206 protein-coding genes, 4 tRNA genes and 2 pseudogenes (2 of these 212 running past the window's edge) are annotated in these 229534 nt (G+C 71.6%); 90 read left to right on the top strand and 122 right to left on the bottom strand.

The annotated features are described in order from the left end of the window. Positions 1-421, top strand: the 3' end of a protein-coding gene (gene glpX / locus AC3YNX_RS08540; protein WP_127784653.1) for a class II fructose-bisphosphatase. It extends 569 nt beyond the left edge of the window; only the last 421 of its 990 coding nucleotides appear in the window; its start codon lies off the left edge, out of view; its stop codon occupies positions 419-421. 60 nt (positions 422-481) lie between these two features. Here the strand turns inward: glpX and AC3YNX_RS08535 are convergent, their stop codons facing one another. After that, entirely contained in the window at positions 482-1462 is a 981-nt protein-coding gene (locus AC3YNX_RS08535) for an NAD(P)/FAD-dependent oxidoreductase (RefSeq protein WP_489995202.1), read from the bottom strand. A 133-nt stretch (positions 1463-1595) separates the two neighbouring features. Here AC3YNX_RS08535 and AC3YNX_RS08530 point away from each other — a divergent pair, with 133 nt between their 5' ends. Both AC3YNX_RS08530 and AC3YNX_RS08525 read left to right on the top strand, forming a co-directional pair. Beyond that, on the top strand, positions 1596-3011 hold the full coding sequence (locus AC3YNX_RS08530; RefSeq protein WP_489995201.1) for a class II fumarate hydratase: 1416 nt from the start codon (positions 1596-1598) through the stop codon (positions 3009-3011). Then, on the top strand, positions 3011-3799 hold the full coding sequence (locus AC3YNX_RS08525) for a carbon-nitrogen hydrolase family protein (RefSeq protein WP_489983735.1): 789 nt from the start codon (positions 3011-3013) through the stop codon (positions 3797-3799). Before AC3YNX_RS08530 ends, AC3YNX_RS08525 begins: the two co-directional genes overlap by 1 nt. A gap of 22 nt (positions 3800-3821) precedes the next feature. Here AC3YNX_RS08525 and phoH2 read toward each other — a convergent pair whose 3' ends face one another. Both phoH2 and AC3YNX_RS08515 read right to left on the bottom strand, forming a co-directional pair. Continuing rightward, positions 3822-5120 (bottom strand): RNA 5'-3' helicase PhoH2, encoded by a 1299-nt coding sequence (phoH2, locus tag AC3YNX_RS08520; RefSeq protein ID WP_127782193.1) that lies wholly within the window; start codon positions 5118-5120, stop codon positions 3822-3824. Positions 5121-5357: 237 nt separating this feature from the next. Next, positions 5358-6566: a DUF885 domain-containing protein gene (locus AC3YNX_RS08515; RefSeq protein ID WP_489995200.1), complete on the bottom strand. Its 1209-nt coding sequence runs from the start codon at positions 6564-6566 to the stop codon at positions 5358-5360. An 80-nt stretch (positions 6567-6646) separates the two neighbouring features. Between AC3YNX_RS08515 and coaA the strand changes: the two genes are divergently transcribed. Next, complete coding sequence (coaA, locus tag AC3YNX_RS08510; protein ID WP_489983732.1) at positions 6647-7594, top strand: type I pantothenate kinase; 948 nt, start codon at positions 6647-6649, stop codon at positions 7592-7594. A 46-nt stretch (positions 7595-7640) separates the two neighbouring features. Here the strand turns inward: coaA and AC3YNX_RS08505 are convergent, their stop codons facing one another. Further along, on the bottom strand, positions 7641-8420 hold the full coding sequence (locus tag AC3YNX_RS08505) for an isoprenyl transferase (RefSeq protein ID WP_127782190.1): 780 nt from the start codon (positions 8418-8420) through the stop codon (positions 7641-7643). Positions 8421-8614: 194 nt separating this feature from the next. Here AC3YNX_RS08505 and trhA point away from each other — a divergent pair, with 194 nt between their 5' ends. Next, complete coding sequence (trhA, locus tag AC3YNX_RS08500; protein ID WP_127784652.1) at positions 8615-9241, top strand: PAQR family membrane homeostasis protein TrhA; 627 nt, start codon at positions 8615-8617, stop codon at positions 9239-9241. Positions 9242-9601: 360 nt separating this feature from the next. Here the strand turns inward: trhA and AC3YNX_RS08495 are convergent, their stop codons facing one another. The 4 genes from AC3YNX_RS08495 to AC3YNX_RS08480 all read right to left on the bottom strand — a co-directional run bounded on the left by AC3YNX_RS08495 (position 9602) and on the right by AC3YNX_RS08480 (position 14560). Further along, complete coding sequence (locus AC3YNX_RS08495; protein ID WP_489995199.1) at positions 9602-9856, bottom strand: LppP/LprE family lipoprotein; 255 nt, start codon at positions 9854-9856, stop codon at positions 9602-9604. After that, positions 9772-11775, bottom strand: a complete 2004-nt coding sequence (locus AC3YNX_RS08490; protein ID WP_489995198.1) for a thioredoxin domain-containing protein — start codon at positions 11773-11775, stop codon at positions 9772-9774. The genes AC3YNX_RS08495 and AC3YNX_RS08490 overlap by 85 nt, the downstream gene beginning before the upstream one ends. A 106-nt stretch (positions 11776-11881) precedes the next feature. Further along, positions 11882-13000 carry an NDMA-dependent alcohol dehydrogenase gene (locus tag AC3YNX_RS08485; protein WP_127782187.1) on the bottom strand — a complete coding sequence of 373 codons (1119 nt, stop codon included), beginning with the start codon at positions 12998-13000 and terminating at the stop codon, positions 11882-11884. A gap of 69 nt (positions 13001-13069) precedes the next feature. Next, a complete protein-coding gene (locus AC3YNX_RS08480; RefSeq protein WP_489995197.1) occupies positions 13070-14560 on the bottom strand; it encodes an aldehyde dehydrogenase family protein in 1491 nt (496 codons plus the stop codon). Between the two features lie 135 nt (positions 14561-14695). Between AC3YNX_RS08480 and AC3YNX_RS08475 the strand changes: the two genes are divergently transcribed. The 3 genes from AC3YNX_RS08475 to AC3YNX_RS08465 are packed head-to-tail and all read left to right on the top strand — an operon-like array spanning position 14696 to position 17577. Continuing rightward, positions 14696-15433 (top strand): response regulator transcription factor, encoded by a 738-nt coding sequence (locus tag AC3YNX_RS08475; protein WP_489995196.1) that lies wholly within the window; start codon positions 14696-14698, stop codon positions 15431-15433. After that, positions 15430-16884 carry a HAMP domain-containing sensor histidine kinase gene (locus AC3YNX_RS08470; RefSeq protein ID WP_489995195.1) on the top strand — a complete coding sequence of 485 codons (1455 nt, stop codon included), beginning with the start codon at positions 15430-15432 and terminating at the stop codon, positions 16882-16884. Before AC3YNX_RS08475 ends, AC3YNX_RS08470 begins: the two co-directional genes overlap by 4 nt. Before the next feature lie 15 nt (positions 16885-16899). Beyond that, the gene (locus AC3YNX_RS08465) at positions 16900-17577 is read left to right on the top strand and encodes a lysophospholipid acyltransferase family protein (protein WP_127782185.1); all 678 of its coding nucleotides are present in this window, start codon (positions 16900-16902) and stop codon (positions 17575-17577) included. On the opposite strand, the gene AC3YNX_RS08460 is transcribed toward AC3YNX_RS08465, so the two are convergent. The 3 genes from AC3YNX_RS08460 to mca all read right to left on the bottom strand — a co-directional run bounded on the left by AC3YNX_RS08460 (position 17574) and on the right by mca (position 19520). After that, entirely contained in the window at positions 17574-18275 is a 702-nt protein-coding gene (locus tag AC3YNX_RS08460; RefSeq protein WP_489984072.1) for an ABC transporter permease, read from the bottom strand. The two genes, AC3YNX_RS08465 and AC3YNX_RS08460, sit on opposite strands and share 4 nt — an antisense overlap. Positions 18276-18372: 97 nt before the next feature. Beyond that, positions 18373-18645, bottom strand: a complete 273-nt coding sequence (locus tag AC3YNX_RS08455) for a hypothetical protein (RefSeq protein WP_489995194.1) — start codon at positions 18643-18645, stop codon at positions 18373-18375. After that, positions 18642-19520 (bottom strand): mycothiol conjugate amidase Mca, encoded by an 879-nt coding sequence (gene mca, locus AC3YNX_RS08450; RefSeq protein WP_206518099.1) that lies wholly within the window; start codon positions 19518-19520, stop codon positions 18642-18644. The genes AC3YNX_RS08455 and mca overlap by 4 nt, the downstream gene beginning before the upstream one ends. 127 nt (positions 19521-19647) lie before the next feature. Between mca and AC3YNX_RS08445 the strand changes: the two genes are divergently transcribed. From AC3YNX_RS08445 to AC3YNX_RS08435, 3 genes are all read left to right on the top strand, one after another. Beyond that, positions 19648-20073, top strand: a complete 426-nt coding sequence (locus AC3YNX_RS08445) for a DUF4307 domain-containing protein (protein ID WP_164860574.1) — start codon at positions 19648-19650, stop codon at positions 20071-20073. 162 nt (positions 20074-20235) lie between these two features. After that, positions 20236-20727 carry a transcription elongation factor GreA gene (greA, locus tag AC3YNX_RS08440; RefSeq protein ID WP_127782182.1) on the top strand — a complete coding sequence of 164 codons (492 nt, stop codon included), beginning with the start codon at positions 20236-20238 and terminating at the stop codon, positions 20725-20727. Positions 20728-20853: 126 nt separating this feature from the next. Then, the gene (locus AC3YNX_RS08435) at positions 20854-21096 is read left to right on the top strand and encodes a hypothetical protein (RefSeq protein ID WP_127782181.1); all 243 of its coding nucleotides are present in this window, start codon (positions 20854-20856) and stop codon (positions 21094-21096) included. Here the strand turns inward: AC3YNX_RS08435 and AC3YNX_RS08430 are convergent. Then, positions 21093-22277 carry a cystathionine gamma-synthase gene (locus AC3YNX_RS08430; protein WP_127782180.1) on the bottom strand — a complete coding sequence of 395 codons (1185 nt, stop codon included), beginning with the start codon at positions 22275-22277 and terminating at the stop codon, positions 21093-21095. The two genes, AC3YNX_RS08435 and AC3YNX_RS08430, sit on opposite strands and share 4 nt — an antisense overlap. Positions 22278-22355: 78 nt before the next feature. Here AC3YNX_RS08430 and AC3YNX_RS08425 point away from each other — a divergent pair, with 78 nt between their 5' ends. After that, complete coding sequence (locus AC3YNX_RS08425; RefSeq protein WP_489995193.1) at positions 22356-23069, top strand: adenosylcobinamide amidohydrolase; 714 nt, start codon at positions 22356-22358, stop codon at positions 23067-23069. Here AC3YNX_RS08425 and AC3YNX_RS08420 read toward each other — a convergent pair. Then, positions 23048-23815, bottom strand: a complete 768-nt coding sequence (locus AC3YNX_RS08420) for an RDD family protein (protein WP_489995192.1) — start codon at positions 23813-23815, stop codon at positions 23048-23050. The two genes, AC3YNX_RS08425 and AC3YNX_RS08420, sit on opposite strands and share 22 nt — an antisense overlap. Before the next feature lie 172 nt (positions 23816-23987). Then, positions 23988-25373, bottom strand: coding sequence for a cystathionine beta-synthase (locus AC3YNX_RS08415; protein ID WP_127782177.1), 1386 nt, complete (start codon positions 25371-25373; stop codon positions 23988-23990). A gap of 96 nt (positions 25374-25469) precedes the next feature. Between AC3YNX_RS08415 and AC3YNX_RS08410 the strand changes: the two genes are divergently transcribed. Both AC3YNX_RS08410 and AC3YNX_RS08405 read left to right on the top strand, forming a co-directional pair. Beyond that, complete coding sequence (locus AC3YNX_RS08410) at positions 25470-26489, top strand: SGNH/GDSL hydrolase family protein (RefSeq protein WP_489995191.1); 1020 nt, start codon at positions 25470-25472, stop codon at positions 26487-26489. 43 nt (positions 26490-26532) lie between these two features. After that, positions 26533-27753, top strand: a complete 1221-nt coding sequence (locus AC3YNX_RS08405) for an acetyl-CoA C-acetyltransferase (RefSeq protein WP_127782175.1) — start codon at positions 26533-26535, stop codon at positions 27751-27753. A gap of 79 nt (positions 27754-27832) precedes the next feature. On the opposite strand, the gene AC3YNX_RS08400 is transcribed toward AC3YNX_RS08405, so the two are convergent. Next, on the bottom strand, positions 27833-28738 hold the full coding sequence (locus AC3YNX_RS08400; protein WP_489995190.1) for a Bax inhibitor-1/YccA family protein: 906 nt from the start codon (positions 28736-28738) through the stop codon (positions 27833-27835). A 150-nt stretch (positions 28739-28888) separates the two neighbouring features. Between AC3YNX_RS08400 and AC3YNX_RS08395 the strand changes: the two genes are divergently transcribed. Beyond that, positions 28889-29233: a TfoX/Sxy family protein gene (locus tag AC3YNX_RS08395; protein ID WP_164860573.1), complete on the top strand. Its 345-nt coding sequence runs from the start codon at positions 28889-28891 to the stop codon at positions 29231-29233. Between the two features lie 22 nt (positions 29234-29255). On the opposite strand, the gene AC3YNX_RS08390 is transcribed toward AC3YNX_RS08395, so the two are convergent. The 8 genes from AC3YNX_RS08390 to AC3YNX_RS08355 all read right to left on the bottom strand — a co-directional run bounded on the left by AC3YNX_RS08390 (position 29256) and on the right by AC3YNX_RS08355 (position 36023). Beyond that, positions 29256-29330, bottom strand: a tRNA-Leu gene (locus tag AC3YNX_RS08390). A 41-nt stretch (positions 29331-29371) separates the two neighbouring features. Next, a complete protein-coding gene (locus tag AC3YNX_RS08385) occupies positions 29372-30691 on the bottom strand; it encodes an NAD(P)/FAD-dependent oxidoreductase (RefSeq protein WP_241249712.1) in 1320 nt (439 codons plus the stop codon). 85 nt (positions 30692-30776) lie between these two features. After that, positions 30777-31706, bottom strand: coding sequence for a Ppx/GppA phosphatase family protein (locus tag AC3YNX_RS08380; protein WP_489995189.1), 930 nt, complete (start codon positions 31704-31706; stop codon positions 30777-30779). Between the two features lie 28 nt (positions 31707-31734). Continuing rightward, positions 31735-32205 carry a DUF501 domain-containing protein gene (locus tag AC3YNX_RS08375; RefSeq protein WP_241249710.1) on the bottom strand — a complete coding sequence of 157 codons (471 nt, stop codon included), beginning with the start codon at positions 32203-32205 and terminating at the stop codon, positions 31735-31737. Between the two features lie 137 nt (positions 32206-32342). After that, the gene (locus AC3YNX_RS08370; RefSeq protein WP_489995188.1) at positions 32343-32810 is read right to left on the bottom strand and encodes an FtsB family cell division protein; all 468 of its coding nucleotides are present in this window, start codon (positions 32808-32810) and stop codon (positions 32343-32345) included. A 1-nt stretch (position 32811) separates the two neighbouring features. Beyond that, positions 32812-34095, bottom strand: coding sequence for a phosphopyruvate hydratase (gene eno, locus AC3YNX_RS08365; protein ID WP_489983716.1), 1284 nt, complete (start codon positions 34093-34095; stop codon positions 32812-32814). Between the two features lie 126 nt (positions 34096-34221). Continuing rightward, positions 34222-35199, bottom strand: a complete 978-nt coding sequence (locus AC3YNX_RS08360) for a lytic transglycosylase domain-containing protein (RefSeq protein ID WP_489983715.1) — start codon at positions 35197-35199, stop codon at positions 34222-34224. Between the two features lie 74 nt (positions 35200-35273). After that, the gene (locus AC3YNX_RS08355) at positions 35274-36023 is read right to left on the bottom strand and encodes a lytic transglycosylase domain-containing protein (protein ID WP_127784646.1); all 750 of its coding nucleotides are present in this window, start codon (positions 36021-36023) and stop codon (positions 35274-35276) included. 137 nt (positions 36024-36160) lie between these two features. Between AC3YNX_RS08355 and efeU the strand changes: the two genes are divergently transcribed. From efeU to efeB, 3 genes are read left to right on the top strand one after another with little or no spacing between them, the layout of a single operon-like run. Continuing rightward, on the top strand, positions 36161-37003 hold the full coding sequence (gene efeU / locus AC3YNX_RS08350; RefSeq protein WP_489995187.1) for an iron uptake transporter permease EfeU: 843 nt from the start codon (positions 36161-36163) through the stop codon (positions 37001-37003). A gap of 29 nt (positions 37004-37032) precedes the next feature. Further along, complete coding sequence (gene efeO, locus AC3YNX_RS08345; protein WP_489995186.1) at positions 37033-38169, top strand: iron uptake system protein EfeO; 1137 nt, start codon at positions 37033-37035, stop codon at positions 38167-38169. After that, the gene (gene efeB, locus AC3YNX_RS08340) at positions 38166-39431 is read left to right on the top strand and encodes an iron uptake transporter deferrochelatase/peroxidase subunit (protein ID WP_489995185.1); all 1266 of its coding nucleotides are present in this window, start codon (positions 38166-38168) and stop codon (positions 39429-39431) included. Before efeO ends, efeB begins: the two co-directional genes overlap by 4 nt. Here efeB and AC3YNX_RS08335 read toward each other — a convergent pair. Genes AC3YNX_RS08335 through mfd form a run of 3 tightly spaced genes read right to left on the bottom strand, consistent with a single transcriptional unit; the run spans position 39404 to position 44941 of the window. After that, the gene (locus tag AC3YNX_RS08335; protein WP_489995184.1) at positions 39404-40366 is read right to left on the bottom strand and encodes a nucleoside triphosphate pyrophosphohydrolase; all 963 of its coding nucleotides are present in this window, start codon (positions 40364-40366) and stop codon (positions 39404-39406) included. The two genes, efeB and AC3YNX_RS08335, sit on opposite strands and share 28 nt — an antisense overlap. Further along, on the bottom strand, positions 40363-41304 hold the full coding sequence (locus AC3YNX_RS08330) for a SurA N-terminal domain-containing protein (protein ID WP_489995183.1): 942 nt from the start codon (positions 41302-41304) through the stop codon (positions 40363-40365). The genes AC3YNX_RS08335 and AC3YNX_RS08330 overlap by 4 nt, the downstream gene beginning before the upstream one ends. A gap of 22 nt (positions 41305-41326) precedes the next feature. Further along, positions 41327-44941 (bottom strand): transcription-repair coupling factor, encoded by a 3615-nt coding sequence (mfd, locus tag AC3YNX_RS08325; RefSeq protein ID WP_489995182.1) that lies wholly within the window; start codon positions 44939-44941, stop codon positions 41327-41329. 182 nt (positions 44942-45123) lie between these two features. Here mfd and AC3YNX_RS08320 point away from each other — a divergent pair, with 182 nt between their 5' ends. Further along, positions 45124-46272, top strand: coding sequence for a PQQ-dependent sugar dehydrogenase (locus tag AC3YNX_RS08320; RefSeq protein WP_489995181.1), 1149 nt, complete (start codon positions 45124-45126; stop codon positions 46270-46272). A 10-nt stretch (positions 46273-46282) separates the two neighbouring features. Here AC3YNX_RS08320 and AC3YNX_RS08315 read toward each other — a convergent pair whose 3' ends face one another. After that, complete coding sequence (locus AC3YNX_RS08315) at positions 46283-47611, bottom strand: UDP-glucose dehydrogenase family protein (RefSeq protein WP_489995180.1); 1329 nt, start codon at positions 47609-47611, stop codon at positions 46283-46285. A gap of 113 nt (positions 47612-47724) precedes the next feature. Then, entirely contained in the window at positions 47725-48342 is a 618-nt protein-coding gene (locus AC3YNX_RS08310; protein WP_127784644.1) for a TetR/AcrR family transcriptional regulator, read from the bottom strand. 164 nt (positions 48343-48506) lie between these two features. Here AC3YNX_RS08310 and AC3YNX_RS08305 point away from each other — a divergent pair. The 6 genes from AC3YNX_RS08305 (at position 48507) to pth (ending at position 53305) form a co-directional block, all read left to right on the top strand. Further along, a tRNA-Gln gene (locus AC3YNX_RS08305) sits at positions 48507-48577 on the top strand. A gap of 134 nt (positions 48578-48711) precedes the next feature. Continuing rightward, on the top strand, positions 48712-50226 hold the full coding sequence (gene glmU, locus AC3YNX_RS08300) for a bifunctional UDP-N-acetylglucosamine diphosphorylase/glucosamine-1-phosphate N-acetyltransferase GlmU (protein ID WP_489995179.1): 1515 nt from the start codon (positions 48712-48714) through the stop codon (positions 50224-50226). A 5-nt stretch (positions 50227-50231) separates the two neighbouring features. Beyond that, positions 50232-51203, top strand: coding sequence for a ribose-phosphate diphosphokinase (locus AC3YNX_RS08295; RefSeq protein WP_127782159.1), 972 nt, complete (start codon positions 50232-50234; stop codon positions 51201-51203). 120 nt (positions 51204-51323) lie between these two features. After that, positions 51324-51665 carry a MerR family transcriptional regulator gene (locus AC3YNX_RS08290; protein ID WP_489995178.1) on the top strand — a complete coding sequence of 114 codons (342 nt, stop codon included), beginning with the start codon at positions 51324-51326 and terminating at the stop codon, positions 51663-51665. 200 nt (positions 51666-51865) lie between these two features. Next, positions 51866-52537, top strand: a complete 672-nt coding sequence (locus AC3YNX_RS08285; RefSeq protein ID WP_127782157.1) for a 50S ribosomal protein L25/general stress protein Ctc — start codon at positions 51866-51868, stop codon at positions 52535-52537. 207 nt (positions 52538-52744) lie between these two features. Beyond that, positions 52745-53305, top strand: a complete 561-nt coding sequence (gene pth, locus AC3YNX_RS08280) for an aminoacyl-tRNA hydrolase (RefSeq protein ID WP_127784643.1) — start codon at positions 52745-52747, stop codon at positions 53303-53305. 87 nt (positions 53306-53392) lie between these two features. On the opposite strand, the gene AC3YNX_RS08275 is transcribed toward pth, so the two are convergent. Continuing rightward, a complete protein-coding gene (locus AC3YNX_RS08275; RefSeq protein ID WP_489995177.1) occupies positions 53393-55024 on the bottom strand; it encodes a fatty acyl-AMP ligase in 1632 nt (543 codons plus the stop codon). A 178-nt stretch (positions 55025-55202) separates the two neighbouring features. Between AC3YNX_RS08275 and AC3YNX_RS08270 the strand changes: the two genes are divergently transcribed. Both AC3YNX_RS08270 and AC3YNX_RS08265 read left to right on the top strand, forming a co-directional pair. Continuing rightward, positions 55203-56777, top strand: coding sequence for a peptide chain release factor 3 (locus AC3YNX_RS08270; RefSeq protein WP_489995495.1), 1575 nt, complete (start codon positions 55203-55205; stop codon positions 56775-56777). 5 nt (positions 56778-56782) lie between these two features. Continuing rightward, positions 56783-57811: an AraC family transcriptional regulator gene (locus AC3YNX_RS08265; protein ID WP_489995176.1), complete on the top strand. Its 1029-nt coding sequence runs from the start codon at positions 56783-56785 to the stop codon at positions 57809-57811. A 76-nt stretch (positions 57812-57887) separates the two neighbouring features. Here the strand turns inward: AC3YNX_RS08265 and AC3YNX_RS08260 are convergent, their stop codons facing one another. Further along, positions 57888-60047 carry a 3-hydroxyacyl-CoA dehydrogenase NAD-binding domain-containing protein gene (locus AC3YNX_RS08260; RefSeq protein ID WP_489995175.1) on the bottom strand — a complete coding sequence of 720 codons (2160 nt, stop codon included), beginning with the start codon at positions 60045-60047 and terminating at the stop codon, positions 57888-57890. Between the two features lie 21 nt (positions 60048-60068). Then, positions 60069-61289, bottom strand: a complete 1221-nt coding sequence (locus tag AC3YNX_RS08255) for an acetyl-CoA C-acetyltransferase (protein ID WP_127782152.1) — start codon at positions 61287-61289, stop codon at positions 60069-60071. A 137-nt stretch (positions 61290-61426) separates the two neighbouring features. Between AC3YNX_RS08255 and AC3YNX_RS08250 the strand changes: the two genes are divergently transcribed. From AC3YNX_RS08250 to AC3YNX_RS08235, 4 genes are all read left to right on the top strand, one after another. After that, on the top strand, positions 61427-61903 hold the full coding sequence (locus AC3YNX_RS08250) for a DUF2599 domain-containing protein (RefSeq protein WP_489995174.1): 477 nt from the start codon (positions 61427-61429) through the stop codon (positions 61901-61903). Between the two features lie 92 nt (positions 61904-61995). After that, positions 61996-63378, top strand: coding sequence for an FAD-binding oxidoreductase (locus AC3YNX_RS08245; RefSeq protein ID WP_489995173.1), 1383 nt, complete (start codon positions 61996-61998; stop codon positions 63376-63378). Between the two features lie 33 nt (positions 63379-63411). Then, positions 63412-65532 carry an MMPL family transporter gene (locus AC3YNX_RS08240; RefSeq protein WP_489995172.1) on the top strand — a complete coding sequence of 707 codons (2121 nt, stop codon included), beginning with the start codon at positions 63412-63414 and terminating at the stop codon, positions 65530-65532. 2 nt (positions 65533-65534) lie between these two features. After that, positions 65535-68789 (top strand): ATP-binding protein, encoded by a 3255-nt coding sequence (locus tag AC3YNX_RS08235; RefSeq protein ID WP_489995171.1) that lies wholly within the window; start codon positions 65535-65537, stop codon positions 68787-68789. A gap of 87 nt (positions 68790-68876) precedes the next feature. Here AC3YNX_RS08235 and AC3YNX_RS08230 read toward each other — a convergent pair whose 3' ends face one another. From AC3YNX_RS08230 to metG, 10 genes are all read right to left on the bottom strand, one after another. Then, positions 68877-71180 carry an MMPL family transporter gene (locus AC3YNX_RS08230; protein ID WP_489995170.1) on the bottom strand — a complete coding sequence of 768 codons (2304 nt, stop codon included), beginning with the start codon at positions 71178-71180 and terminating at the stop codon, positions 68877-68879. Positions 71181-71238: 58 nt separating this feature from the next. Beyond that, on the bottom strand, positions 71239-71823 hold the full coding sequence (locus tag AC3YNX_RS08225) for a TetR family transcriptional regulator (protein ID WP_127782146.1): 585 nt from the start codon (positions 71821-71823) through the stop codon (positions 71239-71241). A gap of 140 nt (positions 71824-71963) precedes the next feature. Further along, a complete protein-coding gene (locus AC3YNX_RS08220; protein WP_127782145.1) occupies positions 71964-73757 on the bottom strand; it encodes an ABC-F family ATP-binding cassette domain-containing protein in 1794 nt (597 codons plus the stop codon). Next, entirely contained in the window at positions 73757-74749 is a 993-nt protein-coding gene (locus tag AC3YNX_RS08215; RefSeq protein WP_489995169.1) for a 4-(cytidine 5'-diphospho)-2-C-methyl-D-erythritol kinase, read from the bottom strand. The genes AC3YNX_RS08220 and AC3YNX_RS08215 overlap by 1 nt, the downstream gene beginning before the upstream one ends. A 44-nt stretch (positions 74750-74793) precedes the next feature. Further along, the gene (locus AC3YNX_RS08210) at positions 74794-75516 is read right to left on the bottom strand and encodes a nucleoside/nucleotide kinase family protein (protein WP_489995168.1); all 723 of its coding nucleotides are present in this window, start codon (positions 75514-75516) and stop codon (positions 74794-74796) included. After that, positions 75513-77615: a phosphate acetyltransferase gene (pta, locus tag AC3YNX_RS08205; protein WP_489995167.1), complete on the bottom strand. Its 2103-nt coding sequence runs from the start codon at positions 77613-77615 to the stop codon at positions 75513-75515. The genes AC3YNX_RS08210 and pta overlap by 4 nt, the downstream gene beginning before the upstream one ends. 117 nt (positions 77616-77732) lie before the next feature. Continuing rightward, positions 77733-78596: a 16S rRNA (adenine(1518)-N(6)/adenine(1519)-N(6))-dimethyltransferase RsmA gene (rsmA, locus tag AC3YNX_RS08200; RefSeq protein ID WP_489984068.1), complete on the bottom strand. Its 864-nt coding sequence runs from the start codon at positions 78594-78596 to the stop codon at positions 77733-77735. Next, positions 78593-79789, bottom strand: a complete 1197-nt coding sequence (locus AC3YNX_RS08195) for a resuscitation-promoting factor (RefSeq protein WP_489995166.1) — start codon at positions 79787-79789, stop codon at positions 78593-78595. The genes rsmA and AC3YNX_RS08195 overlap by 4 nt, the downstream gene beginning before the upstream one ends. A 214-nt stretch (positions 79790-80003) precedes the next feature. Continuing rightward, positions 80004-80837, bottom strand: a complete 834-nt coding sequence (locus AC3YNX_RS08190; protein WP_489995165.1) for a TatD family hydrolase — start codon at positions 80835-80837, stop codon at positions 80004-80006. Beyond that, positions 80834-82684, bottom strand: a complete 1851-nt coding sequence (metG, locus tag AC3YNX_RS08185) for a methionine--tRNA ligase (protein ID WP_489995164.1) — start codon at positions 82682-82684, stop codon at positions 80834-80836. The genes AC3YNX_RS08190 and metG overlap by 4 nt, the downstream gene beginning before the upstream one ends. 144 nt (positions 82685-82828) lie before the next feature. Here metG and pflB point away from each other — a divergent pair, with 144 nt between their 5' ends. The 4 genes from pflB (at position 82829) to AC3YNX_RS08165 (ending at position 88684) form a co-directional block, all read left to right on the top strand. Then, positions 82829-85138, top strand: coding sequence for a formate C-acetyltransferase (pflB, locus tag AC3YNX_RS08180; RefSeq protein ID WP_489995163.1), 2310 nt, complete (start codon positions 82829-82831; stop codon positions 85136-85138). Positions 85139-85146: 8 nt separating this feature from the next. Then, positions 85147-85929: a pyruvate formate-lyase-activating protein gene (gene pflA / locus AC3YNX_RS08175; RefSeq protein WP_127782140.1), complete on the top strand. Its 783-nt coding sequence runs from the start codon at positions 85147-85149 to the stop codon at positions 85927-85929. A 122-nt stretch (positions 85930-86051) separates the two neighbouring features. Beyond that, positions 86052-87371: a lipase family protein gene (locus AC3YNX_RS08170; RefSeq protein ID WP_489995162.1), complete on the top strand. Its 1320-nt coding sequence runs from the start codon at positions 86052-86054 to the stop codon at positions 87369-87371. Positions 87372-87427: 56 nt separating this feature from the next. Then, complete coding sequence (locus AC3YNX_RS08165; protein WP_489995161.1) at positions 87428-88684, top strand: aminodeoxychorismate synthase component I; 1257 nt, start codon at positions 87428-87430, stop codon at positions 88682-88684. Here the strand turns inward: AC3YNX_RS08165 and rsmI are convergent. Next, positions 88654-89526 (bottom strand): 16S rRNA (cytidine(1402)-2'-O)-methyltransferase, encoded by an 873-nt coding sequence (rsmI, locus tag AC3YNX_RS08160; protein ID WP_489983686.1) that lies wholly within the window; start codon positions 89524-89526, stop codon positions 88654-88656. The two genes, AC3YNX_RS08165 and rsmI, sit on opposite strands and share 31 nt — an antisense overlap. Before the next feature lie 56 nt (positions 89527-89582). Here rsmI and AC3YNX_RS08155 point away from each other — a divergent pair. Beyond that, positions 89583-91090 (top strand): annotated as a pseudogene (locus tag AC3YNX_RS08155) (dolichyl-phosphate-mannose--protein mannosyltransferase); the annotation flags it as partial. Between the two features lie 5 nt (positions 91091-91095). Here the strand turns inward: AC3YNX_RS08155 and AC3YNX_RS08150 are convergent. After that, positions 91096-92106, bottom strand: coding sequence for a P1 family peptidase (locus tag AC3YNX_RS08150; RefSeq protein ID WP_489995160.1), 1011 nt, complete (start codon positions 92104-92106; stop codon positions 91096-91098). Between the two features lie 119 nt (positions 92107-92225). On the opposite strand from AC3YNX_RS08150, the gene AC3YNX_RS08145 reads away from it, so the two are divergent. Beyond that, positions 92226-93008: an alpha/beta fold hydrolase gene (locus tag AC3YNX_RS08145; protein WP_127782136.1), complete on the top strand. Its 783-nt coding sequence runs from the start codon at positions 92226-92228 to the stop codon at positions 93006-93008. A gap of 21 nt (positions 93009-93029) precedes the next feature. After that, complete coding sequence (locus AC3YNX_RS08140; protein WP_489995159.1) at positions 93030-93731, top strand: PIG-L deacetylase family protein; 702 nt, start codon at positions 93030-93032, stop codon at positions 93729-93731. Positions 93732-93755: 24 nt separating this feature from the next. On the opposite strand, the gene AC3YNX_RS08135 is transcribed toward AC3YNX_RS08140, so the two are convergent. After that, positions 93756-93983, bottom strand: a complete 228-nt coding sequence (locus tag AC3YNX_RS08135; RefSeq protein ID WP_489983684.1) for a DUF2277 domain-containing protein — start codon at positions 93981-93983, stop codon at positions 93756-93758. Between the two features lie 89 nt (positions 93984-94072). On the opposite strand from AC3YNX_RS08135, the gene AC3YNX_RS08130 reads away from it, so the two are divergent. Continuing rightward, positions 94073-94711 (top strand): HD domain-containing protein, encoded by a 639-nt coding sequence (locus AC3YNX_RS08130; protein WP_489995158.1) that lies wholly within the window; start codon positions 94073-94075, stop codon positions 94709-94711. 40 nt (positions 94712-94751) lie between these two features. Further along, complete coding sequence (locus AC3YNX_RS08125; protein ID WP_489995494.1) at positions 94752-95687, top strand: NAD-dependent epimerase/dehydratase family protein; 936 nt, start codon at positions 94752-94754, stop codon at positions 95685-95687. Positions 95688-95702: 15 nt separating this feature from the next. Here the strand turns inward: AC3YNX_RS08125 and AC3YNX_RS08120 are convergent, their stop codons facing one another. The 7 genes from AC3YNX_RS08120 to AC3YNX_RS08090 form a co-directional block, all read right to left on the bottom strand. Further along, positions 95703-96254 carry a TetR/AcrR family transcriptional regulator gene (locus AC3YNX_RS08120; RefSeq protein ID WP_489995157.1) on the bottom strand — a complete coding sequence of 184 codons (552 nt, stop codon included), beginning with the start codon at positions 96252-96254 and terminating at the stop codon, positions 95703-95705. After that, on the bottom strand, positions 96218-96415 hold the full coding sequence (locus AC3YNX_RS08115; protein WP_164860568.1) for a DUF5708 family protein: 198 nt from the start codon (positions 96413-96415) through the stop codon (positions 96218-96220). The genes AC3YNX_RS08120 and AC3YNX_RS08115 overlap by 37 nt, the downstream gene beginning before the upstream one ends. A 161-nt stretch (positions 96416-96576) precedes the next feature. Then, positions 96577-96649, bottom strand: a tRNA-Ala gene (locus tag AC3YNX_RS08110). 30 nt (positions 96650-96679) lie between these two features. Beyond that, complete coding sequence (gene sepX, locus AC3YNX_RS08105; RefSeq protein WP_127782131.1) at positions 96680-97480, bottom strand: divisome protein SepX/GlpR; 801 nt, start codon at positions 97478-97480, stop codon at positions 96680-96682. A 171-nt stretch (positions 97481-97651) separates the two neighbouring features. Next, on the bottom strand, positions 97652-98311 hold the full coding sequence (locus AC3YNX_RS08100; RefSeq protein WP_489995156.1) for a GNAT family N-acetyltransferase: 660 nt from the start codon (positions 98309-98311) through the stop codon (positions 97652-97654). Positions 98312-98321: 10 nt separating this feature from the next. Then, positions 98322-99572 carry a molybdotransferase-like divisome protein Glp gene (gene glp, locus AC3YNX_RS08095; protein WP_127782130.1) on the bottom strand — a complete coding sequence of 417 codons (1251 nt, stop codon included), beginning with the start codon at positions 99570-99572 and terminating at the stop codon, positions 98322-98324. After that, positions 99569-100480, bottom strand: coding sequence for a UTP--glucose-1-phosphate uridylyltransferase (locus AC3YNX_RS08090; protein ID WP_489995155.1), 912 nt, complete (start codon positions 100478-100480; stop codon positions 99569-99571). Before AC3YNX_RS08090 ends, glp begins: the two co-directional genes overlap by 4 nt. Positions 100481-100548: 68 nt before the next feature. Between AC3YNX_RS08090 and AC3YNX_RS08085 the strand changes: the two genes are divergently transcribed. From AC3YNX_RS08085 to mscL, 5 genes are all read left to right on the top strand, one after another. Then, the gene (locus tag AC3YNX_RS08085; protein ID WP_489995154.1) at positions 100549-101148 is read left to right on the top strand and encodes a 5-formyltetrahydrofolate cyclo-ligase; all 600 of its coding nucleotides are present in this window, start codon (positions 100549-100551) and stop codon (positions 101146-101148) included. An 81-nt stretch (positions 101149-101229) separates the two neighbouring features. Continuing rightward, positions 101230-101553 carry an FmdB family zinc ribbon protein gene (locus AC3YNX_RS08080; protein WP_489995153.1) on the top strand — a complete coding sequence of 108 codons (324 nt, stop codon included), beginning with the start codon at positions 101230-101232 and terminating at the stop codon, positions 101551-101553. 35 nt (positions 101554-101588) lie between these two features. Next, positions 101589-102026: a VOC family protein gene (locus AC3YNX_RS08075; RefSeq protein WP_489995152.1), complete on the top strand. Its 438-nt coding sequence runs from the start codon at positions 101589-101591 to the stop codon at positions 102024-102026. A 130-nt stretch (positions 102027-102156) separates the two neighbouring features. Then, positions 102157-102960, top strand: coding sequence for an SAF domain-containing protein (locus AC3YNX_RS08070; protein WP_489995151.1), 804 nt, complete (start codon positions 102157-102159; stop codon positions 102958-102960). A 53-nt stretch (positions 102961-103013) separates the two neighbouring features. Next, a complete protein-coding gene (mscL, locus tag AC3YNX_RS08065; RefSeq protein ID WP_489995150.1) occupies positions 103014-103451 on the top strand; it encodes a large conductance mechanosensitive channel protein MscL in 438 nt (145 codons plus the stop codon). Positions 103452-103469: 18 nt separating this feature from the next. Here mscL and AC3YNX_RS08060 read toward each other — a convergent pair whose 3' ends face one another. The 10 genes from AC3YNX_RS08060 to AC3YNX_RS08015 form a co-directional block, all read right to left on the bottom strand. Then, positions 103470-103670, bottom strand: a complete 201-nt coding sequence (locus tag AC3YNX_RS08060) for a hypothetical protein (protein WP_489983672.1) — start codon at positions 103668-103670, stop codon at positions 103470-103472. 3 nt (positions 103671-103673) lie between these two features. Beyond that, positions 103674-104171, bottom strand: coding sequence for a MogA/MoaB family molybdenum cofactor biosynthesis protein (locus AC3YNX_RS08055; protein ID WP_206518176.1), 498 nt, complete (start codon positions 104169-104171; stop codon positions 103674-103676). A gap of 74 nt (positions 104172-104245) precedes the next feature. Then, positions 104246-105778 (bottom strand): S1C family serine protease, encoded by a 1533-nt coding sequence (locus AC3YNX_RS08050; protein WP_489995149.1) that lies wholly within the window; start codon positions 105776-105778, stop codon positions 104246-104248. A gap of 144 nt (positions 105779-105922) precedes the next feature. Continuing rightward, complete coding sequence (locus AC3YNX_RS08045) at positions 105923-106921, bottom strand: alpha/beta fold hydrolase (RefSeq protein ID WP_489983670.1); 999 nt, start codon at positions 106919-106921, stop codon at positions 105923-105925. A 4-nt stretch (positions 106922-106925) separates the two neighbouring features. Further along, positions 106926-108467, bottom strand: a complete 1542-nt coding sequence (locus AC3YNX_RS08040; RefSeq protein WP_489995148.1) for an FAD-binding protein — start codon at positions 108465-108467, stop codon at positions 106926-106928. A gap of 91 nt (positions 108468-108558) precedes the next feature. After that, complete coding sequence (locus tag AC3YNX_RS08035) at positions 108559-109941, bottom strand: HAMP domain-containing sensor histidine kinase (protein ID WP_489995493.1); 1383 nt, start codon at positions 109939-109941, stop codon at positions 108559-108561. Positions 109942-110035: 94 nt separating this feature from the next. Further along, complete coding sequence (locus tag AC3YNX_RS08030; RefSeq protein ID WP_489983669.1) at positions 110036-110722, bottom strand: response regulator transcription factor; 687 nt, start codon at positions 110720-110722, stop codon at positions 110036-110038. 48 nt (positions 110723-110770) lie between these two features. Beyond that, positions 110771-111370 carry a trimeric intracellular cation channel family protein gene (locus tag AC3YNX_RS08025; RefSeq protein WP_127782118.1) on the bottom strand — a complete coding sequence of 200 codons (600 nt, stop codon included), beginning with the start codon at positions 111368-111370 and terminating at the stop codon, positions 110771-110773. 73 nt (positions 111371-111443) lie between these two features. Next, positions 111444-112250, bottom strand: a complete 807-nt coding sequence (locus AC3YNX_RS08020) for a crotonase/enoyl-CoA hydratase family protein (RefSeq protein ID WP_489983668.1) — start codon at positions 112248-112250, stop codon at positions 111444-111446. 31 nt (positions 112251-112281) lie between these two features. Beyond that, on the bottom strand, positions 112282-113796 hold the full coding sequence (locus AC3YNX_RS08015; protein WP_489995147.1) for an acetyl-CoA acetyltransferase: 1515 nt from the start codon (positions 113794-113796) through the stop codon (positions 112282-112284). A 152-nt stretch (positions 113797-113948) separates the two neighbouring features. Between AC3YNX_RS08015 and AC3YNX_RS08010 the strand changes: the two genes are divergently transcribed. The 6 genes from AC3YNX_RS08010 to AC3YNX_RS07985 all read left to right on the top strand — a co-directional run bounded on the left by AC3YNX_RS08010 (position 113949) and on the right by AC3YNX_RS07985 (position 118410). Beyond that, positions 113949-114344: a response regulator gene (locus tag AC3YNX_RS08010; protein ID WP_489995146.1), complete on the top strand. Its 396-nt coding sequence runs from the start codon at positions 113949-113951 to the stop codon at positions 114342-114344. Next, positions 114341-114727 carry a response regulator transcription factor gene (locus AC3YNX_RS08005; protein ID WP_489995145.1) on the top strand — a complete coding sequence of 129 codons (387 nt, stop codon included), beginning with the start codon at positions 114341-114343 and terminating at the stop codon, positions 114725-114727. The genes AC3YNX_RS08010 and AC3YNX_RS08005 overlap by 4 nt, the downstream gene beginning before the upstream one ends. After that, positions 114721-116421 (top strand): sensor histidine kinase, encoded by a 1701-nt coding sequence (locus AC3YNX_RS08000; RefSeq protein WP_489995144.1) that lies wholly within the window; start codon positions 114721-114723, stop codon positions 116419-116421. Before AC3YNX_RS08005 ends, AC3YNX_RS08000 begins: the two co-directional genes overlap by 7 nt. Beyond that, entirely contained in the window at positions 116418-117107 is a 690-nt protein-coding gene (locus AC3YNX_RS07995; RefSeq protein ID WP_489995143.1) for a response regulator, read from the top strand. The genes AC3YNX_RS08000 and AC3YNX_RS07995 overlap by 4 nt, the downstream gene beginning before the upstream one ends. Positions 117108-117183: 76 nt before the next feature. Beyond that, positions 117184-117843, top strand: a complete 660-nt coding sequence (locus tag AC3YNX_RS07990; protein ID WP_489995142.1) for an acetyltransferase — start codon at positions 117184-117186, stop codon at positions 117841-117843. A 33-nt stretch (positions 117844-117876) separates the two neighbouring features. Beyond that, a complete protein-coding gene (locus AC3YNX_RS07985; RefSeq protein WP_489995141.1) occupies positions 117877-118410 on the top strand; it encodes an arsenate reductase/protein-tyrosine-phosphatase family protein in 534 nt (177 codons plus the stop codon). A 9-nt stretch (positions 118411-118419) separates the two neighbouring features. On the opposite strand, the gene AC3YNX_RS07980 is transcribed toward AC3YNX_RS07985, so the two are convergent. From AC3YNX_RS07980 to AC3YNX_RS07960, 5 genes are all read right to left on the bottom strand, one after another. After that, positions 118420-119193, bottom strand: a complete 774-nt coding sequence (locus tag AC3YNX_RS07980; protein WP_489995140.1) for an SGNH/GDSL hydrolase family protein — start codon at positions 119191-119193, stop codon at positions 118420-118422. A 439-nt stretch (positions 119194-119632) separates the two neighbouring features. Beyond that, complete coding sequence (locus AC3YNX_RS07975; protein ID WP_489995139.1) at positions 119633-120340, bottom strand: class F sortase; 708 nt, start codon at positions 120338-120340, stop codon at positions 119633-119635. Between the two features lie 112 nt (positions 120341-120452). Further along, complete coding sequence (locus AC3YNX_RS07970) at positions 120453-121145, bottom strand: hypothetical protein (protein ID WP_489995138.1); 693 nt, start codon at positions 121143-121145, stop codon at positions 120453-120455. 85 nt (positions 121146-121230) lie between these two features. Then, on the bottom strand, positions 121231-122970 hold the full coding sequence (locus tag AC3YNX_RS07965) for a DUF4012 domain-containing protein (RefSeq protein WP_489995137.1): 1740 nt from the start codon (positions 122968-122970) through the stop codon (positions 121231-121233). 98 nt (positions 122971-123068) lie between these two features. Beyond that, positions 123069-124577 (bottom strand): tyrosine-protein kinase domain-containing protein, encoded by a 1509-nt coding sequence (locus AC3YNX_RS07960; RefSeq protein WP_489995136.1) that lies wholly within the window; start codon positions 124575-124577, stop codon positions 123069-123071. Between the two features lie 217 nt (positions 124578-124794). On the opposite strand from AC3YNX_RS07960, the gene AC3YNX_RS07955 reads away from it, so the two are divergent. Next, on the top strand, positions 124795-125343 hold the full coding sequence (locus AC3YNX_RS07955) for an acyltransferase (protein WP_489995135.1): 549 nt from the start codon (positions 124795-124797) through the stop codon (positions 125341-125343). 100 nt (positions 125344-125443) lie between these two features. Here the strand turns inward: AC3YNX_RS07955 and AC3YNX_RS07950 are convergent, their stop codons facing one another. From AC3YNX_RS07950 to AC3YNX_RS07915, 8 genes are all read right to left on the bottom strand, one after another. Continuing rightward, a complete protein-coding gene (locus tag AC3YNX_RS07950) occupies positions 125444-126571 on the bottom strand; it encodes a glycosyltransferase (RefSeq protein WP_489995492.1) in 1128 nt (375 codons plus the stop codon). Continuing rightward, positions 126564-127346 (bottom strand): WecB/TagA/CpsF family glycosyltransferase, encoded by a 783-nt coding sequence (locus tag AC3YNX_RS07945; RefSeq protein WP_489995134.1) that lies wholly within the window; start codon positions 127344-127346, stop codon positions 126564-126566. Before AC3YNX_RS07945 ends, AC3YNX_RS07950 begins: the two co-directional genes overlap by 8 nt. After that, positions 127336-128466: a glycosyltransferase family 4 protein gene (locus AC3YNX_RS07940; protein ID WP_489995133.1), complete on the bottom strand. Its 1131-nt coding sequence runs from the start codon at positions 128464-128466 to the stop codon at positions 127336-127338. The genes AC3YNX_RS07945 and AC3YNX_RS07940 overlap by 11 nt, the downstream gene beginning before the upstream one ends. Further along, entirely contained in the window at positions 128451-129287 is an 837-nt protein-coding gene (locus tag AC3YNX_RS07935; RefSeq protein ID WP_489995132.1) for a glycosyltransferase, read from the bottom strand. The genes AC3YNX_RS07940 and AC3YNX_RS07935 overlap by 16 nt, the downstream gene beginning before the upstream one ends. Continuing rightward, on the bottom strand, positions 129284-129808 hold the full coding sequence (locus tag AC3YNX_RS07930) for a glycosyltransferase (RefSeq protein WP_489995491.1): 525 nt from the start codon (positions 129806-129808) through the stop codon (positions 129284-129286). The genes AC3YNX_RS07935 and AC3YNX_RS07930 overlap by 4 nt, the downstream gene beginning before the upstream one ends. A gap of 506 nt (positions 129809-130314) precedes the next feature. Then, entirely contained in the window at positions 130315-131133 is an 819-nt protein-coding gene (locus AC3YNX_RS07925; protein WP_489995131.1) for a glycosyltransferase family 2 protein, read from the bottom strand. After that, the gene (locus AC3YNX_RS07920; RefSeq protein ID WP_489995130.1) at positions 131130-132398 is read right to left on the bottom strand and encodes an oligosaccharide flippase family protein; all 1269 of its coding nucleotides are present in this window, start codon (positions 132396-132398) and stop codon (positions 131130-131132) included. The genes AC3YNX_RS07925 and AC3YNX_RS07920 overlap by 4 nt, the downstream gene beginning before the upstream one ends. Positions 132399-132436: 38 nt before the next feature. Beyond that, positions 132437-133225 (bottom strand): O-antigen ligase family protein, encoded by a 789-nt coding sequence (locus tag AC3YNX_RS07915; RefSeq protein ID WP_489995490.1) that lies wholly within the window; start codon positions 133223-133225, stop codon positions 132437-132439. A gap of 385 nt (positions 133226-133610) precedes the next feature. Here AC3YNX_RS07915 and AC3YNX_RS07910 point away from each other — a divergent pair, with 385 nt between their 5' ends. Then, positions 133611-133889 (top strand): hypothetical protein, encoded by a 279-nt coding sequence (locus AC3YNX_RS07910; protein ID WP_489995521.1) that lies wholly within the window; start codon positions 133611-133613, stop codon positions 133887-133889. Positions 133890-134093: 204 nt separating this feature from the next. On the opposite strand, the gene AC3YNX_RS07905 is transcribed toward AC3YNX_RS07910, so the two are convergent. Both AC3YNX_RS07905 and AC3YNX_RS07900 read right to left on the bottom strand, forming a co-directional pair. After that, positions 134094-135599 carry a sugar transferase gene (locus AC3YNX_RS07905; RefSeq protein ID WP_489995129.1) on the bottom strand — a complete coding sequence of 502 codons (1506 nt, stop codon included), beginning with the start codon at positions 135597-135599 and terminating at the stop codon, positions 134094-134096. Positions 135600-135997: 398 nt separating this feature from the next. Further along, on the bottom strand, positions 135998-137467 hold the full coding sequence (locus tag AC3YNX_RS07900; protein ID WP_489995128.1) for an NAD-dependent succinate-semialdehyde dehydrogenase: 1470 nt from the start codon (positions 137465-137467) through the stop codon (positions 135998-136000). Between the two features lie 116 nt (positions 137468-137583). Here AC3YNX_RS07900 and AC3YNX_RS07895 point away from each other — a divergent pair, with 116 nt between their 5' ends. After that, positions 137584-138387, top strand: a complete 804-nt coding sequence (locus tag AC3YNX_RS07895; RefSeq protein WP_489995127.1) for a DUF732 domain-containing protein — start codon at positions 137584-137586, stop codon at positions 138385-138387. Between the two features lie 59 nt (positions 138388-138446). Then, positions 138447-139529 (top strand): acyltransferase family protein, encoded by a 1083-nt coding sequence (locus AC3YNX_RS07890; protein WP_489995126.1) that lies wholly within the window; start codon positions 138447-138449, stop codon positions 139527-139529. Here AC3YNX_RS07890 and AC3YNX_RS07885 read toward each other — a convergent pair. Next, positions 139520-140296, bottom strand: a complete 777-nt coding sequence (locus AC3YNX_RS07885; protein ID WP_489995125.1) for an ESX secretion-associated protein EspG — start codon at positions 140294-140296, stop codon at positions 139520-139522. The genes AC3YNX_RS07890 and AC3YNX_RS07885 overlap by 10 nt on opposite strands. Continuing rightward, the gene (locus AC3YNX_RS07880) at positions 140289-141971 is read right to left on the bottom strand and encodes a hypothetical protein (protein ID WP_489995124.1); all 1683 of its coding nucleotides are present in this window, start codon (positions 141969-141971) and stop codon (positions 140289-140291) included. Before AC3YNX_RS07880 ends, AC3YNX_RS07885 begins: the two co-directional genes overlap by 8 nt. A 406-nt stretch (positions 141972-142377) precedes the next feature. Here AC3YNX_RS07880 and AC3YNX_RS07875 point away from each other — a divergent pair, with 406 nt between their 5' ends. Then, positions 142378-143622, top strand: coding sequence for an HNH endonuclease signature motif containing protein (locus AC3YNX_RS07875; RefSeq protein ID WP_489995123.1), 1245 nt, complete (start codon positions 142378-142380; stop codon positions 143620-143622). A 27-nt stretch (positions 143623-143649) separates the two neighbouring features. Here AC3YNX_RS07875 and AC3YNX_RS07870 read toward each other — a convergent pair whose 3' ends face one another. From AC3YNX_RS07870 to AC3YNX_RS07855, 4 genes are all read right to left on the bottom strand, one after another. Continuing rightward, positions 143650-144207 (bottom strand): DUF3558 family protein, encoded by a 558-nt coding sequence (locus AC3YNX_RS07870; protein ID WP_489995122.1) that lies wholly within the window; start codon positions 144205-144207, stop codon positions 143650-143652. A 561-nt stretch (positions 144208-144768) separates the two neighbouring features. Then, complete coding sequence (locus tag AC3YNX_RS07865; RefSeq protein WP_489995121.1) at positions 144769-145302, bottom strand: DUF3558 domain-containing protein; 534 nt, start codon at positions 145300-145302, stop codon at positions 144769-144771. Positions 145303-145343: 41 nt separating this feature from the next. Then, on the bottom strand, positions 145344-145742 hold the full coding sequence (locus tag AC3YNX_RS07860) for a hypothetical protein (protein ID WP_489995120.1): 399 nt from the start codon (positions 145740-145742) through the stop codon (positions 145344-145346). A 79-nt stretch (positions 145743-145821) separates the two neighbouring features. Beyond that, on the bottom strand, positions 145822-147438 hold the full coding sequence (locus AC3YNX_RS07855; protein ID WP_489995119.1) for a class I adenylate-forming enzyme family protein: 1617 nt from the start codon (positions 147436-147438) through the stop codon (positions 145822-145824). 181 nt (positions 147439-147619) lie between these two features. Here AC3YNX_RS07855 and malQ point away from each other — a divergent pair, with 181 nt between their 5' ends. From malQ to AC3YNX_RS07840, 3 genes are read left to right on the top strand one after another with little or no spacing between them, the layout of a single operon-like run. Beyond that, complete coding sequence (gene malQ, locus AC3YNX_RS07850) at positions 147620-149461, top strand: 4-alpha-glucanotransferase (protein WP_489995118.1); 1842 nt, start codon at positions 147620-147622, stop codon at positions 149459-149461. Continuing rightward, positions 149458-150219 (top strand): meso-2,3-butanediol dehydrogenase, encoded by a 762-nt coding sequence (budC, locus tag AC3YNX_RS07845; protein ID WP_489995117.1) that lies wholly within the window; start codon positions 149458-149460, stop codon positions 150217-150219. The genes malQ and budC overlap by 4 nt, the downstream gene beginning before the upstream one ends. Further along, entirely contained in the window at positions 150216-151190 is a 975-nt protein-coding gene (locus tag AC3YNX_RS07840) for an asparaginase (protein ID WP_489995116.1), read from the top strand. Before budC ends, AC3YNX_RS07840 begins: the two co-directional genes overlap by 4 nt. On the opposite strand, the gene AC3YNX_RS07835 is transcribed toward AC3YNX_RS07840, so the two are convergent. Continuing rightward, a complete protein-coding gene (locus tag AC3YNX_RS07835; RefSeq protein ID WP_489995115.1) occupies positions 151187-152686 on the bottom strand; it encodes an FAD-dependent oxidoreductase in 1500 nt (499 codons plus the stop codon). The two genes, AC3YNX_RS07840 and AC3YNX_RS07835, sit on opposite strands and share 4 nt — an antisense overlap. 148 nt (positions 152687-152834) lie before the next feature. Between AC3YNX_RS07835 and AC3YNX_RS07830 the strand changes: the two genes are divergently transcribed. The 4 genes from AC3YNX_RS07830 to AC3YNX_RS07815 all read left to right on the top strand — a co-directional run bounded on the left by AC3YNX_RS07830 (position 152835) and on the right by AC3YNX_RS07815 (position 155911). Next, entirely contained in the window at positions 152835-153638 is an 804-nt protein-coding gene (locus AC3YNX_RS07830; protein WP_489995114.1) for a GAF and ANTAR domain-containing protein, read from the top strand. 5 nt (positions 153639-153643) lie between these two features. Further along, positions 153644-154405 (top strand): 1-acyl-sn-glycerol-3-phosphate acyltransferase, encoded by a 762-nt coding sequence (locus tag AC3YNX_RS07825; protein WP_489995113.1) that lies wholly within the window; start codon positions 153644-153646, stop codon positions 154403-154405. A 250-nt stretch (positions 154406-154655) separates the two neighbouring features. After that, positions 154656-155213, top strand: coding sequence for a CsbD family protein (locus tag AC3YNX_RS07820; RefSeq protein WP_127782081.1), 558 nt, complete (start codon positions 154656-154658; stop codon positions 155211-155213). A 29-nt stretch (positions 155214-155242) separates the two neighbouring features. Next, positions 155243-155911 (top strand): IF2 family translation initiation factor, encoded by a 669-nt coding sequence (locus AC3YNX_RS07815; protein ID WP_489983633.1) that lies wholly within the window; start codon positions 155243-155245, stop codon positions 155909-155911. A 109-nt stretch (positions 155912-156020) separates the two neighbouring features. Here the strand turns inward: AC3YNX_RS07815 and AC3YNX_RS07810 are convergent, their stop codons facing one another. Beyond that, complete coding sequence (locus AC3YNX_RS07810) at positions 156021-157055, bottom strand: DUF4352 domain-containing protein (RefSeq protein ID WP_489995112.1); 1035 nt, start codon at positions 157053-157055, stop codon at positions 156021-156023. Between the two features lie 309 nt (positions 157056-157364). Here AC3YNX_RS07810 and AC3YNX_RS07805 point away from each other — a divergent pair. Further along, positions 157365-157520, top strand: a pseudogene (locus tag AC3YNX_RS07805) (hypothetical protein); the annotation flags it as partial. A 6-nt stretch (positions 157521-157526) separates the two neighbouring features. Here the strand turns inward: AC3YNX_RS07805 and AC3YNX_RS07800 are convergent. Continuing rightward, entirely contained in the window at positions 157527-157982 is a 456-nt protein-coding gene (locus tag AC3YNX_RS07800; RefSeq protein WP_164860559.1) for a helix-turn-helix domain-containing protein, read from the bottom strand. Between the two features lie 225 nt (positions 157983-158207). On the opposite strand from AC3YNX_RS07800, the gene AC3YNX_RS07795 reads away from it, so the two are divergent. Together AC3YNX_RS07795 and AC3YNX_RS07790 are read left to right on the top strand one after the other, a co-directional pair. Further along, positions 158208-158280 (top strand) — tRNA-Arg (locus AC3YNX_RS07795). A 32-nt stretch (positions 158281-158312) separates the two neighbouring features. After that, the gene (locus AC3YNX_RS07790) at positions 158313-158648 is read left to right on the top strand and encodes a DUF6966 domain-containing protein (RefSeq protein WP_127782076.1); all 336 of its coding nucleotides are present in this window, start codon (positions 158313-158315) and stop codon (positions 158646-158648) included. 509 nt (positions 158649-159157) lie between these two features. Here AC3YNX_RS07790 and AC3YNX_RS07785 read toward each other — a convergent pair. Next, positions 159158-159667, bottom strand: a complete 510-nt coding sequence (locus AC3YNX_RS07785) for a hypothetical protein (protein ID WP_489983629.1) — start codon at positions 159665-159667, stop codon at positions 159158-159160. Positions 159668-159944: 277 nt separating this feature from the next. Between AC3YNX_RS07785 and AC3YNX_RS07780 the strand changes: the two genes are divergently transcribed. Then, positions 159945-161927, top strand: a complete 1983-nt coding sequence (locus tag AC3YNX_RS07780) for an esterase-like activity of phytase family protein (RefSeq protein WP_489995111.1) — start codon at positions 159945-159947, stop codon at positions 161925-161927. Positions 161928-161949: 22 nt separating this feature from the next. Here the strand turns inward: AC3YNX_RS07780 and AC3YNX_RS07775 are convergent, their stop codons facing one another. The 4 genes from AC3YNX_RS07775 to AC3YNX_RS07760 all read right to left on the bottom strand — a co-directional run bounded on the left by AC3YNX_RS07775 (position 161950) and on the right by AC3YNX_RS07760 (position 165372). Then, positions 161950-162246: a MoaD/ThiS family protein gene (locus AC3YNX_RS07775; protein WP_489995110.1), complete on the bottom strand. Its 297-nt coding sequence runs from the start codon at positions 162244-162246 to the stop codon at positions 161950-161952. After that, entirely contained in the window at positions 162243-163358 is a 1116-nt protein-coding gene (locus tag AC3YNX_RS07770) for a WD40/YVTN/BNR-like repeat-containing protein (RefSeq protein ID WP_489995109.1), read from the bottom strand. The genes AC3YNX_RS07775 and AC3YNX_RS07770 overlap by 4 nt, the downstream gene beginning before the upstream one ends. Before the next feature lie 66 nt (positions 163359-163424). Beyond that, complete coding sequence (locus tag AC3YNX_RS07765) at positions 163425-164228, bottom strand: alpha/beta fold hydrolase (RefSeq protein ID WP_127782070.1); 804 nt, start codon at positions 164226-164228, stop codon at positions 163425-163427. A 55-nt stretch (positions 164229-164283) separates the two neighbouring features. Next, on the bottom strand, positions 164284-165372 hold the full coding sequence (locus AC3YNX_RS07760; RefSeq protein ID WP_489995108.1) for a phosphotransferase family protein: 1089 nt from the start codon (positions 165370-165372) through the stop codon (positions 164284-164286). Between the two features lie 104 nt (positions 165373-165476). Between AC3YNX_RS07760 and AC3YNX_RS07755 the strand changes: the two genes are divergently transcribed. Further along, positions 165477-166604, top strand: a complete 1128-nt coding sequence (locus AC3YNX_RS07755) for a TIGR03857 family LLM class F420-dependent oxidoreductase (protein WP_489995107.1) — start codon at positions 165477-165479, stop codon at positions 166602-166604. Here AC3YNX_RS07755 and AC3YNX_RS07750 read toward each other — a convergent pair. Next, complete coding sequence (locus tag AC3YNX_RS07750) at positions 166564-167892, bottom strand: M1 family metallopeptidase (protein ID WP_489995106.1); 1329 nt, start codon at positions 167890-167892, stop codon at positions 166564-166566. The genes AC3YNX_RS07755 and AC3YNX_RS07750 overlap by 41 nt on opposite strands. Then, positions 167889-171746, bottom strand: coding sequence for a Pls/PosA family non-ribosomal peptide synthetase (locus tag AC3YNX_RS07745; RefSeq protein ID WP_489995105.1), 3858 nt, complete (start codon positions 171744-171746; stop codon positions 167889-167891). The genes AC3YNX_RS07750 and AC3YNX_RS07745 overlap by 4 nt, the downstream gene beginning before the upstream one ends. A gap of 171 nt (positions 171747-171917) precedes the next feature. Here AC3YNX_RS07745 and AC3YNX_RS07740 point away from each other — a divergent pair, with 171 nt between their 5' ends. Beyond that, positions 171918-172814: an NAD(P)H-binding protein gene (locus AC3YNX_RS07740; RefSeq protein WP_489995104.1), complete on the top strand. Its 897-nt coding sequence runs from the start codon at positions 171918-171920 to the stop codon at positions 172812-172814. Beyond that, positions 172811-173647, top strand: coding sequence for a CPBP family intramembrane glutamic endopeptidase (locus AC3YNX_RS07735; protein ID WP_489995103.1), 837 nt, complete (start codon positions 172811-172813; stop codon positions 173645-173647). Before AC3YNX_RS07740 ends, AC3YNX_RS07735 begins: the two co-directional genes overlap by 4 nt. Here AC3YNX_RS07735 and AC3YNX_RS07730 read toward each other — a convergent pair. Continuing rightward, on the bottom strand, positions 173601-174497 hold the full coding sequence (locus AC3YNX_RS07730; RefSeq protein ID WP_489995102.1) for an oxidoreductase: 897 nt from the start codon (positions 174495-174497) through the stop codon (positions 173601-173603). The two genes, AC3YNX_RS07735 and AC3YNX_RS07730, sit on opposite strands and share 47 nt — an antisense overlap. A 141-nt stretch (positions 174498-174638) precedes the next feature. Between AC3YNX_RS07730 and AC3YNX_RS07725 the strand changes: the two genes are divergently transcribed. The 3 genes from AC3YNX_RS07725 to AC3YNX_RS07715 are packed head-to-tail and all read left to right on the top strand — an operon-like array spanning position 174639 to position 178218. Then, positions 174639-176906, top strand: coding sequence for a xanthine dehydrogenase family protein molybdopterin-binding subunit (locus tag AC3YNX_RS07725; RefSeq protein ID WP_489995101.1), 2268 nt, complete (start codon positions 174639-174641; stop codon positions 176904-176906). Further along, positions 176906-177406, top strand: a complete 501-nt coding sequence (locus tag AC3YNX_RS07720) for a (2Fe-2S)-binding protein (RefSeq protein WP_127782062.1) — start codon at positions 176906-176908, stop codon at positions 177404-177406. Before AC3YNX_RS07725 ends, AC3YNX_RS07720 begins: the two co-directional genes overlap by 1 nt. Then, entirely contained in the window at positions 177403-178218 is an 816-nt protein-coding gene (locus AC3YNX_RS07715) for an FAD binding domain-containing protein (protein ID WP_489983617.1), read from the top strand. Before AC3YNX_RS07720 ends, AC3YNX_RS07715 begins: the two co-directional genes overlap by 4 nt. A 13-nt stretch (positions 178219-178231) precedes the next feature. On the opposite strand, the gene AC3YNX_RS07710 is transcribed toward AC3YNX_RS07715, so the two are convergent. Then, a complete protein-coding gene (locus AC3YNX_RS07710) occupies positions 178232-178438 on the bottom strand; it encodes a hypothetical protein (RefSeq protein WP_489995100.1) in 207 nt (68 codons plus the stop codon). A 118-nt stretch (positions 178439-178556) separates the two neighbouring features. Here AC3YNX_RS07710 and AC3YNX_RS07705 point away from each other — a divergent pair, with 118 nt between their 5' ends. After that, positions 178557-178985, top strand: a complete 429-nt coding sequence (locus AC3YNX_RS07705; RefSeq protein WP_489983616.1) for a CBS domain-containing protein — start codon at positions 178557-178559, stop codon at positions 178983-178985. A 208-nt stretch (positions 178986-179193) separates the two neighbouring features. Here AC3YNX_RS07705 and AC3YNX_RS07700 read toward each other — a convergent pair whose 3' ends face one another. The 5 genes from AC3YNX_RS07700 to AC3YNX_RS07680 all read right to left on the bottom strand — a co-directional run bounded on the left by AC3YNX_RS07700 (position 179194) and on the right by AC3YNX_RS07680 (position 183196). Next, positions 179194-179526: a hypothetical protein gene (locus tag AC3YNX_RS07700; RefSeq protein ID WP_127782058.1), complete on the bottom strand. Its 333-nt coding sequence runs from the start codon at positions 179524-179526 to the stop codon at positions 179194-179196. Positions 179527-179720: 194 nt separating this feature from the next. Further along, complete coding sequence (locus AC3YNX_RS07695; RefSeq protein WP_127782057.1) at positions 179721-180665, bottom strand: helix-turn-helix transcriptional regulator; 945 nt, start codon at positions 180663-180665, stop codon at positions 179721-179723. Between the two features lie 114 nt (positions 180666-180779). Next, entirely contained in the window at positions 180780-181619 is an 840-nt protein-coding gene (locus AC3YNX_RS07690; RefSeq protein WP_127782056.1) for an aldo/keto reductase, read from the bottom strand. Positions 181620-181674: 55 nt separating this feature from the next. Then, positions 181675-181866: a ferredoxin gene (locus tag AC3YNX_RS07685; RefSeq protein WP_127782055.1), complete on the bottom strand. Its 192-nt coding sequence runs from the start codon at positions 181864-181866 to the stop codon at positions 181675-181677. A gap of 37 nt (positions 181867-181903) precedes the next feature. Further along, a complete protein-coding gene (locus AC3YNX_RS07680) occupies positions 181904-183196 on the bottom strand; it encodes a cytochrome P450 (protein ID WP_127782054.1) in 1293 nt (430 codons plus the stop codon). Positions 183197-183337: 141 nt separating this feature from the next. Here AC3YNX_RS07680 and AC3YNX_RS07675 point away from each other — a divergent pair, with 141 nt between their 5' ends. After that, on the top strand, positions 183338-184117 hold the full coding sequence (locus AC3YNX_RS07675) for an enoyl-CoA hydratase/isomerase family protein (RefSeq protein ID WP_489995099.1): 780 nt from the start codon (positions 183338-183340) through the stop codon (positions 184115-184117). An 85-nt stretch (positions 184118-184202) separates the two neighbouring features. Here the strand turns inward: AC3YNX_RS07675 and AC3YNX_RS07670 are convergent, their stop codons facing one another. The 4 genes from AC3YNX_RS07670 to AC3YNX_RS07655 all read right to left on the bottom strand — a co-directional run bounded on the left by AC3YNX_RS07670 (position 184203) and on the right by AC3YNX_RS07655 (position 187527). Further along, on the bottom strand, positions 184203-184904 hold the full coding sequence (locus AC3YNX_RS07670) for a hypothetical protein (RefSeq protein WP_489995098.1): 702 nt from the start codon (positions 184902-184904) through the stop codon (positions 184203-184205). Beyond that, positions 184901-185050: a hypothetical protein gene (locus AC3YNX_RS07665; protein WP_489983612.1), complete on the bottom strand. Its 150-nt coding sequence runs from the start codon at positions 185048-185050 to the stop codon at positions 184901-184903. The genes AC3YNX_RS07670 and AC3YNX_RS07665 overlap by 4 nt, the downstream gene beginning before the upstream one ends. 78 nt (positions 185051-185128) lie before the next feature. Beyond that, a complete protein-coding gene (locus tag AC3YNX_RS07660; RefSeq protein WP_127782051.1) occupies positions 185129-185869 on the bottom strand; it encodes a tyrosine-protein phosphatase in 741 nt (246 codons plus the stop codon). Further along, complete coding sequence (locus AC3YNX_RS07655) at positions 185866-187527, bottom strand: DUF885 domain-containing protein (RefSeq protein WP_489995097.1); 1662 nt, start codon at positions 187525-187527, stop codon at positions 185866-185868. The genes AC3YNX_RS07660 and AC3YNX_RS07655 overlap by 4 nt, the downstream gene beginning before the upstream one ends. Before the next feature lie 87 nt (positions 187528-187614). On the opposite strand from AC3YNX_RS07655, the gene AC3YNX_RS07650 reads away from it, so the two are divergent. The 4 genes from AC3YNX_RS07650 to AC3YNX_RS07635 all read left to right on the top strand — a co-directional run bounded on the left by AC3YNX_RS07650 (position 187615) and on the right by AC3YNX_RS07635 (position 196578). Beyond that, positions 187615-189246 carry an ABC-F family ATP-binding cassette domain-containing protein gene (locus tag AC3YNX_RS07650; RefSeq protein WP_489995096.1) on the top strand — a complete coding sequence of 544 codons (1632 nt, stop codon included), beginning with the start codon at positions 187615-187617 and terminating at the stop codon, positions 189244-189246. Positions 189247-189499: 253 nt separating this feature from the next. Then, positions 189500-194080 (top strand): glutamate synthase large subunit, encoded by a 4581-nt coding sequence (gene gltB / locus AC3YNX_RS07645; protein ID WP_489995095.1) that lies wholly within the window; start codon positions 189500-189502, stop codon positions 194078-194080. Next, entirely contained in the window at positions 194073-195521 is a 1449-nt protein-coding gene (locus tag AC3YNX_RS07640; protein ID WP_127782047.1) for a glutamate synthase subunit beta, read from the top strand. Before gltB ends, AC3YNX_RS07640 begins: the two co-directional genes overlap by 8 nt. Positions 195522-195567: 46 nt before the next feature. Then, entirely contained in the window at positions 195568-196578 is a 1011-nt protein-coding gene (locus AC3YNX_RS07635) for a sensor domain-containing diguanylate cyclase (protein WP_489995094.1), read from the top strand. A gap of 14 nt (positions 196579-196592) precedes the next feature. On the opposite strand, the gene AC3YNX_RS07630 is transcribed toward AC3YNX_RS07635, so the two are convergent. From AC3YNX_RS07630 to AC3YNX_RS07570, 13 genes are all read right to left on the bottom strand, one after another. Beyond that, entirely contained in the window at positions 196593-197597 is a 1005-nt protein-coding gene (locus AC3YNX_RS07630; RefSeq protein WP_127782046.1) for a GGDEF domain-containing protein, read from the bottom strand. A 116-nt stretch (positions 197598-197713) separates the two neighbouring features. Then, complete coding sequence (locus AC3YNX_RS07625) at positions 197714-199192, bottom strand: FAD-binding protein (RefSeq protein ID WP_489995093.1); 1479 nt, start codon at positions 199190-199192, stop codon at positions 197714-197716. 118 nt (positions 199193-199310) lie between these two features. Beyond that, positions 199311-200117, bottom strand: coding sequence for a prepilin peptidase (locus tag AC3YNX_RS07620; protein ID WP_489995489.1), 807 nt, complete (start codon positions 200115-200117; stop codon positions 199311-199313). 12 nt (positions 200118-200129) lie between these two features. Beyond that, positions 200130-201743, bottom strand: coding sequence for a hypothetical protein (locus AC3YNX_RS07615; protein WP_489995092.1), 1614 nt, complete (start codon positions 201741-201743; stop codon positions 200130-200132). After that, the gene (locus AC3YNX_RS07610) at positions 201740-202417 is read right to left on the bottom strand and encodes a hypothetical protein (protein WP_489995091.1); all 678 of its coding nucleotides are present in this window, start codon (positions 202415-202417) and stop codon (positions 201740-201742) included. The genes AC3YNX_RS07615 and AC3YNX_RS07610 overlap by 4 nt, the downstream gene beginning before the upstream one ends. Next, positions 202411-204450 (bottom strand): putative Ig domain-containing protein, encoded by a 2040-nt coding sequence (locus tag AC3YNX_RS07605; RefSeq protein ID WP_489995090.1) that lies wholly within the window; start codon positions 204448-204450, stop codon positions 202411-202413. Before AC3YNX_RS07605 ends, AC3YNX_RS07610 begins: the two co-directional genes overlap by 7 nt. Positions 204451-204465: 15 nt before the next feature. Continuing rightward, positions 204466-205119, bottom strand: coding sequence for a hypothetical protein (locus AC3YNX_RS07600; RefSeq protein ID WP_489995089.1), 654 nt, complete (start codon positions 205117-205119; stop codon positions 204466-204468). Further along, positions 205119-205877: a hypothetical protein gene (locus AC3YNX_RS07595; RefSeq protein WP_489995088.1), complete on the bottom strand. Its 759-nt coding sequence runs from the start codon at positions 205875-205877 to the stop codon at positions 205119-205121. The genes AC3YNX_RS07600 and AC3YNX_RS07595 overlap by 1 nt, the downstream gene beginning before the upstream one ends. Beyond that, positions 205874-206956, bottom strand: coding sequence for a type IV pilus assembly protein PilM (pilM, locus tag AC3YNX_RS07590; RefSeq protein ID WP_489995087.1), 1083 nt, complete (start codon positions 206954-206956; stop codon positions 205874-205876). The genes AC3YNX_RS07595 and pilM overlap by 4 nt, the downstream gene beginning before the upstream one ends. Positions 206957-207060: 104 nt before the next feature. Further along, positions 207061-207489: a type IV pilin protein gene (locus AC3YNX_RS07585; protein WP_489995086.1), complete on the bottom strand. Its 429-nt coding sequence runs from the start codon at positions 207487-207489 to the stop codon at positions 207061-207063. 180 nt (positions 207490-207669) lie between these two features. Continuing rightward, a complete protein-coding gene (locus AC3YNX_RS07580; RefSeq protein ID WP_489995085.1) occupies positions 207670-208896 on the bottom strand; it encodes a type II secretion system F family protein in 1227 nt (408 codons plus the stop codon). Between the two features lie 4 nt (positions 208897-208900). Next, the gene (locus AC3YNX_RS07575) at positions 208901-210028 is read right to left on the bottom strand and encodes a type IV pilus twitching motility protein PilT (RefSeq protein WP_206518087.1); all 1128 of its coding nucleotides are present in this window, start codon (positions 210026-210028) and stop codon (positions 208901-208903) included. 144 nt (positions 210029-210172) lie between these two features. Further along, the gene (locus tag AC3YNX_RS07570) at positions 210173-211843 is read right to left on the bottom strand and encodes a GspE/PulE family protein (protein ID WP_127782036.1); all 1671 of its coding nucleotides are present in this window, start codon (positions 211841-211843) and stop codon (positions 210173-210175) included. A 309-nt stretch (positions 211844-212152) separates the two neighbouring features. On the opposite strand from AC3YNX_RS07570, the gene AC3YNX_RS07565 reads away from it, so the two are divergent. The 10 genes from AC3YNX_RS07565 to AC3YNX_RS07520 all read left to right on the top strand — a co-directional run bounded on the left by AC3YNX_RS07565 (position 212153) and on the right by AC3YNX_RS07520 (position 222602). Then, complete coding sequence (locus tag AC3YNX_RS07565) at positions 212153-212722, top strand: pyruvoyl-dependent arginine decarboxylase (RefSeq protein WP_241249686.1); 570 nt, start codon at positions 212153-212155, stop codon at positions 212720-212722. Next, positions 212719-213321, top strand: coding sequence for a hypothetical protein (locus AC3YNX_RS07560; protein ID WP_206518086.1), 603 nt, complete (start codon positions 212719-212721; stop codon positions 213319-213321). The genes AC3YNX_RS07565 and AC3YNX_RS07560 overlap by 4 nt, the downstream gene beginning before the upstream one ends. 24 nt (positions 213322-213345) lie before the next feature. Beyond that, positions 213346-215721, top strand: a complete 2376-nt coding sequence (locus AC3YNX_RS07555) for a putative bifunctional diguanylate cyclase/phosphodiesterase (RefSeq protein WP_489995084.1) — start codon at positions 213346-213348, stop codon at positions 215719-215721. A 61-nt stretch (positions 215722-215782) separates the two neighbouring features. Continuing rightward, the gene (locus AC3YNX_RS07550) at positions 215783-216796 is read left to right on the top strand and encodes an NADP-dependent oxidoreductase (protein WP_127782034.1); all 1014 of its coding nucleotides are present in this window, start codon (positions 215783-215785) and stop codon (positions 216794-216796) included. A gap of 53 nt (positions 216797-216849) precedes the next feature. After that, entirely contained in the window at positions 216850-217743 is an 894-nt protein-coding gene (locus AC3YNX_RS07545) for an ABC transporter ATP-binding protein (protein WP_489995083.1), read from the top strand. Continuing rightward, positions 217740-218924, top strand: a complete 1185-nt coding sequence (locus AC3YNX_RS07540) for an ABC transporter permease (RefSeq protein WP_489995082.1) — start codon at positions 217740-217742, stop codon at positions 218922-218924. The genes AC3YNX_RS07545 and AC3YNX_RS07540 overlap by 4 nt, the downstream gene beginning before the upstream one ends. 91 nt (positions 218925-219015) lie before the next feature. After that, positions 219016-219702, top strand: a complete 687-nt coding sequence (locus AC3YNX_RS07535; RefSeq protein ID WP_489995081.1) for a hypothetical protein — start codon at positions 219016-219018, stop codon at positions 219700-219702. A gap of 82 nt (positions 219703-219784) precedes the next feature. After that, positions 219785-220522, top strand: coding sequence for a (Fe-S)-binding protein (locus tag AC3YNX_RS07530; protein WP_489995080.1), 738 nt, complete (start codon positions 219785-219787; stop codon positions 220520-220522). Beyond that, the gene (locus tag AC3YNX_RS07525; protein WP_489995079.1) at positions 220519-221988 is read left to right on the top strand and encodes a lactate utilization protein B; all 1470 of its coding nucleotides are present in this window, start codon (positions 220519-220521) and stop codon (positions 221986-221988) included. The genes AC3YNX_RS07530 and AC3YNX_RS07525 overlap by 4 nt, the downstream gene beginning before the upstream one ends. Next, positions 221985-222602, top strand: a complete 618-nt coding sequence (locus tag AC3YNX_RS07520) for a LutC/YkgG family protein (protein ID WP_489995078.1) — start codon at positions 221985-221987, stop codon at positions 222600-222602. Before AC3YNX_RS07525 ends, AC3YNX_RS07520 begins: the two co-directional genes overlap by 4 nt. 61 nt (positions 222603-222663) lie before the next feature. Here AC3YNX_RS07520 and fmdA read toward each other — a convergent pair whose 3' ends face one another. Further along, complete coding sequence (gene fmdA / locus AC3YNX_RS07515; protein ID WP_489995077.1) at positions 222664-223917, bottom strand: formamidase; 1254 nt, start codon at positions 223915-223917, stop codon at positions 222664-222666. Positions 223918-223936: 19 nt separating this feature from the next. Continuing rightward, the gene (locus AC3YNX_RS07510; RefSeq protein WP_489983583.1) at positions 223937-224227 is read right to left on the bottom strand and encodes an FmdB family zinc ribbon protein; all 291 of its coding nucleotides are present in this window, start codon (positions 224225-224227) and stop codon (positions 223937-223939) included. Positions 224228-224374: 147 nt separating this feature from the next. Here AC3YNX_RS07510 and AC3YNX_RS07505 point away from each other — a divergent pair, with 147 nt between their 5' ends. Then, positions 224375-226144: an FAD-dependent oxidoreductase gene (locus tag AC3YNX_RS07505; protein WP_489995076.1), complete on the top strand. Its 1770-nt coding sequence runs from the start codon at positions 224375-224377 to the stop codon at positions 226142-226144. An 81-nt stretch (positions 226145-226225) separates the two neighbouring features. Here AC3YNX_RS07505 and AC3YNX_RS07500 read toward each other — a convergent pair whose 3' ends face one another. The 4 genes from AC3YNX_RS07500 to pdxH form a co-directional block, all read right to left on the bottom strand. After that, positions 226226-226585: an FKBP-type peptidyl-prolyl cis-trans isomerase gene (locus tag AC3YNX_RS07500; protein ID WP_127782023.1), complete on the bottom strand. Its 360-nt coding sequence runs from the start codon at positions 226583-226585 to the stop codon at positions 226226-226228. Positions 226586-226620: 35 nt separating this feature from the next. Beyond that, positions 226621-227946: a citrate synthase gene (locus AC3YNX_RS07495; protein ID WP_489995488.1), complete on the bottom strand. Its 1326-nt coding sequence runs from the start codon at positions 227944-227946 to the stop codon at positions 226621-226623. A 145-nt stretch (positions 227947-228091) separates the two neighbouring features. Continuing rightward, positions 228092-229435, bottom strand: a complete 1344-nt coding sequence (locus tag AC3YNX_RS07490) for an MFS transporter (protein WP_489995075.1) — start codon at positions 229433-229435, stop codon at positions 228092-228094. 52 nt (positions 229436-229487) lie between these two features. Then, positions 229488-229534, bottom strand: the end of a protein-coding gene (pdxH, locus tag AC3YNX_RS07485; RefSeq protein ID WP_489995487.1) for a pyridoxamine 5'-phosphate oxidase. Its footprint extends 598 nt past the window's final position; only the last 47 of its 645 coding nucleotides appear in the window; its start codon lies beyond the right edge, outside the window — the gene reads right to left on this strand; the stop codon is at positions 229488-229490.

The raw sequence follows: 229534 nt of genomic DNA, 5'->3' as shown, positions 1-229534 counted from the left end.
CGCCCGCCCCGACTCCGGCGTGGACATGCTGCTGGGCACCGGTGGCACGCCGGAGGGCATCATCGCCGCCGCCGCCATGCGCTGCATGGGGGGCGCCATCCAGGGCCGGCTGGCTCCCACCGACGACGCCGAGCGCCAGCGCGCCCTGGACGCCGGTCACGACCTCGACCGGATCCTCACCACCGAGGACCTGGTCTCCGGGGACAACGTGTTCTTCTGCGCCACCGGCATCACCGACGGCGACCTGCTCCGCGGCGTCCGCTACCGCGGCGGCGGCTGCACCACGCAGTCCATCGTGATGCGGTCCAAGTCGGGCACGCTGCGCATGATCGACGGCTACCACCGCCTGACCAAGCTCCGCGAGTACTCCAGCATCGACTTCGACAACGCCGGCGACGAGGGCGACCGCCCGCTCCCCTGATCGCAGGTCGGGACACCACCACCGGCGCCGCCCCCACCAGGGAGCGGCGCCGGTGGTGCGTCAGCCCTCGCTGGAGCTGTGCCCGGGGAACAGGTGCGCCGACGGATCCAGCTCGACGGCGATGTTGTTCACCGCCGTCGCCGCCTCGCCGAAGCCGGTGGCGATCAGGCTGACCTTTCCCGGGTAGGTGACGATGTCGCCCGCCCCGTAGACCAGCGGCCGGGCGGTGCGCATGGTCGAGTCGACGACGATCTGGCGCCGGTCGATCTGCAGCGCCCACTCGGTGAGCGGCCCCAGGTCCGCGGTGAAGCCGAGCGCGGCGATCACCGACTGCGCCGGCAGGGTGCGCACCACGCCGTCCACCTCGATGTCGACCTCGGCCAGGGCGCCGCTCTCCCCCGCCCGCAGCGCGCTCACCTGCGCGTCGGTGACCAGCTCGACCCCGAGGCTGCGCACCGCGTCCACCGTGCCGGCGTGGGCCCGGAACTTGGCGCGCCGGTGCACCAGGGTGACGCTCTTGGCCACCGGGTGCAGGGCCAGGCACCAGTCGAAGGCGGAGTCGCCGCCGCCGACCACCACCACGTCCTGGCCGGCGTGCGCGGCCAGCGCGGGCACGAAGTTGACCACCCCGCGCCCGGACCACTCCTGCCCCACCGGCAGCGGGCGCGGGGTGAAGGTGCCCATCCCCCCGGTGACCAGCACCGCCCGGCTGCCCACCACCTGCCCGTCGTCGAGCTCCACGTCGAAGCCACCGTCCGCGGCGTCGTGCAGGTGCACGGCCTGGCGGCCGAGCAGGTAGGTGGGCTTGTACTGCCCGGCCTGCTCCACCAGGCCGGCCACCAGGTCGCGGCCCCTGATCGCGGCGAAGCCACCGACGTCGTAGATCATCTTCTCCGGGTACATGGCGGTGACCTGGCCGCCGGGCTCGGGCAGCGTGTCCACCACGACCACCGACAGCCCGCGGAACCCGGCGTAGTACGCGGCGTAGAGGCCGGCCGGCCCTGCGCCGACCACCAACAAGTCACACGTGGTCTCAGTCACACGAACTCCTCGTCTCGGCTGTGACTCCCCACCCTAGGCAGAGCCGGTCCGATTCGTGACCCGGCTCACCGTGGGAGCCGGTGGGGCACCCGCGCGCTGGCCCGCGCCCACGCCGAGTGGCAAGGTCGGGCCCATGACCAACGGCGAGACACAGACCCAGGACGGCTACCGCATCGAGCACGACACGATGGGCGAGGTGCGGGTGCCCGTCGACGCGCTGTGGGCGGCGCAGACCCAGCGCGCGGTGGAGAACTTCCCCATCAGCGGACGCGGCCTCGAGCGCGCCCAGATCCGCGCCCTGGGGCTGCTGAAGGGCGCGTGCGCCCGGGTCAACGCCCAGCTGGGCATCATCGCCGACGCCGACGCCGCGGCCATCGCCAGCGCGGCCGACGAGATCGCCGCCGGCCGCCACGACGAGCAGTTCCCCATCGACGTGTTCCAGACCGGCTCGGGCACCAGCTCCAACATGAACACCAACGAGGTGATCGCCACCCTCGCCGGCAAGGCGGGCGTCACCGTGCACCCGAACGACACCGTGAACGCCTCCCAGTCCTCCAACGACACCTTCCCGACGGCCACCCACCTGGCCGCCACCGAGGCCGTGGTCAAGGACCTGGTCCCGGCGCTGGAGCACCTGCACGCCTCGCTGGTGCAGAAGCAGCAGCAGTGGCGCGACGTGGTCAAGGCCGGGCGCACCCACCTGATGGACGCGGTGCCGATCACCCTGGGCCAGGAGTTCGGCGGCTACGCCCGCCAGGTCGCCGCCGGCATCGAGCGGCTGCAGGCCTGCCTGCCCCGGCTGGGTGAGCTGGCCATCGGCGGCACCGCCGTGGGCACCGGGCTGAACGCCCCGGAGGGCTTCGGCGCGGCCGTGGTGGCCGCCCTGCGCGACGCCACCGGCCTGGACGTGCTCACCGAGGCCGTGGACCACTTCGAGGCGCAGTCCGCCCGGGACGCACTGGTGGAGGCCTCCGGCGCGCTGCGCACCATCGCGGTGTCGCTCACCAAGATCTGCAACGACCTGCGCTGGATGGGTTCCGGACCGCGCACCGGCCTGGGCGAGATCCGGCTGCCCGACCTGCAGCCGGGCAGCTCGATCATGCCGGGCAAGGTGAACCCGGTGATCCCCGAGGCCACCCTGCAGGTGTGCTCGCAGGTGGTGGGCAACGACGCCGCCATCGCCTGGGCGGGCGCGTCAGGCTCGTTCGAGCTGAACGTGCAGATCCCGGTGATGGCCCGCAACCTGCTGGAGTCCATCCGGCTGCTCAGCAGCTCCAGCCGGCTGCTCGCCGACCGCTGCATCGACGGCCTGGAGGCCGACGAGGACCACTGCCGCGAGCTGGCGGAGTCCTCGCCGTCCATCGTCACCCCGCTGAACTCCGCCATCGGCTACGAGGAGGCGGCCAAGGTCGCCAAGCAGGCCCTGGCCGAGCGGCGCACCATCCGCGAGGTGGTCATCGACCGTGGGCACGTGCCCGACCGCATCAGCGAGGAGAAGCTGGACGCGGCGCTGGACGTGCTGGCCATGGCCCGGGTCAAGCAGGACTGATGCGGGTCGCGCTGGCACAGGTGCTCAGCGGCACCGACCCCGCCGCCAACCTGGCCACCGTGCGCGAGCAGGTGGGGCTGGCCGCCGCCGCCGGCGCGTCGCTGGTGGTGTTCCCCGAGGCGAGCATGTGCCGGTTCGGGGTGCCGCTGGGGCCGGTGGCCGAGCCGCTGGACGGGCCCTGGGCCGAGGGCGTGCGGGAGGCCGCCCGGTCGGCCGGCGTGACGGTGGTAGCGGGGATGTTCACGCCCGCCGACGACGGGCGGGTGCGCAACACGCTGCTGGTGGTGGGGCCGGACGTGGACACCCACTACGACAAGGTGCACCTGTTCGACGCCCTCGGGTTCACCGAGTCGCGCACCGTGGCCGGTGGCGACGAGCTGGTGGTGGTGCCGGTGGACGGGGTGCAGGTGGGGCTGAGCACCTGCTACGACATCCGCTTCCCCGGCATGTACCAGCAGCTGGCCGACCGGGGCGCGGAGGTGGTGGTGGTGTCGGCGTCCTGGGGCGCCGGCCCGGACAAGGTGGCGCAGTGGGAGCTGCTGGCCCGGGCCCGGGCGCTGGACTGCACCAGCTACGTGCTCGCCTGCGGGCAGGCCGACCCGGCGAGCCTGGGCGAGGAGCCCGGCAGCGCGCCGACCGGGGTGGGTCACAGCGTGGTGGTCTCCCCCACCGGCGCGGTGCTGGCGGGGGCGCAGTCCGACCCAGAGCTGCTGGTGGTCGACCTGGACCTCGCCGCGGTGGCTGCGGCGCGGGCGTCGTTGCCCGTGCTGGCCAACCGCCGCTGGTAGACCGCGCTCCCCGCTCCGCAGGTCAGGACTCCGGCACGAACTCCTCCAGCATGTCGGTGACCAGCGCAGCGATGGGTGAGCGCTCGCTGCGGGTGAGGGTGACGTGCGCGAACAGCGGGTGCCCCTTGAGCTTCTCGATCACCGCCGCCACCCCGTCGTGCCGGCCCACCCGCAGGTTGTCCCGCTGGGCCACGTCGTGGGTGAGCACCACCCGCGAGCCCGACCCCAGCCGGGACAGCACCGTGAGCAGCACGTTGCGCTCCAGCGACTGGGCCTCGTCCACGATCACGAACGAGTCGTGCAGCGACCGCCCCCGGATGTGGGTCAGCGGCAGCACCTCGAGCATCCCCCGCGCCAGCACCTCCTCGATGGTGCCCGGGTCGGCCAGGCCCTCAAGGGTGTCGAACACCGCCTGCCCCCACGGCCCCATCTTCTCGGCCTCGCTGCCCGGCAGGTAGCCCAGGTCCTGCCCACCCACGGCGTACAGCGGCCGGAACACCACCACCTTGCGGTGCTCGCGTCTCTCCAGGACAGACTCCAGCCCGGCGCACAGGGCGAGCGCCGACTTGCCGGTGCCGGCACGCCCACCCAGCGACACGATGCCCACGCTCTGGTCCATCAGCAGCTCCAGGGCGATGCGCTGCTCGGCCGAGCGCCCGTGCAGCCCGAAGGCCTCCCGCTCCCCGCGCACCAGCGCCACCTGCTTGCCCGGGGTCACCCGGCCCAGCGCGGACTGCTGCCCGGCCAGCAGCCGGAGGCCGGTGTGGCAGGGCAGGTCCCGCGCCTCGTCCAGGTCGATCAGCCCGGTGGCGAAGAGGTTGTCCACGTCGGACTGGGTCACCGCCAGCTCCGTCATGCCGGTCCAGCCGGAGTCCACCACGTCCTGGGCGCGGTACTCGTCGGCGGGCAGGCCCACCGCCCCGGCCTTCACCCGCAGCGGGGTGTCCTTGCTGACCAGCACCACGTCGCGCCCCTCGGCCCGCAGGTTCAACGAGCAGGCCAGGATGCGGGAGTCGTTGGAGTCGGTGCGAAAGCCCGAGGGCAGCACCGCCGGATCGGTGTGGTTGAGCTCGACGTGCAGGCTGCCGCCGTGGGCGCCGACGGGGACCGGCTGGTCCAGCCGTCCGTGCTCCAGGCGGAGGTCGTCCAGCAGGCGCAGCGCCTCGCGGGCGAACCAGCCGAGCTCGGGGTGGTGCCGCTTGCCCTCCAGCTCGCTGATCACCACCAGCGGGAGCACGACCTGGTGCTCGGCGAAGCGGGTCGGCGCCCACGGGTCGGACAGCAGCACTGAGGTGTCCAGGACGTACGTTCGTGCAGCCACAGCAGGCTCCCTCACCAGCGCGGCACCCGCGCAAGCGGTTTGCTCGGCCGGACCGTTCCTGGCCGCCGTCAGGGTTGACGGTGACGAGGACCGGGTGCCGGCCCCCTCGTGCAGACACTCACGACTGGAACCTCCCGGACGGGTGGCTTCCCCACCACCCGACACCGCCGACGCTAGCCGCCGCCACCGCCAGGGTGATGCAGGACACGCCACGGTTTACCGGGCGTTCACGGGCCCTCAGGCGGCGGCGATCTCCGCGCGCACGGTGGCGGGCACCAGCGGCTCGTCCAGCAGCCGCAGGTAGCGGGTGCCCAGCGGCTCGTCGGCGGGCCGGGCGTCCAACCAGGAGTGCAGCAGCCGGTAGCCCTCCACGTAGGTGGTGGTGTACGCCCGCCACAGCGGGTCGGACAGGAAGCGCAGCATCTGCCGGGCCCGGGGCGCGGGCACCAGCAGCCACCGCTGCAGGAAGTCCACCACCGTGTCCTCCTCGGCGCCCTGGGAGTGCAGCATCAGGGCCGCGTCCTGGCGCACCGTGAGCAGCTGGGTGGAGGCGTTGTGCAGCCGCTCGGCCCGCGCCCCGTCGAAGCGCAGCCCCAGGTCGGCGAAGATCTCCTGCGCCCACAGGCCCCAGCCCGGCCCGACCACGGCATCCAGGCCCAGGTCGGCCAGCCCCTCCGCCATCAGGCACTGCGGGGTGTTCACCAGGAACAGCGTCTGCTCCAGCTGCCCGTCGGCCACCAGACCGGACTCCTTGCGGCAGTGCTCGGTGTGGTGTCCGGGGTAGGACTCGTGGGCCACCAGGTGCGGCAGGTGGCTCATCCGCTGCTTGAGGTCGGAGTTGATGGCGACCCGGGACTGGTGGTTGCCCAGGTAGTAGTTGAAGCCCGACCAGGGCTTGTCACCGACGATCTCGTAGCTCACGGTCTCGTCCTCGGGCAGCGCGAACTGGTCGCGCACCCGGTCGCGCAGCGCGGAGGAGAAGGCGTGCACGCAGGCGCTGAGCCGCTCCGGCGGGATCTCCTCCAGGGCCCGGGCGGCGTTGAGCCGGGCCGGCAGCGGGCCGTCGCCGGGCAGCTCCGCGGCCAGGGCGCGGTGCGCGGCCAGGTACTCGTCCGGGTCACCCGGGGTGATCCGGACGTCGAAGTAGGCGTCGACCTCCTCGACGAAGTCGATGGCGTCACCGGCGAGCTTGCGTCCCGAGCACTCCAGCGCCCGCAGGTGCACGTCCAGGAAGCGCTCCCGCTCCGGTGCCAGGGCCACCGAGGCGAGCTCGGCGCGCAGGTCGGCCGCCCGTGCGGCCAGCGCACGCGGGTCGGGCGGGGGCTCGTTCTCGGTCTGCCTGCGCAGGGCCGCGTCGCCGGTGTAGGCGTCGACGAACCCAGGCTCCAGTCGGTCGAAGCGCAGCCCCAGGAGCAGGTACTCGCGCACCAGCGTGTTCGCGTCCACGACCGTCAAGCCTAGTCGCCACGCCGGTCCAGGCGCCCCACGGCTTCTCCCTCTCCAGGCCTATGCGTACCGTTTGTCCCGTGGCTCGAACCAGCACGCGCAGCACCCAGGAGCCCAGCCCGTACGTGGAGCTCGACCGGGCACAGTGGCGCGACCTCCGGCTCTCCACCCCGCTGCCGCTCAACGACGACGAGCTGAGCGCCCTGCGCGGCCTCGGCGAGCAGGTGGACCTGGACGAGGTGGCGGAGGTGTACCTGCCGCTGGCCCGGCTGATCAACCTCCAGGTGGCCGCTCGCCAGCAGCTGCACAACGCCACCACCACGTTCCTCGGCGAGACCCCGGCCAGCACCCGCGTGCCCTTCATCATCGGCGTGGCCGGCAGCGTGGCGGCGGGCAAGTCCACCACCGCCCGGCTGCTGCAGACGCTGCTCGCCCGCTGGCCCGACCACCCGCAGGTGGACCTGGTGACCACCGACGGCTTTCTCTACCCCACCGCCGAGCTGACCCGCCGCGGAATCCTGGACCGCAAGGGCTTCCCGGAGAGCTATGACCGCCGCGCCCTGCTGCGCTTCGTCACCAGCGTGAAGAACGGGGTGGAGCGCGCCGCCGCTCCGGTCTACTCGCACGAGGACTACGACATCGTGCCCGGGGCCGAGCAGGTGGTGTCCAAGCCGGACATCCTCATCGTCGAGGGCCTCAACGTGCTGCAGCCCGGCCCGCGGCTGATGGTCTCGGACCTGTTCGACTTCTCCATCTACGTCGACGCCGCCATGGAGGACCTGCAGAGGTGGTACGTGGAGCGCTTCCTGGCGCTCCGGAGCACGGCCTTCGCCCAGCCGGGCTCGCACTTCCACCACTACTCCTCCCTCGACGACGCGCAGGCGCGCGTGGAGGGCCGCAGGATCTGGCTGTCCATCAACGAGCCCAACCTGGTGGCCAACATCCTGCCCACCCGGCCACGGGCCACGCTGGTGCTGCGCAAGGACCGCGACCACTCCATCCGCCGGGTCCGGCTGCGCAAGCTCTAGCAGCCGTACCGGCGGTGCCGGCTAGGAGCCGTACCGGCGGTGCTGGCTAGGAGCCGTACCGGCGGTGCCGTGCCCCGTAGTCGCGCAGCGCCCGCAGGAAGTCCACCCGGCGGAACTCCGGCCAGTAGGTCTCGCAGAAGTAGAACTCCGAGTACGCGCTCTGCCAGAGCAGGAAGCCCGACAGCCGCTGCTCGCCGCTGGTGCGGATCACCAGGTCGGGGTCGGGCTGGCCGGAGGTGTAGAGGTGCTGGCCGATGGCCTCCACCGTCACCGTCGCGGCCAGCTGCTCGGCCGGCACGCCGGCGGCGGCCCGCTCCGCCAGCAGGGAGCGCACGCCGTCCACGATCTCCTGGCGCCCGCCGTAGCCAACGGCGATGTTCACCGAGACGCCCGGACGGCCCTTGGTGCGCTCGGCGGCAGCGCGCAGGCCCTTGGCGAACGGCTCGGGCAGCGCGTGCAGCGCACCCACGATGCGCAGCTGCCAGTTGGCCTCCGGCCCGGACAGCTCGTCCACCACGTCGGTGATGATGTGCAGCAGCGCCTCCAGCTCCTCGGGGTCGCGCCGCAGGTTGTCGGTGGCGAGCATGTACAGCGTCACCACCTCCACCCCGGCGGCGTCGCACCAGCCGAGCATCCCGGCGATCTTCTGCGCCCCCACCCGGTGGCCGTGGCTGACGTCGTCGAAGCCGGCCTCACGGGCCCAGCGGCGGTTGCCGTCCATGATCACGCCGATGTGGCGCGGGCGCTCCACGCCGCGGAGCTGGCGCAGCAGGTGGCGCTCGTAGAAGGCGTAGGCCAGGTTGCTCGTCGTCTCCCTGACCGTCACTGCTGAGTCCTCCTGGCGCCGCCCTCCACGGGAGGGGACCCTACGCCTGGGAGCGGACCGCCCAGAACGGTGTCCGAGTGAGCGCCTCGGCTGGGTACCCTGTGATTGGTCTCGCCGCTGGTGCGGTGACCACAGCTGGAGGAGGCCGTCCCGTGACCACCCTGACCCCCGCCCCCTCGCTCGTCACGCCGCGCATGCGCGGCTGGATCCACCTCTGGTCGTTCTGCGCCGCGGTGGTCGCCGCCGCGGTGCTGGTCACCCTGGCCGCGTCCACCGTCTCCGGCCGCGCGGCGCTCGGCACCGGTATCTACGGAGTCACCGTGTGCGGGGTGTTCGGGGTGAGCGCGCTGTACCACCGCCGGGCCTGGCGCAGCGAGCGCGCGCGCACCTGGATGAAGCGGCTGGACCACTCGATGATCTTCGTGTTCATCGCCGGCAGCTACACCCCGTTCGCGCTGCTGTGCATGCCCCGCGACACCGGCAACCGGGTTCTCGCCGTGGTGTGGGCCGGTGCGGCACTGGGGGTTGTGCTGAAGATGGCGTGGCCCTCGGCGCCGCGCTGGGTGGGCGTCCCGCTCTACCTGGCGCTCGGCTGGGTGGCGGTCTTCGTGCTGCCCGAGCTGCTGCACCACGCCGGGCTCGCCGCGCTGCTGCTGCTCATCATCGGTGGGCTGTTCTACACCGTGGGCGGGATCTTCTACGGCGTGCAGTGGCCCAACCCGTGGCCGGACACCTTCGGCTTCCACGAGTTCTTCCACGCTTCCACCGTGCTCGCCGCGCTGTGCCACTACGTGGCCATCTGGCTGGCGATCTACTCCTGACGCGCCTGCCCCGGCGGCCGCCCCGCTCCCCTCGCGCTCCCGCTGATCGGTGCCCCGCAGGGCCGTCGTTCGGCACCTGAACGACCCTGTTGACGCTCGGGTGAGCGGGCGATCACGCTCACCCCACTGCACGCTGACGTGGGGGGTATCACGGACATGGACCGGGTAGCGCTGCGAGCGCAGGCACATGCACGCCCCGTTCGGTGGGGTAACCGGCCCCACGATCAGGGGGCAGAACCGGCCCACCTTCCAGCAGGTGGTGCAGCTCCGCTGCTGCCGGCAGCGGCGAAGCCTGCATCACTACCTACTGCTCCGGCGGGGCGCCTTCCATCACGACGCGGTTGTCCTGCCAGTGGTACTTCACCGTGACGAGCCCTTGGCCGGGCACGCGTTGCACTCGCCCACGACCTTGTAGGTGAGCACCACCGTGCGGTCGCTCGATGCGGTGCTGAAGTCGGTGAATCCGGACGCCTTGGTGGTCCCCGTACCCAGGTACTTCCCCTTGTGAAACGGCGAGCGGGACTGTGGACCTAGACGCTGTCGGCGCCCCGGCCCAGCAGCTGCAGCAGCTCGGGCACGCTGGCCACCGGGCGGTCGCAGACGAACCCGCGGCACACGTAGGCCGCGGGGTGGCCGTCGATGAGCTCCCGTCCGGCCAGCAGCGGCGCGGAGTCGGGCTTGCCGCCCACGATCACCGTGCCGCCGGGGGCGTTGCGCCGCGCCGAGGACAGCAGTGCTCCCCCGCCGGCCACCGCCACCTGCAGCGGCCCGCGCTGGGCAGCCTCGGCCACCGCCCACCAGTTGCCCGCCGCCCGGGGCGCCCGGTCCAGCAGCACGCCGGCTCGGGCCAGGGTGGTGTCGGCCAGCTCGGCGTACCGCGCCGAGCGCTCCGGCTCGGTGAGCGCGGCAGCCACCTGCAGCGCCTCCGCCATGGCGGACGCCCCGGACGGGGTCACGTTGTCCATCGGGTCGCGCGGACGGCGCACCAGGGCTTCGGCGTCGTTGGCGGTGTCGAACCAGGCGCCGGGCTCGGTGCCGTCGGCGAAGTGCTCCACGGCCAGGTCCACCAGCGTGCAGCCGTGCCCCAGCCAGCTCAGGGCCCCGGTCGCCTGGTGCAGGGCCAGCAGCCCCGTCGCCAGCGACGCGTGGTCCTCCAGCACCGCCGCAGCCGAGCCCACCGACCCGCCCAGCGAGGCCCGCCGCAGCCGTCCGTCCACCAGGTGGGTGGCCAGCAGGTGCTCGGCGCACGTCGCCGCCGCCTCCACCCACTCCGGTCGGTCCAGCGCTGCACCAGCCTCGGCCAGCGCGGTGATGGCCAGCCCGTTCCAGGCGGTCACCACCTTGTCGTCGCGGCCAGGCTGCGGGCGCCGGGCCCGGGCGGCCAGCAGCGTGGCCCGCACCCGCTGCCACCGGTCGGAGTCGTCCGGGTCGACCGGCAGCTGCAGCACCGAGGCGCCGTGCTCGAAGGTGCCCTCCTCGGTCACCACCAACAGCTCGGCCGCCCACGCGCCGTCGTCGGGTCCGAGCACCTCGGCCAGCTGCGCCGGGGTCCACACGTAGGTGAGCCCCTCCACGCCGTCGGTGTCGGCGTCCAGGGCCGAGGCGAAGCCGCCCTGCTCGGTGCGCAGCGCGCCCAGGAGCAGGTCGGCCGTGCTCTGCGCGGTCCGCAGCGCCAGCGCCGAGCCGGTCACCCGGTGCAGGTTGGCGTACAGCCGCAGCAGCTGGGCGTTGTCGTAGAGCATCTTCTCGAAGTGCGGCACCACCCACGCCGCGTCCACCGAGTACCGGGCGAAGCCACCGCCCAGCTGGTCGTTGATGCCGCCGCGGGCCATCGCGTCGGCGGTGCGCACCACCGTGGCCAGCGCCTCATCCGCGCCGGTGCGCTCGTAGTGGCGCAGCAGCGCCTGGCACAGCATGGTCGGCGGGAACTTGGGGGCGGTGCCGAACCCGCCGTTCACCAGGTCGGCATCCCGCAGCACCTTGCCCACGGCGGAGTCCAGCGCCTCCTGGGTGACGGCGGCCGGCGGCAGCACCCCCGAGGCACGCTCCAGCTCCGCCACCACGGCCACGCCGGCCTTGAGCACCTCGGCGCGGTTGTCCGTCCAGGCGTGGGTGACCGCGGTGAGCAGCTGCGGGAAGGACGGCATCCCCTGCCGCGGAGTGGGCGGGTAGTAGGTGCCGCAGTGGAACGGCTCGGCGTCGGGGGTGAGGAAGCAGGTCATCGGCCAGCCACCCTGGCCGGTCATGGCCACGGTGGCCTCCATGTAGACCGCGTCGATGTCCGGACGCTCCTCGCGGTCGACCTTGACGCAGACGAAGTCCCGGTTCATCTGCGCCGCGATCTCGGGGTTCTCGAACGACTCGTGCGCCATCACGTGGCACCAGTGGCAGGCGGAGTAGCCCACCGACAGCAGCACCGGCACGTCCCGCTGCCTGGCCTCCTCCAGCGCCGCCGCGGACCACTCCTGCCAGTGCACCGGGTTGTCCTTGTGCTGCAACAGGTACGGGCTAGACGACTCCGCCAGCTGGTTCACTTGGGTGTCCTTCCACTCGGCGTCGGTCGGGCTCCCCCAAGCCGCACGGCCATCGTGTCAGGACAACCTCCGCCCCGCCGGGTGTGTTCCCGACGGGGCGAGGGAGTCAGTCGAACAGGATGACGCCGCGAATGTTCTTGCCGGAGTGCATGTCCTCGAACCCCTGCGCCACCTGGTCGAGGCTGTAGGTGGTGGTGACCAGCTCGTCGAGCTTGAGCTTGCCGCTGGTGTAGAGGTCGATCATCCAGGGGATGCCCGAGCTGGGGCTGGAGGCGCCGAACAGCGAGCCCTGGATGCGCTTCTGGTACAGCACCAGCTCCACCAGGTTGATCGGCAGGCCCATCTGCATGGCGTTGCCCAGCCCGGTCACCACGCAGGTGCCGGCCTTGCGGATGGCGGCGAAGGCCTGCGCCACCTGCTCACCGGTGACCACGCCGGTGGTGACGATGGCGGAGTCCGCACCCTGGCCGTTGGTGAAGGAGCGGGCGATCTCGGTGCCCTCCTCCATGGTGGCCACGGCGTGGGTGGCGCCCAGGGCCAGCGCGGTCTCGCGCTTGAAGGCCACCGGGTCCACCGCGATCACGTGGGCGGCGCCGGCGTGGGCCGCACCCTGCACCGCGTTCATCCCGATGCCGCCGACGCCCATCACCACCACGGTGTGGCCGGGGTAGACCTCGGCGGAGTTGACCGCCGCGCCCCAGCCGGTGCCCACGCCGCAGCCGAGCAGGCAGAGCTTGTCCAGCGGCAGGTCCTTGTCCACCTTGACCGCGGAGCTGACGTGCACGGTGGTGTGCTCGCTGAAGGTGGAGATGCCGCTGTTCTGCGCCACTGCCTGCCCGTCCAGGCTCATCCGGTAGCTGGACGGGTCGTCCGGGCGGCTGCCCACCAGCACCGAGGCGCCCCGGTCGCACAGGTTCTGCATGCCGGTGGCGCACCACCGGCAGCGTCCGCAGCCGGCGAGGAAGGAGAACACCACGTGGTCGCCCTCGGCCCAGTCCAGGGTGTGCGGGCCGACCTCGACCACCACGCCGGCGCCCTCGTGGCCACCGCAGAACGGGTAGCTGCCCACCGGCAGGTCACCGGTGGCGAGGTGGTCGTCGGAGTGGCACAGCCCCGAGGCCACCATCTTCACCAGCAGCTCGTTCTGCCGGGGCCGGTCGAGCTCGAGGTCGACCACCTCGTACTTGCCGGGGGCCTGCCGGATGATGGCGCCGCGAGTCTGCACAGTTGCTCCTGAGTTCTGGGTCGAGCCGTACTGGTGGGTGGGGGTGGTGCGGGTGGAAGCAGGCGCCGGCTAGGGGGTGATGGCGGCGACCATGCCGGCGTGGAACTGCTCGCCGAAGGGCGGCAGCATGCCCCAGTCGTGCCGCGGGTCGGCGCCGGCGGGCGCCTCGAAGACGGTGCGGGCGTGGGTGAGCTCGAGGAAGCCCTCGCGCCCGTTGTAGTGCCCCATCCCGGAGGCGCCGACGCCGCCGAAGGGGGCCTCCGACATGCCCGGGTGCAGCATCAGGCCGTTGACCGTCACGCCGCCGGAGCGGGTGCGCTCCAGCACCAGCTGCTTCTCCTGCTCGTCGGTGCCGAAGTAGTACAGCGCCAGCGGCGCGGGCCGGGCGTTGATGTCGGCGATGACCTCCTCGACGGTGTCGTAGGGCAGCACCACCACCGCGGAGCCGAAGATCTCCTCCTGCATGATCGCCGCCTCGGGGGCGGGGTCGACCACGATGCGCAGCGGCTGGCGGCCGGAGTCGGCGGGCACCTGCTCCCCCTCCGGGCTCACCTCCACCCGGGCACCGCGGGCTGCGGCGTCGTCCACGTAGCCCTGCACCCGGTCGCGGTGGCGATCGTTGATCGCGGCCACCACGTCCGGGTTGTCGGCCACGGTCGGGAACAGCTGGGCGAACTGCGTCTTGAGCTCGGCGACGAAGGTGTCCACGTGCTCGCGGGGCACGTGCACCAGGTCGGCGTTGACGCACAGCTGGCCGCCGTTGGTGGCCTTGGCCACGGCCACCTTGCCGGCGGCGATGGCCAGGTCGGCGCTGCGGGAGACCACCGACGGCGACTTGCCGCCCAGCTCGAGGGTCACCGGCACCAGGTTCTTGGCGGCGTTGGTCATGATGATCTTGCCGACCGTGGTCCCGCCGGTGAAGATGATGTGTCCCAGCGGCTGAGAGGACAGCGCGCCGGCGACCTCGGGACCGCCGGTGACCACCGCAACCTCGGTCGGGTCGAGGTGCTCGGCCGCCAGCTCGGCGAGCAGCTGGGCGGTGCGCGGCACCAGCTCGGAGGGCTTGAGCACCGCCCGGTTGCCGGCAGCCAGGGCGTAGGCCAGCGGGGCGAGCAGGGTGTACACCGGGGCGTTCCAGGTGCCGATGATGGCGACGGTGCCCTTGGGCTGGTGCTGCACGTGCGCGGTGGCACCCATCTGGTCCCACGGCGCGTAGGCCGGACGCGGGTCAGGCTCCATCCACTGCGCCACCGAGTCACGGGTGAACTTGAGCGAGGCCAGCGAGCCCAGCACGTCGTTCATCGTGGAGTAGCCGGGGTGGCGGTTGCCGAAGTCGGCCCCGATCGCGGCGACCAGCGGCTCGTGGCAGGCCACCAGCATGTCGATGACGCGCTGCAGGCGGGCCTGGCGCACCTCGACGCTGGGCGGGCCCTCGGCCAGGAAGGCCTCCTGCTGCTGCGCCAGCACCGTCGTCAGGTGCTGTACCTCGTCGCTGCCGTGCTCCATCAGTCCTCCACGTCGGGCGAGCTCGCGCTCCGCCAGCAGGCGGAGCGCACTCAACCTATTAGGCATAGACCGACGCGATGACCAGCGTCTCGGTGACCGAGAACGGACCAATCGGGCGCTCGGAGGTCGCACAGGGAGCTCACAGCAAACCGCCAGCCTCGGCACAGGCGCACGCGCGACACTGACCCCATGCAGCACGCAGCGCGGTCCGCGGGGGCACGGGTCCCGACGGCGCCCGAGGCCAAGATCCTGGTGGTCGACGACGAGCCCAACATCGTGGAGCTGCTCAGCACCAGCCTGCGGTTCGTCGGCTTCGAGGTGGCCACCGCGGCTGACGGCATGCGCGCCCTGGACGTCGCCAGGACCTTCCGCCCGGACCTGGTGGTGCTGGACGTGATGATGCCGGGGATGGACGGCTTCGGGGTGCTGCGCCGGCTGCGGGCGGACGGCACCCAGTGCCCCGCGCTGTTCCTCACCGCCCGGGACGCGGTGGCGGACAAGATCACCGGGCTCACGCTGGGCGGCGACGACTACGTGACCAAGCCGTTCAGCCTGGAGGAGGTGGTGGCCCGCATCCGGGCGGTGCTGCGCCGCACCGGGACGCTGGAGGGGCTGGCCAGCTCCTCGCGGATGACCTTCGCCGACCTCACCCTGGACGACGACACCCGCGAGGTGTGGAAGGCCGGCGAGCCGGTCACCCTCTCGCCGACCGAGTTCAAGCTGTTGCGCTACCTGATGGCCAACGCCGGCACCGTGCTGAGCAAGCCGCGCATCCTCGACCACGTGTGGAACTACGACTTCGGCGGCGAGATGAACGTGGTCGAGTCCTACGTCTCCTACCTGCGGCGCAAGGTGGACACCACCGAGCCGCGCCTCATCCACACCCTCCGGGGCGTCGGCTACGTGCTGCGGCAACCCCGCCGGTGACGCTGCCCCGGCGGGCCGGGCCGGCCCGCGGGGTGCCGCTGCGGGTCACCCTGGTGGCGGCGCTGCTGGCCCTGGTCACCCTGGGCCTGCTCGCCTCGGGGGTGGCCACCACCACCTACCTCAAGGACTTCCTGGTGCAGCGCACCGACGCCCAGCTGGGCCAGGACGCCGGGGCGTTCCTGCACCGGATGAGCGCACCGGTCGCCCCGCTCAACGATCCGGGCGCCCCACGCCCACCGGCCCGCTACTACGTGGCCCTGGTGGCTGCGGACGGCACCACCCTGCAGGTGATCGACGATCCCGGCCTGGCCACCGCCCCCGACCTGACCTCGATCCGCCCAGACAGCACCGCGCACGGCCCGGTCACCGTGACCTCCACCGCCGGCGGACCGCAGTGGCGGGTGGTGGCCGAGCCGGTGGTGCTCACCGACGGCAGCGCGGCGAGCGTCGTGGCGGCCACCAGCCTGGCCGACGTCAGCTCCACGGTGCACCGGCTGGTGCTGCTGCAGACCGCCATCGGGCTGGTCGTGCTGCTGCTGCTGGCCGTGCTCGGCTACCTCGTCGTCCGGCGCAGCCTGCGCCCGCTGGTGGAGGTGGAGGAGACCGCGGCGGCCATCGCCACCGGTGAGCTCGACCGGCGGGTGCCCGACCTCGGCCAGCGCACCGAGGTGGGCCGGCTGTCGGTGGCGCTCAACGGCATGCTCAGCCAGATCCAGTCCGCCTTCGACTCCGCCGCGGCCTCGGCACAGGCCGCGCAGAGCTCGGAGCAGCGGATGCGGCGCTTCGTCGGCGACGCCAGCCACGAGCTGCGCACCCCGCTGACCACCATCCGCGGCTTCGCCGAGCTCTACCGGCAGGGGGCGGCCACCGACCCGGCGGCGGTGCAGCGGCTGATGTCGCGCATCGAGGACGAGTCGGCCCGGATGGGGCTGCTGGTGGAGGACCTGCTGCTGCTGGCCCGCCTGGACTCCCAGCGCCCGCTGGAGCGGAAGCCGGTGGACCTGCTCGCCGTGGCCAGCGACGCGGTGCACGCCGCCCAGGCGGTCGCCCCCCGGCGCAGCATCCGCCTGGAGGTGGTGGACGGGCCAGGCACGCCCGAGGTTCTCGGCGACGACAGCCGACTGCGCCAGGTGCTGGGCAACCTGGTGACCAACGCCCTGGTGCACACCCCGCCGGAGGCCGCGGTGACCGTGCGGGTGGGCACCGACGCCGAGCACAGCGTGCTGGAGGTCAGCGACACCGGTCCCGGCCTCACCGCGGAGGCGGCCGAGCGGGTCTTCGAGCGCTTCTACCGCGCCGACTCCTCCCGCACCCGAGCCAGCGGCGGCACCGGGCTGGGGCTGTCCATCGTGGCGGCGCTGGTGTCCGCCCACCGGGGCACCGTACGGGTGGACAGCGCTCCCGGCGCGGGGGCCACCTTCCGGGTGTCGCTGCCCCGCGCCCCGCACTGACGGTAGGTTCACCAGGTGCTCTACTTCCTCTTCAAGCATGTGTGCCCGGGTCCGTTCATGATGCTGCTCAGCCGCCCCCGGGTGACCGGCAGGGAGAACATCCCCAAGACCGGTGGCGTGATCGTGGCCGGCAACCACCTCGCCGTGGCCGACTCCTTCGTCGTGCCCCTGGTGATGCCGCGGCGGGTGATCTTCCTGGGCAAGGCGGAGTACCTCACCGGCACTGGCCTGGTGGGCCGGGCCCGGGCCATCTTCTTCGGCGCCATCGGCATGGTCCCGGTGCAGCGCGACGACGCCAGCGCCGCCTCGGCGTCGGTGGACGTGGTGATCGAGCACGTCGAGCGAGGCATGGCCTTCGGCATCTACCCGGAGGGCACCCGCTCCCCCGACGGCCGGCTGTACAAGGGCCGCACCGGCGTGGCCAAGGTGGCCCTGGCCACCGGCGCCCCGGTGCTGCCGGTGGCGGTGATCGGCACCGACAAGCTGAACCCGGTGGGCTCGAAGATGTGGCGCCCGCACCGCATCGAGATCCACTTCGGCAAGCCGCTGGAGTTCTCCCGCTACGACGGCCTGGCCGGCGACCGCTGGGCCGAGCGCGCCATCGTGGACCAGATCATGACCGAGATCGTTAAGCTCTCCGGCCAGGAGTACGTCGACGCCTACGCCTCCTCGGTCAAGGAGCAGCAGGGCTAGCGGACCGGCCGCACCGTCCCGCGGGCGACCAGCTCCACCACCAGCACCACCGCCACGGTCTCCACCGCCAGCAGCGCCACCAGCACGAACAGCTGCACGGCACCGGCAGCTGCCGGGCTCGCCCCGCCCAGCAGCATCCCCACGAACGCGCCCGGCAGGGTCACCAGCCCCACGGTGCGGGTCTGGTCCAGCGCCGGCACCAGGGCCTGGCCCGCGGCCGGCCGGCACACGAGGAGGGCAGCCTCGCGGGTGGGCAGCCCGATGGCCAGGCCCGCCTCCAGCTCCCCGTGCCGCTGGGCCAGCTCGTCCAGCGCGCGGCGTCCGGCCAGCGCCGTGGCGGTCATCGCGCCGCCGACGAGGATGCCCGCCACCGGGATGAGCGCGAGCCCGGTGGTGGGCAGCAGGCCGGCGAGCACCAGGCCGAGCACCACCGGGGTGGTGCCCGCCAGCACCGGCAGCGCCGCCCACCAGCCGTTGCGCCCGGTGCGCATCCGTCGGGCGGCCGTGCCGCTGGCCACCACCGCCATCAGCGCGACGAACGCCACGGTGGCGGCCAGCGAGCCGACGATGGCGGCGATCACCAGCGAGACGGCGGCCAGCTGGACCACGGCGCGCAGCACCGCCACGACCACCTCGCGCCCGACCCCCACGCGGCCCGCCACGGCGACCGCCGCAGCGGCCGCGGTGAGCACGACCATGGCCACGACCAGGCCGGGACCGACCTCGACGAGGGTGGAGGGCCCCTGGGCGAAGGACCCCAGGGTGGCGGGCCCCAGGGTGAGAATCACTGCCTCGCTAGCTGGTGGAGCCCGCGGGACCAGCCGGGCCAGACTCCGCGTCGGCCTTGGCCTGGTCGAACTCGGTGGGCAGCTTGCGCATGTGCCGGTTCATCGACCGGATCAGCAGGATCAGCCCGATGAGCAGCAGCAGCACCAGCACCAGGCCCGCCGGTGCCGCCTTGCCGAACTCCGCACCCGTGGAGTTCGGGTTGGGGTTGGGCGTCGGCGTGGGGGTCGGCCCCTGGCCCAGCAGGACCTCGGTGGCCAGCAGGGAGAGTGTGCCCGTCATGCCTGAACTGTCTCCTGAATCCCCGCGAAGAGGTCGTCCTCAGGGGTGTCGGTGTCGACCAGCGAGCGCGCCAGCTCCCACTCCTCCGTGGGCCACAGCTCGCGCTGCATCTCCACCGGGATGGCGAAGAAGCGTCCGTTGGGGTCGATCTGGGTGGCGTGCGCCTTGAGCGCGGCGTCGCGCACCTCGAAGTAGTCGGCGCACTCCACCTGGGTGGTCACCCGCTGCATCACGTCCCCGCGAGAGGGGTCCCACTGCGCCAGCCACTCGGCGAAGGGCGAGTCCATCCCCTTGGCCACCAGGGCGTCGTGGAACAGCTGCAGGCGCTGGCGGCTGAAGCCGTGCGAGTAGTAGACCTTCAGCGGCTGCCAGGGCTCGCCCGCGTCCGGAAAACGGTCCGGGTCGCCGGCGGCCTCGAACGCGGCCATGGTCACGTCGTGGCAGCGGATGTGGTCGGGGTGCGGGTACCCGCCGTGCTCGTCGTAGGTGGTGAGGACGTGCGGGCGGAACTCGCGGATGAGCCGCACCAGCCGCTCGGTGGGCTCCTCCAGCGGCACCAGGGCGAAGCAGCCCTCAGGCAGCGGCGGCAGCGGGTCGCCCTCGGGCAGCCCCGAGTCCACGAACCCCAGCCAGCGGTGCTGCACGCCAAGGATCTTGGCTGCCTCGGCCATCTCGTCGCGGCGGATCTCGTGGATCCGCTCGTGCACCCCGGGGGTGTCCATCGCCGGGTTGAGGATGTCGCCACGCTCCCCACCGGTGAGGGTCACCACCATCACCTCGTGCCCCTCGGCCACGTAGCGCGCCGTCGTGGCCGCACCCTTGCTGGCCTCGTCATCGGGGTGCGCGTGCACCGCCATCAGCCGTAGTCCACTCACCGGCGTCCTCACCTCGTACATCGGCCTGGTCGTAACCTGGGGTGGTGCGACACAGATGTCGCACTAGAGACCCATGATCCCATCTGACCGCACTGCTGCGCGTCGGCACCTCCAGGAGTCGCACCCCATGGCCACCACCCTGCCAGCCGGCCGGTACTCAACGGGCACGAAGCGACACCGCTCACCCCGGCTCACCGCGGCCCTGGCCGTCGTGGCCGCTCTCGTCTTCGGCGCCCTGATCGCCCTGCTGCTCTACCGCAGCTTCGGCTCCAGCCCCATCTCCAGCGAGAGCACCGGCTACCAGACGCTCGACGACTCCTCCATCAGCGTCACCTTCACCGTCACCCGCGACGACCCGGCCAAGCCGGCGGTCTGCGTCGTGCGTGCGCTGACCACGGACCACTCCGAGACGGGTCGCCGGGAGGTCTTCATCCCGCCCAGCGACACCGACATCGCCCAGTACGACGCCGTCATCCGGGCCTCCGAGAAGCCTGTGGTGGCAGACGTGTTCGGCTGCGGCTACGACGTCCCCAGCTACCTGCTCACCCCCTGACGCGCCGGCGCTGACGCCGTCGGCGCCCGCCGCGGAGACGGGCGCCGACGGCGGAAGACTGCTAGCCTTGGCTCATGGCACGGTCCCGCACGGGGCCGTGTTTCGTCGTATTGAGCGGGTGCCCACCGTAGGTAGTCGACCCGCAACGAGGGAGTGGACACGATGACCGACACCCAGGTGACCTGGCTGACGCAGGAGTCCCACGACCGGCTCAAGGCCGAGCTGGACAACCTCATCGCCAACCGTCCCGTCATCGCCGAGGAGATCAACGCCCGCCGCGAGGAGGGCGACCTCAAGGAGAACGGCGGCTACCACGCGGCGCGCGAGGAGCAGGGCCAGCAGGAGCGGCGCATCCGCCAGCTCCAGGAGCTGCTCAACAACGCCCACGTCGGCGAGGCCCCCACCACCTCAGGCGTGGCCCTGCCCGGCTCGGTCGTGAAGGTGTACTACGACGGTGACGAGTCCGACACCGAGACGTTCCTCATCGCCACCCGCGAGGAGGGCAGCCACGGCCGCCTCGAGGTCTACTCGCCCAGCTCTCCGCTGGGCAGGGCCCTGCTGGACGCCAAGGTCGGCGAGAGCCGCGAGTACCCGCTGCCCAACGGCGGCACGATGAAGGTCACGCTCACCAGTGCGGAGCCCTACCAGGCCTGACGTGCCTGCCCCGGTGGTCCTCCTCGCTCCCCGCACCCGGTGTGGGTAGCGTCAAGGGCAGAGCGCCACCGGGGTTCGCTCGTCCGCGAGTCCCGTCCCAGCCGCACGAACGAGGAGGTCCGGCCGATGAGGGCACACCGCACCTCCCTGCTCGGCCTGCTCTGCACCGTCGCGGCGAGCGCGAGCCTGATCGGCGGCGCACTGTTCACCGTCGCCCAGGCCGGCTGCGACACCCCCGCCCACCTGCAGACCCGCGCCGACGGCGGCGTGGAGCTGGTGGGCGGCTGCGTCGCCGCCGGTGACCTGGTGGTCCCCGGCGCCCCGACCACGCCGGCGGCCGTGCCGGACGGCCAGGGCAACCGCCCCTAGCTCGTCGGCAGGGCCTGCTCCAGGTCCGCCAGCAGGTCGGCGACGTCCTCGATGCCGACCGACAGCCGCACCAGGTCGTCGGGCACCTCCAGCGCCGAGCCCACCGTGCTCGCGTGGGTCATCGCGCCGGGGTGCTCGATCAGCGACTCGATCCCGCCCAGGCTCTCGGCCAGGGTGAACAGCCGGGTCCGCGCGCACAGCGCCAGCGCCGCCTCGCGGCCCCCGGCCAGGCGCAGCGACACCATCCCGCCGAAGCGGCGCATCTGCTTGGCGGCCACCTCGTGCCCAGGGTGCTCGGGCAGGCCCGGGTAGAGCACGCTGGCGACCGCCGGATTGGCGCTGAGCATCTCCACCACGCGCTCGGCGTTGTCGCTGTGCTTCTCCATCCGCAGCGCCAGGGTCTTGGCCCCGCGCATCACCAGCCAGGAGTCGAACGGTCCCGGCACGGCGCCCGCCCCGTTCTGCAGGAAGGCGAACGCCGCGGCCAGCTCGGCGTCGTTGGTGACCAGCGCCCCGCCCACCACGTCGGAGTGCCCACCCAGGTACTTGGTGGTGGAGTGCAGCACCACGTCGGCGCCCAGCGCCAGCGGCGTCTGCAGGTACGGGGAGGCGAAGGTGTTGTCCACCAGCACCGTCACCCCGGCGTCGTGGGCCACCTCCGACAGCGCGGTGATGTCGGCGATGTTCAGCAGCGGGTTGGTGGGCGTCTCCACCCAGAGCAGCTTGGTGTTGGGCCGCAGCGCCGCCCGCACCGCGTCCACGTCGCTCATGGACACCGGGGTGTGCTCGATGCCCCACTCGCTGAGCACCTTGTCGATCAGCCGGAAGGTGCCGCCGTAGGCGTCGTTGGGGATCACCAGGTGGTCGCCCGGACGCAGGATGGCGCGCAGCGCGGTGTCGCTGGCGGCCATGCCCGAGGCGAAGGCCAGCCCGTGCGCGCCACCCTCCAGCGCCGCCAGCGCGGTCTGCAGCGCCGCCCGGGTGGGGTTGCCGGTGCGGGAGTACTCGTAGCCGCCGCGCAGCCCGCCCACCCCGTCCTGGGCGTAGGTGGAGGTGGCGTAGATCGGCACGATCACCGCACCGGTGGTGGGGTCCGGCTCCTGCCCCGCGTGGATGGCGCGGGTGGCGAATCCGGGACCGGCGAGGTTGCTGCCGGCACTGTGCGACGAGTCGTGGGTCATGCGCCCGAGCCTAGTGGCGGGCGCGGGGCACCCCGAGCCGGGCACAGCGCCGACGTGCCTGGCCGACACAATGAGTCGGTGCACCCCACGAACCACGTCCACGACGGCCACCCGCTGCAGCTGTGGGTGAGCCCCACACCGTGGCGGGCCATCTCCTCGGCCCCGCTGGGCGGTGGCGTCGGGCTCCGCGGCTGGGTGGTCAACGCGACCGTGCCCGCCGACTACGGCCGCACCGACCCGGAGGCGCACCTGCGCGAGATCGCCGAGCACCTCGGGCTCGGCGGGCCCGGCGTCGGGCTGCTCACCGCGGTGGACGTGCGCGCCGCCGTCACCGTGGAGCAGGACGGGGTGGTGGTCACCGCCACCACCGGGGTGGGCGCCCCCACCTGGGCGGCCGCGGGCGCCGCGGCGGTGCCCTACCGGCCGGGCACCATCAACGTGGTGGTGCAGCTGCCCGTGGCGCTCACCGACGCGGCGCTGGTGAACCTGGTGGGCACCGTCACCGAGGCCAAGACGCAGGCGATGCTCACCTTCGGGGTGGCCGGCACCGGCACCGCCACCGACACCGTCACCGCCCTGTGTCCTCCGCCAGCACTGTGTCCACCAGCCCCGTGCCCGCCGGCCCCCGAGCACGACGGAGCGGGTGCGCCCGAGGTGTTCGGGGGCACCCGCTCCGTGTGGGGATCACGCACGGCCAGCGCGGTGTTCGACGCGGTGACCGCGGGGCTGGTGGTGGACCGAGCCCGGATCGACGCGCTGGCCGCGCAGGGCTACCAGCCCTGGCCGGTCTGACCCGGCTGGCCATACCCTGGCTGGCCGTAGCCCTGCTGGCCGTAGCCCTGCTGGCCATAGCCCTGGCCCGGGTTGGTCGGGGCCACCGGCAGCACGACGGTGTGCACCATCTTGTCCGCCAGCGTCTGCCGCTTGTCGTCCCACAGCGGGAAGAGCCAGCCGACGTAGCAGATCAGCGAGTCCACGATGTGCGCCAGCTGGCGGACGAAGGCCATCCCGCCGCCGATCGGCCGCCCGGTGCGCTCGTCGACCAGCTGGGTGCCGGCCCACCGCTTGCCCAGGCTCTGGCCCGTGCTGCCCTGCAGGATGAAGGAGTTCCAGATGACGAAGCCCAGGAACGCCGCGAAGACGACCAAGGCGAGCAGGGTGCCCACTGCGCCGCCGATGGCTAACTCAGCGATCCTGAACAGGATGTTGAAGGCCATGCCGGGTGCGATGAAGTCGACCAGTGCCCCCTGCGCGCGGAGCGGCCACGACGCGTAGGCGTCGGGGTTGGGCGCCGGGTAGCCGTACCCCGCGGGCGGGTAGGCCTGCTGGCCGTAGCCGGCGCTCTGGTCCCAGCCCTGCTGGCCGTACCCCGCAGGCGGGTAGGCCTGCTGCCCGTAGCCGGCGCCCTGGTCCCAGCCCTGCTGGCCGGGGCCGGCGTTCTTGTCCCAGGCGGGCTGTCCCTGCCCACCCTGCTGGTACGCCCCGGAGCCCGACGTCGGGTCCTGCTCCGACGGGGGGCCGTAGGACTTGTCGCTCATGTGACTCCTCTGGTGGGCAAGCGCGCGCGAGTGATCGCGGTACGTTAACCCGCCGGGACGCCACTCGGTGCCGAGCGTCCCGGCGTGGCACCGTGCCCCGAGGACACGAATCCCGTGCCGCGGCAACCCCGCTCGTGCGCGCCCGGCACAGCCGCAACCGACTGGCGGTTGCTCAGAGCTTCTCGCTGAGGAACCCCAGCAGGTCGTGGCGGGTGATCACCCCGACGGGCTTGCCGTCGTCGATGACCATCAGCGCGTCCGTCTCCGTCAGCGCCGCGGTGGCCTCGGCCACCGGCTCGCCCGCCCCGATCAGCGGCAGCGCGGGGCTCATGTGCTTGGCCACCGGGTCAGCCAGGTGCGCACGACCGGCGAACACCGCGTCCAGCAGGTCGCGCTCGCTGACGCTGCCGGCCACCTCGCCCACCATCACCGGCGGCTCCGCGCCCACCACCGGCATCTGGGAGACGCCGTACTCACGGAGGATCTCGATGGCGTCGCGCACGGTCTCCTGCGGGTGCGTGTGCACCAGCGCGGGCATCGCGCCGGACTTGGCCCGCAGCACGTCGCCCACCCGGGTCTGCACGGTGTGCCCGTCCAGCGGGCTGCGCAGGAAGCCGTAGGAGGACATCCACTCGTCGTTGAAGATCTTGCCCATGTAGCCGCGCCCACCGTCGGGCAGCAGCACCACGATGACGTCGTCCGGGCCGGCGCGCTCAGCCACCCGCAGCGCCGCCACCACGGCCATGCCGCAGGAGCCGCCGACGAGCAGCCCCTCCTCGCGGGCCAGCCGCCGCGTCATCTCGAAGGAGTCGGCGTCGCTGACCGCGATGATCTCGTCGGGGATGGACGGGTCGTAGGCGCTGGGCCAGAAGTCCTCCCCCACGCCCTCCACCAGGTACGGCCGACCCGAGCCGCCGGAGTACACCGAGCCCTCCGGGTCCGCGCCGATCACGCGGACCTTTCCGCCGGAGACCTCCTTGAGGTAGCGACCGGTCCCGGTGATGGTGCCGCCGGTGCCCACTCCGGTGACGAAGTGGGTGACCTTGCCGTCGGTGTCGTTCCAGATCTCCGGACCGGTGGTCTCGTAGTGGCTCAGCGGACCCATCTCGTTGGAGTACTGGTCCGGCTTCCAGGCGCCGTCGATCTCCCGAACCAGTCGGTCGGAGACGCTGTAGTAGCTGTCCGGGTGCTCCGGGGGCACCGCGGTCGGGCACACCACGACCTCCGCGCCGTAGGCCCGCAGCACGTTCTGCTTGTCCTCGCCCACCTTGTCCGGGCAGACGAACACGCAGTGGTAGCCGCGACGCTGGGCGACCAGGGCCAGGCCGACCCCGGTGTTGCCCGAGGTGGGCTCCACGATGGTGCCGCCGGGCTTGAGCGCGCCGGAGGCCTCGGCGGCGTCCACCATGCGGACGGCGATCCGATCCTTCACGGAGCCACCAGGGTTGAGGTACTCCACCTTGGCGGCGACCAGGGGCACCAGGCCGTCGGTGACGGAGGTCAGCCGGACGAGGGGGGTGTTGCCCACGAGGTCGACGATGTGTTCGGCGATGCGCATGACCCCATCGTGTCAGGTCGCCCCGTGGGCCGGGTCTGCAGACCGGCACCGAGGTATACCGTGCTCGCGAGACGACCGCCGACAGAGGGGAGCAGCGTGGCCCGGACACGACGAATCTCCGTCGCGGCGGTGGTCACTGCTTCCTCGGCGGGCACGGCCTACCGCCTGCTGATCGAGCAGTCCAAGCACGCCCGCCGCAAGATCGGCCCACCCCGTTCCCTCGCCCCGCGCGCCGACGGCGTGTACCAGCCGCAGGCCACCGAGCCCTGCCCCGGCGGCGCGGTGCTCGACCCGGACGCCGGGCCGGGCACGGACGTGCTGACGCTCGGGTTGTTCGGAGACTCCACCGCCGCCGGCCTGGGGTGCGCCACCGCGGCCGAGCTCCCCGGCGTGCGGCTGGCCCGCGGCCTCGCCGACGAGACCGGTCGCCCGGTGCGGCTGCACACCTACGCCGTGGTCGGCGCCAACTCCACCACCCTGGACGACCAGATCTCCCGGGCGCTGTCCGAGCAGGGCGGCCGCGCCCCGGACGCCGCGGTCATCTTCATCGGCGCCAACGACGTCACCTCCAAGCAGTCGGTGCAGGCCTCGGCGGACCGCCTCGGCGCGGCGGTGGCCCGGCTGCGCGGGCACGGCACCGCCGTCGTCGCCGGCACCTGCCCCGACCTGGGCGCTGTCCGTCCCATCCCCCAGCCGCTGCGCAGCGTGGTGCGCTCCTGGAGCCTGCGGCTGGCCAAGGCGCAGAGCGTGGCCATCACCGCCGCCGGAGGCTGCGCCGTGCCGCTGGCCGACCTGCTCTCCCCCGAGTTCCTCACCCGCCCCGAGGTCTTCTTCTCCGCCGACCAGTTCCACCCCTCGGCGGCCGGCTACGAGGCAGCGGCCACCCTGATGCTGCCGGCGTTGTGCTCCGAGCTGGGCCTGTGGGGTGGGCCGCCGCTGGCCGAGCTCCCCCTTCGCTCGGTCACCGCCGAGGCGCGGCGCCCCACCTCGCGGCTCACCGCCGCGCTGAACCAGAACCTCGACCAGCGGGCGCGAACCGGGGGACGGTGGGCCACAGAGCTGTTGCGCAGGGCCGATGTCCAGCGCCGTGGCGAGGCGCTCCCCACCGACCAGTAACCTCTCGGCAGGTAGCTCAACACGCCGACAGAGGAGTTCTCCCATGCCCGAGGCCGTCATTGTTTCCACTGCACGCTCCCCGATCGGGCGAGCGTTCAAGGGATCGCTGGCCAGCGTTCGTCCCGATGACCTTGCGACGCAGATGGTGGCCGCTGCCCTCGCCAAGGTCCCTGAGCTCGACCCCACCACGATCGACGACCTGCTGCTCGGCTGTGGCCAGCCCGCGGGTGAGTCCGGCTTCAACATGGCGCGCATGGTCGCCATGCAGCTGGGCTACGACGGCCTGCCCGGCACCACGGTGAACCGGTACTGCTCCTCCTCGCTGCAGACCACCCGCATGGCGATGCACGCCATCAAGGCCGGCGAGGGCGACGTCTTCATCTCCGCCGGCGTCGAGAGCGTCTCCAGCTTCGTCCGCGGCAACGCCGACTCCTGGCCGGACACCCACAACCCGCTGTTCGCCGACGCCGAGGCCCGCACCGCCAAGAGCGCCGAGGGCGGCGCCGGGGCGTGGCAGGACCCCCGCGAGAACGGCCTCATCCCGGACGCCTACATCTCCATGGGCCAGACCGCGGAGAACGTCGCCTCCTACACCGGCATCAGCCGCGAGGAGCAGGACCGCTGGGGCGTGCGCAGCCAGAACCGCGCGGAGGAGGCCATCAACAGCGGCTTCTTCGAGCGGGAGATCACCCCGGTGACCCTGGCTGACGGCACCGTGGTCAGCAAGGACGACGGCCCCCGCGCCGGCACCACCTACGAGAAGATCTCCCAGCTCAAGCCGGTGTTCCGTCCGGACGGCGTGGTCACCGCCGGCAACGCCTGCCCGCTCAACGACGGTGCTGCCGCCCTGGTGATCATGAGCGACACCAAGGCCAAGGAGCTCGGCCTGACCCCGCTGGCGCGCATCGTGTCCACCGGCGTCTCCGGCCTCTCCCCGGAGATCATGGGCCTGGGCCCGATCGAGGCCACCCGCCGGGCGCTGAAGCTGGCCGGCATGAGCATCGACGACATCGACCTCGCCGAGATCAACGAGGCCTTCGCGGTGCAGGTCATCGGCTCCGCTCGTGAGCTGGGCCTGGACGAGGAGAAGCTCAACGTCTCCGGTGGCGCCATCGCCATCGGCCACCCGTTCGGCATGACCGGTGCACGCATCACCACCACGCTGCTCAACAACCTGTCCTCCCGGGACAAGAGCATCGGCCTGGAGACCATGTGCGTCGGCGGCGGCCAGGGCATGGCCATGGTGATCGAGCGCCTCAGCTGATCACCCGCTAGACACCGAGAAGGGCCCGGCAGCGCTGCTGCCGGGCCCTTCTCGTCGCTCCGGTGGGAGCGGGTTGGTGCTAGTCGTTCTGGAAGTAGCTGAGCAGGCGCAGGATCTCCAGGTACAGCCACACCAGGGTGACGGTCAGGCCCAGGGCCACGCCCCACGCGGCCTTCTCCGGCGCGCCCGCGCGGATGAGCTGGTCGGCCTGGTCGAAGTCCAGCAGGAAGCTGAACGCGGCGACCGCGATGCAGATCAGGCTGAAGCCGATGGCCAGGGCCCCACCGTCGCGCAGGCCCATCTCCAGGCCGAACAGCGACCCCACCAGGTTGGCCACCATGAGCACCAGGATGCCGATCATGGCGCCCACGATCATCCGGGTGAGCTTGGGGGTCACGCGGATGGCCCCGGTGCGGTAGACGATGAGCATGCCGGCGAAGACACCGACGGTGCCGATCACCGCCTGCCCCACGATGGCGCTGCCGAAGAGGTCGGCGAAGACGAAGGAGATGGCCCCGATGGCCACACCCTCCGCAGCTGCGTAGGACAGCACGATGCCCGGGTTCATCTTGCGGCCGAAGGTGGCCACCAGCACGAGCACCAGCGCGATCACCACGCCGCCGATGGCCAGCGGGGTGACCAGGTCGGGGTTGGCCGCACACACCAGCGCGGAGATGATCCCGGCCACGGTGAGCACGCCCAGGGTCATGCCGGTCTTCACCACGACGTCGTCGATGGTCATCGCCCGCTCGGTGGAGAACGGCTGCGCCGGCTGTGGCTGGCCGTACGGCTGCTGGCCGTAGGGGGCCTGGCCGTAGGGCTGCTGCTGGCCGTACGGGGCCTGGCCGTAGGGCTGCTGCTGGCCGTAGGGGGCCTGGCCGTAGGGGGCCTGGCCGGTCTGGGGCGCCGCGCCGGACCCGAACGTTGCGTACCCGTTCCTGTCCTTGGGCAGGGTGCGGAATACCGGGTTGCTGCTGGTGCGCACGATGTGTTCCCTTCTTGCGGGATGAGTAGCGACGGGCAACAGCCCGTTTGCAGGAGTAACGCGTCTCAACGGTACAAGGTTCCCGGCACGGACGAGACAAATCGGACGCTGACCGGGCGAGGAGCCGGTGGACCTTTGTACCGTCGGTGCATGACGACGGATCCGGAGCTGCTCGAGCACATCCTCGACCAGCTCGCCCCGCTGCCGGTGACCACCCGGCCCCTGTTCGGGGGGCACGCGCTGTACCTCAACGGGACGATCCCGGCGTTCGTCACCGACGACACGCTCAGCCTGAAGATCACCGAGCTCGTCGACGACCGGCTCACCGATGACCTCAAGGGTGAGCTGTTCCCGGGGTCCAAGCCGTACTGGCGCATCCCCCGTGAGCTGCTCGAGGACCACGACTGGCTGCAGGGCGTGGTCGCGGAGACCGCGGCGCGCGTGCCGCCGCCCAAGCCCCGCAAGCCGCGCGGGACGGGGCGGCGAGGCGCGTGACGCGCCGACCGCGTGCCCTCGGTGCCCCCGGTCGGAGTCGAACCGACACCGGTAACCCTTTTAAGGGGTCTGCCTCTGCCAGTTGGGCCACGGGGGCGAGCGCCGCGCGAGTGTGCCGCGCGGCGTGCGTGCGGAACTCTAGCTGGCGGCGGCCCGGTCGAACTCGGCCTTGGGGTCGTGGATCTGGCCGAGCGCGACCACCTCGCGGCGCAGCAGCAGCGCCTCGGTCCAGTCGATGAGCACCCGCACCTTGCGGTTGAAGGTGGGCATCCGGCTGAGGTGGTAGGTGCGGTGCATGAACCAGGCCGGCACCCCCTTGAGCTTGATGCCGTAGACGTCGGCGACGCCCTTGTACAGGCCCAGGCTGGCCACCGACCCGACGTACTTGTGCTCGTAGGGGGTGGCGTCCTTGCCGCGCAGCCCGGCGACGACGTTGTCCGCCAGCACCCGGGCCTGGCGCACGGCGTGCTGCGCCGACGGGCTGCAGGTGGCGCCGGAGTCCTGCTCGAGCTTGGACAGGTCGGGGACCGCGGAGCAGTCGCCGGCGCTGTAGGCGTCCGAGCGGCCGGCCACCTGCAGCGCCGTGGTGCAGCGCACCCGCCCGCGCTCGTCCAGGGGCAGGTCGGTCTTGGCGAGCATCGGGTTGGCCTTGACCCCTGCGGTCCACACGATGGTGCCGGTGGGGAACTCGGTGCCGTCGGACAGCCGCACGTTGCCGTCGACCATCGACTCCACCCGGGTGTCCAGGTACACCTGGATGCCGCGCTCGGTGAGCCGCTGCACCGTGTAGACGCCCAGCTTGGGGCTCACCTCGGGCATCACCCGGTTGGTGGCCTCCACCAGCACCCAGCGCATCTCCGAGGGCTTGATCTCCTGGTGGTAGCGCAGGGCGTAGCGGGCCATGTCCTCCAGCTCCGCCAGCGCCTCGATGCCGGCGTACCCGCCACCGATGACCACGAAGGTCAGCAGCTTCTGCCGGCCCACTGGGTCGGTGGTGGTGGCAGCGGTGTCCAGCCGGGACAGCACGTGGTTGCGCAGGTAGATGGCCTCGCCCACGGTCTGGAAGGAGATGCCCTGCTCAGCCAGACCCGGGATGGGCAGCGTGCGGGCGATGGAACCCGGCGACATCACCAGGATGTCGTACTCGATGGTGGAGGTGTCGCCCTCCGGGGTGGAGACCCAGGCGGTGCGCTGGGAGTGGTCGACCTTGTCCACCCGCGCGGTGACCACCTTGCACTTGCGCAACGCCTTGCGCAGCGGCACCACCACGTGGCGCGGCTCGATGGAGCCGGCCGCCGCCTCGGGCAGGAACGGCTTGTAGGTCATGTGCGGCTGCGGGTCCACCACGGTGATCTGGGCCTCGGACCGACGCAGCTTCTTCTGCAGGCGCAGCGCGGTGTACATGCCGACATAGCCGCCGCCGACGATGAGGATCCGGGCTGGCTTCGCGTTGCTCACGCGTAGATCCTCGCACCGTCCACACTGGTCCGAGCAGGCAGGTCAGCGAGGCGCCGCCGGATGGAGCAACCTCCCGGCCAGGCACTCAGGCGATGGAGAGCGCGATGCCGTCCAGGATGTCGTGCTCGCTGACCACCAGCTCGGTGATGCCCGCCCGCTCGGCCAGCTCCTCGGCGAGCACCCGGGTGATGATGGCGCCACCACCGATGACGTCCGCGCGGCCCGGGTGCATGGGGGGCAGCTCCATCCGCTGGGTGCTGCTGCGGGCGGTCAGGTCGGTGCACACCTCGCGCACCCGCTCCAGCGGGGTGCGGGAGAGGTGGATGAGGTCGCGGTCGTAGGCGGGCAGCTCGTGGCTGACCGCGGCGATGGTGGTCATGGTGCCGGCCACCCCCACCCACGTGCGGGCCTTGGCCACCGGCACCGCGGCGAAGCCCTCCGCCAGCACGTCCCGGACCACCTGCTCGGCGGCGTGGACCTGCTCCGCCGTGGGTGGGTCGTCGGGCAGGCAGCGCTCGGTGAGCCGGACGCAGCCGATGTTGGTGGAGAAGGCCGCCTGCACGCCGTCGGCGTCGCCCAGCACCAGCTCGGTGGAACCACCACCGAGGTCGACCACCAGGAACGGGCCCTCGTCCGGGTCGAGCTCGCCCACCGCCCCGGCGAAGCTCAGGCGGGCCTCCTCGTCACCGGTGATCACCTCGGCGTCCACGCCCAGCACACCGCGGACCATGGCGAAGAAGTCCTCCCGGTTGGCCGCGTCCCGGGTGGCGGAGGTGGCAACCATGCGCACCCGCTGCACACCCTTGCGCGCCATGACGCCCGCGTACTCCACCAGCGCCACCCGGGTGCGCTCGATCGCCTCCGGCGCCAGCCGACCGGTGCGGTCGACGTCCTGACCCAGGCGCACCACCCGCATGTCGCGGTGCACGTCCCGCAGGTCACCACCGGGTGACACGTCGGCCACCAGGAGCCTGATGGAGTTGGTGCCGCAGTCGATTGCTCCGACCCTGCTCACCGAGCTCTCCTCCCACCCACGGTGCTCGTCACACGCACGGTCCCTTGCGCCACCACTCGCCGATCCGCTCCAGCGCCTCGTCACCCAGCGGGTTGACGCCGGGCCCCTTGGCCAGCGAGTGCGCCACCAGCACGTGCAGGCACTTCACCCGGTCCGGCATGCCGCCCGCGGTCACCTTCGTGCCCAGCGGCTCGATGGCGTCACGCTCGGCCAGGTAGCTGTCGTGGGCACGCTGGTAGGCCGCGGCCAGCTCGGGGTCCTCCCCCAGCCGCTCGGTCATCTCCCGCATGACGCCCTCGGACTCCAGCGTGCTGCAGGCCGCGCTGAGCCGGGGGCAGGTGAGGTAGTACAGGGTGGGAAACGGCGTGCCGTCGGGCAGCCGCGGCGCCGTGGTCACCACGGTGGGCTTGCCGCAGCGGCACCGCGCGGCGATGGCCAGCACGCCGCGCGGCTCGCGCTTGAGCTGGGCGTGCACCGCCTCCAGGTCAGCGGTGCTCACGCTGCTCGGGTCCACGTCTGCTGCCTCGTCCTCTGCTGGTTCGCTATCAGTTGTGTCGCTGCCGGTCGTGTCGCTGCCGGTCGTGTCGCTGTCTGGTGGTTCGCGGTCTGCTGGTTCGCCGTCGGTGGGGAAGCTGGTCACCGCGGTGCTCCCGCGGGCTGGTTGACCGAGGCCCACAGCGCCGCGTACCAGTCGGTGCTGGGCGGGCTCACCGGGTTCTCCGCGGCCTCGGCACGCTCGGCGTCGCCGGGCAGCTGCACCTGGTACGGCGTCTCGCCCGGCCGGACGTAGCGCAGCCGCTCCCGGGCCTGCGACTGCACGTAGGCCGGGTCGTCCAGCCGGAGCCGCTGCTGCTGCAGGTCGGCGACCTGGTTGCGCAGCTCCTCCCGCTGGGCCACCGTCTCGGCCAGCTGCTGACGCTGGCCGACGTAGGTGCGCAGCGGCACCGCGAGGGTCAGGGCGAGACCACACACCACCAGGGCCAGCACCGCGGCCCGGCGGGTGGACAGGCTCAGCCGAAGGCCGAGTCCCGTCCGCGCGCGGGCCGTCCGCTCGGTGCTGGTCCGGCTGGTGCGCGAGGTGCGTCCCGCCCTGCCCCTCGCCACGTCAGCCCTCGATGCGGAAGCGCGGGAAGGCGAGGTCGCCGGCGAAGCGGGCGGCGTCGCCCAGGGTCTCCTCGATGCGCAGCAGCTGGTTGTACTTGGCCACGCGCTCGCTGCGGGCGGGGGCACCGGTCTTGATCTGACCACACCCGGTGGCCACGGCCAGGTCGGCGATGGTGGTGTCCTCGGTCTCGCCGGAGCGGTGGCTCATCATGCAGCGGTAGCCCGAGCTGTGCGCCATGGTGACCGCGTCCAGGGTCTCGCTGAGCGTGCCGATCTGGTTGACCTTGACCAGCAGCGCGTTGGCGGCGCCCTTGAGGATGCCGTCCTCCAGGCGCTCGGGGTTGGTGACGAACAGGTCGTCGCCGACCAGCTGCACCTGGTCGCCCAGCTGGGTGGTGAGCGCGACCCAGCCGTCCCAGTCGTCCTCGCTCAGCGGGTCCTCGATGGAGACCAGCGGGTAGTCGCGGACGAGGTCGGCGTAGAAGGCCGACATCTGCTCGGCGCTGCGGACCTGTCCCTCGAAGGCGTAGCCCTCGGCGGAGTGGAACTCGGTGGCGGCCACGTCCAGGGCGAGCGCCACGTCGGTGCCCAGGGTGAAGCCCGCCGCGCTGACCGCCTCGGCGATGACCTCGAGGGCCTCCTTGGTGCCCGCGACGTTGGGGGCGAAGCCACCCTCGTCGCCCAGGCCGGTGGACATGCCCTTGCTCTTGAGCACCGACTTCAGCGCGTGGTAGACCTCGGTGCCCCAGCGCAGGGACTCGCGGAAGCTGGCGGCACCGATCGGCGCGACCATGAACTCCTGCACGTCCACGCCGGTGTCGGCGTGCGCGCCACCGTTGAGGATGTTCATCATCGGCACCGGCAGGACGTGGGCGTTGGGGCCGCCGACGTAGCGGAACAGGTCCAGGCCGGAGGAGTCGGCCGCGGCGCGGGCCACGGCGAGGGACACGCCGAGCAGGGCGTTGGCCCCGAGGCGGGACTTGTCCGGCGTGCCGTCCAGGTCGACCAGCTTCTGGTCCACGATGCGCTGCTCGACGGCCTCGATGCCGACCAGCTCCGGGCCGATCTCGTCGAGGACCGCGCGCACGGCCTTCTGCACACCCTTGCCGCCGTAGCGGGAGCCCCCGTCGCGCAGCTCCACCGCCTCGTGCTCACCGGTGGACGCGCCCGAGGGCACGGCCGCGCGGGAGAAGGTGCCATCGTCCAGCGCCACCTCCACCTCCACGGTGGGGTTGCCGCGCGAGTCCAAGATCTCGCGCGCTCCGACCTGTTCAATGACGGCCACGGGTGTGTCTCCTCAACGCGATTGACGGCAAAGTGACCCCCAGCGTATCGGCCCCGCAGGCCCGCCCGAGCGCGGCACGCGGGAGCGGGTCCCGCCGGTCAGCGTCGGGTGCGCACCAGCCGTCGATCAGTCCAGCGCAGCGCGGGCGTAGCTGTCGGCGCCGGTGAACACGTCCTGCACGTAGGCGTTGGACAGGTTGTAGCTGAGGATGGCCCGCCACCAGTCCTCGCCGTTGGTGAGGTTGCGTCCGCCGACGCACAGGTAGCGCCCGGCGGCCACGGCCGCGTCGTCGATGTTCTGCGGGTCGGCGATCCGGTCGCCGTTGCCGTCGGCCTTCCAGCGCGCCCAGGTGGTGGGGATGAACTGGAAGGGACCGACCGCGCGGTCCCAGGTGGTGTCGGCGTCGAGCGCCCCGCCGTCGGTGTCCGGGATGGCCTGCACGTTGGGCCCGCCGTCCAGGGGGATGCCGATGATCGGCACGGACGAGCGACCGTCGGCCTGCAGCACACGGCCGTTGTAGCGACCGTGGTTGCTCTCCACCCGGGCGATGCCGGCCAGCGTGGTCCAGGAGAGCTTGCAGCGCGGCTGCTCCTTGGCCAGCACGTTCTGGGCGTTGCCGTAGGCCTGCAGCGCGCGGGCCGGCACGTCGATGCGCCTGGCCAGCCCCGCGGCCCAGGCCGAGTAGGGCGAGAGCCCCGCGGGCACGGTGGAGGCCTGCGGCTCCGGAGCGGCGGGCCGGGGGGCGGGCACCGCCGTCGTGGGCCGGGGCTGGTTGGGCACCGGCTGGACCGGCGCCGGCTGGTTGGGCGCAGGCTGGTTGGGCACGGGGTCGGCCACCGGGGCGCCTGGCTCAGCGGCCGGGGCGGGCAGCGCGGCGTTCTGCGGCGGGAGCGGCGCGGTGGCCGGGGCGTCGGCGTTGACGGGCACCGAGGCGGGATCGCTGCTCAGGCTGCCGTCCACCGCCACCGGGGCCAGCGCCTCCACCACGGGACGGGTGCTGCCGCTGGTCGAGGTGACGGCCTGGGCGCCCACCACAGCACCGACCAGGAGCCCCACCGCTACCAGGGCCACCAGGACGCGTGCCAGGTATCCGCGTGCTCTCACGAGAAGTCCAACGGTCCATCCCCCGTTAAGTTACGCCGACGAACCATTCGTGCTGGTCACCGACTCCCCTGTCGCTACTCCACCACCCCGACCGCGTAGCCGGCCGCGTTCTGCAGCACCTGGTTGGCGTAGACCGCCGACCGGTTGTAGGTGAACAGCGCTGATCGCCACCCGTCCGCGGAGCCCATGTCGGCCCCGGTGGAGCACAGGTAGCGGGCCGCTGCCATGGCCGCGTCGTTGACGTTGTTCGGATCGGCCACCCCGTCGCCGTTGGCGTCGGCTCCCCACCGCTGCCAGGTCTCCGGGATGAACTGCATGGGGCCGACCGCCCGGTCCACGGCGGTGTCGCCGTCCAGCACCCCCTCGTCGGTGTCCGCGATCTCCTGCACCCCCGGCGAGCCGTCCAGCGGGATCCCGATGATGGCCGGCCGGGCCGTGCCCGCCAGGTCGAGCCGGGCGCCGCCGTAGCTGCCGTGGCGCGACTCCACCGAGCCGATCCCCGCCAGCGTGGTCCAGCCGAGCGAGCACTGGGGGCGGGCCGCCGCCTGGCTGGCCGCGGCGTAGCCGTAGGCCTGCAGCGCCAGCGCGGGCACTCCGACGGACGTGGACAGGCGCTGCGCCCACTCGGCGAGCTGCGGGTGCGCGCCGACGGGCAGCGCCAGGTCGAGGGCGGGCACCGGTGCCCCGGGGGCGGGCGGCGCCTCCGCGCGCACGCGCCGGTCCATCATGTTGGAGCTGGTGAGGGCGGAGAACCAGCTGACGAGCGCCGCGGCCGCCAGCACGGTGACCAGCAGCAGCGCCAGCGAACCGACCACGGGGCGCATCGATCGTCGTCGTCGAGCTCTGCGCGCCACCACACCATGGTGCCTGATCTGCCGGTGGGCACGCGCTCGCACGGCAGCACGGCCTCCTCGTCGGTACCTTCGGGTAAGCCTTGCCTTGCCTCACCTGGGGAGAGTCGATGCTCGTCAGCAACGCGTTGATCGGCCTGCGGGAGGGCCTCGAGGCGGCGATCGTCGTGCTCATCCTGGTGGCGTTCCTCGTCAAGACCGACCGCAGCTCCGCTCTGCGCTGGGTGTGGCTGGGCGTCGGCGCGGCCGTGCTCCTCAGCGTGGCGGTGGGCGCGGCCCTGCACTACGGCACCTCCGAGCTGTCCTTCACCGCCCAGGAGGCAGTGGGCGGGTTCGCCTCCATCGTGGCGGTCGCCTTCGTCACCTGGATGGTGCTGTGGATGCGCACCGCGGCGCGCTCGCTGTCCGGCACGCTCCGGGCGGGCATGGAGACGGCGCTGCGGGCCGGCCCGGTCGCGGTGGCCGTGATGGCGTTCCTCGCGGTCGGCCGAGAGGGTCTGGAGACGGCGCTGTTCTTCTTCTCCAGCGTCCAGGCGGCCAACGGCGGCACCGCCCAGCCGCTGCTGGGGTTCGCCCTCGGCCTCGCGACGGCGGTCCTCCTCGGCTACCTGATGTACCGCGGCGCCGTGCGGATCAACCTCAGCCGCTTCTTCACCGTCACCGGCGTCCTGCTCGTCGTCGTGGCCGCCGGCATCCTCGCCTACGGCGTGCACGACCTGCAGGAGGCCGGCATCCTGCCGGGACTGAACACCCTGGCGTTCGACGTCAGCGCCCACGTTCGGCCGGACTCCTGGCTGGGCACCCTGCTCAAGGGCATCTTCAACTTCTCCCCCGCCACCACCGTGCTCGAGGCGGTGGTCTGGGTGCTCTACGTGGTGATCGTGCTGACCCTGTTCCTGCGCCCCACCCGCAGCGCCGCCCCCACCCCCGCCACCGCCGCGCTCCGCTCGTGAGCGCGCCCCCGCCCCGGAAGGTGTCAGCCGTGCCTCGCACCCCCCTCGCCCGCCCTCTCTCGCTGGCCACTGCCCTCGTGCTCGTGCCGCTCGCCCTGGCCGGGTGCACCGCCAAGGCCGGCAGCAGTGCGCACGGCGTGGTCTCGGTCAAGGCCGGCGACAGCTCCTGCGAGGTCTCCACCACCAGCGCGAGCACCGGCAACACCACCTTCGAGGTGACCAACACCGGCAGCAAGACCACCGAGTTCTACCTCTACGCCGAGGGCGACCGGATCATGGGCGAGGTGGAGAACATCAGTCCCGGGCTCAGCCGACGGCTCATCGTGGAGGTGCCGCAAGCCGGCAGCTACACCACCGCCTGCAAGCCCGGCATGGTCGGCGACGGCATCCGCGGGGACTTCCTGGTCAGCGGGGACACCGTGCAGGGCGACACCGACACCAAGCTGGACGACGCCACCGACAGCTACCAGCGCTACGTCAACAGCCAGGCCGACGCGCTCACCGCCAAGACCGCCGAGTTCGTCGTCGCCGTCAAGGCCGGTGACGTGGCGCTGGCCAAGACGCTGTACCCGGTGGCCCGCACCTACTGGGAGCGCATCGAGCCGGTGGCGGAGAGCTTCGGCGACCTCGACCCGATCACCGACGGCCGCGAGGACGCCCTGGAGCCCGGCCAGGAGCTCACCGGCTGGCACCGCCTGGAGCGCGACCTGTGGCGCGACGGCCTGCAGCCGGACTCCGTGGCCATGGCCGACCAGCTGCAGACCAACGTCAACGAGGTGTCCACCCGGGCCCGCACCGTGGAGCTCTCCGCGCTGGAGATGGCCAACGGCGCCAAGGCCCTGCTGGACGAGGTGGCCACCGGCAAGGTGACCGGCGAGGAGGAGGCCTACTCGCACACCGACCTGTGGGACTTCCGCGCCAACATCGACGGCTCCGAGGCCGCGGTCGCGTCGCTGCGCCCGGTGCTGCAGGAGCGCAACCCCGACCTGGTCCCCACCCTCGACGCCCGCTTCGCCGCGGTGGACCAGGCCCTCACCGCGCTGCAGTCCGGGGACGGCTACGTGCTCTACGACCAGCTCACCCCCGAGCAGGTCAAGGACCTCTCCGACAAGGTGGACGCGCTGGCGGAGCCGCTGAGCAGCGTGGCCGGGACGGTCGCGGAGTGAGCACCCCGTCCCCGGGCGGGCGGTTCTCCCGGCGCCGGCTGCTGGGGCTCGGCGGCGCCGCGGTGGCCGCGGCCGGGGTCGGGGTGGTGGCTGGGCGGGAGACCGCCGGCGGGGCCACGGTGCCGGGCTCGGCCACGGTGGCCTTCCGCGGCAGCAGGCAGGCCGGGATCATCACCCCGGCCCAGGACCGGCTGCACTTCGTCGCCTTCGACGTCACCACCGACTCCCGCACCGAGCTGGTGGACCTGCTGCGGGAGTGGACCCAGGCGGCCGAGCGGATGACGGCCGGGCAGGAGGCGGTGCCGGACGGCGCCACCGGCGGCAAGGCCCACGCCCCGCCCGGGGACACCGGCGAGGCACTGGGCCTGCCCGCCTCCTCGCTCACCCTCACCATCGGCTTCGGCCCGTCGCTGTTCACGCACCCCGCCCAGGGGGATCGCTTCGGCATCGCCGGGCAACGCCCGGACCCGCTCACCGAGCTGCCGCGCTTTCCGCACGACCAGCTGGACCCGGCCCGCAGCGGGGGCGACCTCGCCATCCAGGCCTGCGCCGACGACCCGCAGGTGGCGGTGCACGCCATCCGCAACCTGGCCCGCATCGGGTTCGGGGTGGTGACGGTGCGCTGGTCGCAGCTGGGTTTCGGGCGCACCTCCTCCACCTCCACCACGCAGGCCACCCCCCGCAACCTGTTCGGGTTCAAGGACGGCACCCGCAACCTCAAGGCGGAGGACCCGGCGGCCCTGGACCAGCACGTGTGGGTGCAGCCCGGCGACGGACCGGCCTGGCTCAGCGGCGGGACCTACCTGGTGGCGCGGCGCATCCGGATGCAGATCGAGACCTGGGACCGCTCCTCGCTGAAGGAACAGGAGACCATCGTGGGGCGCACCAAGGGCTCGGGTGCACCGCTGGGCCAGGTGGACGAGTTCGACCCCGTCGACCTGGGCATCCGCGACTCGCGGGGGCCGGTCGTCCCGGTGGACTCACACGTGCGGCTGGCCTCGGCCGAGGAGCTCGGCGGCATCCAGCTGCTGCGGCGCGGCTACAACTTCACCGACGGCTCCGACGGGGTGGGCCACCTCGACGCGGGCCTGTTCTTCCTGGCCTGCTGCCGCAACCCGCAGACGCAGTTCGTGCCGATGCAGCTGGCGCTGGCCAGCAGGGACGCGATGACCGAGTACCTGGAGCACAACGGCTCCGCCGTGTTCGCCTGCCCACCGGGGCTGGGCAGCACCGACTACTGGGGCTCCACGCTGTTCGGCTGAGTCACCCGTGCCTGGGCCCAGTACCGCCGCCAGTCGGGCTCGGACAGCGCCGCGGGGTCGACGCCGTCGCCGCGCGCGGCGTCCTCGGCCGCCCGCACCTGCGCGGCGAAGCGCAGCGCTGCCCGGCGCAGGGTGTCCTCGGCGTCACCGCCGCCCACCGCCGCCAGCTCGGCGGGCACCAGGTCGGCGGGCAGGCCGGCACGGGTGGCGCGGGAGACCATCTTGGCCGCCAGGGCCAGCGCGGGCTGACCGGTGGCCACCCCCTCCACCGCCGAGTCGCGGCGCTTCTCCACCGCCTTGAGCTCCTCCCAGCGCAGCTGCTGCGCCGCGGAGTCGGCCACCCGCTCCACCGCGCCGTGGGCGGGGTCGGCGAACACGTGGGGATGGCGGTGCACCAGCTTGACCACCAGGGCCCGCGCCACGTCGTCGATGTCAAAGCCACCGTCGGCGGCGGGCTGCTCGGCGGCCACGCGGGCGTGGAAGAGCACCTGCAGCAGCACGTCGCCCAGCTCCTCGACCACGTGCACGGGCGCACCGGAGTCCAGCGCGTCCAGCAGCTCGTAGCACTCCTCCACCAGGTAGCGGCGCAGCGAGTCGTGGGTCTGCTCGGCGTCCCACGGGCAGCCGCCGGGCGAGCGCAGGCGGTCCATCACCGCCACCGCCTCCAGCAGCTGGGACCCGGTGGGCGGGTGGCTGCGCACCACCGCAGCACCGGCCTCCCGCCGCTGCAGCACCTGCGGGTGGGTCTCGTCGGAGCTGACCAGCACGGGGGCGTCGGCCACCACGGTGCACGCCGCCCGCACGGCGTCGGGCACGTCGGGGGTGCAGCTGACCGGGCCGCGCAGCAGGGCCAGCGCCGCCGCGGGCACGTCGTCGGGGCGCAGCGGATCGAGCAGCACCACGGTCGGCGCCTGCCCGGGGTCGGGCGCGCTCACGACCGCGGGCTGAAGACGACGGAGCGCGGGTCGGACTCGTTGACCACCTGGCCCTGGTACGGGTCCCAGGTGCCGTAGCGGGGATTCACCCGCACCTCGGGGTTGCCGGCCAGCTCCTGCAGCAGGGTGACGCCCAGGGCGTAGGTGGAGCTGGCCTGGGCCTGGCTGGCGTCCACGGCGTCGGCGGAGGTGGTCTTCGGCGCGGTGGTGGTGCGGCTGACGATGCGTGCGGCCTGCCACTGCTGGTCCAGCCGGAAGGCGATGCCGCTGCCCTCGGCGGCGGCGAACAGCGGGCTGCCCGCCAGTCCCTCCAGCACCGCCGGGCTCAGCGGGTAGCCGACCTGGGTCTGCTGGCCCTGGGCCTTCGCCTCGTCCACCACGGCGCGGGAGGACTCCGGGCTCTCCGCCATCCGCCGGGCCTTGGCCTCCGCGTCGGCCTGGTTGGTGGCGGTGGTGAGGTCGGCGACCACGGCGAGGCTGTCCCAGGAGGTGGCGCCCAGCTGGGCGATGACCAGCTGGTCGTGGACGAACTGCGGCAGCGTCTGCGGCGTGATGAAGGTGACGCCCTGCCCGTCCAGCACCTTGGGGTCGATCCTGGCCACCTGGTCAGCGATCGCCTGCTCGTCCACCGGCAGGTTGGTGCGCTGCACCGCCCGGGCGACCAGGGCGCGCTGGACCTCCCCGGAGAGCACCTGCTGGGTGATCGTGGGCAGCTGGTCGCGCACCGCGGCGTTCTCGGGTCCACCGCGGAAGGTGAGCACCGAGTCCACCTGGGACTGCAGCTGCTCCACGCTGATGCGGTCGTCGCCGACGGTGGCCGCGGCGCCGGGCAGCGTCGGACCTCCCCCACAGCCGGTCACGACCAGGGCGGCGGCAGCAGCGGCGAGAGCAAGAGCGGTCCGGCGGCGAGGTGCCCGCACGGGCTGGGAGACGGTCACGGGCGCCACGGTGCCACACACCTCAACCCACTGCAGCAGTGGCCGGGGTCACACTGACCATGCCGGCCGGCTTGCCGTCCAGCTGCAACAGCAGGTCCGCCACGAACTGCAGCAGCTCGGTGTCGCGCAACCGCTCTGCCCCGATCCCGCCGCTGCCGGAGCGGGGCAGCGGCAGCTGCACCAGGTGGGTGGTCGGCTTGTACTGGGCGCTCGGGTAGAGCCGCTTGAGCCGGACCTGCTGGGAGTCGGCCAGCGGTAGCGGCGACAGCCGCAGCTGGGTGCCGGTGACGGTCACCTCGGTCACCGAGTAGTGCCGGCACAGCAACCGCAGCCGGGCCACCGCGAAGAGGTTGTGCACCGGCTCCGGCGGCGGGCCGTAGCGGTCCACCAGCTCCTCCTGCAGGCCGGCCAGGGCGTCCTCGTCCTGCGCCTCGGCCAGCTTGCGGTAGGCCTCCAGGCGCAGTCGGTCGGAGTCCACGTAGTCCGGGGGGATGTGCGCGTCCACCGGCAGGTCCACCCGCACCTCCTTGACCTCCTCGGCGGTGGGGATGGCGTGGCCGTCGGCGGCGGCGCGGTAGGCCTCCACCGCCTCGCCCACCAGCCGGATGTAGAGGTCGAAGCCGACGCCGGCGACGTGCCCGGACTGCTCGGCGCCGAGCACGTTGCCCGCGCCGCGGATCTCCAGGTCCTTCATGGCCACCGCCATGCCGGCGCCCAGCTCGGAGTTCTGCGCGATGGTGGCGAGCCGGTCGTAGGCGGTCTCGGTGAGCGGCTTCTCCGGCGGGTACAGGAAGTAGGCGTAGCCACGGTCACGGCTGCGGCCCACGCGGCCCCGCAGCTGGTGCAGCTGGCTCAGGCCGAGGGCGTCGGCCCGCTCCACCAGCAGCGTGTTGGCGTTGGAGATGTCCAGCCCGGTCTCGATGATGGTGGTGCACACCAGCACGTCGTGCTCGCGGTTCCAGAAGCCCTCGACGGTCTTCTCCAGCACGTCCTCGTTCATCTGCCCGTGCGCCACGGCCACCCGGGCCTCCGGCACCAGGTCACGGATGCGCTTGGCCGCCTTGTCGATCGAGGACACCCGGTTGTGCACGTAGAACACCTGGCCGTCGCGGAGCAGCTCGCGGCGCACCGCGGCGGCGACCTGCTTGTCGTCGTAGGCGCCGACGTAGGTGAGGATCGGGTGCCGCTCCTCGGGCGGGGTGAGGATGGTGGACATCTCGCGGATGCCGGCCAGGCTCATCTCCAGCGTGCGCGGGATGGGGGTGGCGGACATGGTGAGCACGTCCACCGCGGTGCGCATCGCCTTGATGTGCTCCTTGTGCTCCACGCCGAAGCGCTGCTCCTCGTCCACCACCACCAGGCCGAGGTCCTTCCACTGCACGCCGGTCTGCAGCAGCCGGTGCGTGCCCACCACGATGTCCACGCTGCCGTCGGCCAGGCCGGCCAAGGTCTCCTTGGCCTCCTTGGGGTCGGTGAAGCGGGACAGCCCGCGCACGGTGACCGGGAAGCCCGTCATCCGCTCGGTGAAGGTCTGCAGGTGCTGCTGCGACAGCAGGGTGGTGGGCGCGAGCACGGCGACCTGCTTGCCGTCCTGCACCGCCTTGAACGCCGCGCGCACCGCGATCTCGGTCTTGCCGTAGCCGACGTCGCCGCAGATCACCCGGTCCATCGGGACCGGCTTCTCCATGTCGGACTTGACCTCGTTGATGGCGGTCATCTGGTCCACGGTCTCGGTGAAGGGGAACGCGTCCTCCATCTCCCGCTGCCACGGGGTGTCCGGGCCGAAGGCGTGGCCGGGCGCGGCCTGGCGCGCGGCGTAGAGCTGCACCAGCTCGGCGGCGATCTCCCGGACGGCCTTGCGCGCCTTGCGCTTGGTGTGCGCCCAGTCCGAGCCGCCCAGCTTGCTCAGCGCGGGCAGCTCGCCACCGACGTAGCGGGAGAGCTGGTCCAGGGAGTCCATCGGGACGAACAGCCGGTCGCCGGGGTGGCCGCGCTTGCTGGGCGCGTACTCCACCACCAGGTACTCCCGGCGGGCGCCGCCGACCGTGCGCTCCACCATCTCCACGAACTTGCCGATGCCGTGCTGGTCGTGCACCACCAGGTCACCGGCGTTCAGGGCGAGCGGGTCCACCTGGTTGCGCCGCTTGGCGGGCAGCCGGCGGCCGTCGGTGGTGGCGGCGGCCCGGTTGCCGGTGAGGTCGGACTCCGAGACCACCACCAGCCGGACGCCGGGCAGCACCACGCCGTCGGAGAGGCTGCCGCACAGCACGGTGACGTGGCCGGGCTCGGGGGCGGCACCGGGCTCGCCGCGCACGGCCGACACCTCGGCCTCCACCAGCCGCTCCAGCACCCGCTGGGCCGTGCCGGCGCCGGCCACCACCACGGCGGCGGCGCCTCCGGAGGCGCAGTGGGCGCGCAGCATGGCGAAGGTGGCGGCGATCTCCGGCTCCAGCCCGCGGGCGGGCTTGACGGCGGTGACGTCCAGGGTGAGCGCGCCGGAGCCGTCGCGCCCGGACAGCAGCGGGCTCAGCGTCCACCACGGGGTGCCGTGCTGCTGGGCGTTCTCGCGCACCTCGTCCAGGCCGCGGTAGGCCGAGGCGCCCAGGTTCAGCCCCTTGGGGTCCAGCGGAGCGGCGGCCCCCACCGAGGCCGCCGTCCAGGACGCCTCCAGGAACTCCTGGCCGGTGCGCACCAGGTCGTGGGCGCGGGTGCGGATCTTCTCCGGGTCGCACAGCAGCACGTGCGAGCCGGTGGGCATCGCGTCGGTGAGCAGCTCCAGCTGGCCGGGCAGCAGCACCGGCAGCAGGGCCTCCATGCCCTCCACCGGGATGCCGTCGGCCAGCTTCTCCAGCATCTCGGTGAGGGCGGCGTCCTCGGCGTGGTCGGCGGCCAGCGCACGGGCCCGCTCCCGCACGTCGGCGGTGAGCAGCATCTCCCGGCAGCCCGGCGCCTCCAGCACGGCGACCTCGACGTCCTCCAGGGAGCGCTGGTCGGCCACCGCGAAGGCGCGCAGCTCGCTCACCTCGTCGCCCCAGAACTCCACCCGCACCGGGTGGTCACAGGTGGGCGGGAAGACGTCCAGGATGCCGCCGCGGATGGCGAACTCACCGCGCTTGCCCACCATGTCCACCCGGGCGTAGGCCAGCTCGACCAGGCGCTGCACCACGCCGTCGAAGCTGTGCTCCTCGCCCACCTTCATCCGCACCGGCTCCATCTCGCCGAGCCCCACCGCCATCGGCTGCACCAGGCTGCGCACGGTGGTGATCACCACCTGCAGCGGCTCGCCCCCGGGGTTCTCCTCCGGGTGGGCCAGGTGGCGCAGCGTCTGCAGGCGCCGGCCCACGGTGTCCGCGCGCGGGGACAGCCGCTCGTGCGGCAGGGTCTCCCAGGAGGGGAACACCGCCACCCGGTGCTCGCCGAGCATCTCGGTGAGCGAGGCACCCAGGTCCTCCGCCTCGCGGCCGGTGGCGGTGACCACCAGCACGGGCGCCTGCTGGGCGAGGGCGCCGACGACGAACGGGCGGGCGGAGCTGGGGCCCTCGAGCTCCAGGTGGGCGGTGCCGACGGCCTCGGTGACCGCCTGCAGCGCGGAGTCAGGAAGGGCAGTGGCGAGCAGACCGGCGAGCGGTGCAGACAACGAGGAGCTCCAGAGGTTGTTCAGCGAGCACGGCAGGCCACCGCCGAATCTGCGCGACCCGGGCGGTGCCTCACCTCAAGTTTAGGCCGGGCTGCACGGTACTGGGGCTTTGACGGGTGCCGCCGGCTCCCCTGGCGATCAACAGCGGCGACCGTGAGACTGGCGTGGTGCAGCTACCCAGGGTGATCACGTGGGCGCTCGGCGCCGTGCTGCTGCTGAGCGCCTGCACCACCGAGCCGACCGCGTTCCCGGCCCCGCCGCCGCCTGGCACCCCCGCGCTGCAGGTGCAGACCGTGGCCGCCGGGCTGGAGCACCCCTGGGACGTGGGGTTCCTGCCGGACGGGTCGATGCTGGTGACCGAGCGGGCAGGGCGCCTGCAGCTGGTGCGCGACGGCGTCACCACCGCGGTGCGCGCCGACCTCTCCGACGTCCACGCCCGCGGCGAGGCGGGCCTGATGGGCCTGCTGGTGCACCCCGACTTCGCCGCCAGCCGGCAGTTCTCCACCTGCCACGCCCACGCCCAGGACGGGCGAGCGGTGGACGTGCGGGTGAGCACCTGGCAGCTGTCCGCCGACGGCGCGAGCGCGACCCGGGTCGGTGACCCGCTGCTGTCCGGCATCCCGCTGAACCCCTCGGGGCGCCACTCCGGCTGCCGGCTCGCGCTGGGTCCCGCCGGCGAGCTGCTGGTCGCCACCGGCGACACCGCCCGCGCCGGCGTGGCCCAGGACCTGGGCTCGCTGGGCGGCAAGACCCTGCGCGCCGACCTGGCCACGGGCGCCACCCTGCCCGGCGCCCCGCTGCCCGAGCACCCCTACGTGTGGACCTACGGCCACCGCAACCTGCAGGGCGTCGCGGTGCGTCCGGGCAGCGGGCAGGTGTACACCGCCGAGCACGGGCCGGACGTGGACGACGAGGTGAACCTGCTGCGCGCGGGCGCCAACTACGGGTGGGACCCCAGCCAGAGCGGCACCGAGACCAGCTACGACGAGTCGGTGCCGATGACCGACACCGCACGCTTCCCGGACGCGGTGGCGGCGCTGTGGTCCTCCGGAGATCCCACCGAGGCGGTCTCCGGCGCCACCTTCCTCACCGGCGCGCAGTGGGGCCCGCTGGAGGGCGGGCTGGTGGTGGCCGCGCTCAAGGGCCAGCAGGCGCTGGTGCTGCGGCTGGACCCCGCCGGCCAGGTGAGCGCGGTGGTGCAGCTGCCCGAGCTGGACGGCACCCACGGGCGGCTGCGCGCGGTGCAGCAGGGCCCCGACGGCGCCCTCTACCTCACCACCGACAACGGCTCCGGGGACGAGCTGCTGCGGGTCACCCCCACCGGCGGCTGAGGGCCCCGGCTCAGGGCCGGCCCACTCCGAGGTAGGTCCACCCCGCCGCCCGCCAGCGGGCCGGGTCCAGGCAGTTGCGGCCGTCGATGACGAGCCTGTTGCTCACCTGGTCAGCGAGGGAGTCCGGCGACATCTCGCAGAGCTCCTTCCACTCGGTGAGCACCAGCACCGCGTCTGCTCCGGCGCAGGCATCCTGCGCCGTCATGGCGTAGCCGAGGGTGGGAAACAGCTTCCGGCAGTTGTCCATGGCCTTGGGGTCGTAGACGCTCACGGTCGCCCCCTGCAGCTGCATCTGGCCGGCCACGTTCAACGCCGGCGAGTCGCGCACGTCGTCAGAGTCCGGCTTGAACGCTGCGCCCAGGACTGCGATGCGCGCCCCCAGCAGCGACCCACCAACGGCTCGGCGCGTCCGCTCCACCATCGCGGTGCGTCGCCCCATGTTGACGCTGTCCACCTCGCGAAGGAAGGCCATGGTCTGCCCGACTCCGAGCTCGCCCGCGCGGGCCATGAAGGCGCGGATGTCCTTGGGCAGGCATCCCCCGCCGAAGCCGATACCGGCGTTGAGAAACCGGCGTCCGATGCGCGTGTCATACCCAATGGCGTCAGCCAGCGTCGTCACGTCGGCTCCCGCGACCTCACAGACGTCCGAGATGGCGTTGATGAAGGAGATCTTGGTGGCCAGGAATGCGTTGGCGGCCACCTTGACCAGCTCGGCGGTGGCAAGGTCGGTCACCAGAAAGGGGATCTGCTCCTCGAGCAGCGGCGCGTACACCGTCCGCGCCCGCTCTTCGGCGCGACCCGGACGCTCACGGCTCACTCCGAGGACCAACCGGTCTGGATGAATGGTGTCCTGCACGGCGAATCCCTCGCGGAGAAACTCCGGGTTCCAGGCCACCTCGACCTGCTCACCCGCGGGAGCGAGCGCCCGCGCCCGCTCCCCCAGCTCAGCTGCGGTCCCCACCGGGACGGTGGACTTGCCGAAGATCACTGCCGGGTTGGTGAGCAACGGCGCCAAGCGGTCAATCACTGACTCCACTGCTGTCAGGTCAGCCGCGAACTCGCCGTTCTTCTGCGGTGTGCCCACAGCCAGGAAGTGAATGTCACCCCAGGCCGCTGCCTCCTCGTAGGAGTCGGTGAACCGCAGCCGACCCGCCGCGATGTTGCGCTCCAGCACCTCCTGCAGACCGGGCTCGTAGAACGGCACCTCAGCCGACTGCAGCTTCGCGATCTTGGCGGGGTCGACGTCAACACCCAGGACGTCGTGGCCGAGCTCGGCCATGCACGCGGCGTGTGTCGCGCCGAGGTACCCAGTGCCGAGCACAGTGATTCGCGTTGACATGTGCGACAGAATGCCAGAGGCGAGTAGCCCGGGGTAACCGTCACGCCGACGGCACACGAAGCGCCGCTGATCTATTCGTGTCAGGCGGCCTGGCGCCGGATGAGCAGCGGCGCTCAGGTCACCCGCAGCCGCGGGGTGCTCTCCAGGTGCGCCAGCCCGTTCCAGCACAGGTTCACCAGGTGCGCGGCCACCGCCTGCTTGTCCGGCACCCGCTCGTCCAGCCACCACTGCGCCGTCAGCGCCACCATGCCCACCAGCGACTGCGAGTACATCCGCGCCATCTGCCGCGGGTAGCCGCGCTCGGCGAACTCGTGGCCCAGGATGTGCTCCACCTGGCTGGCCACGTCGTTGAGCAGGCCGGAGAAGTGGCCGGTGAGGGTGAACGGCGGTGAGTCGCGCACCAGCACGCGGAAGCCGTCGGTGCACTCCTCCACGTAGGTGAGCAGCGCCATGGCCGCCTGCTCCAGGCGCACCCGCGGGTGCGCGGCCGAGCGCACCCGCGGCTGCCCGACCGAAAGCGCGGTGCTGATCCGCCGCAGCAGCTCCTGGGTCTCCTGCTCCACCACCACGCCGTAGATGCCGTCCTTGCCACCGAAGTGGCCGTACACCACCGGCTTGCTCACCCCGGCACGCAGCGCGATCTCCTCCACCGACGTCGCGGCGTAGCCGCGCTCGGCGAAGAGGGCACGGGCGACGTCCACAAGCTGCGCACGGCGCTGCAAACCGGTCATCCGGGCCCGGACGGGCGGGGTGGGGTGCTGCTCAGCTGACACGATGCTCCACTCTGCCCGCGTCACCAGTGACCACTTGGCCAGCCGAGCCTATCCACCGCAGGCGCCGACCATGGCCGTGTCCGCCCAGGGCCCCGCTCGTGAGACCATCGTCGGGCACGCTTTCCGCCGTGGTGTAAAGGCAGCACCTCTGATTTTGGTTCAGATGGTTCAGGTTCGAATCCTGGCGGCGGAGCGACGCCTGCCCGGCACCGGGCGGGCCGTAGGATCACTGCGAGTGGTTGGCCTCGGCCGACCCGCGTGCGGTGGCCCGTGCGGTGTGATTCCAGACTGTCGTGAGGAGCTTCTACGGGTATGCAGGCTGAACGCATGCGCACTGGTCCATCCGCCGAACCCGCCGCAGTGGTGGTGCTGGCTGCCGGGGCCGGGACGCGGATGCGCTCCAGCCTGCCGAAGGTGCTGCACCAGGTGGGCGGGCGCAGCCTGCTCGCGCACTCCCTGCACGCCGCGGCCGGGCTCTCCCCCCGCCACCTCGTCGCCGTGGTCGGGCACGACCGCGAGCGGGTCGGCGCGGCGGTGGCCGACGTTGCTGCCGAGCTGGACCGCCCCGTCGCCGCCGCCGTGCAGGCCGAGCAGAAGGGCACCGGCCACGCCGTGCAGTGCGCGCTGGCCGAGCTGCCCGCCGACCTCACCGGGACCGTGGTGGTGACCTACGCCGACGTGCCGCTGCTGGACACCGCGACGCTGCGCGAGCTGCTCGCCGCGCACACCGAGCAGGACGCCGCGGTCACCGTGCTCACCACCCACCTGTCCGACCCCACCGGCTACGGGCGGGTGCTGCGCGACGACACCGGGCAGGTCAGCTCCATCGTGGAGCACAAGGACGCCTCCCCGGAGCAGCTGGCGGTCACCGAGGTCAACTCCGGTGTGTACGCCTTCGACGCGGCCGTGCTGCGCACCGGGCTGGGTCGGCTGGACACCAACAACTCCCAGGGCGAGCTGTACCTGACCGACCTGGTGCACGGCGCCCGCACGGACGGCCACCGGGTGGCCGGGCTCGCCGTCACCGACGACTGGCTGGTGGCCGGCGTCAACGACAAGGTGCAGCTGTCCCAGCTGGGCGCGGAGCTCAACCGGCGGGTGCTGGCGCGCTGGATGCGCGCCGGCGTGACCGTGGTCGACCCCGCCACCACCTGGCTGGACGTCACCGTCGAGCTGGCCCCCGACGTGCAGCTGCACCCCGGGGTGCAGCTGCACGGGCGCACCCGGGTGGACACCGGCGCCCAGGTGGGGCCGGACACCACCCTCACCGACGTGCGCGTGGGGGCGAACGCCTCGGTGGTGCGCACCCACGGCAGCGAGGCCGTGATCGGCGCGGACGCCACGGTGGGCCCGTTCGCCTACCTGCGCCCCGGCACCGTGCTGGGCGCGGCCGGCAAGATCGGCACCTTCGTGGAGACCAAGAACGCCAGCATCGGCGCCGGCTCCAAGGTCCCGCACCTGACCTACGTCGGCGACGCCACCGTGGGGGAGCACAGCAACATCGGCGCCTCCAGCGTGTTCGTCAACTACGACGGCGTGAGCAAGAGCCGCACCGAGATCGGCTCGCACGTCCGCACCGGCTCCGACACCATGTTCATCGCCCCGGTGCGGGTGGGCGACGGCGCCTACACCGGCGCGGGCACCGTGGTCAGCCAGGACGTGCCGCCGGGAGCGCTCGCCGTCTCCGGGGGCCGCCAGCGCAACATCGAGGGCTGGGTCGCCCGCAAGCGCCCCGGCACCGCCGCCGCGCAGGCCGCCGAGGCCACCCGCGCCACCGCAGCAGCACCACAGACCCCCACCACCCCCACCCTCTCAACTCCTAAGGACGGCGAAGCTCTGTGAGCGCTATGCCCGCAACGCCCAAGAAGAACCTGATGTTTTTTGCCGGGCGCGCGCACCCCGAGCTGGCCGACCAGGTTGCCGAGCAGCTGGGCGTCTCCATCACCCCGCAGACCGCCCGCGACTTCGCCAACGGCGAGATCTTCGTGCGCTTCGAGGAGTCGGTGCGTGGGTGTGACGCCTTCGTCCTGCAGAGCCACTGCGCGCCCATCAACACCTGGCTGATGGAGCAGCTGATCATGGTCGACGCGCTCAAGCGCGCCTCCGCCAAGCGGATCACCGTGATCATGCCGTTCTACCCCTACGCCCGGCAGGACAAGAAGCACCGCGGCCGGGAGCCGATCTCGGCCCGCCTCATCGCGGACATGTTCAAGACCGCCGGCGCGGACCGCATCATGACCGTGGACCTGCACACCGCGCAGATCCAGGGCTTCTTCGACGGCCCGGTGGACCACCTGCTGGCCACCTCGCTGCTCTCGGAGTACGTCACCAGCAAGTACCCCGACGAGAACGTCACCGTGGTCTCCCCCGACTCCGGCCGGGTCCGCCAGGCGGAGAAGTGGGCCGACACCCTCGGCGGCGTGCCCATCGCGTTCGTGCACAAGACCCGTGACCCGCGGGTGCCCAACCAGGTCAAGGCCAACCGCGTGGTCGGCGACGTCGAGGGGCGCACCTGCATCCTCATCGACGACATGATCGACACCGGCGGCACCATCGCCAGCGCCGTGCAGGTGCTGCGCGACGCCGGGGCGAAGGACGTCATCATCGCCGCCACCCACGGCGTGCTGTCCGGCCCGGCCACCGAGCGGCTGTCCACCTGTGGCGCCCGCGAGGTCATCTTCACCAACACCCTGCCCATCGGCGAGGACAAGCAGTTCCCGCAGCTGACGGTGCTCTCCATCGCGCCGCTGCTGGCCCGCGCCATCCGGGCGGTCTTCGAGGACGGCTCGGTGACCAGCCTCTTCGACGGCGACGCCTGAACCCGTCGCTGCTCACCCGCAGCCGCACGGCGGATAATCTGCCGCGCAGCTAGCAGATTATCTGCACGGCGCCTGATAGTCTGGCGCCGGTTCGTGCCGGTGCTGGTGGATGGAGCAAGCATGGCGGAGACACCGGCCTCGCAGCGCGGGGTGTACGGGATCTCGGTGGCCGCCGAGCTCTCCGGCATCAGCCCGCAGACGCTGCGGCTCTACGAGCGCCGCGGGCTGGTCGCGCCCTCGCGCACCGACGGGGGCACCCGCCGCTACAGCGAGGACGACCTGCGCCAGCTGCAGCGGGTGGCGGAGCTGGTGGAGGCCGGGGTCAATCTGGTCGGGGTCGCCCACATCGTGGAGCTGGAGCAGCACAACGTGCGCCTGCGCCGGAGCAACGACGAGCTCACCTCGGACAACAGCCAGCTGGAGTGCGACAACGCCCGGCTGCGGGCCGAGCGCGGGGACTGAGCCTCCCCGCACGCCCGTCGGTGCGAAGCGGTCGCGGTGGTGCGGTAGGCTTCCCCAGTTGTCTCGGCGAGGGTGACCCGCACGTGCAGGGTCCCGTGATCGACGCGGCTGCGGTCTTGACGACGCACGGCTGTGACGTGTCCACCCCTCGCCGGGCCCCGGACCAGCTGTCGCACCAAGAACCGCACCAAGGAGTCATCGTGGCCGAGAACATCACCCTCAACGCTGAGAAGCGCACCGAGTTCGGCAAGGGTGCTGCCCGCCGCACCCGCAACGCCGGCAAGGTCCCCGCCGTGGTCTACGGCCACGGCACCGACCCCGTGCACCTGGCGCTGCCCGCGCTGGAGTTCGCCCGCGTGCTGCGCGCCCACGGCACCAACGCCGTCATCACCGTCACCGCCGACGGCGAGGAGCACCTGGCGCTGGTGAAGACCGTCGTCGTGCACCCGCTGCGCAACTACATCGAGCACGCCGACCTGCTGGTGATCCGTCGCGGCGAGAAGGTCAACGTCGAGATCCCCGTCACCATCGTCGGCGACCCGGCCCCCGGCGCCCTGGTCACCCAGGACGCCAGCACGGTCGAGGTCGAGGCGGACGTCATGACCATCCCGGAGCAGATCGAGGTGTCCATCGACGGCCGCCCCGTCGGCACGCAGATCGTCGCCAGCGACCTCGCGCTGCCCGAGGGCGCGACCCTGGTCTCCGACCCGGAGATGCTGGTCGTCAACATCGTGGAGGCCCCCTCCGAGGCCGCGCTGGAGGCCGAGCTCGACACCGAGGGCGCCGGCGTGGTGGAGGATGCTCCGGACGAGGGCACCGTGGCCGACGAGGCCCCCGCCGCGGACAACGCCTCCGAGGCCGACCAGAGCTGAGCCTCTCGCTCAACGCAGTCACACCGGCGGCGCGTCTCCCCTTCTGGGGTGGCGCGCCGCTGGTGCGTCCGGCTGACCCCCACACTCCGAAGAGGACCGATGCCCGACCACACTCCCGGACCGCCCGCTGCGGCGCCGGGCCGCCCGAGCGCCCACGCCAGCGCTACCGCGGTCGCCGCGGCCCCGCCCGACCCCGCGCTGCCCGCCATGGTCGTGGGTCTGGGCAACCCGGGACCGTCCTACGCCCGCACCCGCCACAACGTCGGCTTCCTCGTCGCCGACCTGCTCGCGGCCCGGATGAGTGGACGCTTCAGCGCGCACAAGCGCAGCAACGCCGAGGTGGTGGAGGGGCGGCTGGCGAACCGGCGCACCGTGCTCGTCAAGCCGCGCACGTTCATGAACGAGGCCGGCGGCCCGGTGAGCTCGGCGGTCAAGTTCTTCTCGGTCGGGGTGAGCGAGCTGGTGGTGGTGCACGACGACCTCGACCTGGAGCTGGGCACCGTGCGGCTCAAGCGCGGTGGCGGTGAGGGCGGGCACAACGGCCTGCGCTCCATCAGCCGTTCGCTGGGCAGCAAGGACTACCTGCGGGTGCGCGTCGGCATCGGCCGCCCGCCCGGGCGGATGGATCCCGCGGACTACGTGCTCAAGCCGTTCGCGGGCTCCGAGCGCACCGCGGTGGAGCTCGCCGTGGACGACGCCGCCGACGCGGTGGAGCTGCTGCTGGTGCGCAGCCTCACCGACGCCCAGCAGGTGGTGCACGCCCGCTAGCCCCGTCCCTCCCCAGACACGGCACCGCCCCGGTCCGCAGGTGCGGCCGGGGCGGTGCTGTGTCTGGCGGTGCTGTGTGTGCGGGGACTAGCTGACCAGGGCCACCGAGGTGGAGCGGCGCAGCTTGCCCGACGGCGTCTTGGGCACCGAGCCCGGGGCCAGCACCGTGACGTTGCGCGGGCGCACCCCGGTGGCGCTGACCACCGCGGCGGTCACCTCCTTGCGGATGCGCTCCACCTGGGCCTCGTCGGCGTGCTGGTTGCTCTCCAGCACCACGGCGAAGGACTCCCGGCGCTCGCCGGCCTCCATCCGCACGGCCACCACGTTGCCGGCACGCACCCCGGCGACGGTGGCTGCGGCCCGCTCGATGTCGGTGGGGTAGATGTTGCGCCCGCCCATGATGATGACGTCCTTGACGCGGCCACAGACCACCACGTGGCCGTCCTCGGTGACGTAGCCCTCGTCACCGGTGTCCAGCCAGCCCTCGTCGTCGCGGATGTCCTGCGGGCCGTCCACGGTGAGGTAGCCGGGGGTGATCGGCTCGCCGCGCAGCTGCAGCACGCCGACCCCGCGGGTGGGCAGCACGTTGCCCTCCGGGTCGACGGTGCGCACCTCGATGCCCTCCAGCGGCAGACCCAGGCTCGGGAAGCCGCGGGTGTTCTCCCCCGTGGCGGGCTTGGCCACCCGGTCGCGCTCCAGCGCGTCGGTGTCCACCGTGTCCACGATGAGGTCGGTGTCCAGCGGGTGGAAGGAGATGGCCAGGGTGGACTCGGCCATGCCGTAGGCGGGAACCATCGCCGAGGAGCGCAGGCCGAAGCGGGCCCCGGCCTCCAGGAAGCTGAACGCCGCGGCCGGGTCGATCGGCTCGGCGCCGTTGAGCGCGAAGCGCATGGAGGACAGGTCGTACTTGCCGTCCTCCTCCTTGGCCAGGCGCTTGGCGACCACGGCGTAGGCGAAGTTCGGGGCGGCGGTGATGGTGCCCTTGTAGCGGCTGATCAGGTCCAGCCACAGCAGCGGCGAGCGCAGGAAGTCCATCGGGGTGATGGAGATGAGGTCCACGCCCAGGGTCATCGGCACGGTGAGGAACCCGACCATGCCCATGTCGTGGAACAGCGGCAGCCAGCTGACCATGACGTCGTTGCCGTAGTCGAAGTTGGCGCCCTTGGCCATGCCCAGGATGTTGGCGTTGAGGTTGCGGTGGGTGATCCGCACGCCCTTGGGGGTCCCGGTGGAGCCCGAGGTCAGCTGCAGCAGCGCCGTGGCGTCCTCGTCCACCTCGAGCGGGTCCGTGTCCGGGCCGGTGACCAGGTCAGCCATCTCCACCACGGCGACCTTGCGCTCCTCCAGCAGCGGCTTGATGGCGCCGAAGGGCTCGCCGAGCAGGACGACGCTGGCGCCGACCATGTCCAGCACCGTCATGGTCTCCTCGGCCCACACGCCCAGGTCGGTGCGCGGGGTGGGCTGGTGCAGCATGGTGACGCTGGCGCCACGCATCCACGCCGACTGGATCGCCGGGGCGATCTCCACCGACTCACCGGCCAGGATGGTGACTGCGTCACCGGGGCCCACCCCCGCGGCGGCCAGCGCACCGGCGCCCTTGCGGGCCAGCGCGTGGATCTCGCCCCAGCTGCGGCGCAGGGGTGCATCCGGCTCACCGGTGACCATCCCGTTCGGGGAGGTGGCAGCGGTGCGGTACAGGGTCTCGGTAAACGTACTCACGGGTAACACAATAGAGGGCGTTGCCCCAAACCTCTGCAGGGCTCGGCAGGAAACGCGGGCACCGGCCACATTTGCCGGAGCGATACCCTGGGGTGCTGACCACCCGAAAGGACCACTCGTGACCCAGACCCCCTCCGCACCGGCTTCCGAGGAGCGTCTCGCGAGCGACCGTGCCGGGCTGGCAGTGGCCACCGAGGTCGCCCGCAGGCGCACGTTCGCCGTGATCAGCCACCCCGACGCCGGAAAGTCCACGCTCACCGAGGCTCTGGCGCTGCACGCCAAGGTGATCTCCGAGGCCGGTGCCATCCACGGCAAGGCCGGCCGCCGCTCCACCGTCTCCGACTGGATGGAGATGGAGAAGGCCCGCGGCATCTCGGTGACCTCCACCGCGCTGCAGTTCACCTACCGCGACACGGTGATCAACCTCGTCGACACCCCCGGCCACGCCGACTTCTCCGAGGACACCTACCGGGTGCTCACCGCCGTCGACGCCGCCGTCATGCTCATCGACGCCGCCAAGGGCCTGGAGCCGCAGACCCTCAAGCTGTTCCAGGTCTGTCGCCACCGCGGCATCCCGGTGATCACCGTCATCAACAAGTGGGACCGGCCGGGCCAGGCGCCGCTGGAGCTGATGGACGAGATCGAGGAGCGCATCGGCCTCAAGCCCACCCCGCTGCTGTGGCCGGTGGGCATCGCCGGCGACTTCCGCGGCCTGCTGGACCGCACCAACGACTCCTACATCCGCTTCACCCGCACCGCCGGCGGCGCCAAGATCGCCCCCGAGGAGCTGATGGACGCCGAGGCGGCCGCGGCACGCGAGGGCGTGGACTGGGACAACGCCGTGGAGGAGAGCGAGCTGCTGAGCATCAGCGGCGCCGACCACGACCAGGAGCAGTTCCTGGCCGGGCGCACCTCCCCGGTGATCTTCGGCTCGGCGATGCTCAACTTCGGGGTGCACCAGATCCTGGACGCCCTGGTCGACCTCGCTCCCCCGCCGGGTGACCGGCCCGACGTGGACGGTCACCCCCGCCCGGTGACGGCACCCTTCAGCGCGGTGGTGTTCAAGGTGCAGGCGGGCATGGACTCCGCGCACCGCGACCGGCTGGCCTACATCCGGGTGTGCTCGGGCACCTTCGAGCGGGGCATGGTGGTGACCAACGCCGCCACCGGCAAGCCGTTCACCACCAAGTACGCCCAGTCGGTGTTCGGCCGCGAGCGCTCCACGGTGGAGACCGCCTACCCCGGCGACGTGGTGGGCCTGGTCAACGCGCTCACCCTGCGCCCCGGCGACACCCTCTACACCGAGGAGCCGGTGCGCTACCCGCCGATGCCCAGCTTCGCGCCGGAGTTCTTCGCGGTGCTGCGGGCCGACAGCGCCGGCAAGTACAAGCAGTTCCGCCGCGCGGTGGACCAGCTGGACTCCGAGGGCGTGGTGCAGGTGCTGCGCAACGACCTACGCGGCGACGCCTCCCCAGTGCTGGCGGCGGTGGGCCCCATGCAGTTCGAGGTGGTGGCCGCGCGGATGAAGGCCGAGTTCGACGTCGAGGCCAAGATGGAGAACCTGGGCTACTCGCTGGCCCGGCGCACCGACGCGGAGTCGGCCGACGAGCTCAACCGCCAGCGCGGCATCGAGGTGTTCACCCGCAGCGACGGGGTGCTGCTGGCGCTGGTCAGCGACAAGTGGCGCCTGCAGTACATCCAGAAGGAGCACCCCGGGCTCACCCTGGAGCCGCTCGTGGCCGCCGCCGACTGACGGACGTGCCCAGCGCAGGGATCGGCAGCCACCACGTGCGGGCGGTGCTGCAGGGAGTGGTCGAGGACGAGCGGGCCGAGCTGCTCGCCAGTGCCGGCATCGACGGCACCGGGCTCGACGGCACCGGACTCGACGGCACCGGGCTCGACGGCGATGGTGGCCCGCCGGTGGTGTCCACCGAGCAGTTCGCCCGGCTGGTGCGCGGGGTGTGGGACCACCTGGACGACGAGCTGATGGGGCACTGGCCGGTGCCCAGCCGGCGCGGCACCTTCGCCACCATGGGGCTGCTGGCGGTGCACTGCCCCGACCTGCGCACCGCGCTGACCCGGGCCACCGCGTTCTACCACCTCTTTCCCGGTGGGCCGCGGTTTCGGCTGCAGGTGGGTGCGGAGCAGACCCGGCTGGAGCTGGCGCCCGGGCCCGGGGTGTTCCTCACCGAGTCGCTGCTGATGATCTGGCACCGCTTTGCCAGCTGGCTGGTGCGGGCGCCGATCGTGCCGCTGGCGGTGGAGCTGGCCTATCCCCCGCCGGCGCACCGCGGGGAGTACACCCAGCTGTTCGGGGCTCCGGTGGTCTTCGACCAGCCGTGCAGCGCGCTGGTGCTGGACACCGCAGACCTGCACACCTCGGTGCAGCGCGACGAGCGGGCGCTGGCCGGGTTCCTGCGCAGCTCTCCGGCCGACCTGCTGGCCCGCCGCGAGCACGGCACCAGCCGCGCCGCCGCGGTACGCCGGGTGGTGGGTGAGGACCTGGCCGCCACCGGGCTGCTGCCCACGCTGCCGCACGTGGCCGCCCGGCTGGGCTACAGCCCGGCGTCGCTGCGCCGCCACCTCGCCGCCGAGCGCACCTCCTACTCGGCGGTGTGCGACGCGCTGCGCCGTGACCTGGCCACCGCCAGCATCACCGACGCCCACGAGCCGCTGGACGAGCTGGCCGTGCGGCTGGGCTTCTCCGAGGCCAGCGCCCTGCACCGGGCGTTCCGGCGGTGGACCGGGCACTCACCCGGCTCCTACCTGGCCGCGCAGCAGCGCTGAGGGGGCAGCCCCTGAACGAGCAGCACCGCCCCGCGACCAGGGGTCACGGGGCGGTGCTGGTTGCGCGGGGAGAGCTCTAGAACTGCTCGCCGGCCTCGGCCTTGGCGACCAGCAGCGCGGGCGGGGCGAACCGCTCGCCGAAGCGCTCGGCCAGCTCCTTGGCCCGCTCCACCGCCTGCGGCAGCCCGTAGCCGTTGAGGAACTGCAGCACGCCACCGGTCCAGGGGGCGTAGCCGATGCCGAAGATGCTGCCGATGTTGGCGTCGGCGACGGAGTCGATGACCCCTTCCTCCACGCAGCGCACCGACTCCAGGGCCTCCGCGAAGAGGAAGCGGTCCCGGATGTCCTGGCCGGTGAGCTCGGCGCCGCCGTCGGCCTTGCCGAAGTTCTCCGCCAGCCCGGGCCACAGGCGCTTGCCGCCGGACTCGGGGTAGTCGTAGAAGCCGGCGCCCTTGGCCTTGCCCGGGCGGTTGAACTCGTTGACCATCTTGTCGGTCACCGCGAAGCCCGGGTGGTCGGCGCTCATGCCGCTGCTGTCGCCGGTCTCGGCGATGTCGGCCAGGGTCTGCTTGCGGATGGCCAGCATCAGCGTCATGGACACCTCGTCGGACACCGCCAGCGGGCCCACCGGCATACCGGCCTTGAGGGCCTCGGTCTCGATGCGCGCCGCGGGCACGCCCTCGCCCAGCAGGGCCTGGCCCTCGCTGGTGAAGGTGCCGAACACCCGGGAGGTGAAGAACCCGCGGGCGTCGTTGACCACGATGGGCGTCTTGCCCAGCGCGAGCACGGTGTCGAAGGCGAAGGCCAGCGTCTCGTCGCTGGTCTTCTCGCCACGGATCAGCTCGACCAGCTGCATCTTGTGCACCGGGGAGAAGAAGTGCATGCCGACGAACTTGGCCGGGTCCGGCACCGCCGAGGCCAGCCCGGTGATGGGCAGGGTGGAGGTGTTGGAGGCGATGGTGGCCTCCGGTGCCGCGGCGGCGACCTTGTTGTGCACCTCGGCCTTGACCTTGCGGTCCTCGAACACAGCCTCGATCACCAGGTCGCAGCCGGCCACCTGGGCGGCGTCGTCCACGGGGGTGACCAGGGCCAGGGTGGCGTCGCGCTTGTCCTGGGCCAGGCGGCCCTTGGCCACCTTGGCGTCCAGAATGTCGGCGCCGTGCTTCTTGCCGCGCTCGGCGGCCTCCAGGCTGGCGTCGACCAGGACGACCTCGATGCCCCGGGTGGAGGCGACGTGGGCGATGCCCGCACCCATCATGCCGGCGCCGATGACACCGATCTTGCTGGGCGTGCGCTTGGCCGGGCCGTCGGGCCGCGAGCCGCCGCCGTTGATCTGGTTGAGCTGGAAGAAGAACGCGCTGATCATGTTCTTGGAGATCTGCCCGGCGGCGAGCTCGGCCAGGTAGGCCGTCTCCACCCGCAGGGCGGTGTCCACGTCGACGTTCATGCTCTCCACGGCGGCGGAGACGATCGCCTCGGGGGCGGGCTGGGTGCCGTGGGTCTTCTTGCGCAGCATGGCCGGGATGGCAGCCATCATCATGCCGGCGTCGCGCACGCTGCCGCCGGGGATCTGGTAGCCCTTGGCGTCGAAGGGCTGGGCGCTGGTGGGGTTGTCCTTGATCCAGGCCTTGGCCGCGGTGAGCAGCTCCTCCGGCGTCTCCACCAGCTCGTGCAGCAGGCCCGCCTGCTGGGCCTTCTCCGGGGTGAGCTGGCGGCCCTCGGTGAGCAGCGGCAGCGCCGCGGCCAGGCCGATGAGCCGGACGGTGCGGACCACGCCGCCGCCACCGGGCAGCAGGCCCAGGGTGACCTCGGGCAGGCCCAGCTTGATCTTGGGGTTGTTCACCGCGATGCGGCGGTGGCAGGACAGCGCGATCTCCCAGCCGCCACCGAGGGCGGCGCCGTTGATCGCGGCGACCACGGGCACGCCCATGGTCTCGATGGCCCGCAGGTGGCCCTTCATCTCGTTGCCGCCCGCGGCGAAGTCCTGGGCGGTCTCCGGGGTGACCTTGATGAGCTCGTTGAGGTCACCGCCGGCGAAGAAGGTCTTCTTGGCCGAGGTGATGACGATGCCGGTGACCTGCTCGCGCTCGGCGGTGAGCCGCTCGACGGTCTCCTTGAGCGAGCTGCGGAACAGCGCGTCCATGGTGTTCGCGGAGCGGCCCGGGGCGTCCAGGGTGAGGGTGACGACACCGTCGGCGTCGCGGTCGTACTTGATAGCCGAGCTGTCAGTGTTCACAGATTCGCTGGTCATGGTGGGTCAGACCCTCTCGATGATGGTGGCGATGCCCATGCCGCCGCCGACGCAGAGCGTGGCGAGGCCGCGACGGAGCTGGCGGCGCTCCAGCTCGTCGGCGAGGGTCATCAGGATCATGGCGCCGGTGGCGCCCAGGGGGTGGCCCATGGCGATGGCGCCACCGAGCACGTTGACCTTGGCCGGGTCGAGGTCGAGGTCGCGCTGGAACTTCAGCACCACCGAGGCGAAGGCCTCGTTGATCTCGAACAGGTCGATGTCGTCGGCGGTGAGGCCGGCGCGCTGCAGTGCCTTGCGGGCGGCCGGGGCCGGTCCGGTGAGCATGATGGTGGGCTCGCTGCCGATGACGGCGGTGGCGACGATGCGCGCCCGCGGGGTCAGGCCCAGGTCGCGGCCGGCCTGCTCGTTGCCGATCAGCACCGCGGCGGCACCGTCGACGATGCCCGAGGAGTTGCCGCCGGTGTGCACGTGGTTGATGCGCTCCACCTGCGGGTAGCGGTCGATGGCCACGGTGTCGAAGCCGATGGCGCCCTGGTCGGCGAAGGCCGAGCGCAGCTTGCCCAGGATCTCCGGGGTGGTGCCGGGGCGGACGGTCTCGTCGCGGTCGAGCAGCAGGGTGCCGACGCGGTCGCGCACGGCCACCACGGAGCGGTCGAAGTGGCCCGCGGCCCAGCCGGCGGCGGCACGCTCGTGCGACTGCGCGGCGTAGGCGTCCACGTCGTGGCGGCTGAAGCCCTCGAGGGTGGCGATGAGGTCGGCGCCGATGCCCTGGGGCACGAAGTTCGCCTTGAGGTTGGTCTCCGGGTCGGCGAACCAGGCGCCACCGTCGGAGGCCATCGGGACGCGGGACATGGACTCCACGCCGCCGGCGACCACGAGGTCCTCGAAGCCGGAGGCGACCTTGGCGGCGGCCAGGTTCACGGCCTCCAGGCCGGAGGCGCAGAAGCGGTTGAGCTGCACACCGGCGACGCTCTCGTCCCAGCCGGCGACCATGACGGCGGTGCGGGCGATGTCCGCGCCCTGCTCGTCCACCGGGGACACGACGCCGAGGACGACGTCGTCGACCCGGGAGGTGTCCAGGTCGTTGCGCTCGGCGAGCGCGGAGAGCACGCCCGCGGTGAGGGTGACGGGCTTGACGCCGTGCAGGGCGCCCTTCTTGCCCTTGCCGCGTGGGGTGCGCACGGCGTCGTAGATGAACGCCTGGGGAGCGCCGGACGAACCTGACATGGAGCCTCCAAAGAAGAGAACAAACGAGTCAGCAGTCGCGCTGACCGGCACGATGTTACTGCCCGGTAGCTAAGGATCCCCTGACCGCAGCGCTCGTCCTGGGTGGCCGCATCGCTCACTCCCCTACGCTCGCTGACGTGGCGCGCTGGCGAGTGGGACGGGTGGGCCTCGTCGTGCTGGGGTGCGCGCTGGTGGGGTTCGCGCTGGTGGGGTGCGCCGCGCCTGACGGGTCCGCACCGGCCGTGCCGTCCTCGTCCAGCGTCGCCCCCACGCCGGCCCCCACCACCAGCGCCCCTTCCACCAGTGCAGCGTCGCCCTACGTCGACCGCGTGCAGTGGGTGGACACCGCCAAGGGCCGCACGCTGCGCGTGTACCCCAGCGCCGCCGGTCGCGCCGCGGCCAGCACCGCCGCACGCACCGCGGCCTGGGCGGAGGTGGTGGCCGCGGCGCCGGCGGCCGACAGCGCATCGATGCACGACCAGTTCCGCTGCCACTGGGAGCTCGCGCGAGTGTTCGAGCCGGCCAAGCCCTCGTGGAACCTCGAGCAGTGGCGCCCCGACGTGGGCTACCGCGCCACCGTGGACGCCGAGTGCAACCCCGGCGGTCCGGAGTAGCGCCCGCTCCGTTTCCGGAGGAGCGACACTTGCGGACGGGCCGCTAGCCGGCTGCAAGTGCGCCGCAACCACCGCGCCGCACCGTGGTGGACATGACCACCACCCACCCCCAGCCCCTGCCCCCCGACGCTGTCGCCGAGCTCCGCGGATCGGTCCGCGGCCGGCTGCGCTACCCGCACGACCCTGACTACGACCACCTCGTCACCGGCCACAACCGGGCGGTGACCCACCAGCCCTTGGTGGTGGTGGAGCCCGCCGAGCCCGCCGACGTCGCCGCCGCCGTCGCGGTGGCCACCCGCCACGGGCTCGCGGTCACCACCCAGACCACCGGCCACGGAATCACCGCCCCGGCGGTGGGCGGGCTGCTGCTGCTCACCCACCGGCTGGACACCATCGACGTGGACCCCGTGGCCGGTGCCGTCACCGTGGGCGCGGGCACCACCTGGGGCCCGGTGCTCGACGCCTGCGACGCCGTCGGGCTGGCCCCGGTGGGCGCCACCTACCCCACGGTCGGCGTCGTCGGCTTCACCCTGGGCGGCGGCATCGGCCCGCTGGCCCGCCCGCGCGGCTTCGCCGCCGACCACGTGCTCGCCATGCAGGTGGTCACCGCCGACGGCATGGTCCGCACCGTCGACGCCGCGCAGCACCCGGACCTGTTCTGGGCGCTGCGCGGCGGCAAGACCGGCCTGGGTGTGGTCACCGCGCTCACCCTGGCCCTGCAGCCCGCGCCCCGCCTGCACGCGGGCACCGCCTGGCTGCCCGCCGAGCAGGTCACCGCCGGGCTGGCCGGCTACCTGGCGTGGACCCGCAGCGCGCCGGAGTCGGTGAGCTCCTCGGCCACCGTGCTGCACCTGCCCGACCTGCCCGCACTGCCCCCACCCCTGCGCGGCCAGCACGTGCTGCAGCTGCAGCTCTGCCACGACGGCACTCCCGAGACCGGCGCGCGGCTGGTGGAGCAGCTGCTGGCCGGACACACCCCGGTGCTGGCGACCTTCGGCGAGCACAGCTCCGCCAGCCTGGCCGCCCAGCAGGCGGAGGGCGCCGAGCCCATGCCGTCCTGGCAGCGCGGCCGCCTGCTGCACGGAGTGGACAGCGCCACGGCCCGCGACACCGTCGTGCAGGCCGTCACCGAGCCGATGCAGGACCCGGCCAGCCCGCTGATGGCGGTGGAGCTGCGCCACCTCGGCGGGGCGCTGCGCCACGAGCCGGCCGGCGGCAACGCGGTGGGCGGCCGGCAGGCGGAGTACCTGGTGAGCGTGCTGGGTGTGCCGGTGCCCGAGCTCTTCGCCACCGCCGTGCCCGCTGCCGCCGATGCGCTGCTGGCCGGGCTGGGCCGTTACGACTGCGGCACGCAGCTGAACTTCCACGGCCCCGTCGACGACGCGCACCCGCTGAGCGACGCCTGGCCACCGGCGGTGCACGCCCGGCTGACCGAGCTGCGCCACCGACTCGACCCCACCGGCACCTTCGCCTGATCCCCCAGACCGCTCCCGGACAAGGACCTCATCATGAGCACGTTGCTGAGCAGGCTCGGACGGGCCTGCGCCCTGCACCCCTGGCGGACCGTCGCAGCCTGGGTGGTGGTGCTCGTCGCTGCCCTCGGGGCGGCCGTCCAGCTGGGCGCCGCCCCGCACGACAACTACGACACCCCCGGCACCGAGTCGACCGCGGCCACCGCCTTCCTGCGGGAGAGCTTCCCGCAGTCCGCCGGGGACGAGGCCCGCGTCGTCCTGCACCGCGCTGGGGCACCGCTGGAGGCCGCCACGGTCGAGCAGGTGCGCGAGCGCACCGCCACCCTCGATGGCGTCAGCACCGTGAGCCCGCGCTGGTCGGCCGACGGGCGCACCGCGCTGCTGGTGGTGCAGTACTCCATCCCGGTCACCGACTTCGCCGGCACCGAGGGGGTGGACGCGCTGCGCGCGGCCGCTGCGCCCGCCACCGACGCCGGGGTGCAGGTGGAGCTGGGTGGGCTGGTGGCCGAGGACGCCCAGGAAGGGGGCAGCTCCGCCGAGATGATCGGCCTGGCCGTCGCCGCGGTGGTGCTGCTGCTGGCCTTCGGCTCCGTGCTCGCCGCCGGGCTCCCCCTGCTGGTGGCCCTGTTCGGGCTGGGGGTGGGCTCGGCCGGCATCACCCTGCTGGCCGCGGTCACCGACATCAGCACCTCTGCCCCGTTCGTCGCCGCCATGGTGGGCATCGGGGTGGGCATCGACTACGCGCTGCTGCTGCTCACCCGGTTCACCGAGCACCTGCACGAGGGCCGGGCCCCGGTGGACGCTGCCGCCGACGCCAACGCCGAGGCGGGGACCTCGGTGGTGTTCGCCGGGGCCACGGTGCTGCTGTCGCTGCTGGGCCTGGGGCTCAGCGGGTTGCCGGTGTTCACCTCCTTCGGCTACGCCACCGGGCTGGTGGTGCTGTGCGTGGTGCTCACCGCCATCACCCTGGTCCCCGCGCTGTGCGGGGCGGCCGGGCACCGGTTGCTGGGCCGGGCCGGGCGTCGCCGCGCCCGCGCCGGCACCACCCCGCTCTCGGCGCGCTGGGCCGTGCGGGTGAGCCGCCGCCCGGTGGCGTGGGGCCTGGCGGCGCTCACCCTGCTGCTGCTGCTGGCCGCGCCCGCGCTGGCCATGCGCACCTGGCCGCAGGACGCCGGCAGCGGGCTGGACTCCCAGACCACCCGGCGGGCCTACGACCTGGTGGAGGCGGGCTTCGGGCCCGGCGCCAACGGGCCGCTGGTGGTGGCCGTCGACCTGCGCGACGGCCGGAGCGAGCGGGTGGCGCAGACGGTCACCGCGCTGCAGAGCACCCCCGGGATCGCCCAGGTGGCCCCGCCGGTGCTGAACCAGGCGGGCACCGCGGCGCTGGTGCAGGTGCAGCCGAGCACCAGCCCGCAGGACCCGGCCGCGGCGGCGCTCATCCGCCACCTGCGCGCGGACGTGCTGGAGCCGGGCGTGAAGGTCACCGGCACCACCGCGGTGTTCGCCGACATCGCCGACAAGCTGGCGGTCCGGCTGTGGGTGGTGATCAGCTTCGTGGTGGCGGTGTCGGTGCTGGCGCTGGTGGTGGTGTTCCGCTCGGTGCCGATCGCGCTGAAGGCTGCCGCGCTGAACCTGCTGAGCGTCGGCGCCGCCTACGGAGTGCTCACCATGGTGTTCCAGTGGGGCTGGGGCGCCACCCTGCTCGGGCTGCCGCACGCCACGCCGGTGTCCACCTGGGTGCCGATCCTGCTGTTCACCGTGCTGTTCGGGCTGTCCATGGACTACGAGGTGTTCCTGGTCTCGCGCATCCGCCGGGAGTGGCTGCGCACCGGGGACGCGGCCGGCAGCGTGCACCGCGGCATCGGCGCCACCGGGCGGGTGATCACCTGCGCGGCGCTGATCATGGTGTCGGTGTTCCTGGCCTTCGCCACCGACACCGACCTCACCGTGAAGATGGTGGGCGTGGGCATGGCCACCGCCATCGCGGTGGACGCGACGGTGGTGCGGATGGTGCTGCTGCCGTCGGTGATGGTGCTGCTCGGCGAGCGGGCCTGGTGGCTGCCGGCCTGGCTGGACACCCGGCTTCCCGGGCAGCGCAAGCCCCTGCGACCTGCGGAAAGGGCTCGATCGGAGACGCCGACGACCGTACCCTCCTGAGGGTGGTGCGGGTCAGCATCTTCGGCACGGTGCGCGCCGAGCTCGACGGGACTCCCGTCGAGCTCGGCGGTCCGCGCCAGCGCGCGGTGCTGGGGCTGCTGGTGGCGGCGGGCCGCCGGGTGGTCTCCGCCGACCGCTTCCTGGACGACCTGTGGGCGGGCCACCCGCCGCCCAAGGCCAGCGGCGCCCTGCAGGCCTACATCTCCCACCTGCGCAAGCGGCTGGAGCCCGACCGGCCGCGGCGACGCCCTGCGGCGGTGATCGTCAGCGCTGCGCCGGGCTACCTGCTCGCGCTGCCCACCGAGTCGGTGGACGCCTGGCACTTCCAGGCGCTGCTGGCCCGCGCTGGCGAGGTCACCGACGCGCACCAGGTGACCGCGCTGGTGGAGCAGGCGCTGGCGCTGTGGACCGACGAGCCCTACGCCGCCTACCCGGACCAGCCCTGGGCCGCCGCGGAGGCGCGGCGCCTGGGCGAGCTGCGCGCGAGCGCGGTGGAGCTGCGGGCCACCGCGGGGCTGCAGCTGGGGCGCTCCGCGCAGCTGGTGGCGGCCGACCTCGCCCAGCACGTGCGGGCCCACCCGTTGCGCGAGCAGGCGGTGCACGCCCTGGCCACGGCCCTGTACCGGGCCGGACGGCAGGGTGAGGCGCTGGCCGAGCTGAGCTCGCTGCGCAGCCGGCTGGTGGCGGAGCTGGGCGTGGACCCCAGCCCCGCGGTGCGCGCGCTGGAGGCGGACATCCTCGCCCACGCCGAGCACCTGCAGGTCCCCGTCCCGCCGGCCCCGCCCGCGGCCGCCCGCGTCGTCCCGCCGGCCCCGCCCGCGGTGGCGCGCCGCTCCGGGGCGGGCTTCGTCGGCCGGCACGCCGAGCTGGCCCGGCTGCGGCGCGCGGCCGAGCAGGCGCGCGACCGGCTGGCGGTGGTGTGGGTGTGCGCCGAGGCCGGGTTCGGCAAGTCCGCGCTGGTGGAGCGGTTCTGCGACGAGTCGGCGGCGACGGCCACCGTGGTGCGGGGCCGCTGCGCCGAGGTGGACGGTGCGCCGGCCGGCTGGGCGTGGCGGGAGGTGCTGCGGTCGCTGGACGGTGCCGAGGCCAGCACCCCCTTCGAGCTGGCCTCGGCGCTCACCGGGGCGCTGGCCGGGCGCAGCGCCGGGGGGCCGGTGGTGGTGGCCGTGGACGACCTGCACCGCGCCGACGGGGAGACCCTGCAGATCTTTCGCCACCTCGCCCACCAGGGGCAGCCCGGCCTGCTGCTGGTGGCCACCTTCCGCGGTGAGGAGGTCTCCGCCGAGCTGGGCGCCACCTTCGCCGCCGTCGCCGACCGCACCGTCGACCGCATCGAGCTGGGCGGTCTGGAACCGGCCCCGGCCCAGCGGCTGCTGCAGGAGCTGGTGGGCGAGGCGCTGCCCGCGGCGACGTGGCGGTCGCTGGTGGAGCGCTCCGCGGGCAGTCCGCTGTTCCTGCGCCAGCTGGGTCGGCTGGTGGCCGCCGAGGGTGCCGAGCAGGCCCTGCACGAGCTGCCCTCGGCCATCCGCGACCTGCTGCAGCGCCGCATCGCCCGGCTGCCCCCGGCCACGGTGGAGCTGTTGTCGCGGGCGGCGGTGCTGGGCCGCGACATCGACCTGGACCTGCTGCTGGAGGTGGAGGCCACCCAGCTGCCCCGCCCGGCCACCGCCACCGTGCTGGAGGAGCAGGTGGTCGACGGCCTGGACGCGGGCGTGGTGGCCGGGCTGCTGCAGGTGCCCGCCCCCGGCGAGGTGCGCTTCACCCACGCCCTGGTCCGCGACGCCCTCTACGAGCGGCTGGCTCCCATCCGCCGCAGCCGCCTGCACCAGTCGGTGCTCGCCCTGCTGGAGACCCGCCACCCCGACCGGGTGGAGGCCCTGGCCCACCACAGCGCCGCGGCCCTGGACGCCCGGGTGGCCGGACGCGCCGTCGGGCACCTGGGCGCCGGGTGCGAGCGGGCGATGGAGCACGGGGCGTTCGACGAGGCGATCCGGCACGCCCGCGCCGCCCTGCAGGCCCACGAGCTGGCGCACACCCCGGCCCCCGCGCGCTTCGCGGTGCAGCGCCACCTGGTGCACGCCCTCGCCGCGCACGGCGAGCTGGCGCTGGCGCGGCAGGAGCGGGCCCGGGCGGTGCAGTGGGCGCAGCAGCACGGCGGGCCCCGCGACGTGGCCCGGGCCCTGGTGTGGCAGGCGCCGACGGTGTGGACCATCCGTGAGCTGTCCCTGCTGGACGAGACCGTGGTGGCTCAGCTGGAGCGGGCCGTGGCCGTGGTCACCGAGCCGAGTCCGCTGCGGGTGGACCTGCTGGCCAGCCTGGCGCTGGAGACGGAGAGCACTCGGTTGTTCCGCCGGGCGGAGCAGTGCTCGGCCGAGGCGGTGGAGCTGGCCACCCGGCTGGGCGACCCGGTGCTGCTGTGCCGGGCGCTCAACGCCCGCTACCTGGTGGCCTTCCCACCACGGCCGGCCGGACAGCTGCGGGCGGTGGGCGAGCAGCTGCTGGCGGTGGCGCAGGAGGCGGGGCTGCTGACCTACCAGGCGGTGGCCCACCACGTGCTGTTCGGCGCCGCGGCCGACGCCGGCGACCTGGAGCTGGCCGCCGAGCACGTGGCGCACGCGACGCGCTCGGGCAGCGCCGGACAGCTGCCGCTGCTGCTGGCGGTGGCCGCGATGTTCTCCGGCGCGGTCGCGCTGACCCGCGGCGACCTGGACGCGGCCAGGGACACCTACGCGGCGACGGCCCAGCAGCTGCAGGCGTCGGGGGATCCCAACGGGGTGGCGATGGACGTGGTGCTGCGCTTCACGGTGGCCCACGCCGCCGGGGACTGTGCCGACTTCGTCGAGGAGCTGACCAGCTGGCTGGAGCTGCGCCCGCGGGGGGTCAACGACATGGTGGTGACCGCGCTGCTGGACGCGGGCCGGCTCGAGCAGGCGCAGGCGGTGTGGGACCCGGCGCTGCCGGTGCTGCACGACTACCTGTGGCTGTACTTCGCCGGGCTGCGGGCCGACAACGCTGCCCGCCTGGCCCACCCCGCGGCCTGCGCGGAGTGGTACGCCCAGCTGCTGCCGTGGGCCGGGCACCTCGCCGGCATCCAGGGCGGTGCGGCCACCCTGGGCCCGGTGGACCTGTACCTGGCCAAGCTGGCGGGGGCGCGGGGCGACGCTGCCGCCAGCGCGCGCCACGCCGCCGACGCGGCGGCCCTGGCCGACAAGCTCGGCGCCGCGCACTGGGCTCGCCAGGCGCGTGCCCTGCTCTGACCACCCGGGGGGCGGGGCAGGGGCCGCGACGCAGAACGGCCCCGCAACCCTCGAAGGGGTGCGGGGCCGTCCAGCCGGCGGAGCAGGTCAGGCGTTGACCGGCTCGCGCTCGTCATCGGTCTGCAGGTGCGGGCGGTCGAGCTTCTCGCCCTCCACGTCAATGTTGGGCAGGATCCGGTCGAGCCACCGGGGGATCCACCAGGCCTTCTCCCCGAGCAGGTACATCACCGCGGGGATGAGCATCATCCGCACCACGAAGGCGTCCAGGAAGACCGCCACCGCCAGCGCGAAGCCCATCGACCGGATGATCGGCTCGTCGATGAGCACGAACGCGCCGAACACCGCGATCATGATGACCGCCGCGGCGGCCACCACCCGGGCGCTGCTGCGGAAGCCGTCCACCACGGCCTCCCGCGGGGAGTAGCCGTGCACGTGCGCCTCCCGCATCCGGGTCACCAGGAACACCTGGTAGTCCATCGCCAGCCCGAACACCAGCCCGATGAGGAAGATCGGCATGAAGCTGATGATGGGCTGTCCCTCGACCAGGCCGAACGCGCCGTCCTGGAAGATCCAGACGGTGGCGCCCAGGGTGGCCAGCACCGACAGCACGAACCCGAGGGTGGCGGTCAGCGGCACCAGCAGGGAGCGGAACACCAGGGTGAGCAGGATGAACGCCAGGCCCACCACCACCGAGAGGTAGATCGGCAGGGCGTCGGCCAGCTGCTCGGAGACGTCCACCGCGATGGCCGTCAGGCCGGTGACGCCGATGACGGTGCCGGTGCGCTGCTCCACTCCGGCCTGGCCCTCCCGCAGGTCGGTCAGCAGGTTCTCGGTCTCGGTGTCGGCCGCGCCCTTGGTCGGGGTGACCATGATCTGGGCACCGGTGCCCTCGGGGTTGCTGGCCACCAGCTGGGCGTTGGTGACGCCCGACTGCTCGCCGGCCCAGGTGGCGACCTGGGCGAAGGCGGCGGTGCGCTGGCCGGGGTCGTCGATGCCGCGACCGTCCACCACGATCAGCAGCGGAGCGTCGCGGCCGGGACCGAAGGCGTCGGCGATCAGGTCGGTGGCCTGCCGCTGGGTGGTGTCGGACGACGCGGTGGAGTCGCTGGGCAGGGCCAGGTGCAGGCCCTGCAGCGGAACGGCCAGGGCACCGAGCGCCACCACGCCGATCAGCAGCGCCGCGACGGGCGCCTTGCCGACGAGGCGCGCCCAGCGCACCCCGTTGTTGAGCACAACGCCGTCGTCCTCGCGCTTGGGCTGGTACTTGCGCACCGTGCCGCCGAACGCCTTGGACTTGAGCATGCCGAGCAGGGCCGGCAGCAGGGTCAGCGCCAGCAGCACCGCCACGAACACCGCGGCCGCCGCGGCCACACCCATGGTGGTGAGGAACGGGATCCGCACCACCGACAGCGCGGCCAGCGCGATCAGCACCGTGAGGCCGGCGAACACCACGGCGGAGCCGGCGGTGCCCACCGCGATGCCGGTGGCGTGCCGGCGGTCGTCGGTGTGCTCGAGCTCGCTGCGGTAGCGGGCCAGGATGAACAGCGTGTAGTCGATGCCCACGGCCAGGCCGATCATGATGGCCAGCATCGGGGTGGTGGAGCCGACCTCGGTGAACGCGGTCATCGCGTAGATGCCGGCGGCGCTCAGGCCCACGCCCCACAGGGCGGTGATGATGGGCAGCCCGCCACCCACCAGGGAGCCGAAGGTGAGCACCAGCACGATGAGCGCCACGGCCACGCCGATCAGCTCGGAGGTCATGCTGATCTCGGTCATGCCGGTGGTGCCGGTGCCGTTGGCCTCCACGGTCAACCCGCTGCCGCGGGCGGTGTCCAGCACCGAGAACAGCTCGTCGATGGTGGTCGGCTCGACGTCGGCCACGGTGGCCACGTCCAGGTCGAAGGAGATGGTGCCCACCCGACCGTCCGGCGACAGCGGGGACAGCGCCTGGGCGTTGGCCTGGGCCTGCTCCGGGGACAGCCCGGCCTGGCCGGCGGCGGCGACGATCTTCTCGGTCTGCGCCGCGGCGGCCTGCACCGGGTTGACCACCGGGGCCTCGGCCGGCACCTGCGGCAGGCCCTTGAGGTCGGCGACGAGGGCGTCCACGGCCTGGGCGTAGGTCGGCTCTGCCAGCTGGTGGCCGTCCGGCGCGGCGACGACGACCTTGACCGAGGCGGTGTCGAAGGCGTCCTTGGCCCCGGGGAACAGCTGGGACTGCAGGTCAGCTGCCTGCTCCGAGGGGATGCCCGGGATGGAGAAGGAGTCGGTCATGGGCTTGGACGACGTTGCGGCGAAGCCGGCGATGGCCACCATGGCGATGAGCCAGGCGACCAGGAAGAGCGGCCACCGCCGATAGGCGGTCTGGCCGAGGCGGTAGAGCAGGGTAGCCATGCGGGTTCTCCTGAGGAGTCAGACGGGGCACCGGGTGGCCGGTGCCGACAGCGGCGGGTCAGCTCAGCAGCTCACGAGCCCCCCTCAGCGCCTTCTCGAAGGCCTCCACGAGCGTGCCGTCGTCCTGGGCCAGCCAGTTCTCCATCGCGGCATCGAGGATGGCCCCCACCAGGCGGACCGCGAGCACCGTCCGTGGGCCGTCGAAGGCGTCGCCGTCGCGGGCCCGGATCGCCGCCACCGTCTGGGCGCTCAGTGCGGCCATCCGCTCGTAGCACAGGGTCAGCAGGCGGGGGTTGCTGATGATCACCCGCTTCATCCGCTCCACCTGCGCGCGGGTGATGTCCAGCGGCCCGAGGATCTCGCCGCCGAGCAGCAGCAGGTCCTCCATCAGGTCGCTGCCGCGACGCTCGGAGAGGGTGACCAGGACGTCGCTGGTCAGCTCAGGGGCGGTGCCGAGGACCGCGTCGGCCTTGCCGGGGAAGTAGTTGAACAGGGTGCGGCGGGAGACCCCGGCGAGCTCGGCGAGGTCGTCCATGGTGAAGCCGTCGAAGCCACGCTCGTCGGTGAGCTGCTGGGCGCACATCCACACCCGGTACCCGGTCTGCGTGCGACGCCGCAGCACGGTCTTTGCACTCTGCCCCATAGAGTGCAGTCTTGCAGGCGTCCGTCTCGTTGCCCACGAAAACGACCGTGACGTGCATCTCCGTGGGCTTCGTCACTGGCGCCCGAGTCGGCACAGTCGAGGGCAGGGTCCCTCGAACGCTGGATCACTCGAACGCCGGTTCACTCGAATGCGGCGGCGAGCTCCATCCACTTCTCCTCGGCGGCTTCCTTCTCCGCCTGCACGGCCTTGAGCTGCACCCCGAGGTCGGCGAGCCGACCGGCGTCGGTGGTGGCCTCGGCCAGCTGGGCGTGCAGCGCACGCTCCTTCTCGTCCAGCTTGCTCACTGTGCGCTCCACCTTGCTCAGCTCCTTGCGGGCGGCGCGCAGCGTGGCGGCGTCGGGCCGGCTGCCACCGGCGCTGGTGGTGCCGCCGAGGTTGGCCGGCTGGCCGGGGTTGTCGCTGAGGTCGGCGGCCCGGCGCTCCAGGTACTCGTCGATGCCGCGCGGCAGGTTGGTCAGCTTGCCGTCGCCGAACAGCGCCCACACCGAGTCGCACACCCGCTCGGTGAGGTAGCGGTCGTGGCTGACCACCACCATGGTGCCCGGCCAGGAGTCCAGCAGGTCCTCCAGCTGCTGCAGCGTGTCGATGTCCAGGTCGTTGGTCGGCTCGTCCAGCAGCAGCACGTTGGGCTCGGCCATCAGCACCCGGGTGAGCTGCAGCCGGCGGCGCTCGCCGCCGGAGAGGTCGCCCACCGGCACCCGCTGCCGCGCCGGGGCGAAGCCCAGCCGCTCGGCCAGCTGCGCGGCGGACATCTCCTTGTCGCCCAGGGTGACGTACTTGGCGACGTCCTCCACCGCGTCGAGCACCCGCATGTCCAGGGGCAGGTCGTCCAGCTCCTGGCGCAGCCAGCCCAGGTGCACGGTCTGGCCCTGGATGCGCTTGCCGGCGGTGGGCTCCACCTCGCCGCCGAGCATCCGCAGCAGGGTGGTCTTGCCGGAGCCGTTCACCCCGACCAGGCCGATGCGGTCGCCCGGGCCGAGCCGCCAGGTGAGGTCGTGCACCAGCTCACGGCCGTCCGGGGTCTGCACGTTGACGTGCTCGAGCTCGAGCACCACCTTGCCCAGGCGGCGGGCGGCGAAGGAGGCCAGCGCCACCCGGTCGCGCGGGGGCGGCACGTCGGCGATGAGCGCCTCGGCCGACTCGATGCGGTACTTGGGCTTGGAGGTGCGGGCCGGGGCGCCGCGGCGCAGCCAGGCCAGCTCCTTGCGGGCCAGGTTCTGGCGGCGCTCCTCGGCGGCGTCAGCCTGGCGGGTGCGCTCGGCACGGGCGAAGACCCAGTCGGCGTAGCCGCCCTCGTAGGTCTCCACCTTGCCGCCCACCACCTCCCAGGTGCGGGTGGCCACGGTGTCCAGGAACCAGCGGTCGTGAGTGACGACGACGAGGCTGGAGCGGCGGCCCTTGAGGTGCTCGGCCAACCACTGCACGCCCTCCACGTCGAGGTGGTTGGTGGGCTCGTCCAGCACCAGCAGGTCCAGGTCCTGCACCAGCGCGGCGGCCAGGGCGACCCGGCGGCGCTCGCCACCGGAGAGGCCGTCGATGGGGGTGTCCACGCCCAGGGCGTCCACCCCGATGCCGTGCAGCACGTTGCGGATGCGGGAGTCACCGGCCCACTCGTGCTCGTCCACGCCGAGCGGGGCGAGCACCACCTGGCCGATGGTGGAGCCCGGGGGCAGCACGCCACGCTGGGTGACCACGGCCTGGCGCAGGCCGCCGGTCTGGCTGACCCGGCCGGAGTCGGGCTGCTCGAGCCCGGTGAGCACCTCCAGCAGGGTGGTCTTGCCGCCCCCGTTGAGGCCGACGACGCCGATGCGCTCGCCGGAGGCCACGCCCAGGGACACCTTGTCCAGCAGCGGCTTGACGCCGTAGGTCTTGGACACCTGTTCCAGGTTGACCAGGTTCACGGGTTGGGCCATCAGCTGTGCGCTCCGGTGCTCGATCGAGTTCGTGGATCAGGATTTCGGGGGCCGGCGGGGTTGGGGCCAGCATGGTGTGTGGGCAGCACCCTGGCGCCGGCGACGGGCCCGGCGGCCACCCGCACGGTGCGGCACACGCCGGCTCCGGCGAGCTCGGCGCTCACCCGCACGGCGGCGTCGGCGTTGACGCAGAGGAAGGCGCAGGTGGGCCCGGAGCCGGAGACGATGCCGGCCAGGGCACCGGCCTCGGTGCCCGCGCGCAGGGTGCGGCGCAGGCTCGGGCGCAGCGAGAGCGCGGCGGCCTGCAGGTCGTTGGCCAGCAGCGGGGCCAGGGCCAGGGCGTCGCCGGCGGCCAGGGCGTGCATCAGCGGCTGCACGTCGCCCACCCGCGGCTGCGCGCCCGTCGCCCGCAGCCGGTCCAGCTCGGCGTACACCGCCGGGGTGCTCAGGCCCTCGTGGTCCAGCGCCAGCACCCAGTGGAAGGTGTTGCGCGCCAGCACCGGGAGCAGCTGCTCGCCGCGGCCGGTGCCCATCGCGGTGGCCCCGTGCAGGGCGAAGGGGACGTCGCTGCCCAGCTGGGCGGCCAGCGCGGCCAGCTCCTCGCGGCTGACGTCGCTGCCCCAGAGGGTGGCCAGGGCCAGCAGGGTGGCCGCGGCGTCGGCGCTGCCGCCGGCCATGCCCCCGGCCACCGGGATGCCCTTGGTGAGGGTGATCTCGGCCTCGGCCGGGTGGTGAGTGGTGCGGGCCAGCAGCTGGGCGGCCTGCCAGGCGAGGTTGCGCTTGTCGGTGGGCACCGCTCCTGCGCCCTCCCCCACCACGCGCACCGACAGGGCGTCCGCGGGGGCCACCGACACGTCGTCGACCAGCGACAACGCCTGGAACACGGTGACCAGCTCGTGGTAGCCGTCCGCGCGCACGTCGCCCACGGCCAGGTGCAGGTTCACCTTGGCGGGAACCCGCACGGTGACGGGAGGAGGGACGACGGCAAGCACGGTGCACCAGCGTAATCGTTGCCGGAGCCACCCAGCGCCGCCCGCTACCCCGCGGGCGCCTGCCGGTGACCGGCGTCACCGTGCTGGCCGAGGTCGAGCGCCACCACCAGGTCCGCGCGGTGCCGGGTGCGCGCCACCAGCGCGGCGTTGCGCTCGTCCACCTCCCGCACCCAGGCCTGCGCGGCCTCCGGGGTCTTGCCGTGACGCACGTGCCGGGCCACCAGCGCGGCACGGCGCTGCTCGTCGTCGGCGTCCAGGAACCACACCTGGTCCAGCAGCGAGCGCACCCGCTCCCAGCCGTCGGCGCCGTGCAGCAGGTAGCTGCCCTCGGTCACCACCAGGCGAGCCGAGGGCAGCACGGCGATGGAGCCGGCCACCGGCTGCTCCAGGGTCCGCTCGAAGCTGGGCACGTACACCGCCTGCTCGTCGGCGGAGCGCAGCCGGCGCAGGACGGAGCGGTAGCCGCCCACGTCGAAGGTCTCCGGTGCGCCCTTGCGGTGCCGCAGGCCCATCCGCTCCAGCTGTGCGTCGGCCAGGTGGAAGCCGTCCATCGGCACTCCCACCACCAGCGGCTCCACCGGCTCGGTGTCCAGCGCCACCTGCAGGGCGGTGACCAGCGCTCCGGCGAGGGTGCTCTTGCCGGCCCCCGGCGGACCGGTGATGCCCAGCACCGCCCGCCGCTGGCCCGCGTCCAGGCTGGCGCTCATCAGCTCCTCGGCTGCGGCCACCAGCTCCAGCAGCGGCGGGTGCACCGGCAGCGCGCTCACGGCCGGTCCTGCGCCTGCACCGCGGTGATGGCCACGGTGTTGATGACGTCCTCCACGGTGGCCCCGCGGGAGAGGTCGTTCACGGGTCTGCGCAGCCCCTGCAGCACCGGCCCGATGGCCACCGCACCGGCCGACTGCTGCACGGCCTTGTAGGTGTTGTTGCCGGTGTTGAGGTCCGGGAAGACGAACACCGTGGCGCGGCCGGCCACCTCGGAGCCGGGCAGCTTGGTGGCGGCCACCGAGGCGTTCACCGCGGCGTCGTACTGGATGGGGCCCTCCACCGGCAGGTCCGGGCGGCGCTCCCGCACCCGCGCGGTGGCCTCGCGCACCTTCTCCACCGCCGCGCCCGTGCCGGAGGCCCCGGTGGAGTACGACAGCATCGCCACCCGTGGGGTGATCCCGAAGCGGGCGGCGGTGTCGGCCGAGGCCACGGCGATGTCGGTGAGCTGGGCGGCGTCGGGGTCGGGGATCACCGCGCAGTCGCCGTAGACCAGCACCCGGTCGGGCAGGCACATGAGGAACACCGAGGAGGCGGTGGAGACCCCGGGCGCGGTCTTGATGAACTCCAGCGCCGGGCGCAGCGTCTGCGCGGTGGTGTGCACCGCGCCGGAGACCATGCCGTCGGCGTGGCCCAGGTGCACCATCATGGTGGCGAAGTAGGAGACGTCGGTCATCACCTCCCGCGCCTGCTCCAGGTCCACGCCCCGGTGGGCCCGCAGCCGCGCGTACTCCGCGGCGTAGCGCTCCCGCTCGGGCGACGTCTCCGGGTCGAGCACGTCGATGCCGGTGAGGTCCACGCCCGCGGCCCCGGCGAGCTCGCCCACCTGGGCGGCGTTGCCCAGCAGCACCAGCTCGCACACCCCGCGGCGGCGGATGATCTCCGCGGCCCGCAGGATGCGCGGCTCGGTCCCCTCGGCCAGCACGATGCGGCGCCGCTGCGCGCTGGCCTGCTGCATCAGCTCGTAGCTGAAGCGCACCGGCGACATCCGCTCCGGCCGGGGCAGCGCCAGGCGCTCCACCAGCTCGGCGGCATCCACCCCGGCGTTCCACACCCCCAGCGCGGTGGCGATCTTGCGGGGGTTGCCCGGGGCCAGCTCGCCGTGCACCCCACCCACGGCGTGGGCGGCGGTGTAGGTGTCGGTGTCCAGGGCCAGCACCGGGAACGGCGCGGTGGGCAGCAGCGCCAGCACGCTGTCGGCCAGCGGGATGCCGCCGGTGAGCAGCACGGCGGCGGGCACCGGCTGCTGGGCGGACAGCGCCATCGCCACGGTGGCCACCACCACGTCGGCCCGGTCGCCCGGGGTGATCACCAGGGCGCCGTCGGTGAGCAGCGGCAGGACGTGCTCCACCGTCATCGCCGCCACCCGCACCGAGCGGACGTCGCGGTCGAGGTTGGTGCTGCCGCCGATGCGCCGGGCACCCACCGCGGTGGCCACCTCGGTAACGCTGGGGCGGTCGAGCTCGTCGGTCTCGGGCAGCACGTAGACCGGGCGCCCGGACGCGCCGCGGTGCACCGTGGCGCGGGTCTGCTCCACCAGCTCCACCGGCACCCGGTTGACCAGCACCGCGGCCAGCGCGCAGCCGGCGGCCAGCACCTCCTTGCGGGCCAGGTCCACCGACTGCACCAGCGCCGCGGTGTCCTGGCCGGCGCCGCTGACCACGGCCACCACCATGGCGCCCAGGTGGTTGGCCAGCTCGGTGTTCAGGTCCAGCTCGTCGCCCAGGCGCCGGCCGTCGCCGTAGTCGGAGCCGTCCACGATGACCACGTCGGCGCGCGCGGCCAGGTCGCTGTAGGCGGCGACGCAGCGGCGGAACAGCTCGTCGCGCTCCCCGGCCGCCAGCAGCGCCCGGGCCTTGGCGCGCGGCACCCCGCCGCGGGCCAGCTCGGCGGGCACGCCCATGGCGTCGCGGACCAGCCCCACCAGCGGGTCGGTGTCCGGGTCCTGCTCGTGGCCGTCCACCGAGGGGCGCGGCTCGGCGAGGGGGCGCAGGAAGGCCACCGTGTCGGTGCTGCTGCGCATCAGGGCCAGCAGCCCCACCGACACCAGCGACTTGCCGGTCCCCGCGGTCGCGGCCACCACGTACACCCCTCGGGCCACCGGCCACCCCCGTCAGCTCGTCGCTACCTGCTCACCTGAGGGTCTCACCCCGCGGCACGCACGGCCACGCCCACCGTCGCCGGCGTTGCACGCCCACCGTCGCCGGCGTTGCGGTGCTCAGCCCTGCTGGGCCAGCGCCACGAACGCGGCCACGTCGAGCTGCTCACCACGGGTGCTGGGGTCGATGCCCGCCGCGCGCAGGCGCCGCTCGGCCTCCACCGGCGAGCCGGCCCACCCGGCCAGCGCGGCCCGCAGCGTCTTGCGCCGCTGGGCGAACGCGGCGTCGACCACCCGGAACACCTGCTTGCGGGTCTGCTCGTCGGTGGGCCACGGCGCCTGCTCGTGCCGGTCCACCCGCACCAGCCCGGAGTCCACCCCGGGCACCGGCCAGAACACCCCGCGCGGCACCGCGCCGGCGCGGGCGACGCGGCCGTGGAAGGACGCCTTGACGCTAGGCACGCCGTAGGTGCGGCTGCCCGGCGGCGCGGCCAGCCGGTCGGCCACCTCGGCCTGCACCATCACCAGGGCGCTGCGCAGGCTGGGCAGCTCGGCGAACAGGTGCAGCAGCACCGGCACCGCCACGTTGTAGGGCAGGTTGGCCACCAGCGCGGTGGGTGCCGCGGGCAGGTCGGCCGCGCGCACCCGCAGGGCGTCGGCGCCGATCACGGTGAGCTTGTCGGCCAGGCCCGGCGCGCGCTCGGCGGCGGTGCGCGGCAGCCGCGCCGCCAGCACCGGGTCGATCTCCACGGCCACCACCGCGGCAGCGGGCTCCAGCAGCCCCAGGGTGAGCGAGCCCAGGCCGGGGCCCACCTCCAGCACCACGTCGTCGGCGCCCACCCCGGCGCTGGTGACGATGCGGCGCACGGTGTTGGCGTCGTGCACGAAGTTCTGGCCCAGGGTCTTGGTGGGCCGCACCCCCAGCTCGGCCGCCAAGGTGCGCACCTCGACCGGGCCGAGCAGGGCGGCGCGTTCCTCGCTCAGCGCAGACCCAGCTTGCTCGAGCACGACGGCCACGGGGAGAACCCGCGGCCGGCGGCGACCTTGGAGGCCACGGCGATCTGCTGCTCCCGGGTGGCCTGGTGCGGCAGCGGGGCGTAGGCGCCGCCGCCGTTGCTCAACCAGGTGCCGCGGTCGAACTGCACGCCGCCGTAGTAGCCGTTGCCGGTGTTGATGGACCAGTTGCCGCCAGCCTCGCACTGGGCCAGGCGGTCCCACACCGCGCCGTTGGCCACGGCGGGGGCCGGGGCGCCGCCGGACTTGACCACCGCGGCGACCGGAGCAGCAGCAGGGGCGGGGGTCGGGGCGGGCGGCGGTGGGGCGATCTTGGTGCCGACGCGGGTGACGCCGGGAACCGGCGGGGCGGTGACGGCCACGGCGACCTGCTCGCGCGCGGTCTCCACGCCGTTGGTGGTGGTGACGCGGAAGGTGACGGTCTGCGCGCCGTCCACCGGCTTGGTCTGCACGGCGGTGCGGCCGGTCTCCAGCGTCGGGTCGTCCATCTTCTGCACCGGCGCGGGCAGCGGCTGCTGGGCGATGACCTCGGTGGTGCGCACCCGGGTGATGTCCACCCGCATGCCGTCGGTGAGCGGGGCGGCCAGGTCGGCCGAGGCGGCGTCGCGCTCCACCAGCGCCAGGTTGCGCTCAGCCAGCAGCGCCCCCACGGTGGCCGCGGTGGTGCGCACCTGGTGCAGGGCGCCGGCGTCGGCCACGGTGACGGTGCGGGGGTTGGCCACGCTCAGGGTGGCGCCCTCCAGGGGCAGCCGGGTGGCGCGCGAGGCGGACAGCTGCACGTCCCCGCCGGTCAGGCGCAGCTCGGCCAGCGCCTCGTCCACGGTGAGCGCGGTGGTCCACATCGACCGGGTCTGTCCGTCCACGGTGAGCTCCACGTGGCGGCCGCGGCGCAGCACCACGGTGTCGCCGTCGGTCACGGCCGAGTCGGCCGCGGGAGCCAGGGCGTCGTGCTCACCGACGCCGAGGCCGGCCGCCTTGAGCACACCCTCGACGTTGCTGGACATGGTGGAGACTGTCCGCTCCTCGCCGTCGACCTGCACGATGACGGTCTTCTCCATGGCGATGGCGGTGCCGGCGCCGGCCCCGACGGTCAGCACCAGGGCGGCGACGACGGAGCGGGCGAGTCCTGCTCGGCTGAGGGTCACACGGTCGAGCAGGGGCACGCGGGTCGTCCTGACGTCGGAGCGTCCGGGCAGGGGCGTGCGGTGGCACGAGACCGGAGAGGGACCCAGAGCTGCTGCCGCACCGGAACTTCCCCATCCCGGCTAGTCGATCACGGCACGGTAACGGGCCGGTGTCTGTCTGGGCAAGAACAGGTCTCAACTCATGACGTGTGTCACTAGGACGTGCCGGCGGTCCTCGCGGCCGCGGCGGGGCTCACAGCCCGTAGACCCGCCGGGCGGTGGCGGTGGTCGACGCGGCCAGCTCGGCCGGGTCGTCGCCGCGCAGCTCGGCCAGGGCCCGCACGGTGTAGGGCAGGCAGTACGACTCGTTGGCGGCGCCGCGGTAGGGGTGCGGGGTGAGGAACGGCGCGTCGGTCTCCACCGTGAGCTGCTCGGCGGGCACCAGCAGCGCCGCCTCCCGCAGCGCATGGGCGTTGCGGAAGCTGACCGTGCCGGACAGGCTGATGACGTAGCCGGCGTCCACCGCCTCGCGGGCCACCGCGGCGTCGCCGGAGAAGCAGTGGAAGATCACCAGCTCCGGAGCGCCCTCCTCGCGCAGCACCCGGAGCACGTCGGCGTGCGCCTCCCGGTCGTGGATCATCACCGGCTTGCCCACCCGCTTGGCCAGGTCGATGTGCCAGCGGAAGGCCTCCTCCTGGGTGGCGAGGTCGGCGCAGCCCTCCATCTTGCCCGGCCAGTAGTGGTCCAGCCCGGTCTCCCCCACCGCCACCGTCCGCGGGTGCCGGGCCAGCTCCTCCAGGTCCTTGCGGGCGGCCTCGTCCAGGGTGTTGGCCCGGGTGGGGTGCAGCGCGGTGGCCGCCCACACCCGCTCGTCCCACTCCGCGGCCCGGGTCACCCAGTGCGCCGAGGCCAGGTCGTCGGCGACGGTGACCACCTGGCCCACCCCGGCGGCGGCGGCGGCGTCCACGATGGCGCGCACGTCCTCGGCGGTGCTCGCCCCGCACGCGTCCAGGTGGGTGTGCGCGTCCAGCAGCGGGCTCAGCGGCTCCGGCGCCGGGGGTGGGCCGGAGCGGGATCGCTTGCTCACGGGTTGACCGGCGCCCACTCCGGGCCGGTCTCGCCCAGCTTGGGGTCGAGCTTGGTGAACAGCGGGGTGGGCTTGTGCAGCTCGGTGCCCGCGGCGATCTCGGTGCGGCCCCAGTGCGCCTGCTCGCTGGCGTAGTCGCCCATGATCACCGGGTAGGAGTGCCCGGCCTCCGGCAGGCCCGCCCCCACCAGCGGCTCGGCGAAGCCGGGCAGCACGTCGTCGGTCACCTCGTGGATCTGCGGCTGCGCCGCCCAGGTGCCGCTGCCGCCGAGGGCGGTGTGCACCTGCTGGGCGGAGTGCGGCAGGAACGGGGTGAGCAGCGCGTTGGCGTCGGAGACCACCTGCAGCGCGGTGTGCAGCACTGTGGCCTGGCGCTCGCGGTCCTCCTCGGTGCCGGACTTGCCGAGCTTCCACGGCTCCATGTCGGAGATGTAGCGGTTGGCCAGCGTCACCACCCGCATGGCCTCGCCGGCGGCCTGCTTGAAGCGGCTGCGCTGCAGCAGCGCGCCCACGGTGTCGAAGGCACCCTCGGCGGCGCGGAGCAGCTCCACGTCGGCCTCGGTGCGGGTGCCCGGCTTGGGGACGGCGCCGAAGTTCTTGTGCGCCATGGACACCGAGCGGTTGACCAGGTTGCCCCACTCGTTGGCCAGCTCGAAGTTGGTGCGCCGGACGAACTCGTCCCAGGTGAAGTCGGTGTCCTGGTTCTCCGGCCCGGCCACCGAGATGAAGTAGCGCAGCGCGTCCGGGCCGTACTCGGCCAGGAAGTCGCGGACGTAGATGACGGTGCCGCGGCTGGTGGAGAACTTGGAGCCGCTCATGGTGAGGAACTCGCTGCTGACCACCTCGGTGGGCAGGTTCAGCCGGCCCAGCTCACCGGGGTTGCCGCCCTTGGCGCCCTTGCCGTCGTAGCCCAGCAGCTCCGCCGGCCAGATCTGGCTGTGGAAGGTGATGTTGTCCTTGCCCATGAAGTAGTAGCTCAGCGCCTGCGGGTCGCACCACCACTCCTGCCAGGCGTCGGGGTTGCCGGTGCGGTGCGCCCACTCGATGCTGGCCGAGAGGTAGCCGATGACGGCGTCGAACCAGACGTAGAGCTTCTTGTCGCCGCGGTCGGCCCAGCCCTCCAGCGGGATGGGCACGCCCCAGTCGATGTCCCGGCTCATGGCCCGGGGGCGCAGGTCGGCGATGAGGTTGAGGCTGAAGCGCAGCACGTTGGGGCGCCAGTCGGTGCGGCCCTTGAGCCAGTCGGCCAGGGCGTCGGCCAGCGCCGGCAGGTCCAGGAAGAAGTGCTCGGTCTCCACGAACTTCGGGGTCTCGCCGTTGATCTTGCTGCGCGGGTTGATCAGGTCGGCCGGGTCGAGCTGGTTGCCGCAGTTGTCGCACTGGTCCCCGCGCGCGCCGTCGTAGCCGCAGAGCGGGCAGGTGCCCTCCACGTAGCGGTCGGGCAGGGTGCGTCCGGTGGACGGGCTGATGGCGCCGGTGGTGGTCCTGGGCACCAGGTAGCCGTTGCGGTGCAGCGTGCGGAACAGCTCCTGCACCACCGCGTAGTGGTTGCGCGTGGTGGTGCGGGTGAACAGGTCGTAGGACAGGCCCAGGTCGGCCAGGTCCTTGTTGATCACCCGGTTGTAGCGGTCGGCCAGCTCCCGGGTGCTCACCCCCTCCTTCTCCGCCTGCACCAGGATCGGCGTGCCGTGCTCGTCGGTGCCGGAGACCATCAGCACCTTGTTGCCCGCCATGCGCTGGTACCGGGCGAAGACGTCGGAGGGAACGCCGAACCCCGAGACGTGCCCGATGTGACGGGGACCGTTCGCGTAGGGCCAGGCGACGGCGGTGAGCACGGTGTTGGACATGGTTGCCAGCCTAACGAGGGCGCACCTGGGCCGACGCAGCCGCCGGGGGTGCGCCCGGTGCGGGAAGCGTCGGCGCTGGACAGGTGTTGAACCAGGCAAGGCCGGGCCGGTTCCAGCGACCCACGTTCCGGGCCGGCTCCCCCAGTGACCAGACGGGAAGGAGCTGGAGTGACCACCGACGTCCGCGAGCGCCGCGCACCCGCGCCACAGGATCCCGTGCAGAACAACCGGGACCCCTGGCGCGGCTTCAGCAGCGGCGACTGGTGCGACACCATCGCCGTGCGGGACTTCATCACCGCCAACTACACCCCCTACACCGGTGACGCCGACTTTCTCGAGGGACCGACGGAGCGCACCCGCGCCGTGTGGGACAAGCTCACCGCGATGTTCCCCGCCGAGCGCGAGCGCGGGGTGCACGACATCGACACCCACGTGCCGGGCTCCATCACCAGCCACGGCCCCGGCTACATCGACCGCGACCGCGAGCTGATCGTGGGGCTGCAGACCGACGCCCCGCTCAAGCGCGCGATGATCCCCAACGGCGGCTGGCGGATGGTGCAGAGCTCGCTGGACGCCTACGGCTACGAGGCCGACCCGCAGGTGCGGGAGATCTTCACCAAGTACCGCAAGACCCACAACGACGGGGTGTTCGACGCCTACACCCCGCAGATCCGCGCCGCCCGCAAGAACAAGATCATCACCGGGCTGCCGGACGCCTACGGGCGCGGCCGGATCATCGGTGACTACCGCCGCGTCGCGCTGTACGGGGTGCAGCGGCTGGTGGAGGTCAAGCAGGCCGACCTGCACGCCCTCGACGACCTGCCCGCCACCGAGGACGTCATCCGCACCCGCGAGGAGCTGGCCGAGCAGGTCCGGGCCCTGCACGACCTGCAGACCATGGCCGCCTCCTACGGCCACGACATCTCCCGGCCGGCGGCCACCGCCCGGGAGGCCGTGCAGTGGCTGTACTTCGGCTACCTCGCCGCCACCAAGGAGCAGAACGGCGCGGCCATGTCGCTGGGGCGCACCAGCACCTTCCTGGACGTGTACCTGCAGCGCGACCTCGACGCCGGCGAGCTCACCGAGGCGCAGGCGCAGGAGCTGATCGACGACTTCGTCATCAAGCTGCGGATCATCCGCTTCCTGCGCACCCCCGCCTACGACGAGCTGTTCTCCGGCGACCCCACCTGGGTGACGGAGAGCCTCGGCGGCATCGGGCTGGACGGGCGGCCGCTGGTCACCCGCACCTCCTTCCGGTACCTGCAGACGCTGTACAACCTGGGTCCCGCCCCGGAGCCGAACATGACGGTGCTCTGGTCCCCGGCGCTGCCGGCAGGCTTCAAGAGGTTCTGCGCCCAGGTCTCGCTGGACACCAGCGCCATCCAGTACGAGTCCGACGAGCTGATGCGCCCGCGCTGGGGTGACGACACCGCCATCGCCTGCTGCGTCTCGCCGATGACCGTCGGCCGGTCGATGCAGTTCTTCGGCGCCCGGGTGAACCTGGCCAAGACGCTGCTCTACGCCATCAACGGCGGCCGCGACGAGCTCACCGGCGCCCAGGTGGCGCCACCGGCGGCCGCCGTGACCGGGGAGCGGCTGGACTACGACGACGTCCGCGCCAAGCTCGACGCCATGATGGACTGGTTGGCCCGGACCTACGTGGACGCGCTCAACGTCATCCACTACATGCACGACAAGTACGCCTACGAGGCGCTGGAGATGGCGCTGCACGACTCCTTCGTGCACCGCACCATGGGCTGCGGCATCGCCGGGCTGTCGGTGGCGGCCGACTCGCTCTCCGCCATCAAGCACGCCGACGTGCGGCCGGTGCGCGACGCGCGGGGGCTGGTGGTCGACTACGTGACCACCGGGGAGTTCCCCACCTACGGCAACGACGACGACCGCGCCGACGCTCTGGCGGTGGACCTGGTGGAGACGTTCATGGCCAAGGTGCGCCAGCAGAAGACCTACCGCGACGCCGAGCACACCCAGTCGGTGCTGACCATCACCAGCAACGTCGTCTACGGCAAGAACACCGGCAACACCCCGGACGGTCGCCGCGCCGGCGAGCCGTTCGCCCCGGGGGCCAACCCGATGAACGGCCGCGACCGGCACGGGCTGGTGGCCGCCGCTCACAGCGTGGCCAAGCTGCCGTTCGACTCCGCCCGCGACGGGATCTCCCTGACCGAGACGGTGACGCCGGCCGGCCTGGGCCGCACCCGGCAGGAGCAGGTGGACAACCTGGTCGGCGTGCTGGACGGCTTCGTCGCGTCCTCGGGCTTCCACATGAACGTCAACGTGCTGGACCGCGCCACGCTGGAGGACGCGATGGAGCACCCGGAGAAGTACCCGCAGCTGACCATCCGAGTGTCCGGCTACGCGGTCAGCTTCGTCCGGCTGACCCGCGAGCAGCAGCTCGACGTCATCAACCGCACCTTCCACCAGGGCTTGTGAGGGGCTGGATGACGACCGCACCTGTGCTGCTGCCGGACCCGGTGCTGCCCGACCACGCCGATGAGCTGACCGGTGCCGTGCACTCCTGGGACATCTCCACCGGGGTGGACGGCCCCGGCACCCGGTTCGTGCTGTTCGTGGCCGGCTGCCCGCTGGCCTGCGCCTACTGCCACAACCCGGACACGCAGATGATGCGCAGCGGCACCCGGCACACGGTGGCGGAGACGATGGACCGCATCGCCCGCTACCGGACGTTCCTCACCACCGCCGGCGGTGGGGTGACCATCTCCGGCGGGGAGCCGCTGCTGCAGCCCGCCTACACCGAGGCGGTGCTGCAGCGGTGCACCGAGCTGGGGCTGCACACCGCGCTGGACACCTCCGGCGCGCTGGGTGCACGGGCCAGCGACGCCCTGCTCGACGCCACCGACCTGGTGCTGCTGGACGTCAAGGCCATCGACCCCGCGCTCTACACCGACCTGACCACCGGGCAGCTGGAGCCGACGCTGCGCTTCGCCGAGCGCCTGGCCGCCCGGGGCCAGCACGTGTGGGTGCGCTTCGTCCTGGTGCCCGGGGTGAACGACGCACCCGAGCACGTGCGGAAGCTGGCGTCCTACGTGGCCTCGCTGGGCAACGTGGAGCGGGTGGACGTGCTCGGCTACCACCTGCTCGGCCGGGAGAAGTACGCCGCGCTGGGCAAGCCCGACCGGCTCGCCGGAGTGCCGGCCGCCACTGCGGCACAGGTGGACTCGGCGCGACAGCGCTTCGCCGACGCGGGGCTGCACGCGCCGTGACCGCTCCGCCGCGCTTTGGCTACAGGTGTGCACCGACGCTGGGTTAGAGTCCGTGGTGCTCGTCACACACAGACAGTCCTCTGTGGCCTCGTGGGCGCTGGGGGCTCCACGATTGGACTCTCATGCGACACCGACGCCGGCTGTTCCAGCTCCCCGTCCTCACCATGGCGGCCGTGGCGCTGACCGCCACCGCCACCGCCGTGCCCGCGCAGGCCGCACCGGCGCCCGCGCCCACCCAGGCAGTCCCGACCGCCCCCACCGCCTGCGCTCCCACCGCGGACTTCTACACCCCGCCGGCGGGGCTGCCCGCCGGCAACGGTGACCTGATCCGCTGCGAGAGCTCGGCGGTGATCACCGACCCGCTCACCCGGGGCACCCTGCCCGCCGCGGCCACCCGGATCATGTACCGCAGCAACGACACCCAGAACCGGGCGATCGCCGTCACCGGCACCGTCTTCTCGCCCACCGCCGCCTGGACCGGCGCCGGCGAGCGACCGCTGGTCACCTACGCGGTGGGCACCATCGGCCAGGGCGACCAGTGCGCGCCGTCGGTGCTGTTCAACCAGGGCCTGCAGTACGAGCTGCTGTTCATCAGCCAGATGCTGGACAAGGGCGTGGCGGTGGTCGTCACCGACTACGAGGGCCTGGGCACGCCCGGCGTGCACACCTACGTGGACCGGGTCTCGCAGGCGCACACCGTGCTCGACGCCGCCCGTGCCGCCCAGCGCACCCCCGGCTCCGGAGTGTCGGCCAGCGCCCCCATCGGCATCTACGGCTACTCCCAGGGCGGCGCCGGATCGGCCTCGGCCGCAGAGATGGCCCCCAGCTACGCCCCCGAGCTGAACCTCAAGGGCGCCGCCGCCGGGGACGCCCCCGCCGACCTGTCCACCGTGGCACCGGCGATCGACGGCAGCACGCTGTCCGGCCTGATCGGCTACTCCATCAACGGCCTGTCCAAGGTCTACCCCGAGCTGGTGCCCGAGCTGGACAGGCTGCTCAACGAGCAGGGCAAGCGGCTGCTGGCCGAGACGCAGAACCAGTGCGTGGGCGAGACCACGCTGCGCTACGCGTTCCAGCAGACCAGCAGCTTCACCGTGAGCGGGCAGCCGGTCGGGTCGTTCCTGGACCAGGAGCCGTTCGTCTCCGCGGTGGCCGCCCAGCGCCTCGGTCGGCTGACCCCCACGGCGCCGGTCTACCTCTTCCAGGGCGCCAACGACGACGTGATCCCCGCGCCGCAGGCCCGTCAGCTGGCGACGGACTGGTGCGCACTGGGCGCCACCGTGCAGTACAACGAGCTGGCCATCCCGCCGGTCTTCCCGGGCACCGGCATCGGCCACGTGCTGCCGGCGGTGCTGGGTGCCGGCGACGCGCTGCGCTGGCTCTACGAGCGCGTCACCGAGGCCACCCCTGCAGCCACCTCGACCTGCGCCGAGCAGGGCTGAGCACCTGAGCAGCCCCCGGAGCCGGTCTGAGCGACCGGCTCGGGGAGGCTGTGCGGGTGCACGTGCAACGGCTGGGCGGCGGGGCGTCCCCCCAGGCGGTGCTGCGCGGGCTGCACCGCCGAGCGCAGCGGCTGGGCGTGCCCGGCCCGGCCGCGCTCACCGGGCAGTGGTTCGGCTCCGCCGCGGTGCTGGCACCCAGCGTGGACGTCACCCCCTGCGACCCGTCCGCCGCCTTCCCCCCGGCCGGTCCCACGCCGGGCCCCGCCGGCGCGATCGGTGGGGGCTGGATCGGCTACCTCGCCTACCCCGACGCCGCGGGCGCAGCGCTCGCGCCCGCGGCGGGCGGCTGGACCAGCTGCGTGCTGCGGCTGGACACCGGCGGCACCTGGTGGTTCGAGAGCCTCACCGGCGAGTCCTGCCCGGCTGAGCTGGCCGCGGTGGTCCGTGCCGGCGCCCCGGAGCAGGCCTGGGCGGTGCGCTGGCAGGCCCCCGACGCCGCCGCCCACCAACAGCGCGTCCGCCAGTGCCGGGCAGCCATCGCCGAGGGCGAGGTGTACCAGGCCTGCGTGTGCACCCGCTTCACCGGTGCGCTGGCCGGCGAGGCGGTGCAGCTGTTCACCGCCGGGGTGCACGCGCAGGACCCGGCGCGGGCGGCCTACCTCGCCGGCGACTGGGGCGCGGTCGTCTCCTTCTCCCCCGAGCTGTTCCTGGCCCGCCACGACCGCGTGGTCAGCTCCAGCCCCATCAAGGGCACGCTGCCCGCGCACCGCAGCGCCACCGACCTGCGCGCCTCGGCCAAGGACGTGGCGGAGAACGTGATGATCGTGGACCTGGTGCGCAACGACCTGGGTCGCGTCTGCCGCCCGGGCAGCATCACCGTCCCCGACCTGCTGGCCGTGCACCCCGCGCCCGGGGTCTGGCACCTGGTCTCCACCGTGCGCGGCGAGCTGCGCCCGGACGTCACCGACGCCGAGCTGCTGGCGGCCACCTTCCCGCCCGCCTCGGTCACCGGCACCCCCAAGGGCCGGGCGCGGCAGCTGCTCGCCGAGTGGGAGGACGGCGCCCGGGGGATCTACTGCGGCACCGTCGGCATGGTCTCGCCGGTGGCCGGCCTCGAGCTCAACGTGGCCATCCGCACCGTGGCGGTGGCCGCCGACGGTGCGGTGGAGCTGGGCGTGGGCGGGGGCATCACCATCGACTCCGACCCGGCGGCGGAGTGGCAGGAGTGCCTGGACAAGGCCGCCGCCACCACCGGGCTGAGCCCCTCCACGCCGCTGGCGCCTCAGTCGCGGGCGGCCAGCACCGCCTCGTAGAGCTCCCGCTTGGAGCCGCCGTTGCGCTCGGTCACCTGCGCGCAGGCGTCCTTCAGCCGCAGCCCGGTGTCCACCAGCTCGTCCACCATCGCCACCAGCTGCTCCATCGCGGGCGGGCCGGCGGGCGCGGCGCCGGCGAGCACCACGGTGATCTCCCCGCGTACCCCCTCCGCCGCCCACTCGGCCAGCTCGCCGAGGGTGCCGCGGCGCACCTCCTCGTAGGTCTTGGTCAGCTCCCGGCACACCGCGGCGCGGCGGTCGGCGCCGAGCACCGCCACCGCGTCAGCGAGGCAGTCGGCCAGCCGGTGCGGGGCCTCGAAGAACACGCACGCCCGCTCCTCCGCGCGCAGCTGGGCCAGCCAGGTGCGCCGGGCGCTGGACTTGCGCGGGGGGAAGCCGTCGAAGCAGAACCGCTCGCACGGGATGGCGGACAGCGCCAGCGCCGTGGTCACCGCCGAGGGCCCGGGCAGGCAGGTGACCGGCAGGTCCTCCGCCACGCACGCCGCCACCAGCCGGTAGCCGGGGTCGCTCACCGACGGCATGCCCGCGTCGGTCACCAGCAGCACCGTGCGCCCGGCCGCCACCTCGGCCACCAGGGCCGGGGCCTTGGCCGTCTCCACCGCGTCGTAGAAGCTCACCACCCGCCCGGCGATGCGCACGTCCAGCGCCGAGGCCAGCTGCTTGGTGCGGCGGGTGTCCTCGGCGGCCACCACGTCGGCGGTGGCCAGGGCCTCGCGCAGCCGGGCCGAGGCGTCACCGGCCTGGCCCATCGGGGTGGCGGCGAGCACCAGGCGCCCGGGCGCGCGTTCAGCGGAGGTGCTCGAGGGGCCTTCGGTGGTCACCGGTAGAGCCTACGATTGCCGGGTGACCCTGCTGGCCGACGCGGTACCCGACCGAGCGCGCACCAGCCCCCTCCGCCCCTCCTGGCGCGACGACCCGCCCACCGACCGGCTGCGCGGCTGGGTGGTCACCCTGGTGCTCACCGCCATCGCCGCGTTCACCCGCTTCTACCGGCTGGGCAGCCCCACCGACGGCGGCACGCCCATCTTCGACGAGAAGCACTACGTGCCGCAGGCCCACCAGGCGCTCACCAACGGCGGGCTGGAGGACAACCCCGGCTACGAGCTGGTGGTGCACCCCCCGGTAGCCAAGCAGCTGATCGCCGCCGGGGAGTGGATCTTCGGCTACAACGCGGTGGGCTGGCGGTTCGCCTCCGCCGTGGCCGGGGTGGTGCTGGTGCTGCTGGTCGTCCGCATCGTGCGGCGGATGACCCGCTCCACGCTGCTCGGCGGGGTGGCCGGGATCCTGCTCATCTGCGACGGCATGTCGTTCGTGTCCTCGCGGGTGGGGATGCTGGACATCTTCCTGGCCCTGTTCGTGGTGGCCGCCCTGGGCTGCCTGGTGGTCGACCGCGACCAGGTCCGGGCCCGGATGCGCACGGTGGTGGAGCAGGGACGCATCGGCGACTCCCCGTGGGGGCCGCGCCTGGGCGTGCGCTGGTGGCGCCTGGGCGCCGGGGTGATGCTCGGCATCTCCTGCGGCACCAAGTGGAACGGCGCCTTCTTCATCGTGTTCTACGGCCTGCTCTGCGTGGGCATGGACGTCGCCGCCCGGCGCAGCGCCGGCGTGCAGCGCCCGTGGGTGGGCACCCTGGTGCGCGACGTCGGCCCGGCGCTCTACGCCCTGGTCGCTATCCCGCTGCTGGTGTACCTGGCCACCTGGTGGGCGTGGTTCGGCAGCGAGACCGGCATCGACCGCTGGGTGGTGGGGCAGAAGGTCGGCACCGGCGGCCCGTTCGGCTTCGTGCCCGACGCGCTGCGCGCGCTCTGGTACTACAGCGGCCACGTGCTCAGCTTCCACTCCAACCTGGTGACCCCGGCGGGCAGCCCGCACCCCTACGAGTCCAAGCCGTGGACGTGGCCGATGGGGCTGCGGCCGATGCTCTACGCCTACTCCGCGGGCCCGGACGTCAGCGGCTGCGGGGCGGCCAGCTGCGTGTCCGCGGTGATGCTGGTGGGCACCCCGGCCCTGTGGTGGCTGGCGCTGCCGGTGCTGGCCTGGTCGCTGTGGCGGGCGGTGTTCGGCCGCGACTGGCGCTACACCGTGGTGCTGGTGGGCTACGGCGCGGCGTTCCTGCCCTGGTTCACCAACCTGGACCGGCAGATGTACTTCTTCTACGCCATGGCGATGGCGCCGTTCCTGGTCATGGCCGTCACGCTGGTGCTCGGCGACGTCCTCGGCCGGGCCCGCGCCGGCCTGGAGCGCCGCCGCACCGGTCTGCTGGTGGTGTGCCTGTACGTGGGCCTGGTGGTGGCCAACTTCGCGTGGCTCTACCCCATCCTCACCGGGGTGCCCATCACCGAGTCGCACTGGCAGAACGAGCTCTGGCTGCCCAGCTGGCGCTAGCCCAGCTACAGCCGCCAGGGCTCCCAGCTGCCGGCCGGGGTGCGCACCGCGGTGGCCGCGGCCACCCCGTCCAGCACCGCCAGCCGCACCGCCTCGGCGGCGGCGGCCTGCAGCGCCACCAGCGCCTGCACCCGCTGCACCCTGCTCCCCCCCGGCAGCGGCACCGCCCCGGTGGCCAGGGCGAAGATGGTGTCGCCGTCGCTCATCGTGTGCGCCACGTCCAGCGCGCGGGCCAGCCCGTCGTGGGCGGCGGTGGCGGTGCGCGAGGCCTCCGCCGGGTCGAGGGCGGCGTCGGTGGCCACCACGGCCAGGGTGGTGTTCAGCGCCTGCGTGGCCAGGGGGTGGATCGCCGTGCCCTCGCCCGCCTCCGGCGGCTGGCCCACGGCCGGGCTGCCGGCGGCGTTCACCACGGCGATCGCGCCCACCACCGCTCCCCCGGCCTCGGGCCCCAGCGTCACCGAGGCGGTGCCCACCCCGCCCTTGGCGCTGCCCCGGGCGATGAGCGCCCCGGTGCCCGCGCCCACGCAGCCGCGCGCCACGGGGGCGTGGTCGTCGGTGGCCGCGGCCGCAGCTGCGGCGGCGTGACCCATCTCGGCGTCCGGGCGGGCGGTGAACTCCCCGCCCCGGCCCAGGTCGAACAGCGCCGCCGCCGGCACGATGGGCACCACCTGGTGCGGCTGCGGGCCCACCGGGAAGCCCCGGCCGTGCTCCTCGCACCAGCGCTGCACCCCGTGCGCGGTCACCAGGCCGTAGGCGCTGCCACCGGTGAGCACCACGGCGTCGGCGGTGGGCACCAGCGTCCGCGGGTCCAGCGCATCGGTCTCGTGCGTGCCGGGCCCACCGCCGCGCACGTCCACCCCGGCCACCGTGCCCGGCGGCGGCAGCACCACGGTCACCCCGGTCAGCCAGCCGTCCCCGGTGCGCTGGGCGTGACCCACCCGCACCCCGGTGACGTCGGTGATGCCCGTGCTGGTCGTGCTGGCCTTGTCTGCAGGGCTATCGGTCAAGTCGGTCATGTCGGGAAACTACCGCCCAGCACCCCGCGGGCTGTTCGTGTCGCGGGGCGTCACGGCCCTCCCTAGCCTGGTCGGCACGGGAGCAGCTGTGACACGTCGGACCAGTCGGAGGCCAGTCGATGAACGTTTCTCGCACGGGCACGGGGGCGCCGGTGGTGCTGGTGCACGGCCTCGGGTCGAGCCTGGGCACCTGGGACCGCATCGTCGGCCCGCTGGCCGAGGAGCGCGAGGTCATCGCCGTCGACCTGCCCGGCTTCGGCAAGACCCCGCCACTGCTGGGCGAGGTCTCCGTGGCCACCCTCACCGACGCCCTGGCCGACTTCCTGCGGGAGGAGGGCCTGGCGGAGGCCGCGCTGGTGGGCAGCTCGCTGGGGGCGCGGATGGTGCTGGAGCTGGCCCGCCGCGGGCACCAGGGCACCGTGGTGGCGCTGGACCCGGGCGGCTTCTGGAACGCCCAGCAGGCCCGCTTCCTCAAGGGCAGCCTCATCGCCTCCATCGGCCTGGTCCGCCGCATCCAGCCGGCGCTGCCCCGGCTGAGCACCAGCGCCGCCGGCCGCAGCGTGCTGCTGGCCCAGTTCGCCGCGGCGCCGTGGAAGCTGCCTGCCGAGCTGGTGCTGCAGGAGCTGCAGGGCTTCACCGCGGAGGCCTCCCCGTCCCTGGACGAGGCGCTGCACGCCCTCGCCGAGGGGCCGCTGCAGGCGGGCGCCGACCCGAGCGTCCCGCACGGCACGGTGGTGCTGGGCTGGGGCCGGCAGGACCGGGTGACGCTGCCCAGCCAGGCCGCCGTCGCCGCCGAGCGCTTCCCGTCGGCCACGCTGCACTGGTTCGACCGCTGCGGGCACTTCCCCCACTGGGACAGCCCCGAGGAGACCACCCGGCTGATCCTGCAGAGCACCAGCTGAGACGCACGGAGGGGTTCCGCCATGAGTGCTGCCAACCGGGGCATGGTCGACCTGCCCGAGATGCCGCTGGACTGGCACCGGGCGCTGGCCATCGCCGCCCACCCCGACGACCTGGAGTACGGCGCCGCCGGCGCGGTGGCCACCTGGGTGCAGGCCGGCAAGGAGGTGGTCTACCTGCTGGTCACCCGGGGCGAGGCGGGCATGGCCAGCCTGGACCCGGAGGCCACCGGCCCGTTGCGGGAGGCCGAGCAGCGCGCCGCCGCCGCGCAGGTTGGCGTGCACACCGTGGAGTTCCTGGAGGGCTACAGCGACGGCGTGGTGGAGTACGGCATCGCGCTGCGCCACGACCTCGCCGCTCGCATCCGCCACTACCAGCCCGACCTGGTGCTCACCGGCAGCCACCGCGACACCTGGCCCTCGGGCGGGTGGAACTTCGCCGACCACCGCGCGGTCGGGCTGGCCACCATGGACGCCGTCGCCGACGCGGGCAACCGGTGGATCTTCCGCGACGCCGGCGAGCCGTGGAGCCCGCGGCTGGTGGCGGTGGTCGGCTCTCCGCGTCCCACCCACTGCCTGGACGTCTCGGCCACCACCGAGCTGGCGGTGGCCTCGCTGGCCGAGCACCGCGCCTACCTGGCCGAGCTGGGCCTGGACGCCCGCGGCGTGCTGGCGCAGGTGATGCCCAACCCCAACGTCGCCGCCTTCGAGATCTTCGGCGCCTAGCCGGGAGCACCACCCGGCCGGCGGTCAGGACTTGGCGGCGGTGGTGGCGCCCCGCACGTGCAGGTCGCCCAGGAGCTCCTGGGTCGCCGCGGTGACGGCGTCCACGGCGCGGTCGAACACCTCGGCGTTCACCTTGGCCGGGGAGCGCATGCCGCTGATCTTGCGGACGTACTGCAGGGCGGCGGCCCGCACGTCGTCGTCCGTGACATCCTCGGCGTAGGGCGGGCGGAGCGTCTTGATGCTGCGGCACATGTGGCCAGCGTAGGGACGCACGCGCCGCTTGCCCACCCCCTGACCAGGGCATTCACCACTGGTGCCCACCCACCACCGAAGGGAAGCTGATGGCTGAGCAGATCGCGGGAGTCACCGTTCCGGACACCCAGCTGGTGGCGGAGGCGACCGAGCTGGTGCGCACCGCCACGTCCGACCTGCTCTACCACCACTCCCGGCGGGTGTTCCTCTTCGGCAGCCTGCAGGGCGAGCGCCGCGGCCTGCGTCCAGACCCGGAGCTGCTCTACGTAGGCGCCATGTTCCACGACCTGGGCCTCACCGACACCTACCGCAGCCCCGACCAGCGCTTCGAGGTGGACGGCGCCGACGAGGCTCGCCGCTTCCTCACCGCCCACGGCCTGGACACCGACGCCGTGCGCCGGGTGTGGACGGCCATTGCGCTGCACACCACCCCGGGCATCCCCGAGCACCTGGAGCCGGAGGTGGCGCTGGTGACGGCGGGCGTGGAGACCGACGTGCTGGGCATCGGCTTCCACGACCTCGACGCGGCGCAGCTGGAGGCCGTCACCGCCGCGCACCCGCGCCCGGACTTCAAGCGGCAGATCCTGCAGGCCTTCACCCACGGCTTCGCCGACCGGCCCGACACCACGTTCGGCACCGTCAACGCCGACGTACTGGCACACTTCGTCCCCGGGTTCGTCCGCACCGACTTCGTCGAGGTGATCGAGGCCAACCCCTGGCCCGAGTAGGAGCCGGGGTCCACCGGAACGGGAGGTCGACGTGCGGGTAATGGTCGCGGGAGCCACGGGCGTGCTGGGCACCCCGCTGCTGCCCCAGCTGACGGCGGCGGGCCACGAGGTGCTCGCCCTGGCCCGCCCGAGCAGCCGGGTGCAGGCACTGGGGGCGCGCCGCGGGGTCACCGTGGTTCCGGCCGACGCCCTGGACCGCGAGGGGCTGACCCGCGCCGTGCGCGACGCCGCCCCGGACGCGGTGGTGCACCTGCTGACGGCGATCCCCGCCGAGATCGACCCGCGCCGGATGGGCCAGGCCTTCGCCACCACCAACAAGCTGCGCACCGAGGGCACCCACACCCTGCTCGACGCCGCGGACACTGCGGGCGTGCAGCGGGTGGTCGCCCAGAGCATCGCCTTCGGCTACGACCCCCGCGGCGCGGGGCTGGCCACCGAGGACACCGCGCTCTGGCCGCGACCGGCACGTCAGTTCGCCAGCGTGCTCGCCGCGGTACAGGAGCTGGAGCAGCGCACCGCGCAGTCCGGTGGGCTGGTGCTGCGCCTGGGGCACCTCTACGGGCCCGGCTCGGCCTTCGGCCTGAACGGTTCGTTCACCAGCCAGGTGCGCGCCCGCAGCCTGCCCATCGTGGGCAGCGGTGATGCGGTGTTCTCCTTCATCCACGCCCGCGACGCCGCAGCCGCGGTGGTGGCCGCGCTGGACAGCCAGGTCACCGGGGCGCTGAACATCGTCGACGACGACCCCGCGGCGACGCGGGAGTGGATCCCCGAGCTGGCCCAGGTGCTCGGCGCCCCGGAGCCGCGGCACATCCCGGCGCTGGTGGCCCGGCTGGCGGTCGGCGCCTGGGGCGTGGCCTTCATGACGGCGCTGCGCGGGGCCGACAACAGCCGCGCCAAGGAGCTGCTGGGCTGGCAGCCCGGGTACTCGTCCTGGCGCGAGGGCTTTGCCGCAGAGCTGTCTGCCGACGACCGCTAGCCGGTGGCCACTGGCTCAGGCTGACCCGAGGCCCGCGACGAACGGCACGATGGTGCGCTCGACCAGCGCTCGCCGATCGGGGTGGGGCAGCACGAGGCACTGGACGGTGACTCCGTCGATGAGCGCGAGGAGCGTCGAGGCCTGCTCGTCGGTGAGTCCGTGGTCGGCGAACCAGGAACGGAGCTCGCGATCGAGCTGGGCCGAGACCGCCGCCAGCTCGGGGTCGACAGCCGAGAGGGCGGCGTAGGCGAGCCACACGCGAGCGCGGCGCTCGCGTCGGTCGTCCAGGGGCAGCCACTGCTGCACGACGTCCATCAGCGTGGTGGCACCGGAGGCCGTCACGTCGGCGAGGAACTGCTCGCCCGCGTGATCGAAGCCGGCGCGCACCAGCTCGCTCTTGGTCCGGTAGTAGTACTGCACCTGCGCCGGTGACACCCCCGCCGCTGCGGCGACGCTGCGGACGCTCAGCGCTCCAACTCCGTGCTCGGCCAGCACGGTCAGCACGGCGTCGAGCAGGCGGGTGACGGCCATCAGTCGTGCGGCCGCCGCGACTGGATCCTCGACCACCCGGTCACCGCGAGCTCGATCGCGCCGAGCACCGCGATCACCAGACCGGCCTGACGCAGACCCACGACCGGGGTCTCGACGTCGCGGAAGACGAAGAACATCGTCAGCCCCCCAATGACCATGACTGCACCGACGACCAGCTCCCAGCCCTGCTTGCTCATGCCCGCTCCTCATCTCTGTTCGACTGTATTGTACGAATGTACAGTGATGAGCGGCTGCGGTCCAGGGTGTGCTGATGGCTTTGACGCGGGCCGGAAAAGCAAAAGGCCCGAACCTCGACCGGCACTTCTGCCGGCAAGGTTCGAGCCTGGTGCACTTCCGGTGGAGCTGAGGGGATTCGAACCCCTGGCCTCCTCGATGCGAACGAGGCGCGCTACCAACTGCGCCACAGCCCCGGGTACTGCGAGCGAAACTCTAGCAGCCCGCTACTGACCCGACGCACGCGGTAGCTCGTACGGGCGGTCGTCCAGCTCGTCGAAGGCGGGGTCCTCGTCGTCGATCTCCAGGACCACGGCCCCCGGGCGACGCAGGCGCTGCGGGACCACGCCGAACTCGTCGTCCTCGGTGGAGTGCACGCCCAGGCGGGCACGGCCCATGCGGGCCATCCGGCGCTCGCGGACGTTCTCCTCGATGCGCACCTGGCGGCGCAGGTAGGCCAGGTAGCCGACCAGGCCCAGGTCGATCAGCACGTGCACGGTCCACAGGCTGCTGAACGCGACACCGGCCAGGACGGCGGTGAGGACTGCGGCGATGAGCAGGCCGAGCACCACGCGCTGGCGGAAGGAGTAGCGGGCCATCCGGGCCACCGCGTCGGCCTCCGGGTCGTACCCGCCGCGGCCGGTGCGCCGGGGCGCCTCGAGCTCACGGTGCTCGTCCTGCTCGTACTGCTCGTGCTCGTCCACCCCGCCCAGGGGCGCGTGGTCAGCCTCGTCCGTCCTGGTGATGGCCAGCACCTGGGTCGGGTGGTCGTGCATGGAGTCGTCCGCTGCTGTCTTGTCCACCACTGTCTCCTCGTGCTCGGGCTGGCGCCAGTCCGGGTTGCTGCGGTGTCCCGCGGCCGGTCCGGGTCGTCGTAGCTTGATGCCGCTGCCGCCCCGGTGCAGCACGCGCGCCGCGAGGGCTCCGTCTCCGGTGCGGCGCACCTCCTGCCGGTACTTGGCCACCATGGGGACCAGCACCGCCAGCCATGCCGCGACGAGACCGACAAAGATCAGCGAGCTCGGCACGGCAACCACCCCCGGGAGCTAAACGACATCAGTGTAAGCACGGTAGTCAGGTGCACCCCGCGGGCGCGACAGGCGCGCCGGGTGTCGCGAGACACGCCGCGCCGTGTCGCACGACACGCCGTGCAGCAGCGGCGTTTTCAGCTCCACTGCGGCATTAGCTCCACTGCGGCATTAGCTCCATTGGGCACGGCCGGAGTGCACCAGCGCCGCGGCGAACCCGCCCACCTGCTCCTCGGCGGTCAGCGCCACCAGCACGTGGTCGCGCCACTCCCCGTCCACGTCGAGGTATCGGCGCAGCAGGCCCTCCTCGCGGAAGCCCACCCGCGCCAGCACCGACCGGCTGGCGGTGTTCTCCGGACGGACGGTGGCCTCCACGCGGTGCAGCCCCACCGGGCCGAAGCAGTGGTCCAGGGTGAGCGCCAGGGCCGCGGTGGCCACTCCCCCGCCGGTGAGCGGGGTGGCCACCCAGTAGCCCACCCAGGCCGACAGCAGCGCACCCCGCACCACGTTGCCCACGGTGATCTGCCCGGCCAGCTCGCCGTCCACCTCGATGGCGAAGGGCAGCAGCGTGCCGTGCCGGGCCGAGCCCCGCATGGCCGAGCACACCAGCGGCCAGCTGGACACGCTGTTGCGGGCGCGCCACGGACCGACGCCGGTGGGCTCCCACGGCAGCAGCTGCGCCTCGTCCCGGGTGCGGACGTGGCTCCAGGCGGCGGCGTCGCGCAGCCGGATGGGCCGCACCCGCACCTGCCCGGCCCGCACCCGCACCGGACCGAGCCGAGCGGGCCACCCGGGATGGCGGTCGCTGGTGCGTCGGTCGCGCACGCTCACCGCCGGGTGCCTAGGCCCGCTGGGCCAGGAACGCGACCTTGACCTCGTCGCCGGTGCGCACCTCGGTGACGTCGGGATCCACCAGCACCAGGCAGTTGGCCTCGGCGAGGGTGGCCAGCAGGTGCGAGGACGACCCCGGGGCGCCGCCGAGGGCCTGCACCAGGTAGTCCCCCGTGGCCTCGTCGCGCATCAGCTGCCCACGGAGGTACCCGCGGCGGCCGGCGATGGAGGTCACCGGGGCCACGGTGCGAGCCATGACGATCCGGCGCATCGGGTTGCGCTTGCCCAGCGCCACGCGGACCAGCGGGCGCACCATCACCTCGAACACCACCAGGGCGCTGACGGGGTTGGCGGGCAGCAGGAAGGTGGGGACCTTCTCGTCGCCCAGGCGGCCGAAGCCCTGCACGGAGCCGGGGTGCATGGCCACCCGGTCCACCGTCACCTCGCCGAGGTCGGCGAGCACCTCGCGGACCTGCTCGGAGGCGTTGCCGCCCACGGCGCCGGAGATCACCACGATCTCGGAGCGGATGAGCTGGCCCTCCACCACGTCACGCAGCTTGCGGGGGTCGCCGGTGGCGATGCCCACCCGGGTGACGGTGGCGCCGGCGTCGCGGGCCGCCGCGGCCAGCGCGTAGGAGTTCACGTCGTAGACCTGCCCGGAGCCGGGCGAGCGGTCGATGTCCACCAGCTCACCGCCCACCGAGATCACGGCCAGCCGCGGGCGCGGGTGCACCAGCACCTTGTTCTTGCCCACGGCGGCCAGCAGACCCACCTGCGCGGCGCCGATCACCGTGCCCGAGCGCACCGCCACGTCGCCGGGCTGGACGTCGTCACCGATGTGGCGCACGAAGTCGCCGGAGCGCACGGGCTTCTTCACGGTGAGCCGGGCGGCGTTGCCGTCGGTCCAGCTCAGCGGCAGCACCGCGTCGGCCAGGGTGGGCAGCGGGGCGCCGGTGTCCACCCGCACGGCCTGGCGGGGCTGCAGCCGGGTGGGCTGGCGCGAGCCGGCGTTGACCTCGCCGACCACCGGGAGGGTGACCGGGGTGGCCCCGACCTCCTTGGGGTCCTTGGGCAGCTGCACGTCGATGCTGCGCACCGCGTAGCCGTCGATGGCGGCCTGGTCGAAGCCGGGCAGCGGGTTCTCCGCCACCACTTCCTCGGCGCACAGCAGTCCCTGGGCCTCCGAGATCGCCACCCGGACCGGCCGCGGGCGCACCGCGGACTCCAGCACGCGGGCGCGCTGCTCGTCGACAGACTTCACGACGGGCTGCCCTGCGCGAGCCGCTCCTGCAGGTACTCCCGCAGCCCGGGGCCGTAGGTGTCGTCCTGCAGCGCGTAGTCCACGGCCGCGCGCAGGTAGCCACCCGGGTTGCCCAGGTCGTGGCGGCCGCCGCGGTGCACCACCACGTGCACGGGGTGACCCTCCTCGATGAGCAGCGCGATGGCGTCGGTGAGCTGCAGCTCGCCGCCGGCGCCGGGGGTGATGCGGCGCAGCGCGTCGAACACCGCGCGGTCGAGCAGGTAGCGCCCGGCCGCGGCCAGGGTGGACGGAGCGTCCTCGGGGGCAGGCTTCTCCACCATGCCGACCACGCGCTGCACGTCCGGTCCGTCCCCGCTGTCCTCCACGGTGAACACGCCGTAGGCGGACACCTGGTCCTCGGGCACGTCGAAGGCGCAGAGCACGGTGCCGCCGTGGCGGGCGCGGACGTCGGCCATCGCGGTGAGCACGCCGTTGGGCAGCACCAGGTCGTCGGGCAGCAGGACGGCCACGGCCTGGTCGTCGTCGGTGAGCTCATCCTCGGCGCAGCCGACCGCGTGGCCCAGCCCCAGGGCCTCCTCCTGCAGGACCGACGACACCTCCAGCAGCGACGGCGCGCGCAGCACCTTCTCCAGCTGGGCGGTCTTGCCGCGCTCGCGCAGCGTCTCCTCCAGCTCGGGGTCGGGGTGGAAGTAGTCGACCACGCTCTCCTTGCCCGGCGAGCTCACGATCAGCAGGCGCGTGGCCCCGGCCTCGGCCGCCTCGGAGGCCACCAGCTCGATCCCCGGCGTGTCCACCACCGGCAGCAGCTCTTTGGGTACAGCCTTGGTGGCGGGAAGGAATCGGGTGCCGAGCCCAGCCGCCGGGACGATGGCCGTCCTGAACTGGGGTGGCTTAGCAGCGCTGCTCATGGCGCTCACCTTATCGGCGTGCGCGGCCAACCCCCGGCAATGATGGTCGGATGAGTGGGAACGACGACGTGACAGCCGCTTCGACGGCACCAGATCTCGACAAGTCCGCTTGGCGCACACGGGTGCTGGCCGCACGGCGCGCGCTCGACGGGCGGGTCCGCGACACCGAGGCCGACCTGCTCAGCCAGCACGTGCTGACGGTCGCCGACGGCTGCGCCGTGCTCGCCGCCTACGTGCCGGTGGGCACCGAGCCCGGCTCCCTGGCGATGCTCGACGCCGTGCGGGCCCAGGGCACCCGGGTGCTGCTTCCGCTGACCGGCGCGGCCGGGGACCCGCTGGACTGGGCGGAGTACGAGGGCGCCGACCGGCTGGTGCCGGCCGCCCACCGCCTGCGGGAGCCGGCCGCGCCCGCGTTGGGCCCGCACGCGATCGCCCAGGCCGAGGTGGTGCTGCTGCCGGCGCTGGCCGTGGACCGGGCCGGCACCCGGCTGGGTCGGGGAGCCGGCTGCTACGACCGCTCGCTGCCCCTGGCCAGCCCGAGCGCCCGGCTGGTGGCCGTGGTGCGGGCGGCGGAGGTGGTGGCGCGACTGCCGCGTGAGCAGCACGACATCCCCGTCAGCGCGGCCCTCACGCCTGCGGGACTGATTCGCCTGGGCAACGCGTTGTAACATGCGTGTTGGCACTCCGGCTGTGGGAGTGCCAGCGGCGTACCCCGCACCGCCACAGCAGACCTTTCGCGGAGGACCTACGTGCCCACCTACTCCTACGCCTGCACCGAGTGCGGCCACCGCTTCGACGCTGTGCAGTCGTTCACCGATGCCAACCTCACCGAGTGCCCGCAGTGCACCGGCAAGCTCCGCAAGCTCTTCAACTCCGTGGGTATCGTGTTCAAGGGCAGCGGCTTCTACCGCACCGACAGCCGCGCGGGTGCCGTCCCCAGCGGGGAGAAGGCCACCTCCTCCTCGGCGTCCACCGACAGCAGCACCGCCTCGACCCCGTCGAGCAGCACCACCACCGGCAAGAGCGACTCGGCCACCAGCAAGCCGGCCAGCACCACGCCCAGCGCCAGCTGACCCCTCACCCAGCTCCCGGCGGGAGGCGAGACGACATGGCTCGCGACATGCAGATCACCTACGACTGCGCTGACCCGGCCGGGTTGGCCGCGTTCTGGGCCGAGGCGCTCGGCTACCGGCTGCAGGACCCGCCGGGCGACTTCACCTCGTGGGAGCAGGCGCTGGAGGCGTGGGGCGTGCCCGCCGAGCACCGCAACGACGCCTCCGCGGTGGTCGACCCCGACGGTGCCGGTCCGCGGTTGTTCTTCCAGCGGGTGCCCGAGCCCAAGCAGGCCAAGAACCGGGTGCACCTGGACGTGCGCGCTGCCCCCGGGCTGGAGGGCGAGGAGCGGATGGCGGCCCTGGAGGCCGAGGCCGAGCGGCTCACCGTGCTCGGCGCCCGCCGGCTGCAGCGCCACGAGCCCGCTCCCCCGATGAACGCCGGCCACCTGGTGCTGGCCGACCCCGAGGGCAACGAGTTCTGCCTCGACTGACCGGCCTTTCTCGCGGCCTGTCCACAGCCGGCCGCCGCCCTGCACAGCGCGGTGGCAGCGGCCCCGGCCTCGGCCACCCCGCACCTAGCGTGCCGGTGAGCGCCTGCGTGGGCGCAGGGACGAGGCAGCCATGGCCAACCACACCAGCGGTCGTCGCCGCCCCGCGGCCCGCAGGCCCGCCCCGGCGACCCGCGGGCCCGCCCCGGCGACCCGCGGGCCCGCCCCGGCGACCCGCGGGCCCGCCCTGGTGACACGGGCCGAGGCCCGGGCGCCGCAGCGGCGGCTGCGCGCGAGCAACCTGGCGCCGCTGTGGCGGGAGCGGCTGGCCGAGCTGAGCAGACCCGGCTGGGCGCGCACCGCCGCCGTCCGGCGCGTGGTGGCCGCCCTGCTGGTGCTGCTGGCCGGGGCGCTGGCGCTGCGGGGCGACCCGGGCACCGCCGGCACCGCGGTGCTGGTCGCCACCCGGGACCTGCCACCGGGTCATGTGCTGGGCGACGCGGACCTGCAGGTGGTGCACCGCCCGGCCCAGCAGCTGCCCACCGGTGCCCTGGCGCTGGCCAGCGACGCCACCGGACGCGCCCTGGCGGCCGCGGTGCGCAGCGGGGAGCAGCTCACCGACGTGCGGCTGCTGGGACCGGCCCTGGCGGTGGCCGCCACCGGCGACGCCGCCACCACCGCGGTGCCCCTCCGGCTGCCCGACGCCGACGTGGCCGACCTGCTGCACCCCGGCGACACCGTGGACGTCCTGGGCCTCGGCGGCACGCGGGGTGCGGTGACGGTGGTGGCCACCGACGCCACGGTGCTCAGCGTGCCGCCGGCCGACCCCAAGCGCCGCTCCGAGGGGCGGCTGGTGGTGCTGGCCCTGCCGGCCGAGCAGGCGGGAGCGGTCGCGGCGGCTTCCCTTTCCGAGTCGCTCACCATTACATTCCACTGACCGCGAGGCACGTCCACCGGCCGCGGGACCTGTTGCCACAGTGAGGGAGAGCAGTGCTCAAGGGGTTCAAGGACTTCATCATGAAGGGCAACGTCATCGACCTGTCGGTGGCCGTGGTGATCGGCGCTGCCTTCTCCGCCATCGTCACCTCCTTCACCACCCACCTGATCAACCCGTTCATCGCGGCGGTGGGCGGCGCCAACGCCAACGGGCTGGGCTTTCAGCTGGTGGCGGGCAACCCCAAGACGGTGGTGGACGTCGGCGCGGTGATCACCGCGGGCATCAACTTCCTCATCGTCGCCGCCGTCGTCTACTTCCTGCTGGTGGTGCCCATGCACCGGCTGCAGGAGCGCCGCCGGAAGGGCGTGGAGGCGGGGCCGGACAAGCCGACCGACGTCGCGCTGCTCACCGAGATCCGGGACCTGCTCGCCGCCCAGCAGCGCGCCAGCGAGGCCGAGCCGCAGACCCGGGCCGCCGCCGGCACCCCCTAGAGCGAGCGGAGCAGCCGCTCAGCCGTGGTGCGGCGGCACGTTGCGGCGCAGCTCCTCGTCGTTGCCACCGGCCGAGCTCTCCGCGGCCGGGCCGCGCTCGTCGCGGGTGGTCTCCGGCAGCACGTCACCGAAGATGCGCTGCCGCCGTTCCCGGGCCCGGCGCCGCTCCGCCGCCGCCTCGTCGGCGGGGGCGGAGCGGTCGGGGCGAGCGTCAGCCACGGCTCAGGCGTCGAGACCGGAGAGCTCGGAGATGACGTGCCCGACCAGCGGGGTGAGCGTGGCCATCCCGTCGCGCACGGCGGAGCGGGAGCCAGCGAGGTTGACCACCAGGGTGCTGCCGGAGACGCCGACGAGCCCGCGGGACAGGCAGGCGTCCACCGAGCCGGCGGCCAGGCCGGACGCGCGCAGCGCCTCGGCGATGCCGGGGATGGAGCGGTCCAGCACGCCGGAGGTCGCGTCCGGGGTGACGTCGCGCGGGGAGACGCCGGTGCCACCGACGGTGACCACCAGGTCCACCCCGCCGATCACCGCGGTGTTCAGCGCGTTGCGGATCTCCACCGGGTCGGCGGCCACCGCCACGGTGGCGTCCACGTGGAAGCCGGCCTCGCTCAGCAGCTCGGAGACCAACGGGCCGTTGGTGTCCGGCTCGTCTCGGCTGGCGGTCCGATCGTTGACGATGACCACCAGTGCGCGTCCCAGGCGGGAGTCCTCCATGTCCATGAGGCTCACCGTAGTGCCCTCCTCGACAAGCGCCGGGACGAGGTCGAGCGTGACCGTGGTGCCGGTGCGCATGGTCAGTTCCCCGCCTTCACGGTGTTGCCCTGCAGGGTCACCTGGGTGGTGCTGGTGTCGCCGCTGGGGCTCTTGATGGTCAGGGTCACCGTGTCGCCCGGGCGGTGCGAGCGGATGGCGGCCACCAGGGTGTCGCCGTCGGGGATCACGCGGTCGTCGACCTTGGTCACCACCGAGCCGGCGGCGATGCCGGCCTTCTCCGCGGCGCCGCCGGGCGAGACCGCGGCCACGGCCGCGCCCTGCAGCGACGTGCTGGCCGACGAGCGGGAGCTGGTGCCGGCCGAGGCGTCGGTGACGCTGACGCCCAGCACCGCCTGGGTGGCGGTGCCGCTGCCGATCAGCTCCTGCGCGATGCGCATGGCCTGGTCCACCGGAATGGCGAAGCCCAGGCCGATGGAGCCGGACTGGCTGCTGGAGGAGCTGCCGCCCAGGGAGGCGATGGCGGAGTTGATGCCGACCAGCTCGCCGTTCATGTTCACCAGCGCGCCGCCGGAGTTGCCGGGGTTGATGGCGGCGTCGGTCTGCACGGCGTCGAGCACCGAGCTCTGCCCGCTGGCCTCGCCGCTGGCCCGCACCGGGCGGTTCAGCGCGCTGACGATGCCGGAGGTCACCGTGCTGGCCAGCCCCAGCGGGGAGCCGACCGCCACCACGTCCTGGCCCACCGCGAGGTTGGACGAGCTGCCCAGGCTGATGGGGGTGAGGTTGGTCTGGTTGGCCATCTTGATGACGGCGATGTCCGAGGACGGGTCGCGGCCCACGATGGAGGCGGCCTCGATGGTGCCGTCCTTGAGCACCACCCGCAGCTGACCGGATCCGCCCGCGGCCGCGGCGATCACGTGGTTGTTGGTGAGGATCAGCCCGTCGGCGGAGAGCACCACGCCCGAGCCCTCGCCGCCCTGGGTGCCGCTGGCCACCTCGATCTGCACCACGCTGGGGACCACCTTGGCGGCGACCTCCTGCACCGAGCCGGGGGCGGCGGCCGCGGGCTGGGCCTTGACCGTCTCGCTGCCGCCCAGGGCGGTGACGGTGCTGTTGCTCGAGCCGCTGTCCAGGTTGGCACCCACCGCGCCGCCCACCCCGCCGGCCAGCAGGGCCAGGGCCAGGGCGCCGGCCACCAGCTTGCCGGTGCGCTTGCGGGGTGCCGCGGCGGGGGCCAAGGCCGGGTGCTGCTGCTGCGCGCCGGCGTAGGGGTAGCCGGGTGGGTACACCGGGTACTGGTGGGTGGGCGAGTCGCCCTGGGGTCGGCCGTAGAAGCCGCCCGAGCCGGGCTGGGCCGGGCCCCGGCCGTAGGGGTCGTAGCCGGAGGCGCCGTGACTCGAGCCGGAGGCGCCGTGACTCGAGCCGGAGGCGGCCTGTCCTGAGCCGGCGTCACCGGAGCCGGCCTGGCCCTGCCGCGACCACCAGGAGTCCGGCACCGCGCCGGGCTGCGACTGGGCGCCGGGCTGGCGGCCGCCGGTCTCCTCGGGCCCACCGTCGCCGGAGGAGCCAGCAGGGGTGGGCTGCTCGTGCGGGAAGCGCTCGTTGCCATCGGTCATGTCACCACTGTGCCGCGCCTGGCTGAGAACCCGCTGAGATGCACCTGGGGGTTGACCGGGAGTGTGGTGAAGAAGACGCCTGAGCCCGGCCACCGGGGTGGCGGAACCCGCTGACCAGCAGCGAGACCGGTCAGCGCGGGGCCGTCAGCGGCCGTGCGCCTCGTCCAGGAAGGCCACGTAGGCCTCGCTCACCTCGTCCGGGCACTCCATGTTCAGCATGTGCCCGGCCCCGTCGATCATCCGCTTGCCCCGCACGTCGGCGTGGTGGTCGGACAGCTTGTTCACCGGGTCGCGTCCGTGCCACACGGCCAGGTCGATGTCGTTCTCCGAGCCGATGAAGTAGAACGGCACCGTGCTCGGGCCGGTGTAGGACTTGCGGTGCTCCCACACGTCGTCGAGGGCCAGGTACCAGCCGATGCCGCCGGCGAAGCCGCTGCGGGCGTAGTCGGCCACGTAGGTCTCCAGCTCCCACTCCGACATCCACGACCACGGCAGCGGCGGGGGCTGCGGGAGCGCCTCCCGGTAGGAGGTGCCCGGCGGGTGCTGCCACACCTGGGTGAAGTCGGCCGTGCCGGAGAGCGCGTGGAAGATCTTGGCCAGGATCTCCCGCGGGTGCGCGGCGTAGTCCTGCGCGGCCGCCTCGGGCTGGTCCAGGTAGTAGGACATGTGGTTGAACCGCTTGGCGCCGCGCTTGCGCTCGATCACCGACGGGGCCACCGACCCCACCGAGATGAACGGGTTCTGCAGCCCGATCACCGCGCGCATCCGCTCGGGGTGGTGGTAGGCCAGGTCGTAGGCGGCCATGCCGCCGAAGTCCAGGCCGGAGAACACCGCCTGCTCCTCGCCCAGGTGGTCCAGCAGCCCGACGAGGTCACCCACGACGGCGTCCACGCCGTAGCCGGAGCCGTCCGTGGGAGCGCTGGTCTGGCCCATCCCTCGCAGGTCCGGCGCCACCACCCGGTAGCCGGCGTCGGCGATCACCCCGATCTGGTGGCGCCAGCTGAACGAGGTGTGCGGAAAGCCGTGCAGCAGCACGACCAGTGGACCCTGCCCCTGCTCGACGTAGTGCACGTCGAGGCCGTTGATCCGGGCGTAGTGGTGCTCCCAGCCCAGCGGGGACACCGGAGCAGCGGCAGGGTCCATGGCGTCAGCCCTGCCGGTTCTGCTTGACGTCCAGCGCGGCGAGGTGGGCGAACACCATGCTGGCGCCGATGGGGTTGCCACCGCCGGGGTACACCGTGCCGGTGACCGCGGCCATGGAGTTGCCCGCCGCGTACAGCCCGGGGATCACCGCGCCCTCCTTGTCCAGCACGCGGGCGGCGGTGTCGGTGCGCATGCCGCCCTTGGTGCCCAGGTCGGACAGGCCGAAGGCCGCGGCGTGGAACGGGCCCTGCTCGATGGGCACCAGCGGCGAGGCGCCGCCGGAGAAGGCCCGGTCGTAGGGCTCGTCACCGCGGTGGAAGTCCTCGTCCGACACGGCCGAGACGAAGCCGTTGAACCGGGTGACGGTGGCCACCAGGTTCTCCGCCGGCACGCCGATCTGCTCGGCCAGCTCCTCCAGGGTGTCGGCGGTCTTCCACAGCCCCGCCGCCATGTAGTCCTTGGGGTCGCCCATAGGCTGCATGGACGCCACCACCGGCGGCTTCTCGCCCTCGCGGTCGTCGTAGACCATCCAGTACGGCAGGGTCACGGTGCCGGCGGTCATCGCGTCGATCACCTCGCGGCCCAGGCGGTCGTAGGGCAGCGACTCGTTGACGAAGCGCTCGCCGTTGTCGTTGACGAAGATGCCGCCGGTGAACCACAGCGAGAACGCGGAGCGACCGTCCGGGTGGGTCACGCCGGGCGACCACCACGCCTCGCTCATCAGGTCCACGTCGGCGCCGATGGCGATGCCCGCCGCGATCGCCTTGCCCTGGTTGCCGTCCGGGCCCATGGTGTCGCGGGCGGTGCCGGGCACGCCGTACTTGGCGCGCATCTCGTCGTTGCCCTCGAAGCCGCCGGAGGCCACGATCACGCCGCCGCGGGCGCGGATGGCCCGGCGCTCGCCGTGGTGCTCCACGATGGCGCCGACCACGGCGCCGTCCTCCACCACCAGCTCGTCCACCGTGGTGGAGGTGTAGGTGGTGGCGTTGTCCATGCCGTCCATCGCCCACAGGAAGCGGCCGATCAGCGACTGTCCACCGGTGAGGGTGGGGTCCAGCGGCGCACCGGCGCGCTCGACGGCCAGCGTCGGGCGCAGGTCGTCGCGCACCGCGCCGATCTTCTCCGCCTTCATCGGCTTGGGGATGATCTGGCGGCCCTGGGCGTGCGCCTTGGGGGCGGAGCCGAAGTAGTCCGCCCACGGCAGCACCGCGAAGGCGAAGTGCTCGTCGTCGCTGGCCAGGTAGTCCACCAGCGGGGCGCCGTTGTCCAGGAACGCGTCCTGCAGCTCCACCGGGGTGCGGTCGCCGACCACGGCGCGGAAGTAGGTGCGGACGTCGTCCATGCTGTCCTGCACCCCGGCCTCCTCGAGGACCTTGTTGCAGGGCAGCCACATGCCCGCGCCGGAGTAGGCGGTGGTGCCACCGAACTTGTCCGTCGCCTCCACCATGATGGTGTCCAGCCCCTCACGGGCTGCGGTGTAGGCACCGGTGACGCCACCGCCGCCGGACCCGACCACCAGGACGTCGCACTCTTCGCTCCACTGCATGCTGCACCTCTCCACAGAAATGTGTGATCTGAACCATAGTGGCTGGTGGGCCGAGGTTTCGGGCAGCGAGTTCCAGTGACCGGGAGCGGGCTCAGGCGTCGGTCAGCGGCCGCGGGGAGCCGGGCAGCCGCAGCCGCACCCGGGCCCCGCCGCGGTCGGACTCCTCGGCCCACACCGCACCCTGGTGGCGCAGCGCCACCTGCTTGACGATGGCCAGGCCCAGCCCCGAGCCGGGCATCGACCGCGAGCCGGTGGAGCGGTAGAAGCGCTCGAAGACCAGGGCCCGGTCCTCCGGCGCGATGCCGGTGCCGGCGTCGCTGACGACCACCTCGACGTGGGTGGGGTCCACCTGGGTCATCACCACCTCCACCCGCTCCCCGGCCGGGCTCCACTTGGCCGCGTTGTCCAGCACGTTGAGCACCGCCCGCTCCAGCGCGGTGGGGTCGCCCACCAGGTACCAGGGCTGCAGCCAGGCGGTGAAGGTGATCTCGCTGCGCCGCCGGCGCGCCCGCTCCAGGGCCTCCTCCACCACCTCGGCCAGGTTCAGCGGCAGCTGCACCACCTGCGGGGCGTCCTCGCGGGCCAGCTCCACCAGGTCGCCCACCAGGGTGGACAGCTCCTCCAGCTGGGCCACCACGTCGGCGTGCAGCTCGGCCCGGTCGGTCTCCCCCAGCTGCGGCGCGCCGGGGGCGCTGGAGGCCATCAGCAGCTCCATGTTGGTGCGCAGCGAGGTGAGCGGGGTGCGCAGCTCGTGGCCGGCGTCGGCCACCAGGCGGCGCTGGCGGTCCCGGGACTCCTCCAGCGACAGCAGCATGGCGTTGAAGCTGCGGGTGAGGCTGGCCAGCTCGTCGTCGCCGGTCACCGGGATGGGGGTGAGCTCGTCGGTGCGGGCCACCCGCTGGGCGGCCTCGTTGAGCCGGGCCACCGGACGCAGCCCGGCCCGGCCCACGGCGGCGCCGGCCACGACGGCGACCAGGATGCCCGCCCCGCCCACGGTGAACAGCACCACCGCCAGGTTGTGCAGCACCAGGCGGGTGGGGGCCAGCGACTGGGCCAGCACCAGGGTGGTGCCGTTGGGCGCCCGATGGGCCAGCACCCGGTAGTCCTCGGTGGTGCGCAGCGACTCCGCCGATACCCCCATGGCCACGTCCAGCTCCGGCTTGCCCACCGGCGCGCCGCGGCCGGAGTAGGCCACCGCGCCGCTGGGCAGGATCACCGACACCCGCACCCCGGAGGAGAACAGCGTGGCGATCTGCAGGTTCTCCTGCGAGATGGACTCCAGCAGGTTGCTGTTGAGCACGGTGGTGGCCCGGTTGCGCAGCTGGTTGTCCACGTCGTCGTAGAGGGCGTTGGACACCACGAAGTAGGCGGAGGTGGCCATCAGCGCCACGGCCACGGCCACCACCACCGCGGCGAGCATGGTCACCCGGGCGCGCAGGGACATCGACCGGGTCAGCGGCATGGGCGCGCGCATCTTGTGCGGCCCGGTGCTGCTGGTCGGCGCCTCCGGCGAGTGCGGGCCGGACGGCTGGGTCTGCTCCGGGTGGGCCGTCACCGGCGGCTGCCCGTCACGGCGGTCCCTCGCGCAGCACGTAGCCCACCCCGCGCACGGTGTGGATCAGTCGGGGCTCACCCTCGGCCTCGGTCTTGCGGCGCAGGTAGCCGATGTAGACCTCCAGCGCGTTGCCGGAGGTGGGGAAGTCGTAGCCCCACACCTCCTCCAGGATGCGGCCGCGGGTGAGCACCCGGCGGGCGTTGGTCAGCAGCAGCTCCAGCAGCGAGTACTCGGTGCGGGTGAGGCTGATCAGCCGGTCGCCGCGGCGTACCTCCATGGTCACCGGGTCCATGGTGAGGTCGGCGAAGCTGAGCACCTCCGAGGCGGGGTCGGCGCTGGGGGTGGCGCGGCGCAGCAGGGCGCGCAGCCGGGCCAGCAGCTCCTCCAGGGCGAAGGGCTTGGGCAGGTAGTCGTCGGCGCCGGCGTCCAGGCCGGCCACCCGCTCGGAGACGGTGTCGCGGGCGGTGAGCACCAGGATGGGCAGGTCGACGCCGGAGCTGCGCAGCCGCCGGCACACCTCCAGCCCGTCCATCCGCGGCATCATCACGTCCAGCACTAGCGCGTCGGGCTTGGTGGCCTCCAGCGCCTCCAGCGCGGCCACGCCGTCGCCGGCCAGGTCGACGGTGTAGCCGTTGAAGGTCAGCGAGCGGCGCAGCGACTCGCGGACGGCCCTGTCGTCGTCCACCACCAAGATGTGCATGCGTCCCAGTGTGGCCGCTGCCCCTGAGACCCGTCTGAGAGAGGCGCCCTACCGCGGGACCGGCGCGTTCCAGTGCCGCCACATGGCCAGCAGCCGCAGCCCGGTGGCCAGCACGGAGCCGAGCAGCGCGGCCAGGCCCTGCGGCACCCCGGCGGCGTCGGCGGCCACCAGCACGGTGGCCCCGGCCAGCGCGGCCACCGCGTAGATCTCCCGGCGCAGCACGATGGGCACCTCGTTGAGCAGCACGTCGCGCAGGGCGCCGCCGCCGATGGCCGTGGTCATCCCGATGACGCAGGCCGCCACCACGCCGGCGTCGTGGCTCAGCGCGGTGGCCGCGCCGTAGGTGCTGAACAGCCCCATCCCCAGGGCGTCCAGGATCAGCACCGACCGCCGCAGCCGGGAGACCCGGGGGTGGAAGCGGAAGACCAGCAGCGACACCACCACCGGCGTCACCAGGTAGCGCCAGTCCACCAGCGAGGTGGGCGGGTTGATGCCCAGCAGCACGTCGCGCAGCACTCCCCCGCCCAGCGCGGTGGTGGCCCCGAGCACCACGATCCCGAAGACGTCCAGGCGCGCCCGCACTCCCGCCAGCGCCCCGGAGGCCGCGAAGGCGGTGATCCCGATGAGGTCGAGGACGACGAGCAGCACAGCTCATTGTCTCCACAACGCGCGGTGGCCGGTGACCTGCCTGGTCACCGGCCCCGCAGACGTACCCGTGTTGCTACTTGCCCTGCCAGCTGGGCGTGCGCTTCTCCATGAAGGCGCCGATGCCCTCCATGACGTCGGCGGAGGTGGAGACCTTGGCCATCTCCTCGTCGTTGAGCTTCCAGGCGTCGCGCTCGGCCGGGGTGCTGCCGTCGACGATGCCGCGGGCCACGCGCTTGCTGGCCTGCACCGCCAGCGGGGCGCCGGCGCTGACCTGCTCGGCCAGGGCCAGCGCGGTGTCGAGCACCTGGTCCTGCGGCACCACCCGGTTGACGAAGCCCCAGCGGTGGGCGTCGGTGGCGGGCATCGGCTCGCCGGTGAGGATGAGCTCCAGGGCCACGTGCTTGGGCAGCGCCTGGGTCAGCCGGAACACCCCGCCGGCGGCGGCCATCAGTCCACGGTGGACCTCCGGCAGGCCGAACTTGGCGTTGTCGGCGGCCACGATGAGGTCGCTGGCCAGCGCGAGCTCGGTGCCGCCGCCCATCGCGGAGCCGTTGACCGCGGCGATCACCGGCACGCTCACCGGGTGGTCCACCATGCCGGCGAAGCCCCAGTGCTTGGTCTCCGGGGGCAGCACGCCGTCGCCGCCCTTGGTGCCCAGCGCCTTGAGGTCGGCGCCGCCGCAGAACACCCGGTCGCCGGCGCCGGTGAGCACCACCGCGCGGATCTCCGGGTCGTTCTCCGCCTGCTCCAGCGCCTCGCCGATGCCGTTGTGCACGTCGGCGTTGATGCTGTTGGACGCCTTGGGCCGGTTGATGGTGATGAGCAGGGTGTGGCCCCGCCGCTCGGTGAGGACTACTGCCTCGGGTGCCTCGTCGGTCACGCTCGCCTCGTTCCTGTCGGTGATGGTGGGTTCAGCTGCTGATGCGCACGTGGGCGCCGTCGACCTCCACGGTGACGGTGCGGCCCACCACCTCGCGGCGCTCCCCGGGCTCGCCCAGCGACAGCGCCTCGGCGCTGGCGGTGTCGCCGGGGGCGGTCTGCGCGGCGAAGCGGGCGCCGTCGGCGGTGCGGGCCACCAGGAAGCCGGTGGCGGGCTTGCCGTCGCGGCCGTGCTCCACGGTGGCCGTCTCCACGGTCACCGTGCCGGAGACGGGGGCGATGATCGCAGGGGCGTTGGCCGACTCGATGCGCACCGGCTCGGGGTTGCCCACGTAGCCCTGGGCGTGCGGGGCGTCGCTGAGCAGCACCGCGTGCTGGTAGGTGACAAAGCCGCCGTTGCCGTGCAGCAGCGCCAGGCCCGGCTCCGTCCGCAGCCGCTGGGTGATGCTCACCGCGGCGAAGAGGGTGTAGGTGTTCATCGGCCCGCCGAAGGCGGAGTGCCCGCCGGTGACGCTGAGGCTGGCGTCGCGGGGCAGGTCCAGGGCGATCGACGCCAGCTTGGGCACCACCGGGAAGCAGCTGTAGATGTCCACGAGGTCCAGGTCGTCGGCGTGCACCCCGGCCTGGGACAGGGTGCGCTCGAAGGCGGCGGCCATGGCCGGGGAGTCGGTGAAGCCGTCCCGGCGCAGGTGCTCCTCGGCCTGGTCGGCACCGGCCCCGCCCCACACGTACACCAGCTTGTCCTCGGCCACGCCGTGCTCGCGGGCGGCGGCCAGGGAGGTCATGATGACCGCCGCGCCCTGGTCCACCTGCGGGTTGGCGTTCATCGACAGCGGGTAGGGCTCGGAGATCATCCGGTTGCCGGGGGTGACGGTGGCGATGTCCTCGGCGCTGCGCTGCACCGGGTTCCACGCCGCGGGGTTGGCCGCGGCCTCGGCGGAGAAGGCGGCGTAGATCTCCGCCGACCACGCCGTCGCCTCGTCCGGGCTCTGGCCCAGCTGGTGTGCCAGCGCGTTGTCGAACAGCGGGTACACGCGGGTGGGCAGGATCAGCCCGGCCGCCTGGTTCTCCGGGCCGCCCAGCAGCTCGGGGTCGAACGCCGCGGGCCCGCCGGGTGCAGCGCTCCACCCGCAGTCCTGCACCGGGTCGACGCCGGCCTTGGCCAGGGCGCCGGTGGAGGACTGCGCCTCCCCACCCACCAGCAGGGCGATGGTGCTCTCCCCCGCGGCGATGCGGGCGGCGGCGGCGTCGAGCAGCCGGGCCGGCCACTGCCCACCCACCGGGGTGTACTGGCGGTGCTGCGGGTCGGCGCCCACGCGCTCGGCCACCAGGCCGGGCAGGTCGTCGTAGCTCCAGCTCACCACGTTGACCACGTCGATGCTGTCGGCGTGGGCGGGCAGCTGCGGGACGCCGGCGTCGGCGGCGGCCAGGGCCACCGCGTCGAGCATCAGCTCCAGGGGCTCGCGGGCGTCGGCCACCGTGCGCTCACGGTTGTGCCGAAGCTGGCCCACTCCGACGATGACGGGGATGTGGCGCGGGTCAGGCACGTCGCTCGCTCCTCAGGGGTCGGGATCTGGCCTGACAGTAGTGCAGCCAATAGTGACGCCCGCCACCCCCCTTGCAGCGTCGACCTCACGAACGGGGCACCTCAGCCGATGTGGGGTGGGTCACTGCTGATCACCGGAAGGCTGCTGCCCCCATGGACACCCAGGACGTGCTGGACCGACCCGCCCGGCGGCGCCCGCCCACCGTGCTGCTGGTGGAGGACGAGGACGACCAGCGCGCGCTGGTCACCGTCTACCTGCGGCGATCGGGCTGCGAGGTGATCTCCGCGCCCTCCGCGGAAGCTGGCCTGGACCTCATCGAGGGGGTGGACCTGGACCTGGCGGTGGTGGACCTGCGCCTGCCCGGAATGAGCGGCTGGACGCTGTCCTCGGCGCTGCACGAGCGCGACCCGCGCTGCCCCATCGTGGTCACCTCGGTGCTCGACCTGGAGTCCTACCCGTCGGCGCACACCGCGCTGCCCAAGCCGTTCAGCATCGGCCAGCTGCGCACGGCCCTGGGCCGGCTGCTGCCGCACTGGAGCCCCACGTGAGCGGAGCCGTCCGCACCGTGCTGATCGCCGACGACGACCCGGACATCCGCCGGCTCATCGAGCTGGCGGTGCAGCGGGCCGGGTTCACCGTGCTGGCCTCGGTGGGTGACGGCCAGGCCGCCCTGGACGCCGCGGCGGCGCAGCTGCCGCACCTGGCCATCCTGGACGTGTCCATGCCGCAGGTGACCGGGCTGCAGGTCTGCGCCGCGCTGCGGGCCGAGCACGGCGACGCGCTGCGGGTGCTCATCCTGTCGGCCAACGCGGAGGTCTCCGCTGTGCAGGCGGGGCTGGCCGCCGGCGCCGACACCTACCTGCCCAAGCCGTTCGCGCTGCGGGAGCTGCGGGCCAAGCTGGGCGAGCTGCTCGCGGACCCGGTGTGCTGAGCAGCCGCGACGCGCTGGTGCGTCGCTGGCGGGCCACCCCCACCTTCGCCCAGCGCCAGGTGATCTTCTGCCTCATCTTCCTGGTGTCGGTGTCGGGCATCCCGCTCACCCGCATCGAGGTGCACGGCGTGGTGCTCACCGCGTCGGTGGTGGCGGTGCTGGTGATCACCCTGGCCGCGCTGGCGCTGCCGTGGCGGCGCTGGGCCCCGGGCTGGCGGATCAGCGTGGACCTGGCCAGCATCACCGCCTCGGGACTGCTGGGTGCGGCCACCGGGGAGGCCAGCTCGCCCTACGGGATCATGCTGGTGCTGCCCGCGCTGGCGCTGGGGGCGCAGGCTCGTCGCCCACAGACTCTGCTGTGGGTCGTCGCCGCCACCGACCTCACGGTGTTCATGCCGTACCTGGTGCTGCCCAACCCCACCCCGTTCGCGCTGGACATGATCCTGCGCTGGCTGTTCACCCCCACGGTGGCGCTGCTGGCGGCGATGGCGATGTTCCAGGTGACCAGCCGGGTGCGCTACCGGATGGCCCAGCTCACCGAGTCGTCGCTGCACCTGGCCGGGGCCCGCGACGCCTTCGCCGGGGTGCTCGACGCGGTCACCGAGCAGTCCATCATCGCCACCGACCGCACTGGCCTGGTCACCATCTTCAACCCGGGCGCGGAGAAGATGCTGGGCGCGACGCGCACCCAGGTGGTGCGCGAGCGCCCGGTCACCGACTTCCTGGTGGACGCCGAGCTGGACGTCGTCGACGCCGCGGGGCGCAGCGGCTTTGCCGCGCTGGTGGCGCTGGCCGCCGACGGTGCCGCCGACGTGCGCGACTGCACCTACCGCACCACCGACGGACGGCTGCTCAGCGTGGAGCTGGCCATCACCCCGCGCCACGACGCGCACGGCGAGCTGGTGGGCTACCTGTTCGTGGCCACCGACATGACCAAGACCCGGGAGTTGGCCCGGCTCAAGGACGAGTTCATCAGCCTCATCTCGCACGAGCTGCGCACCCCGCTGTCGTCCATCCTGGGCTACCTGGAGCTGGTGCTGGACGACCCCGACGACCCGCTGACCGAGCAGCAGCAGCAGTACCTGACCACTGTGGAGCGCAACGCCAACCGGCTGCTGCACCTGGTGGGCGACCTGTTGTTCACCGCGCAGGTGGAGGCGGGCAAGTTCGTGGTGGCCCAGCGCGAGGTGGACCTGGTGGCGGTGCTGGCGGCCTCGGCCGACACCGCGGTGCCGGTGGCTGCGGCCGCCGGGGTGCTGGTGGAGACCGAGCTGCCGGAGCACCCGGTGCTGGTGGCCGGGGACGCGGTGCGCCTGGGGCAGGCCTGCGACAACCTGTTGTCCAACGCGGTGAAGTTCACCCCGCGGGGCGGCTCGGTGTGCCTGTGCCTGGTGGTGGAGCCCGACGGCGAGGGTGGACCGGCGGCGCTGGTGAGCGTGCGCGACACCGGCTACGGCATCCCCGCCGGCGAGCTGGAGCAGCTGTTCACCCGCTTCTTCCGCGCCACCACCGCCACCACCAACGCCATCGCCGGGGTGGGCCTGGGGCTGGCCATCACCCGGGCGATCGTCACCGCGCACCAGGGCACGCTGGCGGTGCGCAGCGTGGAGGGTGAGGGCACTACCTTCAGCTTCCGGCTGCCGCTGCGGGTGGGCGCGGAACATTCCATGCAGGACGCAATGGGGGCCACATGAGCACGCAGCTTCCGTCACCGGGCACGCTCATCGCCCTGGTGGTGGACGACGACGCCGACGACCTGGCGCACGCGGCCGGGGTGCTGCACGAGGCCGGGTACACGGTGCTCACCGCCAGCGGCCCGGCGCAGGCGCACGCGGTGCACGCCGACACCGAGATCGACCTGGTGCTCTCCGACGTGGCAATGGCCGAGCAGGACGGGCCGACCATGCTGTGGGCGCTGCGCAGCAACGGGTGCGCGGCCACCTTCATCACCATGACGGCGGATCCCTCGCCCACGGCGCGGCGCCGCTCGGAGGCCGCGGGGGCGGCGCTGTGCCTGCCCAAGCCGCTCAACGCCACGGTGCTGGTGACGGCGGCGCACCAGCTGCTCACCACCGGGCCGGTGCGCGACCCGCTGGAGGACCCCTACGACGCCGAGCTGCTCAACCAGATGCGGGCGGGGTACCTGCAGGCGCTGCCGGAACGCACCGCCGCGCTGGCCGCGGCGAGCGAGGCCGGTGACCTGGTGGTGCTGGCCAAGGTGGCGCACGTGCTGGCCGGGGCGAGCGGGCAGTTCGGCTACCCCGGGCTGGCCGAGCTGTGCCGGGTGGTGCAGGCCCGCGCCCAGGCCGGCGAGCTGGCGCACGCCGAGGTGGAGGCCGCGTTGGTGGCCGCCGGGCACGTCCGCCGCAGCGGTCAGTAGCGGGACGGGTCCGTTGCGGGGGGCAGTGACCTGCGCACCCACAGCCGCAGGAGGATCCGTTACTAGGGTGAGCCCCATGGCTCCCACCCCGCTCGTGATCATCGGCGCAGGCGGTCATGGCCGCGAGGTGCACGACATCGTGGAGGCGATCAACGAGTCGGTCCTCGATGGACAGGAACCCGAGTTCGACTTCCTGGGGTTCCTCGACGACGGCACGGTTGACCCGGCGCTGATCGCTGGCCGCGGCCCCCACCTCGGCGGGGTGAGCGAGCTGGAGATGCTGCCCCCGGAGACGCAGTACGTCATCGGCATCGGCACCGGGCCGCCACGTCGCAAGCTCGACGAGCTGGCGTCGGCAGCCGGATTGGTGGCGGCGGTGCTGGTCCACCCGTCTGCGGTGCTGGGGCGACATCTCAACCAGCTGGCCCCGGGGACGGTGGTCTGCTCGCTGGTCTCGCTGACCACCAACGTCACGCTGGGACGTCACACCCACATCAACCGCAACAGCGCGGTGGGCCATGACGTGGTCTGTGGTGACTACGTCACGGTCAACCCAGGGGCCACCATCCCCGGCAACGTCACCCTGGAGGACGAGGTCAACATTGGTACGGGGGCGGCGGTGATCCAGGGACGCCGGGTGGGCCGCGGGGCAGTCATCGGCGCCGGCGCGAGCGTGGTCCGAGACATTCCCGCGGGCGTCACCGCGGTGGGCGTGCCCGCACGGCCCGTGGCGTGAGGTGCCAATTGCCGACTCCTGCATGATGACTCCATGCACCTGCTCTTCGTCTGCACCGGCAACATCTGCCGCAGCCCCACGGCCGAGCGGCTGACCCAGGCCTACGCCGCCCACCACGGGCTCACCGGGCTGACCGCGAGCAGTGCCGGCACCCGGGCGGTGGTGGGCTACGGCATGGAGCCGTCAGCGGCCCAGGTGCTCACCGAGCTGGGCGGCGACCCCATCGGCTTTCGCGCCCGCCAGCTCAAGCCCGCCATGGTCAACGACGCCGACCTGGTGGTGGGCCTGAGCACCCGGCACCGCAACCGGGTGCTGGAGGAGTCGCCCCGCGCCATGCGCCGAACCTTCACCCTGCGGGAGCTCTCCGCGTTGGTTGCGGTGCCGTCGAGCGAGCCGGCCCTGCTGCCTCGGCTGGCCCAGGCCCGGGCCGCGCGTCCACCGGCGCCGGATGCCCTGGACATCACCGACCCGATGGGGCAGGACCTCGCCACGTTCCAGGAGATCGGCCGGCAGATCACCGCCACGCTGCTGCCGGTGCTCGACGCGCTGCGAGCCGAGCTCAGCTGAGGCTAGAGCTCACTGGCTGAGGATCGCCTTGCGCACGGTCTCGCCGATCGCCGCGGCCGCCGCCGCGTTGGGGTTCTCCCCGTCCGCCGACATGCCCCTGGCGTAGCCGTCACCCGAGCGCACTGACGCTCCGACGTCCACAAAGGTCCAACCCCGCTGGCTGGCCAGCTTCTGCAGCGCGGCGTTGGTCTGCGTGGCCAGGGTGGGCTCTGCCGCGCTGGGCAGCGCACCGGTGAGGATCACCCGCGGGGCGTTGACCGCGCGCACGATCTTCTCGACGTTGGCCGTGGTGGACGAGGTGGGCACGTCCCGCTCGGCGTCGGTGAGATCAACCCCGACCACCACCACGTCAGCGGGCATGGACTTGGCCGCGGCAGCCATGCGCTCCGTGGTGGCCCCACTGTCGGCCCAGCCGCCGACGAAGGTGATGCGGTCCTTGGCTGCGTGGGAGACCCACGAGGTGTTGCCCAGGCTCTTGCCGATGAAGTCCGGGCTGTTGCCGTTTGCTGAGGAGCCGCCGATCACCACCATCCGCACCGTCTGCGACATCGCGGAGGTCGGAGCAGTGGACGAGGCAGTGGGGCGGGCCGGCACTGAGGCCTGCGGCAGCGGTACCGACGTCATCACCGGCGGCGCAGTGGCCATCGGGGCGGCTCCGGCGCTCTGCGGCTGCACTGGGGGCGTCCGGTTCTCCAGCGCGGTCCACATCACGGCGCCCGCCACGATGGCCGCTGCGATGAACACCGGGAACCCGTACTTCTCGACGCCGTCGTTCAGCTTCATGGGGGCCATCATGCCCGACGGATGCCCCAGCTCAACCGGACGACGTTGCCGCCCAAGCGATCTCACTCTCTGTGACGACCCCAACGGTCGGTGCCCGCTTCTCCCGGACCGTCAGAACCGACCGACTGCAGATAGCGACCATTTACTACTCCGTGTCCGCAACTCCACGAGCAGTGGGCGCCATTCTTTTGTTTACTCCATCGCTCACCTATTGTGACCTTGCGAAATGCCGCGAGATGCGGAGAATTTCCGCCATGCCGCGCCATTACCGAAACATCGCCCAGCAGCGACGTAACCAGAACTTTGCCTTTTGGGCCTTCATCGCGGTCGCCCTCGTGGTGGGCGCCATCATGTACCTGACGTTGCAGAATCGTGGCGTACCGACCGGTCTGCAGTCCCTCGTGGAGCTGGTTGTGCCCCCGACTTCGCCCGCGGCCGCTCAGGCGGGTACCGCGGTCACCACCACATTGTCGCGATAGGTGTTGCCGTAGCCGGGCACGTGCACAATGGGCCCGCCACAGGTCACCAGCACCAATTTGCGCTCACCCACCGGGCCGGCGAACACCGACTTGGGCAGTGCGGCCTTTACCACCACCTCTTGGGCGGTCACCCGCCAGCGGGTGGTGTGACCGGCGGCGTCGGCTGCGTGCACCACGGCGCCGGGCTGCACCTTGTACAGGTCGTAGAGCACGCCGTTGCCCTGGCTGTAGTCGTTGACGTGGCCGGCCAGCAGCGTGGTGCCCTCGGCCACGGGCTCACCAGCTGGGCCTGCCAGCGGGGCGCCCTGGTCCCACATTCCCACCACGTGCACGTCGCGGGGAACGTTGAGCGCACCAGCGTCGGTGGTGCTGGCCGGAACCAGCCGACCGCTGAGGCAGAGCGAGCCGATCACCACCGTGGAGGGCGCCACGGCCAGCTCGCACCCGGCAGGCTTGTCACGGAGCGGATCGGCGGCTGCAGGGGCCGCCTCCAGCGGCGGCAGCTCAGCTGCGGGAACGTTGAACTGCACGCTGGGCAACGGCGCCGCCGCGGGCTCCTCTGACCGCGACCCCTGCACGATCAGCACCACACCGGCCACCAGTGCCACCAGGATCACGACGACCAGTCCGCCTTGCGCCACACGTGTTGTGGTGGTTCGTCCGCTCATGCCGCGCCTCCCGCTAGTGATCGCCGGAAAATGGGCTAAGCCCCGCCTCTAGTGCAGAGGCGGGGCTTAGCGACCAGACGCCGAGGCGCCCGGGGTGAGAGCTAGTGCCTGATCAGGCAGCGTTGCGGCGACGCAGCACCATGACGCCCGCGCCGGCACCGGCGACGGCCACCAGGGCGATACCGCCGGCGAGAACCGTGCCGTCGGGGCCAGTGCCCTCGCCGGGAACGCCGGTGTCAATGCTGGAGGCGTTGTAGGACGAGGTGGAGCCGGTGCTGCCGGTGCCGGTGCTGCCGGAACCGGAGCCGTTCACGCCCGAGCCGGTGCTGCCCGTGCCCGTGCCGGTACCGGAGCCGCCGCCGGTGCCACCCGCGCCGTTGCCGGAGCCGTTGCCCGTACCGGTGCCGTTGCCGCCGGGGATGCCGCTGCCCTGGCCGGGGGCCACGACGGTGAACTCAACCCGCGCGACGTTGCCCTGGCCACCGACGAGGTCCACGTGGTGCGGACCGGCCTCGAGGCCTGCCGTCGAGAAGGTGAACGACACGGCGCCGGCCCCGTCGGCGACCGCAGTACCGATGTTGCGCGGCGTGGAGAACACCGTGCCGATGACGATCTCGCCGATGTTGAAGTTGAACGCGTTCACCGTGACGTTCTGCCCCGCCACGACGACGGTCTGGCTGATGGACGCGACGGGCGGGGCGTCGGGGTTGTACACCTGGGCGGAGGCGGGTGCGGCGGCCAGCAGCGAGCCGCCCATCACCAGAGTGGCGGCCGCCAGGACGCGAGTAACTCGGAGTGCCTTCATCGCACTACTCCCTTTGAGATCGTATTTAGCAGACCTAGCGGCATGCTCAGTGAAACCCTAACAGCACCAAGGGTAATGAACAATCCTAGTTGGAACATTGGGGAACGTTGATCTCTGTAGCCATCGGCTCCACCAGTGGCTGTACCGGGACAATCGCCCGGCCAGGGGCGGTAGGCTCGGTCAGGTTGTACTGCAGCTTCTTGGTGGCACCGGGAGGAATCTGTACGTCCACTGTGTACACCGGATGGTTACGCTCCGTAGCCACACGGGCAGTAGTGGGCACTCCGTCGACCGTTACTGAGAGTAGCTCCGCGCCCTTGGTGGCATTCAGCGCCACGAGCAGCCGGGAGGTGCCCGGCGGTCCGACCGCACCACGGTCGATGCGCCCGTAAACGTAGGAGGGTGCGTCGGCCCCACCGACGGGGACGTTATTAATGAGGTCCACCGTCACCTCAGACCCGCGAACCGGACCAACACAAGCACCGGCGGTGTAGCTGACCTTCCGGCCCAGGTAGTACTCGAGCTTGTTGCCGGCGGCGTTGTTCACCACCACCTGCGCGTAGGGCTGGTTCGTTTCGGGTACCACCTGACCCAAGGGTGTGCCGGCAAGCACCTGCGCTTCGCCAGAGTTCTTGCTCCACACAGCCAACCTGCCCTCGTTAGCCGCTTGCCCTAGGGCACTCAGCAGTGCCGTGGTCGAGCCGCTCTTCCCCCCGATGACCTTGTTCACCACGGCCTCAGAAATCGACTGCAGGTAATCCTTGCGCGCACGTTGGTCATCCGGATAGCGGAGATATACCTCCGCCTCCGTCAGCCTCACCACGTTGTCGGCGTCGATGGTCTCGCCGTTGCCGGCTTGGATCGGTCCGGCGGCCCTAAGCAGGTAGCTCAATGCCACGGGGTCAGTTGCGATAGCGCCATCAAGCTCCTGGCCGGTCTGCTGCTTCCACAGCGACAACCAGATTTGCGCGGCGTAAGGAAAGTGCGCGCTGGCATTACTATTTCCCCACACTGTGGTGGCCTGGTAGACGTCGTACTGCTCAGCAAACTCCGGGCCCAGATCTATCCCGATGCTGCCCTTGCTCGCTAGCTCCGTGTTGCTCCCCAGGTCCTCCAGAGTCAGCTTGCCCTGATCTGCCGTGAGGATGCCGTAGGCGCCAACCAACCCGCCGGTGCCACGGGCCTCCGCGTTGGTCTGAAATGCCAAGAAATAGTGACGCGGACCGTCGCCGCCCAACATCGGCGGAAGCAACGTGGCAGCAGTGCTCGCCCCGCCAAGAAGTGTGCTCAATTCCGCAGCCTGCCGCTGCAGGCTCGCACGCGCATCCTCGACCGCGCCAACCCAGCCCCCTGCGGGGATGGCGTCGATACGCTGTTTGAGAGCATCGGCGGAGCTCGCTGCCTGGCTGAGCGGCACCCGAGTCTTACTCAGCGCCGCAAGGTCGAGCTGCGAGCCCGTGAGCCGGAACCTATCCGGAGACAAGACCACGGCCTGCGCTACCGCTGGACGCAGCACTCGGGTGACTAAACCGTCCACAGACTCGGCGATGCTCCGGGTGGTGTCGAAGGGCACACCCAAGTAGGGCACGGCACCAATCAGTCGCCACGGCAGCGAGGACGTGGCAGCTCGCGCATCAGCGGCATCTGCGGCTGCCAACTCGACTCGCCGAACCGCGGCGCCGTCCGCCGAAAGGATCTCGCCGCGTGCCGCCTGCAGGTGCCGCTCAGCAGACTCCAGATGAGACTTTGCCGACAATGCGATGACAAGGAGCCACAAACCGAACCCGACAAGAACCACGGCGCCCAGTCCGGCGACGAGCAGCACGCTGCGGTGACGCCTGTACCACGAAATCTTTCGCCGTCGACGTACGCGTCGGACGACCGACGTGCCAATGTGTGAGGCTGGTCGATCTACGGGCGCTGTCATGCGTTGTAGCCGGACTTGGCCTCGCTGCTCTCCGTTGCTCGGGCTCCCTCCGCATTGCTGCTTTCCTCCACCACGTTCAACGTAGCTGTGCTCGGAGCAGGTGTACCAGGGGTGACCGGTGTGGGTTCGGTCTCGTAGTAGTAGGCGTAGTCGTAATCACTGGCCTTCGTGGGGACCATGTTCAAGATGGTGCCCAAGACCCGTCCGTCCACGTTGCGCAGGTTCTCCGCCGCGCGGGCGAGCTTGTCTCGCTCGGTGTGCCCGTGTCGGGCCACCAGGATGGCGCCGTCAGCATGGGCGGTGAGCACTGCAGCATCGGTGACTGGCAGCAGCGGCGGCGCGTCAAAGACGACGTAGTCGTAGCGACTGCGAAGCGTCTTCAGTAATGCTTGCAGCCGACTAGAGCCCAACAACTCGCTCGGGTTAGGCGGGTGCGGCCCAGCCGCGAGCACAGTCACCGTCGGGCTGGCGGTGGGCTGCAGGACGTCGTCTAGATCAGCAGCCCCCGACAGCACATTGGTCATCCCCACCGTTTCCACTAGCCCGAGATAGCGGGCCAAACGAGGCCGCCGCAGATCAGCCTCAATCAACACCACCCGGTGCCCAGCCTCGCCCAAGGCGAAAGCCAGGTTCAACGCAGTCGTGGACTTGCCCTCGTTGGGCACCGCGCTGGTGACGACCATCGCCTGCGGCGGGTGGTCCACGTCGAGGAACTGCAGGTTCGTGCGCACCTGCCGGAACGCTTCAGCACTCGAGGAATGACCTTCGCCGAAGGACACCAATGGGTTCGTTGGCCGATCGGAGTCAAACGGAATCGCCCCCACCACAGACGCACCGGTTGCTTCCATCACCTCGCGCCGACTCTTCACAGTGTTGTCAAAGCGATCCCGGAGCACCGCCAGCGCAACCCCGAGCAGCAAACCCACCACCGCGCCCAACGCAACGTTCCGGGTAGTGCTCGGAACCACTGGACTGCTCGGCAAGCTCGCTTGCTGCACCACAGTCACCTTGGCCGCGGGCTGAGCGCCGGGCTGCGGGGTTTCCAGCTCAGCCGCGAGGGTGGTGAACTCATCTGCGAGCGCGTTGGCGATATCGCGGGCACGCTGCGGCGAAGGATCCGTCACCGTAACCCCGAGCAAAACCGTCTCCGGAACCACCTGCACGCTAATCTCGCTGGCTACCTCGCCCGCACTCATCGGAAGCCGAAGAGCATCCACGACCCGCTGCGCCACCTGCTGGCCCTGGATCAGTTCCGAGTAAGAACTCACCCGTTGCTGGGAGAACAGGTTGCCCTGGTACGCAGCGCTCACACCCTCCTGGCCAGCCATGGACACGAAAAGCTGCGTCGATGCCGCGTACTTCGGCGTGGTCAACAACGAGGCGGCTAACCCGCCCAACATCGACAACACCAACACCGCAACGATCAACTTCCAACGACCACGCAGAACGCGAAGGTAGTCCCTAATCTCCACTGCGCCGCCCTCATCCCGGGAAGAAAACGCCACCCGTACGTGTCTGGTCACCAAGGCCTATGAGAGTAGCCGTGCCACATCCTGCCGACCCCACGAGGGTAGGTAGGTCGGTCAACCCGAACGAGGCAGAACGCATCGCACGTAGGACAGACGAACTTTGCCTACCGGCCTACCAGCGCTTCGAACGTACCTTAACTCTCAGCCAGCCGCCGATCCCTCCGGAGGTGCGGCGGTAGTACATACTGTCACCATGGGTGCCGCGCGGCTTTATCGAGACCTAATGTTGAACACTATTTGCAGCTCCATACTGATCCCACGAAAGCTGCGGTGGCGGGCGCTTCGAACACTCGGACTACAGATCACAGACGCGTGCACCGTGTCACCGGGCTGCTGGTTTGGGGGCACTGCCGTCTCAATAGGGCGCGCAACGACTGTGAACTATGGTTGCTTCTTTGACACCTCGGCGCCGATAACAATCGGTCAGTACTGCGACATCGGAATGCAAGTCATGATCTGCACAGGAACTCACGAGCCTGGCAAGAGGGCTCGGCGAGCAGGCGTGCCGTTTGCGGACCCTGTCAACATCGGTAACGGCGTCTGGATCGGAACCCGGGCAGTGCTCATGCCCGGGGTGACGATTGCGGATGGCTGCGTCATCGGTGCCGGAGCTTTGGTGACCCGCGATACTGAGCCGAACGGCGTCTACGTCGGTACCCCAGCCCGCCGGGTCCGGAACCTCGACGCGCTTGACCCGTTACCGCCAACAAGCCGACGCATTTTTACCGCCTCGACCGGTTAGGAGTCTGCTCCGCGACCACCCACCACCGGCGCCGATCTGGCAGACCCACGGCGGATGAGGCATTAGATGCTTACGAAAACGATCGGCGGGAAACGGTCCGCTAAACTCCCGGCGGCCGAGAATCCGAACCGGACAGAACCGCCCTGAGGGCCCTCTCGAAGGCGTCGAATCCGAATCTCGAAGAACGTTCCGCAATTAAGGTCCGATCCCAATTACGCGCAGAGAACTCGCAGAGCGCCTCCACGATGCACGCAGCTTCAGGACGATCCACAAATATCGCCATTTCTGGATCTGAGCAGGTTTCAATAAAGCCACCAGCGCGGAGCGCGATCACAGGGGTGCCATACGAGAAGGCCTCAACAGGTGTCAGGCCAAAGTCTTCATAAGATACTGCGATAAGCGCTCTGCAATCTCTGTACAACGAAGCCATATCTGGGTCCGACAGCCCATCCAACGCCAAGACATTCGAGGGTAAACCCGCGCTTCTGCCCCACCCGTCGCCAACTATCACCAGCCTCTCCGTGGGGAGCCCCCGGAAAGCAGACACAATCTCTTCGATATTTTTGTAGCCGCGGGCCCTTCCCACGGCGAGGTAGAACGCCTCCCCGTCGAACAGACTTTTGGCCAACTCCGTTGGTACGCCCCCTTGCACGTTCGCAGGAGGGTGCACAACTGCGGCCTCGATCCTATACGCGTGCCTTATCCGGTCACGGATACCGGCGGCGTTAGCGATATACAAGTCGGCGGATCGCGCCCGGGAAACATCCCAGCGACGCAGCGCGCGTTCGACAACCCTTAGGGCAAGCCGTGACACCACGCCGCGCCCTTTCGCATAGTCATCGCGCGCCCACAGCCAGCGCGCCGGCGAGTGACAATAGACTACCTTCTTCCCGGCACACTTAACAGCATGCGACCAACCGGACGAACTGCATAAAACCAGGTCGTATTCCGGCCCAAAGCGCATTCTTGAGAAAACCCCTGGAAGGAAGACGATCGCACGCCTCGGATCACGACGAAGGAAGCCAACCCGGTTCAACCATGAAACATTCACATCGAAGTCGCAAAAACCCGGAAAGGTCCGTTGTGGCGAATAAAAACTTGTGTGCAACTCGGCATCCGGAAAGACACGAAGCAAATCGAGCACCACACGCTCCGCACCTCCCCGCTGCGTAAGGTAATCATGGACGATAGCGACCTTACCTCCCGGAGCAGCAGTACAGTCAGGCATCAAGTCCATCCCCTCCATTGTCTTGACAATCTGTCTCCGCGATTCTCAGTGCGTGCACAGGCTCAAGACGGCCAAACCGCCAAGCTATGGACTCGACAAGGAGACGTGGAAGCACACTCGCAGCCTGCAGAACTCTGCCCGAAAACCGCCGGGGATCCTGTGAAAGTCGCTGTAACCACTCGAACCCAGCCAGACTAACCAGCCGGTTCGGTGGACGCTTAGTTCCGAATACTGTCTCGACTGCCCCTCCTACGCCAACAACTTTCGCGCCGATTCGATCGGCAATCTCAGCACCCCAATACTCCTGCTTCGGACTACCGAATGCAAGAAAGACAAGACCACATGAACGGGCGCGCAAGTTCTCAACTAGAAGCGCAAGCGATTCTGAGTTCACCGACTCCGAGTAGTCGCCTCCAGCGGTAAACCACTGTGGACATCTCTCCGCCGCGGCGGACAACGCACCGTCCGATCCACCAATCAGGGCAACCCTGGACGAATCCGCAAGTTCACGCGCTGCCCACTCCAGCAGCCCGCGCCCAGTCACCACTGGTAATCGTGCCCCCGATACACGCAACGCCCTAGCCAACCATCGCCCGTCGATCGTATTCATATCAGCACAGGCGAGTACCTCCGCATAGGAACGATTAGTTCCCGCGAGCCACATTTGCCATGGCGCCAGCGTTACAATGAACACACCGTTGCCGCCGGGCCTCGCTGGCTGCAAAACGTTCTCCCCAAGTACGGATCGGATATGCCGAAGGTACCTACTCTCCACTAGACAACACCTCTTCGTAAAGGCTCGACAACGCACGGCTGGTGGATTCCCACGAATAGTTCTCGGTCGCCCTCCGCCTCGCGCGATCTTTGAGTTCCTCGAGGTCCAAACGGGACTGAAGCGACCGGATGGCCGATTCGATGCTCGCAGCGTCACCGGGAATAGAGGGGGCAACCAAACCTCCAGAGACCTCAGGCAATGCTCCCGATGCACTTACCAACGGAACGCAGCGGTTAGCCATCCCCTCCACGAGCGCACGCGAGAACTGCTCGGACCACCCCGCCATTACATGCGACGGCACACATACGACGTCCCCACGTGCAAAGAAACTCGCCACATTCTCCTGATCGACCGCACCAGCCAGCGAAACATTCGGGACCCCCGAACACCGCACCATCTCCTCAAGTGGGCCCGCGAGGGGGCCGTCGCCCACAACCGTCAATTGGACAGTAGCCCCAATCGCAATCACTGCCTCGACCAGTTCCTTAACACCCTTTCGCTCAGTCAATCGGCCCACGTACACCAAATGCAACTGCGATGCCGAACCGCGGTTTGACTGACCGGTAGCCTCCACGTCAACGGGGACCTCCACTCCGTTGCCGATTAGCTTCAACGGCCCCTCAAAATTCTTACGCACTAGAACATCTACTGCTTGAGCGCTAGGTACATATGCTCCGCCAGCACGTGAAAGCACACGCCTCTGAATTAGATTGAAGGGCGGGGGGTAGCGCTTATACACATTCTGGCTGGAGCGGAGGATGTACGGTAAAGGCCGTACCCTCGCAAGGCGGCGGCCCAGAAGAACGGAGAAGATTGCAAGACTATAAGGCTCCTCGTGAATGTCCAAGATATCTGGCCGCTCACGCTGGATTATCCGAGCAATAGTAAACGGGGAGTAAAAGAAGAACGGGTTCCGCAGGATGCCAAGGAGCCGAACTGGCCGCACCCTGATGTCATCGTCTCGAGGTACCGCCGTCGTCGCGAACGGCAGTTCGGAATAACTCCGCGGCACTACTAACGTGACTGCTCTCCCGAGCTTGGCCAACTCTTCGTCACGACGCTGGTACGCCCGTACACCTCCACCATGAAAAACCCTTAGCACCCTCACCGCATACCCCATCCCGTTACGCCTCGACAATACTCAATCATGCTTATCCCGTGGGGGCGATAACGGGGCATTAACAGTACCCGAAAAAAGTTATAGACGACAGCGATCCAGCCTTCGATGAGGCTGAAGTTCTTCACCATGTAGATGCTATGGCTGATCGCGCGCTGTACGTGACGCCAACTCGCGGCGACTCCAGTTGAACTAGTTCCACCGTCGCTGACTACCGTCACAGCCTTATCAATCGCGACCCGCTTACCACGGACTCCTAGCCGCCTGTGAAGATCCATCTCTTCGCAGAACAGAAAGAAGTCTTCGTCGAACCCGCGGAGCGCCGCAAAGTCCACGGCACGGACACCCATACAGCATCCGCTTATAGTCTGGGCATAAATAACATCATCTTGCTCGTGATAGCCGACGGCTCGGCTGCGCCATGGCGGGCAAATGGTACGACCCCATGTTGTCCGCGGGATACCGGAGCTGTCGACGACCGCTGGTCCAATGCAGTCAACGCCAATCGCATCGGCCCGGTCCGCCAACGCCAGCAACTGGTCAAACGACACAGTGACGTCGGGGTTCACAAAGAAGTACCACTCCCCCTTGGCCGACGCAGCACCCACGTTCGAGCCAGCGCCATACCCGACGTTCTTCGCCAAACCGTGCACACGGTAGCCGAACTTGGCGCACACCTTCTCAGTGAGTGAAGCGTCGAGAGAGCCCGAATCGACTACGATTACCTCCGCACATGACGGACAATCTCCCAGCTCAGTCAGAAAATCCTCAAGAATGTGACTCGAGTTATACGTGACGCTAATGACGGATATCCTGGTGGTCAAGCGAATACCTCCAACAGTCGCTGGGCGACGGCGACCCAATCCGTCGGCGAAATAAGGGTGCGGTTTCGCAGACTTGCGCGCGCCCTCCAATCGTCGTCATGTATGAGCCGAGTGATGGCTTTCGACATATCGTCGACGTCCTCAGGATCGAAAATTGCATCTGGGTAGTCCCGATACACGTAGCCTAGGTTTCCCGTTTTCGACACGACCGTGGGGGCCCCCGCAACGGCAAGGTCCATGGCCGGAATGCATAGGCCTTCATACAATGACGGCTGGATATAGCCCATACATCCGCTCAAGAGGCGGCGGTATGCGTCCTCATCTAGGCCTGATACAAAATGTATATTGGATCCGTCGGAATTCCGCCCTGGGCGCTGGTCCAGACGATCCTGAATGCGCTCAGTGTCCGCACCGATTCGCCCACAAACTACAAGGGCGACTCCGGCGGTCTCCGCATTCAGCCAAGCGTCAATTAGCCGCGGGATGTTCTTATGTGGCTCTTGCGCGGCGACCGTGAGCATATATGGCTGCAGACGGTTGGTACGCCACTCAAGGTTATGGACGCCGCCGATTGGAAGAGAGGTTGGCCTGCGGAAACCGCGAACAGACGCGACCTCGTTGGACGTGAACTCCGAGACCGACACGGCTCGCTTCGCTACACCGCATCTGATTGTAGTGATATCCCGCGGGAGATTTCGGGGGTAGTACGGCGTCTTCAAGTATCCGATGTCATGAAATACTGGCGCCCACTTGACATTCGGATCCAACGGGCCGGTTTGCCGCGGAATGATAAGTGCATCTGCCCTCAACTTTCTATACGCCCGTGGCAGTTCGTACTGCATGAAATTGCGCGGCCCCGTCACGTACTGCCAACGTTCGGCCACCTCAATCCCACCGCCAGCTACGGCTAGTTGGATAGCGCCCTGGTCCGCCAAGGACCCGAGACCTTGTAGTATCCCCGCCGCGATGTCCTGGACGCCGGATGGTGGCCCAATCAAGACGCGAGCGTCGAGTATGACCTTCATTGTCAGTCCATTCCCAAACGCCGGAGGCTGTACCGCACTAGGTCACGCGTCGCCACGAAAGCAGCTGCTGCCGCGCCGCGCCAGCCGAGCCATGTACGCGCGTAGGTTAAGCGGCTGCGGCAGTTAGCCACAACCAGCCGCAGAACCGGCGCAGCGTTGTGCCCCTGGTCGTGGATGATCTTCACGTCACGGTGGCTTAAGACTGACCATCCTGCCCGAGCCGCCCGCTGGCAAATGTCTACGTCTTCGTAGTACAGAAAGTACCTCTCATCAAACCCCCCGAGATCATCTAGTGCCGACCGGCGCCAGAGCATGAACGCACCACAGATCCAATCGACTGATTCCACCGGCGAGACACCAGTACCCGCCTCTTCGACTTTCGCCAATAAAATCGAGCGAATAGTGGGAAACCGCCGGGCCGACGAAACCGGCTCCCCAGATGAGCGATGCAGCTGGCCGCCAATGCATGCAGCTTCGGGGCGTGCTTCCAGGGTCTGGACTAGGTCCGTGAGGTCCTTCGCGGTGAATTGGATATCAGGATTAACGAGAAGGACATACCGGCTTCCACCACGCTGGCCGGCTGCGCCGAGGTTCATTGCTCGGCCGAACCCGAGGTTTTCGCCGGCACGTATGACACGTATGTCGGTATCGTCGCCCCAATCGAGCCGACCGGCCAACTCCGCCGAGCCATCACTGGAGGCGTTGTCGACGATGGTAACGGCAACCACGGAGCCCGCCGTGGCAAATGACCCGGCAAGACGACCAAGGAATTCGCGTGAGTTATAGGTCACAACTATCCCGACAATTTCCGGGTTGTTCATGATTTCCTAACCCCTCTGGTTAATTTCCGTATCGACTTCGGGCCTAGAAATATGAACTGCCACATAGGCGCCCAACACACGTGCTTTCGAAACATGATCACCGCCCATCCAAAAGTCAGGCTATTTGCGAGGAGCGCAACGAATGCCGCTCCGAGGATCCCAACCCGGGGGACGAGGAGTAGCACCAGAATAACTGTCACGGCCATTCCGGTCATTTCTCCTATCCATAGCACCCCAGGTCTGCCAGTTCCTGTCAGTCCACCAGCCAGCACCAAGTAGCCAGCAAAGGGGATCTGCGCGACCGCTAGAATCGCGATCACCGGTATCGATGCAACGTAATCCTGGCCGAGCACCCCTGGGACAACAACTGGCAGTGAGATGATCAGCGCAATGCAGATTGTCGTGGTGGCCGATATTACCGCGGCTGTAACGCCTACCCCCGCCCCTTTGTCTCCTCCAGCTACCCTGTTCCTGACGGGCAACGCAGCGGAAACACCGATCGTCGAGAGTATCGATGCGAGCGTGGTGGCGATGGCAAAGTACCCCAGATCGTGCTTGGTCGCTACGAGTGTTAGTAGTAGCAGATTCACTCTCTGGTTTAAGAACGCTAGTATTGCGGTGGATCCATTTCGGCGAACAAATCTTGCCGCCTCCACGAGGCGGTGTCGCGGCGGCAGTTGGGCGCCAAGGAACCGGGTTGAGGTGACAACGTATGCGTAGCCAAAGATCGTCGCTGACAGTAAGACTAGCGCAACTCTCATCACGCTAACAGTCGTAACGGTGAGGATCACTAAGCCAGCTACCGTCACTATGCCCGGCGCCACTTTCGATATGGCGACTGTTCTCCATCGTGCGTTCCCGGCGGCTGTAGCGATCGCAATGTTTCCGTAGACAAAAATCGGGACGGTGAGCACATACAGAAGTAGGATGGCGAAGACAGTCCCATCGCCCTGTGCTAGTAGGTATCCGAGAAGTACAGCAGGACCGAGCACGAGGATACCGACGCCGATCGAGAGCACAGCGGCTTCATCTGGTATGCCTTCAACCCCTTCTTGCCGAGCCGCTCGACGTGCATAGTGGTCCGGCAGCCCCACGCTACATACGAACACGAGAATAGTGGCAGGAACAATGGCTGCTGCAATCTCGCCCCTCCCGACGGGTCCGAGAAGCCGAGCTTGCAAGGCTGCAGACACAACTCCGAGCGCCAAGCTGGCCAGGTTCGCGAGAATTAGCACGTTTGATGACTTCAGCGCATAGCTGGTCAAGGCGAGAACCCTGCCCCTGCGGTCCGGCCTCTCGGAGATCATGCCGGCTCGCGTGTTTTTGGGGTATCTTTGTGCGGGGCATTGACTTGGCGCGCGCTGCGTACATCTACAACCCGAAGGCCTGGGTAAATTAGGGCCAAGAGCGCGACTAATGCCGTCATGCCTGATACGGTCCAGAGGAATGGCACGGTAAGGCTCAATATGAGTACCGCTAACAACGAAGTGGTAACCGCTACTTTATCCTGTGCCCCAGACCGCATGCCTCGTGAGAGTGCCACGCACAGGGGTGCCATGAAGGCGGCAAGGCCTACGATACCGGTTTTTAGGAAGACGGAGATATAGACGTTGTGGGTGTCCCGCTTTTCGATATTAATTACCGAGTCGCGAAATTCGAGCGTCGATCCGGGGCCGGCACCATACATTAGTACCGATCTGTCTACTTCCGCCAGAGCTCGAACCGCATCGAGTTCCTGTACCCGGTACTGCGCAGAATTCTCACTTACGCGTTGGTCCAGATCAAAGCGCGTTCCCCCTCCGACGAATCCCGAAAATATTGCGCATGCGGCTAGCACTGTAGCGACGACCACGAATCGCTGCATTGGCTGAACTCGACGTAGGTTTACTGCGAGGCCGACAAATATTGCGGCGACGATTGCTACGACTATGCTTAGCGTCTGACTGGCCAGGATCTCAGCAAGAATTACCCCGGCCGTGGTCGGGAGATTAAACAGGCGTACTGCTCTGCCTAATATTGCTACCACGGCGATGATTGGAACTAGTACTTCACCCCCAGGCCTCACCGTCAGCGGCGCCTGCCCAATAGTCATTAGTGGGTAAGCGCCCGGCTGAAGTAAGCCCATGCTACTTGCTACCCACCCAGCGATAGCAATTATGCACACAAAATATCCGAGGTGGCAAAGGAACCGCAGAGCTTTTTGCTGCCCGATGCTTTCGATTAGAATTGCAATCGGATACGCCATCAAAAACGCGGAAAGGAGCCGCAAGTCGACCAGCGGAGAGATGTACGAAATTGATGTAACACTGGGGCCTAGCGCCCGCACCAGATATATTAAGGGCCACAGCATGAGGAGCGCGAGGTACTTGGATCGGTGCGCATCCGCCGGTCCTCGTAAATGGACTACGGCTGCGGCAACGTAGGAGAGTGCGATCAACGCATCGACCTCTGTCAACGTGACACCGAGAGAGGACGAAGTGATCATTTCCGCGCCTGGAACGCAAACGATGATCCAAGCCGCAGACAGTCCGATAGCTGCACGGGGAAATAAGACTGCGTATGCGATGGTTACAGGTATTAGCGTCAACAATGCGGATGCACTCAGGTATGCCGATATGGCCGCCGCAACAATGGTGGGGACGATTACGATGAATGCCAGGTACCAGTATTCATTCGCTACGGCAGCAGGCTTTGCGGGGCGGCTCAACATTGAAACCAGCATCGGCATTCGTAGAATTCCCACTTATCTGAACTGAACCCAAAAGGCGCCGTTTGATCGGTCGCATACTCCCGCTTTTCTCGCCATATGCCCTCACGGCTAAATAAAGCGATGTGTCCAGATCTGGGCTGGAAATGCCAGCTCTCCCCGGTCTTCCCTTGCCCTACCGAGCAGGGTGTCTTTCGGGCGCCGCTTTCCGTAAACGGCGTGAGCGGTGCCCTGCTGCATGTGTGATTGGTATTCAATAGGCCCCGCTTGATCGGACGACGGCTTGCAGTGTTCTCCAGATGATTGTTAGGTCTTGGACCAACGACCAATTCTCGACGTATGAAAGGTCCAGTCGCACAGAGTCGTCCCAGGAGAGGTCAGAGCGCCCGCTTACTTGCCAGAGTCCGGTCATGCCCGGCTTGACAAGTAGACGCCGTTGGACGACCCCGTCGTAGGTCTCCACCTCACGGCGCAACGGTGGACGAGGGCCGACCAAGCTCATCTGACCCCGCAGCACGTTCATGAGTTGGGGCAGCTCGTCAACGCTCAGTCGGCGCATCAGTTTGCCTACCCGGGTGATCCGCGGGTCGTTTCGCATTTTGAACATTGGTCCCGCCCCCTCGTTCTGCTCGACCAGGTCACTGCGGATCTGGTCAGCATCCTGGATCATCGAGCGGAACTTCAGCATGGAGAACGCCTCGCCGTTTAAGCCTATCCGCTCGGCGCGATATAGTACCGGGCCGGGACTGGACAGCTTGATCGCGACGGCGACTGCGAGCAATAGGGGTGAAGCAAGGACCAGCGCGCAGCTGGCTCCCACTATGTCGACCAGGAACTTGCTGATCCGTCCCGCGCCCTCATACTGCGGCTTTTCCACGTGCAGCAAGGGCAGCCCCGCAACGGGACGCATCTTGAGGCGAGGCCCAGCCACGTCCATTACTCCGGCAGAGACGACCATGTCCACGTCGGCCGCCTCCAGGTCCCAAGCCAGAGCCCGCATACCGTCAACGCCCAATGAGTCTGTGTTACTCACCGCTACTGTGTTCGCACCGGTGAATTTCAGCGCCTGTAACACGGCCTGTTCGTCACCCAGTACGGGTATGGCGTGGCCGGCGACGTTGAGCAATTCCCCCTGGGCATGGTGACCCGGCACGCAGACCCCAACTACCCGGAAGCCGGCAGACGAGTCCCGCTCAAAGGTCTCCGCCATTGCGATGGCCGAGCGCTGGGATCCGACGACTAGGACTGTCGAGGCGCAGTGGCCACTGCGGCGGCGGCGGACTAACCACTGGCGCCACAACCATCGGCCAACGAGCAGGGCGAGCAACCCGACCGGCAGTGCCACCGCCACGTAGCCGCGGGCCAGGTCCTGCTTGCCCAGGAAGGCCACGATCGCGACCGTACCGAACAACGCCAAGGAGGCGTGCGCAACTCTGCGGTACTCCTCAGGGCCAGTTCCGACTACCCGAGGGTCGCGGGTGTGGAACAGCGTCAGCGCCGCGACCCACCCGAGTCCGATCGCTATCGACACCGCTGTGTAGCTGACCAGTCCGTATCCCGACTGGAAGATGGCGGTCCCGTCACCGAACCGGACCAGCTGGGCCACCGTGAGCGCTATACACACGGCCAGCAGGTCAGTGGCCTGCAGCCGGTGAATGTACGCGGCTGTCCACCGCACGGTCGCGACGGGCGTCGAGCCGGCGGCAGTCGCGAGTGCGCGGGACTCGGCACCCGGTGGTCGGTTGTGAATGGTCGTCATCGGCGCACCCCGGCAGAGCCGCGGGCGTCGGGCGCCGCAGCCTCCACCAGATCGGGCCGAGAGAGTGGCACGGACGCTCCTCACGCTGCGTTCCCCGAGTGATGCCAACGCCGGTGTCAGCACTTGTAGTTTTACAGCACCCGCATTCACGTCCCTCGCCCAGCCCTGTTGAGGGCGAGGATCATTCGGTACATGTCCGGCAAACAATGCCACGACACTGCGGCAACCTTGGCTGATCCGGGGGCCCGGTCTGTGAACTTCACCACTCCACAGTTAGTCACCGGGGCTTCTACGCGGGACCACCGCGCTGCGACATGTCGCGTAGCTCGTTCTCGGCTGAATCGAGGCACCGTCCAACCCTGGACGGCACCCTCGGTCGGCGCCCGGCCCCCTGGTGGTCAGCTGGTCAGCGCGACGTACTTGGTCTCCAGGTACTCGTGGATGCCCTCGCCGCCGCCCTCGCGGCCAAAGCCCGACTCCTTGATGCCGCCGAACGGGCCGGCCACGTCCGACACCACGCCGCGGTTGATCCCCACGATGCCGCTCTCCAGCGCCTCGGCCACCCGCAGCCCCCGGTCCAGGCCCTGGGTGTAGATGTAGGCGCACAGGCCGTACTCGGTGTTGTTGGCCAGCGCGATGCCCTCCTCCTCGGTGTCGAAGCCGGTGATCGGCGCCACCGGGCCGAACACCTCCTCGGCCAGGATGCGCGCGTCAGCGGGCACGTCGCCCAGCACAGTCGGGGTGTAGTACGTGCCCTTGCCCTCCGGCGCTGATCCTCCACACAGGACCTTGGCACCCTTGTCCACCGCGTCCTGCACCAGCTCGGTGACGGTGTCCACCTGGTCCTGGTTGATCAGCGGACCCACGTCGGTGTCGTCCTCGGTGCCACGCCCGACCTTCAGTGCCTCCATCTTGGCCACCAGCTTGGTGGTGAACTCCTCGCGCACCGCGTTGGCCACGTGGAACCGGTTGGCCGCGGTGCACGCCTCGCCGCCGTTGCGGATCTTCGCCAGCATCGCGCCCTCCACCGCCGCGTCCACGTCGGCGTCGTCGAACACCACGAAGGGCGCGTTGCCGCCCAGCTCCATGGACGTGCGCAGCAAGTGCTTGGAGGACTTCTCGATGAGCATGCGCCCCACCCCAGTGGAGCCGGTGAAGGTGAGCTTGCGCAGCCGCGGGTCGGTGAGCAGCGGCTCGGTGACCTCGCTGGAGCGTGAGCTGGGCAGCACCGAGAACACCCCGCGCGGCACACCCGCCTCGGCCAGGATCTCCCCCAGCAGCAGCATGGTCAGCGGGGTGGCGCTGGCCGGCTTGACGATCATGGTGCAGCCGGCGGCAAAGGCCGGGCCGATCTTGCGGGTGCCCATGGCCAGCGGGAAGTTCCACGGGGTGATGGCCAGGCACGGCCCCACCGGCTGCTTGGTCACCAGGATGCGGCCCGTGCCGGCCGGGGAGTGGGTGTAGCGACCGTTCACCCGCACCGCCTCCTCGGCGTACCAGCGCAGGAACTCCGAGCCGTAGGTCAGCTCCGCCTTGCTCTCCGACAGCGCCTTGCCCATCTCCAGCGTCATCAGCAGGGAGAGGTCGTCGGTGCGGGCCACCACCAGCTCCCACGCCCTGCGCAGGATCTCCCCGCGCTCCCGCGACGGCGTGGCCGCCCACTCCTGCTGCACGGCGCAGGCGGCGTCCAGCGCCATGACGGCGTCCTCCGGGCTCGCGTCGGCCACCTCGGTCAGCGTCTCCCCGGTGGAGGGGTCATCCACCGCGAAGGTGGCACCGCCCTGCGCGTCCACCTGCGCACCGCCGATCCACAGCTTGGTGGGCAGCGAGTCGATGAGCTGCTGTTCGCGCTGACTGAGACCGGACACGGGGGCTCCTTGCGTCGCTGAGGTGTGCTCGCTCCTGCCTATCACGGACGGGGGTAGGGCCGCCGCGCGGCGGATGGCATCCTCATGGCCGACGGCAGGCAGCGAAGGGACCGCACATGGGCAAGCTCGGAATGGCGTTGGCACGCACGATGGTTGTGCCTGCGGCGCTGCTGCTGGCGGCCTGCGGTGACGGCTCCGCCGCCCCCGACGCGCAGTCCAGCACCGCCCTGCCCAGCACCACCACGGCCGAGCCCACCACCACCACCCTCGCCGCGCCCACCAGCACCGCAGCCCCCACCACCACCTCCCCGCGCACGCAGCCACCCGTGGCCACCCCGTCACCGACGGCCGCCCGCCCCACCACGCCGCCGCTGGTCACCACCCCCACCGCCACCACCCCGATGGCAGTCAAGGACCAGGCCTGCCCGCCGGTGCAGGGCCTGCAGGTGCTCACCCGCTCGGGCAACGGCACCAGCGCCGTCGGCTGCGCGGACGCCGCCGGGGTGCTCGACACCTACACCGCCCAGGGTGGCGGCACCCGCACCGTGCAGGGCTGGCAGTGCGCCTCGGCCGGTTCCGGCGTGGCCGTGACCCGCTGCACCCAGGGCGAGCTGGTGCTGGCCACCTACGACACCGCGGCCGCCACTGCCGCCAGCGCCACGGTGAACCAGGCGTTCCTGTCCCAGCTGGCCGACTTCACCGTCCCGCTGGCCGTGAGCATCGGTGGCGGGGTGGCCGAGCAGGTGACGCAGGCGCTGGGTCACCAGGTGTGCGGCCAGCTCTCCGCCGGCACCGACTACGAGACCATCGCCAACGGCATCTCCGGCTCCTTCGACTACAACGCCGACGACGCGCGCACGGTGATCACCGCCTCAGTGCTGGCGATCTGCCCGCAGCACAAGAACCTCGTGGGGGGCTGATCGCTCCGCGCTGCGGTGACCGGACCGACGTCGGGTACCGGGCGGTAACCTGACTTGCCGTGATCGACTCGAGCGGCAGTGCGGCGGACACCCGCCACGCCCTCGACCGCGCGCGCAAGGATCTCGCCATCCAGTCGCTGCGCGGGCTCGCGGTGGTCCTCATGGTCTCCGGGCACATCGTCGGCGGCCACGCCGAGCAGGGCATGCAGGTGGACGCCGGCTCGCTGTGGCACTACTTCACCGTGGGCCTGGAAGACATCCGGATGCCGCTGTTCACCGTCATCTCCGGCCTGGTCTACGCGCTGCGCCCAGTCCGCACGGTCGACGACTACCGGCGGATGGTGCGCGGCAAGAGCCGGCGGCTGCTGCTGCCCCTGCTGAGCGTGGGGACGGTGCTGTTCGCGCTGCTGTTCCTGGTGCCCTGGACTAACTGGACACCGGCGCTGGACGACTACTGGCGGGTGTTCGCCTACGGCTTCAAGCACCTGTGGTTCCTGCAGGCGATCTTCCTGGTGTTCCTGGTGGTGGCGGTGCTGGACCTGTTCGGGCTGCTCGCCTCGGTGCGGCGCTGGCAGCTGGCCACGCTCGCGGCCATGGTGACGTTCGTGGTGGTCAACCTGCCGCCCGAGGCGGACGTGTTCAGCATCAACGGTGCGCTGCGGCTGCTGCCGTTCTTCCTGCTGGGCTACGGGATGCAGCGCCATGGCCGCCTGGACGCGCGCGGCTGGGACGCAGCGGTGGTGAGCGCGATGTTCGTGGCCGCCTACGGCGCCAAGTGGCTGCTGCTGGAGGACGTCTGGTCGCCGTCGGAGCTCACCCGCCGGACGCTGAGCGTCATCGTCGGCACCCTGGGGGTGGTGCTGGTGTACTCCGCGCGCCAGTACCTCAGCTCCCGGCTGCTGGCCTGGATCGGCGGGTTCTCCTTCGCGGTGTACCTGCTGCACGTGTTCGGGCTGTCGGTGTCGGACACGGTGCTCTACCTCGCCGGGGTGGACAACCACGTGGTGGTGTTCGGGGTGGGGCTGCTGGTGGGCGTGGGTGGCCCGATCCTGTTCCAGCGCATGCTGGAACGGCGGTGGGCGTGGCTGCTGCTGGTGCTGCTGGGCGAGCGGCCCCGGGCGCCGAAGCCCGTTCAGCGGTAGCTGAGCACCGCCGCGCACCGGGTGAGCTGGGACTGCAGCGCGGCGGTGAGGGTGACAACGTCGGTCGGGCGCACGGTGGCCGGGGCGGTGTGGTCGGCCAGGTAGCGGCCGTCGTCCTCGCGGTCGAACCAGCGCAGCGTGTTGCGGGTGTGCTCGTGCCCGTCGCCGGCCAGTGCGGTGACGCTGAGCTGGCCGGCGCTGGTGAACGGCCCCGCCACCAGCTCGCGGAAGCGCCGGTCCTCGCGTTGCTCGGCGCTGCGCACGGCGGTTTCTGGGCCGTGCGGACCGGTCGCCATGGTGGCCGGCCGCTCCCGCCCCGGGGGCGCCGGCGGCAGTGCCCCGACCACCGACTCGGCGAGCGCTGCGTTGGGCACGGTGCGCAGCAGCACGTCGCCGCCGACGTCGTCCTGCGGTCCGGGCAGCTGCACCGCCAGCACCCCGGCGCGGCCGGCGTGCGCGGCGCGGATGCGCACCAGGTCGCTGGGGCCGTCGATGCGGGTGCCGTGGAAGCCGAAGGCGGTGCACCACAGCCGGGCCGCGGCCAGGATGCGCAGCGCCGCCTCGAGGTCAGCGTCCACGCGACCGTCGCGGATCAGGCCGCCCTGCTGCAGGCGGGCGGAGGCGTGCCGCATCGCCAGGTCGCGCTCGTTGAGGGTGGGCGTGGTGTCGCGGACCTGCAGCGGGAACGGGAAGCGGGCCACCCCGGTGACGGGCCACAGCGTCAGCAGCTCGTGCGGGGTGAGCCGCCAGCTGGTGGGGCTACTCACCGATGACGGGCGGAGCGACGGGCGGCAGGTAGCCGACGATCTCCGAGCCGTGGTCCTCGGTGATCAGGTACGACGGGGTGTTGTGCTCGAGGTCGTCCCCGCCGCCCTGGCCGCGTCCGGCACCCATGGCGCCCATCCCGCCCATGCCCATGCCCCGACCGGCCGCACCGCCCCCGCTGCCCGCGCCGCCTCGAGCGGCCATCGCCTCGGTGGCGCCGTTGGCCCCGATCCCGCTGGCGCCGCCGCGACTAATCGCGCTGCCCGCGCCGGAGCCCGAGCCGCCTCCGGGCCCGATGCCGCTACCGCTGCCACCGCCGCCCAGCTTGCCGGCGCCGAATCCCCCGGCCCCCTTGGCTCCGACACCGCTCGTGCCAACGCCGCTGGCGCCGATGCCGCTGGCGCCGCCGAGCTTGCCCATGCCGGCGCCCCCGCCGGCCTTGCCTGCTCCGAAGCCGGAGTGGCCGCCAGCACGGCCTGCTCCGCCGGGGCCGGCGAATGCACCGGGGACTCCTGCACCTGTCCCTGTACCGCTGGCGATGCCGCTGCTGGAGCCGATACCGCTGGTGCGGGTGCGGTCACTGGAGTCACCCGTGCCGAAGCCACCGGCCCCGGCACCACCGACACCCGTCCCGGCGCCAGGAAGCTCACCGCCCGCACTCGCGGCGCTGACATTGGGGTTGCTGCCCGGGCCGAAGCTGCCGCCGCCTGCACCCTGACCCGCGCCCTGGCCCTGGCTCTGGCCGGCCCACTCGGTCGAGTAGCCGCCGTTGCCGCCGTTGCCTCCGGTGCTCACCAAGCCCGCTTGAGCGACACCCGCACCACCGCCGTACCCGGCTGAGCCCGGGCCCGCGGCGCCGGAACCAGCCGACCCTGCCGAGCCTGCGGTGCCCGGCGCGGCGCCCGCACCAAGGCCACCCGTCCCCGGCATGGCCGAGAGCGCAGAGCCCCCGCCGCCGGGGGATCCGGTCGCGTCGGGCCCGGTGGGAGACGTGGGCGGGGGCAGCACGGGCACGCCTGCGTCGGACTGCTGGTAGACGGGCAGGTACCGGCTGTTCATCACCTGCACCGCTTGCTGCCGCGCGTCCTCCTGCTCCTTCATCTGCTGGGCGAGGTCGGCGACGGCCGCCATCGGGTTCACGCTCGCCGCTGCCACCGTGCGCTGCTCGTCGTAGGCGACCGGAGGGGGCATGGCCGCCTGGGTCTCCGAGGCGGCGACGGCGGCCTCATGGATCTTGGTGCTGGTCAGCATCATCGCTGCGCCGAGCTGCCCGCCCCGGGCGGTGTAGGCGCTGGAGGCCACGGTGGCCTGGTCGGCGCCGGGCCCGGACCACGAGCCGTTGATTGCGGAGCTGATGGACTGCCCCAGCGTCTCCATGTCCGCACTGACCGCCTTGCCCATGTCGCCCCAGGCGTTGGCCGTGGAGTGCATGGTGGCCGGTTGCAGCTGCGCGGCCGCGGTAGCCATGTCCGGGTGCGACCAGGAGTCGAAGTTGTCCGGGTTGGTGATCGCCAGCGGGTCGAACTCGTCGCCGACCTTGTGCGCCAGCGCATCCTGCTGGTCCTGGATCACCCCGTGCTGGGTGGCGTAGAAGCCGTACTCGTCGCCCAGGCCCGCAGCCTGCGTGAGCACCTGGACGAGCCCGAGCGGGGAGAGGCCGCCTGGTACTGGGGTCACGGGCGTCAGCGAGATACCCGGCAGCGGAATCTCGCCGGACCCTCCTGCCCCGGATGAAGCGGGCAGCCCTGGCACGGGCGGTGTGGTCATCGAATCCCCCCAGATTCTTGCGGTGCTAGGTGTTCTCGAGCAGTAGAGCTACCACCGTCCGGCCGACTGCTGTCGTACACGCCGGACCTCCTGATAGTCGCCTGCCGTAGGACGCGCCGACGTCGCCCACGGTTCCGACAACTGTGGGTACGAAGCGCTCCAAGCGGGTGCAACCCTAGTTCGATGAGATCCGTCGCCGGCTGGCTTTGGCAAAGCCTGTGGACAGCCTGACCAGCAGATACGGGTTTGTGCACAGATCTGCGCAAGGTCACCTGACTTCTCAAAACTGTCGGTGGTTCGAACTAGTGTTCGATCCATGGAGATCGCCGCCGCACTCGCCGAGCCCACTGGGGTCGAGCTGTGGCGGCTGGGCACGGACGAGCTCCGCGCATTCGCCCGCGAGCTAGGAACCACGGTCTCTGCCATTCAGGGTCTGCAGCTACGAACCATCACCGAGATTGACCGGCGGGGAGCAGCAATCGAGCTGGGTGCCGCGAACACCGCGCGGTGGCTGACCGACGTGAGCCATGTGTCCCCGGGTGCGGCATCGAGAATGGTGCGGCTGGGCCTGGCCCTGGATCGGCTGCCCGATGTGGCCGCGGCGCTGGACACCGGCGCCCTGCTGAGCGAGCACGCCGAGGTGATCATTCGGGTGCTGCAGCAGCTGCCCGACGACCTACCCGGTGACGGTGTCGACGCCTGCCGCACCTACCTGCTGGACGCCGCCCGCCTGGAGGACCCCCAGGCATTGGGCCGCCGCGGTCGCGAGCTGCTCGCCCGTATCTGCCCCGACGATGCTGAGCTCACCGAGGAACAAGCTGTAGCCCGCCGGGAGCTGCGCATCAGTGATTGCGGCGACGGCCTGCACAAGATCACCGGCTGGCTGGACACCGAAGCCGCCGAGCTCGCCCGCTCAGTGCTCTCACCGCTAGCCAAGCCACAACCGGAAGACGACGGAGAGCGAGACACCCGCTCGCCGGGCAAACGCCTCGGGGACGCGCTGGTGGACCTGCTCGGCCGCGCCGCTGACCACGCCTGCGTGCCCGGCGAGGGCTACGCCCGCCCGCACCTCACCCTGCACGTGCGCGCCGACGCCCTCGCCGCCGGCCATGGCCCGGCCGCAGAGCTCACCTTCCTCGGCCCCTTGTCCATCGCCGCCGCCCGACGGTTGGCCTGTGACGCCGAGATCACCCCCATGACCCTGGACGAGAACGGCGTACCGCTCGACGTCGGACGCAGCACCTACGTGGTGTCCGGTGGGCTGCGGCGAGCACTAATCGCCCGGGATCGCGGCTGCGCGTTCCCCGGCTGCGGCCGACCCCCAGGCTGGTGCCACGCCCACCACATCGTGCACTGGGCTGACAACGGCGACACAGCGTTGGGAAATCTTGTGCTGCTCTGCGGCCACCACCACCGCGTCGTCCACCACCACGGCTGGTCCGTAGCCATCGGTGACAACCACCAACCCTGGTTCACCCCACCGAAATGGATCGACCCCGGCGGCACCCCACGACCATCACACGAACGACGACATCAGCCTCAAGCTCCATGCTTGGGCTAAGAGTCGGTACCGCTACTCGGGCGCGCTTCACACGACTCGGGGATCGTCAGCGTGGTGCGAGCAGAATCGGCGCAGCCCTTTCCATAATCGCGTCGCCAGAGTGCACGAATCCACACCCACGGCCGCCTCGTGCTCGAACTGGATGCGTACCAGCACCATGAGGCCCGCACCGCCATTCAGATCCGAGACCACAATGCACCCTCGGCGGTCCGTGGGAACCCGATCGGCAATCGAGGGCAGTTGAGCGATTACCGGATGCCCGACAACGTCGAGGTCCGTCCTGCTGTCGTACATCGCAACTGAGGCCGTTGTGGTCAGCACATCGGCGATGACGTGGTCACTGGTCCAACGGCAGCCAAACTGTTGGACTTCTCCAGCAAGGTCAGCGCGCGCCTTGGTCGCAGGGCCAAGGCCCAACGCAGCGACATCTGCTGGAGGCAAGTCCTCACACGTGTCAATGTCAGCCGCTCTTGGCTGGGCTGTCGCGCTGGCGCTCGGTGGCCCATCCGCAACCGTGCCTCTCTCGCCGGCGGGGCTCTGCGGGGGTACGGAACCGGGCCCGCAAGCCGCCGCGCCAACTGCCATGACGCAGCACGCTAAGGCCACAGCGGCTTGGTGAAGGCCGCGCTTCACTCGGGCGCACCGAAGTTCATCTTGCTAGCAGCCTCAGTTGCTGCGTACGCGCTGCCCGCAGCGCGATACGCATCGCGCATATCGGCCAGCACGCCTAAGTGCACCTCAAGCACTGACATTGCCTCGGCACCTTTTGCCCCGAACTTGCGAGCTAGGGCAACTCCAGCGTTAGGACTGCCGAATCCCTCTACTGAGCCCAAACGATGGGCATTTGCTAAGTGCCCCTCAATCTTCGCGATCGCGTCCTCACACGCCTTCGCGCACCGCTCCGCCGCCTCCGGCTCAAAGCGCAGCTCACCCCCGCCCCGCCGACGCCTTCAGCGCCGTCCACTCCGTCTTGCTCCGCTCCACCGCAGCACTCGACTCCGCCAGCGCGCGATCATCCTCAGGCAACATCGGACACACCCCACCGCCCGTCAGGTCACACCATCACCCACCACGGTTCCTGGCACCGCCGCACACTCAACTGCCCGCAGAGCACCGAACCGCTCTCTCGCCTAGCTGACCTGCGTCCTAGCGCATCGCCACCAAAATCGGCACCACCCTCTCCATGGTCTTCACTGCAGCGGTGCAGGAGTCCACGCCGACAGCCGCCTCATGTTCACCCTTTATCCGGAGTGTCACAACCAGGCCCCCACTTCCGTCCAGGTCCGAAACCACGGAGCAACCACCTGGATCGTTGGGGGTTCTAAATGCAATGGATGGAAGGCCTGCGACATGCGGATGCGTGACGTCGGCTAAGTCCTGACGGGTGTCGTACAGCTTGACCGAGCCAGTTGTCGTCTTGACGCTCACCAATATGTGCTCGCCGGTCCAGCGACAACCGCGCTCCTCGACCTGACCCGACACGCTACTGTCCTTCTTGGTCGCCGGATCTAGGCCCAGACTGACCATGTCCCCATCTGCAATGTCATTGCACGGGTCGATTACCGGGCTCCTCGGAGGCGCAGGAACGTCAGCGCTAGGTGCCGTGACAGCGGTAGTTGGCACCACCGTCCCTGGAATGGCGGTGTCCACTCCCTCGCCACAACCCGCCAGTGCGAACATCATGACGAAGGTAGGAACGAGCGCCGCCGAACTCGAACACTTCATTGCGAAGGCCGGAAGCTGTTGGCACTGGTCGCCTCAGCAGTCGCGTACGCGCGACCGGCGGCACGATAGGTGTCCCGCATCTCTTGCAACACCTGTCGATGAGCAGTCAGCACCTGGGATGCTTCGCTTGCCTTGTTGTGGAACTTTCCCGCAAGGGCGACGCCGGCTTGGGGCACTCCAAAGCCATCCGTTCGATACAGCTCCTGAACCCTCAGCAAGTGATCCTCAATCTTCGCGATCGCGTCCTCACACGCCTTCGCGCACCGCTCCGCCGCCTCCGGCTCAAAGCGCAGCTCACCCCGCCCCGCCGACGCCTTCAGCGCCGTCCACTCCGTCTTGCTCCGCTCCACCGCGGCACTCGACTCCGCCAGCGCGCGATCATCCTCAGGCAACATCGGACACACCCCTCCCCCGTAAGGTCACACCGTCCGACGCGTCGCCGCCCCCCACGGTTCCTGGCGCCACAGGATCAGCTCAGGGCTGCATCTCGTTGGCCAGGTCGCGCAGCTTGTTCTTGGCCACCTTGTCCAGGGTCGCCCGGGGCAGCTCGTCCAGGAAGTAGACCTCCCGCGGACGCTTGAAGTCCGCCAAGCCTTCCTCGCACCCCTGCAGCACCGTTGTGCGGATCTCCTCCTCGGTGAGCGTGGTGTGCCCGCTGCGCACCGCGAACAGCACCGGCACCTCGCCGAGCATCTCGTGCTTCTGCGCCACCACTGCCTGCGCCTCCAGCACCCCACGGGCGAACAGCCCCAGCACGAAGCCCTCCACCTGGCTGGCCGAGACGTTCTCCCCACCGACCTTGAGAATGTCCTTGTCCCGGTCGCCGAAGTAGAAGTAGCCGTCCTCGCCGATCCGGGCCACGTCGCCGCTGCGGAACCAGCCGTCGTCGGCGAAGGAGGAGGCCATCGCCTCCGGGTTCTTGAAGTACTCCAGGAAGATCTGCACCCCGCGCGTCCCCCGCACCCACAGGTCACCGTTCACCCCGGGCGGGCACAGCTCACCGGTCTCCGGGTCCACGATGGCGAACTCGTAGCCCGGCGACGGGATCCCGATGTTCATCTCCGGGGAGTCCTGGATGACGTCGCCGCGGGTGGCGTGCGTGACCGTCTCGGTCATCCCCCACGTGGCGAACGTCGTGACCTTCCAGTGGTTCTCGATGTCGTGCAGCTTCACCCCGGTGGCCCACGTCTTGTAGGAGTGCTCGGGCACCGCCTGCGACGAGATGGCCTTGATGCAGAACGGGATCATCGACGCCCGCGTCACCTGGTGCTTGAGCGAGAGGTCCCAGAACGTGCTGGAGGAGAACTTCGGCTGCAGCACCACCGTGCCGCCCACCCACATCATCGACCAGAACGACCAGCTCTGGGCGTTGACGTGGAAGCACGGCAGGAACACCAGGTAGGTGTCGTCGCTGGTCATCAGCACGTTCTGCGACCCGCTGCGTCCACCCCACAGTGCGTTGGCGTGGGTGTGCACCACCGCCTTGGGCCGCGACGTGGTCCCGGACGTGTACTGGATCCCCACCGGCAGCATCGGCTCCGCGGGCCGCGCCGGCGGCTCGTCGCCCTCGGTGTAGAGGCTGTCCCAGGTGGGCTGGCCGTGGCCGAGCTGCTCCTCGGTGGCGGCCTCGCCGGAGTTGTCCTCGGTGACCACGAACCACCCGAGGTTGGTGGCGTTCTTGGCCAGCTCCTCGACGAACTTGGGCTGAGTGATGCACCCCACCGCCTCGGAGTGCTCCGCGAAGTACGTCAGCTCCTCGCCGATGCAGCGGGTGTTGGTGGTGACCGCCACCGACCCCACGATGGCCGAGGCGTACCAGGCGATCATCATCTCCGGGCAGTTGTCGGAGTGGATGAGCACCTTGTCGCCCTTGGTCACCCCACGGGCGATCAGCCCGCACGCCACCTGGTTGATCTCCTGCCAAAACTGCTGGTAGGTCCACGTGCGAGTGCGGCCGTCGCGGGGCTCCCACACCAGGAACACCTTGTCCGGCGTCTGCTCCGCCCACAGCTTGGCCAGCCACGGCACGTCCTTGCCGGCGAAGTCGTAGTACTGCGCGGAACGGTGCACGTCGAGCTGCGGCTTGATCATGGCTGCCAATCTGGTGAGTGGGGCACGTCTCATCGAGGCCAAGGCGGAGTGTAACCAGTGTCACTTTTCTTCCGCACCGCACTGAGCAGGGTCGACACAGACAGAGAACAATCAGCCCCATGAGCGCACCCTGGCTGAACCCCGGTCTCGTTGTCCGCCGCCAGGTTCGGGCGGTGACGGCATGAGCTCCCCCGAGGTGAGCACCGACGAGTGGGGCATCTCCCTGACCTGGCTGGACGACTTCGACCAGGAACAGCACCCCAGCGAGCGGACCCTGCAGGCGCTGCGCACGGTGATCGGCACGCCCCCAGCCGACCTGGACCAGCGCGCCCCCCTGGTGCTGGCCACCGGCGACGCCGTGACCCTGCCCAGCGGCCAGCTGGTGTGCGAGGACGGCACCACCCTGGACGTGGGCGGCCCCGCAGGTGAGCTCCCGCTGGGCTACCACCGGCTGGTCCCGGCCGGGGGACCCGAGCGCCGGCTGATCGTCTCCCCCGGCCGCTGCTTCCGCCCGGAGCCGCTGCGCGAGTGGGGCATGGCTGTGCAGGTCTACGCCGCCCGCGCCCGCGGCAGCTGGGGCACCGGTGACCTGGCCAGCCTGCGCACGGTGCGCGAGTGGGCCCAGCAGCGCGGCGCCGGCTTCCTGCTGGTGAACCCGCTGCACGGCGTGGCCCCCACGCTGCCCCAGGAGGACAGCCCCTACCTGCCGGCCACCCGCCGCTTCCGCAACCCGCTGTACCTGCGCATCCCCGAGGTGCCCGGCGCCGACGACGTGCTCACCCCCGCCGACCACGCCGCGGCCGCCGAGCTGGCCGCGCTGGACACCCTGGACCGCGACGCGGCGTGGACGCTGCAGCGGGCGGTGCTGCGGCGCATCTTCGACGCCGCCCAGCCCCAGGAGTTCGCCCAGTGGCGGGCCGAGCAGGGCGCCCCGCTGCAGGAGTGGGCCACCTGGTGCCTGCTGGCCCAGCAGCACGGCGACGACTTCCACGACTGGCCCGAGGAGCTGCACGACCCGGCCGGGCCCGCGGTGGCCGCCGCCGTCGCCGCCCAGCCCGACGAGGTGGCCTTCCACGCGTGGCTGCAGTGGAACCTGCAGCTGCAGCTGGAACGCGCCTGCGACGGGATGACCGTGCTGCAGGACCTGCCCGTCGGAGTATCCGGCGGCGGCGCCGACGCCTGGGCCTGGCAGGGCGTGATGGCCGACGGCGTGACCGTGGGCGCTCCCCCGGACGAGTTCAACGGCCTCGGCCAGGACTGGGGCTCACCGCCGTTCGTGCCGTGGCGACTGCGGCTGGCCGACTACGAGCCGTTCATCCAGGGAGTGCGCGCCACCCTCGCCGGGGCGGGCGGGCTGCGGGTGGACCACGTGATGGGACTGTTCCGGCTGTGGTGGGTGCCGCCGGGCAAGGGCCCCACCGAGGGCGCCTACGTGCGCTACCCGTGGCAGGACATGCTCAACATCGTCGCCCTGGAGAGCCACCGGGCGCAGGCGCTGGTGGTCGGCGAGGACCTCGGCGTGGTGGAGGACGGCGTCCGCGAGGCGATGGCCGACTTCGGCATCCTCAGCTACCGGCTGCTGTACTTCGAGGAGGACGCCCCCGCCACCTGGCCGGTCGAGGCGATGTCCGCGGTGACCACCCACGACCTGCCCACCGTGTGCGGGTTGGTGGACGGCACCGACATGGCCGAGCAGCAGGCACTGGTGCTGGGCAGTGACGAAGAGCTGGCCGCCGCCCGGGCCGGGATGCTGGCCAAGCTCGGCGTGCGCCCGGAGATGACCGGTGAGCAGGCGGTGCTGCAGGCCCACGAGAAGCTGGCGCAGGCCCCCTCGGCGCTGCTGTGCGCCACCATCGACGACGCGGTGCTCGCCGTGCGCCGGCCCAACGTGCCGGGCACCACCACCCGCGACAACTGGTGCATCCCGCTGCCGGTGCTGGTGGACGACCTGGGCGAGACCGCCTCGGCGGAGGCGCTGGCCGAGGAGCTGGGCAGCGCCGTGCGCCCCGGTGGCGCCGCATGAGCCGCTTCGCCGGAAAGGTCGTCGTGGTCACCGGCGGCGGCACGGGCATCGGCGCGGCCACGGCACAGCGCTTCGCCGCCGAGGGCGCGATCGTCACCATCACCGGCCGCCGTCGGGACAAGCTGGAGCAGGTGGCCGCCGCGGCCGACGGCGACGTGCGGGTGGCCGAGGTCGACGTCACCGACCGCGACGCGGTGGAGCAGCTGGTGGCGGACGTGGTGTCCGCCTGCGGCGGGCTGGACGTGCTGGTGAACAACGCCGGCACCGGCGCCCCCGGCGACGTGCTGCACACCAGCGACGAGGACTGGAACCGGGTGCTGCGCACCAACGTCGACGGTGTCTTCCACGGCTGCCGGGCCGCCATGCCGCACCTGATCAGCAGCGGCGGGTGCATCGTCAACGTCTCCTCGGTGTCCGGCCTGGGCGGGGACTGGGACAACGTCGCCTACAACGCGGCCAAGGGCGCGGTGGTCAACCTGACCCGCGCGCTGGCCATGGACCACGCCGCCGACGGGGTGCGGGTGAACGCGGTGGCTCCGTCGTTCACCTTCACCGAGATGACCCAGGGCATGGTCGGCAACGACGAGGTGATGGCCCGCTTCACCGACCGCATCCCGATGGGCCGGGGCGCGCAGCCGGAGGAGGTCGCCGCGGTGATCGCCTTCCTGGCCAGCCCCGACGCGGGCTTCGTCACCGGGGTGAACCTGCCGGTGGACGGCGGTCTCAGCGCCTCCAACGGCCAGCCGAGGATGACGTGACCACAGTCGCGGTGCTCACCACCGGTGGCACCATCGCCAGCAGTGCCGACGCCACCGGCGCCAAGGTGGCCGGGGTCTCCGGGGCCGAGCTGCTCGACGGGGTGGACCTGCCCGCCGGCGTGCAGGTGCAGGTGCGCGACGTGCTCAGCAAGAACAGCGCCGCCCTCACCCTGGCCGACCTGGACGTGATCCGCCGCGCGGTGGCCGCCGCCCTGGCCGAGGGCGTGGACGGCGTGGTGCTCACCCACGGCACCGACACCACCGAGGAGACCGCCTTCCTGCTCGACCTGGTGCACGACGATCCTCGCCCGGTGGTGCTCACCGGCGCCCAGCGCGGCGCGGACGAGCCGAACACCGACGGGCCCGGCAACCTGCGCGACGCACTCACCGTGGCCGCTGACCCGGCCGCCCGCGGCCTGGGCGTGCTGGTGGTGTTCGACGGGGCGGTGCACGCCGCGCGCGGCACCCGCAAGATGCACACCCTGGCGTCGGCCCCCTTCGCTGATCCCGAGCTGGGCGCGGTGGGCCGCGTGGTGCTCGGCGAGCTGGTGGTGCAGCGACCGCCACAGCGCCCGGCCCCGTTGTCCGGGCTGACCGACCTCGCCGACGTGCGGGTGGACGTGGTGGCGCTCTACCCCGGTGCGGACGCCACCGCGCTGGACGCCTGCGCCGCCGCCGGCGCCCGCGGGCTGGTGCTGGAAGCACCCGGGCTGGGCAACGCCAACCCCACCGTGGTGGCGGCGGTGCGCCGGCACGTCCAGCGGGGCGTGCACGTGCTGCTGTCCAGCCGCGTGCCGGCCGGTCCGCTGCGCGCGGTCTACGGCGGCGGGGGCGGGGGCCGCGACCTGGTGGCCGCCGGCGCGGTCCTCACCGGGACGCTGCGCCCCAGCCAGGCCCGCGTGCAGCTGGCCGCGCTGCTGGCCGCCGGCGCCGACGACACGCAGGTGCGCACCGCTTTTGCCGCCAGCTAGCGAGGAGTGAGCCCCGAAGTGCTCGGCCCCTCCAGCACCGTGCCGTCGGCGGCGAAGCGGGAGCCGTGCAGCGGGCAGTCCCAGGACCGCTCGGCGTCGTTCCAGGAGACGATGCCGCCCAGGTGCGGGCACATCGCCGACACCGTGTGCGTGGTGCCGTCCACCGTGCACACCGCCACCGGGGCGGGCAGGTTGCGGCGCACCTCGCCGTGGCCCTCCGCCGGCTGCTCCACGGAGCCGGGGCTCAGCAGCGGCTTGATCCAGCCCTCGGCCAGGTTCCACCCCACCTTGGCGTTGAGGCTGGCGCCCTTGGGAAAGCCCACCAGCTCGTGCAGCCGCCAGCTGTCCAGCACCCGGGCCCACGGAGTGCTCTGCTCGCCCAGCACCCGCTTGGACAGCAACAGCGCCGCGGCCACGGCGTTGGTCATGCCCCACTTGTCGAAGCCGGTGGCGATGAGCACGCGCTCGTCGCCGGGGGTGAGCGGGCCGACGTAGGGCAGCCCGTCGATGGACTCGTAGTCCTGCGCCGACCACCAGTGCGTCAGCCTCGCCCCGGGGAAGTGCTCCTCGGTCCAGCTGCGCAGGTCGTCCACCATCGCCTGCTCCGACGTCACCCGGCCGACGACGTGGCCGTTGCCGCCCACGATGAGCCGGGGCGTGCGGGCTCGCCGGCCGCGGAAGGTGGGCGCCGTACGCAGCGAGCGGGTGGTGGCGTCGGCGCTGAGGTACATGCCGGTGGGGATCGGGCCGGGCACCGTGAACGCCAGGCAGTACGAGCGCAGCGGCTCCAGCCGCGCGAAGTAGCCGGCGCGGTCCAGGATCGGCATGCCGGTGGCCAGCACCACCCGGTCAGCGCGGACGTCACCGTGCTCGGTGACCACTGTGGTCTCCTCGCTCGGGTGCACCTCGGTGACGCGAGTGTTCTCGAAGATGTCCGCGCCCAGCTCCCGCAGCTCGGCGGCCAGGGCGAGCAGCACGTCCATCGGGTCGAGCTGGGCCTGGTCGTCCAGGCGCACCCCGCCCAGGGTGGGGTAGGGCAGGTCGAGGTCGCGGTCCCACCGCGCGTCCAGGCCGACCTTGACGGCCACGGCCAGCTCCGCCCGGGCCTGCCGCCGGCCCCGCGGGGTGGTGCCGTAGGTGATGGCGGGCGTGCGCTGCACGGGAACCTTGCGCTGGGCGCAGTAGTCGAGCAGCCACTGCTGACCCTCGCGGTTGGCCTCCACGTAGCTGCGCACGGAGTCGGCGGGCTGCTTGCCGGCCAGCTGGCTCAGCCGGGTGCCCTGCAGCAGGCTCACCTTGGCGGTGGTGTTGCCGGTGGTCACCGCACCCACCGTGCGTGCCTCCACCACCGCGACCCGCCGACCGGCCCGAGCGAACAACAGCGCGGTGACCAGACCGGTGAGCCCGGCGCCGGCCACCACCACGTCGTAGCGTCGCCCCTCGGTCAGCGGCGGGTACCGGGGCAGCCCGGGGCGGTCGAGCCAGAGCGAGGTCAACGCGGGTCCTCCTGGGAGCCGGTGCGGGAGCCCCCCATGTAATCACCGTCGTGACCTGGTCGCACGTCGGTGCCGGTGGGGGACAGATCTGCGTCGCGAGTCGGGTCGTTCGGTGCCATCCTTGACCCGGCCCACCTGAGGAGTGCACATGAGTGACGTCATCGGCATCGGCGCCGCGACCTGCCCCCCGCCGACCGTTCCCGCCGACGAGCCGGCCCGGCTGACCACGCTGCGGCGCTACGAGGTGCTGGACACCCCGCGCGACGGCGCGTTCACCCGCGCCGCCCAGGTCGCTGCGCACGTCTTCGACGTGCCGATGGCCACGGTGACCCTGGTGGACGAGGACCGGATCTGGTTCAAGGCCGCGGAGGGTCTGCCCCCCGGGGTCGCCGAGATCAGCCGCGAGCCCGGGCTGTGCGCGTCGGCGATCCTGCAGGACGAGCCCTACGTGCTGCCGGACACCCTGCGCGACCCACGCACCCTGGAGAACAGCCTGGTCCGCGGCCGGCTGGGCGTGCGGTTCTACGCCGGGGCACCGATCGTCACCGAGGGCGGGCACCGCCTGGGCACGGTGAACGTGCTGGACACCCGGCCCCGGCAGCCCACCTCGGAGCAGCTGTGCACCCTGCGCAGCCTGGCCGGCATGGTGATGCAGCAGCTGGACCTGCGGCTGGCCGCGCTGCGCGCCGCCCGCAACCAGGAGATGAACCTGCGCAACGCCCTGGCCTCACGCACCGACACCGACCGCGCGGTGGGGATGGTCATGCAGCACCGACAGTGCACCGCCGAGGAGGCATGGCAGGTGCTCACCCTGTGCTCGCAGGGGTCCAACATCAAGGTGCGCCGGATCGCCGAGGCCATGGCCGAGCTGGTCGCCAGCACCACCCCGGCCCTGCTCGAGCCGGCCGCCTACCGGGCCGCGCGGCGCGTCCTGCAGCTCACCGACCGCTAGCCGACGTGACTTCTCCGCCCGCGCTGCTGCGGCGCCTGGGCACCGAGATCGCCCGGCGCTACCACCGCCTCGAGCTGGCGGTGGCCGGTGACCTCCCCGACAGACCGGTGCTGCTGGTGGCCAACCACGGCTTCGGCGGGCTGCTGGACGTCACCCTGCTGGCCGTCGCCGCTGCGCTGCACGAGCTGCGGCCAGGGCGCCCGGTCACCGTGCTCGCCCACCCGCTGGCCTGGACGCTGGGCTTCGGAGCGCTGGCGGAGGCCTTCGGCGCCCGGCCCGCCAGCATGGCCAACGCGCTGGAGGCGTTCGCGCAGGACCACCACGTGCTGGTGCTGCCCGGCGGGGACGTGGAGGCGGCGGCCACCTGGAACAACCGCAACCGCATCATCTTCGACGGTCGGCCGGGCTTCGCCGCCCTGGCCCTGCGGGCGGAGGTGCCCATCGTCCCGGTGGTGACGGCAGGGGTGGGCGAGACGCTGCTGGTGCTCGCCGACGGGCAGAACCTGGCCCGGGCCGCACGCCTGGACACCTGGCTGAACCTGCGGGCGCTGCCGTTGTCGGTGTCGCTGCCGTGGGGGCTCAACCTCGGACTGGTGGGGCTGGTGCTGCCCTACCTGCCGCTGCCGAGCAAGCTCTGCACCGCCGTGCTGCCGGCCGTGCAGGCCCGCGACGGGGAGAGCGCGGAGGAGCTCGCCGGACGCGTGCAGACCCTGATGCAGGACCGCCTCACGGCGATGACCGAGGGCAGGCGACCGGTGCTCGGCTAGCGGCGCGAGGTTGCGGTTGACAGCACCGCGGGCCTCTGACCAGGGTGTTAGCCACGCCACTGCCGGGTGCGAATGCCGTGCACAGACGTACACTTAGGACTTCACGCGTCCTCGAGAAGCCGGGATCGCTGCCACCGTCCGCCCTGGGCCCCGCCTGCACAAGCACGGGTTGCTCGGGGCCGGAGCGGGTGGCCACCGCACCACGGACGCCCGTCGGCGTCCGACCACGCGAGACCACTAGGAGTGCTGAATGACTGAGCAAGACAAGTCTGGTGAGGCCCGCAAGGGCATGTTCGACTCGATCAAGGGCAAGGCCAAGGAGGTGGCCGGCGCGCTGTCCGGCAACGACTCCCTGACCGCCGAGGGCCAGCTGGACCAGACGCAGGCCGCCCAGCGCAGGGAGGCCAACGCCGACGCCGCCGTGGCCGACGCAAAGGCCAAGGACGCTGCCGAGGACCTCACCGAGGTCCGGCAGGAGGCCGCCCAGGAGCGCACGGCCACCGCCCAGGAGTCCGCCGCGGCCAAGCAGGCTGCCGAGGCCCGCCAGCAGGCGGAGCGTCGCCAGGCCGAGGCCGCCAAGCAGCAGGAGACCGCCCGCGAGCAGGCTCAGGCCGAGCGGGACGCCAAGGCCAAGGAGCAGGGCGCCGAGGCCACCGCCCGCGCCAAGTCCACCTCCGCCGCACAGGACGCCGCCCAGGCGAGCGCCGAGCACACCGCCGCCAACGCCGAGGCGGCCAACGCCGAGGCCGCCGCCGAGAAGGCCCGCCGCGAGGCGGCGAAGCTCAGCGGCGACGCCGAGCTGTCCTGACCACCACCACACCGATCGAAGGAGACCGCATGAACGTGCTCAGCATCCCCAAGGCCGCGCTGCGGCTGCCCTACCAGGTGGCCCGACTCCCGCTGCAGCTCATCGAGACGCAGGTGGTGTCCCGCATGCACGACGAGGCGCCCGTGCGGCTCGCCTACGAGCGCACCCTCGGCGCCATCGACGGTGCCGTCGGTCGCGCCCTGGGCGACCCGGCCGCCATCCGCCGCGGGGAGGCCCTGCAGGAGCGCAGCGCCGCCCTCACCCGGGCCGTGGAGCTGCAGGAGGAGGCCGACCGCAAGCGCGAGCAGGCCGACGCCGAGCTGAAGGCCAAGCAGCAGCAGGCCCGCGAGGACCAGGTGGCCGCGCAGCGGGAGAAGCAGCAGAAGCAGGCCGCGGCGCGCAAGGCCGAGGAGGACCGCAAGAAGAAGGCGGCCGAGCAGGCCGAGCAGCGCGCTGCGGCGGAGAAGAAGCAGGCCGACGAGCTGGCCGCCAAGCGCAAGCGGGACGCCGAGGCGGAGAAGAAGGCCGAGCAGGCCAAGATCGACGCCAAGGAGAAGCAGGCCGCGGCGCCGGCGACGGCCGAGCTGAAGGAGGCCGCCGCCAAGCGTGACGAGGCCACCCAGAAGCGGGCCGACGCCAACCAGGTGGAGAAGCTGGCCGAGGCAGAGAAGACGCAGCGGCAGAACGCGCAGAGCTAGTCGGCGCAGAGCCAGTCAGCGCAGAGCCAGTCAGCGCAGCACCGCACCACGCAGAGAGCCCGGCAGCCGGACCCAGTGTCCGGTTGCCGGGCTCTCTGCTGTGCGGCGCCTAGCGCTTGTTGATCCAGACGATGCGGTCCTCGTCGCCCAGCTGCGGCTCGAAGGTGACGGCGTAGGTGCCCGACGGCAGACCGTTGGGCTGCTCGAAGCAGACGTTGCCGGTGATCTCCGCGCCCGGTGCCACCGCGCCGGACTTCAACCGGTTGGGGATGTCGGAGGCGTAGCTGGCGTCCTCGATGCGCCCCGTGGGGTCAGCCAGCTCCCAGCGCAGGTTGGTGAAGGTGCGCTCCTTGGTGTCCTGGTTCTTCAGGACCACCGACGTGCAGAGCAGGTCGTCGTACCGGCCCTTGAACTCGGTGAGCGCCGTGGTGGTGACCGCGATGCTGTCCTTGGTGCCCAGCTCGCCGGCCTGGACGATGGTGTCGCCCGAGCTCTTGCCCGGGTAGTTGTCACCCGAGGTGGTCGACGAGCTCGACGGTGCCGCGCTGGAACTGGAGCTGGAACTGGAGGGGCTACCGGAGCTAGACGGGGCAGCGGAGCTGGTGGGGGCAGCGGTGTCGCCGTCGTCGTCGGAGCTCTGCACGGCCACGATGGCCACGCCGGCGCCGATCACCAGCACCGCGACCGCCGCCGACGCCAAGATCCAGATCTTGTTGTTGTTCTTCTGCGGCGGCACCGGCCCCTGCGGGAAGCCGGGCTGGCCGTACGCGGGCTGTCCGTAGCCGGGCTGTCCGTAGGTGGGCTGGCCGTACTGCTGCTGCTGGTAGGCGTTCGGGTCGTACTGTCCCTGGGCGTACTGCTCCTGGCCGTAGCCGGGCTGGCCGTACTGCGGCTGCCCGTAGCCGGGCTGGCCGTACTGCGGCTGGCCGTAGGCGTTGGGGTCGGTCTGCCCCTGCGGGTACGGCCCCGAGGGGTAGGAGCCCTGCGGGTAGGGACCGGACGGGTAGGAACCCGGCGCGTAGCCCTGCTGGCCCTGGTCCCCCTGCTCGTTCTGCGGGGGGGTCGGGTTGGACGGCTTCTGCCAGCCGGTGCTCTGGGGCTCGCTGGACGAGTCATCTCCGGTGGGCGGAGGCTGCTGAGACATCGACGTGGTCCTTTGACTGGGGGGAGGGCGGCCGGGGCCGAAAGCCGCTCCTCGTTGGACCCAAGTGGCCGAAAGAGCAACCTTCGCAGCGCATTCTAAACAGATGCCGGCTCACACCCGTCACATTCCGACGCGGCCGCCGAGGCGGTGGCGGGGCACATCACGGCTGGTTGCGCGAGTGCTGCGAACGCTAGGGGGCGAACACGAGTGCACGCAGACAGGACGAGCGACCGTCTGGCGCGAGCCACGGCGCTGCAACCACCCGCACCGCCACCGTGCTGATCGGGCTGGGCGCCGGCCGGGCTCGAGCGCTTCACCGTGGAGCTGGCGCCCGAGGGCGTGGTGACCGGCCGCGTGCAGGCGTCGCCGCCGGCCTGGCCGGTGCTCAGGCCGCTGGGACCAGCGCCTCGGTGGGTGCAGCGGTGCATCGCTGCGCTGTACCCGCGGCGGCTGCAGGCACGCTGAGCACGCTCAGGCTCGGGCGCAGCAGCCCCAGTCAGCCAGCTGGTTCAGCAGCTGCGCGCCCGTGGTGTTGTTCGCCGAGGCCAGCACGTCGAGGTCCGCTGCACGCATCTCCAGCAGCGTGGACGTGCCGCCGCGGCGGTGCAGGACGGTCTCCACGTGCTGGCGCACTGGCTGGGCCTGCTCCTGCGTCAGCTGGCGCACCCGGTCGACGTTGAGCACCAGGCGCACCGGCTTGGCGTCCGCGCGAAGCTCCGGGATCAGCTCGGCGACACCGACACCGTAGAAGCGGGCGAGCGCGGCCAGGCGGATCATCGTGAGGCCGCGGTCACCCCGCTCGTAGGAGCCGACGACCACGGCCTTCCACTGGCCGTCGGACTTCTCCTGCACGGCCTGCAGCGACAGTCCCAGTCCCTTGCGGACCTCGCGCAGCCGTCCGCCCAGCGCCTTGTTGAACTCTGACATGGTGCCCCCACCCCTACCCGTACCGCTCGTCCCCCCGGACGTGCTCACCCACCATGGCACAGGGCACCGACACCGGTCAGTCGTGCGAACGCAGTACGGCCACGCCTGGGCGCCCCGCCGCGGTACGCAGAGGCCTCCAGTACCATCATCAGGGCTGTTCGCCGACCGCTCTGGCCGCCGAGAGCCTGTGGTGGGAGATCCCTTGACGGTTCTCTTGCTACCCCCGCCTCTATAGCTCAGGGGATAGAGCATCGGTTTCCTAAACCGTGTGTCGCAGGTTCGAATCCTGCTAGGGGCACCCAGCGCGGGGCGGCTGACACAATCGGTCTCGTGGATTCGCTTGAGGCAGAAGATCGTTCCCAGCGACTGCTCGGTAACGTCGCGCGAGCCCACGAGCTGCTCAACCGTTGCGGTGAGTCCTGGTGGGCGCGGTGGATCGCCGTCGTCCAGCGCGAGCTGACGGCACACGACGCCCACGGGCTGGAGCGGCTCCTCAACGGATATGGCGGCATGGGCGGCTTCCACGATCTGGTCATCCACCCCATGAATGGTCACTCCGTGGCGGCGGACGACGTCGATGCCGTCAACAACGAGCTCGTCCGGCTCAGCGCGGAGATGCATGGCGATGCCCGCGCGCTGCTCGGCGCCCTCCGTCGGGAGCGATAGCCGGTCCCTCGTCCGCTCCCACCACAAAGCCCGTGACAGGCTGCGGGCATGACCACTGGCGGCCACTCCCGAGGAACCGAGCAGCTACCTCGGTGGCAACGGTGGGCGGGCCTGACCCCCGCACCACAGTGGTCCTTGCGCCGCCGGATCGCTTACGGCGTGCTTGCAGCCGTCGTCATCCCGGGCACGTTCTCCCTGGCAGTGGGCGCGCGAGGGCCGTGGTTCGGCGTGTTCGCTGCACTCACCTACGCGGTGATGTTCGCATCCGGCGTTCTCGCACCCAACCGATATGACCGCTGGATGCGCCGGCACCCCCGAGTCGACGGCGCGTTCTTCGGTCCGCTCGTGTTCATCCCACTGGGCTTGTTCACTGATCTCAGCCTCGGGTGGTGCGGAGCAATCGCCGTGGTGGCAGCTCTCGTGCTGGTCTTCCTGCCTCGGCGCCGACGTCCGAGCGGGTCAGTCAGATGACGGGTCGGGTCCACACCGGCTAGCTCCGCGCGTGCCCTTCACGAGGATCGGCGCAGCTGCCGCACCACCAGGGGCAACGCGGCCGCCACCACCACGATCAGCACGGCGAATGCCAGCGGCCGCAGCACCGAGTGGGCCGGCGCCACCACCGAGGCCAGCAGCGCCAGCCCGCTCAGCACGCCCAGCGCCAGCAGCAGGCGGTCCTCGGTCGTGGGCAGGCCGCCGGTGATGGCCTCGCTCTCGGAGTTGCCGGTGAGCACCAGCCAGTCGGTGTCGCGGTAGGGCGGCTTGAGCTGGTGCGCGCGCTCGCTGACGTGCGCCACGTGCAGGGTGCGCTCCTCCCCGTCGGCCAGGTTCACCACCACGCGCGGGCTCTTGCGCACGTCGCCGTAGCTGGCCTGCACCGAGTGGCTGCCCGGCTCCAGCGGCATCGTGCGGGCCTGGCCCCGCTTGAGCCTGGCCACGACGACGTCGTCGACGATGATCTCGAACCGCTTGGTCGCCCCCAGCCGTGCCGTGTTCCGGACAACCGTGATGTGCGCTGACACGTTGAGCCCCCCGCTCCCGCCGTGCGCCACCTAAATCGGCTGGGCTGCACGGGCATTCGAGACACTACAACTGCTCACGGTCCGTGTCAGGACTGTTGCGCAACGTGTCTCACCTGCTTCTTCGGCGGCAGCACCTCCCCCCGGCCGAGAATCGTCAGCCCCCGTTCACCCTGGCGGCACCGCAACACCCCTGCCGGTTCACCACGGCGCCGGATCATCGCAGCCGCCTGACCAACCGGGCAGGCACCAGCGAGCACCCGTCCTGATTGGATCCCCCGTGCGTCGTCCCGCCTCTCGTCCCCGAGCTCGCCTGTACGCCGGTTGCGCCCTCGCCGTGGTCGGTGCCACCAGCGCGGCTCTGGCCGCACCTGCCGGGGCACTCGCGCAGCCCAGCAGCCCCACCGCGGGTGCCACCACGCTCTTCCGCACCGACCTGCCGCCGCTGGCCGTGGTGGGCGGCGCCTCCCTCAGCGCAGGCGCCTACGGCTCCTCGCTCTACCCCAAGCCGGGCACCAGCGACGAGTTCTACGGCCTCACCGACCGGGGCCCCAACGTGGACAGCCCCGTGGCCGGCCAGAAGATCGAGCCGCTGCCGAGCTACCAGCCCCAGATCGGGTTGTTCCGCCTCGTCGACGGCACCGCCACGCTGCTGCAGGTGATCGGCCTGCAGGGCCCGGACGGCAGCCCGTACAACGGCCAGGTCAACCCCGAGGCCTCCACCAAGGAGACCATCGTCGACCTCGACGGCAACCGGCTGGCCGACTCCCCGCTGGGCTACGACTCCGAGGGCCTGGTGGCCATGCCCGACGGCACCTTCTACGTCTCCGACGAGTACGGGCCCTACATCACCCACTTCGACGCCACCGGACGCCAGCTCGACCGGCTGAGCCCGTTCGACGGCTCGCTGCCTCGCGAGCTGGCGATGCGCGACCCCAACAAGGGGATGGAGGGCCTCACCGTCACTCCCGACGGCACCACCCTGGTCGGGGTGATGCAGAGCGCGCTGATCACCCCTGACCTGAGCGTCAAGCCCAAGAACGTGGTGCCGCTGCGCATCGTCACCATCGACCTGGCCACCAAGGCCACCCACGAGTACCTCTACCTGCGCCACCTGGACAGCGCGGAGACCAACGTCAGCGAGATCACCCCGCTGGGAAACACCACGTTCCTCGTCGACGAGCGCGACGGCAGCACCGGGCCGGACACCTTCAAGAAGCTGTACAAGATCGACCTCGCCGGGGCCACCGACGTGGGCCCGGCCAGCACCGTCGCCGGTGCCACCTACGACCCAGCGGCCGGCGGCCTGCTGGTGCAGGGCAGGTCCATCGAGGCCACCGTGGGCAAGGCCACGGAGGCCGCCGCGGCCACCGCACTGACCGCCGCCGGCATCACCCCGGTGACCTCCCGGGAGTTCCTCGACGTCACCGCCCTGGTGCACGACGTGGACCCGACCGGCGGGTACTTCGCCCACGACAAGATCGAGGGGGTGGCCGTGCAGAACGGCACCGGCCTGGTGACGCTGAGCAACGACAGCGACTACGGCATCGACGCCGTGGCCGAGGGCTCCACCTCCGCCCCGTACTCCCTGCACGTCAAGACCACTCCGGACGGCAAGCAGGACGACGGGGCCTTCCTGCAGGTGGACATGACCAAGGTCGCCGCTGCGTTCGCCCCCGGCTACACCGCCCCCACCCTCACCTCGGCGGTCACCGGCTCCACGCTCACCGTGAGCGCCACCGGGCTCGAGCCGGCCACCACCTACGCGCTGCGGCTGCGCACGGAGTCGGCCGCGCTCGGCACGCTGACCACCGACGCCCGCGGCACCGCCTCCGCCGCGGTCGCCGTGCCGGCGGACTTCGGCGGCGCCCAGGTGGTGCAGGCCGCGCTGCCCCACGGCGTCGCGGCCAGCACCACGGTCACGCTGCCCGCGGTGTCGCGCCCCGGTCACCTGCAGGTGCTGCCCGGCACCGCCGAGGCCGGCGGGGTGCTCGGCGTGCTGCTCACCGGCTGGGCCCCGGACACCACCCTCACCCTGCAGGTCGAGGGCAGCAGCCGGACGCAGACGGTGCGCACCAACGCCTTCGGCTTCGCCGTGGGCGCCACGGTGCTCGACGCCGCCACCCCGGCAGGCACCCACACCCTGCGGGTGACCGCCGCCGACGGCGCCACCCGCACCGGCGAGCTCACGGTCACCCCGCTGGTGCCGTGGTCGCCCTACCAGGTGCTCAGCACCGTGCTGCGGGTGCTGCTGGGCCTCTGATCCCCCAGCCGCACTGCCCCTGCTAGCCGCCGGCCATCGCCCCCACCACCAGGTACGGCTCGTCACCGGCGAGCACGGCCTGGGGCAGGGGCGTGTCCGGCAGCTCGTGGGACAGGTCCTCCTGGCAGGCGAAGAACCGCACGAACGGGCGGCGCTTGCCGCTCTCGCGGTCCCGGATGGTGCCGCGCAGCACCGGGTACTGCTGCTCCAGCAGGTCCAGCACGGTGCGCTGGGTGGCCTGGCCACCCAGGTCCAGCTGCACCTCGCGGTCGGCCTTGGCCAGCACCCGCAGGTGGGCGGGAAGCACTACTCGGATCATGACAGCGTCTGCACCTCCACGGAGAGCACGGCGGGCAGGTCCCGCACGATGGGCGACCACGTGTCGCCGGAGTCGGGCGAGCAGTACACCTGCCCGCCGGTGGTGCCGAAGTACACCCCGCACTGCTCCAGCGCGTCCACCGCCATGGCGTCGCGCAGCACGTTGACGTAGCAGTCGCGCTGGGGCAGCCCGACGGTGAGCGGCTCCCACTCCTCGCCGCCGGTGCGGCTGCGGTACACCCGCAGCCGCCCGTCCGGGACGAAGTGGTGGTAGTCGCTGGTGATGGGCACGACGTAGACGGTGTCCGGCTCGTGGGCGTGCACCTGGATGGGGAACCCGAAGTCGGTGGGCAGGTTGCCGCTGATCTCGTTCCACGTCCCGGCGCCGTCGTCGCTGCGCATCACGTCCCAGTGCTTCTGCATGTACAGCACCTCCGGCCGCGACGGGTGCATGGACAGGCTGTGCACGCAGTGGCCCACCTCGGCCGCCGGCGACGGGATGCCGTCGGACAGCAGCCCCTTGTTCACCGGCTGCCAGCTCTGCCCGAAGTCGTCGGTGCGGAACACCCCGGCGGCGGAGATGGCCACGAACATCCGCTCCGGCCGGTCGGGGTCGAGCAGGATGGTGTGCAGGCACATCCCGCCGGCGCCGGGCTGCCACTGCGGCCCGGAGCTGTGCTCGCGCAGGGCGGTCAGCTCTGACCAGCTGTGGCCGCCGTCGGTGGTGCGGAACAGCGCGGCGTCCTGCACCCCGGCGTAGACGGTGTCCGGATCGGTGGACGAGGGCTCCAGGTGCCACACCCGGGTGAACTCCCACGGCCGCTGGGTGCCGTCGTACCAGAGGTGGTTGCCCGGTGGAGTGGCGTAGGAGAAGTCGCTGTCCACGGCGTCCCAGGTGGCACCGCCGTCGTCGGAGCGGTGGATGAGCTGGCCGAACCACCCGCCCGAGGGGGCGGCGTAGAGCCGGTTGGGGTCGGCCGGCGAGCCCGCCACGTGGTAGACCTCCCAGCCCGGGAAGAACGGGCCCTGCACGTCCCAGTCGCGGCGCCGCTCGTCGGAGGTCAGCACGAAGGCGCCCTTGCGCGTGCCGACCAGTACGCGTGCTCCACTCATTCGACTTCCCCTCTCCGCCGTGAACGTCCTCCTCGGTGGACGCCACGGGTGCGGGGAACTCATCGCTCAGCCGGTGGCGGCGTCGTCCAGGAACTGGGCCAGCGCGGAGAGGAAGGTGTCGGGCTGCTCGGAGTGCACCCAGTGGCCGGCGCCCTTCACCCGCACCAGCCGGGTGCGCGGGAACAGCGCCGTCATCGCCGCGCGGTTGTCCTCGCGCACGTAGCCCGACTCCGCCCCGGCGATCCACAGCACCGGCTTGTCGAACACCGCCCCCTCGGGCGGCTCCGGGAAGCGGCCGAGGTCAGCCAGGTGGGCGTGCAGGACGTCCAGGTTGAGCCGCCAGCGCCAGCCCACCTCGCGGTCGCGCACCAGGCTCTGCAGCAGGAAACCCCGCACCGTGGGGTCGGGCACCGCCTCCGACAGCGCCTTGTCCGCGTCGCTGCGCGAGGTCAGCGCGGCCAGGTCCATCGCCCGCATGGCGGTGAGGAACCGGTCGAAGTCCGAGCCGCTGCGCTCGGCCGGGTAGCTCACCGGGGAGATGTCCACCACCACCAGCGCGGTGAGCAGCTCGGGCCGGCGCAGCGCCAGCGTCATGGCCGCCTTGCCGCCCATCGAGTGCCCCACCAGGGTGACCGGCTCGCCCAGCTCGGCCAGCAGCTCGGCCACCTCCTCGGCCATCACCCCGTAGTCCTGGGTCTCCGTCCAGGGCGAGCGCCCGTGGTTGGGCAGGTCCACCGTGGTGACCCGGTAGCCGCGCTCGGCCAGGCGCAGCGCGATGGTGTGCCAGTTGCGCCCCTGGCCGAACAACCCGTGCAGGAAGACCACGCGGGGCCCGGACTCGCCGACGGTGCGGCTGGCAAGAGTGCTCACCCGCCCATCTCACCAGAGCCGGTCCGGACCGCGGCGAGGTCCGGGCAGTGCGAAGTCAGGGCAGCAGCGCGAACGGGTCGTGGTCGCGGATGGCGGCGCAGGAGCGCTGCGCCATGGCCGCGAACATGGCGTCGGCCCGCTCGCTGCGCTCGGCCTGGGCGTACACCGCGCCCAGCACGGTCACCAGCGGTCCCTGCAGCAGCCCCAGCCGGTAGTCGCGCCAGGCGTCGTCGTCGGTGTAGCCGGTGACTCCCCCGGCGCGCAGCGCCTGCAGGTAGGCCGCCAGCAGGTCCTCCTCGGCGTCGCGGCGCACCTGCGGATAGAGGCTGGTCTCCAGGAAGTAGCCGACGTCGCGCCCGGGTGGGCCGGTGGCCGCGGTCTGCCAGTCCAGCGCGGTCACCGTCCCGTCGGCGCCGAACATGAGGTTGTCCAGCCGGTAGTCGCAGTGCATCAGCGCGAACGGCTCGGTGCCGGTGACCACCCAGGCGGCGACGGCGTCGGCGGCACGGGTGAGCACCGCGACGTCGTCGGGGCTGAGCCGGCTGCCCATCCGCTCGGTGAACAGCGGCACCGAGTCGACCATCAGCGGACCCAGGAAGTCCGGCGTGTTGAGGCCCCCGGCCTGCAGCCACGCCCGCTCGGCCAGGGTGGGGTCGCACCAGGTGGAGGCGTGCAGCCCGGCCAGGTTCACCAGCGCCGCCCCGGCCTGGGTGGCGTCGCAGCCGGCCAGCTGGTCCCCCGGGCGGGCGTCGGCCACGTCGTCGAGCACCAGGGTGAACACCGAGCCGTCGGCGGAGGTGTCGCCGAACCAGCAGCGCGGCACGCGGGCCAGCACCTGCCCGCCCAGCTCGGTGTAGAAGCCGACCTCCTTGAGGTAGCCCTGCCGGACGATGTCACGGCTGCCCGGGTCCCCCGCGGCCAGCTTCACGACCAGCGTCTGCGGCCCCTGACCGTGCGCCCAGCGCACGTGCAGCCGCAGGTTGGTGCCGATCTGGCCGACCCCGATGGGTGCGGCTCGCACCTCGGCCACCGCCAGGTCGTGCCCGGCCGAGCGCAGGGCCGCGGTGAGCCAGTCGGCGGTGAGCTCGGCCGGTGAGTCGATGGGGCCAGGTGATCCGGTGGCCACCCCGGCGTCGGTCTGCATCGCACGTCCCCCTGCTGCGTTGCCGCCCAGTGCATCTGGGCCGTGGTGTGACTAACGTAACAACGAACTCCCTCCGGCGGTGAGGGCCAAGCGGAGGAGACACGGTGGACCAGCTCACCGAGCTCGGCTTCTACACCCTGGCCGGAGCGCCCCGCTCCCCCGCCGAGGTGCGCCCGGAGGTGGCCGCGGCCGAGGAGATGGGCCTGGGCTCGGCGTTCATCTCCGAGCGGTTCACCATCAAGGAGGCCGTCACGCTCTCCGGCGCGGTGGGGGCGCTCTCGCGCACGCTGGGGGTGGCCACCGCCGCCACCAACCACAACACCCGCCACCCCGCGGTGACCGCCTCCTACGCCACCACCATGCACGGGCTCACCGACGGCCGCTTCACCCTGGGGCTGGGCCGGGGCATCGAGCCGCTCTTCGACGCGTTCGGCATTCCGCGGATCACCAGCGCCCAGATCGAGGACTTCGTCGGCCTGGTGCGCCGGCTGTGGCGGGGCGAGACGATCATCGGCCACGACGGCCCGGCCGGGAAGTTCCCCGTGCTGCACCTGGACTCCAGCTTCGACGCCGACATCCCGGTGGGGATGGTGGCCTTCGGGCCCCGCTCGCTGGCCCTGGCCGGGCGAACCATGGACATGGTGGTGCTGCACACCTACTTCACCGACGACACCGTGCGCCGGGCCGTGCAGACCGTGCGCACCGCCGCCGAGCAGGCCGGGCGCGACCCCGCCGCCGTGCGCATCTGGTCCTGCTACGCCACCGTCGGCGACCACCTGCCCACCGAGCTGCGGCTGAAGAAGACGGTGGGTCGCCTGGCCACCTACCTGCAGGGCTACGGCGACCTGCTGGTGCGCACCAACGGCTGGGACCCGGCGGTGCTGGAGCGCTTCCGCGCCGACCCGGTGGTGCAGGGGGTGCCCGGCGCGATCGACACCGTCGCCGACGTCGAGACGCTGGGCCACGTGGCCGGGCTGCTGCCGGCGGAGTGGCTGGAGCCGGCGGCCACCGGCAGCCCGCGCCGCTGCGCCGAGCGGGTGCTGGCGCAGCTGGACCTGGGCGTGGACGGGGTGATCCTGCACGGCGCCACCCCGGCCGAGCTGGAGCCGGTGGTCGCCGAGTACCGCGGGCTGCGCCCGGCCGGGCGGTTCGACGGCCTCGACGCCAACCCCGGGCGATCCCAGGCTGCCGCTACGAGCTGGGCAACTTCGGCTGGTCCAGCCACGCGGTGAACAGCTCCCGCAGCGGCTGCCCGGCGTGCGCGCCGGCAAGGTCGATGAAGTCGTGGGTGGTCACCGTGAGGTACCGGTAGCGCGTGGTCCACTCCCGCAGCAGCGCGAAGAACGCCTCGTCGCCGAGCGTGCCGCGCAGGGCGTGCAGCAGGAGCGCACCCCGCTTGTAGAGCCGGTCGTCGAACATCCGCTCGGGCTGCGGGTCGGCGAGGAGCAGGTCCTGCGGCAGCCTGGCCAGCTGGGTGCGGGCCTGCTCGGCCAGCCGCGCGGCGGTAGGTCCACCGCACTCCTCCGACCACAGCCACTCCGCGTAGCAGGCGAAACCCTCGTTGAGCCAGATGTGCTGCCAGCCACGGACGGTGAGGCTGTTGCCGAACCACTGGTGGGCCAGCTCGTGGGCCACCAGCCGCTCCCAGCCCCGGCCGCCGTCGACGTGGTTGGCGCCGAAGATGGACGCGCCTTGCGCCTCGATCGGAATCTCCAGCGGGTCACCGGTGACCACCACGGTGTAGGCGGCGAAGGGGTACGGGCCGAACAGCCGCTCGAACAGCGCCATCATCTGCGGCTGCCGGGCGAAGTCGTGCGCCACGGCGGAGCGCAGCGCACTGGGCGCCAGCACCCGCTGCGCCACGCCGCTCTCGGTCAGGGTGGTCGACTCGTACTGCCCGACCTGCACCGTCGCCAGGTAGCAGGCCATCGGCTCGGGCTGCTCGAACACCCAGGTGGTGCGGCTGGACCGGGTTCGCTGGCTGGTCAGCGTGCCGTTGGCGAACACCGTGTAGGGCGAGTCGGTGGTGATGGTGGTGCGGAAGCTCGCCTTGGCGCTCGGGTGGTCGTCGCACGGGAACCAGGACCGCGCGCCGTCGGGCTGGCTGGCCACGATCACCCCGTCGGTCAGCTCCTCCCAGCCGACCTCGCCCCACGGGCCGGTGACCGGGGTCGGGGCGCCGGTGTAGTGCACGTCGACGGTGAGGGTGGCCCCGACGGGGAGCGGGGTGGCCACGCTGACGTGCAGCTTGTCGTCCCGCTGGGCGAACTTCGTCGCCTTCGTGCCGTTCACCGACACCTTGCTCACGGTGAGCCCGGCGAGGTCGAGGCTGAAGCGCTTGAGGGACTGGGTGGTGACCGCGGACAGCCGGGCCCGCCCGCTCAGCCGGTTGCTCGCCACCCGGTAGTCGAGGTCCAGCTCGTAGCGGGTGACGCTGTAGCCGCCGTTGCCGCGCTCGGGCACGTACGGGTCGCCGACGGAGGCCGAGCCCTCCAGCTGGACAGCGTCACGGGACTTCACCGGCAAGTTGTAGCAACAGCGATGGGGTTGCCGACCCAGCGGGTGCCGGCCGGAACCTCGTCCCCGCGCATCACCAGCGAGGCCGGGCCCACGGTGGTGTTGGCACCGATGACCGCCGCGGGCAGGACCACGCTGTGCGGGCCGAGCGTGGCGCCCGCGTGCAGCGTCACCGTGTCCATGCTCATCACCCGGTCGTGGAACAGGTGCGTCTGCACCACGCAGCCGCGGTTCACCGTCGCCCCGTCCCCCAGGGTCACCAGGTCGGCCTCGGGCAGCCAGTACGACTCGCACCAGACCCCGCGACCGATCCGGGCGCCCATGGTGCGCAGCCACGCACCCAGCACCGGGGTGCCCGTGGCGGCGCGGGCGAACCACGGGGCAGCGAGCACCTCCACGAAGGTGTCGGCCACCTCGTTGCGCCACACGAACGAGCTCCACAGCGGGTGCTCCACCGGCCGGAACCGCCCGACCAGCAGCCACTTCGCCGCACTGGTCGCCAGCACCGCGACCGCGCCGGCCGCGATCAGCACCAGGCCCGCGCACGCCGCGGCCACCGCGCCGCCGAATCGGGCAAGCAGCAGCTGCAGGGTCGCCAGCACGCCAAGACCCAGCGCGGCGGTCGCGATCACGGGCACCACCCGGAGCAGCTCCACCAGCGCGCGCGCCACCCGCACCCGTCGCGACGGCGCGAACGTGCGGCCCTCGTCCCCACCGGTGGCCGCGCGACGCAGCCGCACCGGCGGGTTGCCCAGCCACGACGAGCCGGCCTTGGCCTTGGCCGGCGCCGCGGACAGCACCGCCACCAGACCGTTCTTGGGCACCGATCGACCACCGGCGGTCACTCCGGAGTTTCCCAGGAAGGCCCGCTTGCCGACCTTGGCCTCGGCGATGTGCAGCCAGCCACCACCCAGGCGGTAGCCGGCGACCAGGGTGTCGTCCGCCAGGAAGGCGCCGTCGCGCACCACGGTCATCCGGGGCAGCAGCAGCACGGTGGAGGCCTCCACGCCGCGGCCGACACGAGCGCCGAGCGCGCGCAGCCACACCGGGGTGAGCAGGCTGGAGTAGAGCGGGAACAGCCAGCCGCGGGCGGCGTCCATCAGCCGGATGCTCGCCCACACCTGCCAGCCGCGCCGGCTGTGCACCGCCACGGTGCCCGCCCGCATGCCCACACCCAGCGCCCGGACGAGCACACCGGTGAGCAACGCGTAGCCGAGCAACCACAGCAGGGTCGCTCCCGGGAGGGCGAGCAGGCCCCGCCCGGTCGCCGCGCCCAGCGACGGTGCGTTCCCGATCGCCCAGGCCAGCAGGGCGATGCCCGGCAGCCCGGCCAGCACGGGCAGCGCGGCCAGCAGCAGCGAGCCCACGCCGTAGGCCAGCACCCAGACCCTGCTGCGGGCCGGTGCGCGCTCGGGCCAGGGGTGCTTGGCCCGACCCATCCGGGTGGCCGGCGAACCGGCCCAGCGCTGCTCGGCGGGCACGGTGCCGGTGACGGCCGAGCCCGCGGCGATCTCGGCGTCGGCGCCGATGCGGGCGCCGGGCAGCAGGGTGCTGCGGGTGCCGACGGTGGCCCCCGGCCCGACGTGGATCCGCCCCAGGTGCAGCACGTCCCCGTCCACCCAGTGCCCGGCCAGGTCCACCTCGGGCTCCACCGAGCAGCCCCGCTCCAGGGTGAGCATGCCGGTGACCGGGGGCAGCGAGTGCAGGTGCACGTTCTTGCCCACCCGCGCCCCCAGCGCCCGGGCATAGACCGTGACCCACGAGGACCCGGCAAGCCCGACGGCCCCGCTGGCATCGGCCAGCCGCTCGGCCAGCCACAACCGCAGGTGCACGCTGCCCCCGCGGGGGTGCTCGCCCGGGCGCACGCCGCGCAGCAGGATCCGGGCACCGGCCACGGCGATCGCCATCCGGCCCGGCGGGCTGACGAGCACCACCACGCCCAGCACCACCCACCACCAGGACACCGCCGGCGCCCACGGACGCGGTCCGAGCACGTTGTTCAGGGCGGCCAGGCAGGTCAGCCAGCGCAGTCCGACCACCGTCTGCAGCGGGACGGCCAGCAGCAGCTGCAGCACCTGCGTGCGCCGCGGGGTGGGCACCACGGTGCGCCCGACGGTCACCGGTGGCGCCGCCAGCTCCTCCAGCGCCGCGGCCAGCGCGCTGATGCGCGGGTAGTCGTAGACGTCGGCCACGGTCACCGCCGGATAACGCTGCCGCAGCGCGGACACCAGCTGCGCGGCGGCCAGGCTGCCCCCACCGGCAGCGAAGAAGTCGGCGTCCGGACTGTGCACCGGGGCGCCGAGGACAGCAGTCCACTGCTCGGCCACCCAGGCCAGGGTGCCCGTGAGCTCCTGCTGCTCGGCGTGGGCGGACGCCACGGGAAGCGGCCAGGGCAGGGCGGCCCGGTCGACCTTGCCCGAGCTGCGGGTGGGCAGGGCGGGCACCACCGCCAGCATCGGCACCAGCGCGGCGGGCAGCACGGCACCCAGCTGCGCGCGGGCGGCGGCGACGTCGAAGTCCGGGCGGCTCGGGGCCAGGTAGCCCACCAGCACCGGGTGCCCGGCCGGGGTGGTGCGCACCGCCGCGGCGGCGGCAGCCACGTCCGGCAGGGCCTGCAGCGCGGCGTCCACCTCGCCCAGCTCGATGCGGCGCCCGCCCATCTTGACCTGGTCGTCGGCGCGGCCGACGAACACCAGCCCCGCGGCGTCGTTGCGCACCAGGTCACCGCTGCGGTAGGCCCGGTCCCAGCCCAGCGCGGGCAGCGGCGCGAACTTCTCGGCGTCCTTGGCCGGGTCGAGGTAGCGGGCCAGCCCGACGCCGCCGATGATCAGCTCACCTATCTCGCCCTCGCCCAGCCGGGCGCCCGTCGCGTCCACGACGGCGAGCTCCCACCCATCCAGCGCCTGCCCGATGCGCACCGGTCCCTCGCCGGTGAGCCGGGCGGCGCAGGCCACCACGGTCGCCTCGGTGGGGCCGTAGGTGTTCCACACCTCGCGCCCGGGCACGGTGAGGCGGGCGACCAGCTCCGGCGGGCAGGGCTCGCCGCCGAAGATGAGCAGCCGCACCGCCTCCAGCGCCTCGGCGGGCCACAGCGCGGCCAGGGTGGGGACGGTGGAGACCACCGTGATGTCGTGCGCCACCAGCCACGGGCCGAGGTCGCTGCCGCTGCGGACCAGCGAGCGGGGCGCGGGCACCAGGCAGGCGCCGTGTCGCCACGCCAGCCACATCTCCTCGCACGAGGCGTCGAAGCCCACCGACAACCCTGCCAGCACCCGATCCCCGGGACCGACGGGGTGGTCCGGCAGAAAGAGGCGCGCCTCGGCGTCCACGAAGGCCGCGGCACTGCGGTGGCTGACCGCCACGCCCTTGGGCACCCCGGTGGAGCCCGAGGTGAAGATGATCCAGGCGTCGTCGTCCACCGTCGGTGCGCGCGGCGTGGCTGGCACCACCTCCAGCGGCTTGCCGTCGAGGACCAGGCGCACCTCGGCCTCGCCGAACACCAGCGTGGCCCGCTCCTCGGGGTCGTCGGCGTCCACGGGCACGTAGGCCGCGCCCGCGGCGAGCACACCCAGGATGGCGACGTAGAGCTCGCAGGACCCGGACGGGATGCGCACCCCCACCCGGTCCCCGGGGCCGATCCCGGCACCGGCCAGCACGGCGGCCAGCGCTCGAACCTCCAGCCACAGGTCCGCGTAGCCCAGCCGGCGATGACCGTCGTCCAGGGCGTCGGCATCCGGCCAGGACGCAGCAGTGGCAGCGAGGATGTCGAGCAGGGTGCGGGGCTCCGGGGCAGCCGAGCCAGGCAGCTTCTGACCAGGCAGCGTCTGCCCAGGCAGCGGTGGATCAGCGTGGATCACGGCAAGGTCAGTCCTATCGGGGTCTCAGCGCGGAGTCCTGCTGCGGCAGGCGCGGGCCAGCTCGGGCCTTCGCCCACGGTGTACCACCAAGGTGTCCGGAAGGTGAACGCCGCTGCTCCCCCACCACAGCCAGGACGAGCGCAACCGCGCCGCACCAGCGATCCTGGGGACATGCGTGTTCTGGTTGCGGGTTCGTCCGGTTTCGTGGGTCAACGACTGTGCCCTGCCCTTGTCGAGGCTGGGCAGGAGGTGCGGGCCATGACGCGTCACCCCGACACCTACGACGGCGCGGGTGAGGCGGTCTACGGCGACGTGCACGATGCCGGCTCGCTCGCCACCGCGCTGCAGGGCTGCGCGGCGGCCTACTACCTGGTGCACTCCCTGGACGCCGCCGACTTCCAGCAGCGCGACCTGGCCGCCGCGGAGAACTTCGCCCAGGCCGCCGCGGACGCGGGCCTGGAGCGCATCGTCTACCTGGGCGGGCTCGGCGACGACGACGACGACCTCTCCGAGCACCTGCGCAGCCGCCGCGAGGTGGAGCACGCCCTGGGCTCGGCGGGCGTGCCGGTGACCACGCTGCGCGCCGGCATCATCGTCGGCCACGGGGGCATCTCCTGGGAGCTGACCCGCCAGCTGGTGGAGCACCTGCCGGCCATGGTCACCCCGCGCTGGGTGCGCACCCGCACCCAGCCCATCGCCATCGACGACGTGGTGCGCTACCTGGTGGGCGTGCTGCAGGCACCCGAGGCGCGGGGGCGCGCCTTCGACGTGGGCGGGCCCGACGTGCTGGCCTACGTGGACATGATGCGGCGGGTCGCGGCCATCGAGAAGCGGCCGCTGGTGATCGTGCCGGTGCCGCTGCTCTCGCCGGGGCTGTCGTCGCGGTGGTTGTCGCTGGTCACCGACCTGGACACCCAGACCGGCCGCTCGCTGGTGGAGTCGATGCGCAACGAGGTGGTCGTGCGCGACGACAGCATCCGCCAGGTCGTGCCCTTTCAGCCGATGAGCTACGACGACTCGGTCCGGGCAGCGCTGGCCGAGCGCGCCGAGGCCCTGCTGCAGCTGTGAGGATCCCAGCGCCGGCGTGGCTGACGGAGCGGGTGCCGCGCGACCACTGGGAGCCTGACGCCGCCTTCGCCCGGCGCCGCAAGGTGGTGGGCGCGGTGTCGGTGGCCGGGGCCGGGCTGCTGGGGGTGTCGCTGTCCACCGAGCCGGGCTCGCCCGAGTTCTACGGGCTCACCCTGGCGGTGGCCGCCACCTACACCGCCGGCGGCCTGGCGTCGGGGCCGCTGCACCGGGGCTGGGCCCGCGGCCCGGACGGGGCGCTGCACCGGCCCGTGCTGGTCCCGGTGCTGGTGGGTGCGGGCGCGTTCGGCGTCTTCTACGCCGCCGCCCTCGTCGCCCGGCACGTGCCGGTGCTGGACCGCGCGATCTCCTCGGTGCTGCAGTACTCCGACGAGGGCGCCGACCGGCTGGTGCTGCTGACCACGCTGGCCAACGGGGTGGCCGAGGAGGTGTTCTACCGCGGCGCGGTGTTCGCGGCGCTGGGCGCCGGGGCACTGGGCACCGGGCGCCCGGTGCTGGCCACCACCGCGGTGTACACGCTGGCCACCTGCGCCACCCGCAACCCCGCCCTGGTGCTGGCCTCCACCGCGATGGGCACCCTGTTCGCGCTGCAGCGCCGCGCCACCGGCGGCATCCAGGCCCCGATGATCAGCCACGTCACGTGGTCGGCGCTGATGCTGCGCCACCTGCCGCCGCTGTTCGGCAAGCAGTCCTCCGGACTGCTCGGCCCGGGAGGAACCCGGGTCAGCTCGACGACACTCAGCTCGACGACACTCAGCTCGGCGACACTCAGCTCGACGACACGGTGGAGGGCAGGTCGAACTCGACGCCGGTGAGCTCCTCGGAGAGGTCCCACAGCCGCCGCTGCACCTCGCGGTCACGCGACCGGCGGTTGGATCCCACCGGCTTGGGGTGCCCGCGCTGCTGACCCAGCCCGTCCGGGCCCACGTAGGTGCCGCCCGGCAGGTCCGGCGCGGTGGCCGCGTAGAGGGTGGGCAGCGCCCCCATGGTCGCCGACTGCGCCCACACCCGGTTGAGCACGTTGGTCACCACGTCCAGCGGCGACTCCGTGCGCGACTGCAGGTTGGTGCGGGCGTACCCCGGGTGCGCGGCCATCGAGCGCACGGTGGAGCCGGCGGCGTCCAGGCGGTGCTGCAGCTCGTAGGCGAACATCAGGTTGGCCAGCTTGGACTGCCCGTACGCCGGCCACTGGTGGTAGCCGCGCTCCCAGCTGAGGTCGTCCAGCCGGATGGTGCCGATCCGGTGCATCACGCTCGACAGGGTGACCACCCGGTCGGTGACGCGGTCCAGCAGCAGCCCGGTGAGCGCGAAGTGGCCCAGGTGGTTGGTGCCCACCTGCATCTCGAAGCCCTGCGCGGTGCGCCGCAGCGGGATCGCCATGACGCCCGCGTTGTTCACCAGCAGGTCCACCGGGGCGTCCACGGTGTCGGCGAACCGGCGCACCGAGTCCAGGTCGGCCAGGTCGAGCCGGCGCACCTCCACGTCGCCGGTCATCCGGCTGGCGGCGTCGGAGCCCTTGCCGGTGTCGCGGCAGGCCAGGATCACCTGGGCCCCGGCCCGCGCCAGCGCGGCGGCGGTGCACAGCCCCAGCCCGCTGTTGGCGCCGGTGACGATGGCCGTCCGTCCACTCTGGTCGGGGATGTCGGCAGCTGTCCACTTCGTCATGCCGGCAGCCTAGGCGGCCTCCTGGCCCGCGGCGACACCGCGAAGGCGGTCTGCCGCAGCGCGTCCGGAGCGATCGCGCGCCGGGCAAGCGCAGGGTCAGCAACCGTTGACCGAGGGTGTAACGCAGGGCACAGTGTGGCCATGAGCATCCTGGGCACGCGGGTCGTGCGCATCGAGGATCCGAAGTTCCTGACCACCGGTGGCACCTACACCGACGACCTGGTGGACGACCAGCTGACCGGAGCGCTGCACCTCACGCTGGTCCGCTCCCCCGCCGCGCACGGCCGCATCCTGGAGATCGACACCTCCGAGGCGCTGCAGGCACCCGGGGTGGTCGCGGTGATCACCGCTGCCGATCTCACCGAGCTGAGCCCCATCCCTCCGGGCATGCCCTTCTTCCCGGAGGCGATGACCCGCCCGTGGCTGGCCCACGACGTGGTCCGCTTCGTCGGGGAGCCGGTGGCCGCGGTGCTCACCGAGGAGCGCTACCAGGGTGAGGACGCCGCCGAGCTGGTGTCGGTGGACATCGATCCGCTGCCCGCCGTGATCGGCACCGCCAACGCCGTCACCGACGAGGTGCTGCTCTTCCCCGAGGCCGGCACCAACACCGTCTTCGCCATGGGCGAGGAGGTGCCGGAGGACTTCTTCGCCGACTGCGAGGTGGTGGTCCGCCGCGAGATCGTCAACCAGCGGGTGGCGCCGGCTCCGATGGAGGTCCGCGCCGCCGCCGCGGCCTGGGGCGCCGACGGCCGGGTGACGGTGTGGTGCTCCAACCAGGGCGCGCAGGCCACCCGCCGGGAGATCGCGGCGTGGCTGGGCCTGGACGCCGAGCTGGTGCACGTGCGCACGCCCGACGTGGGCGGGGGCTTCGGCGCCAAGATGAACGCCGACCCCGAGTTCGCCCTCATCGTGTGGATCGCCCGGCACCTGGGCCGCCCGGTGCGCTGGGTGGAGACCCGCTCGGAGAACCTCACCGGCATGGTCCACGGCCGCGGCCAGGACCAGGTGGTCACCATCGGCGGCACCCGGGACGGCCGCGTCACCGCCTACGCCCTGGAGCTGGTGCAGGACTCCGGGGCCTACCCACGCACCGGCGCGGTGCTGCCCATCCTCACCGGCATGATGGCTCCCGGTGTCTACGACATCGCCAAGCTGCACACCAAGGTCCGCAGCGTGGTCACCAACACCACCACCATCGCCGCCTACCGCGGCGCCGGTCGTCCGGAGGCCACCGCCGCGGTGGAGCGGGCGATGGACCTGTTCGCCGCGGAGATCGGCATGGACCCCGCCGAGGTGCGCCGCCGCAACCTGATGGAGCCCTTCGACCAGCCCCGTCTCAACGGCACCGGCGCCACCTACGACTGTGGCGACTACAGCCGGGCGCTGGAGCTGGTGCTGTCCGCGGCCGACTACGACGGGCTGCGCAAGGAGCAGGCCGAGCGCCGGGCCCGCGGCGACCGCAACCAGCTGGGCCTGGGCCTGGCGGTGTACGTCGAGGTGACCGGGGCGGGGCCGGACGGACCGGCCGAGGACGCCGAGATCGAGGTGCACGCCGACGGCAGCGCCACCATCCTCACCGGCACCTCCCCGCACGGGCAGGGCCACGCCACCTCCTACGCCATGCTGGCCAGCGAGCGGCTGGGCATCCCGATGGACCGGATCACCGTGCTGCACGGCGACACCGACCTCATCCCCGTCGGTGGCGGCACGATGGCCTCGCGCAGCCTGCAACAAGGCGGCGCCGCTGTGCACCAGGCGGCCGAGGAGCTGGTGGAGCTGGCGCGCACCCGCGCCGCCGAGCTGCTCGAGGCCGACGCCGCCGACCTGGTGGTCGACCAGGTCAACGCCCGGCTGCAGGTGGCCGGCACCGACGTGGGCATCAGCTTCGCGGCGCTGGCCGAGCAGGAGCGGCTGATGGTGCACACCACGTTCACCGCGGGGGCCACCACCTTCCCCTTCGGCGCCCACCTGGCCGTGGTGGAGGTGGACACCGGCACCGGCAAGCCCACCCTGCAGCGGGTGATCACCGCCGACGACGCCGGCCGCATCCTCAACCCGCTGCTCGCCGAGGGTCAGCGGCACGGCGGCATCGCCCAGGGCGCGGCCCAGGCGATGCTGGAGGAGGTGCTCTACGACGAGGACGGCAACCCGCTGACCTCCACCTTCGCCGACTACCCCATCGTCTCCGCCACCGAGGTGCCCAGCTTCGAGCTGCTCTCCATGGAGACACCGACGCCGGTGAACCCGCTGGGCGCCAAGGGCATCGGCGAGTCCGGGACCATCGGCTCCACCCCGGCGGTGCAGAACGCGGTGATCGACGCCGTGGCGCACCTGGGCGTGCGCCACATCGACATGCCGACCACCTCGATGCGGGTGTGGGAAGCGCTCCGAGCAGGAGAGGGATCCTGATGCAGGTCAGCATGAACATCAACGGCGCCCAGCGCACCGACGAGGTGGAGGCCCGCACCCTGCTGGTGCACCACCTGCGGGAGACCTGCGGGCTCCGCGCGGCCAACGTCGGCTGCGACACCTCCTCCTGCGGCGCCTGCACGGTGCTGCTGGACGGCGAGGCGGTGAAGAGCTGCACCGTGCTGGCCGCCCAGGCCGACGGCTCCGAGGTGACCACCGCCGAGGGGCTGGTCGCCGAGGACGGCAGCATGCACCCGGTGCAGGAGGCCTTCCGCGCCGAGCACGGGCTGCAGTGCGGCTTCTGCACCCCGGGCATGGTGTGCGCCACCGTGGGGCTGCTGCGAGAGAACCCGCACCCCACCGAGCGGGAGGTGCGCGAGGGCCTGGAGGGCAACCTCTGCCGCTGCACCGGCTACCACAACATCGTCCGTGCGGTCCTGGCCGCCGCCGAGCTGAACACGGCAGGGTCCACCCCTGCAGAGGCAGAGGTGCGCGCATGATCCCCGCCGAGTTCGACTACGTGCGGGCCGGCTCGGTGGAGGAGGCGCTGAGCCTGCTCGCCCAGCACGGCGACGAGGCCAAGCTGCTGGCCGGTGGGCACTCGCTGCTGCCGCTGATGAAGCTGCGGATGGCGGTGCCCGGGGTGCTGGTGGACATCGGCGGGCTGGCCGAGCTGCGCTACGTGCGGGTGGAGGCCGACGAGGTGGCCATCGGCGCGCTCACCCGCGACAACGAGCTGCACACCTCCACCGTCGCCCAGGCGGAAGTGCCGCTGCTGGCCCACGTCGCCGGGCAGGTGGGCGACCCACAGGTGCGCGCCCGCGGCACCCTCGGCGGCTCGCTGGTGCACGGCGACGCCGCCTCCGACCTGCCCACCGCGGTGCTCGCCCTGGGCGGCACGCTGGTGGTCCAGGGACCACAGGGCACCCGCACGGTCGCGGCCACGGAGTTCTTCCGCGGGTTCTTCGAGACCGCCGTCGGCGAGGACGAGATGCTGGTGGAGGTGCGGGTCCCGCGCACCGGCCACCTCGGCTGGGGCTACGAGAAGTTCACCCGCCGGGCCAACGACTGGCCGATCATCGCCGCGGCCGCCGTGGACGGCCGGGTGGCGCTGGCCAACATGGGCCCCACGGTGCTGCGCGCCACGGCCACCGAGCAGGCCCTGGCCAACGGTGCGTCGATCGCCGACGCGGCCGCGCTGGCCGACGAGGGCACCTCGCCGACCGCGGACATGCACGCCAGCCAGGACTACCGCAGGCACCTGGCCCGCGAGCTCACCCGCCGAGCGCTGGAGAGCGCCGCCGCGGGCTAGGAGCGAGCCAGCCTCAGCTGGCCTCCTCGGAGGTGCGTCGGCCCGACTGCTTGCTGGCGTCCGGGTCGGGGTCGACGGTGCGGCGCTCGGAGTCGTCCAGGATGGCCTGGGCCTGGGCGTCCGGGTTCTCGCTGCCGGCCGCCTGCTCCTCGGGCAGCAGGTCGGCGCGGGTGGCCCGCTGGCCGTCAGGCTCCGGGGTGTTCTGCTCGGAAGAGGTCATGAGGACTGTCTACCGCATGCGCCCCTGGTGAGGCCTTCCCCCCGCCCCGCCGAGCGCCTACCCTTGCCCCACCGTGGCAGTGATCCGTGTCACACCAGGCGGCGGGGAGGTGGCCAGCGTGCGGATCTCAGACGTGTTGCACAGCAAGGGCGTCCAGGTGGTGTCCGTCGCACCGGACACCCCGGTGCCCGAGCTGCTGAGCCGGCTGGCCGCCCACGAGGTGGGGGCAGCGGTGGTGCTGACGGCCGACGAGGTGGTGGGGATCGTCTCCGAGCGCGACGTGGTTCGTCGGCTGGAGCGGCTCGGCCCGGCCCTGCTGGAGCAGCAGGTGGCCGACATCATGACCAGCCCGGTGCACACCTGCTGCCCCGAGGACAGCCTGGACAGCGTCTCGGTGACCATGACCGAGCAGCGGGCCCGGCACATGCCGGTGCTGGTGCAGGGCCGACTGGCCGGGATCGTCAGCATCGGTGACGTGGTCAAGAGCCACATCGCCGAGCTGGAGCACGACCGGGAGCAGCTGACCGCCTACATCTCCCAGGGCTGACCCTCCTGCGCCCACTCTCCTGCGCCCACCCTCCTGCGCACGGCCGAGCACGGGCCTGCGACGATAGGGGCCGGTACCGAGTCCCACAACGGAGGTTTCGCCATGGTCGTCGTCGGTCTCATCGTGGTCGCGCTGACAGTGCTCGTCGTGGTCGCCCTGACGCTGGTGCTGCTCGTGCAGACCATCCGCGGCTGATCCACCCCCGCAGCTAGCGCGAGCCCGCGCCGTCTCGCAGAGCGGCGTCGAAGGCCGCCTGCACCTGGTCCAGCCCCGTGGGCAGCACCGTGCCCTCGCTCGGCCGCACCACCCAGTCCCAGCGCCCGTCGAAGTGCACGCGGGCCACCGCACGGCCGGACTCGGTCGTCAGGCACGGGATGGACACCGTCCAGAACTTGTGGCGCTCGACGGTCGGCTTGCCGTGCCAGAACCGCTCACCGCGGTAGGTGCCGGGCAGCCGTGCCCGTCGGGCCGACTCCACGAACCCGGGGACGCACCACTCGACCATGGACTCGAGGCCCTCGACGGTGTCGGTGGTGCTCATGCCCTCACGATATTCGCCGTCGAGTGGTGCCACCGATCCAGCGGTACCACCAGCAACCCTGCTGTCCCCTCTTCAGCAGGGTCACCGGAGCCGCCCCACGGGCGCGGCTCGCGACGATCTTGGCTGCGCCTGCTGACGCCGAGCAAGTTGCGTTGCGTGAATTGCAAAGTTCTCTTGACCTACCGGGTCGAGCCTCAGTGCCGGTACTCCCGGGGGGTGTGTCCGGTGCTGGCACGGAAGGAACGGGAGAAGTTCGCGTGGTCGCGGTAGCCGCAGGCTTCCGCGATCTCCGCGATGGTCATGCGGCGGGCCATCGGGTCGCGCAGCATCTTGCCGGCCTTGGCGATGCGCAGCTCCCGGATCTGCTGGGCCACCGAGGGGCCGCCAGCCAGGATCTGCTGCAGCCGGCGCACCGAGATCCCCAGCTCTGCGGCGACCGTGGCGGTGGACAGCGCAGGGTCGGCCAGCCGGGCACGCACCACGTCCCTGGCCTGCTGCCGCCGCACGGCGACGGTCCCGCTGTGGTCCGGCTGCCGTCCGATCGCCGAGCGCACCAAGATCTCGACCAGGCCGTTCAGGTACAGGCCCATGCCGGTGGCGTCCAGCGGCGCAACGCTCTGCCGGGCGGCCCGCGCCGCCCCGGTGAGGGCGGCGCTGAGCGCTGGATCGACGCGCAGCGGGCGGAACATCATGGCGCGCAGCGTGGTCATCGGGATGGACAGCTCGGCGGAGTTCACCGACAGCAGCACCATCGGCGCCCGGATGGCGTGCGTCTTGACGATCGGCTCGTCGTCGGACTGCAGCAGCAGGGTGTGCCGGCCGTAGGAGGACTGCTGGCCCCGGGCGTCCACGAAGAGCTGGCCGTCGCTGGGCAGGGTGACCAGCAGGCGGGTGGCGTCCTGGTGGCCGGCCTGCGCGGCGGTGACCTCGGAGCGGTAGGGGTCCACCACCCCGCTCATGATGGTGGCGCCGTTGGCGCGGGCGCTGACCGCCTCAGCCCGGAAGTCGGTGGAGTGCCCGCCCAGCGGACGCATGAGCACAGGCTGCAGGCTGGAGCTCACCGAGCGCTCCCAGTAGGCGAACCGGTCCGACGGCGACACCTCGGTCGTCCGGATGCGGTCAACGACAACGCTGTCCACGCGGCGGTCCCCCCTGGCTCATCCCTGTCTCAGGGTTTTCGCCATTGTGCCCTACCGCCCAACGGGTGCTCCACCACAAAATCCGTTGTGGGGCAACTTGAGCGGGCGGGATCACTAGCCGTTGAAGGTGTCCGGGTCCGGTCCGCGGCGCTCGCCGTTGCCCATGGTGTCGATGGTGACCATCTCGTCGCCGGTCAGCTCGAAGTCGAAGACGTCGATGTTGGCCGCGATCCGCTCCGGGGTGACCGACTTGGGGATCGCCACGTTGCCCAGCTGCACGTGCCAGCGCAGCACCACCTGGGCGGCGGTCTTGCCGTGCGCCTCGCCGATGGCCACCAGCGCCGGGTCGGCCAGCAGGTCGCCCTGGGCCAGCGGGCTCCACGCCTCGGTGACGATGCCGTGCTCCTTGTGGAAGGCCCGCAGCTCCTTCTGGGTGAAGTTCGGGTGCAGCTCCACCTGGTTGACCACCGGCACCACCGACGTCTCGTCCATCAGCCGGGTGAGGTGGTCGATGGTGAAGTTGGAGACGCCGATGGAGCGCACCTTGCCCGCGGCCTGGAGCTCCTCGAACGCCCGGTAGGACGCCACGTAGCGGTCGCGCTCGGGCGTCGGCCAGTGGATGAGGTAGAGGTCGAGGTAGTCCAGCCCCAGCTCGGCCAGGCTGGCGTCGCAGGCCTGCAGGGCGGAGTCGTGGCCGTGGTCGTCGTTCCACAGCTTGGTGGTCACGAACAGCTCGCCGCGGGGCAGCCCGGAGTCGGCGATCGCGCGACCCACCGCCGCCTCGTTGCCGTAGGCCTTGGCGGTGTCGATGCTGCGGTAGCCGGCCTGCAGAGCGGCGGTCACCGCGTCGTAGGTCTCCTCCGCGGGGACCTGGAAGACGCCGAACCCGAGCTGCGGGATCGTGTGGCCGTCGTTCAGGGTGACTGCGGGCACGGACGTTGTCGGTGAAGTCATGCTGGGTGCAACCGGGCCCGAGGCCACCGTGTTCCCCGCGCGCGGAACGTGCTGGTCAGTCCGCCAGCGACAGCGCTCCCGTGGGGCAGGAGCTGACCGCCTCCTCCACCAGCGCGCGCTGCTCGTCCGCGGGTGTGGTGTCCAGGATGTGCAGGTAGCCGTCGTCGCCGATCTCGAAGAGGTCTGGCGCCACCGCCTCGCACATGCCGGTGGAGGCACACGCGTTCTCGTTGAACTCGATCTTCACGGACACTCCTCGGGTTCGGGATCGGGCACGCGTCGGCTCACCGGGCCGGGGTGAAGCGGACCGGCAGGTGGTTCACGCCGTGGAAGAAGTTACTCCGGGTGGGCAGCAGCTCCCCGCTGACGTGGATGTCGGGCAGGCGGTGCAGCACCTCGTCCCACAGGGCACGGATCTGCTGGCGGGCGAGCTGGCCGCCCAGGCAGTGGTGGATGCCGCCGCCACCGAAGCTGATGTGGTGGTTGGGGTGGCGGGAGAGATCGAGCCGCTCGGGGTGGTCGAACACCTCGGTGTCCCAGTTGGCGGAGGCGTAGAACATCACCACCTTGTCCCCGGCGGTGATGCGCTGACCGGCCAGCTCGCAGTCGCGGGCGGCGGTGCGGCGGAAGGTCATGATGGGGGTGGCCCACCGGACCATCTCCTCCACCGCCATGGCGATGCGGCCGTCGAAGTCCGCCATCAGCCACGCTCGCTGGTCGGGGAAGTCGTGCAGCGCCTGCATGCCGTGGCTCAGGCTCTGCCGGGTGGTGTCGGTGCCGGCCACCATGAGCAGCCCGAAGAAGGAGATGATCTCCATGTCGGTGAGGCGCTCGCCGTCCACCTCGGCCTGGGTGAGCGCGGTGAGCAGGTCCGGGGTGGGGTTCTCCCGGCGCTGGGCGATGAGCCCGCCGACGTACTCCCGCTGCTCGAGCATGGACTCGAACAGGGTGGGCAGCACCTCGCGCCCACCCATCACCTCCGGGTCGTGCATGCCGCCGGCGAACTGCGAGGAGGCGAGGATGCGCTCCCGGTCGGCCTCGGGCACGCCCACCATGTCGAAGATGTTGTAGGCCGGCAGCAGCGCGGCGACGTCGGTGGCGAAGTCGGCCTCACCCTTGGCGGCGATGGCGTCGACCACCCGGCGCGCGTTGGCTCGGATCTGGTCGTCGATGCGCCGTATCTGCTTGGGCGTGAACGCCGCCGTGAGCAGCCGGCGCACCTTGGTGTGCCGCGGCGGATCCATGGCGATGAACCCCTGGGCCCCGTCGAGCAGCTCCTGGGGCACGGAGTCGAACATGATGCCCTCGCCGGAGAGGAAGTCCTCGTGCCGCTTGGTCACCTCGATGAGGTCGGCGTGGCGCACCACCGCCCAGAAGCCCTGGTCGTTGGGGTCCTCGATGAGCGGCTCCGCGGCGGGGCGGTGCCAGGACACCGGACGCTCGGCCCGCAGCACCGCGAAGACCCGCTCCCGCTCCTGCGCCGTCGCCGACCAGAAGTCCATGGACGACAGGTCCACCTCGTCGTACGGGCGTGCGGCTCGTTCGGCAGCGCTGCCGGTCAGCTCACTGGTGCTCATTGCGCGTGCTCCTCGCTCGTGCGGTGACGCCCATCACCTTTACACCCTTGCCCGCCATGTACAAGCCGAGCCGGCCATCGGCGCCCCGGCCCGGGCCGGCACGGCATGCTGGGCGAAATCGATTGCTAACCAGGAGGTCTGATGTCTGAGTCGGCTGGCTACGTGGAGCACGTGGGACGGGTGCTGCGCTGCACCATCTCCACCGGGGCCAAGGGGTCCTCGCTCAACGACGACGCGCTGCGGGAGGCAGCAGCCGCCATCGGGGCCATCACCCCCGACGACGGCACCGGCGCCATCCTGCTGGTGGGCACCGGGTCCAGCTTCTGCACCGGCGGCGACGTGCGCGCCTTCGCCGCCGCCGAGGACGTCGCGGGCTACGTGGGCGCGGTGGCCCGCAGCTTCCACACCTTCGTGCTCGCGCTCAGCGAGGCACCGGTGCCGGTGGTCGCCGCGGTGCACGGCTGGGCCGCCGGCGCCGGGATGAGCGTGGCGTGCGTGGCCGACCTGGTGGTGGCCGGTCCCGGCACCAGCTTCCGCCCGGCCTACCCGGCGCTGGGCTTCTCCCCCGACGGCGGCATGTCCTGGACGCTGCCCCGCATCATCGGCGCCGCCCGGGCCCGCGACCTGCTGCTCACCGACGGCACCCTCACCGGCCGCCAGGCGCACGAGCTGGGCCTGGTGAGCCGGCTGGTCGCCGACGACGACGTGGCCGAGCACGCGCTGGCGCTGGCCACGCAGCTGGCCCAGGGTCCCACCGGCGCCCTCGGGGCGATCAAGGGTCTGCTGCGCGACGGCAACCACCGGGGCCTGGCCGAGCACCTGGACGCGGAGGCGCAGTCCATCGCGGCCCGCGCGGAGTCCCCGGCCGGCCGGGAAGGGGTGCGGGCCTTCGTGGAGCGACGCACCCCGCGCTTTCACTGAGGCGCTCCCCCTGAGGCGCTTTCACTGAGGCGCTCCCCCTGAGGCCCTTTCACTGCGGCCCTTTCACTGCGGCGCGTGGCTGCGCTCAGCCCGAACCCTTCTGGTCGCCGATCAGCCGGGCCACCAGCGGCACCGCACCCACCTGGGCCGTCACCAGACCGATGACGACGGCGATCCAGCCCCAGTGCGCGGGCGGGCCCTGGGGCAGCAGCAGAGCGGCGGAGTAGAAGCCCACCAGCGCCACCACCCACACGCACAGGGCGGCCCGCATGTGCCGGCGCGCCACCCCGGGGGTGGCGTCGATGCCCAGCTCCCGCAGGTCGGACGGGGGGTGGTCGCGCACCATCTTGCGGCGCGAGGTGTAGCGCTTGGCGTGGGGGTAGCGGGTGGCGAGCATCCGCCTGGCCCGCCGCGCCGCGCCCGGCCGGGCCCACATCGACCACGGCAGCGCCACGGCCTCGATGCGCGCGGCCGCCGCCCGGAAGCCCTGCTCCCCGAGGATGCTGCGGCCCCGCACCGCGACCACCGCGCTCACCTCGTCCACGAACCCGGTGGCGCTGTCCGGGTGGTACCAGCCGTAGAGCCCGCAGCTGCAGTCCCTGTCCGGCGCGCCGTGCTCGGCGCCGTTGCCGCACACCGCCTGCTGCACGCCCCCGCTCCACGGACCGAGCGCGGCCTGCACCAGCGGGTAGAGCCCGTCGCCCTCCAGCCGGAACTGCCGGTAGCCCCGCAGCTCGCCGGGCACCAGCGCGGCGGGGCCGACGAAACCGCCCCGCGCCGTGCTCACCGGGTCCTGCCTGGCCCTTGCCGCGCCGGCTGCTGGTCGGCGTCCGCCGGAGCCTCCGCCGACTCAGGGATGGACACCGGAGCCTCCACCGCCGGCTCCAGCGGCTCGAACTCGACTTCCCGGATCTCCATACCGATGTTGCACATGGGGCGCTCCCTCTGCCGTGGTCAGTCCGGTGTTCCCCTTCGATGATGACTGCGCGAGCCGGACTCGGCCACCACTGCTCAGGTGAGCAGGTTGTCACGCAGAGCGACCAGCTCCGCGTGGGAAAACCCCTGGTCAGCAAGGTAGGCCGCCGCCCCACCCCACCCGTCGAGGTGGGTCAGGAAGCGGCGCATGGTGTCCGGCTCCGCGGCCAGGATCCAGTCGGGCACCGTGAAGGTCTCGCGGAGCTGGGCGCTGGGGCTGCGGAACAGCCGCTCCCGCACCCGCGGCATGTTCGCGGCGGTGGCGGCGTAGTCGGCCACCACCTCCTCCGCGGCCACGCCGAGGGCCTGCAGCACCAGGGCCACGAGGATGCCGGTGCGGTCCTTGCCGGCCGCGCAGTGCACCACCGAGGCCGTGCGGGTCTGGCCCAGCAGGCGCGCAGCAGCCACCAGGTTCGGGCCGCTGTGCTCCAGGTAGCTGGCGTAGTGCGCCGCCAGGTCACCGTCCTGCCCGGCGTCGGCGGCCAGGTCCAGGCGCACCTGGTGCTGGCCCTGCAGCGGCAGGTTGGCAAAGCGCACCGGCCGCTGGGCCAGCGGGCCCCGCCCGTCGCGCTCCACCTCCGCGGCCGCGCGCAGGTCGATGATCAGCTCCAGCTGCAGCTCGTCCACCAGGGTGCGGACGTCGGACTCGGTCAGCTCCGAGAGGCTGTCGGAGCGCAGCAGCCGCCCGCTGCGCACCGTCCGACCGTCGGCGGTGGGCAGCCCGCCCAGGTCGCGGACGTTGACCGCGCCCTGCAGGTCCAGCTCGCGCGGGCTCATGCCGGTGCCCCGGCCGTGCGCAGCGCGTCCACCAGGTCGTCCAGGCCCAGCGAGCCCATGGACAGCGCGGCCATGTGCCAGCGCTTGAGGTCGAAGCTGTCCCCCTGCTCGGCGCGGGCCAGCTCCCTGCCCCGCAGCCAGGCCCGCTCCCCCAGCTTGTAGCTGATGGCCTGGCCGGGCATCCCGAGGTAGCGGATCAGCTCGGAGTCGGCGAACTCCGCGCTGCGCCCGCAGTGCAGCCCGAAGAACTCCCGGCCCAGCTCCGGGGTCCACTGCTCGCCGGGATGGAAGTCGGCGTCGTCGGGGATGCTCAGCTGGCAGTGCATGCCGATGTCGATGATCACCCGCACCGCCCGCATCTGCTGGGCGTCGAGGTAGCCGATGCGCTCGCCCGGGGTGCGCAGGTAGCCCAGCTCGTCCATCAGCCGCTCCGCGTACAGCGCCCAGCCCTCCGCGTTGGCGCTGACCATGCCCAGGGTGGTCTGGTACTTGCTCAGCTGCGGGGCCACCAGGATCCACTGCGCCAGCTGCAGGTGGTGGCCGGGCACACCCTCGTGGTACCAGGTGCTCACCAGGTCCCACAGCGGGAAGCGCTGCTGGCCCATGGTGGGCAGCCAGGTGCGGCCCGGGCGGGAGAAGTCCAGCGACGGCGGCGTGTAGTACGGCGCGGCGGCACCCCCGGCGGGGGCGATCATCGCCTCCACCTTCTGCACCGGCTCGGCCAGGTCGAAGTGGGTGCCGTCCAGCTCGGCCACGGCGGTGTCCATCATCGCCTGCAGCCGCTGGCGCACCTGCTCCACGCCCTCCACCGCCTCGCCCTCGCTGGCCAGCAGGGCCATCGCCTCGGCCGGGGTGGCGCCGGCCCGCACCCGCTGGGCCTCCGCACGGAGGTCGGTGTCGATGCGGGCGAACTCCTCCCACGCCCAGGCGTAGGCCTCCTGCAGGTCCACGTCGGAGCCGGTCCAGTACCGCGCACAGCGGGCGTAGCGCTCCGGGCCCACGGTGTCCGGCTCCACCGCGGCGACCGGCGCGTAGGTGTCGCGCAGGAACTCCCGCAGCGCCACGCACGCTCCGGTGGCCTCGTCGGCCGCGGCCGCCAGCCCTGCCGCCATCGACTCCGGTGCCGGGGCGACCAGCTCGGCCCAGTAGCGGCTGTCCAGCCAGGCGGTGAGCTGGTCGATGGCGGTGCTCACCTGCCGCGGCCCCGCGAGCAGCCCCTGCCGCACCCCCTCCCGCAGCGACTCGGTGTACCCGGCGTAGGCGCGCGGCACCGCGGTGAGGCGCAGGCGCACCTGTTCCCAGTCCGCCTCGGTCTCGGTGGGCATCATCGTGAAGATCTCCCGCACCGAGTGCATCGGGGAGAACAGGTTGCGGATGGCCCGCAGGTCCTCGCCGTGCTCGATCTGGGCCAGCTCGGCCTCCAGCCGCTCGCGCAGCAGCGTGGCGCAGCGCGCCTCCACCGGGTCGGTCGCGTCAGCGTCGGCCAGCGCGCCGAGGGTGGCCCGCACCAGCTGCAGCTGCGCGGCGGTGCCGGCCGGGGAGAAGTCGTCCAGCTCGCCGGTGCCGTAGGGCAGCCCCAGCTCGGTGGACACCGTGGGGCTCAGCCGAGCCACCCCGTCCAGGTAGCGGTCCGCAATCTGCCGGGGAGTGTCAGCCATGCCCGCATCTTCCCCGCCCACCTCCCTCCCGCGCACCCCGGCAGCCGCCAGGACGGGTTCGGCCCGCCAGTACTGTCAGGCCCCACCATGAGCGCAACGCTGCAGACCACCGCCCTCGCCGCCGCCCACGGGGAGCGGACCCTGTTCTCCGACGTCGACCTGGTGGTGGCCCCGGGCGACGTGGTCGGCCTGGTGGGCGCCAACGGGGCCGGCAAGTCCACCCTGCTGCGCATCCTCGCCGGCCTGCACCGCCCCGCCGAGGGCACCGTGGCACTGAGCCCGCCCGACGCCACCGTCGGCTACCTGCCGCAGGAGCCCGACCGGGTGCCCGGCGAGACGGTGCTGGACTTCCTGGGCCGCCGCACCGGCGTCACCGAGGCTGAGCGGCTGATGGACGCCGCGGCGGAGGAGATGGCCACCGGCGGCGGCGAGGACTACTCCGCGCTGCTGGAGCGCTGGCTCGCCCTGGGTGGGGCGGACCTGCCCGAGCGCGCCCAGGCGGTGGTCGCCGACCTCGGGCTGGGCGCCGACCTGAGCGCCCCGATGACCAGCCTCTCCGGTGGGCAGGCCGGGCGTGCCGGGCTGGCCTCGCTGCTGCTGTCGCGCTACGACGTGCTGCTGCTGGACGAGCCGACCAACGACCTGGACCTGGACGGGCTGGCCCGCCTGGAGCGCTTCGTCAGCCAGCTCAGCACCCCCGCGGTGATCGTCAGCCACGACCGCGAGTTCCTGGCCCGCACCGTCAACCGGGTGGTGGAGCTGGACCTCGCGCAGCAGCAGGTGGGCCAGTACTCCGGCGGGTACGAGGCCTACCGGACCGAGCGCGAGACCGCCCGCAGGCACGCCCGCGAGGCCTACGACGACTACGCCGACACCCGCTCGGGCCTGGAGGACCGGGCCCGCATGCAGCGGGGCTGGATGAAGGCCGGGGTGGGCAAGGCCAAGAAGTCGGCCAACGACTCCGACAAGCAGAGCCGCAAGTTCAAGGCCGACGCCAGCGAGAAGCAGGCGGCCAAGGCCCGCCAGACCGAGCGGCGCATCGAGCGGCTGGAGGAGGTGGTGGAGCCGCGCAAGGAGTGGGAGCTGCGGATGTCCATCGCCGCCGCCCCGCGCGGCGGCTCGGTGGTGGCCGCGCTGGACGGTGCCGTGGTGCAGCGCGGCGACTTCACCCTGGGTCCGGTCACCGTGCAGGTGGACGTCGGCGACCGCATCGTGCTCACCGGCGCCAACGGCTCCGGCAAGTCCACCCTGCTGGGACTGCTGCTGGGCCGGCTGCAGCCCACCTCGGGCACCGCCCACCTGGGCAGCGGCGTGCAGCTGGGCGAGGTGGACCAGGCTCGGCGGGCCTTCCTGGGCGAGCAGAGCCTGGCCCGCGCGTTCGGCGAGGCGGTCCCCGAGCTGCCCGACGCCGAGGTGCGCACCCTGCTGGCCAAGTTCGGGCTGCGCGGGGCGCACGTGGGCCGCAGCGCCGCGTCGCTGTCCCCCGGTGAGCGGACCCGCGCCGGGTTGGCGCTGCTGCAGGCCCGCGGGGTGAACCTGCTGGTGCTCGACGAGCCCACCAACCACCTCGACCTGCCGGCCATCGAGCAGCTGGAGCAGGCGCTGGAGGACTACGCCGGGACCCTGCTGCTGGTGACCCACGACCGCCGGATGCTCACCACCGTGCGCAGCACCCGCCGCTGGCAGCTGACCGCCGGCCGGTTGCACGACAGCGAGTGACGCGGTGAGTGGTGGGAGTCACTGCCCGTCGTTCTGACTTGGCGCGGAAGGGCTCCCATGACCTAACGTTCCCCTTCGGGCAAAACCCGATTCGATTATTTGCTGACCGGTCTGTTCAAGAGCCGCACCGGTCAGCCACCAGAGCGCGGCCCGAGGGCCGCCCGGACTGTGCAGCGTCAGGTATCGTGATCCATCGGGCCAGTGTCGTCCCGAGTGGTGCAATCTCCGTGTTCCCCGCTGCTGAAAGCGACCAATGAGTGAACTGCCTGGCCGGCAAGGCCTGTACGACCCCGCCAACGAGCACGACGCCTGTGGTGTCGCCTTCGTCGTGGACATGCACGGCCGTCGTAGCAGAGACATCGTCGACAAGGGCATCGCCGCACTGATCAACCTCGACCACCGTGGTGCTGCCGGTGCCGAGCAGAACAGCGGCGACGGCGCCGGCATCCTCATCCAGGTTCCCGACACGTTCTTCCGTGCCGTCTGCGACTTCGAGCTGCCCGAGCCGGGCAGCTACGCCACCGGCATCGTGTTCCTGCCGCAGGCCGCCAGCGAGGCCGTCGCCGCCGCCGAGCAGATCGAGCAGGTGGTGGTCAGCGAGGGCCTCAAGGTCCTGGGCTGGCGCGAGGTTCCGGTGGATCAGTCCTCCCTGGGGGCTCTCGCCCGTGACGCGATGCCGACGTTCCGTCAGCTGTTCATCGCGGCCGAGGATGGCGCTGTTACCGGCATGGACCTCGAGCGCAAGTGCTTCGTGGTGCGCAAGCGGGTGGCCCGCGAGCTGGGCACCGAGGGGCCCGGCCGGGGCCAGGGTCGGGAGACCGCCTACTTCCCCAGCCTGTCCGGACGCACGTTCGTCTACAAGGGCATGCTCACCACCCCGCAGCTGCGCGAGTTCTACCTCGACCTGCAGGACGACCGGATGGACAGCGCGCTCGCGCTGGTGCACTCCCGGTTCTCCACCAACACGTTCCCCTCCTGGCCGCTGGCGCACCCGTACCGGCTCGTCGCCCACAACGGTGAGATCAACACCGTCAACGGCAACGAGAACTGGATGCGGGCCCGCGAGGCGCTGATCAACACCGACAAGTTCGGTGACCTGGAGCGCCTGTTCCCCATCTGCACGCCGGGTGCCTCCGACACCGCACGCTTCGACGAGGTGCTGGAGCTGCTGCACCTGGGCGGGCGCAGCCTGCCGCACGCCGTGCTGATGATGATCCCGGAGGCGTGGGAGAAGCACGCCACCATGGACCCCGCCAAGCGGGACTTCTACCGCTACCACGCCGCGCTCATGGAGCCCTGGGACGGACCCGCCTCGGTGGCGTTCACCGACGGCACCGTGGTCGGCGCGGTGCTCGACCGCAACGGCCTGCGCCCCTCCCGGGTGTGGGTGACCGAGGACGGCCTGGTGGTGATGGCCTCCGAGGTCGGCGTCCTGGACATCGACCCGGAGACCGTGGTCCGCAAGATCCGCCTCAAGCCCGGTCGCATGTTGCTGGTCGACACCGCCCAGGGCCGCATCGTCAGCGACAAGGAGCTCAAGTCCGAGCTCGCTGCCGAGCACCCCTACGGCGAGTGGCTGGCACAGGGCGTGGTCAAGCTGGCCGACCTGCCGGCCCGCCCGCACGTGCGCAACTCCCACGAGTCGGTGCTGCGCCGGCAGCAGATGTTCGGCTACACCGCCGAGGAGCTGGAGCTGCTGCTGGCCCCGATGGCCACCACCGGCGCCGAGGCGATCGGGTCGATGGGTACCGACACCCCCATCGCGGTGCTGTCCAAGCGTCCGCGGCTGCTGTTCGACTACTTCTCGCAGCTGTTCGCCCAGGTGACCAACCCGCCGCTGGACGCCATCCGCGAGGAGCTGGTGACCAGCCTGGGCAACACGATCGGGCCCGAGGGCGACCTGCTGGACCCCACCCCGGAGTCGTGCCGGCACATCATCCTGCCGCAGCCGATCGTGGACAACGACGACCTGGCCAAGCTGATCCACGCCAACGACGACGGGGACCAGCCGCGCTTCCGCTCGGCCGTCATCTCCGGGCTGTACCCGGTGGCCGATGGCGGCCCCGGCCTGGCCGCGGCGCTGGACGACATCCGCCGCCAGGTCTCCGCGGCCATCGCCGACGGCGCCGCGCTGATCGTGCTCAGCGACCGCAACTCCTCCGCCGAGCTGGCGCCGATCCCCTCCCTGCTGCTCACCGCCACGGTGCACTTCCACCTGGTGCGCGAGCGCAGCCGCACCAAGGTGGGCCTGATCGTGGAGGCCGGTGACGCCCGCGAGGTGCACCACATGGCCCTGCTCATCGGGTTCGGCGCCGCGGTGATCAACCCCTACATGGCCTTCGAGACCCTCGAGGACCTGCTCGACCGGGGCCGGCTGCGCGACAACGACCTGACGCTGGACCAGCTGATCCAGAACTACGTCAAGGCCGCGGGCAAGGGCGTGCTCAAGGTGATGTCCAAGATGGGCATCTCCACCCTCGCCTCCTACACCGGCGCCCAGGTCTTCGAGGCCATCGGGCTGTCGGAGGAGCTGGTCGGGGAGTACTTCACCGGCATCACCAGCCGCCTCGGCGGCATCGGCCTGGACGAGATCGCCGCGGACATCGCCGTGCGCCACCGCAACGCCTTCCCGGACCGTCCCGAGGAGCGCGCCTACCGCGAGCTCGAGGTGGGTGGCGAGTACAAGTGGCGCCGCGAGGGCGAGTACCACCTGTTCAACCCGGACACGGTGTTCAAGCTCCAGCACTCCACCCGCGCCGGGCGCTACGACGTCTTCAAGGAGTACACCGCGCTGGTGAACGACCAGGCGGAGCAGCTGGCGTCGCTGCGCGGGCTGTTCCGGCTGCGCACCGACGAGCGCGAGCCCATCTCCATCGACGAGGTGGAGCCGGCCAGCGAGATCGTCAAGCGCTTCTCCACCGGCGCGATGAGCTACGGCTCCATCTCCGCCGAGGCGCACGAGACCCTCGCCATCGCGATGAACCGCCTCGGCGGCAAGTCCAACACCGGTGAGGGTGGCGAGGACGTCGCGCGGTTCACCGCCGACGCCAACGGCGACCTGCGCCGCTCGGCCATCAAGCAGGTGGCGTCGGGCCGCTTCGGGGTCACCTCGGAGTACCTGACCAACGCCGACGACATCCAGATCAAGATGGCCCAGGGCGCCAAGCCCGGCGAGGGCGGCCAGCTGCCCGCGCACAAGGTGTACCCGTGGGTCGCCAAGACTCGGCACTCCACGCCCGGCGTCGGGCTCATCAGCCCGCCGCCGCACCACGACATCTACTCGATCGAGGACCTGGCCCAGCTGATCCACGACCTGAAGAACGCGAACCCGTCCGCACGGGTGCACGTCAAGCTGGTCTCGGAGATCGGCGTGGGCACGGTCGCCGCCGGGGTGTCCAAGGCGCACGCCGACGTGGTGCTCATCTCCGGCCACGACGGTGGCACCGGCGCCACCCCGCTGACCTCGCTCAAGCACGCCGGCACCCCGTGGGAGCTGGGCCTGGCCGAGACGCAGCAGACGCTGCTGCTCAACGGCCTGCGCGACCGCATCGTGGTGCAGGTGGACGGCCAGCTCAAGACCGGCCGCGACGTGGTGGTCGCCGCCCTGCTGGGCGCGGAGGAGTTCGGCTTCGCCACCGCCCCCCTGGTGGTCTCCGGCTGCATCATGATGCGGGTCTGCCACCTCGACACCTGCCCGGTGGGCGTGGCCACGCAGAACCCGCTGCTGCGCGAGAAGTTCAACGGCAAGCCCGAGTTCGTGGTCAACTTCTTCACCTACATCGCCGAGGAGGTCCGCGAGCTGCTCGCCGAGCTCGGCTTCCGCAGCATCGAGGAGGCCGTGGGCCACGTCGAGATGCTGGACACCGCCGGGGCGATCGACCACTACAAGGCCGCCAAGCTGGACCTGACGCCGATCCTGCACCAGCCGGAGTCGGCCTTCATGAACCAGGACCTGCACTGCACGGGCACCCAGGACCACGCGCTGGACAAGGCGCTGGACCAGCGGCTGATCGCGGAGAGCCAGGAGGCCCTCAACCACGGCACCCCGGTGCAGATCTCCACGGAGATCAACAACGTCAACCGCACCGTGGGCACCATGCTGGGGCACGAGGTGACCAAGCTCTACGGTGGCGCGGGGCTGCCCGACGGCACCATCGACATCACCCTCACCGGCTCCGCCGGGGTGAGCATGGGGGCGTTCCTGCCCCGTGGGATCACCCTGCGGCTCTTCGGCGACGCCAACGACTTCGTCGGCAAGGGTCTCTCCGGCGGGCACGTCGTGGTGCGTCCGCCGCTCAACTCGGCCAAGGGCTTCGTGGCCGAGGACAACACCATCGCCGGCAACGTGCTGCTCTACGGCGCCACCAACGGCAAGGCGTTCGTCCGCGGACTGGTGGGTGAGCGGTTCGCGGTGCGCAACTCCGGCGCCACCGCGGTGGTCGAGGGCGTGGGTGACCACGGCTGCGAGTACATGACCGGCGGCAAGGTGGTCATCCTCGGCGAGACCGGGCGCAACTTCGGTGCCGGCATGTCCGGCGGCGAGGCCTACGTCTACGACCCCGAGGGCGTCTTCCCCGCCGACCTCAACCGCGAGATGGTGGACCTGGAGGAGGTCGGCGCGGACAGCGAGTGGCTGCGCGAGATCATCGAGGAGCACCGCTCCTGCACCGACTCCGACGTCGCCACCCGGATCCTGGCCGACTGGCCCAACCAGGTCGGACACTTCGTCAAGGTCATGCCCCGCGAGTACAAGCGGGTGCTGCTGGCGATCGAGACTGCACAGAAGGATGGAAGCAACGTGGACGAGGCAATCATGGCGGCCGCTCGTGGGTGACGTGCGCGGTTTCCTGAAGCACGAGCGGGAGCTCCCCACCCGGCGGCCGGTCGAGCTCCGCCTGCTGGACTGGAAAGAGGTGTACGAGGAGTTCCAGGACGACCGGCTCCGCACCCAGGCCAGCCGGTGCATGGATTGCGGAATCCCGTTCTGCCACAACGGTTGTCCGCTGGGCAACCTGATTCCGGACTGGAACGACCTGATCTACAAGGACGAGTGGTCCGAGGCCAACGTCCGCCTGCACGCCACCAACAACTTCCCGGAGTTCACCGGGCGGCTGTGCCCGGCGCCGTGCGAGGCAGCCTGCGTGCTGGGCATCAACGACGACCCGGTCACCATCAAGCAGGTGGAGGTCGAGATCATCGACCGCGCCTTCGACGAGGGTTGGGTCAAGCCGATCCGGCCGACCAAGCTGACCGCCAAGTCGGTGGCCGTCGTCGGCTCCGGGCCGGCCGGCCTCGCCGCGGCCCAGCAGCTGACCCGGGCCGGGCACACGGTGACGGTGTTCGAGCGGGCCGACCGCATCGGCGGCCTGCTGCGCTACGGCATCCCCGAGTTCAAGATGGAGAAGCGCCACATCGACCGGCGCCTGGAGCAGATGACCGCGGAGGGCACGCAGTTCCGCACCAGCGTCAACGTCGGGGTGGACATCACGGTCGAGCAGCTCCGCGAGGACTTCGACGCGGTGGTGCTGGCCGGCGGAGCCACCCAGTGGCGCGACCTGCCCATCCCCGGCCGTGAGCTCGAGGGCATCTACCAGGCGATGGAGTACCTGCCCCCGGCCAACCGGGTGCAGCAGGGCGACCTCGAGGTCTCCCCCGTCTCGGCCTGGAAGAAGAAGGTCGTGGTGATCGGTGGCGGTGACACCGGCGCGGACTGCCTGGGAACTGCGCTGCGCCAGGGCGCGGAGACGGTGCACCAGTTCGAGATCATGGCCAAGCCGTCGGCACAGCGCGACGTCAGCACGCCGTGGCCGACCTACCCGCTGATCTTCCGCACCTCCTCGGCCCACGAGGAGGGCGGCGAGCGGGTGTACGCCGTCAACACCGAGGAGTTCATCGGCCAGGACGGCAAGCTCACCGGCCTGCGCGCGCACGAGGTGGTGATGGTGGACGGCAGGTTCACCAAGGTCGAGAACAGCGACTTCACGCTGGACTGCGACATGGTGCTGCTGGCCATGGGCTTCACCGGTCCGGAGAAGACCCCGCTGATCGAGGACCTGGGCGTGGAGCTCACCGAGCGCGGCAACGTCGCTCGCAGCACGCAGTGGGCCAGCACGGTCGACGGGGTGTTCGTGGCCGGTGACATGGGCCGCGGTCAGTCGCTGATCGTGTGGGCCATCGCCGAGGGTCGCGCGTGCGCGGCTGCGGTGGACACCTTCCTGGAGGGCGAGACCGCTCTGCCCTCCCCGGTGACGCCGACCACCCAGCCACAGCGCTGACCTGCGAGGTTGTGAAGATCCTCGCTCGTCCTCGACACTGAGCCCCATGACCGCCCGCCCTGCACGTCCCCCGACGAGCAGGGCGGGCGTCGTGCTTCCCGCCCTCTCCGCGAACATGCGGTTCGACGAGGCCAGCCACGCGGTGGTGGCCTACCTGCAGGCGACCATCCCGATGGGCTTCTGGTCGGTCACCCGCTACGACGGCGAGCGCCAGGTCTACCTGGAGGTGGACGCCCCCGACTACGGCACCGCGGTCGGCGACTCGGTGGCGTGGTCGGAGTCGTTGTGCCAGCACGCCGTTGTCGGTGACGCGCCGGAGGTGGCCCCGGACGTGGAGCAGGTGGAGATCTACCGCACCGCCCCCGTGCGCGAGACCGTGGCCATCGGCGCCTACATCGGGGTGCCCATCTACCGCGGCAACGGTGAGCTCTACGGCACCTTGTGCGGCCTGGACCCCGCGCCGCGGGGCGCCGAGCTCACCGACCACCACCCGTTGCTGCGCCTGCTCACCGGTCTGCTGGGCACGGTGCTGGAGGCCGACCTCGAGCACACCGCCATCGAGCGCGACCTGGAGCGCGCCGAGCTCGCCGCGGAGACCGACGCGCTGACGGGGCTGCTCAACCGGCGCGGGTGGGACCGGGTGCTGACCATGGAGGAAGACCGCTACCGGCGCTTCGGCGATGCCTGCACGGTGGTGGTGGTGGACCTGGACGACCTCAAGGTGGTCAACGACGGCCAGGGCCACGACGCCGGGGATGCGTACCTGCAGCTGGCCGCGCGGACGCTGACCGCCGCCGTCCGCCCCACCGACGTGGTGGCCCGCCTCGGCGGGGACGAGTTCGGGGTGCTGCTGGACGGCGTGGGCTCCGAGCGGGCGGTCTCCCTGGTGCAGCGCCTGCAGGCCACGCTGGACGAGTGCGGCGCGGCGGGCTCCTGCGGGCACGCCTCCTACACCATCGCCGGCGGCCTCGCCCGCGCCGTGCGGGACGCCGACGCCGCGATGTACGCCCAGAAGCGCACCCGCCGTGGCGCTTCCGCCCGGCACCGGCAGGGCTAGCCGCCCCGCGGGCCTCAGCCCAGCCGGGCGCGGTGCTTGTTGGCGTACATCGCCGCATCGGCCGCGGCCAGCACCTGCTCCGGGTCGTTGCCGGTGCCCGCCACCGCGCACCCCACGCTCACGCTGATCTCCGAGCTCAGCCCCACCCGCGCGGAGGCGTCCGCACAGGCCTGCTGCACCCGGTCCACCAGCCGGTCGAGCTCCTCCTCCCCCGCGGAGAGGTCCTCGCACAGGATGATGAACTCGTCGCCGCCGAGGCGGGCCACGGTGTCGGAGGGGCGGAGCACCTCGGACAGGCGCTCGGCGATGGCCACCAGCAGGGCGTCACCGGTCTGGTGGCCGAAGCGGTCGTTGACCGCCTTGAAGTCGTCGAGGTCCAGGAACAGCACCCCCACCTGCCGCGCCCGGCGAGCCGGGCTCACCAGCGCGTGGGTCAGCCGGTCCAGCAGCAGCGCCCGGTTGGCCAGCCCGGTCAGCGGGTCGTGCATGGCCAGGTGCGCCAGCTTGGCCCGCTCGGCGGCGAGGCGGTCCTGCAGGTCGTAGCGCTTGACGTCGAACTCCCGGACCATGTGCACCAGGCTGGCGTCGCAGCTCTGCCGGACGATCCGGTACACCTGCCGCAGCAGCTCGTCGTCCACGCCCAGCCGCGCACCCTCCTCGCGGGCCACGCTGATGGTGACGTCGCGCCAGGCCAGGTAGCACCGCGCGATGTCGGCCAGGCCGAAGTTGTCGGTGGCTGACGGCCCGCCGCTGTCGGCCAGCGCGCGGGACTCGCTCGGCGTCGCCCCCTCGCCGGTGGCCAGGTAGCGGCCGATGAGCTCGGTGGCCAGCACGCACGGCACCATGATGAGCCGGCTGACCACGTCGGCGGCAACCCCGTCCGGGCGTCGCTCGATGGTCACGGTCGCGGCCACCGTCTCGGCCACGCTCCGGGCTCGGTCGATCAGGGCGTTCCCCAGCGCCCGCTGACCGTCCGCCGCCGACGGAGATACGTCGGCGGGCTCCCCCCGTTGAGTCATGCGGACATCTCCCCCAACACCATTGTGACTACACGTCGTACTTCCAACTTGGACACATCGTGACACACAACTCGGTGCTCGAGGCGCTGACCACAGTGTTTGCGTTGTCCCACTGGTCAATTCGCGCAGTGGGCAGCCGCGGTGCAGGTGGCCGCGGCGTGGCGTCCCGCGCGGCGACCGAAGAACGATCCCTCCCCCAGCTGGGTCCCGCTGCAGTAGCCCTTGCCGTCCTGGGCGATGTTGGCCGCGCAGGCGCCGGCGGCGTAGAGCCCGCCGACAGCCTCGCCGTCGGCGGTGAGCACCTCGGCGTCCACCGAGGTGCGCAGCCCACCCATGGTGAAGCCGGCGTAGAGCGCCTTGCCCAGCGAGAGGTCGAAGGCGGCCCACGGGCCGGTGCCCTGCGGGGCGAGCCACTCGGGCGCCTTGTGGAAGTCGGGGTCCTCCCCGCGCTCGGCGTTGACGTTGTACCGGTCCAAGGTGGACTGCAGGTGGCCGGCCGGGATGCCCAGCGCCTGCTCCATCTCCGCCACCGTCTCCCACCCGTCGATGAAGGGTGCGAGCGGGAAGTCCGGGCGCTGCACGTGCTCGGAGTCCACCACCAGGTATGCCACTGCGCCCGGCTGCTCCAGGGCGAAGGCGGAGGTGCGGGAGTGGTAGGAGTCCTCGGCGACGAAGCGCTGCCCGTCGGCGTTGACGATGACCCCGGTGAGCAGCTGGGACGGTGGGTAGACCGGTGCGGTGATGAACGCCTGGTCCATGTGCAGCGTCTGCCCGCCGGCGGAGATCCCCATCCGCAGACCGAGCCCGTCGTCGTAGGTGCCGCCGAGCACGAAGGGCTTCTCGGCCAGCTGGGGCACGTGCTGGGCCACCATCTCCGGGTTCATCACGAACCCGCCCGCGGCCAGCACCACCGCTCCCGCGCGGATGAAGCCGTGCTCGGCGAAGCGCCGCCACGCCACGCCCACCACGCGGCCGTCGGTGTCGGTGACCAGCTGGGTGGCCCCGGTCTCGCAGCGCAGCTGCACCCCGAGCTCGTCGGCGCGCCGCACCAGCAGGTCGATGACCATCGCCGCTCCACCGGTGTCCCCGGCCACGGGGACCTTGTGGCCGCGGGGGGCGGGCACCGCCTGGTCCCGGTAGGGCCACACCTTCTCGTTGCCGGTGAACATCAAGCCCTCGGTGCCGGGCTGGATCACGGCCTTCTCCGGGTAGTAGCTGCGCTCGAACTCGAAGCCCAGACCCTCCAGCCAGTCGAAGTGCGCCACGCTGCCCTCGCAGTAGGCGCGGATCTTCTCCGGCTCCGGCTGGCGGGAGACGGCCATCAGGTACTCGTACATCTGCTCGACGGAGTCCTCGTGCCCGGTCGCCTGCTGCACGGCCGTGCCCGCACCGAGGTAGAAGTGCCCACCGGCCAGCGCCGTGGTGCCGCCGGGCACCGCGGCGCGCTCGAGCACCAGCACCCGGGCACCGGCCGCGGCCGCCTCCACCGCAGCGCAGCCGCCTCCGATGCCGAACCCGACCACCAGGACGTCGACCTCGTCGGACCACTCCTGCACCGAGCTGGCGGGGACGGTCTCGGGGATCGCAGTCGTCATCGGTGCCTCCAGCAGGGCGTCGAACGAAGAAACTGGTACGTGTTCCAGTTCTGGGTTCCCAATGTAGGGCACCGCGCCCGGCTGTGGCGGTCGACGCGAGCGGCCGCGCGGGAGCTGCTCAGGCCGGCGCGACGAGGCCCAGGTACCAGCGCACCACCTCGTCCGCGGCGAGCACGGCGAGCAGCGCGCCGGTGATCATGTACGGGCCGAACGGGATCGCGGTCTTGCGGGAGCCACGGCGCGAGGCGATGATCACCGCCCCCACCACGGCGGCGAGCAGGAAGGCCGCGAAGCCACCCACCAGCAAGGTGCCGAACGACAGGTAGCCGAGCACGGCGCCCACCACTCCGGCGAGCTTGACGTCGCCCAGCCCCATCCCGGCCGGGTGCACCAGGGCGAGCACCAGGTAGCAGCCGAACAGCGCAGCGCAGCCGATCACCGCCCGCAGCAGCGCGGCCCAGTCGCCCTGCCAGGCGGCGGCGACCACCAGCAGGCCCAGCACCACCGGGTAGGAGGGCAGCACGATGGCGTTGGGCAGCCGCCGCACCTCGAGGTCGATGGCGGCCAGCGCCACGCCCGCAACGACGAAGTAGAGGTAGGCGGGCAGGGCGGGCAGCTGGTCCAGGGCGGCCAGCCGCCAGGCGACGGCCACGAACAGCGCCGCGGTGAGCAGCTCCACCAGCGGGTAGCGCGCGCTGATCGGGCCGCGACAGCCCGCGCACCGCCCCCGCAGGGCCAGCCAGCTCAGCACCGGGACGTTGTGCCGGGCCTTGATGGGCGCCGCGCAGTGCGGGCAGTGCGAGGCCGGGCGCACCAGCGAGTCACCGGCCGGCACGCGGTGCACCACCACGTTGAGGAAGGAGCCGACGGCCAGACCCAGCACGGCCACCACCACGAGCAGGAACGCGAGCACGCCGTCGATCATCACGCCCCCACGTCAGGGCGCCTGGAACGGCAGCTCGGCGGTGTTCTCCACCCGGGAGGCACGGACGTTGGGGTCGGAGTTCCACTTCTGCAGCGGCGAGCCGTCACACGCCGAGACGATCACCTTGTAGGACGGTGGGGAGCTGTCGTACCGGGACGAGCCCTCGCCCAGGCACAGCCCGGGGTTCGCGCTGTCCCGGATGGTGAACTTGTCGCCGTAGGCCAGCTCGGTGCCGTCGGCGGCCTGGGTGGTGTAGTAGGTCCAGGTCTGACCGGGGTCGTTGGTGGCGCACCTGGCCACCGTCACCGCCTGCTTGTCGGCCCGCGGACTCTTCAGGCAGTAGGCGGTGCTGTTCGGCGGGGTGGTTCGCCACTGCACCTGGGTGGGCTTGGTCGCGTTGATCGTGGTGCTGGGGGTGAACTTCTGGTTCCACTCGTCCACCAGGTCCAGCTTCTGCTTGCACGGGTAGATGATCATGAACGACGACCCGTCCCCGGCGGCGTCCTTGTTGGGCACGTCCAGGCAGCGGCCGAAGTCACCGAAGTTCACCAGCTGCTTGCTCCCCAGGCCTGCCGCGCCGGCACCCACCGTGGGCTGGGCGGTGTAGGCCTGGGAGCCGTTGCCGCACCCGGTGGTGGTGAACGCCGCCTTCAGCGCCAACGTCGGCAGGGTCAGGCAGCTGCCGCTGGCGGAGAGGAAGCGACCCACGGCGTCGGAGCGCCACTCCTGCCCGGTCGTCGGAGTGGCGTCGCTCTTGGCGGCACACTTGCGCACGATGGTGGGCGAGCCCTGGTGCAGGCACAAGCCGTTCAGGTTGGTGTTGATCGCGGCGTCGCTCTTGGTCTGCACCAGCTGCAGGCTCAGGTCCACGTTGTAGTACCAGCTGCGCATCTTCACGGCGTCGGCGGAGTTGTCGTAGCAGTTCTTGGCCACCACCGCCGCGCCCTCCTGCAGCTTGTCCACGCCCATGCAGAACGGCTCGGTGCCGTCGGCCCGCCCGAACGAGATGGAACCACCCCCGGCGGCGGTGTAGGCGTTGGACGTCTGGAAGACGTAGGTCGCCTGCAGGGTGCGCCCCGGTGAGCTGCCCGCGCCACCGGGAGGGTTGATCCCGGTGGAGGTCAGCAGTGCGTAGGAGGGCACGTAGAGGTCGGGCGTGGTCCCGCTGGCCTTGAGGTACACCCCGTAGCCGGACACGCAGATCATCTTGTTCCTCGGGTCGGCCAGCCACGCGTCGTCGTGGCCGTAGGGGTCGGCCGCGTAGTAGGCGATGTCCACGCTGTAGGTCGCCTGCCCCCCGTCACCCACTGGACCGGCCAGTGGCCCGCAGGGCAGCTTTCTGGGGTCCCCGGCCCCGGTGGTCGCAGTGGGGCTGGTGTCCGCCGCCGAGCGGATGAGCCCGGTGGCCACCTCCAGCCCGCTCTGGGCGGCGTGCAGCGCCTGCACCCGGCTGGTGACGAGCCGGGTCGACTGGGTCTGGGTGATGACCATCGGCAGCAGCAGCGCGCCGAAGGAGATGCCGACCAGGATGACCAGCAGCGCCATCGGCATGGACCCGCGGTCGTCGGTGATCAGCCGCTGGCGCAGCGATCGGGCTCGGCGCACGGGTGGGTGGGGGTGGGTCATCGTCGGCCTGCTTCCGTGCAGATCCCGGACAGCGGGGTGGTGGGTGCGCTGTTCAGCGCGGTGAACGTGGTGTCGCTCACGGAGACTCTGTCACCCAGGCTGTTCAGGCTGGACCGCAGCACGACCCGCAGCTGCTGGTAGGGCACGGCCGCGGTGGCGGCGACCCTGGTGAAGGGCTGCTGCGCGCCTGGCGCCACCGAGCCGTTGATGATGTCCGACGCGACCGGGGTGAACGTCGTCAGGCCGGTCTTGGCTCCGGGGCTGGTCACCGTCCAGGTGCGCTGCTGCAGCTGGCGCGGGGCGGCGCCGTTCGCGTCGCTCGGGCCGGTGACCCGCAGCTGCGTGCACCGCACGGCGGCGGTCTCCCGGTCCACCGACTGCAGCTCCACGTACCAGGAGCCGCCGGACTCACCCGGCTGGCTCAGCGCTGTGGCGTAGCGCACGGTGGAGTCGAGCCGGTTGAACGCGGTGCTCAGCTGGCCCGAGGTCTGCGCCAGGGACTCCGCGGTGGTGGTGGAGCTGAACATGCTGGTGATGGCGGCGGTGAACATCACCATGAACACGCCCATCACCGTCATGCCCACCATCAGCTCGATCAGGGTGGTGCCGGTGTCCCGCTCGTCGGTGTCCCGGCGCAGCCGGTCGGACAGTCGGCGCCACGCTCGGCTCACCACGTGATCACCCAGCGGAACGCGGGGCTGGACACGGTGGCGCCGTCCTGGTCGGTCACCGTGACGACCAGCCCGGTGTAGGTCCGGACGATGGGCGGAATGGGCGCGTCGCCCACGATCCGGTCACCCACGATCGACAGTCCACCAGGCAGGCTCGAGCCCGTGCTGGTGTAGGTGTACGGGCCGCGGCCCCCCGTCGCGGCCAGCGGCAGGTTCACTTCCCGCCAGCGATCGTTCTGGTCTCCGACCACCAGGCGCAGGTCGGTGACGTTCCACTGGAACGGCGTGGTGGTGGCCCGGCCCCCGCCGGCGTCCACCACGGAGATCGAGATGCCGCGGTACACGCCGTTGGTGTTGGCCGTGGTCCCGGAGATCACGCCGGTCCTGGGGTTGAGGGTCAGCCCCGGCGGCAGCGCGCCGTTCAGCGTGTAGGTGCAGCTGGTGCACGTCCCCAGCTGCAGGTTGACCACCTGGTTGCGCTGGCTGGTCTGGTTTCCCGGCGACAGCAGCGACGGTGCGGGCGTGACGTTCCAGGAGAAGGTCACGGCGGACGTCTGGGTGGTCTCGGTGTCGGTGACGGTCACGGTGACGTTGCGCGGACCGGTGGTGTTGCTGGCGGCCACCACGCCGGCGATCTCGCCGTCCGGGCCCAGGGTGAGCCCGGCGGGCAGCCCGGCCTGGGTGAAGGCGTAGCTGCCGGAGCCGCCCTGCACGGCCAGCTGGATCGCGACGGTCAGCAGCCGGCTGGTGGTCTGGGTGCCGGGGTTGGTGACGGCCAGACCGGGGTTGACGGTCCAGGTGAAGCCGGACTGGGCGGTGGCTCCGGTGGCGGCGTTGGTGGCCCGCACCGTCACCGGGAAGGACCCCGCCGTCGTGGCCGTCCCGGTGATCGCTCCCGTGGCGGTGTTGATCGTCAGCTGCGTGGGCAGCCCGGACGCCGACCACACCGTGACGCCCGTGCCCCCGGTGGCGGTGGACGGCACGTTCACCAGCTGCCCGACGTTGCTGGAGCGGTCGCCCGTGGGTGCGGTGACCACCAGGGCCGGGTAGACCCGCCAGCGGAAGGTGGCCGTCGCCGTCTTGAGGAAGCCGTCGGTGACGGTGACGGTGACCAGCGCACCGGCGGGGTTTGGGGCAGTGGCCCGGCCGGTCACCACCCCGGTGACGGCGTTGAGCGTGAGTCCCGGCGGCAGGCCGGTGGCCACGTAGGTGAAGGTGGGCACCCCACCGGTGACGGCGCAGCCAGGGCTGCCCTCGGCCGGCAGGATCGAGCGGGTGACCTCGTCGTTCACCGTGGAGGCCTGGTCCTGGCAGCCGGTGAGGGTGGGCGCGGGCGGGGGCGTGGCGTTGAAGTTGAAGGTGAGGTCGCCGCTGCCGTTGAGCAGCATCGCGGTGAGGTAGGTGCACCTGGACGCGGTGCAGCTCTTGTCCGCCCAGGTGACGGCCACCACGACGCGCACCTGCTGGGTGTAGTGCCTGGTGGGGGTGTACCCACTCGTGTTGCTGGCGGCACAGTCGGTCGAGGCCGCCGTGTCCACGGCGGGTCGCAGGCACCAGCCCACGAAGTAGCTGACCTGGTAACCGACGTTGTTGAGGGTGGACGACTGCGGGGTGGTGGGCAGTGCCTTCGGCGCGACCGAGGTGGTGTCGGTGGCGGGGGCCATGGAGGTGAGCCACGACTTGACCGGTTCGCTGGTCGCCAGCGGCGTGCGCCACTGGTTCGTCACGTCGGCGGGGCTGTGGCCGGCCACCGCGCCGGCGGCTCCCAGCCCGCGCACCAGCTCCATCGCGGTGTCGGACAGCTGGATGGCGCCCTGCCGGGCGCGCTGCTGGCTGGCGGAGGACATGGTGGAGATGAAGAACGACGTCAGCGCCGTCATCACCACGGTGATCACCGCGATGGCCATCACCGACTCGAGCAGGACGAAGCCGTCGTCAGGCCGCGCTGCGCCAGTGCTGCTGGGACCGCGACGGCTGGGCCGGCGCGCGATCAGGGTGAGCAGCGACCGCCGCGGCGGCGAGCTGGCAGGACGCATGTCGCGGTGCTCAGGTCAGCCGCCGAGCTTCTGCAGCTCGGCCTGATCGGTGGGGGTCTGCGGGGCCACGAAGACCTGGAGCTTGACGGTCATCCGCGTGGCGGAGTCCACCGAGGTGCCGGTGGTGGTGGCGCCCTCACCGGGCCCGAAGCCCACCGAGTCGATCAGTGCCGCGCGGGGGCCGCCCTCGATCGCGGCCACGAAGGCGCGGTGGTTGGGCAGGGCCCCGTCGGCGACCAGCGTCACCGGGACGGAGAACAGGTTGCCCGCAGCCGTGACGGGGGCGTTGCTGGTGGCCGGCGCAGCGCCAGCGCCGGCCAGCGTGGGGGCCCCAGCCACGATGCTGAACACCACCACTCCGGCGCTGCGGGCCTGGTCCTCCACCTGGCGGGTGAAGTCGGGCATGCCACTGGTGATGGGCAGCGCCGCACGAGCGTCCTGCAGCTCCTTGTTCAGGCCGTCCATGTCCTTGCTGGCCGCCTCGAGCTTGCGCACCTTGTTCTGCAGCACCATGTTCTGGGTCTCCGCCGACTGCGCCTGCTGGTCCAGCTCCGAGGCGCTGGAGAGCTGGGGGCCGACGAGCACCACCCACCCGAGGGCGAGCACGACCACGGCGAGCAGGGCACCGCCACCGATCCAGACCCGACGGTCCTGGCGCAAGGAGGTCATCAGTTGCCGCCCTTCGTGCTGGGGTCGTACTTCTTGGTCAGCAGCACGTCGGTGAGGGTCAGCTGGAGGCTGAACTGCGTGCCGGGGGCGGCCGCCTTGTTCGACAGCGGGTACGGCTCCACCACCCCGGGCACGGTGCGCAGCGCGTCGACGTAGGTGGCCAGGTCGGCCAGCGTCCGGCCGGTGCCACCGATGGTGACGGTGCCGATGTGCTTCTGCCCGGAGGCGTCCAGGCTGGCGGTGTCCGAGGCCTGCGTTCCCCCGGTGGCCGCAGACTTGCCGGTGTCCACCGTGATCTCCAGCTGGTTGATCGCCATGGAGTCCGGCAGCTTGGCGCGCAGCTGCTCCAGCAGGGCAGCGTGCGAGACGTCGTCAGCCAGCAGGACCGGCAGCTGCTGCTCCACCTGGGCGACGTCGGCCTGGATGCGGACGACGTCGGCGTAGTTGTTCTGCTTGACCAGCAGCTGGGACGTCTGGGCCTGCACGTCGGCGAGGTTCTCCGAGGCCTGGTGCTTCTGGAACATGCCGAACACGAGGCCGAGCACGCACACCCCGAGCACTCCCGCCATGGCCACGCTGACCCGGCGGCGGATGACGTGGACCCGGCGCTGGGCGAGGACCTCCGGCGGCATGAGGTCGGCGACGATGCCCCAGCCCGGCAGGGCCGTCCAGATCGGACCGGTCAGCTCCTGTGGCTGTGGCTGTGGCTGGGGGCGCTCCGGCATCCCGTGCCTGCCGCCCCCGGAGTGCTTGCTCATGCTGCTGCCCCCATCGCCAGGCCCACCGAGACCGCGCTGGCGGAGACGCCGCTGCCCATCTGACGCATGAAGGTGCTCCAGCGCGTCTCGATGTGGTGCGCCGGCGCGATCACCTCCACCGGCATGGCGTGCTGCGCGGCGATCAGGTCAGCGAGGCCGGGCAACCAGGCTCCGCCACCGGTCAGCGAGATGCGCTCCAGGTCGACGTCGGAGTTGGTGGCCGCGAAGAAGTGCAGCGAGCTGCGGATCTCTGCCAGCAGGGGACGCACACCCTCGGTGAGGATGGTGGCGATCTCCGTGCCGCTGGTGAGTCCTTCGGAGTACTTGGCGCGCTCGGCGTCGTCGAAGCTGAGGTCGGCGCGGTCGGCGAGGCGCTCGGTGAGCTCCTGGCCGCCGCGGGCCACGGTGCGCACCACCTTGGGCATGCCGTGGCTGTGCACCACGATGCTGGTGAGGTGCGCCCCGATGTCGATGACCGCCTCGGCGGTCATCCGCTCCTGCGCCAGGAAGCGCAGCGTGGCGATGGACGACAGGTCCACCGTGGCCACGCGCAGCCCGGCGCGCTCCACGGCGCTGACCGCGGCCACCACGGGCAGCCGGGGCGCGGCGATCAGCAGGCCGTGCAGCATGTCTGGGGCGCCGTCCACCAGCCCGAAGGGCGTGTAGTCGAGGATCACCTCGTCCAGGGGCAGGGCCACCAGCTCGCGGGCCTGGAAGGGCAGGGCGAGGCGGACCTGCTCGCGGGGAAGGTTGGGCATCTGCAGGTCACGGACGACGACCTGCGGGTTGGTGGTGCCGACGATGACGTTGGCCCCGGTGAAGCCGTTCTCCTGGGCCAGGTGCTTGACCGCGGTGGTCACCACCGCCTGGTCGCGCACCGCTCCGTCGACCACGGCCGCCAGGGGCAGGCTGATGTGACCGAGCGCCTGGATCTGCACCGAGGGCAGTCCTGGCCCGCGCACCGCGTTGAGCACGGCGGCCCGCACGCCGGTGGCGCCGATGTCGAGCCCGATGATGCGACCGTCACCGTTGACCGCGGGGACCGCAGTCTCACCGGGTCGCCGGCGTGTCTTCATCATGTCTCCCCGAAAGGGCGTCGAGCTCGGACTCTGCTGGGTGGGTGGATCGTTCAAGCAGCGATCCGGTGGGGCCACTCGCGTGGCCCCACCGGAAGGGGTTGCTACTAGGACTCGAGGGTGGTGCCGGTAGCGCTGGAGTACGTGTAGGTCTTGTCGCCCGTCGACGACGCCTTGCCGACGATCGTGTACGTGCCATCAGTGCCCGGTGTCAGTGTCAGCGTGGCGCCGTCGGACACGACCACCATCTGCTTGGACGTGCCGCAGGAGATTTCGGTGTTCTTGGTAGCGCCGGTGAGTGGTGCGGCCGGCAGCTGACCGCCAGAGGCGCGGCAGGCCTCGACCGCGGTGATGGCGTTGCGGACGTCAGACTGGGCCGCCTTGTTCGCGGCACCCTTCTGGTAGTTGAGGTACAGCGGGATGGCGATGGCGATCAGGATGCCGAGAATCACCACGACCACGAGCAGCTCGATCAGGGTGAAGCCCTTGTCGTTCTTGGCGCGCTCCTCGCGGAGCTTGTGGAGCTGGTTGAGCATGGGAGCCTCCGGGCTCTGGTAGGGACTCGGCGAGGGGGTGCCGGTTAACCGGTAGATCGACCGCCGAGGGGGGAACCTGAGTGGCAGCAGCGCAGCGCCCGGGATAGGGCACGCAGCGTAATTGCACTCTCACATAGAGTACGCAGATCCACTGCCGCGTAGGAACATTGCGGAGTCTGGTTAGGACTGGATGTTCTGGTAGATGCTGAACATCGGCAGGTACAGGCAGACCACCATCGATCCGATCACCACGCCCATGAGCACCACCAGCAGCGGCTCCATGGCCGCGGTCAGCGAGTCGGTGGCCGCCTCCACCTCGTGGTCGTAGAAGTCGGCGACCTTGTCCAGCATCTCGGTGATCTGGCCGGTCTCCTCCCCCACCTCCATCATCTGCACGACCATGGTGGGAAAGAGCGGGTGCCTGCTCAGCGGCCCGGACATCTGGTTGCCCGCGCGCACCTCGTCCATCACTTCCTTCATGGCCTGGGTGATCACCGCGTTGCCGGAGGTGCCGCCCACCACCTCCAGCGCCTGCAGCATGGGCACACCCACGTGCAGCAGCGTGCCCAGCGTGCGCGCCCAGCGGCTGATGGCCAGCTTGGCGGAGAGCTTGCCCATCACCGGCAGCCGCAGCTTGATCCGGTCGACCCTGAGCCGGAACGCCGGGTTCTTGCGGTAGGCGTCGCGGAAGTACTTCAACCCGACGACCGCGACGACGATGGCCAGGGGAGCCACCCACCAGAGGTTGTTGGAGAGGATCACCATCACCTTGGTGGGCAGCGGCAGCTCACCGCCGAGGTCGGCGAACATCCGCTCGAAGATCGGGACGATGAAGATGATGACGCCCATGCCCAGGATCAGCGAGAACATCAGCACGATGACCGGGTAGGTCATCGCCCCCTTGATCTTGGCTCGCAGGTTGGCGTCGGCCTCGTACATCGAGGCGATCCGGTCGAGCGCCCCGTCCAGGAAGCCGCCGGCCTCGCCCGCGCGCACCATGTTCACCATCAGCAGCGGGAACTGGTCCGGGTGCCTGCCCATCGCGGTGGACAGCGTGACGCCACCCTGCACCTCGCTGCGCACCCGGCTGATCGCCGCCTGCAGCTTCGGCTTGCTGGTCTGCTCGTCCAGGATGGACAGTGCCCGCAGCAGGGGAAGACCCGCCGACATCATGGACGCGAACTGGCGCGACATGATCGCCAGGTCCTTGAGCGTGGTCCGCCCGCCGAGGCCCGGGATCTTGATCTCCCGCTGCAGGCCCTGGCCCGCCGTGGTGACGCTCAGCGGCACCAGCTTCTGGCTCAGCAGCGCCTGCGCGGCGGCCTCGGTGGACTCCGACTCCAGGCTGCCCTTGATGGCGGCGCCCGTGGAGTCCAGCGCCTCGTAGGCAAAGGTCTTGGTGGCCACGGTGCTACACGCGCTTCGTCAGTCGGGTGAACTCGCTGGGGTCGTGGGCCAGGCTCAGCGCGGTGTTGCGGCTGATCTGGTTCTCGTTGTAGCGCATGGCCAGGTGCTGGTCGAAGCTGATCATCCCCACGTCGCCGGAGGACTGCAGGAACGACGGGATCTGGTGCACCTTGTCCTCGCGGATGAGGTTGCGGATGGCCGGCGTCGCCAGCATCACCTCGCACACCACGGTGCGGCCCTCGCCGTCCTTGCGCGGCACCAGCGCCTGGGTCACCACCCCCTGCAGGCAGTTCGCCAGCTGCACCCGGATCTGCTGCTGCTGGTGCGAGGGATAGATGTCGACGAGCCGGTCGATGGTCTGCGCCGCCGACTGGGTGTGCAGCGTGGCGAGCACCAGGTGCCCGGTCTCCGCGGCGGTCACCGCCACCGAGGTGGTCTCCAGGTCGCGCAGCTCACCCACCAGGATGATGTCGGGATCCTGGCGCAGCGCGTGCTTGAGCGCAGAGCTGAAGTCCTCGGTGTCCGAGCCCACCTCGCGCTGGTTGACCACGCACTTCTTGTGCGAGTGCACGTACTCGATCGGGTCCTCGATGGTCATGATGTGCCCGGAGCGGGTCCGGTTGATCAGGTCCAGCAGGCTCGCCAGGGTGGTGGACTTGCCCGAGCCGGTGGGTCCGGTGACCAGCACCAGCCCGCGGGGCAGTCCCCCGAGGTCCTCCACCGCGAAGGGCAGGCCCAGGTCGGTGAGGTTCTTGATCTCGTGCGGGATGGCGCGGAAGGCCGCTCCCACCGAGCCGCGCTGGCGGTAGACGTTGACGCGGAAACGGCTGACCCCGCGCACGGAGTACGAGGTGTCCAGCTCCTGGGCGTTGGCGAACTTGTCCCACTGGACGGGGGTGAGGAAGGAGCGCACCAGCAGCTCGGTGTCCACCGGCGTCAGCCTGTCGTAGTCCGGGACGGGGGCGAGCGCGCCGTTGAGCCGCATGCACGGGGCGATGCCGGCGGTGAGGTGCAGGTCCGACCCGCCCATCGCGACCAGCTCGGTCAGCAGCCGGTCGAGCTCGGCGCGCACCGGCGCGGTGTCGACGGCTTCGTCAGCCGGTGCTAGTGACGTCAACGTCATGCCCTTCATGCAGTCCCGGTAAAACCTTGCGGGGAGCCATCTTTGGCATGCCTCACGGTCGCAGGGACGATATCCCCGTTCGCCCGCTATCGATAGCCCCTAGTGCTCTATCGACCACGCAGAGTGATTTGCGAGCGGGTTCACGAAATCTCCCTACACCGTGACGCGGAGCACCTCCTCCACCGTGGTGGTGCCCTCCGCGGCCTTGCGCAGCCCGTCGTCGCGCAGGGTCAACATGCCCTCCGCCCGCGCCGCCTTGGCGATGTCACCCGCCGGCGCACGGGCCACGGTGAGCCGCTCGATCTCCTCGCTCACCGGCATCACCTCGGTGATGGCCAGCCGGCCCCGGTAGCCGGTGTCCCCGCACTGGCGGCAGCCCGCGGCCCGCCAGAGCTGCTCCGGGAAGTCCAGCTCCTGCAGCGGCCAGCGTGCGGTTCGCAGCGTCTCCTCCTCCGGGATGTAGCCCTCCTTGCACCACTCGCACAGCCGCCGGGTGAGGCGCTGGGCGAGCACCGCGTCCAGGGAGGAGCCGACCAGGAAGGGCTCGATGCCCATCTCCACCAGTCGCGTCATGGCGCTGGGGGCGTCGTTGGTGTGCAGCGTGGAGAGCACCAGGTGCCCGGTGAGTGCCGCCTCGATGCCCAGCTGCGCCGTCACCCGGTCGCGGATCTCACCGACCAGCACCACGTCAGGGTCCGAGCGCAGGATCGCCGGCAGGATGGCCGCGAAGGTCAGTCCCGCCTTGGCGTTGACCTGCACCTGGTTCACCCCGGGCATCCGGTACTCCACCGGGTCCTCCACGGTGATCACGTTGACCTCGGGCCGGGCGATCTCGTGCAGCGTCGCGTAGAGGGTGGTGGACTTTCCCGACCCGGTGGGCCCGGTCACCAGCACCATGCCGTGCGGCTTGCGGAAGCTGGCCGAGAAGCGCCCGTAGTTGTACTCGGTGAACCCGAGCTTGTGCAGGTCCAGGTCCACGCCCCCGGTGTCCAGGATGCGCAGCACCACCTTCTCCCCCCACACGGTGGGCAGCGTGGCGGTGCGCAGGTCCACCCCGCGCCCGCCCACGTCCATGGTGATGCGGCCGTTCTGCGGCACCCGGCGCTCGGTGATGTCCAGCCCGGACATGATCTTGAAGCGGGAGATGAGCGCCGACTGGATGCCCTGGGGCACCACGTCCACCGCGTGCAGCACGCCGTCGATGCGCAGCCGGATCTTGAGGTCGAACTCGCTGGGCTCGAGGTGGATGTCGGAGGCACGTGAGTTGATCGCCCGCTCCAGCAGGGCGTACACGTAGCGCACCACGGGCGAGTCGTCGCTGAGCCCGTCGAGGTGGTCGTGGCTGGGCCCCTCCGCGGCGGTGATCGCGGCGGCGGCCTCGTCCAGGTCGGCACTGTCGCGGGCGTAGCGACCCAGCAGGCGGTTCAGCTCGTCGGTGGTGGCCACCACCGGGACCACGGTGAGCCCGGTCGCCGCGCGCACGTCGTCCAGCGCCAGCACGTTGCTCGGGTCGGCCACCGCCACCGTGATCGTCTTGTCGGTCACCGAGATCGGCACCACGTGGTGCCGGCGCGCCAGGGCCAGCGGGATCTTCGACATCGCCGACATCTCGACCGGGTAGGAGCCCAGCTCGACCGCCTCGACCCCGTAGGCGTCCGCCACCGCGGAGACCAGCTCGAAGTCGGTGACCACCTGGTCCTCGACGAGGACGCTGCGCAGCGGTCGACCGGTCTTCTCCGCCCGGTCCACCGCAGCCTGCAGCGCGTTCTTGTTGAGCCCGCGGTCGGTCAGCGCGCTGACGATCGAACGGAGTGCCGGATCCATGGAGCCCCCAGAGAGCGAGCGGGAACGGGCGCAGCGACCTGCTCGCGCGCCGGGTGTCCACACCGTACATCGACGCTCTGTAACGAGAGTTAAGCAATTAGTAACAACAACGGGGAAGCGGCTCGACGAGGGCATTTCGGACAGAAACCTTGCTCGACGCGAAATGGCAAGTCGTCAAAAGGATTTCCGCGGAAATTCGGCGAACAAGCGATATGGTCACCTGGCCAACAAGGGGTGATGGCGACTACTGCGCCTCCCCCCTCGGATGGCGCTCTGTTGTGCTGACCCACTTTCTCTGGAGGACCCCCCATGACCAGGTCCATGGACCGCACCGGTCACCACCGCTACGCCGACGACGTCGAGACCAGCCCGGCCCAGCCCAACCGCCGCGACACCGCGATGGCCATCCAGATCGCCACCGGAGTCGGGACCGCGTCCACGCCGCTGGCCGCCTTCGACGCCGCGCTGTGCGAGATGGGAGTGGGCGACTACAACCTCATCCGGCTGTCCTCGGTGATCCCCTCCGGCGCGAGCGTGCGCCACGTCGACCAGGTGGACCAGCGGGCCCGGCACGGCGACGGCCTGTACTGCGTGTACGCCGAGGAGCACGCCACCGTCCCCGGCGCCAGCGCCGCGGCCGGCATCGGCTGGGTGGTGAAGTCCGACGGCTCGGGCTCCGGACTGTTCGTCGAGCACGAGGGCAGCAGCGAGCGAGAGGTGGCCACCCAGATCCGGGCCAGCCTCAAGGACATGACCGCCTACCGCGGCGGCGGCTACGACGCCCCGCAGATGTGCATCGAGACGGCGGTGTGCGTGGACAAGCCGGTCTGCGTGATGGTGATGGCCGCCTACACCGGCATGTGGTGGGACATCCGATGATCCGCAAGGGGATCACGCCGTTTCGCCGCCAGCTGATCGACCGGCCGGCGGCGTCGGTCACGGTGGAGTCCACCGTGGACGCGGAGAACACCGAGATGTTCTGGGAGCTCTACCTGGCCGCCTTCGGCCCGATGCGCACCCGCGCGGCGGCCCGCAACGTGCTGCACCGCGAGGAGTTCATCGAGGAGATGGCCGACCCGCGGGTGGACAAGTACGTGGCGTGGGACGCCGAGGGCAAGGCCGTCGGGCTCACCACGCTCACCAACGACCTCAGCTCGGTGCCGTGGATCAGCCCGGAGTACTTCGCCGCCCAGTTCCCCGAGCACACCGCCCGCGGGGCGGTCTACTACCTCGGGTTCACCCTGGTGCACCGAGATGCCCGGCGCGGCACCACTTTTACGGACATGATGAGTCACGTACTGTCACGGCTCGTAGCAGACCGTGCGGTCGTCGGGTGTGACATCTGCGCCTACAACAACACGGCGCTGAGCTTCGACAAGAACCTCATAAAGATGTTGACCTCCTCTGCCGATGTGACAGTGGAAGTGCTGGACACCCAGACCTACTACTCGGCCGAGTTCCACGGCTCAGCGAAGTAGGCCGGAAGCGAGCGGAGCGCGGACGTGAGCACGGCGGCAGAGTCCCTGGCCCATCCGGTCCAGGTGCAGACGCGTGACGCGTGGTCGTTCTTCGGCTTCGCCGTGGCCACCTGCGTGATCTACCTGTTGTTCCCCGGCGACGCCGTCGCGGCCGTCTGCTTCGGCTCGGCCGCGGCGGGGTCGGCCATCGCCATCGGCATCGGGGTGCGCCGGCACAAGCCGCGCAAGCGTGCTGCCTGGAAGTGCGTGCTGCTGGCCAGCCTGCTGTTCATGATCGGCGGGGGCCTGCGCACCGCCGAGCGCAGCACCAACGCGGTGCCCGAGCTGCTCGCCGCCGCCTTCACCATCGGCGGCTACGTGGCGGTGGCCGCGGCCCTCACCATCTTCCTGCGGGCCCGCAACGTGCACGCCAGCAGCGACACCGTGCTGGACACGGTGCTCGTGGGGCTGGGCGCCACCCTCGCCTCGTGGGTGCTGCTCATCGCCCCGGTCACCGACCACGGCAGCATCATCAACGTGACCACCGCGGTGGTGGCGCTCTACCCCATCCTCGACTCGGTGCTGCTGGCCCTGCTGGTGCACCTCACCTTCACCACCGCTCCCGGCGACCGCACCTTCGGGCTGCTGGGCACCTCGCTGCTCGCCATCTTCGTCGGCGACCTCGGCTACGCGGTCACCACGGCCGGCTTCCTCCACCTGCCCGACGCGGTGCTGGACGCCCCGTTCCTCATCGCCTTCGGCGCACTCGGGGCCGGCGCCCTGCACCCGTCGATGAAGCGGATCTCGCTGCCCCAGCCCGGCTTCGCCTACCGCGGCCGACGCCGGGTGCCCGGCCTGGTGGTGGCCCTGGTGCTGGCCTCGGTGGCCCTGGCGGCCGTGCCCGCCCACCACACCCTCGACCAGGTGGTTCGGGCCGTGCTCTTCGGCACGCTGCTGCTGGGCGTGCTGGCGCGCAGCGAGCGCGCGGTGCGCCGGCACGCCACCAGCGAGCAGGCCGCACGGCACAAGTCCACCCACGACGACCTCACCGGCCTGCCCAACCGGGTGCTGCTGCACTCGCGGGTCACCCGACAGCTGGAGGCCAACACCGGCATCGGCCGGCTGAGCCTGCTGTTCATGGACCTCGACGGCTTCAAGTTCGTCAACGACAGCTACGGCCACAGCGTCGGCGACGAGCTGCTGGTGGCCGCGGCCGAGCGGCTGCTCAAGGTGGTGCGCCCCGACGACGTGGTGGCGCGCTACGGCGGCGACGAGTTCGTGGTGACCGCGCCGCTGGAGCGGGCCGGTGCGGAGGGGCTGGCCGACCGGATCCTGGCCGTGCTCAGCGAGCCGTTCGTGCTCAGCGTGGGCCGGGTCTACGTCTCGGCCAGCATCGGCATCGCCCGCGCCTCCCCCTCGGCGGCCTCCGCCGACATCGAGGGGCTCATCCGCGAGGCCGACGCCGCGATGTACCACGCCAAGGCCAGGGGCCGGGGCGGATACGCCTTCTTCGACGACAGCCTGCGCGCCCGCGCCCGGATGCAGATCGAGACCTCCACCGCTCTGCGCGACGCCCTGGGCCGCAAGGAGTTCGAGGTGTTCTACCAGCCCATCGTCAGCCTCACCGACCGCAGCGTGGTGGGCTACGAGGCACTGCTGCGCTGGTACCACGACGGCGAGCTGCGCCGACCCGACCACTTCATCCCCATCGCCGAGGCCTCCAACATCATCGTGTCCATCGGCGCCTGGGTGCTGCGCACCGCGTGCGAGCAGCTGGCCACCTGGCGGGAGCAGGGCCACACCACCCTGCACATGGCCGTGAACGTCTCCGCCCGCCAGCTGCGCGACTACGACCTGGTGCACACGGTGGAGTCCGCGCTGTCGGACACCGGGCTGCCCGGCACGGCGCTGTGGCTGGAGCTCACCGAGACCGCACTGGTGGACGACACCGACACCGCGCTGCGCACCCTGCAGGCGCTGCAGGACCTGGGCGTCGTGCTCTGCGTGGACGACTTCGGCACCGGCTACTCCGCGCTGGGCTACCTGCAGCGCTTCCCCATCTCGGTGGTCAAGATCGACGGGGCGTTCGTCCGCGCGCTCAACGAGCAGCTGCCCGAGTCCAGCATCGTCGGTGCCATCGAGAAGATGTCCCGCGCACTGGGCATGAACACCGTCGCCGAGGGCGTGGAGACGACCTTGCAGGAGGCCCAGCTGCGCTCGCTGGGCTGCGAGATGGCACAGGGCTGGCTCTTCGGCTACCCGCTGCCCGCCCGGGAGATCATCCGCCCACAGGCCCTGCCCGTCTCCCAGCTGGCCGACCTGCCCGAGAAGGACCTGGTGGACGCAGAGCTGGACGGCCGAGAGCTGGACGGCCGCGAGCTGGACGGCCGCGAGCTGGACGTCACCGCCGCCGACCGCTGACCCGCCCTCCCTGCGGCGCCCCGCCGTGCGGGCTTCCCGGCGACGGCCGACAATAGTTCGCATGGCTAACCCAGTTGTGTCCCGAGAGATCCGCCTCGCGTCCCGCCCCACCGGGTGGCCGACGGCGGAGAACTTCACCCTGGCCGAGGTCGAGCTGCCCGAGCTGGCGCCCGACCAGGTCCTGGTCCGCAACACCCTGATGAGCGTGGACCCCTACATGCGCGGCCGGATGGACGACCGCCCCTCCTACGTGCCGCCCTTCCAGCTCGGCCAGCCCCTCGACGGCGGCGCGATCGGTGAGGTGGTGGCCAGCACCGCCGACGCCGTCCCGGTCGGCACCACCGTGCTGCACAGCTTCGGCTGGCGCGAGCAGGTGGTGCTGCCGGCCAAGCGGGTGCAGCCGGTGGACACCGACGCCGCCCCCGCCAGCAGCTACCTCGGCGCCCTGGGCATGCCCGGCCTGACCGCCTACGTCGGCCTCACCCGCATCGCCGCGATGCAGGAGGGCGACGTGGTGTTCGTCTCCGGCGCGGCCGGTGCGGTCGGCTCGCTGGTGGGTCAGATCGCCAAGCGCCGCGGCGCCGCCCGGGTGATCGGCTCGGCGGGCACCGCCGAGAAGGTCCGCCACCTCACCGAGGACCTCGGCTACGACGCTGCCTTCTGCTACAAGGACGGACCCGTCCTGGACCAGCTGCGCCAGGCCGCGCCCGAGGGCATCGACGTCTACTTCGACAACGTCGGCGGAGAGCACCTCGACGCCGCCATCGAGTCGCTGAACACCTTCGGCCGGGTCGCCGTGTGCGGGCTGATCTCCCAGTACAACGACCCGAACCCGGAGCCGGCGGTGCGCACCCCCTGGCACCTGGTGGCCAAGCGGCTCAGCATCCGGGGCTTCATCGTCAGCGACCACAACGACCTGCGCGAGGCGTTCCTGGACGAGGTGGCCCCCTGGGTCCGGGACGGCTCGCTGGTCTCCGCGGAGACCGTCGTCGACGGCGGCGTGCAGGCGGCTCCGCAGGCGTTCCTCGACCTGATGCGCGGGGCCAACACGGGCAAGATGCTGGTCCGCTTCTAGCCGAGCGCCTATAGTTTGTCCGGTTCGTACCCTGCCGTCCCCCGGGAGAGCTCATGAGCCAGCTGCAGATCGAGGGCTTGCACAAGCGCTTCGGCACCACGGTTGCGCTGCAGGACATGACCTTCGACGTCCGGCCGGGGGAGCTGTTCGGCTTCGTGGGCAGCAACGGGGCCGGCAAGACCACCACCATGCGCATCGCGCTGGGGGTGCTCTCGGCCGACGCCGGGCAGGTGCGCCTGGGCGGGCGGCCCATCGACCTGGCCCTGCGTCGGCGCATCGGGTACATGCCCGAGGAGCGCGGGCTCTACCCCAAGATGAAGGTGGGCGCGCAGCTGTCCTACCTGGCCCAGCTGCACGGGCTGTCCGCCGCCGACGCCGCCGACGCGGTCACCCGGTGGACGACCCGGCTGGGCATCGACGGGCGCCTGCAGGACACGGTCGACTCCCTCAGCCTGGGCAACCAGCAGCGGGTGCAGCTGGCGGCGGCGCTGGTGCACGACCCCGAGCTGCTGGTGCTGGACGAGCCGTTCTCCGGCCTGGACCCGGTGGCGGTGGACGTGATGAGCACGGTGCTGGCCGAGAAGGCGGAGCAGGGCGTGCCGGTGGTGTTCTCCAGCCACCAGCTGGAGCTGGTGGAGCGTCTGTGCGACCGGGTGGGCATCGTGGCGCGTGGCCGGATGCAGGCCTGCGGCACCGTGGACGAGCTGCGCTCCGGTGGCAGCACGCAGCTGGTGGTGCACGCCCCCCAGGCGCCACCCGGCTGGGCCGACGCACTGCCCGGGGTGAGCGCGGCCGACCAGCACGACGACCGGACCGTGCTCACGCTGGACGCCGGCGCCGACGACCAGGCCGTGCTCGCCGCGGCCCTGCGCACCGGACCGGTGCACGAGTTCTCCCGCCGCCAGCAACCTTTGGCCGAGCTGTTCCGAGAGGCGGTCGCCGCATGAGCTCCACCTTGCGCACCGTGGGCCTGGTGGCCCGCCGCGAGTACACCAGCCGGGCCAGCTCCAAGGCGTTCCTGATCAGCAACGCCGTCATGCTGGTGCTGCTGGTCGTCGGCATCGTGGTGGCCTCGCTGGTGGGCGGAAGCTCCGACGCCACCAAGGTGGGCCTGGTCGGCACGGCGGAGCAGCTGGCCGCCCCGCTGCAGCAGGCCGGCACCAGCCTGGGTGAGGATCTGCAGACCTCGGTGCTGCCGGACGCCGAGCAGGCCCGCGCCCAGGTGCGCGACGGCGACCTGGAGGCGGTGGTGCTGCCCAGCGACAGCGGTGGCTACGTGGCGGTGGTGGACAAGGAGCTCTCCCCCGAGCTGCAGGCGGCCATCAGCGCCACCGTCCGCCAGCAGGCGGTGGACACCGTGCTGCGGGCCAACGACGTGGACCCGGCCGTGCTCGCCCAGGCGGTCCAGCAGGCCGGGCCCACGGTGGAGGCCCTGAACCCGCCCGATCCGGCCAGCGCCCAACGCACCGCCCTCGCCTACCTGGCGGTGCTGTCCATGTTCTTCCTGCTGCTGATGTTCGGCCTGTACGTGGCCATGGGCGTGGTGGAGGAGAAGTCCAGCCGCGTGGTGGAGGTGCTGCTGGCCACGATCAAGCCGCTGCACCTGCTGTGGGGCAAGGTCATCGGCATCGGCGCGATCGGGCTCACCCAGCTGGTGGGCATCGGGGCGGTCGCCCTGGTCGCCGGGGTGGCCACCGACCTGGTCACCGTCACCGGCACGGCGGTCGCGGTCTTCGCCTCGGTGCTGGTCTGGTTCATCCTGGGCTACACCCTCTTCGCGGTGCTCTACGCCGCGGCCGGCTCGCTGGTGTCGCGGCAGGAGGACGTCAACTCCGTCGTCACCCCCATCACCTCCGTCATCATCGCGATGTACGTGCTGGCGCAGGTCACCCTGGGCGAGCCGGACGGCACCCTGGCCGCGGTGATGTCCTGGATCCCACCGTTCTCGGCGATGCTGATGCCGATGCGCATCGCCGCGGGGGTCAGCAGCCCCGGACAGGTCATCGGCTCCGCCCTGCTGATGCTCGCCGTCACCGTGGCGCTGTCGCTGCTCGCCGCCCGCATCTACGAGCGGTCGGTGCTGCGCAGCGGCAGCCGGGTCAGCCTGCGCGAGGCGCTGCGCTCCTGACCTGCTGCGACACGGGCGGAGAACCGGTGCACCTGCCACGCTGACGTGCAACAATCCAACAAATCCGTTGTGCGCCAACAAGAGAGCAGCCATGAACTCCAAAGCCACCCGCGTCCGGTTCGCCACCCTCGTCGCCACTGGTTGTGTCGCGGCCCTCACGCTCACCGCGTGCGGCGGCGACTCCTCCGAGTCCGAGGCCGCCCCCGCCGCCACGACCACCACGAGCGCAGCGCCCAGCTCGAGCGCCGCCACCAGCTCTGCGTCGGCCTCGCCCACCAGCACCACCGCGGCCGCCAGCAGCTCGGCCGCTCCCGCGGCCGGTGGCGCGGCCGGCAAGTCGGTCCCGGTGAACAAGACCATCGACGACCCCGAGATGGGCGACAAGGTGGTCATCGAGGAGTACGTCCGCGGCTTCCCCGTGCCCGCCTCGCTGCCGGCCATCAAGGACCGCGAGATCATCCTGGTGAAGGTCTCCGCCACCGCGGGCGACAAGTACTACGGGGGCTGGCAGACCGGTTCGCTGCGGCTGCTCACCGCCAACGGCCAGGAGAACGCCGCCGGCTCGTCCACCGCGGTGGTCGAGGCGATGACAGCGGCGGGCTACCCGCTGATGAAGGACGTCAAGATCGGCAAGGCCGGTGCCGGTTGGCTGCCCTTCGTCGTCGTGCAGAAGGACAGCCCCAGCCTCACCCTGCAGGTGAAGCGGTCCGCGGCCACCACCTCGGGCGGCGGCACCATCGCGGCGCAGACCTGGGACGTCCCGCTGCCCACCGCCTGATCCGCGCCCCCGCCTGACCCGCACCCGCCACCAGCGGGTCGCGCGCCAGGCCAGGTGGCGAGCACCGTCGTACGCTCGATCCGTGCGCATCGCGTTGTTCGCCACCTGCCTGGCCGACGCCCTCTTTCCCGAGGCCGCCAAGGCCACGGTGCTGCTGCTCGAGCGGCTGGGCCACCAGGTGGTCTTCCCGCCGGAGCAGACCTGCTGCGGCCAGATGCACGCCAACACCGGCTACCTCACCGAGGCGCTGCCGCTGGTGCGCCACCACGTGCAGGTGTTCGCCGACTGCGACGTGGTGGTCGCCCCGTCCGGATCCTGCGTCGGCTCGGTGCGCCACCAGCACGCCATGATCGCGCGCCGCACCGGTGACGACGCCCTCGCCGAGCGCGCCACCGCCGTGGCCGCCCGCACCTACGAGCTCTCCGAGCTGCTGGTGGACGTCCTCGGGGTGACCGACGTGGGCGCGCACTACCCGCACCGCGTCACCTACCACCCCACCTGCCACTCGCTGCGGCTGCTGCGGGTGGGCGACAAGCCGCTGCAGCTGCTGCGCGCGGTCGGCGGCATCGACCTGGTGGAGCTGCCCCAGGCCGACGTCTGCTGCGGCTTCGGCGGCACGTTCGCGCTGAAGAACGCCGCCACCTCCACCGCGATGCTCGCCGACAAGATGGCCACCGTGCTCAGCACCGGCGCCGAGGTCTGCACCGCCGGCGACTCCTCCTGCCTGATGCACATCGGCGGCGGGTTGAGCCGCATCCAGGCCGGCGTGCGCACGGTGCACCTGGCCGAGATCCTGGCGTCCACGGAGACGGGCCGATGAGCACCTTCCTGGGCAACCCCACCGCTCCTCCCCCGGCCGGCGCGGGGCACCTGCGGGGCACAGAGCCCTTTCCCGCCGCCGCCCGCCACGCCCTGCAGGACACCCAGCTGCGGCGCAACCTGGGCGCGGCGACCGCCACCATCCGGGCCAAGCGCGCGGGCGTGGTGGCCGAGGTGGACGACTGGGAGCAGCTGCGCCTGGCCGGCAGCGCGCTGAAGGCCGACGTGCTGGCCCGGCTGCCCGAGCTGCTCGAGGAGCTGGAGCAGCAGGTGAGCGCCCACGGCGGGGTGGTGCACTGGGCCCGAGACGCCGCGGAGGCCAACCGCATCGTGGTCGACCTGGTGCGGGCCACCGGCAGCGACGAGGTGGTCAAGGTCAAGTCGATGGCCACCCAGGAGATCGCCTTGAACGAGGCGCTGGAAGAGGCAGGCATCTCCCCGTGGGAGACCGACCTGGCCGAGCTGATCGTGCAGCTGGGCGACGACCGCCCCAGCCACATCCTGGTCCCAGCCATCCACCGCAACCGGGCGGAGGTCCGGGAAATCTTCCTGCGCGCGATGCCGGACGTGGACCCGGACATCACCGACGACCCCCACCAGCTGGCGATGGCGGCCCGGGCGCACCTGCGCCGCCGGTTCCTCTCCGCCCGGGTGGCCATCAGCGGGGCCAACTTCGCCGTGGCCGACACGGGCACCCTGTCGGTGGTGGAGTCGGAGGGCAACGGGCGGATGTGCCTGACGCTGCCGCAGACGCTGATCACCGTGCTGGGCATCGAGAAGCTGGTGCCCACCTGGCAGGACCTGGAGGTGTTCCTGCAGCTGCTGCCCCGCTCCTCCACCGGCGAGCGGATGAACCCGTACACCTCGATGTGGACCGGGGTGCACCCCGGCGACGGACCGCAGGAGTTCCACCTGGTGCTGCTGGACAACGGGCGCACCCGGGTGCTGGCGGACGAGGTGGGCCGCAGCGCGCTGCACTGCATCCGCTGCTCGGCCTGCCTCAACGTCTGCCCGGTGTACGAGCGGACCGGTGGGCACGCCTACGGCTCGGTGTACCCGGGCCCGATCGGCGCGGTGCTCAGCCCCCAGCTGACCGGCACCACCGGCCACGACGACCCGAACGCGTCGCTGCCCTACGCCTCGTCGCTGTGCGGGGCCTGCTTCGACGCCTGCCCGGTGCGCATCAACATCCCCGAGCTGCTGGTGCACCTGCGGGCCGAGCAGGTGGACGCCGAGCGGGGCGGGCTGCCCTGCGGCCAGGACGTGGCCATGCGCGCGGCGGGCTGGGCGATGGGGGCGCCGGGGCGCTTTGCCGCCGCGGAGAAGGCGCTGGGCCTGGGCCGGGTGCTCGGCGGGCGCTCGCACACCATCAGCTCGCTGCCCTGGCCCGGCTCGCTGTGGACCGGCGCCCGCGACCTGCCCGCGCCGCCCGAGCAGACCTTCCGGCAGTGGTGGGCGCAGCGGTGACCCCCCGCGAGGAGGTGCTGGCCCGCATTCGCACCGCCCTGGCCGACCGGCCGGTGCCGCCGCCGGTGCCCCGCGACTACCACCACCGCGGCGACCAGCCGCCCGGCAGCCCAGAGGCGGTGGCGCTGCTGGCTGCGCGGGTGGACGACTACCGCGCCCAGGTGCACCGGGTGGACCTGGCCGAGCAGGTGCCCGCCACGCTGGCGAGGCTGCTGGCCGGGCACCGCGCGGTGGTGGTGCCGCCGGACCTTCCCGCGGAGTGGGCGCAGGTGTGCCCGGGCGTGGTGCGCGACACCGGGCTGTCCCCGCAGCAGCTCGACGAGGTGGACGCCGTGGTCACCGGGTGCGCGGTGGCCATCGCCGTCACCGGCACGCTGGTGCTGGACGCCGGAGCGGCGCAGGGACGGCGCGCGCTCACCCTGGTGCCCGACCACCACGTGTGCGTGGTGCGGGCCGAGCAGGTGGTGGCGAGCGTGCCGGAGGCGCTGGCGCGGCTGGACCCCACCCGTCCGCTCACCTTCATCAGCGGGCCCAGCGCCACCAGTGACATCGAGCTGCAGCGGGTGGAGGGCGTGCACGGCCCGCGCACCCTGGACATGGTGATCGTCGGCTGAGCCCGCTTGGTGGTACTTGCAGTACCACCGCGAGCCAGCATGGGCGTACTTGCAGACGCCCCTAGAAGCTCGACCGCGGCACCGGCGTCCCCTGGGTCACCTGGTGCGGGCCACCCACCGACGGGCGCACGTCGAAGTCGAACAGCGCCGTGGGCAGGTACACCGTGGAGCAGGAGTTGGGGATGTCCACCACCCCGGACAGCCGGCCCTCGATCGGCGCGGCGCCGAGGATCATGTAGCCCTGCTCCGGGGTGTAGCCGAACTTCGTCAGGTAGTCGATCGCGTGCAGGCACGCCCGCTGGTAGGACAGGTGCGAGTCGAGGTAGCGCTGCTCCCCCTCCAGGGTCACCGACGTGCCGGAGAACGCCAGCCACTCGCTGAACTGCGGCTCCACGTTGCCCGGCAGGAAGATCGCGTTCTCGTGCACCCCGTAGGTGTCCATGCCGCCCTTGATCAGGTCCACGTGCAGGTCGATGAACCCGCCCATCTCGATGGCCCCGCAGAAGGTGATCTCGCCGTCGCCCTGGGAGAAGTGCAGGTCGCCCACCGACAGGTGCGCCCCGTCCACGAACACCGGGTAGAACACCCGCGTTCCCCGGCTGAAGTTCTTGATGTCCTGGTTGCCGCCGTTCTCCCGCGGCGGCGCGGTGCGCGCCCCCTCCGCGGCCACCCGGTCGAAGTCGGCCCCGGAGAGCGAGCCGAGGATGGCGTCGGTGGCCAGCGGGGGCAGCGCCAGGGCGGGGACCCGGTCCGGGTCGGTGGCGATGAGGGCTCCCTCGCGGGTGTTCCACCGGGTGAGCAGCTCGTGCGAGGGTGCGGTGCCCATCAGCCCCGGGTGGGTGATGCCGGTGAAGGACACCTCCGGCACGTGCCGCGAGGTGGTCCGCTGGCCCTGGAAGTCCCACACCGTCTTGTAGGCGTCCGGGAACTGGTCGGTGAGGAACCCGCCGCCGTTGTCCCTGGCGAAGATGCCGGTGTAGCCCCACCCCTGCCCGGCCAGCGGGCCGGAGTCCTCCTGCGGGATCGGTCCGAGGTCCACGATGTCCACCACGAGCAGGTCACCGGGTGCCGCACCCTCCACCGCGAACGGGCCGCTGAGCCGGTGCACCTGGGACAGCGGGCAGTCCCGGACGTCGTCGGCGGAGTCGTTGTTGCCGATCGCCCCGTCGAACCACTCCCGGCAGTGCACCCGGAAGGTGTCGCCGGGCTTGACCTGCACCGCGGCCGGGATGTCCGGGTGCCAGCGGTTGTGACCGACGATCTGCTGGTCGGTGAACGGCTTGCTGCTGTCCAGCGGGAAGACGAGCTCGGGCATGGGGTGCTCCCTCGGGTGATCAGGGTTTGGGCAGCCTCCGCAGGACGGGGTTGTCGGGGGCTGTCGGGGTGCGCCGGCGGGCGCCGCTGCCGGGCACGGACGTGACCACGGCCGGCTCGTCGGCCGAGCGCCGGGTGGCGTCGATGGCGGCGAGGCGGCCCCGGTCGGCCAGGCCCAGGTGCGGGGCGGCGAAGACGCGGGCGGTGTCGCCCCCGCACTCCGGGCACGGCCACTGGGCGGGGGCGCTGCCCATCGGCCGCTGGACCTCGCACACGCCGTGCTCGGCGCACCGGTACTGGTATGCGACCACTGCGCGGCCTCCTGCTGCCGGGAAACCTCGACGGTAGCCACGGTCAGCACAGGTTGTCGACGGGAGAACTGCCCGCACAGAGGTGTTCGCACAGGGTCACCGCAGATACATTCAGTCCAGTCTGTTTCTAGTTGTTAGGCTGCTGCGGTGGGTACCGCACAGCAACTTCAGGGACAGACCAGCGCCGCCGAGCCCGACTACGACGTGCTGGTGATCGGATCAGGCTTCGGTGGATCGGTGGCCGCGCTCCGGCTCACCGAGAAGGGCTACCGGGTCGGCGTGCTCGAGGCGGGCCGTCGCTTCGCCGACGACGAGCTGCCGAAGACCAGCTGGAACTTGCGCCGCTACCTGTGGGCGCCGCAGCTGCGCTGCTTCGGCCTGCAGCGCATCCACCTGCTGCCCGACGTGCTGGTGATGGCCGGCGCCGGCGTGGGCGGCGGCTCGCTGAACTACGCCAACACCCTCTACCAGCCGCCCCCGGCGTTCTTCCAGGACCCGCAGTGGGCGCACATCACCGACTGGCAGGACGAGCTCAACCCCTACTACGAGCAGGCCCGGCGGATGCTCGGCGTGCGCCCCAACCCGCTGTCCACCCCTGCCGACGCGGTGATGCGCGAGGTGGCTGAGGAGATGGGTGTGGGCCACACCTTCACCACCACGCCGGTGGGCGTCTTCTTCGGCACCGAGGAGAGCACCCCGGGCGGCACCACGGTCCCCGACCCGTTCTTCGGCGGCGCCGGCCCGGAGCGGACCAGCTGCACCGAGTGCGGTGGCTGCATGACCGGCTGCCGCTACGGCTCCAAGAACACCCTGGTGAAGAACTACCTGTACCTGGCCGAGCAGGCCGGGGCCACGGTGCACCCGCTCAGCACCGTGACCTCGCTGCGCCCGCGCACCGGCGGCGGCTACGAGGTGGCTGTGCAGCGCACCGGCACCGTGCGTCGCCGGCACCAGCGCACCATCACCGCCGGGCAGGTGGTGGTGGCGGCCGGCACGTACGGCACGCAGCGGCTGCTGGGCTCCATGCAGGCCGAGGGCAACCTCCCCAGCATCTCCCCGCGACTGGGCTCCACGGTGCGCACCAACTCCGAGGCGGTGCTCGCCGCCACCGCCCGCACCCGTGCCGTCGACTACAGCCGCGGCATCGCCATCACCTCGTCGTTCCACCCGGACGAGCGCACCCACATCGAGCCGGTGCGCTACGGCAAGGGCTCCAACGCCATCGGGCTGCTGCAGACCGTGCTGGCCGACGGCGGCGGCCGGGTTCCTCGGCCGCTGAAGACCCTCGGCGTTGCGGTGCGACACCCCATCGCGTTCGTGCGCAACCTGTCCGTCTACCACTGGTCGGAGCGCACGGTGATCGCGCTGGTGATGCAGACCGGGGACAACTCCATCGAGCTGACCACCAAGCGCGGCCTGTTCGGCCGGCGCAAGCTCACCAGCCGCCCCGGCCCCGGCGAGCCGCCGCCGCGCTGGATCCCGCAGGGCCACGAGGCCGTGCGCCGGGCCGCGGACAAGATCAACGGCCACGCCGGCGGCTCCATCGGCGACGTGTTCAACATCCCGATGACGGCGCACTTCCTGGGCGGCTGCGCCATCGCCGACTCCCCCGAGGGTGGCGTGGTCGACGCCTACCACCGGGTGTTCGGCCACCCCGGCCTGCACGTGTCCGACGGCTCCACGGTGAGCGCCAACCTGGGCGTCAACCCCTCGCTGACCATCACCGCACAGGCCGAGCGGGCCTTCGCGCTGTGGCCGAACAAGGGCACCGCCGACGTCCGCCCCGAGCTGGGCGCGGCCTACCGGCGCTGCGACCCGGTGCCCCCGGCCCGCCCCGTGGTGCCCGCGGACGCACCGGGCGCGCTGCGGCTCCCCCTCACCGTGCTCGGCGCCTCAGCGCGCGCCCACACCGCCTAGCGCGGCCGCACGAGAAGGCACGCGAGCGCGGGGCCGGTCAGTGACCGGCCCCGCGCTCGTGCACGACGTGACGCTCGGGGTCTAGCCGACGCCCAGCAGGTCGATGACGAAGATTAGCGTCTTGCCGGAGAGGCGGTGCCCGCCGCCGGCGGGGCCGTAGGCCAGCTGCGGGGGGATGACCAGCTGGCGGCGTCCACCGACCTTCATGCCGGGGATGCCCTTCTGCCAGCCCTCGATGAGGCCCTGCAGCGGGAAGCTCAGCGACTCCCCCCGGTTCCAGGACGAGTCGAACTCCTCGCCGGAGTCGAACTCCACGCCGAGGTAGTGGACCTCGACCTTGCTGCCCGGCGCCGCCTCCGGGCCGTCACCGACGACGAGGTCGGTGATCTGCAGCTCGCTGGGCGCTTCCCCGCCGGGGAACTCGATCTCTGGCTTGGTCACCGTGGTGCTCCTCAGTCTGGGCGAAGTGGTTGGCGCTACTGGCGCTCGGCGAGCGGTACGTAGTCGCGCTCGGTGTAGCCAGTGTAGATCTGGCGCGGACGCCCGATCTTGGTGTCCGGGTCGCCGATCATCTCCCGCCAGTGCGCAATCCAGCCGGGCAGCCGGCCCAACGCGAACAGCACCGTGAACATGCGGGTGGGGAAGCCCATCGCCCGGTAGATCAGTCCGGTGTAGAAGTCGACGTTGGGGTAGAGCTTGCGCTCCACGAAGTAGTCGTCGGTGAGCGCCTTCTCCTCCAGCGCCTTGGCGATGTCGAGCAGCTGGTCGTCGCCGCCGAGCTTGCGCAGCACCTCCTCGGCCGCCTTGCTGACGATGGCCGCGCGCGGGTCGTAGTTCTTGTACACCCGGTGGCCGAAGCCCATCAGCTTGACGCCGGGCTCCTTGTCCTTCACCCGGCGCACGAAGTCGCCGACGTCGCCACCCTCGCGCTTGATGCCCTCGAGCATGTCCAGCACCGCGGCGTTGGCCCCGCCGTGCAGCGGCCCGAACAGGGCGTTGATGCCTGCGGAGACCGAGGCGAACAGGTTGGCGTTGGACGAGCCGACCATGCGCACCGTCGACGTCGAGCAGTTCTGCTCGTGGTCGGCGTGCAGGATCAGCAGCATGTCCAGCGTCTTGACCAGGTCCGGGTCGATGTCGTACGGCTCGGCCGGGAACCCGAAGGTCATCCGCAGGAAGTTCTCCGTGAGGCTCAGCGAGTTGTCCGGGTACAGGAAGGGCTGGCCCACCGACTTCTTGTACGCGTAGGCGGCGATGGTGGGCAGCTTGGCCAGCAGCCGGACGGTGGACAGCTCCACCTGGTCCTGGTCGAAGGGGTCCAGCGAGTCCTGGTAGAAGGTGCTCAGCGCGGACACGGCGCTGGAGAGGACGGGCATGGGGTGGGCGTCCCGGGGGAAGCCCTCGAAGAACCGCTTGAGGTCCTCGTGCAGCAGGGTGTGCCGCTGGATCCTGTCGGTGAAGGCGGTCAGCTGGGTCTCGCTGGGCAGCTCACCGTGGATGAGCAGGTGGCTCACCTCGGCGAAGGTGGACTTCTCCGCCAGCTGCTCGATGGGGTACCCGCGGTAGCGCAGGATCCCGGCCGCACCGTCGATGTAGGTGATCGCCGAGGAGCACGAGGCGGTGTTGACGAAGCCGGAGTCGTAGGTGGTGTAGCTGGTGTCGGCGAGCAGCTTGCCGAGGACGAAGCCGTCGTTGCCCTCCGTCGCCCGGGCGATCTTCATCTCGTGCTCGCCACCGGGGAAGGTCAGCGTGGCAGTGTCGACCTTCTCCTCGGCCGAGCTCTCGGCTGTCGTCTCGTTGATGGAGACCGTCTCGTTCTCGGGCACAGAGGGCTACCTCTCCGACTCAGTCGTCCCACCCCGACCCCGGCGCCTCGTGGGCGCAGCGACGAACGGCATGAGCACAGGGCTCTTCAGCGACGGACTCAACCTAGCGCCTGTACCCACCTCATGGCAGCGGGAGCCCGCTCGGCGGGGGAGGCTGTGCCGGTGCCGGTGCCGGCTCGGGCAGCCCGGTGCGGGCGGGGGTGCGCTCGTGGTGGACCTCCACGCGGTAGCGGACGAAGGCAGGCAGCGCGAGCACCGCGACCACGGTGCAGATCACCACCAGCAGACCGCCCCCGGCCGCCGCGGCGGTCGTGCCCACCGCCACCGCCGCCGCGCCGTGCGCGGCGTCGCCCAGCCGCGGCCCGCCGGCCACCACCACCGTGAACACCCCCTGCAGCCGTCCACGCACCTCGTCGGTGGCCGCCTGCTGCAGCATGGTGGAGCGGTAGACCGCCGAGACCATGTCGGCCGCGCCGCCCAGCGCCAGGAAGCCCACCGCCAGCACCAGCCAGCCCGGACCGAGGGCGGCAACGAGGCCGAAGCCGGTCATCGCCAGGCCCCACACCATGATGGACACCACCACCGCCACACCCTGGCGCTGCACCCGCGGCAGCCAGCCGGAGAACACCCCGCCCAGCACCGCGCCGAGGGAGATGCCGGCGAACAGCAGGCCCAGCGCGGGACCGCCGTCGGCGGGGTCGCCGAAGCTCTCCTGGGCCATCTGCGGGAACAGCGCCCGTGGCATGCCGAAGACCATGGCGATGATGTCGACCACGAACGAGGCCAGCAGCACCTTGTGCCCGGCCAGGTAGCGGAAGCCCTCGAGCACCTCCCGCAGCCCGGCCCGGCGCGCGGTGCCGGTCGGGGGGATGCGCGGCAGGCGCCACACCGCCCAGAGCGTGGCCAGCAGGAACACCGAGTCCACCAGGTACAGCGTGGCCAGGCTGACGAACGGCAGCGCCACCCCGGCCAGCACCGGGCCTGCGATGGAGCCGAGCTGGAACACCGTCATGTTCAGCGCGTTCGCCGCAGGCAGCTGTTCGGGGGGCAGCAGCCGCGGGATGAGCGCGCTGCGGGTGGGCGAGTTGATCGCGAAGAACGCCTGCTGCACCGCGAGCAGACCCAGCACCAGCCAGACGTTGTCCACGCCCAGCAGCGCCTGCAGCCAGAAGCCGAGCGAGGTGAGGCCGATGCCGGTGGAGCTGACCAGCAGCAGGGTGCGCCGGTCGAGCACGTCGGCCAGCGCCCCGCCCCACAGCCCGAACACCACCAGCGGCACCAGCGCGAAGAGGCCGATCAGCCCGACGTAGGCCGAGGAGCCGGTGAGCTGGAAGACCTGCAGCGGCACCGCCACCACGGTCAGCTGGGCGCCGACCACGGTGACCACGCCGCTGACCCAGAGCCGGCGGTAGGCAGGCGTGGGCAGCGGGGTGGTGTCGGCCAGTGCGCCGCGCAGGCCGAGCACTACCGCACCTCCCGCAGGAGCTGGCCGCCCGCCGCTGCCCGGCGGGGCCCGGTCAAGGCTGCAGACGTTCGAGCAGCCACTCCCGGGTGGTGGGGGTGA

It is taken from the genome of Rhodococcus sp. Z13_19A (assembly GCF_058133575.1).
Note: the sequence above shows the minus strand (reverse complement) of the source record. Positions and strands in the feature narration are given on the sequence as shown.

Bases quoted from the DNA above. Each gene is read 5' to 3' on its own strand.
- AC3YNX_RS08530 (WP_489995201.1), top strand. From the start codon at position 1,596: ATGACCAACGGCGAGACACAGACCCAGGACGGCTACCGCATCGAGCAC.
- AC3YNX_RS08525 (WP_489983735.1), top strand. From the start codon at position 3,011: ATGCGGGTCGCGCTGGCACAGGTGCTCAGCGGCACCGACCCCGCCGCC.
- trhA (WP_127784652.1), top strand. From the start codon at position 8,615: ATGCGCGGCTGGATCCACCTCTGGTCGTTCTGCGCCGCGGTGGTCGCC.
- AC3YNX_RS08475 (WP_489995196.1), top strand. From the start codon at position 14,696: ATGCAGCACGCAGCGCGGTCCGCGGGGGCACGGGTCCCGACGGCGCCC.
- AC3YNX_RS08460 (WP_489984072.1), bottom strand. From the start codon at position 18,275: ATGGTCGTGCTCACCGCGGCCGCTGCGGCGGTCGCCGTGGCGGGCCGC.
- AC3YNX_RS08455 (WP_489995194.1), bottom strand. From the start codon at position 18,645: ATGACGGGCACACTCTCCCTGCTGGCCACCGAGGTCCTGCTGGGCCAG.
- AC3YNX_RS08445 (WP_164860574.1), top strand. From the start codon at position 19,648: ATGGCCACCACCCTGCCAGCCGGCCGGTACTCAACGGGCACGAAGCGA.
- greA (WP_127782182.1), top strand. From the start codon at position 20,236: ATGACCGACACCCAGGTGACCTGGCTGACGCAGGAGTCCCACGACCGG.
- AC3YNX_RS08435 (WP_127782181.1), top strand. From the start codon at position 20,854: ATGAGGGCACACCGCACCTCCCTGCTCGGCCTGCTCTGCACCGTCGCG.
- AC3YNX_RS08430 (WP_127782180.1), bottom strand. From the start codon at position 22,277: ATGACCCACGACTCGTCGCACAGTGCCGGCAGCAACCTCGCCGGTCCC.
- AC3YNX_RS08420 (WP_489995192.1), bottom strand. From the start codon at position 23,815: ATGAGCGACAAGTCCTACGGCCCCCCGTCGGAGCAGGACCCGACGTCG.
- AC3YNX_RS08415 (WP_127782177.1), bottom strand. From the start codon at position 25,373: ATGCGCATCGCCGAACACATCGTCGACCTCGTGGGCAACACCCCCCTC.
- AC3YNX_RS08405 (WP_127782175.1), top strand. From the start codon at position 26,533: ATGCCCGAGGCCGTCATTGTTTCCACTGCACGCTCCCCGATCGGGCGA.
- AC3YNX_RS08395 (WP_164860573.1), top strand. From the start codon at position 28,889: ATGACGACGGATCCGGAGCTGCTCGAGCACATCCTCGACCAGCTCGCC.
- AC3YNX_RS08355 (WP_127784646.1), bottom strand. From the start codon at position 36,023: ATGCGCCCCGTGGTCGGTTCGCTGGCGCTGCTGCTGGTCACCGTGCTG.
- efeU (WP_489995187.1), top strand. From the start codon at position 36,161: ATGCTCGTCAGCAACGCGTTGATCGGCCTGCGGGAGGGCCTCGAGGCG.
- AC3YNX_RS08315 (WP_489995180.1), bottom strand. From the start codon at position 47,611: ATGTCAACGCGAATCACTGTGCTCGGCACTGGGTACCTCGGCGCGACA.
- AC3YNX_RS08310 (WP_127784644.1), bottom strand. From the start codon at position 48,342: ATGACCGGTTTGCAGCGCCGTGCGCAGCTTGTGGACGTCGCCCGTGCC.
- glmU (WP_489995179.1), top strand. From the start codon at position 48,712: ATGCGCACTGGTCCATCCGCCGAACCCGCCGCAGTGGTGGTGCTGGCT.
- AC3YNX_RS08295 (WP_127782159.1), top strand. From the start codon at position 50,232: ATGCCCGCAACGCCCAAGAAGAACCTGATGTTTTTTGCCGGGCGCGCG.
- AC3YNX_RS08290 (WP_489995178.1), top strand. From the start codon at position 51,324: ATGGCGGAGACACCGGCCTCGCAGCGCGGGGTGTACGGGATCTCGGTG.
- pth (WP_127784643.1), top strand. From the start codon at position 52,745: ATGGTCGTGGGTCTGGGCAACCCGGGACCGTCCTACGCCCGCACCCGC.
- AC3YNX_RS08255 (WP_127782152.1), bottom strand. From the start codon at position 61,289: ATGTCAGGTTCGTCCGGCGCTCCCCAGGCGTTCATCTACGACGCCGTG.
- AC3YNX_RS08245 (WP_489995173.1), top strand. From the start codon at position 61,996: ATGACCACCACCCACCCCCAGCCCCTGCCCCCCGACGCTGTCGCCGAG.
- AC3YNX_RS08240 (WP_489995172.1), top strand. From the start codon at position 63,412: ATGAGCACGTTGCTGAGCAGGCTCGGACGGGCCTGCGCCCTGCACCCC.
- AC3YNX_RS08230 (WP_489995170.1), bottom strand. From the start codon at position 71,180: ATGGCTACCCTGCTCTACCGCCTCGGCCAGACCGCCTATCGGCGGTGG.
- AC3YNX_RS08225 (WP_127782146.1), bottom strand. From the start codon at position 71,823: ATGGGGCAGAGTGCAAAGACCGTGCTGCGGCGTCGCACGCAGACCGGG.
- AC3YNX_RS08220 (WP_127782145.1), bottom strand. From the start codon at position 73,757: ATGGCCCAACCCGTGAACCTGGTCAACCTGGAACAGGTGTCCAAGACC.
- metG (WP_489995164.1), bottom strand. From the start codon at position 82,684: ATGTCCAACACCGTGCTCACCGCCGTCGCCTGGCCCTACGCGAACGGT.
- pflA (WP_127782140.1), top strand. From the start codon at position 85,147: ATGACGACCGCACCTGTGCTGCTGCCGGACCCGGTGCTGCCCGACCAC.
- AC3YNX_RS08170 (WP_489995162.1), top strand. From the start codon at position 86,052: ATGCGACACCGACGCCGGCTGTTCCAGCTCCCCGTCCTCACCATGGCG.
- AC3YNX_RS08150 (WP_489995160.1), bottom strand. From the start codon at position 92,106: ATGACCGACTTGACCGATAGCCCTGCAGACAAGGCCAGCACGACCAGC.
- AC3YNX_RS08145 (WP_127782136.1), top strand. From the start codon at position 92,226: ATGAACGTTTCTCGCACGGGCACGGGGGCGCCGGTGGTGCTGGTGCAC.
- AC3YNX_RS08140 (WP_489995159.1), top strand. From the start codon at position 93,030: ATGAGTGCTGCCAACCGGGGCATGGTCGACCTGCCCGAGATGCCGCTG.
- AC3YNX_RS08135 (WP_489983684.1), bottom strand. From the start codon at position 93,983: ATGTGCCGCAGCATCAAGACGCTCCGCCCGCCCTACGCCGAGGATGTC.
- AC3YNX_RS08130 (WP_489995158.1), top strand. From the start codon at position 94,073: ATGGCTGAGCAGATCGCGGGAGTCACCGTTCCGGACACCCAGCTGGTG.
- AC3YNX_RS08125 (WP_489995494.1), top strand. From the start codon at position 94,752: ATGGTCGCGGGAGCCACGGGCGTGCTGGGCACCCCGCTGCTGCCCCAG.
- AC3YNX_RS08115 (WP_164860568.1), bottom strand. From the start codon at position 96,415: ATGAGCAAGCAGGGCTGGGAGCTGGTCGTCGGTGCAGTCATGGTCATT.
- AC3YNX_RS08090 (WP_489995155.1), bottom strand. From the start codon at position 100,480: ATGAGCAGCGCTGCTAAGCCACCCCAGTTCAGGACGGCCATCGTCCCG.
- AC3YNX_RS08075 (WP_489995152.1), top strand. From the start codon at position 101,589: ATGGCTCGCGACATGCAGATCACCTACGACTGCGCTGACCCGGCCGGG.
- AC3YNX_RS08070 (WP_489995151.1), top strand. From the start codon at position 102,157: ATGGCCAACCACACCAGCGGTCGTCGCCGCCCCGCGGCCCGCAGGCCC.
- AC3YNX_RS08055 (WP_206518176.1), bottom strand. From the start codon at position 104,171: ATGGACATGGAGGACTCCCGCCTGGGACGCGCACTGGTGGTCATCGTC.
- AC3YNX_RS08050 (WP_489995149.1), bottom strand. From the start codon at position 105,778: ATGACCGATGGCAACGAGCGCTTCCCGCACGAGCAGCCCACCCCTGCT.
- AC3YNX_RS08045 (WP_489983670.1), bottom strand. From the start codon at position 106,921: ATGGACCCTGCCGCTGCTCCGGTGTCCCCGCTGGGCTGGGAGCACCAC.
- AC3YNX_RS08040 (WP_489995148.1), bottom strand. From the start codon at position 108,467: ATGCAGTGGAGCGAAGAGTGCGACGTCCTGGTGGTCGGGTCCGGCGGC.
- AC3YNX_RS08035 (WP_489995493.1), bottom strand. From the start codon at position 109,941: ATGCGCGCGCCCATGCCGCTGACCCGGTCGATGTCCCTGCGCGCCCGG.
- AC3YNX_RS08030 (WP_489983669.1), bottom strand. From the start codon at position 110,722: ATGCACATCTTGGTGGTGGACGACGACAGGGCCGTCCGCGAGTCGCTG.
- AC3YNX_RS08010 (WP_489995146.1), top strand. From the start codon at position 113,949: ATGGACACCCAGGACGTGCTGGACCGACCCGCCCGGCGGCGCCCGCCC.
- AC3YNX_RS07995 (WP_489995143.1), top strand. From the start codon at position 116,418: ATGAGCACGCAGCTTCCGTCACCGGGCACGCTCATCGCCCTGGTGGTG.
- AC3YNX_RS07990 (WP_489995142.1), top strand. From the start codon at position 117,184: ATGGCTCCCACCCCGCTCGTGATCATCGGCGCAGGCGGTCATGGCCGC.
- AC3YNX_RS07985 (WP_489995141.1), top strand. From the start codon at position 117,877: ATGCACCTGCTCTTCGTCTGCACCGGCAACATCTGCCGCAGCCCCACG.
- AC3YNX_RS07980 (WP_489995140.1), bottom strand. From the start codon at position 119,193: ATGAAGCTGAACGACGGCGTCGAGAAGTACGGGTTCCCGGTGTTCATC.
- AC3YNX_RS07975 (WP_489995139.1), bottom strand. From the start codon at position 120,340: ATGAGCGGACGAACCACCACAACACGTGTGGCGCAAGGCGGACTGGTC.
- AC3YNX_RS07970 (WP_489995138.1), bottom strand. From the start codon at position 121,145: ATGAAGGCACTCCGAGTTACTCGCGTCCTGGCGGCCGCCACTCTGGTG.
- AC3YNX_RS07955 (WP_489995135.1), top strand. From the start codon at position 124,795: ATGGGTGCCGCGCGGCTTTATCGAGACCTAATGTTGAACACTATTTGC.
- AC3YNX_RS07950 (WP_489995492.1), bottom strand. From the start codon at position 126,571: ATGCCTGACTGTACTGCTGCTCCGGGAGGTAAGGTCGCTATCGTCCAT.
- AC3YNX_RS07940 (WP_489995133.1), bottom strand. From the start codon at position 128,466: ATGGGGTATGCGGTGAGGGTGCTAAGGGTTTTTCATGGTGGAGGTGTA.
- AC3YNX_RS07930 (WP_489995491.1), bottom strand. From the start codon at position 129,808: ATGCTCACGGTCGCCGCGCAAGAGCCACATAAGAACATCCCGCGGCTA.
- AC3YNX_RS07925 (WP_489995131.1), bottom strand. From the start codon at position 131,133: ATGAACAACCCGGAAATTGTCGGGATAGTTGTGACCTATAACTCACGC.
- AC3YNX_RS07915 (WP_489995490.1), bottom strand. From the start codon at position 133,225: ATGACTATTGGGCAGGCGCCGCTGACGGTGAGGCCTGGGGGTGAAGTA.
- AC3YNX_RS07905 (WP_489995129.1), bottom strand. From the start codon at position 135,599: ATGACGACCATTCACAACCGACCACCGGGTGCCGAGTCCCGCGCACTC.
- AC3YNX_RS07895 (WP_489995127.1), top strand. From the start codon at position 137,584: ATGGGCAAGCTCGGAATGGCGTTGGCACGCACGATGGTTGTGCCTGCG.
- AC3YNX_RS07875 (WP_489995123.1), top strand. From the start codon at position 142,378: ATGGAGATCGCCGCCGCACTCGCCGAGCCCACTGGGGTCGAGCTGTGG.
- AC3YNX_RS07870 (WP_489995122.1), bottom strand. From the start codon at position 144,207: ATGGCAGTTGGCGCGGCGGCTTGCGGGCCCGGTTCCGTACCCCCGCAG.
- AC3YNX_RS07865 (WP_489995121.1), bottom strand. From the start codon at position 145,302: ATGTTCGCACTGGCGGGTTGTGGCGAGGGAGTGGACACCGCCATTCCA.
- AC3YNX_RS07860 (WP_489995120.1), bottom strand. From the start codon at position 145,742: ATGTTGCCTGAGGATGATCGCGCGCTGGCGGAGTCGAGTGCCGCGGTG.
- AC3YNX_RS07855 (WP_489995119.1), bottom strand. From the start codon at position 147,438: ATGATCAAGCCGCAGCTCGACGTGCACCGTTCCGCGCAGTACTACGAC.
- malQ (WP_489995118.1), top strand. From the start codon at position 147,620: ATGAGCTCCCCCGAGGTGAGCACCGACGAGTGGGGCATCTCCCTGACC.
- budC (WP_489995117.1), top strand. From the start codon at position 149,458: ATGAGCCGCTTCGCCGGAAAGGTCGTCGTGGTCACCGGCGGCGGCACG.
- AC3YNX_RS07830 (WP_489995114.1), top strand. From the start codon at position 152,835: ATGAGTGACGTCATCGGCATCGGCGCCGCGACCTGCCCCCCGCCGACC.
- AC3YNX_RS07820 (WP_127782081.1), top strand. From the start codon at position 154,656: ATGACTGAGCAAGACAAGTCTGGTGAGGCCCGCAAGGGCATGTTCGAC.
- AC3YNX_RS07815 (WP_489983633.1), top strand. From the start codon at position 155,243: ATGAACGTGCTCAGCATCCCCAAGGCCGCGCTGCGGCTGCCCTACCAG.
- AC3YNX_RS07810 (WP_489995112.1), bottom strand. From the start codon at position 157,055: ATGTCTCAGCAGCCTCCGCCCACCGGAGATGACTCGTCCAGCGAGCCC.
- AC3YNX_RS07800 (WP_164860559.1), bottom strand. From the start codon at position 157,982: ATGTCAGAGTTCAACAAGGCGCTGGGCGGACGGCTGCGCGAGGTCCGC.
- AC3YNX_RS07775 (WP_489995110.1), bottom strand. From the start codon at position 162,246: ATGATCCGAGTAGTGCTTCCCGCCCACCTGCGGGTGCTGGCCAAGGCC.
- AC3YNX_RS07770 (WP_489995109.1), bottom strand. From the start codon at position 163,358: ATGAGTGGAGCACGCGTACTGGTCGGCACGCGCAAGGGCGCCTTCGTG.
- AC3YNX_RS07760 (WP_489995108.1), bottom strand. From the start codon at position 165,372: ATGCAGACCGACGCCGGGGTGGCCACCGGATCACCTGGCCCCATCGAC.
- AC3YNX_RS07740 (WP_489995104.1), top strand. From the start codon at position 171,918: ATGCGTGTTCTGGTTGCGGGTTCGTCCGGTTTCGTGGGTCAACGACTG.
- AC3YNX_RS07730 (WP_489995102.1), bottom strand. From the start codon at position 174,497: ATGACGAAGTGGACAGCTGCCGACATCCCCGACCAGAGTGGACGGACG.
- AC3YNX_RS07725 (WP_489995101.1), top strand. From the start codon at position 174,639: ATGAGCATCCTGGGCACGCGGGTCGTGCGCATCGAGGATCCGAAGTTC.
- AC3YNX_RS07720 (WP_127782062.1), top strand. From the start codon at position 176,906: ATGCAGGTCAGCATGAACATCAACGGCGCCCAGCGCACCGACGAGGTG.
- AC3YNX_RS07715 (WP_489983617.1), top strand. From the start codon at position 177,403: ATGATCCCCGCCGAGTTCGACTACGTGCGGGCCGGCTCGGTGGAGGAG.
- AC3YNX_RS07710 (WP_489995100.1), bottom strand. From the start codon at position 178,438: ATGACCTCTTCCGAGCAGAACACCCCGGAGCCTGACGGCCAGCGGGCC.
- AC3YNX_RS07700 (WP_127782058.1), bottom strand. From the start codon at position 179,526: ATGAGCACCACCGACACCGTCGAGGGCCTCGAGTCCATGGTCGAGTGG.
- AC3YNX_RS07690 (WP_127782056.1), bottom strand. From the start codon at position 181,619: ATGACTTCACCGACAACGTCCGTGCCCGCAGTCACCCTGAACGACGGC.
- AC3YNX_RS07680 (WP_127782054.1), bottom strand. From the start codon at position 183,196: ATGAGCACCAGTGAGCTGACCGGCAGCGCTGCCGAACGAGCCGCACGC.
- AC3YNX_RS07675 (WP_489995099.1), top strand. From the start codon at position 183,338: ATGTCTGAGTCGGCTGGCTACGTGGAGCACGTGGGACGGGTGCTGCGC.
- AC3YNX_RS07665 (WP_489983612.1), bottom strand. From the start codon at position 185,050: ATGTGCAACATCGGTATGGAGATCCGGGAAGTCGAGTTCGAGCCGCTG.
- AC3YNX_RS07660 (WP_127782051.1), bottom strand. From the start codon at position 185,869: ATGAGCCCGCGCGAGCTGGACCTGCAGGGCGCGGTCAACGTCCGCGAC.
- AC3YNX_RS07655 (WP_489995097.1), bottom strand. From the start codon at position 187,527: ATGGCTGACACTCCCCGGCAGATTGCGGACCGCTACCTGGACGGGGTG.
- AC3YNX_RS07650 (WP_489995096.1), top strand. From the start codon at position 187,615: ATGAGCGCAACGCTGCAGACCACCGCCCTCGCCGCCGCCCACGGGGAG.
- gltB (WP_489995095.1), top strand. From the start codon at position 189,500: ATGAGTGAACTGCCTGGCCGGCAAGGCCTGTACGACCCCGCCAACGAG.
- AC3YNX_RS07635 (WP_489995094.1), top strand. From the start codon at position 195,568: ATGACCGCCCGCCCTGCACGTCCCCCGACGAGCAGGGCGGGCGTCGTG.
- AC3YNX_RS07630 (WP_127782046.1), bottom strand. From the start codon at position 197,597: ATGACTCAACGGGGGGAGCCCGCCGACGTATCTCCGTCGGCGGCGGAC.
- AC3YNX_RS07625 (WP_489995093.1), bottom strand. From the start codon at position 199,192: ATGACGACTGCGATCCCCGAGACCGTCCCCGCCAGCTCGGTGCAGGAG.
- AC3YNX_RS07620 (WP_489995489.1), bottom strand. From the start codon at position 200,117: ATGATCGACGGCGTGCTCGCGTTCCTGCTCGTGGTGGTGGCCGTGCTG.
- AC3YNX_RS07615 (WP_489995092.1), bottom strand. From the start codon at position 201,743: ATGACCCACCCCCACCCACCCGTGCGCCGAGCCCGATCGCTGCGCCAG.
- AC3YNX_RS07605 (WP_489995090.1), bottom strand. From the start codon at position 204,450: ATGCGTCCTGCCAGCTCGCCGCCGCGGCGGTCGCTGCTCACCCTGATC.
- AC3YNX_RS07600 (WP_489995089.1), bottom strand. From the start codon at position 205,119: ATGACCTCCTTGCGCCAGGACCGTCGGGTCTGGATCGGTGGCGGTGCC.
- AC3YNX_RS07595 (WP_489995088.1), bottom strand. From the start codon at position 205,877: ATGAGCAAGCACTCCGGGGGCGGCAGGCACGGGATGCCGGAGCGCCCC.
- pilM (WP_489995087.1), bottom strand. From the start codon at position 206,956: ATGATGAAGACACGCCGGCGACCCGGTGAGACTGCGGTCCCCGCGGTC.
- AC3YNX_RS07585 (WP_489995086.1), bottom strand. From the start codon at position 207,489: ATGCTCAACCAGCTCCACAAGCTCCGCGAGGAGCGCGCCAAGAACGAC.
- AC3YNX_RS07575 (WP_206518087.1), bottom strand. From the start codon at position 210,028: ATGAAGGGCATGACGTTGACGTCACTAGCACCGGCTGACGAAGCCGTC.
- AC3YNX_RS07570 (WP_127782036.1), bottom strand. From the start codon at position 211,843: ATGGATCCGGCACTCCGTTCGATCGTCAGCGCGCTGACCGACCGCGGG.
- AC3YNX_RS07565 (WP_241249686.1), top strand. From the start codon at position 212,153: ATGACCAGGTCCATGGACCGCACCGGTCACCACCGCTACGCCGACGAC.
- AC3YNX_RS07560 (WP_206518086.1), top strand. From the start codon at position 212,719: ATGATCCGCAAGGGGATCACGCCGTTTCGCCGCCAGCTGATCGACCGG.
- AC3YNX_RS07550 (WP_127782034.1), top strand. From the start codon at position 215,783: ATGGCTAACCCAGTTGTGTCCCGAGAGATCCGCCTCGCGTCCCGCCCC.
- AC3YNX_RS07545 (WP_489995083.1), top strand. From the start codon at position 216,850: ATGAGCCAGCTGCAGATCGAGGGCTTGCACAAGCGCTTCGGCACCACG.
- AC3YNX_RS07540 (WP_489995082.1), top strand. From the start codon at position 217,740: ATGAGCTCCACCTTGCGCACCGTGGGCCTGGTGGCCCGCCGCGAGTAC.
- AC3YNX_RS07535 (WP_489995081.1), top strand. From the start codon at position 219,016: ATGAACTCCAAAGCCACCCGCGTCCGGTTCGCCACCCTCGTCGCCACT.
- AC3YNX_RS07525 (WP_489995079.1), top strand. From the start codon at position 220,519: ATGAGCACCTTCCTGGGCAACCCCACCGCTCCTCCCCCGGCCGGCGCG.
- fmdA (WP_489995077.1), bottom strand. From the start codon at position 223,917: ATGCCCGAGCTCGTCTTCCCGCTGGACAGCAGCAAGCCGTTCACCGAC.